We start from the raw sequence: 230686 nt of genomic DNA, 5'->3' as shown, positions 1-230686 counted from the left end.
ATTGCCTGTGGTTTCTTCAAATGTAGTAATTGATGGCACCTCACAGGCAGCATGGCCCGCTCTAGGTGTCTCCGGAGCAAAAGTAATATTGGAACCAGAATACCCTAATTCTACATTTTCAGGATTGATCATCGGCCAGTCGTCAACCACTCAAACCCAAACAACAGGGGTTGAAGTTTATGGTTTGTATATCAGGAATTTTGCTGCCATCAATAATTTACAAAATGTAAATATGGCTCAGGGCTCGGGAATTGTAATCGATTATCGTGCAAATAATATTACTATCGGTGCTCCAAATAAAGGAAATGTTATTGGAGGTAACATTAATGGTATTATTGTTCAGAACAGCTATTATTTTACCACAATCACCGCCACAAAAATTAAGATCCAATCGAACTTAATCGGGGTGATATATGATGGAATAACCCCAAACACGAATGTTTATGGTATCTCTGCCAATTTATACGATAGTGCTTTAGATGTTGGGGGTGATAATACCGGCGAAGGCAACGTAATTGCTGCAAACCGGATTAATTTAGATATCACCCGATCTTCGTACTCCACTAACGCAAGGTTTGATATCAACGTGATCAATAATAAAATCGGGGTAGATTATACTGGTAAAAAAGACTTCCATGAATTACCGATATTTCTTTCTTCTTCCGCTTTAGAAATTGCAGGGTTAAAAGTTAATGCAGTAAATACGGCACTTTATGTGCGCAACAATATTATCGGAGGGAACAGAACTACAGGCGTTTCGGTAACCAATTCAGACTTTATTTTAACAGGCAATGCTATCGGAACAGATGCCGCAGGAACTGTAGTAATGGGCAATGGCATCGGTATTAAAATAGAAACGGGTGCAGGTGGAACCATCGGTGGCGCAACACCTGCCGAAGCAAACATAATTGCCAATAACAGCTTTGGGGTTGAAACTGTATCTTCAAAACCTGTAAAAATTACAAGGAATAGTTTCTTTTGTAACAGGACGTTTGGAATCGGAAAAACCTTAACTATTCTTCAGCCTTATATTCAGATCCTTAAGAAAAGGAATGACTACGTTTCTGGCAGGGCTACTCCCAATTCTGAAGTAGAACTGTTTTATACTGTAAACTGTCAGGGTATCTGCGAGGGTAAAACCCATATTGCCACAGTACAGGCTGGTAGTGACGGTCGTTGGGAATATAACGGAACCCTTACCGGAATGGTTACCGCAACGGCCAGTTTATTAAATGCCACTACTTCTCCATTTTCAACCACCGAGCTTTTGGCAAATGAAGCCATAGTTGAACCTGTAACCTGTAATGCCAATGGATCAATCACTATCCCGGAGCCACGTGAAGGTTTTACTTTTACCTGGGTAAAGATAGAAACTGATGGCAGCAGGGTACCTAAAGGAAATACACAAAGTATCACTAATTTAGAGGTTGGAACTTATGAAGTAACTGTTGACGATGGCTGTAAAGCGTTTCCTTCGGTGTTTATCATTAAAGATCAAAAATTAACCAAACCCAATATTCAGCCAGTATTTCCAATATGCGGACAAACCTCTTTTACATTTAATGCAGAAGTTTTAAGGGGAAAAGGTGTGTTAAAATATGAATGGATAAATACCGCAACAAATGCTGTGGTAAGCAGAAGCAACCCCGCTAGTTTGCCAGAAGGCACTTACCTCGTTAAAGTATCGGATGAAGCAAACTGCTCGCTGGATTCAGATCCGATTACGGTTAAAAGAAAACCAAAAATTATCATCACCAGTACTACATCACCTAAACACGCAACTTGTGGCAGCCAAAATGGTGCAATAAAGGATTTAAAATTTACCGACTTCACTGGAACAATTACTTATAAATGGTATAAACCAGATCTTCTTACCGGCGCTTTAGGTGATGTAATTGCGACCACCGCCGACCTCGAAAATGTTGAAGGTGGTAATTATACCATTGTAGTAACCGATCAGGGTGAATGTGGATCTACTTCTGCTTCTTATTTTATCATTACTGATAATACCATCCAGATCAGCGATGCTTCGATCAGAAAAAATGAAACCTGTAACAGCAGCAATGGCGCCATAGGTGGAATCTCACTGACTGATGCTGATGGTTACGAATGGATCGGACTCGATGGGATTACCATTAAAAAAGGTACTTACTCCGCAGGAACTTCTTTATTAATTGAAAACCTAAAAGCTGGTTCTTACAGGCTTTGGGCAAGCAACAGCAAGTCAACCTGCCCACGGGTTCCACGAGATTTTGTAGTAACCGCAACACCACTTCCGGTTTATAACTTTTCGCACCGCGAATCGCCAACAACCTGTGGATTAATTAATGGAACCATTGATCTGGATTTTAGCTCAGCCCTTCCTTATCGGTATGAATGGAAAGATCAGGCAGGCAACATTGTTTTAAGCACAAAAACAACCACTTCCATTTCCCTTAAAAATTTACCTGGTGGCACTTATACCATGTACGCCTACGATATTAATAACTGTAGCCCGGTTATTATGGGGCCTTACACCATAGAGGTAACTCCGCTGCTTACCATTGTACCTAAAACCGGAACAACGGTAAAAGATGGCTGTACCCTGCAAAGAGGTTCGGTTACCGGCGTTGAGGTAATTGGCGGTGTACCGGGTTATACTTTTAGATGGTTAAACGAGACTGGCGAAGCTGTTCAGTTTACACAAGATTTAACCAAAATTGGTGCCGGAACATATCGATTGGAAGTTAAAGACAAAACAACCTGCGGTTACGCCATCAGCGAGCCGTTTACCATTGTTGATGAGCCATTTAAAATCCTCACTCCTGTTATTAATGATCTCCGTGTTTGTTATGTTTCTGATATTGTGCTGCCTGTAATCGCTCCGGAAGAAGGCACCTATCAGTTATTCGAAAAACTTGATGATACCAAGCCATTTTTAGAAAGTACCATAGGTGTATTTAAATTTAAAGTGGCGAAAACGGCCGATTATTATGTACGGAGAAAACTTGGAGCCTGTACCAGTGAGTTTATCAAAGTGCATGTAGAAGTAACGCACGATAACCTGGAAATTACCAACACCATGACACCAAATGGCGATGGCATGAACGACGTTTGGCAGGTTCGCGGATTACCCGATTTTAAAGGGATCAACATCAAAGTTTATACCCGCGGCGGTCAGCTGGTGTACGAATCTATCGGCAATTACAACAAGCCATTTGATGGCCGCTTCAGGGATAAGGAATTACCAGCGGGGGTTTATTATTATGTTATTGATCTCCGGGCCGAATGCAAACCACTAGGCGGCAGTATTACACTTTTACGTTAAAACTGCCTGCTTGGGCAGGCTACCTGATAACGGTTGTTTAATAAAATACCCAATACAATTTCGTGGGTCCCGTTATTTACCGAGCGTAACCCTGAAGTATTTACATCATACGAATAACTCAGGTTTACCAGCGAGGCTACATTAAACCCTGCCAGAAGCGAGAAAGAATCATTGTTTCTGAAACTGGTTCCTACCCAGAATTTATCTTTATAGGCAAATTTCAGGTTGGCATCAAACGCAGCAGGAGCATTAGCCCAATAGGTAATCAATGCCGATGGAATCATGGCAATATCCTCATCCAGGAATATTTTGTAACCAGCAGTACCATAAAAAGTAGCTGCCTGATAAGCATCAATCTTGATTTTATTGCCAACAACACTGCTTTTACTACCAATAAGCTGTTTCGCCGAAACACCTGCAAAAAACCTGGGACTATACAACCAAACACCAGCGCCAACATCAGGCCTGATTTTATTGTTGTAATCGGCAGAAAATAACGGATCGCCCGATTCATCAGCAACAATTCCACGTACATCAACATTGATCGATTTAAACCCTGCAGATAAACCCAGCGATAAATTGATTTCATTAGTAAGGCCAAGGTGATAAGCATAAGTTACGTCCGCATTGGTCTGCCTGATTAAACCCGCCTTATCTGTCATTGCGACAAGACCAATGCCATGGTGAGGCTCAGCAGCCGTATAGTTGTTTACAAAACTCCTGCTCATCGGGTTTTCGCCATTGCCCGCAAATGAATTTACGTTGCTACGCACAAAATCTTCACCTATGGCTGTACTTAAAGAAAGGTATTGCGTACTTGGTGAGCCTTCCAAACCGCTCCATTGTTTTCGCAGACCGATTTTTAAATCAGTATAGTTGTCAATACCCGATAATGCAGGGTTCAACAGGATATTGTTAAAAATATATTGGGTACTTCTTGGAATTTCCTGTCCATAGCCAGAAAAAAACAGACAAGTGAACACAGAGAGCGTGTAAAAAAACTTCATTTAAGCTGCGATGATGCGTTAACCGACTGATAATAATAAACCTACCAATCTAAGAGCTAAGATAATAAGTTGCCGGCAATTATTACGTATTAATATTTGCATGAAAAGCCGGATATTTTAGCAACTCGATTAATATTCGTGAATTAAACTATTGCATCACAGTTGGTTTTTCATTGCAGGTTAAAAAGCCCTATATTTTTTATCCCAAAAACGGCCAGTTCTTTTGATGTAATCTCAAAATATTGTAAGTTTAAAGTTTTTTAAGCGGCTTAGCTTACAAAAATTTTATATCCATCAATGTTACGTGTCGATAGTTCTAAAGCCTGTAAAGTAGTGTACTCTTTGTGCAAACATGAGTACCTTGGCTATTTAATTGAACCTCACGTAGTTCAGCTTAATCCCCAGGGCGATTTTTCTTTTACCTACCAACGGATTTTTACCCACACGGCAGAAGAGTTTAATGCCTGTTTAAGTGAGATCGATTATAAGCTGATCAAAATTTTGGATGATATTGAGCAGGATTCGCTGATTAAAAAGTATTATAAAAAATTAATCAGGCCTACTGAATTCTTTACCAAAATCTTCGACGATAAATTCTATGAGAATGTTCGTCCGAAAATTGAAAAGAAACTTGCTGAAGCTTTAGAAATCTTAAAGGTCAAAAATGAGCTTTATGTAATGGATAAAGATGGCTGGCCGGTAGAACGCAAAATCGAACTTGCCGGCGAACCTGCATCCATCCTTTTCCATTTCCGCAGGAATGAAACTGAAACCCGTTATTTCCCGACCATCAAGTACCAGAACCTGCGCATCGAATTCATGTTTAAAGAAGCGCAGATCATTAGCAACAAACCTGCCTGGTTATTGCTGAACGATGTGTTATACTTTTTTGATCAGGATATTGAAGGCAAGAAATTACAACCTTTTTTAAATAAACGCTTTATTGCCATACCCAAAACAACTGAAGCTACTTATTTCGAAAAATTTGTTGCACCATTAATAGAGAAACACCATGTGTATGCCGAAGGTTTCGAGATTAGAACCGAACAATTTGAGGCTATACCGGTAATCAAGGTTTTATATGTAGATGGTGGTCTTTCGCAAATTCAGTTGTACTTTAAATATGGTGAATATACCTTCCCTGTCGAAAACGCACATAAAGTAACTGTGCGTTTAGAAAAAACGGCCGATAACTATATTTTCCACCGCATCAAACGTTCAGCTGAATGGGAGAAAAAACAGTTTAATCTATTGTTATCCTTAGGACTTAAAAAAACGAGTTCATTATTCAGTAACCTTGAAGTAGCTTCAGCGGATGAAAACCCAAGTTACGGCGCAATAAATTGGGTAAATGAGCATATCGAAATCTTGGAGGCATCAGGTTTTGAAATTGAACAGGCCACCGGGCAGAAAAAATTTGTATTAGGTGCCAGCAAAATCGATCTTGAAGTTAAAGAAGGAAACGATTGGTTCGATATCCATGCCGTGGTTTGGTTTGGAAAATATCAGATCCCTTTCTTATCCTTAAAACAACATATTTTACATAAAAAGCGCGAATTTTTATTACCTGATGGTGAAGTGGCCATTATTCCCGATAAATGGTTTACTCAATACGGTAGTCTGTTTAGTTTGGCAGAAACCGGACAAACGCTCAAATTAAAGAAACACCATATCGGTTTAATCAACGATCTGGCAGAAGATAGCCTGGCTAATGTTACCCTCGAGCGTAAACTTCAGCGTCTTTCGGATTTTGAAGATATAGCCGATACGCAGATGCCAGTTCACTTTAAAGGAACTTTACGCGATTATCAGAAAGCAGGCTACAACTGGTTCAGCTTTTTACGCGAGTATAATTTTGGCGGCTGTTTAGCTGATGATATGGGTTTGGGTAAAACCATCCAGACTTTGGCTATGCTTCAAAAAGTTAAAGAAGACGATCAACTGTTGGGCACACAAACTACATCGCTGATCATTATGCCAACCTCTTTAATTTACAACTGGTTAACAGAGGCAAGAAAATTTACACCAAAGCTTAAAATATTAGCACATACAGGTACAAATCGCAATAAAGATGTAGCCAATTTTGCCAATTACGATATTATCATTACCACCTACGGTGTAACCAGGGTTGATATAGATGAGTTGAAAAATTTCTATTTCAACTACATCATTCTTGATGAAAGTCAAAACATTAAAAACCCGGCATCAAAATCGTTTAAAGCCGTTAGAAGCTTAAAATCGAAACACAAACTGATTCTGAGCGGTACACCTGTAGAAAATTCAGTAAGTGATTTGTGGTCGCAGTTAACTTTTTTAAATCCTGGTTTATTAGGTACGCAGGCATTTTTCTACGAAGAATATGTGCAGGCGATAGAAAAGAAAAAGGACGAAGAAAAAGCGCGTAAACTCCAATCCATCATCAAACCTTTTGTACTCCGCAGAACGAAAGAACAAGTGGCTGCAGAGTTACCGCCAAAAACGGAGCAGGTAATTTATTGCGACATGAGCGAAGACCAGGCGGCATATTACGAAAAAACCAAATCGGCCTATCGCAACGATCTATTGCAGAGTATGGATGATGGAACTTTTGCACAAAAGCAGGTGCAGCTTTTACAGGGATTAACCGCTTTACGTCAGTTGGCCAACCACCCTGTTATGATCGATGGAGAGTATATCTCCGATTCAGGCAAATTTGAAAACGTAATCCACACTTTAGATAACGTGCTTAAGGGCGGACACAAGGTTTTGGTTTTTTCTCAGTTCGTAAAACACCTGGATATCTTCAAAAAACACTTTGAGGCCGAAAATATTCCTTTTGCGTATTTGGATGGATCAACCCGTAACCGTGGTGAGATCGTTTCTGAATTTCAGCAGAATACCGACTTAAAGGTTTTCCTGATCTCGATAAAAGCCGGTGGCGTAGGTTTAAACCTCACACAGGCCGATTATGTTTTTATTCTAGATCCATGGTGGAACCCTGCTGTAGAGCAACAGGCCATCGATAGGACACACCGTATTGGCCAGGACAAAAAGGTTTTTATCTATAAATTCATCGCAAAAGATACCGTTGAGGAGAAAATCCTGGCTTTACAGAACCGTAAAAAATCTTTAGCAAATTCATTGATCACCACAGAAGAAAGTTTCTTTAAATCTTTGAGTAAAGAGGATATCAGGGATATATTGAATTAAGCTTTAATAAGATAGATTGTCATCCTGAATGCAATGAAGGATCTTTATTGAATAGGTGCAGATCCTGTATTTCATAGCTTATAGATTCTTCATTGTATTCAGAATGACTGATTACCAATTTAGATTTCTCCATTCCGTTGCACTCCGCCCGAAATAACGATAAATCTTATCGAAAAAACAATTTAAAATTCTTTTCAAACTCATTCCCTCCTTACTTGTTATACAGTAGTACATAAATTCTACCATCATGACAAATCAAGATTTTAATACTGCAGTAAATAATGTTAAAGAAGCATGGAAATATCCAGAGTTATTCGAAAATGTTTCAAAATCCGAGCGTTGGTTATCAGGCGCAGCAGGGACATATTTACTTTTTAAAGGCATTACCAGCATTTTTTCGCATCCTGTAATTGGATTAACTGGTGCTGCAATTGGTGCAGGATTACTGTACCGTGGCATTACGGGCTATTGCCCAATGCGTGATTTAGCAGAACAACGCAGAGAAGATGTTGCCCCTGACGAAGTAATTATAAGTGAAACCTATGTTGTTGACGATTTAGGGTAAAATTTTAAATACTAAATTTCCATTTGTTAATAAACTGGTTAACTTTAACAAGTTAAACCACAATCATGAACAAGTACACACTATTATTCATTCCTGCACTTTTTGCAGGGCGAGCTATGGCGCAAGATAAGAAACCAGATCCTGCCAATGACCCTAAAGCAACGGAGGTTTGGGAGCCAGTCCCTAAAATTGTTACACCAGGTAAACTGCCTCAAGATGCACCATCTGATGCTATAATTCTTTTTAATGGTAGAAATTTAGATGCATGGCACTCTGTTAAAGACCCATCTAAACCGGCTGCGTGGACAATTGACGATGGGTTTTTTACCGTAAAAAAAGGAACAGGAAACATCGAAACAAATAAAAAGTTTACAGATTACCAACTGCATCTGGAATGGAAAATCCCTGAAAACATTTCCGGCGAAGGTCAGGCGCGTGGAAATAGCGGAGTGTTTTTAGCTTCAACTGGTGGTGGTGATGATGGTTATGAAATCCAGATTTTAGATGTTTATAACAACAAAACCTATGTGAACGGACAAACAGGTAGCGTTTATAAACAAGCGGTTCCTCTAGCTAATGCCAACAAAAAACCTGGTGAATGGCAATATTATGATATCATTTGGAATGCGCCACGTTTTAATGAAGATGGAACAGTACAAAAACCAGCAAGTGTTACTTTATTTTTAAATGGAGTACTTTTACAGAACGGATTTGTATTAAAAGGTGCAACGAGATACATCGGTGCTCCTGAATATAAAAAGCATGGCCCTTCCTCAATCAAATTACAAGATCACGGAGACCCAAGCCCTGCCATTAGCTACAGAAACATCTGGGTAAGAGAACTATAATTAGATGCTCCTTGCTTGTACAGAGGGTTAATTAGAATAGCGATTTTATCGCTTACCACATTAAAAATGTGAAGTACATACATCCCCGTTACAAACTGATACGATAGCGAATTATAATTTCAACAAAACAACAATAAGAACCTGCAGGCCAAAAGCTTGCAGGTTTTGTTTTATAGAAGAATTTGACGGATAATTGTAAACAGATTATTTAAGGATTAGGCAATTAACCGGGAATATTAACGCAGGCATAGTTTCCTAGCCCCGATTGAAGTGAGCACGCATCCCGGTTCTTCACCAATCAATAGGCACTGAAAATAGCACCGGGAGAAGTAAAACGTAAAGCGGGAAGAAACCTAAATAGCTGTAGGAAGCTGCGCTTCAAATAAAATGACAAACTAAAAGCGTCTAGGTATTAATGAACCTCTAGCATTTCCATATACAACTCCCTGCTGATCATTTCTGCACCCAAACTCACCAAATGGTCATTTGGCAACTGACAGTCAATCAAATCAATATTCATTTTGCTTAAAAAAATAAGGGCAGCTTTTGAAGCATTACTGACATGACTAAACATACTTTCACCACAAAACACGCGGTTAACTTTAAGTCCATATAAACCACCAACCAATTGATTTTCCAGCCAAACTTCTACACTGTGGGCATAACCCTGCTGATGAAGATGGATGTAAGCCTGTTGCATCTCGTTTGTAATCCAGGTTCCATCCTGCCCCTTTCTTTCCGTGGTTGCACAATTCCGGATCACTTCGGCAAAAGCCTGGTTAAAAGTAATGTCAAAAACCTCGTGTTTTAAAATTTTCTGCATGCTTTTACTGATTTTGATTTTATCAGGATAAATCACACAACGCTCGTGTGGCGAATACCAAAGGATTGGTTCGCCTTCGCTAAACCACGGAAATATCCCGTTAGAATAGGCAACCAGCAATCTTTCCATACTTAGATCTCCACCAATGGCCAGCAAACCATCCTCTTCTGCCAAAGCTGGATCAGGGAAACCAGGGTGATTATCTAAGAGTTGAAAAAACATAGGCGAAAATAAGAAAGAAAACAAAGATTAAACCCTGACGTTCTAAATAAGTCATATTGTAAAAACAGTCCATGATGAGCACAAAAGATAATTTCTTAAAAGTAAAACATCTTTACAATCGGGCCGGCTTCGGTATTTCTTATACCGACTTACAAAAATTAAGCAAAAAAAAACTTGATAAAGTAGTAGATAACTTGCTTAAAGATTCCCAAAAAGACGATCCCATCAATTTAGTAAATGATTTTGAATCAAAACGGCAGCTTTTGGTACAGGCAGGTTTATATGCTAAAAAAGACCTGACGGATGATGAAAAGAAAATGCGTCAGCAGATTATACGCGAGCAAAACGATGTGAGCCGCGACCTGAATATTGCCTTCATTACCAAGATGATTAATACGGATGCTCCGTTGAGGGAAAAGATGACGCTCTTTTGGCATGGTCATTTTGCGTGCCGCAGCAACAATCCCTATTTTGCACAACAACTAAACAACATTCAAAGAGCAAATGCCTTAGGAAGCTTTAAAACCTTATTGATTGAAGTTTCTAAATCGCCTGCAATGTTGCAATACCTCAATAACCAGCAGAATAAAAAAGGTAAGCCTAATGAGAATTTTGCCCGCGAACTTATGGAGCTTTTTACATTAGGAAGGGGAAATTATACCGAGCAGGACATTAAAGAATCTGCCCGCTCATTTACCGGCTGGATGTATGATAAAGATGGTTCGTTTATTTTTAGAAATAACCAGCACGATACCGGTACAAAAACCTTTTTCGGTAAAATCGGGAATTTTGAAGGCGAAAACATCATTGATATTATTCTTGAAAAACCAGAAACCGCACAATTTATTGCCTGGAAAGTATATAAGTTCTTTGTTAATGACAACCCAAATGAGGAACATGTTAAAGAACTAGCCACACATTTTTACAATTCGAAATACGACATTGCTTCGATGATGAAAAAAATGTTTACTTCTGATTGGTTTTATAGCCCGGAAAATGTAGGCACAAAAATTAAATCGCCAGCCGAATTTTTAGTGGGTTTAAGTCGGGAGTTTTATGTTACTTATAACAAACCACAGGTTTTAATACAGCTACAAAGCAGTTTGGGGCAATATTTATTTAACCCGCCCAATGTTGCAGGCTGGCCAGGCGGACAAAGCTGGATCGATAGCTCATCGTTAATGTTAAGGATGCGGATTCCTTCACTTGTGTTAAATGACGGAGAAATCGATTTTAGCGGCAAGGCAGATCCCGAAGATGAGGCCGTAATTGCACTAAGCAGGGTAGCAACCACCAATGCCAACGCCAATACAAAACCAAAATCATACGTTAACGCAAATGCCGATTGGCCTAAATTTTTAGGCACCTTGCCGAAAGGATTAACGCCATTAGCGCTCACCGAGTTTTTATTACAACCAAAATTAAACGATAAAATCACGGCCATGGTAAGTGATAATAAAGGACTGCGGAGTACTGCGGTTGAGATTACGAGTATGCCGGAGTATCAGTTGTGCTAGATGAATTGGTTGATGGCTCATTGTTCATATCGGTTTCGCTAAACACCCAGGCCATCAACTATAAAACTATGAACCATCAGCCAATGAACAAGTGAACTAAAACACCAACAAGATGAACAGAAGAAATTTTTTAAGAAATACAGGATTTGTTGCAGCAGGTACGCTATTCGTTCCGGCTTTTATGAAACCACTTGAGGCCATGGCACTTGATGAATTGAGCCTCTATAAAAACCTGGTTGTGGTGCAGCTTTCCGGCGGAAATGACGGCTTAAATACAGTCGTTCCATTTGGAAATGACATTTATTATCAAAAAAGAAGTAGTATCGCCATTAAGCCTGAAGAAGTGATCAAATTGAACGATATGCAGGGCTTAAACCCAAATATGGCTGCGCTGCAGGAAATACATGATCAAGGCTGGATGACCATCATTAACGATGTTGGCTACCCTAACCCAGACCGGTCGCACTTCCGTTCGATGGATATCTGGCAAACCGGTAGTGATAGTAATCAATTTTTATCCACCGGATGGATTGGCCGCTATTTGGACAGCAATTGTCAAACCTGTAAATTCCCTTATACCGCGATAGAAGTTGATGACTCACTTTCTCTGGCCATGAAAGGGCAAACCAAAAAAGGAATTGCATTAAAAGATCCTGCAGCCTTATTCCGTAATACGAACGACCCGTTCTTTAAGGCCATGCTGCAAAATGATAAAGAGCATTTGGATGAAGATAATTTGGGCTACTTGTACAAAACCATGATCGAAACCTCGTCATCAGCCAATTATATACAGAATACTTCCAAAGTTTATCAGTCTAAATCAACATATCCTAACTCGGGTTTTGCCAACCAGTTAAAGACAGTTTCGAAATTTATTTCCTCGGGATTAAAAACAAGGGTTTATTATGTTTCGTTAAGCGGTTTCGATACCCACGTAAACCAGGTCGGTCAGCAGGGAAATCTGCTCAAGCAATACAGCGAGGGTATGGCCGCTTTCTTAAAAGACTTAAAAACCAATAATAAATTAGACGATACTTTGGTAATTACCTTCTCCGAGTTCGGCCGCAGAGTAGAACAAAATGCCAGTAACGGAACCGACCATGGAACAGCAAACAATATGTTTGTTTTTGGCGGAAAATTGAAGAAACAAGGAATATTTAATGCAGCTCCTAACTTGGGTGATTTAGATACCGGAGATTTAAAATACCAATTGGATTTCAGGCAGGTTTATGGTACCATTTTAGATAAATGGCTGGATGTAAATAATGCTGATATTCTGAATAAGAAGTTTAATACGCTGGATTTTATATAGGTATTGGCAAGCTGCTTTATAAATATCAGATTTGCCAAGACTGAGGGTTAATTTATTGAACGAAAATTAATTACAGCTTTTTTTTACGAATCGTTCTCTGCGAGAGATCGTCATTCCCAACTTGATTGGGAATCGTAATGCAAGCGCTTTAAGATTCCCGGCTGCGCGGGAATGACGGCCGTATAAAAGGAGTCTGTCAATGGTAAGCCTATCGAAAAACTTTTAAAAGCGTTTCTACAAGCTCAACATGACAGATTAAATCAGCTTATTTGTTTGTTAGCTCCAGTTCATCTAAAGTTCCTTTAGTTTCCTGAAGTTCCTTTAATTCAGCTTTCTTCTTTTTAATTTCGGCATCAATATCTTCAGCGCTGTATTTTGGCAAGGCTATGGTTTTGCCATTTATGGTAATACTCGATGCAAGTAATTCAAGTTCCAGATCAAAATCTGAAAGCCTGGCATTTTCTACAGGATATTTAACATTTTTCCACTTTTCCTGATTGTTTTCTTTCGCCTCTCTGAGCATCACATTACCATTCTTGCTGTCACCCGGGCTTAAGGTGCCAACCTCTTCCGCATCACCCCAAATCTGGGATGCAATTACTTTTTTAGTCGATATTTGCCTAACCTCAACCTTAATGGCCACTCCTCCTGTTAATGCTTGTTTTCCTGTAAAAGCATATTCAATATCCAATTCCGGAACTTTTTCTCCAAAAAAGTCATCTTCTGTTAACGTCAGGCTGGTTACTTTAAAGATATCCAGTTTCTGTTTATTAACGACCAACTCCTTTTTCTGGATTTCGAGTGTATCAATTTCTCCTGATACTTTTGCGATTTCTTTTTTATTGTGTGCCTGCAAAAGATCTTCGGCGAGATTTACCACTGACGAGTAGCTTAAACCATCAATCATTTCCAATGAAATTTTATCGAAAGATTTCCCCTTGTATTTTTCAGGTTCATTCCATTTTAACCGCATCGATTCTAAGGCGATCACCCTAAGGGCTTTCTCTAGATTTACCTGTTCTTCCTTATTCAGGTTTTTTACGATTTTAGCTTTAGAAGTTTCGAATTCTTTTTCAGATTTCGCGTTAAACTTTTCGCCACAGCCCGTTAAGGCTGCCACAATAAATGCAAAAAATACAATAGTGACCGATAATTTGTTCATAGGGTTAATTTTAGATGAGATGGAACATTAAAAAATTTAAACGTTTATAATGATGCTATAGTTTTATTTTCTTTTTAACACGTATACTGGCCGGTTAGTATCTTTATCAATTTGCTCCGTGTAGACGCTTAATAATTCATATCCATAGTTTTTCATTTTGTTAACACAGTCAATTGCAGAATTAAATTCGAGTTTATTGCCATCATCATCACGGATGTACAGCTCGCTATAATCTCCCTTTTTTTGACCGTATTCAAATATAATCCATTGTTTATTGGCTAACAGACTTTTTTCGGCACGGACCTGGATATAATCTACATGAATATCGGTTAGCTTCCTTCCATTTACATTTTGAGCTTTGGCATCAGATAGCCCAAAGCAGGCAGCGAGTGCCGCTATAAAAATTAATTTTTTCATGTTGTGTTTCTTTTGTGTGTGATTCCAAATTACGGAGAATCGATTAAGAATGCATCATTTGATCTGTAACAAAAAGCAAATTCTTAAATCTTAACCTAAACAAACACAATGAACTTTTTAGGCAATATCATCTGGATTATTTTTGGCGGCATCTTTATTTTTTTCGAATACATTATCGGAGGTTTGATCCTTTGCCTAACCATTGTAGGTATTCCTTTTGGCATCCAATGTTTTAAATTCGCCATTGTTGGTCTTGCGCCTTTTGGCGTTAAAATAACCGATACCTCATCAAACACAGGCTGCCTATCTACCATCATGAATTTGATCTGGATTTGCTGCGGCGGTTTTTGGATTGCCCTAACCCATTTATTTTTCGGAATTCTGCTTTGCATTACCATCGTAGGTATTCCTTTCGGTCGCCAGCATTTTAAGCTGATGAATTTAGCATTTACACCGTTCGGAAAATCAATTTCTTAATCTGAACAAATATATATAGTTCCGCCATTTCGACCGTAGCGGAGAAATCTGTAAACATTTTTTTTGAAAAGCAGGGTTCTGTGTCTATCGGATCCGACAGTCCTGCCATCCGCTTTACCTCTCTGCGTTCGGTGCTCGCTCCTGTCAGGTTTATTAAACTGTGGCCTGCCCCATTAGCAAAAACTTTGTACTTAGCCCCGATTGAATGGATGCCCACGATACATCATCGGGGCAGGAAGAAAAGCGGGACACTTGAACCCGATGAGCACAACTCTTGCGCTCCAAAAACTATTGGATGAGCCCTATTGATTTTGAATGCTCAATTGCCTCTTCACTCCTATTAAATAAACATGCCCCAACCCCCTTATCTTCTACTTTTTTAAGCAACACTTTGGTTTCAGCCTCTTTTTCTGGCCTGATATTACGAATATAAACTGCTTCAATATTTTTCGGGTATTTCTCTACGATGGAACTATAAATTTCAGGATCCTGTTGCGAATTATCTCCAAAAAATACAAACTTCTGATTGGGAAAGGCATCCAGGATCCGCATTACTCTTAATAATTTCCCTTCATGTCCGGTTTTGCCGGTTTTAATCAGATCTTTCCATCTTTTCAGCGTATTTAAAAGAAAAGCACCATCCGGCAATTTGTTAAACTTAAAGGTTTCGACCAGGTAATCATACAAATTCCATTCGCTGCTGCTCACATAAAAAAAAGGATTAGGTTGTGCTGCATCCGTATGAGATAAAGCCAATTGTTGATAATGACTGGCTGCATTAGGAAAGGTTTTACGGGTATGTGGATTTTTGATAAAAAGTTCTCTCAATCGCCTCCCAATGGTTGCCGAATGCGAAACCATTACGGTATCATCCACATCAGAAATGAAAGCATACTGGGTAATATGCGGCACATAAATCTTGCCTTCGCCAGCACTTAAAACGGACCCATTCTGATCAATTGCTTCTACTTCAACATCGTGCCAGCCCGCGGGGATATCCTGTTCAGCCTTCCATTCGAATTTAAAAAAGCCATCGCTCTCGGTTCTGTTGTAGATGACCTGATCAAAAAAGCGCAAACGAACCTCCACAAAAGCGTAGGGTTTTAAAATAAAAAGCTTTAACAGATGAGCGATATTGACAAAGATATTGTTGCTGTAAACCTGCTGCGTTTTCGCCTTCCGTTTAAAAACATGACCATAAACAACCAAATTATGCGCGTGACCATAACCATGATATACTTTTACACTAACAGATTTATTCATCGTTATTAAAACAGAGTTTATTAAAAGTTGTTTGTGAAGTAAACATAAGGCATCCACCATGAAATTACTCTTCATCATCAATCCGGGCTCAGGCAGTCACGATATAAACTTAAAGGAAGTAATTTCTGCACATTTCGAGGTAAAAAACACTGAAATCGATCTATTCGAACTGCCAAAAGACTGCTCTTTAGATAAAATAAAAGCAAAAATAAACGACTCAAAAGCCGACCGTGTAGTGGCTGTTGGCGGCGACGGGACATTAAAACTTGTAGCGGAATGTTTATTGAATACCGAAACCCCCATTGGGATTATCCCTGCAGGCTCAGCGAATGGGATGGCGAAGGAACTGGGCATTCCTACTGATATTGAATTGGCTTTAGCGCTTTTAGAGGAAGGCCGGTTAAAGAAAATACATGTGGTTAAACTGAACGATGAAATCTGCATCCATTTATCCGACCTGGGTTTTAATGCCTATTTGGTAAAGAAATTCGATACCATGCCCGAACGTGGCATGTGGGGCTATGCAAAAGCCACCTGGCATGCCTTGTGGAATCACCGCCGCATGGAAGTACAACTGAAGCTTAAAGATGAAACCGTTAACTCTAAAGCTGCGATGGTGGCCATTGCTAATGCCACCATGTATGGCTCCGGACTAAAGATCAATCCTGATGGAAAATTAGATGATGAACTTTTTGAAGTGATTTTGGTAAAGGATTACTCTTACCTCGAAATATTAAAAATCTGGATTACCAAATTGCCTTTTAATCCCAAGAAAATAGAAGTGTTTCAAACGGCTGAGGTAAAAATTGTTTCTAAACACCAGGCACATTTTCAGGTAGATGGAGAATATATTGGCAGGGTAAATACTGTTGAAGCGAAAATTTTACCCGCTGCAATAACCGTAGTTTTACCCAACCAATCAGACCAGATAGCTATTGGGTGATGCACGGTGAATTTTAATGGTGAAATACAACCTGAAAAATTCGGCAATGAAACAGACACGGAATAAAATATCAAACCAGCGCTCGCCAAGATTTAAAATTTCCGGCAAATAAGTGATAAAACCTATAGAAAATACCCATACCACCAAACGAAAAGGAAACTGGATATAATAGGTGATAAAGCCGATTTTTTTAAATAGGATTAAACCGATCGCAGAAATAAAAAGTGACACAAATAAAGGCAACAGTAAAATTACCTTTGCCTGTGACAACACCTGATCTGGAATTTCATTTAAATGTGTTAAAATCTGCCAGAATTGTTTAGCCAATAATGCAATGCTAATGATATCCAATAAGGCAAAAAATCGGGTACTGTTTTTCATTAATTTATTTTACTTGCAATATTGAGCCAAATAATCATCAGCTTTTTTACTGCCCATATATTTAACAAAGATGAAATCTTCGCAGGCTCCCTGTTTATCACCCTGCTTAATTTTTTTTAAGGCCATTTTTATCCTGTCATCGAGATACTCATCATCAATGCCCAATTGATTTTTAATGGCAATGATCTGAGCTTCTTGTCCTGGTTTTGCCTGATCGATGTTTTTATAAAAATTAATGACCGAATTGGTTAAAGCTTCTTCTGCCTGATAGCTTCGGATGGACTCCTGCATTTCTTCGCTCGATTTTCCTTCACAGTTATAACCTGAAAGTACAAAATTAACCGGAGCAACAATCGAAACAGTGGTATCGTAACCCGCAGGAACCTGCCATTTTCCACTGCTTAAACGCACCAGCCGAAGGGCTTCTTCATCCAGGTCAGACAGTATGCCTTTGCTCACTTTTGAAAAATAAACCTGGCCTTGTGTATTAAGCTTAAAACTCACATTTACCATTCCCTGGATACAATTATCTTTAGAAAACCTGGGATAAACCGTATTCTCTCTTAAAAAATTGACAAAACCATTTTTCCCAGATTTAAACTGAACCTGGCCCATCGCCAGTGAACAGCAAAAAAGTAAACAAATGGTGAACAGGTTTTTCATTGTACTAATTTACGGTTTTAACCGCAGAGAATACAAAGTTTTTCGCAGAGGAAAAAAGAGTTTTAGCCACGGAAGCATAGAAACACGGATAGATTGCCGATAATTTAATCACATAGAAAATGAGGAGTTTAATTTAAATAGTAAGGTCGTCATTCCCGCATTATTGCATTACGATTATTCATCAGTTTTTCTCTTTTCAAAGGAATTCATAAACACTTCGTGGTTCCCAATCAAGTTGGGAATAATGATCGCAAAAAAATCTCTCTGAGGCCTCAGTGCCTTCCCTCTGTTCTCTCTGTAGTTAAGTTTGTAACATCGTATTTGGCCACAGAGGCACCGAAAGCACAGAAAAAACTTTGCCCCTTTGCGCATTCCTTATTTTCTTTGCAGTTAAGAAAAAGTAGCCTTCAAAATTAAATCCGGATTAGGGCAATTGTCCAGGTATTTTTCCCTTTCACTAAACTTACAAACGCCAGGATAATCGCCTTTTAGTCCACCCATATCCTTCATCAATTGAAAATGAAGATGCGGTGGCCATGATCCATTTTCTTCTTTTGCACCCAGTTCTGCAATTTTTGTTCCTGCAGGGATAAATTTACCTTCCTCCAGTCCATTTAAAGAAGCCAAACTTAAATGCCCGTATAAGGCGTTAAATTTAAAACCATCTATTTCGTAGGTCAGAATGATGGTAGCACCGTAATCGCCAAGGTTATCGTTATAGGCAAAACTTTGCACAGTTGCATCGTAAAAATTGTAGATCGGTGTTCCGGCGGGTCCCCAAATATCCACACCTAAATGTAACCTGCGGGGTTCTTCTTCAGTATCAAAATGTGCACTTCTCGAATAAATGGTGCGGTGTTCGTTGTATCCGCCAATTCCGTAGCGGGCATTGTTTTTAGCCAGCTTTTCATCTACCCAATCGGAGAACAGATCGGTATCGTCCAAAATTTCATCTGTTAATTCCGTATTGGCCGCTGTAAAATCCAAAGGCAGAAGCCGATCTTGTTTTACATCAAAATCAACAACTTTTCGGATCAATGCGGCATTTGACTGAATAACTTGCTCGAAAGTTCGCATTTGCAATTATTTAAAGATATACATGAAATTATAAATGTAGTGCGATAAAGCTCCGCCTATTACAAAAAGATGCCATAATTCATGACTGTGCATCCACCTGGACAACTGTTTATCCATCGCGTAATAATAAGTTCCGCCGATATAAAAAACACCTCCAAGCAGTAACCATAAAATTGCACCGATGGGCAAAGTCCCAAGCATTTTCTGTAGCAGCGGTACAATTAAACAGCCCATTAAGATATAAATGGATAACGATATGGCCGTACTTTTTAACCGATTGAATATTTTGAGCACGCAGCCTGCAACGGCAATAATCCATACAATAGCGAACAAGCTCCAACGCAGCCAGCCATCAAAAACCAATAAGGCCGTTGGCGTATAAGAACCAGCAATCATTAAATAAATGCAGCAATGATCAAATTTCTGCCAAAAGCGGACGCCATAATCTGTAGCAGGATAACCATGGTACATGGCGCTTACCCCAAAAAGAATAAAGGTTCCGATGCTGTAAATCCAGGCAGCCGTAAATTCAATCGGGGTATGGCACTTGCGGAGCAATATATATCCAGCCGGAATTGCAATTAATGCCGGGATAAAATGTGTGAAGAAATTGACGGGTTCCCTTAGCTTCCTCACAAAAAACTATTCGCTGTCTTCGTCTTTTTGTCTTGGTTCCTTTGCAATCTTATCGAAAAGATGATCCATACGTTCTACATATTCGTTGGTATCATCCACAAAGAAAGTAAGTTCTGGCACCACCCTTACCTGATGACGGATACGGCTGCCCAGTTTATACCTGATCTCACCTGCATGCGCATTAACGGTATTGATAGAAAGTGTGGTATTATTGGTATTAAAAAAGCTCAGGTAAACCTTGGCTACGGCCAGATCTGGCGAAACCCTCACACGCGTAATGGTTACCAATGTATTAGGCAAAAATGCAGCACCTTCACGCTGAAAAACCTGTGCCAACTCCTCTTGTAATACTCCTGCAAATTTCTGCTGACGTTTACTTTCCATAATGTTATAATTATCAATTACCAATAATCAATTATCAGACCATACAAGGTAGATAATATTAAACTGATAAGGTTTTAAAATTATCAATAACCAATACTCAATTATCAGACCATCACTAGTCTACTGATATTAAATGGTATCAATAATAAATATTCTAAAAATGTAAAACTTTTGAACCCACAACCCGAGTTCAATTAATATTATTCTAAGGCGATCCGTCCTGCTGAATTCATTTCAGCATCTCGACTACAAATAGACCCTGAAATAAATTCAGGGTGACGATTCTAAGTTAGAAACATCTGAATGTTATCAAACTTAGGCTTATATTTAAAAGCTGTAAAGCTTATTTCCGCAATATATTGACGGAATTTAATCTAATACAACAAATTACTATCATACGGGTACCTCGCTACGTGCGCAGCTTTAACCTTATCGTACAATAATGTTTTAAACTCTTCAAGGTTCTCTTTTTCTGTAGCTGAAATAAACAGTACAGGCACTTTATCGTGGCTCATCCAGCTTTTTTTGAAGTCTTCTAAAGTAAGCTTTCCATCATCCTCTTCATTGTCGACCTCTGGCGAAACATAGGCGTCTATTTTATTAAAAACTAAAATCATGTCTTTATCAATGGCACCAATATCTTTCAATGTTTCGTTAACTGTGTTGATCTGATCTTCGAAGTTGGGGTGCGAAACATCCACCACGTGAATTAATAAGTCCGCCTCACGCACCTCATCTAAAGTAGACTTAAAACATTCTACCAAATGGTGAGGCAGTTTGCGGATAAACCCAACGGTATCAGAAAGCAGGAATGGTAAATTTTCGATCACTACTTTACGTACAGTCGTATCTAAGGTTGCAAACAACTTGTTCTCTGCAAATACTTCCGATTTCGAAAGCATGTTCATAATGGTCGATTTACCCACGTTAGTATAACCAACCAGGGCCACCCGAATCAGCTGACCACGGTTTTTACGCTGCGTTTCATTCTGACGGTCGATATTTCTTAAACGTTCTTTTAACAGAGAGATTTTATTTAGAATAATACGTCTGTCACTTTCAATCTGGGTTTCACCCGGTCCACGCATCCCGATACCACCTTTCTGCCGTTCTAAGTGGGTCCACATGCCTGTTAAACGTGGTAAAACGTATTGTAACTGTGCTAATTCTACCTGTGTTTTTGCCTGCGCAGTTTGGGCCCTGTTGGCAAAAATATCAAGAATTAAATTACTTCTATCCAGCACTTTCACACCAAGTTCACGGTCGATATTACGTAGTTGCGACGGCGATAGCTCATCATCAAAAACAACCACATCGATTTCTTCTGATTTTACGTAAGCTTTAATTTCTTCCAGCTTACCTGTACCCACAAATGTAGCACGCTCTGGTTTCAACATTTTTTGAGTAAAAACATTTTCCACCTTCCCACCAGCTGTATCAACCAAAAAGGCCAGCTCATCTAAATATTCTTTTGTTTGGGCTTCTTTTTCACCAGGAGTAACGACTCCGACTAAAATTGCCCGTTCCTGCACAACGGCAGTATCGTATGTTTTTTGTTTTCCCATGTAATTAAGGCAAATATACGAATTTGCCAACGTGTAAATCCACTAACAAACCATGCGGATGCAATAAATGTTTTTAGTTCCCTTTTGAGAAAAGGATTGTCACGGCTTCCATAGCAGCTCTACCAAATCACAACACCTGGTGCGCTCAAGTGCCTGAAGGTGGTTAAAATATTATTTTTAGGAAATCAGGGTTCTGTGCACTTCGGTTGCAAAAGTCCTGCTATCGCTTCAAATCCTCGCCATACCTCGCTGTGGGTTTTCCGCTTTATCAGGTTTATTTTAATAAAAGACTGAAGTCCTTAGTTTATGGAAGCTTGAAACAAACCTCGCAGGTTTTAAAAATCTGCGAGGTTTATAAACAGCTATATCTGCGCCACAAATTCTTTAATAGCAGTTCCCGGACTATCTGTTTTCATGAAATTCTCACCGATCAAAAACCCGTTAAAACCTGCGACTTTTAAATCCTTAATCGTTTGCGGATTGCTAATAGCACTTTCTGAGATCTTTAAAAACTCATCCGGGATTTTGTTCACCAGATCAAAGGAAGTCTGGATGTCAACCGTAAAGTCGCCGAGGTTTCTGTTGTTTACACCGATAGCATCCAGGTTCGGGCAGATGCTCCTTTCAAGTTCCTCAAGGTTATGCACTTCTAAAAGCACATTTAAGCCTAAATCTTTTGCAAATTTCCCGAAATCGTTGATCTGCTGAGGGGTTAAAATCGAAGCAATCAACAAGATGATATCAGCACCCCAGGCTTTTGCTTCCAAAATCTGGTATTCATCGATCATAAAATCTTTTCTTAAGATCGGAATATTATTTACCGCCCTAGCAGCCAGAATATCGTCTGTTTTACCACCAAAGAAATCTTCATCCGTTAATACTGAAAGTGCAGATGCGCCTGCTGCATTGTAGGCCTGTGTAACTTCGGCAACATCGGCTGTTCCGTTAATCAAACCTTTTGAAGGCGAGCGACGCTTAAATTCAGCAATAATCCCTGTTCGATCTTCAGCCAATAAAAACTCTTTAAAAGAATAAGGTGTTCGCTTAAAATGCACCGAATTTTCTAAATCTGTTTCTGAAACCAAAGCTTTTGCCGCAGCAATTTCTTCTTTTTTACGTAATACGATTTTATCTAGTATGTTCATTTTACTAATCCGTCATGCTGAACTTGTTTCAGCATCTAATAATTAACTAATTCCAGTAAGATCCTGAATCAAGTTCAGGATGACGACCGGATGAATAAAGCGCTAGGGAGTAGACGTCAACCAATTCTCCATCATCTGTTTCCCATACTCCGTCAACACACTTTCTGGGTGAAACTGTACCCCGCGAACATCTAATGTTTCATGTCTTAACGCCATGATCTCATTTTTATGATCTCTTGCAGTTATTTTTAAACAAGAAGGGAAGTTCTCTTTACTCACCACCCAACTGTGGTAGCGACCAACATTAATGGTTTGCGGGCATTCCCAGAACAATGGTTCATTCCCATCTACAACCGTTACGGGTGTGGCAATTCCATGCATCGGTCTGCCCAGGTTTAATAAGGTACCACCAAAAACTTCGGCAATGGCCTGTTGGCCTAAACATACGCCAAAAATACTTTTAGTTGGTGCATAAGTCTTAATCACATCAAGTAATAGCCCCGCTTCTTCAGGAATACCCGGGCCTGGTGAAAGTAATATTTTATCATACTTTTCTACATCAGCCAAATCGAATTTATCGTTTCTCCAAACTACCGCTTCATATCCTACTTCATTAATTAAATGCACCAGATTGTAGGTAAAACTATCGTAGTTATCGATAACCAAGACCACCCCCTTGCCCCCTGAAGGGGGAGTATTATTTATATTTTTTTCCATTGAATTTTTCACCTTATATACATCATTCATCTCACCTCATCCATTTTACATCTTCACTAAATTCCCTCTGCCATCTGTACCGCTTTACGCAATGCAGCAATTTTATTATTTACTTCCTGCATTTCGGTTTCCGGTACCGAATCGGCCACTATACCTGCTCCAGCACGGTAATGCAGTTCGTTATTTTTGCTCATAAAAGTCCTGATCATGATAGCATGGTTGAAATCATCATTAAAACCCATAAAACCAATGGCGCCGGCATAAAAATTCCTGCCAAGTTTTTCGTTTTCATCAATCAGCTGCATGGCTTTGTATTTTGGCGCACCACTTAAAGTACCTGCCGGATAGGTATCGGCAACCACTTTAAAAGCACTTACATTTTCCTGCAGGTGTCCACTCACCTTACTTACCAAATGGATCAGGTGCGAATAGTATTGTACTTCTTTAAACGATTTCACCTCTACACGGTTACAGTGTCGGCTTAAATCGTTTCTAGCCAAATCAACCAGCATGACGTGTTCAGCACTTTCTTTCGGATCCTGTTCCAGTTTACGGGCCTGTTCTGCATCTTCAATATCGTTTCCACTTCTCTTAAATGTTCCAGCGATTGGAAAAATGTTTGCCGAATTATTTTTGATCGTAATCTGTGCCTCTGGTGAAGAGCCGAACAACTTAAAATTCCCGTAATCAAAATAAAACAGGTAAGGCGAAGGATTGATGGAACGCAAACAACGGTACACGTTAAATTCATCTCCGGAAAACGCCTGTTTAAATGCTCTTGAAGGAACGATCTGGAAAACATCTCCCCGGTAAATGTGCTTTTGTAATTTTGTCACCAAATCCATAAAACCCTGATCGGTTAAATTCGAACTTTCCTCACCACGAAGCTGGAACTTATATTCAGGATAATTTTTATTCTGGATCAGGTATTCCATCTTTTCCAGTCCACCCTCTTCTTCGCCTTCGAAAGTATTTTTGAACAGCGTAATTTCGTTTTTGAAGTGATCGATAGCAATGATATAACGGTATAAGTGGTACTGCATCTCCGGAATCTCCTCCCCTTCGGGGGTTTCGGAAGTAAACTTGATATCTTCAAAATGCTGTACGGCGTTCCAGGTAAAATAACCGAATAATCCGCTCGAGATAAACTTGATTTCAGGCAATTCGGTTTCTTTGAATTTATCCTTAAAATCGGCGATTTCATCAATCAGGTTTTTACTTTCAGTAATTTCTACTGCCCCATCCGGAAAATAGGTTTCCAACCGTGATCCCTTTAGGATAATTCCGGCAACAGGATCGGCACAAACAAAACTCATTGAGTTTTCTCTACTGTGGTAATCTGAACTTTCCAATAAGATGCTGTTCGGGTACACATCACGTAAGCGTAAATAAATGCTCACTGGCGTAGTGGTATCAGCAAGCATTTTTTTGTAAGTCGTATTTATTTTATACATGATAAAGGTAAAATGGTGTAAGGCTTATGGTTTGCATTCTCGTAATTTTTTTTTAACAATAAAAAGCCCGGCGTGTGGTTCTACGCCGGGCTTTAATGGTTCTTTAATAAGGTTTAGGTTGATAAACTATATTTTGTTCATACGCAGCCAGCGCAATTCGTTCGAATTACTTTGCCAAAGCCATGTATGTATATTGTTGATCATGAGCTACAAAAATATAAAGAATTTTGAAAAACCGAAATATTTATGAAAATAATTGAGCGAACGGTTAATTTTCTTGAGAGAATAATACTTTTGAGTATTGTAATTTATTAACCTCGAAGTGTGCTAAGGGAGGCACATAGTACGCAAAGGTTTCCTCTTCACCTTTTAATAAACGATCGTCATCTCGACTGAAGCGAAGCGAAATGGAGAGATCTATCTCGAGAAAGATTTCTCGGCTGCGTTGCACTTCGCTCGAAATGACGGTTCGGGGGAGCTTCACCACCAATGACGATTCAGCAGCCCTCATTTGTGTGCTTTTCCGTAAAAACCGAGTAAACTAAAAATCCCACTCTGTTAAAGTGGGATTTATATCAATTGCAAACATTATCCTCTTAAGAAACTCCAAAAAACGATCTTCCGGGAACTGCCTTAACCATTAATAGAATAGCTACAATAATTAAAATCAACGCCAGTCCGAAGAAAATAGCTATAGTGCGGTGCTTTGCTACAGCTTCTGCTACCTTTTTCGATTTTGCATTACCAATGGTAATCAGAATAATCGCAATAAGCATCATTGAAGTATGCTCAGCCTTAAAGTAACGGCCTATCGCATCGCTCATTGGCAATTTTGTTAATGGACTTAAGAAAAAAAGCACCAAACCTATCAGGAATTGAATGTGTGCACTGATCAGCGTAAATACATTCAGTTTGCGGTTACCTTCTGTATACGTTTTATTACCAAACCAGCCCGATAAAGCATTGATTACAGCAATAACCAATAAAATTAATACGATGTAGCGCCATCCGGAGTGCGCAGATTTTAAGATGTTGTACATTTTTATCAAATATGTTTAGTCAAAAATAGTCATTAATTGTAAAAAATAGGATATTCAACAGATTGAACGCTTATTTATATTAGTTTTAAACAAATTAAACCTAAACTTATTATGAAGAAAATTTTACTTGCCCTTGGGCTGGTATTTTCTGCTACCTTTCTGTTTGCACAGCAAACCTCCTTCCCTGTTAACGGCTCTTTTGATACCAGACCTGGGATGTTTGCCTTCACCAATGCAACGATAGTGGTAAATGCCAACCAAACCTTAACCAATGCTACCCTTTTAATTAAAGGACAAACTATTCAGGCTATTGGAGCTGGCTTAGCCGTGCCTAAAGGTTATGTGGTGATCGATTTAAAAGGAAAATTTATTTATCCATCGCTGGTTGATGCCTTTAGCAGCTACGGACTTAACGAAGCCCCTGTGCAACAACGCGGTTTCGGTGGTCAGCGCCAATCTATTTTTGTTTCTACCAAAAAAGGTGCTTATGGATGGAATGAAGCCATCAGACCTGAAACTTACGTAAAAAGCATCTTCTCAACTGACAGTAAAAAAGCGGATGAATTGCGTAAAGTTGGTTTCGGGAGTGTAAATGTGATTAACCGCGATGGCATTGCACGTGGTGTTTCTGCAGCGGTAACCTTAAATGAAGGTACCGATAACAGTGTATTTTTAAAAGACCAGACCACAGCAAACTATTCATTTAACAAAGGAAGTTCATCAAACGATTACCCTACTTCGTTAATGGGTTCCATTGCTTTATTGCGTCAAACCTATTACGATGCACAATGGTATGGCAAACAAAAAGATGAATATAATATCTCGCTGGATGAATTTGGGAAGCAACAAACTATACCGCAGATTTTTGAAGTGGATGGCTGGCAAAACATCCTGCGTGCCGATAAAATCGGAAAAGAATTTGGCAAGAAATACATCATTAAATCTGCTGGCGATGAATACCAGCGCATTAATGAAGTTAAAGCTACCGGAGCAAGTTTAATCATTCCGTTAACTTTCCCTAAAGCTTACGATGTGGAAGATCCGGCAGAAGCCAGAAATATAACGTTATCACAAATGAAAGGCTGGGAACTGGCGCCAACCAATCCTGCAGCATTGGAAAAAGCGGGAATTAAATTTGCCTTAACAGCATTTGGCTTAGAAAACAGCCGCGACTTCTGGGCAAACATCCGCACAGCGATAGAAAATGGCTTAACTGAAAAACAAGCCTTACAATCGGTTACTGAAATCCCTGCCTCACTTTTGGGCATCAGCGATAAAGTTGGTTCCCTGGAAAAAGGAAAAGTTGCTAACTTTTTGATCTCATCTGATAACCTGTTCAAAAACGGAAACATCATTTTCGAAAACTGGGTACAGGGCAAGCGTTTTGTGGTAAACAAAATGGATGTAAGCGATGTACGCGGCGCTTACAATTTAAATATTGATGGCGTTGGCGCTTTAACGTTAAAAATTACAGGCACTGGTGGCGGATCTACCGCAGTAATCGAAAGAGTTGGTGTAGATAGCGTAAAAACTACGGCCACTTTTACCAGAAATGGCGATTGGATCAGCATTAATTTCAACTTAAAGAAAAATCCAAATGGTGATGTCCGTTTAAGCGGTTACATCACTTCGGCAAATCCAATTACCTTAAAAGGCGAATCGGCATTGGCTGATGGTGCTACAGGTAAATTTACCGCAACTTATAAAGAAGTAGTGAAAGAAACACCTAAAAAAGAGGAGCCTAAAGCTACTTTGGCCATGGGCCCTGTAATTTATCCTTTCTCTGCTTTTGGAAATACTGAATTGCCTAAACAGGAGACTGTACTGATTAAAAACGGTACCATTTGGACGAACGAAAAAGACGGTATCCTTCAAAATGCGGATGTACTTTTAGAAAACGGAAAGATTAAAGCGGTTGGTAAAAACCTTTCGGCCAGCGGCGCAAAAGTAATCGATGCTACAGGAAAACATGTTACTGCGGGCATTATCGACGAGCACTCGCACATTGCCGGCTCCGGAGGAATCAATGAAGGTGCACAATCGGTTTCTGCTGAAGTACGTGTTGCCGACATCATCAACTCTGAAGACGTAAACATTTACCGTCAGTTGGCTGGCGGGGTAACCACTTCTCATATTTTACACGGTTCGGCAAACCCGATTGGTGGCCAGTCGCAATTGATTAAATTACGTTGGGGTAAATCGCCTGAGGAACTGAAATTTGCAGGTGCCGATGGTTTTATCAAATTTGCGCTTGGCGAAAATGTTAAACAGAGTAATTTTGGTACTGGTGCCCGTTTCCCGGTTACGCGTATGGGTGTTGAGCAAACTTTTGTGGATGAATTTACCCGGGCAAAAGAATATGCCAAAGCGCTTTCGGTAAAAGGAAACAGCGTACGTAAAGACCTTGAACTGGATGCCATTGTAGAAATTTTGAACAACAAACGTTTCATTACCTGCCACTCTTATGTACAAAGCGAAATTAACATGTTAATTCATGTAGCTGATAGTTTGGGTTTCAAGATCAACACCTTTACGCACATTTTAGAAGGTTATAAAGTGGCCGATAAAATGAAAGCGCATGGCATTGCAGGCTCGACCTTCTCTGATTGGTGGGCTTATAAAAACGAAGTAGCTGAGGCTATTCCTTATAACGGAAAAATTATGCATAATGTTGGTGTAACCACTGCTTTCAATTCTGATGATGCAGAAATGGCCCGTCACTTAAACCAGGAAGCAGGCAAATCAGTTTTATATGGTAATGTACCTGAAGAAGATGCCCTAAAATTCGTAACGCTTAATCCGGCAAGGATGCTGCATATTGATGACAAAGTGGGTAGCTTAAAAGCAGGTAAAGATGCCGATGTGGTAATCTGGACAGCCAACCCGCTTTCTATTTATGCCAAAGCAGAAAAAACATTTGTAGATGGTGTGGCCTACTGGGACCTTGAAAAAGATGCGCAGGTAATTAAAACACAACAGGCAGAAAAAGCACGTCTGATCCAAAAGATGTTAGAGAGTAAAAGTAAAGGTGGCCGTACGCAACGTCCATTGGGTGATGCACCACGCCTGTATAATTGCGCAACTTTAGAAAACTATTCAGCAGAATTAACCGAGAAAGAACATGCACACTAACAAATATCTACTCAGCCTGGCTTTATCGGCAACAAGCCTGATGTGTTTTGCACAGGCAAACATTTCGCCAGCTAAAAAACAAAGTAAAACCATCGCCATTACCGGTGCAACCGTACATGTGGGTAATGGAACAGTTATTGAAAATGGCACAATCCTTTTTGGGAACGGAAAAATTATTTCGGTTGTAGCCAACGGACAAGTGCCACAGGATGATGTACTGCGTATTGTGGCTACAGGCAAACACATTTACCCAGGTTTTATTGCAGCCACCACCAATTTAGGTTTAACAGAAATTGAAGCGGTAAAAGCAACCCTGGATTTTCAGGAAATAGGCGATTTTAATTCGCACATCCGTTCTATCGTGGCTTACAATACTGATTCGAAGGTTCCGGCTACTTTACGCAGCAATGGGATTTTAATGGCACAGCCAACGCCACAGGGTGGTACCGTTTCAGGCAGTTCATCAGTGGTTCAGCTTGATGCATGGAACTGGGAAGATGCAGCCCTTAAAACTGATGATGCTATGCATGTTACCTGGCCGGTTACCCCTCGTTTTAGAGCCGGCTTTGGAGGCTTCGGCAGACCGCAGTTATCGCCGGAAGTGTTAGCAGAAAGAACGCAGGCTGCAATTGCGCAGTTGACTTCGTTTTTTGCTGAAGCAAAAGCCTATTCCGAAATGGGTAAACCCGAAGTAATTAATACCCGTTTCGAAGCCATGAAAAAGGTTTTCTCGGGAAATGAGAAATTATTTATTGCGGCAGATAGTCAGAAGGATATTGTAGCAGCCGTTAATTTCGCCAGGAAATTTGGCATCACGCCAGTAATTACCGGCGCAGATGAAGCGTATCTGATCATCGATTTCCTGAAAGATAATAACATTACCCTAGTGGTGAAACAACCTCATGCCTTACCCAATAACAATGATGATGATGTAAACATGCCTTATAAAAATGCTGCCATATTGGCCAATGCAGGTTTAAACGTAGTATTGAGTATTGATGGTTATTGGCAACAGCGCAATTTGCCTTTCATGGCTGGTACGGTTACAGCCTGGGGATTGGATAAAGAAAAAGCGCTATCTACCATCACCTTAAACGCAGCAAAAGCGATGGGTGTAGATAAGACCACTGGAAGCATTGAAACAGGTAAAGATGCTACTTTCTTTATCTCTGCCGGCGATGCATTAGATATGCGCACCAATAAAGTAGAACAGGCTTTTATTCAGGGCAGGGATATCAACCTGGATAACCTGCATAAACAATTGGATAAGAAGTTTAGCGATAAATATGCTGCTGAAAAGAAGTAGGCTAACATAATTACAGAAACTGCCAATATTGATTTATTGGCCGTTGTCTATTTCACAAAGTGCTTTTGGCTGTACCAGAAAAACATATCGGGTACCTCCTAAGTGTCACTTAGTGACTGGAATTTGATAATCTCATTACCTCATATTATTTTATCTTTTTATTAAAACTATTACGAGTTAACATAATTCGAGCAGATTAAAGATAAATGAGTTTATAGATTATATTGCCATTTTTAAATGCAATCTTCAACCCAAAATATAATTCCGCGACGTTAGGACCCCCATAGATATATCTTGTAGCCTCATCGAATTCTGACATTGGCCAAAAGCGGATCGGGACACCTGGTAAGCCATACCTAACCTCGACATTTTCTATTTCATTTGCTATCGCAGGGTTAATCAATAAGGAATTTTTAAAAAAATTAGCAGGGAATTGCACATATTTATAATACTCACTGCCTTCAAACCCTTCAACATAGGATTCATCAATATATAAATTTGTCATTACAAGATCAAATATACCCCATGGTATATTTTGTACCGCTCTATAAGAAGTGCTACTAGCATTCGGCATTAAATATACACTAAATGAAGTTTTTGGTGATGTTAATTTAATTGATCCCGATTGATTAATTGTTCCATTAAGTTTAATATTATACGGCACGCCTGAATTTCCTCCTGAAAAACCAGCTACTAAGCTTAGTATGCTTTTTAGAAAAAGATAACTACCTCCTGCGATTTTAGCATCCACATCCGATTTTGGTATTTTTAAAATTTTTGCAATGCCTTCTGATGTTTGAGTATAATAACTTTCTGCTCCCTTTAGCAAACCTAAGGCACTTGTGCTGCCAGCGGCTTGCGGTTGAGCCGTCCCATCCAATTGTAAATTTCCATTTAAAATAACATCAGACTGCGCAATTTCAGAAACACTTATGTTAAAAGATGTATTGGGATCAAATGATGAACTAAAACCACTTACATCAAAATCAGCTATCATCCATTGCTGCACACCAGCTGTAGTAATTGCAGTTTGCTTAAAACTCTCACTTTGAGGATTATCATTAATATAACCGAGATTTTCTATTGTATATGGGGATCTAGTGCTACTATATTTAAATAAATTTGGGTATGATACATTTGGAGCATAACTAAGTGTAATTTGTTGGTATGATGATAAAACATCATAAGTTCTTAATACGCATACCCTCAAAATACCCCTGTACTTGTTATAAAGTAATACAAATGGATAGGCATTGGCTTCATTTGGCGTACCAAAATCACGCGATACTAACATCCAACCATTAGCAGGATACATATCTGCTTTTGAAACATCTACATTACCATAAACTTTTTGAGCACCATCAATAAATGGATTTAAAGTAGTAACACTACCAACAGATCCATTGGCATTGTTGAAGTAAGCAGTCCAACTGTGCTGGGTCCAGTCCCAGGTTGCATCTAAATTTGGATCACCGGGATTTAATGGACGTGAACTGGTTAACTTGGAATTGGATCTCGAAAACAGCTCTGTTTCCTTTGAAATCCGCGGCTCTTTCTTACAAGATGAGACAATTAGTACCAATAGGACTAATAGAGTGCTAATTTTTTTCATATCTGATTTTTTTTATGAAAAGACAGATTTAAAATTAACAATATGTAATATTAAAATTACTTTTAAGTAAAATATTCACGCAAATGCAATACATTAAAAATGCATTTATAAAATCCAAAAAAACGTACGAACAACTATTCAAATGCCGCTGATACTGTTTTCTTAACATTGGCCAAATTTCTAAACTATTTCATAACATAAAATCTTCATCAGCTTAACACTACAATAACACCTTTGCGGTCAGATAACAAATCAAAAAACTGATCATGATTAAAAATTTACTAATTGCAGTGATACTGTTTTTATGCTATGCCACTAATTCGGTAATGGCACAAACCACACAGGCATCAATTTCCGGAATTGTAACGGATGAACAAAAGAAACCTATTCCTGGAGTTTCCATCCAGATCCGGAACAATTCAACCGGCTTTACCACTAAAACCTCTACAAATGCACAAGGAGAGTATACCTTTAAGGAGCTTCCGTTGGGCGGTCCTTATTCTGTAAAAGCCATTTATGTGGGTTTTGGAGAGCAAACCAGAACAGGTTATTACTTAAATCAAGGCGATGCGGTAAAAGTGGCCATCAATATGCAAGAGGCTTCTCAGGATTTAGAAGCCGTGCAAGTGGTAGGCACAACCTTAAAAAACAAAATCGAGAACATCGGCGCAGCTACAGCCATTTCTGCAAAAGCAATTACGCAGTTGCCTGTTAATGGACGTAACTTTACCTCATTAATGGACTTATCTCCATTAAGCAAAGGCGGTAACATCTCTGGTCAGTTAGGTTCTTCTACCAACTACACCATTGATGGTATGAATGCAAAAAACCCAACCTCGGCAGGAAGTACAACCAGCCGCAGCGGTGCACCATATTCTATTTCGATCGAAGCTGTACGCGAATTTAAAGTAGTAACCAATCAATACGATGTTACTTACGGACGTAGCGGCGGTGGTACGGTAAGTGCGGTAACCAAACAAGGTACCAATACATTAAGCGGAAGCGCTTTTACCTATGGCCGTGCCGATTGGTTATCAAGCGGATACGATATAAGGGGGAATAAACGTCAGGCAGATTTTTCTACCTACCAGTACGGTTTCTCATTGGGTGGACCAATTATTAAGGATAAATTACACTTTTTTGTGGCTTGGGATCATCAACGAGATGCTCGCCCGTTGTTAATTGCAGATGTTCAATCTCCGGCAGATGAGTTGCGTTACAACATTAACCGTTCTACACTTGATTACTTTGTTGACGTTGCCCGCTCTAAATACGGCGTTGCAAACTCGCAACAGTATGGTTCATTCCCTAAACGAAGAGGATCTGATGCGGGTTTCGCCCGTTTAGATTGGCAGATTGATGAAAAAAACTTATTAACCATTCGTGATAATTATACTAACGACCGTAATAATTTAGGGTTAGAAGATAATACCGCTATTAATTTATACGAATCTACAGGTAACGATAAAAATGTTGATAATAGCTTATTGGCCACTTTACGTACTTCAATTAACTCGAAATTAACAAACGAATTAAAAGTTCAGCATTTATACACTTACCAAAAAAGTTCTCCTGGTGATCAATTGCCTTCATCGAATATTCCACGTGTAATCGTAGAAGGCGTAACTTCTGTAATCAACGGCACAAACAGGGCAACCAATATCGAAATGGGTGGTCATCGTTTTGCACAGGAAGGCTTTACCAATAACGTATTGCAATTTGTAGATAACCTTTATTATAATACCGATAAGGTAAAATATACTTTTGGTGTCGATTTTATGTACACCCATGCTAAATCATTGTATGGCAGTGAGGTGAATGGCCGTTTCCATGTTCAGGCAGGTACAAAAGATGTAGTTACCAGCGCTCCTGGTGTAACACCTGTAGTAACTACTAAAGTACCTAACTTTGATAATTACGAGAATGGAACCGCTTACCGTTATTTCAGGGAAGTGCCTTTAATGGCCGATCCGAGTGTGCGTTCGAATATTATCAATGCCGGTATTTATGCACAGATGCAGACTAAACTAGCCAAAGGTTTAGATTTAACTGCTGGTATCCGTTTAGATTATGCGCATTATCCTTCCTCACCATTAAATCAACTGGTATTTGATCAATTGGGTGTACGTACCGATAATAAGCTAAAATCGTTCGTTATCCAGCCCCGTGCACAGTTTACCTGGGATATCAATGAACAAAGAACAGACTTTGTCCGTTTTGGAGCAGGTATATTTGCCTCTGACATCAATAACTATGTCACCATTAACAACTTAACTTTTGATGGTAAACATTACGGAACGGTTGATACACGTCTTGGCATCCCTACAGCCTATTTAACAGGTTACAGAAATGATCCTTCAAGCGCGCCAACATTAAGTCAATATCAGCTTGCAACCATCAACACCTATGGCGAAAATGCTAAAGTGCCGGTTGTTTATAAATCAAACTTGTCTTATAGTCACTTCTTTACTCCTAAATTAAGGGTGGGTATTGCAGGTTATGCAACTTTAGGCAGAAACAACTATGTATATGTAGACCGCAACATGGTTGCTAATCCATATTTCAGGTTATCGAACGAGGACAACCGTGGAGTATATGTTCCTCTAGCAAGTATCCCGCTTACCAATGGTGCAGCAGATTGGCAAAAAGGACGTATCAGCGATAAAATTGGCCGTGTATTAGAAATGAACAGTGATGGTAAGGTAAACCAGTTTGCGGTTGTACTTGATGCTACCTGGCAGTATTTCAGAGATGGCGAGGTTACGGTAAGTTATACATACAACGATACAAAAGATAATACTTCATTTAACGGAAACGTGGCCAATACCTCAACTTTATCTTTACCAGTAAAAGATGATCCACGTAATTTAAGCAACATGACTTATTCTGATAATCAGTTCAGGAACAAAGTTGTTTTTTATGCGACATCACCAAGTTTAGCAGGTTTTAACATCGGTGTACGCTACTCTGGTATCGGTGGAACACGTTACAGCTTACTATCGGGCGCCAATACCAATGGTGATTTCGTAGGCACGAATGATCTGGCGTTCATTTTCGACAGGAACAACCCAAATGTTGCCACAAACGTGCGTAACGGCTTACAGAGTATCTTGGATAATCCTTTGGCCAGCCAGAGTTTGAAAGATTATATCAATAAATACTCAGGTCAGATTGCACAGCGTAATGGTGGTATTAATGGATTTTACGGTATAGTTGATGTTAGGGTAACCAAAAAATTCAAGCTGTACAAAACCCACACGATTGAATTATCTGTTGATGCGTTCAACGTAGGCAACATCTTCAAAAAAACATGGGGTGTTAACGAGTCATTGGGTTCGCAGGCTTTATATGCATTGCAAAACCCGGCGTTTGATGCCACCAACCAGAAATTTAATTACAATGTAAACAATGCCGGTATTGTAACCCCATCGGGTAATCCTTACCAGTTCCAAATCGGTTTACGTTACGGATTTTAAACAAATGTTAGCTAAGTATCTTAGCTTAAAGTCATAAAAAAAGGGAATGGATTTTTATCCGTTCCCTTTTTTTATGTTTGTATTCAAAACAACAAAACTTTAATGGGATTATTATTAGACTACCTGAAAAACCACAAGTGGATTGTGGTTCTGGCGTTATTGCTTGCAGGTTTCAATATTGGCTTTTCTTTAATGGACCCTTACTTCACCGGAAGGATTCTGGATTTATACATCAACAAAAGAGCATCTTTTAGTGATAAAAGCACCTATATCTGGGGCGCTTTAGGTTTCATTGGCCTTGCCATCGGTGCAGCAATGGTATCGCGTATTGCGAAGAACTTTCAGGATTACTTTACCAGCGTAATCGTTCAAAAAGTTGGGGCAAAAATGTATGCAGATGGTTTACAGCATTCTTTAAAATTACCCTACCAGGTTTTCGAAGATCAACGCAGTGGCGAAACACTTGGTATTTTACAAAAGGTACGTTTAGACTCCGAAAAGTTTATCACCTCGTTTATCAGTGTGCTTTTTGTAAGTTTAATTGGGATGGTTTTCGTAATCGTGTATTCGGTTTCGATCAGCTACAAAGTAACATTGGTTTATTTCGCTGCAATCCCGATCATCAGTTTTGTAAGCTGGTTTTTAAGCCGCAAAATCAAAACCATTCAACGTTCTATTGTTGGTGAAACTACGGCTTTGGCAGGTTCAACAACCGAATCGCTAAGAAACATCGAACTGGTTAAAAGTTTAGGCCTGGCCGATCAGGAGATAGAAAGATTAAACAAAACCACTTACAAAATTTTAGGTTTAGAACTTAAAAAAGTGAAGTATGTGCGTAGTATGAGTTTTGTTCAGGGTACTACGGTAAACCTGGTTAGAAGTTCTATGATTGTTGTATTGTTATTGTTAATATTCGACAATACCATTTCTCCGGGACAGTATTTCTCTTTCTTATTCTATTCATTCTTTCTTTTTGGTCCTTTGCAGGAATTAGGGAATGTAATACTCGCCTGGCGTGAGGCTGAAGTTTCGTTAGGTAACTTTAAAAAGATCTTAAGTACACCAGTTGATAAAAAACCTGAAAATCCAACTTCTATAGCAAAAATTAAGGATTTAACCTTTAGCAATGTGGGGTTCAAACACCTAACAGCTAATAGAAATGCTTTAGAGAATATTTCGTTTAAAACCCATCACGGGCAAACCATTGCATTTGTTGGTCCATCGGGTTCTGGAAAAAGCACACTGGTAAAACTATTGGTGGGTTTATATCCGGCAAAAGATGGTGAGATTTTATATAATGGTATTCCAAGTAACGATATCGATCTTGATGCCTTACGCGAAAAAATCGGTTTTGTTACACAAGATACACAGCTGTTTTCGGGAACGATAAGAGAAAACCTGTTATTTGTAAACCCTAAAGCTACAGATGAGGAATGTTATAAAGTATTAAACCAGGCTGCTTGTCAAACTTTATTGGCAAGGGCTGATAAAGGTCTGGATTCGCTGATTGGTGAAGGTGGCGTAAAGGTTTCGGGAGGAGAAAAGCAACGTTTATCAATCGCCAGAGCGCTGCTCCGTCAGCCAGATATTTTGGTTTTTGATGAGGCAACTTCTTCGCTCGATTCGATTACGGAAGAAGAGATTACCAAAACCATTCGTTCGGTTTCAGATTTAACCGATCACATTACCATTTTGATTGCGCACCGTTTATCAACGATAAAACATGCCGATAAAATTTATGTTTTAGAGAAAGGCCACATTATTGAGCAAGGAAAACATGAAGAACTAATTGCACAAAATGGCTTATATCAGGCCATGTGGCGCCAACAAATTGGCGAAAGAGTTGTTGAAGCTTAAGTAATTAAAATCTATTTAAATGTCATTAGTAGAAATCAACAGCAACCAGGTGGCCCTGTTCGTGATTATACCAGCCATCTTATGGCTGGCTTTAATCTTAATAGCCATTTATCATATCTCCAGAAATAGCTCAATGAGCTTCAGCGTAAAGGTATTGTGGTTCATCATTATCTTGCTGGCTCCCTTTCTGGGTTCGATTATTTACCTCATGTGGGGCAAGAATAAGAAGTTTTAATTTTCGCCACCAAGAAACAAAGGCACAATAAATTGTTAAATTATAGAGTTGTCAACTTTCTGGCAAACTGCTTATTTAAAGTTGACAACTCACGGTTTTTTGGAAAGCAATTCCAGCAGTTCTTCGGTTTGGTTCTGTCCCGCTGTTCCTCCTGCCGATACCATTGATAAAAACAATATGCTTTACCGGCATCCGTGCCATCGGGTTTAGGTGGCCAGGGCAAATGTATAACTGAGTTTTTTTTTCTGCTGTGAATTTTGCATGAGGGATTAAGGGGGGAAATCGCAAAAAGATATCACCCTGAGCGTAGTCGAAGGGCATTTATTTGCAATTTATCAATCTCAAGAAGTCTTCGACTACGCTCAGACTGACAATTTCAGAGTTGTCAACTTTCTGGCAAACTGGCTATTAAAGTTGACAATTCTACAAGGGAATCCTCATCCTGAATTTATTTAGCATGAAAATCCTTCGAAATGTTTTTAGGCAGCAACTAAACAACTTTACTCGTTTGTTCATTAATATCCTGCAAACTCAGCCTGGTTAACGGCCTTGTTTTTAACCAGGTAATAAATGCGATTCCAATGGTCATACTTCCACCAAAAACGACCGCTGGAATAGTTCGCATTAATTTAGCTGTCAAACCAGATTCAAAAGCGCCAATTTCATTTGACGAACCTATAAACATGCTATTTACAGCCGATACCCTTCCACGCATCTCATCAGGCGTAAGCAATTGCATGATGGTTTGACGGATGATCACACTCACGCTGTCGAATGATCCTTCCAGAAACAAGAAAAACAGCGTTAAATAGAAACTCTTAGATAGCCCGTAGCAAATAATACTTAAACCAAATCCGGTAACCGCTATAAGCAGGTTTCGCCAGGGCTTGCCCATTGGCGAAAAACGTGTCATTGCCAACATGGTAATTACGGAGCCTGTTGAGGCCGCAGCACGCATAAAGCCTAATCCCCCGGCTCCCACTTTTAAAATATCATTGGCAAAAACAGGCAGAAGGGCTACAGCCCCCCCGAAAAACACCGAAAATAGGTCCAGGCTCATCGCCCAAACCATCATTTTTGTTTTAAATACAAATTGTATCCCCTCTGTTAAGCTTTGCCCAATACTCATTTTAGGAAGGAATTTAGGCGGATGCACTTTTAGAAAAAAGATGCAGATTAATGAAATGAATATAAATGAAATAATCACAACATAGGTTACGGTAATTCCAAGAAAACCATAAATTAAACCTCCTGCTGCAGGACCTAATATTGACGCCAATTGCCAGCTTGAACTACTCCATGTACTTGCATTTGGATATATCTCTTTCGGCACAATAGAAGCCTGTAAGGAGAAGTTTGCGGGGCCGAAAAAACCTCTTGCAAGACCAATACAAAAAACCATACCATATAGAATTTTTACAATCCAATCATTAGATAGATAAGGCTTCATGTAAATGCTTGTTACGACCAGCATAGTTACCGAGCATAAAAATACAGTTGAGAATATTTTAAGCAATAGTGCTCTTTTTTCACTTTTATCTGCAATATATCCACCATAGAGTGCAATTGCTATTGCTGGAATGGCTTCGCAAAGTCCAATTAATCCTAATGCAAGAGGATCCTTAGTTAAATGATAAATGTAGATACCAAGTACAATAGCTTGCATTTGATAAGCAAATGTGAAAAAAAATCTCAGCCCGATGTAAGAACGAAATTCTTTATACCGCAAGGCAGCGAATGGGTCTTGTTTAACGATTACGGAGTTGGGATTTGAATCTGACACTGAGAAGAGTTTATCTGCAAAATTAAGCTTTGAAAATGAATAAATTGCAATAGATAAATGTTTAAGATGGATTATTCATGTAGATAGCTGATAAGGTAAAGAGTTGATTATTCGGTGAGCTGACTAATTGATGATAAGCGTATATAAACTGAACTTCTATCCTCTTCCTCTTACCAAATCCTCATCTCACCAGCTTACTGAAACAAAAAAACCCGATGAATAGCCTTACACTATCCATCGGGTCGAATTTTAAATGATGCGCTTAGTATCCCGGGTTTTGTTCGAGAGCGTTATTTTTGTTTACTTCATCGCGGCTAAATGGCCTGAAATAAAGTTTATCATTCCAACTCCTATTTTCCTGTGCATTTTCTACAACTGGGGTATAGGTATAATCGTAAACGGTATTGTCGTAATGATAAGGGGCCGACATGGTTTTGCCAGATTTAAATTTACCTGTAACCTTAATATAAGTGGTTTTTCTGCCCAATGTTTCGCTAGCGATTAACCACCTGCGGGTATCATGATAACGTTGTTCTTCGTAAGCCATTTCGATACGGCGTTCGTGACGGTAAACCTCTCTAAGTCCATCCTGATCTGTAGCGGTTACCGCTGGCATACCTGCTCTGAAACGGATTTTGTTTAACCACTCTGTTGCTTTACTTAATTCACCAAGCTCAATACTGGCCTCAATAAAATTAAACACTGCTTCGGTATACCTGAAGAATGGCCACGGTACATTCTGCGACATAGAAGCATCAACAATAGTTGGATCCGGATCGATAAATTTATGATAATAGTATCCGGTCCAACTGCCATTCCAGTTTTCGATAGAACTCGCACGTGTATCTAAACCTTTAAAGTCGATTCGGGAACCATTATCCATTAAGTCGTATACTCCAGTTTGGATCTGGCTGGCAGGGTCCACGTTACCCGAAGCTTTATCGCGTGGTTTCCAACCTGCACCATCATACAAAACGGTAGCATAAAAACGAGGGTCTCTGTCCTGATAAGGATTAGCTTTTTGTGTGGTATTTGTCCAGCTAAATTTACTGCCATCTTTCATCTCATAATCATCAACCAGCAAGCCGATAGGTGTATTTCCAGCCCAGTTATGGTAACCATTCGGCCCATTTTGCTGCGCATGTTTAATATTATTCTGGATGATAAAATAACGTGCAAAAATGAGTTCTGATGCCGCAGTAGCATCTATACCCGGTGCCTTACTTGCTCCGCCCATGGCAATGCTTTTATAATTTAACTGGCCATCTGTTACCGAAGCGGGCGCAGAAAGATTTAACTTATAACCTGTACCTAAATCCATAACTGCTTTAGCAGCAGTTTGAGCCAAACGGTAACGGTCTGGCTGGCTGCCACTTGCATAACTTAAAAAATCTAATTTTTGAGCAGCAATACCAGTAACTTTAGAAGTAAGTTTCGCCCTGTCATGCAAATCGCTCGCAGCGTATATCAACACTCTTGATTTTAAGGCCAATGCCGCAGTTGCGGTAGTACGCCCTTTATCTAACGTTTTGCCTGTTAACAACCTGCTGGCTTCATCGCAATCTTTAACAATAAAGTTTACACACTCTTCGTATGTATTTCTTTTTACATTATAATTATCATCTAGCACATAAATTTTTGTGATAAGGGGTACAGCGCCATAGTAACGCAATAACTGCTGATAGTAGTAAGCCCTTAAAAAATAAGCTTCGCCCAATAACTGATCTTTTAACGATTGGCTGCTCAAACCGTTATCGCCACTGGTTATTTTTTCAATGGTAATATTACAGGCCCTGATGCGGTTGTACATTTGTTTATACGCCCAGGTATCGTCAACCCAACCTAATGTAGAAGGGTTAATGGTAGCATTATTAACCAGATCTATACCGCGGGTTGGGTGTGTAAACAAGGCTTCATCTGAAACAGAAGCTAACATTTGTTCAGAGAAACCTCCATTACCCAATCCGTTATAGATATCATTAACGAAGGCCTGTGCAGTTGCCGGATCTTTCCATACTGATTCTGCCGGCACCTGGCCGGGCGATTCTACATCTAAAAAATCTTTTTTACAGGATGCTGCAAAAATGATGGTGAAAATTAATATATAGAGCTTTATATTTTTATTTATTGCTTTCATATTCTTGATTGTAACGGTTAAACTTGATTACACTTTAAAAAGCGGCTTTAATACCAAAATTGATTACCCTGGCCTGTGGATAATATTGGCCACTCGAATTGGTTGATTCGGGATCCCAGATCTTGATTTTATCCAATGTAGCCAGGTTTAATCCGTTCGCATAAACCCTTACACTGTTCAGCCCCACTTTTTCTACCACGGTATTTGGCAAGGTATAGCCTAACTCTACGTTTTTAAGCCTGATGTAATTATTGCTCCGCAACCAATAAGTATTGTTTAATGCATTATTGCTATCAGTATAATAGGTAGCTCCACGGTTAGATAAACGCGGATTTACCGAGCTTGGGTTATCAATGCTCCAACGGTTTAGGTATGACCACTCCAGGAAATTGCCAATATCGCCAGATTCGGTTATACCTACAATCTGCATTCCGCCGGTTGCCCCCTGAACGAGTACCGACAAATCGAACCCTTTATATTGCAGGTTTAAATTGAAACCTCCGGTAAAGGTTGGTGTACCGTTTTTATCCAGCCGGATTTTATCATCGGCATTGATTTTGCCGTCTCCATTAATATCCTTAAACTTCATATCGCCAGGGCGTAAGGTGCTGGTTAGCGCGCTATAATTTAATGTATTGGCATTAATTTCTGCCTGGTCTTTAAAAACGCCATCATAATCGTATACTAACCAGGAGTTGGTTATGCGGCCTGTTGAATACTGCCATTCAGGAGCACCGGGGGTTTCATCCCAAAAAATGATTTTATTTTTCGCATACCCCCCGTTTACACTCACTCCAAAGTTTAAATCACCTACCTGGTCATTGTAGCTCAATTTAAATTCAAAACCTTTGTTGTTTACTTTCCCTAAGTTAACAGGCGGTAAACGATCGGTAATACCCGAGCTTTCAGGCACAGAGCTACCTCTGCTAATTAGAATGTTTGTACGCTTATTATAGAAATAATCTAATTCAAGTGATAATTTGTTATTTAGAAAGGATGCATCCAAGCCTACGTTGGTATTATTGGCTACTTCCCATCCAAAGTTGAAATTAGGTACTTTCCCTTCTGTTAGCGTTTTAGTAACAAGATCATTAAAGGTATATGTTCCAAAATTCATTAAGCTGAGGTATTGGTATTCTTGCAGCACATCTCCAAAATAAGCTTCAGCACCCATCTGACCATACGATGCCCTCAGTTTTAAATTATTTATGAACTTAACATTTTCCTTGAAGAAAGACTCTTCAGATAAACGCCAGCCTACTGATACACCAGGAAAAAAACCAAAACGTCTGTTAGTTGGAAAAATGTACGATCCATCTACACGCCACAGAAATTCAGCAAGGTATTTTTCTTTATAGTTATATCCAGCCCTTCCGAAATAACTTAACCGTGCCCGTTTGAAAAGACGATTGGGATCATTGGCACCATCTAAATTACCTAATGATTGCTCGCGTTCATCACCAGCCAATAATTCCTGAACAGATTGTGAAATAAAATATCTTCTGAAAGCGGTAAAACCATCATTATCAACTTTTTCCCGGGTTACCCCAGCCATCAAACCAATATTATGATCACCAATTTTTTTATCATAATTAATCATTCCCGTCAGGTTGATGGCCAATTGCCCGCCAGCAGTTTCCCTTAGCCTTGGATCGGTATATTGCGACCGTACCGTACCTGTTAATACTGGCGTTACACCATCGGCCTGAAACGTTTTTTTATCCCAATCGTAAAGTGTCCAGGGTAATTGCCAGTTTTTCTGTCTGCCAGAATATTTATCAATCGCAGCAGTTCCCGTTACTTTTAATCCTTCAACGCCAGGAATCTTAATTTCTACCTTACCTGTGGTTTGAAAGTAATCTCTGACATCTTTATTAGTTCCCGTTAAATCTGTAGTAGATACTACCGGGTTATAACCATATTCAATATCCTTTCCAGGCTTGCCATCTGGCCATATCGCAATTTCATTTGGACGTCCCCTCATTAAAAACCTGAAGATATCACCAGCTCCAACTGTTGGGAAATTACGGTCTTCTTCTCTGGCCGATACTCCTAAAGTTGTGGTAATATATTTACTCAGCTTTGCTTCGAGATTAAATCGCATATCGTACTGCTTGTACCCTGTTGCAGAATTTTTATAATATCCATCCTGATCCAGATAGCCCAAAGAAACCAGGTACTTTACATTTTCACTGCCCCCGTTGATCTGAACATTATGCCTTTGCTGAGGCGACCAGTTCTGAAAAGTCGTTTTAAACCAGTCGGTATTGGGGTACCTTAGCGGATCTGAACCATCGCCAAATTTCCTGATTTCATCAGCCTTATAAGCGGCATTAATTGTTTTTCCGGTTGTAGAAGTATAAGAGCCGGTAGATTTAAAACTGTTCCATGCCGCCGACCATTCATTTGGATTAATATCGGAACCAAAGATATTCAGCTCATTCAGAATTTCGGCATATTGTACGGAATTAGCCATTTTCGGTATACGTGTAGGCTGTTGTAAACCATAACTAAAGTCGTATGAAAATTGTGGCTTTCCTGATTTACCCAATTTGGTGGTAATTAAGATTACCCCGTTAGCCGCTTGCGAACCGTAGATGGCAGCAGATGCATCTTTTAAAACCGATACACTTTCAATATCGTTTGGATTTAACCTTTCGATACCACCAGCGCGGTTGGGGATACCATCAATTACAATCAATGCATTGTTATTTCCAAGCGAGTTTGTTCCACGGATTCTGATAGTAGAACCGTCGTAGCCTGGCTCTCCACTCCCCTGTAAGGCTGTTACACCAGGTAAGCGTCCGGCTAATGAATTGGTTAAGTTTACGGATGAGGATTTAGCAAGTTCAGTACCTTTAACAGATGCTACAGCACCTGATACAACTGCCTTTTTTTGGGTTCCATACCCTACTACTACTACTTCGGATAAGTTTTGATTATTCTCTGATAACCGTACATTAATGCTGGTTTGGTTCTTTACCTGAACTTCCTGATCTACGTAACCTACGTAGGTAAATACGAGTGTTGCATCTTCAGGCACCTTAATACTAAAATTTCCGGAGCCGTCGGTTACCGTAGTTGCTGTGCCTCCCTTCAACTTCACGCTTACGCCTGGAATCGGGCCTTTGGCATCTGTAACTTTACCCTTCACAATAATATCCTGGAGGGGCATTTTGTAAAAATCAAAAGGTTCCTTTTCATGCAATGATGTTTCGGCAGACATGCTGGCAAGTGGAGAAAAGACGAGACAACCACCGCAAACAAGAAACATGCTACCTCTGGCAAAAGTCCTCAATAGATTTTTTTTCATAGTTTTTCAATTTATTTTGGTTAGATATTGATTGTAATACAATTTAATATTCATAAGTAATCATGAACTGTCGATATTTGCATTATTATACCTTGATCTATTGAATTAATTATCTAAATCAATCTCCCTGTAGGACTGTTGTTTGATAAATGATCAATAAATCACGTAAACCATTATGAATCCCCTATCTGATACATAACTAATTATACTAAATAAAACTACTGAATAAGGCACACTCTGACTTAGACTTGTCAACTTAACAGTTCATAATTGGTTACACGCAAGATAGGAATATTGCGAATTTAAAAAAGGGGGTAAAATAATAATTGTGAGGGGCTGAATCGTAAAAAAACCATTACAAAACTACGCGAAGTAGGACAAATAATACAACACCAAATATTATTGCAAAAAGCAGGGAAAAGACGTTGAAATGGAAAGAGAAAATTTAAATGGTATTAGATGCTTACTTTCTTTTGTAATTTAAACAGAATTTAGATTTATATGATAACTAATTTTCCAGTTTTCGTATCAAGATTTTTTCTATAAATGTGAGCACCTTGTATGAATATCGAATTGATACAATTACAGGCATATATGGATTAATAGGCACTTATTTTCCGTAAAAATGATCATAATCAAGGATATAGTAAAATTTATGAAATCTTATCAAAAGAAATCCCTCTCTCCAGCCTTTGTAGATGTGCCTTTAGAATCGCATTTTCAGGTTTTTCTAACTGCGGATCTACCGAAAAAAGTTCAATAACGGTATTTCGTGCTTCAGATAAAATTACCTGATCTTCAGCCAGATCTGCAAGTTTTAGATCCAGCACACCACTTTGCTGTGTACCGGTAATATCTCCGGGACCACGAAGCTGAAGGTCTATTTCCGATATTTCGAACCCGTTGTTGGTCCTCACCATCGTTTCTAAACGGATTTTGCCCTCTTTACTGAGTTTATTACCACTCATTAAGATACAGAAAGACTGCTCTGCCCCACGACCTACCCTGCCACGCAACTGGTGAAGCTGTGAAAGACCAAACCGTTCGGCATTTTCAATCACCATTACAGAAGCATTAGGTACGTTAACGCCTACTTCAATTACGGTTGTAGCCACCATAATCTGACTTTTTCCATCAATAAACTGCTGCATTTCGAACTGCTTATCTGCATTTGGCATTTGTCCATGCACAATACTAATCTGGTAATCGGGTCGGGGAAATTGGTAGCTCAGCTGCTCAATTCCAGCTTCGAGATGTAAAAGGTCTAACTTCTCGCTTTCCTTAATCAAAGGATAAACAATATAAACCTGCCTTCCTTTGGCAATTTCCTGCTTCATAAAACCAAACATTCTAAGTCGTTGGCCTTCAAAAAGGTGCCTTGTTTCGATTGGTTTTCTGCCTGCAGGTAATTCATCAATAATAGAAACATCAAGATCACCATATAGGGTCATTGCCAAAGTACGCGGAATTGGCGTAGCAGTCATTACAAGGATATGGGGAGGGATAATATTTTTCCGCCAAAGCTTAGCACGTTGTTCCACCCCAAAACGGTGTTGTTCATCGATTACAACCAATCCTAAATTTTTAAACTGAACCTTATCTTCAATCAATGCATGCGTTCCAATCAAAATATCGATTTCTCCATTCTCCAATTGATTGTGCAAAACAGTACGTTCCTTCTTTTTAGTATTTCCGGTAAGAATGGAAACACGCACCAGGTCTTGGGTTACAAGCTCTGTGATAGAGGCATAGTGCTGACGCGCTAAAATTTCGGTCGGAGCCATCATACAAGCCTGATAGCCGTTATCATTTGCCAGAAGCATGCTCATCAATGCAACAGCCGTTTTACCACTCCCTACGTCGCCCTGAACAAGCCTGTTCATTTGTACACCGCGTTGTGTATCAATCCTGATTTCCTTAACTACACGTTTTTGAGCATTAGTTAACTCAAATGGCAAAAATTCCTTATAAAAACGGTTTACCTTTTCACCAACTTTATCGAAGGTTGCACCTTTAAATTTTAATTGACGCAAGTGTTTATTATGCAGAAGTTGCAGCTGAATAAAAAACAGCTCCTCAAACTTTAGCCGCCTTTCAGCAGCACTTAAATCCTTTTGATTTTTAGGAAAATGAATATTCAGCAATGCCATCTTTTTATCCGGCAACTGATATTTATCGATGATATACTGCGGAAGGTTTTCAGGTACCTGCGTAATAACCTGATCCAATAAACCCGCAATCAGGCGCTGCAGGCCTTTTGAATCGAGATTAAATTTTTTAAGCTTTTCTGAGGAGTTATAAACAGGCTGCAGGGTTAAATTCCCTCGTCCCACCTGTTTGCGCTGATACAGCTCCATTTCAGGATGTGAGATGCTGAATGTTCCGTTAAAGATGCTTGGTTTCCCAAAGGCCACGTAAGCTGTCCCCACAGTAATGTGATCGTCAACCCATTTTAAGCTCTGGAACCAAACCAATTCCATAATTCCTGTTTCATCTTTAAAAACAGCAATAATACGTTTCGCCCTTTTATCTCCTATTACTTTTTTGCTGATTACACGCCCGATAATCTGGATATACTGCGAATCGGGATTAATCTGATTGATCTTAAAATATTTTGTACGGTCTATATACCTGAAGGGATAGTGTGCAAGCATATCCCGATAAGTGAATAAGCCGAGATCCTTCTTCAAAACATCGGCACGGCTTGTACCAACGCCTTTCAAAAACTCAACAGGTGTATCTAATACCGAATTAAACAAAATATTCTACTGTTTCTTGTAAAACAACACTTTTTAGCAAAGCCGCATTAAAAATAACGATCGATAGCAGTAAAAGCAAATAAGCAAAAAGTTGGTGCAGATCTATTTTCTCATTAAAGTAGAAAAATACCACGGTAAAAGCAACAATTGGATTGAGATAAATTAAAATACCCGGAGCAGAAGAGGGCATTGCCATCAAGGCATAGGAATTTAAAAAAAATTGGAAAATGCTGAATACAATGGCGATCAAAAATATATGCAACCAAAAGAAGGTTTCGGTAGAAAAAGGAGCAGCATTGAGAAAATACAAAGGCAGCATCATTAATCCGGATAAAACCAATTGAATGCCTAAAAAATTAAATTTATCTACATCTTTAATTAATTTTAGCACAATAACATATATAGCATAAAAGGATAATAGCCCACATAATTTCATGTAAGGAGCCTGCTACCAACAGAAATTTAGATCATTTTTACTACTTGCTTTCTGAATAAAAGAGTGGTTCCCCAAACAACAATAATGGAAACCAATATTCTGTAGTACTAAATTCTTATGGTTGAAAACCTTTTATATTACGCAAAGATATAGACATTGTTCCCCAGATAATTGTAAGGAACAATGCCCGATATAAAATATTTGCTCTTGTTTTCTACAAAAATTAGCCCGCAACCGCGATTACAGAGATTTCTACATTAACATTTTTAGGTAACACCGAAACCTGAACTGTTTCCCGAGCTGGAAAATCAGCAGTAAAATACTGTCCATAAACCTCATTTACCTGAGCAAAGGTTCCCATATCGGTTAAGAAAATAGTAGACTTTACTACATTCTCAAAAGTTAAACCTGCTTCAAGCAAAACTGCTTTAAGGTTCCGCATCACCTGGTGCGTCTCTTCTTCAATATTACCTATATTTAATTCTCCGTTTTCTGGATTAATGGCAACCTGGCCCGATACGAATAAAAAATTTCCAGCTTGTACAGCTTGGCTATATGGTCCAATTGGAGCTGGAGCATTTGTTGTTTTAATAATTTGTTTCATAAAAATTGGGGTTATTTAGCAAGCCATTGAATAAGCTTATAGATAATACCTGCAAGAAAAATCAAGATGGCCAATGCATTAATGAAATGCATAATTCTCAGATTGATATTATTTGGCCTGTTTGGATCCTTTTTTCTAAAGAAGTACATAATACAAACTTAGCTAAAAAGCTTAACACAGAAAATTAAAAGGCATAAAAAAAGTCCTGACTTTCATCAGGACTTTCTTAAATCTTATATTGAAATACTAGTTTCTAGCAGTTTCAACACGACGGTTTTGGATACGACCTTCTTCAGTATCGTTAGAAGCAATTGGATTAGCTTCGCCATTACCTTTAGTAGCAACTTGACTAGCGTTAACGCCAGAGTTTACTAAGTAAGTTTTAACAGAGTTAGCTCTGTCTTTAGATAATTTCAAGTTATATGCAGCAGTACCTTCGCTTGAAGCGTAACCGTTTACAGTTACTTTACCACCGTTTTCACGTAACACTGAAGATAATTTATCTAAAGTAGGGTAAGACTCAGTTTTTAAAACTGAAGAGTTGAAATCGAAACCGATTTTTTCGAAACCAGTTACATTCGAAGCAACAGAATCAACTGGAGCAACTTTTGGAAGAGGACAACCTGAACCATCAACAGCAGTACCAGCAGGAGTTCCTGGGCATTTATCGAATTGATCAGAAACACCGTCACCGTCAGTATCTTTTTTCAAATCTTCAACAGATTTCTCAACAGCAGAAACACGGTTTTTTAATGCTTCAACTTCTTGACGTAAAGTTGGATCTTTTAACTCATCATACATAGTAGCTAATGGGTTAGTCCACTCTAAACTTGGTTTAGCAGAAGAACCTAAAGAGAATTCTAAACCAGCATAACCGTATGAGAATTTATCTTTAGTTGTACCTTTTGCATAAACTCCGTCTAAGTTATCAGCATCAACAAAGTTCATGGTGTAACCTAAATTAAAGTTAACACGCTCAGAAACTTTGAATTTAACACCAGCACCAACTGGAATGTAGAAACCTTTTACGTAATCTTTAGCATCATGTCTGTCATCAGCAGGACCTACAGCAGTACCTTTCCAGTCGATAGTTTGACCAGAACCAGTAGTAATTTTTGGAGCATAAGCCATATAACCAGCACCGGCAGTTAAAAAGAAACCTACTGAATTCTCACGACGTAAGAAATCGATAGAACCTACGTTTACAACACCACGTAAATCTACAGCATATTGCAATTGAGTTTCGAAGTCTTTTACAGCTGGGTTAGAAATACCTTCGTTAGTACCTGAAAGTTTACCACGGGTTCCGTTTAATTCTAATCCGAAAGAGTGACCTAATTGTTTACGGATATTTAAACCGTAACCTAAATTAGCATCCCATTTGTTAAAGTCATTAGAACCGCCGATAGCAACAACTGGCATTAAAACACCACCGTGTACACCAATAGACCAAGTTCTGTACTGTCCTCTACCACCAAATACCTTGACAGCAGAAGAGGTTGCAGGAGCATCCTGAGCGACAGCAAGAGAAGCAACTCCTGTTAATGCCACTAAAGAAAGCGCAACACTTTTCTTTAAAGTAGAATAATTCATAATCTTTTTTCTTTTTTAAGGGTTAAACAATTTAATTGATTAATTTTTCAGTAAAGGCAAAATTAATCAAAATTTTAAATTTTCAAACTTTTATACAAACTCCGTTCCAAACTTTACAGTAGTTAATCATTTTATTACATTTGGCCATTACCAATATAAAATACCATTTTCATGAAATACCCTACCATTGATCAGTCATTATTTGTTTTAAATAGAAAAAACTTCACTAACAACCTAAAAAGCAATTCACTAGCTGTATTTAACTCAAGTGATGAATCCCCTAGAAGCGGTGACCAGAGTTTTGTTTTTAAGCAAAATCCTGATTTATTTTATTTATCAGGAATTGATCAGGAACAAACAATTTTACTATTATATCCTGATTGTCCTAATCCTTTGTACAGAGAAGTCCTGTTTTTAAGACAGACGAACGACTATATCAAAGTTTGGGAGGGATATAAATATACCAAAGAGCAGGCAAAAGCTGCTTCCGGCATTCAGTCCGTATATTGGTTAGAAGATTTTGATAACATTATACATAGCATCGTTAACTATGCTGAGCATATTTATTTAAATACAAACGAAAATGATCGGTATGCTCATGAAGTTCCTTATCGCGATATCCGTTTCATTGGGAAAATGAAATCAAAATATCCATTGCATCATTATGAACGCTCGGCACCAATTATGCGGAATTTACGTGCAGTTAAATCGGATGTGGAGATCGAATTAACTAAAAAGGCATGCGCAATAACCCGCGATGCTTTTATCAGGGTATTAAAATTTACCAAACCCGGTGTTAAAGAATATGAAATTGAAGCAGAAATTATACACGAATTTATCCGTCAGGGAGGGACAGGCCATGCCTACACACCTATTATTGCCTCCGGCCATAATGCAAACATACTACACTATAATGATAATAACCAGGTTTGTAAAGATGGGGACGTAATACTTTTCGATTTTGGAGCAGAATACGCCAATTATAATGCAGATATGAGTAGAGCTATTCCTGTTAACGGCAGGTTTACGCAAAGACAAAAGGAAGTATACAACGCAGTGCTGTACGTAATGAAAGCGTCGATTAAATTAATTAGCGAAGGGACAATATGGAATACTTACCACGAACAAGTTGGCGAAATTATGACAGAGCAACTCATTAATCTTGGGCTGATATCTACAACAGATGTAAAGAACCAAACCGCAGCGTGGCCGGCTTATAAAAAATATTTTATGCACGGCACTTCGCATCACTTAGGTATAGACGTACACGACTTTGCAGGAAGATATACTCCATTTGCAAATGGGAACATCCTTACTGTAGAGCCGGGCATTTATATTCCGGAGGAAGGCTTGGGCATCCGTTTAGAAAACAATATCCTCATCACAGCGAATGGAAATATAGATTTAATGGCCGATATCCCACTAGAAGCTGAAGAAATTGAGGAGATTATGAATAGTTAATTCCGGTTGGCAAGTTGGCAGTATTCAATTTGCAGTTTACAGTTAGACTTAGCAATAAGCAATCTCAACAGTTAACTATTGCCAAACTCATCCGCAAAACGATAAATATTAAAATCATCTTGTTTTAAGGCTGTCTGAACTTTTTCTCGCAGCCTTTTTTTATCAATATGCTGCATTTTTTGATGCTGCATAAGTTTCCATGCTTTTTCTGCAAATAGAAAGGCTTTTCGGTTATCATCAAAAACCTCGGGTTTGATAATCCATTTACACAATTCTTCTATACCTACATTTTTATCAGCAACAGTTTTTAAGATTGGAATAACCTTTGCGCCTTGATGAACGATTTTTTTTAGATTATTGGCAAAGGTATCTGCTCCTTCTCTATCAGCCTTATTAATCACAAAACAATCGGCAATTTCCATCAACCCGGATTTGATATTCTGAACTTCATCTCCGGATTCTGGCACCAATACAACAATAGTTTTATCCGCCAGTCCTGCAATTTCTACTTCAGATTGCCCAACCCCAACCGTTTCAACAATAATCAGATCAAAATTAGCTGCTTTTAAAACATCAACCATTTCGATTGTTTTTGCCGAAATACCGCCCAAAGCACCACGTGTAGCCAAAGATCGGATAAAAACATTTGGATTATTAAACTGACCAGCCATACGGATACGATCGCCCAACAAAGAGCCAAAATTAAATGGAGAGGTTGGATCTATCGCCAATACAGCAACGCGTTTCTCCCCGGCAACTAAATGATCGGTTACCGCATTTACCAAAGTACTTTTGCCAGCACCAGGAGGCCCGGTAATACCCAAAACGGGAACATTATTCTTACTATCTAAATCTCTTAAAATCGAATCTGCCGGTTTAATATCATTTTCAACAAGCGTTAATGTTCTTGCCAAAACTTTATAATTACCCTTCTTTACTTCGCTTAAAATGGATAGATGCGTATTCATCAATAAAACTATCTTTGTACAAATTAACAAAAAATATCAGCTACAAAGCGCCCCACAATGAAAGTTACCGGTTTTACATTTTTAAGAAATGCTATTGTTAATGACTACCCTGCAAAAGAGGCGATACTTTCTGTGCTGCCATTGTGCGACGATTTTATTGTTGCATTGGGAAACTCTACAGACGCAACTTCTGAAATGATTAAGAGCATTGATCCTAAAATCAGAACAATTGATACCATTTGGGATGAAAGTATACGTGAAGGGGGGCGTGTTTTTGCTGATGAAACCAATAAGGCGCTGGCAGAAATAAATGAAAATACAGATTGGATGATCTATATCCAGGGCGATGAAGCCATTCATGAAGATTATCTTCCACTGATTAAAAAAGAAATGGAAGACGAACTTAACAATAGCAATGTTGAGGCCTTACTCTTAAAATACAAACATTTTTATGCCTCTTATGATTATCTGGCCGAATCCCGGCGTTGGTACAGAAGAGAAGTCAGGATTATCAAAAACCTTCCGGGAGTTCACTCTTACAGAGATGCCCAAGGCTTCAGGATTAACGACAGGAAACTTAAGGTTAAGCTAATTGATGCTTATATTTATCATTATGGCTGGGTGAAACCGCCAAAAGGACTACAAGGTAAGGTGCGGAATTTTAATCAGTTTTATCAAACAGACGAGTGGATTGAAGAAAATTATCCGATGCAAGACAGCCACGATATGCATAATGCCGATCGTTTGGTTCATTTCAAAGGTACCCATCCCAAAGTAATGCAGGCAAGAATTGCTGCAGCAAACTGGAAATTTGAAAAAGATTTAACGAAAGAAAACTCAAAAATGAATTTCCGCAGAAGGGTTTTGCAAAAAATTGAAGATCTAACCGGATTACGTTTATTTGAATACCGAAACTATAAAATCGTAAAGTAGGCCTCAATTTAAATCTGCCTATATTTGTATCATCAAATTACATCATTAATGAAAAAGCCCAATATCTTAGTGACCTTCGATTCAATGAAAGATGCCAATTGCGGTTATTTTTCCTTCGGGAAGGGGCTGGGCGATGCATTGATCCAGGAAAACAAAGGAAATTTTAAGCTCAAATTTTATCTTTTTAAACACACCCAATATCTTTTTAATGGCTTGGTTGATATCATTTATCTATCCCGGTTAGACCGGTTATTCTTTAAGGGGAAAAATGATTTCGATGTTGTTCATCTTTCTGATCAAACCTGCAGATTAAGGCCAGGCAAGGTAAATGCAAAAAAAATAATGACTGTTCACGACATGAACAAGGTGCATTTAAAATTTAGCAAACCATACAGAATTCAGGTATATCTAAAAAAACTAGGCAAGCTCATTTCACAGTGTGATAAAATTGTATGTATATCGCAGTTTGTTGCAAATGATGTGAAACACTATTTCCCTGAATCAGCAAATAAAATTAGTGTAATTTATAACGGGGCCGATAAATTAGTTTCGGATGAAAATCATCAGCCAGCCTTTAAACCTGGAAAAAAATTTCTATTTACCATTGGTTTGCTTTCAGTACAAAAAGGCTTTCACCTATTACCTGCATTGTTAAAAGATAATAATTTCGAACTGGTAATTTCGGGCAGGGAAACACCTCACAAACAGCGAATTTTAGAGGAAGCAGAAAAACATAACTGTTTAGATCGGGTTCATATTACCGGGCCAATCTCTGATGAAGACAAAGCCTGGTACTATAAAAACTGTGATGCTTTCTTATTTCCTTCAGTTGCCGAAGGTTTTGGTCTTCCTGTAATCGAGGCCATGCATTTTGGAAAACCCGTGTTTCTGTCTAAATTCACTTCACTTCCCGAGGTTGGCGGCGATGTTGCGTATTACTTCGACAATTTTGAACGCGAACACATGCAGGAGGTATTTAATAAAGGTATGAGTGATTTCACCCAAAATAATCGCTATAAACAAGCTGTTGCCCAGGCAGAAAAATTTTCATGGGAAATTGCTGCCAACCAGTATCTGAATTTATATCAGGAATTGCTTGATCAATAATTTTCAATATCAGAAGTATTGCATACTACGATTTTATTCTTTCTTTCAATAATTACGGTTAAATATTGATGTGCAATCCTTAATAATACATCCGCACGTCGAACAGCATGTTTTTTTTAAAAAATTAAAAAATTGTAATTTAAATAGAGTAAGATTCCCACCATCTTATTCATTATATGAAAAACCGTACATTTGTTTGAATTTTATTGTTTTTTTTGACTAGGTCATTTCCTAGTTTCCATTACATATACAATACTTAATGAAAACTTATTTTCGTTTATTATCATTTGCCAAACCTATTGAAAAGTTTGCTATACCTTATCTTATAACAACATTATTTGGGATTTTTTTTAATACTTTCCTATTTACACTGCTTGGGCCTTTAATGCAGGCGCTGTTTTTAGGAAAATGTGATGATCCGACTAAAATTGCAGAAAGCAAAAGTTCATGGGATTTATTGGGTCGCTTTAACAACTACATCGATGGTATTATTGCTGACGATAAAATTCTGGCGCTAAAAATAATTTGTGTCATTATTATTGCAACAGTATTTCTTGCTAACTTTTTTCGCTATTTCTCTCAGCGTTTTATGGAAGATTTACGTGTGCATACGTTACTTAACATACGTAAAACGGTTTTTAATAACGTAATGAATTTGCATGTTGGCTACTTTAATAACGAACGCAAAGGCGATATTATATCAAAAGTAGCGTCTGATGTGCAGGTAGTTCAATTTACAGTTACCAACACACTACAGGTTGTTTTTAAGGAACCGTTACAGTTACTATTTTTTATTGGGGTGTTAGTTTCCATATCTGCCAAGTTAACTTTATTTTCTTTATTAGTTATTCCTGTTTCAGGCTTTATCATTAGTAAAATTGTAAAGAGATTAAAACAGCAGGCCACACAATCGCATGAATCCTTCGCAAAAATGATTGGTTTTTTAGATGAGTCGTTAAGCGGCATAAAGATTATTAAAGCTTTTAACGCAACAGAACGTGCAAAGGAAAGATTTGACACCGAAAATAAGTTTTACTCATTTTTAAACAGAAAGATGGCCAGAAGGCAACAGCTGGCATCTCCAGTTTCACAAACTTTAGGTGTTTTAGTTGTTGTATTTATTCTTTTATATGGTGGTACGTTAATATTAAGTGGAAAAGGTGATTTGGAAGCTGCAGAATTTGTAGTTTATTTGGCTACTTTTTCTCAGGTATTGCAACCCGTAAAAGCGATCGCCGATTCCTTTAGTGGTATTCACTCAGGTATTGCTGCCGGCGAACGTGTTTTAGATCTTATTGATACCAAACCTGCGCTAGTAAATAAAAGTAATGCAGAAGTATTAGCTAATTTCAGTAATGCACTAACCTTCGAAAATGTTTCATTCTTTTATGGCGATAAACAAGTATTAAATAACATTAATATTAATATAGAAAAAGGGCAAACAGTAGCATTGGTTGGTCCATCGGGTGGAGGAAAGAGTACATTAATGGATTTAATCCCTCGTTTCCATGATCCAAAATCAGGAACGATCAAAATTGATGATCAAGATTACAGGGAGCTTACTGTTGAAAGCATCAGGGCACAAATGGGAACTGTTAATCAGGAATCATTTCTATTTAACGATACTATTTTTAATAACATTGCATTTGCCAAACCAGAGGCCACAATGGAAGAAGTTATTGCCGCAGCAAAAATTGCAAACGCGCACGATTTTATCGAAAACACGGAGAATGGTTATCAATCTTTTGTTGGTGATAGAGGAAATAAATTATCAGGCGGGCAAAAGCAACGGGTTTGTATAGCGAGGGCTGTATTGGCTAATCCGCCTATCATGTTGTTAGACGAGGCCACTTCAGCCTTAGATACAGAATCTGAAAAATTAGTTCAGGATGCTTTAAATAACCTGATGAAAAACCGTACCTCAATTGTAATTGCACACCGTTTAAGTACGATACAACATGCCGATAAAATTGTGGTGATAGATAAAGGTAGCATTGTAGAAACCGGAAGCCATAATGAGTTAATGAATAAAAATGGTTTATATAGGCGTTTAATTGACATGCAGGCCTTTAACGACTAAACATTTAGATGAAGAAAGTACTATTTTTTATGCCTGATAATCCGCTAAAAAAAAATGCGGGCAACAGAACCAGGGCTTTAAGCATGCTAAGTTACTTTAAATCAAGGAATTTTGAAATTGATTTTGTTAGCGAGTATTTTACCGGACGTTGGAACGAAACAGATATTAAAGCTTTTGAGCAATCAGACCTGGCTAATAATACTTATGTAATTAAAAAAAAGCCTTCTAAGAAAAATATACTCTATTATCTCCTTTTTTATAAACTACCAAATTTTTTCTATCAGAATAAAGCCTGGTTTTTTCCGCTTCAATTCCCTGAATTGGTGACCTTAAGGTTTAAGAGGGCGTTCAAAAAAATTTTAAAAAACAACGATTACGATTATATCTTTATTAACTATGCCAGCTGGGCTACATTGGTAGAGCACAATCCTTTAACAGGAAAAGCAATAACAGTAATTGATACACATGATTTTACAACGGCCCAATATCAAATAAAAAATGATATAGGTCAATCTTTTAAAGAAGAAATCAGAAGAATTTCATTATTTGATATTGCTTTAGCCATTTCTGTTGAAGAACAGTATGTTTTTAGTCAGTTTTGTAAAACCAAAGTTGTTTTAGCACCAATGATGCTTGATCAACCAGAAAATTTTCATACCGTTAAAGAAAAATCATTTGACCTGATTTATGTGGCAAGCGATAATATACATAATCAAAAAGCTGCCAGTTGGTTTTTTAGCCATGTATACCCGTTATTACCAACCAGTGTGCAGATATGTATCATTGGACAAATAAACGAGCATCTTTCTATAAAGGCTCCTAATATTGTTTCAGTAAACTTTGCTGAAGATTTATCAACCTATTATCAAAATGCCAAAGTAGCCCTATGCCCTATGCTAACGGGCACAGGAACCAAAATAAAGGTAGTAGAGGCACTATCTTATGGCTTGCCGATAGTTTGCAATACCAGAGGGATTGATGGGCTGATAAACAAAACAGATAATGGTTGTTTGGTTAGTGATGACCCTATTGAATTTGGGCATAATATCATGAAACTACTAACAGACGAAGCGGAATATAAAAAACAGGCAGAAAATGCGTTGAATGCTTTTAACATGAATTACGAAAAGGAACGATGTTATGAACATCTCGACACTGTTTTTCAAATAGTTTAAATCTCATTATATTATGAAAAAGGTTGCCGTTATTATACCTATTTATAAAGAAATAACCTATTTAGAGGATATATCCCTACAACAGTGTTTCAAAGTCCTTGCCAAGTCCCATCCAATTTTTTGTATAAAACCTACAGCTTTAAATTTAAACACCAAGTATCCGTTTAATAAATTCATCAGCTTTAATGATGCATACTTTAAAGATATTGCAGGTTATAACAAATTGATGCTATCAGGAGAATTTTATGAAGCATTTTTAAACTATGAATACATCCTGATCTATCAATTAGATGCTTTTGTTTTTAAAGATGATCTAACCATTTGGTGCGAAAAAAATATAGATTATGTTGGAGCCCCATGGCTCAGACATAAATATCCCGATATGATCAAAGCAGTAAAAAATAGTGTTTTGAGCTATATACATCGAAAATTCGATATTAAGGGAAAAAATACTCATGCTCCGACTGACATCCAGCGGGAGTATAAAGTAGGAAACGGAGGTTTATCATTACGCAGAACACAGAACTTTCATACTTTAACCGAGCGCTTTCAGGAAAAAATAAAAGAATATTCCTTGAATCCGGCAGCCAACTTTAATGAAGATGTTTTTTGGAGCATAGAAGTAAATAGAAAGAAAAAAAACTTGAAGATACCATCCTATAAGGAAGCAGTATACTTTGCGTTTGAAGTACCTGTAGATCGGGCTTTTGAGCTCACTAACCATACACTGCCCTTTGGGTGCCATGCATGGAACAAAAACCTCGATGTCTGGAGGCCGATATTTAAAGACTTTGGATATTCGATTTGATCTATTTACAATCAACAAATCAAACATACGCTACGCTAACATTAACCATTTATGCAAAATCCCAACAGCGAAAACAAACTTAAGGCCATTGCGCTTTACCTGCCACAGTTTCATCCCTTTAAAGAAAATGATGAATGGTGGGGTAAGGGATTTACTGAATGGACAAATGTTACTAAGTCAAAACCAAAATTCAAAGGCCATTATCAGCCACATCTGCCAACAGATCTAGGTTATTACGACCTTAGGTTATTGGATACCATGATTGAACAAGCTTTTCTTGCCAAAACATACGGAGTTTATGGTTTCTGTTTTTATCATTATTGGTTTAATGGCAAACTTTTGATGGAAAAACCGTTAGAGCAAATGTTAACATCCCAAAAACCTGATTTCCCATTTTGTTTATGCTGGGCAAATGAAAACTGGACCAGGCGCTGGGATGGTATGGAGTCCGATGTTTTGATTAAACAGAACTATGATCTGAAAGATGATCTTGACCATATTCAATACCTAATGCCATTTTTTAAAGATGAGAGGTATATTAAAATAGATGGGAAGCCTATATACCTCATGTATAGATCAGAACTTCACCCAAATATCAATGAGGCGGTAAAAATATGGCGGGACGAAGCAAAAAAAGCAGGGTTTGAAGATCTCTATCTAATCAGGGTAGAGAATTTCAAGCATGATTTTGACCCAAAATATCATGATTTTGATGCCAGTATGGAGTTTGCGCCAGATTTTTCTATCCCATTACAGAAATACAGCAAGAAAGAGCCTGTCAGTCATTTCTTAAGAAAATTACTGCATAAAGCTGCTATTAAAGCAAGTGGGTTGTTAGCCAATAAAGTGTTCGACTATGAAGAGATAGTGGATAAGATGACTAAAAAAGCTCCAAAATCCTATAAATATTTCCGATCTGTTTTTCCGAGTTGGGATAACTCTGCCCGACGAGCTAAGGATGCAACAATTTTTGTTAACTCAAGTCCAGAAAAATTTCAAGAATGGGTTACAAAAACAGCCAGGTATACCAATAAACATTTTAGTGGGGAAGAACGCTTACTTTTTGTAAATGCATGGAACGAATGGGCAGAAGGTTGCCATTTGGAGCCCGACCAAAAATATGGACATCGCTATTTACAGGCTTTAAAAAACGGACTTGAATCAAATTAATTCAAAAACCATAAGATGTAAAAAGACCAGTAATCCGATTAGAGATAAATTTAATTTATACTATCCAATATATCTTCTAAAATTGATACTTGTTTTTTTACCTCATAGAGTGAAGCTTGCCGTTTTATTTCATCGATATTAAACCTTTCGGGATGGTCTTTTACTTCCATCATAGCTTCTGCCAAATCCTTTGTTCTCCAAGTATCGATAACTATACCTGTATCTTCTTTTACAAACTCTCTAATCCCTCCAGAATCAAACCCTACAATCGGTTTACCTAATGCAGCAGCCTCTAACATTACCAATGGGAAAGAATCCTCTCTTGAGAGTAACAGAAACGCATCAGCGGAATTAAGATAATTATAATATTCTTCACTCTGTGCGCCAAGGAATTTAACCCGGTCAGGAAACTTATTTTCTACCGCTCTTTTCGCATAATAATATATACCAGTGTCCTCTTCACCCCCAATCCAGATAATCTTGATATTTTCAGGAAGTTGAGGCAGCAATGAAACTAAGAAATCAACTCCTTTTATTAGTGTTGTTTTACCAGAAATTGCCCAAACAAAATCCTCTTCACTAAAACCTGTATCTGCTTTTACCTCAAAGGCAGCCTTAGTATATATTATTTTACTCAGATCGATAAAACCATATAACAGTTTTACATCAGGCCGTCCCATATCACTAATTTTATTGCATACCGCCTCAGAGCAGCCAATTAATGCCGTTGATGTAGTAACAATGGTCTCTAAATCCTTGTAACCGATAAAATCGTACGCAAAGGGAAGTTCGTGTGCATGGGTAATAATTTTAATCCCTAATTTCTTTGCTATTGGATAAACCTCAGGGATTACAATAGTATTTACATACCAGAAATCAACTTTGTATTTCTTAGTGATATAATTTAATTGGTATTCTAACGCGTCAATTTTAGCTTTTTTTAAGACTGATCTCAGCAGTCTTAAAGACCTTTTAGGATTTTCTCTATAAGGCAGAAAATGCTGAATTTCACTTGGCAGCGTATCGATTAATACGCCTTTACCTTTGGTAAACAATAGTGGTAGAAATTTTTCCCGGTTTAAATTCATTAAAGAATACCAAAGTAACATTTCGGAACCAGTTCTACCCAAATTGTGGCTTATAAACAATATTTTCTTCATCTGATCCTGTAATTACAAAAAGTAAATTCTATCTAAATTGGCTGCAAATTAAAGAATAAATAATGTATTAACTTTTATTTAATTGCATTTACAATACGTATTTAGTTTGTTGGTATATTTGGAATTAATCGCTTTTAGCAGACAAAGTATATGCATTAAATATATGACAAAACCATAAAACTTCAAAAGCGGGAAAGTCTAAAATGCTAGAAGCTCTAAAACCGGTAAACAATAATGGGACATCCAAAGATAACTGTTTTTATGGCCGCCTATAATCAGGCAGATTTTATCCAGCAATCCATAAATAGTGTATTAACCCAAAGTTTTTCTGATTTCGAATTGATTATTGTAAATGATGGCTCTATCGATAATACAACTACCATAGTTGAATCTTTTAATGATAATAGGATCAGATTAGTACATAATGATGGTAACAAAGGCTTGATTTATACCAGAAACCGTTTATTAACTCTTGCGCAGGGCGAATATATTGCCATATTAGATGGCGATGATATTGCTTATCAAGATCGGCTTAAACTTCAGTATAACTTTCTTTTGGCTAACCCAGAAGTTGTACTATGCGGGGGCCACGCTGCCATTATAAATGAACATGGTAATAAAACAGGAGACAAGCTGAGGGTACCGGTAAACAATACTGTTGATTTATTTATGTTATTTGGCAATCCTTTCGTAAATTCTACAACCATGTTCAAAACAAGTGTTTTTACTGAGTTGAATGGCTATCAGAATTATACCATATCAGAAGATTTTGATTTATTTATAAGAATGGCCGAAAAGTATAAAGTGGCCAACCTTGATGAAACCCTTGTCGACTACCGTGTCCACAGCAACAATACCTCTACGCTAAATACGAATACAAGGCTAGCAAATGAAAGAAAGATCATTAGCCATATGCAAAAGCGCATCGGTCTACCCTATGATGAAAGACGGTTAAACCTGCATGTCGAATTATTTAATTGGACACCGGTTAAAGAGCATTTAAATGACTATTCATTTTTGTTCAACGAATTTAAATTAGCCAATAACATTTCAAAGAGATATGATCCGAAGATTTTTAACCAATTCTTGTTCAATAAGTGGATGGATATCTTAAAATTCGATCAAATTAATTCACTTAGCCTAAAATGGTATTTTAAAAATGAAATATTTGAAAGCGATTACTTCAGTTTTAAAAAATTTAGAAGAGCTTTTAAAAACAGCATCAAACAGCTTTTAAATTAAACTATTACTGTCCGACAGTCCATTTCATTTTTGTTTTGATGATCAGTGCCGATAGCATATAACTAATTGAATAGGCTATTATAAACCTAAGGATTAACAATGCAGTATTTTCCCAGACATTATAATGCTGAACATCTAATTTCAAGGGCTGAAAAATCAATGGCAATACCCTTTCTATAACAATACTGTGCACTAAATATATTCCAAAAGTGGTTTCTCGGGGTTTAAGACGATCAAGTATTTTAATATTTCCTATTTTTAATAGAACACCAAATCCCACAAATGAATAAATGATATTGGATATCCTGAGTGTATTATAAGCATCTTTACTACCTAGTTTAATCAGATATACAGATTCCCATATTCCTAGTGCGAAGGTCAGAACCAGAAGAAGAACCCATATTGTCCATCGTGTATCTTTCACAAAGGTCATTACGGCAGTATAATATTTGTTCAAGTATACCCCAAGCCACAGGTAAAAAACAAAACCGAATAAGGCAGAAGTATGTGTAGTTTCGAACCAGTTGAAGTACAGATTAACACTATATACAAGTGAAATAATTCCAAAAAATATCCCCAACCAGTATTTATAGAGATATTTTTTGAATATCAATAATAGTGTGATACAGATTAAAAAATTAAGGATAAACCAGTAAGGACTAAAAAATAATATCCTGTAAACAAAGTCAGAAATATAGGCACTGAAATCGCTAAACATTAAATCTCGATCACTTCCTTTAATATGGGCTACCCATCTATCTAACATGGTAATTGCAATGAAGACAAACATCCAAAAAAGCCAGGGTCTTACGGTATTCTTAAACCTGTTCTTTAAATATTGGCCTGCGGAGTATTCTTGAAATTTATGGTTGATTAGAAAACCACCTATCAGGAAAAAAGCTACGGTAGAAAACTTAAAAAACTGTATTACTCCAGCTTCTGTTATGGTAGCGCCCAGTGTATTGTACATTGGCGCCTGAACAATGTGGCTGTGCTCAAACACAATACCCATCATCGAGATACAACGAATGGTGTTAACAAAATCAAAATTTTTTTTCTCAGGTGCTGCTTGTTTCTCTAATTCAATATTCATTAAATTATTTTGGTAGTTGAATTGGTAAATATCTACAAAAAAAAGAGCCTCAATAATATATTGAGGCTCTTTTAACATTTATGTATGTAAAATATTACACGGTCACCTATTGAGGAATAAAACCAATATTTCCCTCAAGTATCCAACCATCTCTTCCCCATCCAAGTTCGCCGAAGCTTGTAGTGTAAAGATGTGGTACCTTATCATTTCTATATCTATAAATAGGAAGGTCATTAGTTTCCTGGGCAGAATTTACATAACCAACTATTCCTTCATATGATCCAATGTGCGCTTCGTTCCAGCTTAAAGTAAATAAGTGTTTTCCATTATTAAGATAAACGCGGTATAATGGAACGGTACCAGGTTTAGCATTGGTAGTATAAACTTTGCCTATAGAACCTTCTACGACCCAATTTCTTACACCGCCTACTTCTCCTGGGTTAGTTAGCAATAATCTATCATCATTTTTGGTATTGAAGCATCTATAAAGCTTAGCTACTGGATAACCATCAACTAAATGTCCTTGGTTATTGGTCAGATATTGAATGATATAATTTTTAACAGCCAAAGCTTTTGACTGATCAGGGATTAAATCATAAATAGGCATTAAACCATCAGGAGCAATGTCTATCAATACCGAATTTTCTAATGTACAGCTATTTTGCCAAGCTGAAATATTAACTGTCGGTATTGGGTTTGGATTAGATGCATTACCGATACTAACGTCGCCTATTAAGTTTTTAGTTGGATCACCTCCGTTAGTTACATAATGTAATTTTTGAGCAAAATTCTCAGAAACATCATTAGCATCATAAGTATATCCTGTATTTAAATTAAAAATCTTTTTTACATGGAGGTCAATACCTGCCGAACTTGCTGTAGTTTTATCAGATTTAGAAGTTTCTGACTGATAGATAACGTCTAATTTTCCGCCAAGCGTAATATCAGCTAACACGTGTGTTCCATATCTGTTTACAATGGCCTCGGGTGTTTGACTTTGGATATAAGATAAAAATTCGGGATCTAAATAAGATTGAAGTACATCATTTAGTGCATTTAACTTGATTCTTTTTTGCTGGATTTTTAAATTATAACTGCTATAAATATATTTAGACGAAAAGATATCGGTGCTATTGTAACTGCCGGTTACAGTAGCTTTAAATAATGACATCCCTAGAAACTCATAACCGAATGTACTGCTAAGATGTGTAGTTAATTTTTTCAAATAAGATGTAGCATCACTTCCTGCATCTAACCTTCCTTCTGTTCTTGTTGAAAAGTCCCATATAACTCTGGTTGATTGATCGGCCTGTAATCTATCTACATCAACAACAGGTCGTGTGGCTGCACTAGCATTTCCAAACTCTCCCAATACATTATAACCATAACCTAACAAATCATTTTTTCCATCTCTACCAAAACCTGCAAGATTATTGTGCTTATTAATTAATCCCTTTTCTTCTGCGAGATCATTTTTTTTACAGTTGCTAAATAAAGCTGTAAGAGTACACAGCAAGCAAATAATTTTTAATTTGTAATTGTTTTTCATCAGTATTTATCTATTATTTTTTTCAAAACTACCGACAAGAAAAATTAATTATGACAAGGCAGGGTTATCAATATGATAATAAATTGTAATAGAATTAAACAGACAAATTGATAAAATACAGCATATAAAATATCCTGATTTATAACTAAGAGAATTTACGTTGTTATTTCCCTAAAATGAAAAGCTTGTTAAACATCCGAATGAAACTTATCAATAAAAAATCTAGCGTTGGTTGCTTTTGATTTTAAGAAAAAATAATAATGATGATAAAAAAAGGGGCCCAACTAATTATTGAGACCCTTTTAACATTAATGTAAAATATTTCAGTATTAAATTCTTTTTTTAAGACTAGTTAATTAGGAAATGCATAAAATGGTTGTCCATTATATCTCCAGCCCGCATAAGAAGTGTTCCTGTTTGTGGTATAAAGATGTCCACCTGTTGAGCTATAAAATTCGTAAACGGGCACTGTACCTGTGGTTGGTGTCTTATATACATAGCAAAGTATTCCGTCATAATTATACCCACCAAACCCTGGATATCTGTTTGTTGTTAATACACGATTATCAATACTAGGATTATAGAATTGATATAAAGGAACCGTCCCAGCATACTGTGTGGTATAAACTTTAAAAGGCTCTGCATTGTGATAATAATTACCCCAATACTGCTCCATATTTGGGCCTAAATTATAAGCATGTCTATTAGTTACTGAATTATAATATTCGTAAAAGGTTGTAGGCAACAACGAAGCCTGGTTCGCTGTGAGATACTGTATGATGTAATTCTTCACCGCTAACGCTTTTGCCTGATCTGGAATAAAATCGTAGATAGGTAATAAGCCATTGCTTGGAATATCTATCAGTACCGAATTTTCTAATGTACAGCTATTTTGCCAAGCTGAGATATTTATTGTTGGAGTTGGGTTCGGATTAGATGAATTCCCAATAACGATATCGCCTATTAAGCTTCTAGTGGGATCTCCACCATTAGTGATATAATGCAGTTTTTGGGCAGAATTCTCTAAAACATAGTTAGTATCATAAGTATATCCTGTATTTAGATTGAAAATCTTTTTCACATGGATATCTACTCCGGCAGAACTTGCTGTGATTCTATCAGACTTTGAAGTTTCTGATTGATAGATAACATCCAATTTTCCTCCCAATATAATATCAGCTAGGATATGCGTACCATACCTGTTCACAATCGCCTCTGGCGTCTGGTTTTGAACAAAAGAAAGGAACTGCGAATCTAAGTAAGACAGAAGTACATCCCTTTGTGCATTCAATTTAACCCTCTTTTGCTGAATTATTAAATTATAGCTACTATAAATGTTTTTTGATGAAAAACTATCGGTATTATTATAAGTTCCAGTTATAGTGGTTCTGAATAATGACATCCCCAAGAAGTCGGCACCAAAAGTATTACTAAAACGTGTAGTTAATTTATTCAAATAGGAAACGGCGTCGCTCCCAGCTTCTAATTTCCCGTCTGTTCTAGTTGAACCATCATATACTATTGTATTGGACTGGTCGGCCTGCAATCTATCCACATCAATAATAGGTAATGTAGCTGCACTCGCATTCGCAAACTCTCCCAGCACATTATATCCATAGCCCAATAAATCGTTCTTTCCATCTCTTCCAGCTGCAAGTGTATTGTGATTATTGGTTAATGATTTTTCCTCTGCAAGTTCACTTTTCTTGCAACTACTAAATGCAGCCGCAATTACGCACAGCATGCAAAGAATTTTTAATTTGTAATTGTTTTTCATCAGTATTTATTTGTTTTTTTTCACAAAACTACCGACAAGAAAAATTAATTATGACAATGTGGGGTTATCAATATTAATAATTAATTATAAAACAATACAGAATTAAACATACAAACCGAAAAGCACTATGCTAGAATATAAAAACTAATGCCTTAACTTCAACCTATTTTCGATCATTCCTGTTGAATCTTTATCAATGAGCGCTAGTGGCATCTTATCTAAATTTAGCCTTGAAATACTTGCACTTTTTTTTGGCTGCAATTGTATTTTACCGTCAATTGCAGCAATAGCTGCTTTTAAACATGCTTCTTCAGTATCTCCTAATGTTGGGTTGTTTGGCATCGTAACATTCAAATCAGGTTCCATACCATTAAAGTAATCAGACCATCCTTTTGCATTTTTAATGAGGAAGCTACTCAGGTAAACACTATACTGATCGATATTAATTCCAAAGAAACCAACCGGTTTTCCATATGTGTTTTCGCCTATTAACTTCAAGTTGAAATAAGGTTTAAGGCAACTGATCAATAATTCGCTGGCTGAAGCCGTCTGACCAGATACTATAATGTACACATCTTGTATTGACTCCAGACTTCCCTTTTTATTGAATTTATATGTATTGCCACTTTCTGTATAATCGACATCAGCCAGTGTTGCTAAGCGTCCATTATACATAACGGTTTTTCCGTTTTCATCCAGATAGGGCTGATGACGCAGAATTGTTGCCTTACCACTTTGAAGTATCTGATTAAATTGCTCTGAATACATTATTTTGCCATTTAATGCACTGGAAACGATTAAATTCGCAACATACTCTGCTGTTTCAACATAGCCGCCGCCATTAGAACGTAAATCTAAAATCAGATATTTTGGTTTATCTGTAGCTATTTCATCAAAAAGCTGATCTAATTTAGATTTAGTATTGCTTAAAGATGGGAATGAACCTAAGGCCATATAAGCAATCACCTTGTCGTCTAAACGAATAAGGCGCTTAGCCAAAACAGCTTCTCCGTTGATTACCCCGGCCCGATTCCCTCCACCAGTAGTTCTTCCTACCTGGAGGGAGGAGTACTTAGGCAAGTTATTGTAAGTTGAAAACTCAAATGGCTTACCCGTTACCTGATTAAGTTTAAATTGGGAAATATCGAAAAGTTCATTTCTAAATGCACTTATTTCAGATTGGACATTGCCGTATTTTTCTCTTGGCTTAAAAGTGTTGTAACCGGGTAACACATCGTTCCATAAATAAACCTGTTTCGCATACAAAAAAATAGAATCAAGCGTAAATTCAGTTCGTGTACCTGTAGTTGGTGAAACAACCTCTTCCTCATTTATGCCAATCGGCTTATCTTTTTTACAGCTAGTGTAAGCCACTATTAAAAATAAAAAGATAATACCTTTTATGCGCTTACAATCATATATACGACCTGTATTATATATTTTCAATCTTTAAAGTTTAAATTTAATTAAAAAACAATCCTTTTGGTTATTATTTGTTTTTTCAACAATTTAAAACCTACACAAATAAACTAATTTTATTTACTACTTTTGACAATTCCTTATTATCATTATTTACATTATTAAATATACAGCAGGTAAATATTAAAAATACATAGCCGTCAACGTTTTCTTAATATGTTAGATATAGGGGTTACCTTAAGAAGGTACAGAGATAAGTATAGTTATACACAGCAATACGCTGCTGATGTAATCGGAATAAGCAGGGTGGCTTACCGAAAGTGGGAAAACAATGAAGTCGATTTTTCACTCTCGCAACTGGGCAAAATTGCTGAACTCTACGAAATTTCCATTCAGGACATCATCATTCAATCAGCCTTTAAGAAGGCCAAGATAATTTCCCAAAAACACCAAGAGCACCAATATTTTGATGTATAGTTTGATATCATCAGCTGATCAGTAAGCTATAACCTGATAGCCTCTATCGAATTATCTTTTGTAAGTATCTTACAAATACATTCCAGATTGAAATCAGGATAAGCCTCCACAAATTTTTTATACTTATTAGGTTTAAACTGCAAATCATGATATTTAACCTCGTAAGCCAGGCCCTTTTTTATTTGTTCTTCTACCACAAAATCTACTTCATTACCATCCGCAGTGCGCCAAAAAAGCAAACTATCTGAATCATGCAACTGCCTTAGCCTGCAGTAAACATAATTCTCAAGCAATTTGCCTTTATCTGCCCTATCGTTTAACTTCGAAAAATTATTTAACAATGCATTGCGCAAACCATTATCATTAAAATAAATCTTTGGCATTTTGGTTAATTCCTTCCTCACATTACCATAGAAGGGAGAAAGCAATTGTACTATAAAAGTTTTCTGCATTAAATAAATATAATTTTCTACGGTAGAACTGGCCAGTTGCAAGGTATTTCCCAATTCATGGTGGTTTACTAAACTTCCAGTCTGATCAGCTAATAACCTGGCCAGTTGAAAAAACTTAAGTTCTTCCTTAATACCTGCTTCTAAGACATCTTTTTTCATATAGCTGTTTATAAGCTCTTTAAGCATTTCTTGCTTTTCCTGTTCCGTATCTGCTAAAACAACAGCAGGATAACCACCGTAAACCAAATATTCATCGAACAGCGCGTTTATACGGTTACGCTGGAGCCCCTGGTAAGTAACTCTTTTTTTCAGTTGTTCCCACTCAGCGATTAAATCATCCTCACCTTTAAAGTGCAAAAATTCATCGAATGCCAAAGGAAAAAATTCAAACACCTTTTTTCTTCCCGCCAAACTATCTTTAAAACTCTTATCAATGTAAAACGCACTGCTACCCGTAGCGATGATTTTCAACTTTGGTGAATACTTATCGTATAAAAGTTTTAAAAAATTACTGGGCTCTTTTGCATACTGAACTTCATCGATAATGACATATAATCGCTTATCTGCAGGAAGATCGGCCGGCAATAAGGTATAATTGAATATATTTTCGGGATGGTGATTTACGGCCTCTAAAATGACAGGATCTTCGAAGGTTAAAAAATACACTAGCTCGTTATCCTTTTGCAATTGCTCTGCCAGCTGCTTAACAAGTGTGGTTTTGCCGATCTGCCTTGGCCCTATAATAATGGTGTGCTGAGGTTTATTAAGGTGATTTTTTAAAGATTTTAATGCGGTTGATCTTTCCATATCGATAATTAACAAATACAAATATCGATATTTTCAAGATAAAAACTCAATATTATCCGATAATTTTAAGATATTAACTCAATATTATCCGATAATTTTAAGACAAGTATTTCGCTTTAACAAAAAAAGTGGCCCTTTTGAGGCCACTTTAAATCATTATTCTTAAAAAGCAATTAAAGCTTTCTTGCTACTTCAACTTGTTCATAAGCTTCTACAATATCGCCAACTTCAATGTTATTAAAGTTCTGGATGTTTAAACCACACTCATAACCTTTATTCACCTCTTTCACATCATCTTTAAAGCGTTTTAAAGATGCCAATTCGCCTGTATACACTACAACACCATCTCTAACGATACGGATTTTGCTGTTACGGGTAATCTTACCATCCAATACCATACAACCTGCAATGGTACCCACTTTAGTGATTTTGAAAGTCTCACGAATCTCAACGTTAGCCACAATTTTCTCTTCAAATTCCGGATCCAACATACCTTCCATTGCCGATTTAATCTCGTTGATGGCATCGTAAATGATAGAATATAGACGGATATCGATTTGCTCAGCTTCTGCAAGTTTACGTGCACCTGTTGATGGACGAACCTGGAAACCAATAATAATCGCATCAGAAGCCGAAGCTAACAATACATCAGACTCTGAAATCTGGCCAACACCCTTACTGATGATATTGATCTGAATTTGCTCGGTCGATAATTTCAATAATGAATCGGCTAATGCTTCAATTGAACCATCCACGTCACCCTTAACGATGATATTAAGTTCTTTAAAGTTGCCAATTGCCAAACGACGACCAATCTCATCCAAAGTAATGTGTTTCTGCGTACGTAAACCTTGCTCACGTTGTAACTGCATACGTTTGTTTGCAATATCACGAGCTTCAGTTTCACTTTCTAAAGCATTAAACCTATCGCCTGCAGTAGGTGCACCTTGCATACCCAAAACCTGTACCGGTTGTGATGGACCTGCTGATTCTACTTTAGCACCACGCTCGTTGGTTAACGCTTTTACACGTCCGCTGTAACTACCCGCCAAGATTGGATCTCCAACTCTTAAAGTACCCGCCTGAACCAGTACTGTAGTTACAATACCACGTCCTTTATCTAGAGCCGACTCGATTACAGTACCTGTAGCTCTCTTATTCGGATTTGCTTTAAGTTCTAATAATTCTGCTTCTAATAATACTTTATCTAAAAGTAAATCAACATTTAAGCCGCTTTTGCTTGAGATTTCCTGCGATTGGTATTTACCACCCCAATCTTCAACCAGGATATTCATTACCGATAACTGCTCACGTACTTTATCTGCATTTGCGCCTGGTTTATCTACTTTAGTGAAAGCAAATACCAATGGTACGCCTGCTGCCTGTGCGTGGTTAATCGCCTCTTTTGTTTGAGGCATCACTGCATCATCCGCAGCAATAACAATAATGGCAATATCTGCTGCCTTAGCACCACGTGCACGCATCGCTGTAAAGGCTTCGTGACCTGGAGTATCTAAGAAGGTTACTTTTTTACCGGTTGGCGTAGTTACCATATAAGCACCAATGTGCTGGGTAATACCACCCGCCTCACCAGCTACCACATTTGCTTTACGGATATAATCCAGCAATGAGGTTTTACCGTGATCGACGTGTCCCATAATCGTAACAACCGGAGCTCTTTCAATTAAATCAGCATCGTTATCTTCTTCCTCAATTACATTTTCTTCGTCTTCATCTGGTTTAACGAATTGAATTTCGTAACCAAACTCGTCAGCAACAATGGTTAAGGTTTCAGCATCTAAACGCTGGTTAATGGAAACGAACATTCCAAGGCTCATACAGGTACCAATAATTTTGGTAACCGGCACATCCATCATGCTCGCTAGCTCATTAGCGGTAACAAATTCTGTTACTTTTAATATTTTCGATTGCGATTCAAGCTCATTTGCGGCTTCTTCTGCATTAAACGCCACATCATCACGTTTCTGACGACGTAATTTAGCACGCTGCGCAAATTTACCTGATTTACCCGCACCACTTAAACGGGCAAGTGTTGCTTTAATCTGATCTTGAATTTCTTTCTCAGTAGGTTCTTCTTTAGGTCCGCTTGGTGTAGCATTTCTATTTTGGAAACCTGGTCTGTTATTATTGTTGTTATTTCTATTTCCCTGGTAAGGAGTTCCGCCTTGTCCGGCTGGTCTGTTACCCTGATATGGCGTACCGCCACCTGGTCTGTTTCCTTGATAAGGTTGACGAGGTTGTCCTGGCGCACCGCCTTGGCCCTGACCCTGACCTGCAGGATTATTCTGTCCTTGCTGCCCTTGACCACCGTGTTGACCTGGCTGTCCTGGTGCTCCCGGCGTTTTTTTACGCTTACGTTTACGTTTGGCGGCTTCACTATCGCTAGATGATGCCACCGGACCATTTCTTCTATCCGGAGTTGTTGGTAAAACAATTTTACCAATAATGTTCGGACCAGTTAATTTAACGGTACGTGCTTTAATTACTTCAGGCTCGTTGTTTACCGGTTTTGCTTCAGCTGGTTTTTCTTCCACTTTAGGTTGTTCAACTGGTTTTACAGGCTCTGCCGTTTTAACCACAGGTGTTTCTGCAACTGGTGCTGGTGCAACAGGAGCTTCTTCTTTTTTAACCTCAACCGGTTTTTCTTCTACCTTAGGTTGCTCTACTGGTTTTACAGGTTCTGGTGCTTTAACCACTGGTGGTTCTACAACAGGCGCTGGTATAGCAGGCGTTTCTTCTTTCTTAGCCGGGCGTGTTTTAGGATTAAGATCATTTAAATCAATCTTTCCTACAATTTTAACGCCTGGTAATCCGGTTTCCTCTGCTTTTTCTTCTGCCTTAGTTTCTTTTACCGGCTCAACTGCTGCCGCAGGTGCTGGTGCTGGCGCTTCTACCTTAGGTGTTTCTACAACCTTTGGTTTTTCTACCGGAGGAGTAAATGATTGAGCATTTTTAATTAAAATCTCTTCATTTTTCTCAAAATCGGTATTTTTCTTCGGCGCTTCTACTGGCTTTTCAGTCTCAGGCTCGTCACGACGTATTTTACCAATCACTATTTGTTTGGCTTCTTCTCTTACGATCTTATCTCCCTGATACTCTTTCAATAAGGCATTATACATGTCTCCCGTAAGTTTAAACATCGGGCTTTTCTCGGCAGAGAATCCCTTTTTGTTTAAAAACTCAACGGCCGTACCCATGCCTATATTAAGTTCTTTAATAGCTTTAATTAAAATGATTGGTTTGTCGTCTGACATTTAGCTCCTGTTATTGTTTTTTATTTAATACAAAAGTAGTGTTTATTTGGCAATTACACCACTTATTCAAATTCTGACTTCAAAATTTGAACCACTTCTTTAATGGTTTCCTCTTCAAGGTCGGTGCGTTTAACTAAATCTTCTACTGTAAGCGCTAATACACTCTTAGCAGTATCGCAACCGATAGCCTTTAATTCATCAATGATCCAGCTATCAATCTCATCTGAGAATTCTTCTAAATCAACATCCTCATCGCTCTCTTCTCCGGCTTCACGGTATACATCAATTTCATAACCGGTTAATTTACCAGCCAGTTTAATATTGTGTCCGCCACGTCCAATTGCCAATGAAACCTGATCTGGTTTTAAGTAAACAGATGCATGTTTGGTTTCATCATCCAATTTAATAGAGGTGATTTTTGCCGGGCTTAAAGCACGGGTAATGTATAATGAAATATTATTAGTGAAGTTAATCACATCAATATTTTCGTTTTTCAACTCGCGAACGATACCGTGGATACGTGATCCTTTCATACCCACACACGCACCAACCGGATCAATACGGTCATCGTAAGATTCAACAGCAACTTTAGCACGCTCTCCCGGCTCACGAACAATTTTCTTAATGGTAATTAAACCATCGAAAATTTCCGGAACTTCCTGTTCGAACAAACGTTGTAAAAATTCTGGTGCTGTTCTTGAAATGATAATCTTAGGGTTAGCGTTAATCATTTCTACTTTAGAGATTACCGCTCTCACAGAATCACCTTTTTTGAAATAATCGGCCGGAATCTGCTCTGTTTTAGGCATTAAAAGTTCGTTACCTTCATCATCTAAAACCAAAGTTTCTTTCTTCCAAACCTGATAAACCTCACCTGTTACAATTTCGCCTACCCTATCTTTATATTTTTTGAAAATTTCGTCTTTCTCTAATTCCAATACTTTAGATACCAAAGTCTGGCGGGCAGCTAAAATTGCCCTACGGCCGAAACTTTCCAAGGTAATCTGCTCAATATAATCATCACCGACTTCTAAAGTACTATCCAACTTGGAAACTTCTGCAAGCTCAATCTCCAGATCATCATCCTCAGAAAATCCATCCTCCATCACTTTTCTCGTTCTCCAGATCTCCAAATCCCCGTTATCAGGATTCACAATAACATCACAGTTTTCGTCTGTTCCGTATTTTTTACGCAACATGCTACGAAAAACTTCTTCCAGCACACTGATCACCGTTGGGCGATCTATATTTTTGAAATCTTTAAACTCTTGAAAAGAGTCGATCAAATTAATTGTTGTAGTACTCATTTTTACTTAAATGAAATTAACACACTTGTTTCTAATATATCATTAAACGGAACATCTGTTTGAATTGCTACCGCCTTTTTCCCTTTTTCTTTAACCGATTCTTCAATCAGCAGATTATTTTCTGTAACCGCCAGCAGTTTCCCTTCTTTTTTTAATCCTTCTTTGAGTTTAATGCTTACCGTACGGCCAACATTTTTATTGTACTGACGGATTAATTTTAAAGGCTCGCCAACTCCCGGCGAAGAAACTTCTAAATTATAAGCCTGTTCTATTGCATTTTCTTCTTCGAGATGAAAACCAACATGCCTGCTTATGGCAACACAATCCTGTATGCTAATACCTTCGTCGCCATCAACATGAATAATTAGTTTATTGTTTGGCAACATTTTCACCTCAACCAAAAACAGTTCTGGCCGATCTGCTATTTTTTCCTCTACGAGGGCTGCAACTCTCTTTTCTACCTGCATATTTTAACCTGATTTCATAGAAAAAGGGGACACTGTCCCCTTCTCTTTTCTTCGATTACGATGCAAATGTAGTAATTTTTTACAAAAAATCAAACACCCGCACTAATTATTATGCTGATTATTACCGTTTAAGTGTTTGTCGCTGTGCTTTTAGGTTCTGCTTACCATTCCCCGTAATCAGATCGCCAGCGGTTGCAAATTTCACCCCAATATAACTTTCAACCAGGTATTCTTTACCCTTAAGAAAAGGCTGATCGGGATTAAATACGACCGAATCGCCTAGTATCTTAATCTTGCCGGGTACTTCCAGTTCATCCTGAATACTATCTAGATCGCCTGGTTTTATTAAAACTGAAATTACATTCAGTGTATCTGCTTTAATCTGATAGGCATTTTTAACCTGCAGGAGGCTCGCCTCATCAATATTTTTAATTATTATTGAAGTACTATCTCCTGAAAACTTAATTACAGGTTTGTTGTTTCTATTCGAACATGAAAGCACGGATATGGAAACCCAAACGATAACCGAACATGTAAAAAAGCGTTTAAACATTTACAAAAATAAACAATTATGAGATTTATTATCGAAATCCTTTTAACAGGACTGGCGTTTTTTGTAGGCGCAAAGCTGGTGCCAGGGGTAAGTATTGATGGCTTCGGAAATGCGATTATCGCCTCAGTGCTTATTGCTCTTGCAAACGCAACGATCGGGTTCATCCTTAGGTTATTAACTTTTCCGATCAATTTCTTAACCTTAGGATTGGTATCATTCATCATCACCGTTTTAATGATTTTACTGGTTGATAACATGATGACCTCTTTTAACACTTCAGGTTTTATCGCAGCTGCATTTTTAGCGATTGTAGTCGCTTTGATTAAGGCGGTATTTAGCGCTGTTGCCGGAGAGAAGGAATAAGTTGAAAGTCTTGCGTTTGGCGCTTGGAGTACATTGCGCTTAACGAAAGTTGGGAGTTTTGAGTGGAGAGTTTGGACGAGTGACTCCAAACTCCCAACCCCAAGCTCAAAACTAACGAATCACTTCTCTCGATATCACCATTTTCTGGATTTCAGAAGTTCCTTCGTAAATCTGGGTAATTTTAGCATCGCGCATTAACCGTTCCACGTGGTATTCTTTAACGAAACCATAACCACCGTGCACCTGTACCGCTTCAATGGTTACATCCATAGCAACTTTCGAAGCAAACAACTTGGCCATAGAACCAGCCTGGGTATAAGGTAATCCCTGATCTTTCAGCCAGGCAGCCTTATAAACCAACAACCTGGCAGCTTCGATCTGAGTGGCCATATCTGCCAGTTTAAAAGCAATTGCCTGATGTTCAGAAATTGGTTTCCCGAACGATTTACGTTCTTTGGCATACTGTGTAGCTAACTCGAAAGCACCTTGTGCAATGCCTAAAGCCTGTGCTGCAATACCAATCCTGCCCCCTTCTAACGTTTTCATGGCAAATTTGAAACCGAATCCATCCTCTCCTATTCTATTTTCTTTTGGCACTTTAACATCATTAAACATCAATGAATGTGTATCAGAACCACGGATGCCCAATTTATTTTCTTTTGGCCCAACGGTAAAACCCTCCATTCCTTTCTCTACAATAAAAGCGTTTATACCTTTATGCCTTAATTCAGGATGGGTTTGTGCAATAACCAGGTAAGTGGATGCGGTACTTCCGTTGGTAATCCAGTTTTTTGTGCCGTTAAGCAAATAATAATCCCCTTTATCTTCGGCTGTTGTACGTTGCGAGGTAGCATCAGATCCAGCTTCAGGCTCTGACAAACAAAACGCACCAATTTTTTCGCCGGCAGCCAGTGGCTTTAAATATTTTTCCTTTTGCGCTTCACTACCATAAGCCTCTAATCCGTAACAAACCAAAGAGTTGTTTACCGAAACTACTACAGATGCAGAAGCATCTATTTTAGAAAGTTCTTCCATTACCAGAACGTAAGAAATGGCATCTAGCCCGCTTCCATTATATTTTTCATTCACCATCATCCCCAGGAAACCAAGTTCTCCAAGTTTTTTTACCTGCTCGGCCGGAAATTTCTGATGTTCATCTCTTTCAATCACGCCAGGCTTTAATTCTTGCTGCGCAAAATCGCGGGCAGCCTGCTGAATCATTAATTGCTCTTCACTTAATTCAAAATGCATAACATTTATGTATAAAAGGTTAGTAAATCAAATGTAGCATTTCCGATCGAAATTACTATGGCTGCATAGTAATTTATTTTCATTTTATTTTTCCTTGCGGCAAAAGCTTTGTTTAGGCTTTGGTTTATTAACTAATAAAATAGCCGTACAATTAGCCCTCCTAAGCACGAAGTAGTGGCAGCTCCAGATCCTTCATCTGGACTATGGCGGATGACGGGACAGGAATCGATCTGTAAGTCATCCCCCTGCTTTCCTAACACAACTATTTAATTATTAGTTTTCTTGGAAAGCAATAGCAATACTTCTGTTTCGATAGTCTTGCCCTTTGCTTAATCCAGATGGAAGAATCTGGATAACGCTGTCGGTCAGGTTTATTTAACCACAGACAGCTGTACTATTAAGCCTCCTAAAGCCTGCAGTAGCGACAAATCAGATTTATTTGCTTATTTTGATCTGCGTTAACGATGGAAGCGGCATCCTTTTTGGCTGTCATCCTGAACGTAGTCGAAGGACAACCAAAAAGATATAGCGGACAGCGTGTTAAAACGCCCACAGAAAAAAGAATTATTTAGTTTCTTTCTTAGTCAAGATTAAGGACAAACTTAAACTCCCTAAAATCAGAATCAGCAAAACTTGCGAAGAATGGATTATGGTTGAATAGGCCAAGCCATCTTTAAAAGATATGTCATATAACACCAACGATTGGGCAACCATCCAATGGAAAACGCCAATACCGCCTTGCACCGGCGCTGCCATGGCAAAACCAGAAAACACGATTGCCGTAAACGCTGCATTAAAATATAAACCGGATGTGGCCTGAATGGATGAAAAAGCAAAATACATGGATAAGGAGTAGAAAACCCAAATTAATAAAGTATACATCAGAAATAATCCCTTTTGCTTTAGTTTGCTGTAAGAACCAAAACCCTGGCGGAGGCTAACAAAGGTGCGCAAAAATTTTTTACTGAATTTTTGCCGGAGAAAATAGATTGCAGTAACAATAAGTAGTGGTATAATCATACCTAAACCAGCTAGCCACAAATAGTTAACCGTGCTAATTTTGTTAATAAGATTGAGGTATATGGTTTGATAAAGAAAATCGGCTACAATATCATACTGAAAAATAAGCATCGCCAAACTGGTTAGAAAAAGTACCAGCACATCAAACAGCCGTTCGGTAATTACAGTTCCTATGGAAGCAAACATGGGTACCTTTTCGGCTTTATGAATAACGGAGCAGCGACCAATCTCTCCGAAGCGCGGTAAAGCAAGATTGGCCAGATAGCCGATCATTACAGCGTGGTAAGCATTCCAGAAACTTACCTCATAATGGATAGACTGATAAAGCATTTGCCAACGCAATGCACGTAATACATGCGCAATCCAAACGGCAAACGCCGAAGTAATTACCCAAAAATAATTTGCGGTTTTAATTTCCTGCCAGATCTTTTCTAAATCCTGACCCCTAAAAGCTAAATATAGCACCCCCACCCCAATTAAAAACAGGATGATGTACTTTAGCGCTGTTTTGAGGTCGAATGTCACAAGGTTATTTTAGCAAATGATTGTTATCGTCAGGAAAAACAAGGATCGGATTGTATTTTTTGGCTTCTTCCATAGGTAATGAACCATACGACATGATGATCAAAATATCACCAAGTTGTGCCAAACGTGCTGTAGCCCCATTTAAACAGATGGTTCCGGTTCCACGTTCGCCTTTAATTACATAAGTTTCGAAACGAGCGCCGTTGTTATTATTTACAATCTGCACCTTTTCATTAGCGATAATGTTAGCTGCATCCATTAAATCTTCATCTATCGTAATACTGCCTACATAATTCAATTCGGCTTGTGTTACCCTAACACGGTGTATTTTCGATTTTAATATTGTGATAACCATTTGGCAAAGTTAGTAATCAGTTTGGAGTTTCACACTAAAGGAAAATGTAATATGGAAAATGGATGATGATTGGTCGTGCACATCATCCATCTTACCTATTCCATCATTTTATAATCATATTATCGATCAATCTCGTTGAGCCTACTTTCGCAGCAACCAGGGCAACAAGGTTATTTTCATCTTTCGATTTTGCAGGTTCAAGCGTGTTGCCATTGGCAATGGTAAAATAGTCGAGCTCTACACCATCTATATCCTTATAGAATGCTTTTGCCCGATCTTCCAGCTCACTTAACGAATATTCGTTAAAATGGTCGATAACAAACTGCAGTGATTTACTTAATACGAGCGACTGTGCGCGTTCATCGTTTGATAAATGAATATTCCGGCTGCTCATGGCTAAGCCATCATCTTCGCGGATAATCGGGCAGGTAATTATAGTGATGGGCAATTTAAAATAAGCCAGCATATTTTTAATCATTAATACCTGCTGGAAATCTTTCTGTCCGAACATAGCCACATCAGGTTCAACAGCATCAAACAGTTTTTTAACAATCTGCGTTACGCCCTGGTAATGGCCTTTCCTAAATTCACCTTCCAACAAAAATTCCGCATTGCCTAAATCAATATGCCAGGCTTCATCGGCACCTGCCGGATACATCTCTTCTACATTAGGCATAAACACAGCATTACAGCCTGCAGCGGCCAGCATTGCCAGGTCATGCTCAATGGGGCGCGGATATTTTTCTAAATCTTTAGGATCGGTAAACTGCGTAGGGTTTACGAAAATGCTGCAGATAATGATATCAGCATTTTGCTGGGCCAGTTTTATCAATGAGATGTGGCCATTGTGCAGAGCGCCCATAGTAGGCACTAATGCTATTTTTTTAGCCGATGCTTTTAATGGCTGCAAAAAAGCCTTAAGCGCTGCTTTGGTTTTAAATATTTCCAATTTGGACAATCTGAATTAAAGCTGTAAAGGTGTAAATTAATCTAAACGAAACCAAACAAATGCTTGCTATATTGATAAATAGTATTATTATGCTTACCTTTGCAGCTCATTATCTTTTATTTAACTTAATATTTTCTTAGAATATGGAGATGGCAAAAACGAAGCTGCTGATTGTTACACACGAGATGTCGCCTTTCCTCGAGCTTACTAAAATTTCTGAAATTACACGCCAATTACCACAGGCTATGCAGGAAAAAGGATTCGAAATCCGCATCTTGATGCCAAAATTCGGTAACATCAACGAAAGAAGAAATCGTTTACACGAAGTAATACGCTTGTCGGGAATGAACATCATTATTGATGACAACGATAATCCTTTAATCATTAAAGTAGCCTCCATCCCAGCTGCACGCATGCAGGTTTATTTCTTAGACAATGAAGAATATTTCCAACGCAAACAGGTATTTAGAGATGCCAGCGGAAAATTCTTTGATGACAACGATGAACGTACAATTTTTTTCTGCAAAGGCGCATTGGAAACGGTTAAAAAATTAGGTTGGGCACCGGATATCGTTCACTGCCACGGCTGGATGAGTGCATTGGTTCCTGCTTACATCAAGACTACTTATAAAAACGATCCTACTTTTAAAAATTCTAAAGTAGTTTATTCTGTTTATGAAGATGGTTTCACAGAAAAGTTAAACGCCAATTTCGCTACCAAAGCTGTAATGGCCAATATGACGGAAGATGACACTAAAGCTTTTTTACCATCTGATTGCGACAGCATGCATATCGGCGCTATAACTCACTCAGACGCAGTGGTTTTAGGAGATGAAAACTTAGGCAAAGATGTGTTAAAATTTGTTAAAGATTCTAATAAGCCAACATTAGCTTTTAACTTAACCGAGAATTTTGAAAACTTCTATACTTTTTATGAAGAAATTTCAAATGATGAATTGGTTTCAGTAGCTTAATCAGGTATTATTATTTAAAATATGAAATTTACAAAACAAGACTTATTAACCCTGTTGATAGGTCTTTTTCTTTTTGCATCGTGTAAAAACCCCGATGGTGTTGGTTTAGATGTTGATCCAAATGCTGCTATTACCGGAACCCTGGTAGTATCTCCTGTGACCACACAATTGGTTGAAGAAACTGCAGCGAACACTTTAGGATTGAACCGCTATCCACTAGGTTACATGACTGATCCTGTTTTTGGCAAAACAGAAGCTGGTATAGCTATGACTGTTTACCCGGTGAGCGCCAGTTACGATTTTGGAACCGCACCTCAACTTGATTCAGCTGTTTTAGTGTTAAAATTCGATGAATCCAGCACGTTAACTAAATTTTATGGCGACACCACTAATTCTAAATACAGTATAGATGTATTTCAACTGGCTAATAAGGTAACCAACTATAAAAGTTCGGATGTTCAAGCCATTAACAGTACTTTATTAGGGAATTTTACAGGCAAACTGGCACCAAACACCAAAGCAAAAGTATATGATATTGTTACCGGCAAAGCTGATACTTTAAAAACCTTACCTGCGCAGATCAGGATTCCTTTAAACAAAGCATTTATACAAAGTGCTATCCTCAACCTGGGTACAGCAGGAACTGCAACTGAAACTAAGTTTATAGAATCATTTAAAGGTTTGTACGCACAGGTAAATAAAACATCTTCTACAGGCGTTGGCGGGATTGCCTTCTTCAACTTTTCGGGAACTGACTCTTATCTGCAGCTGGTTTGGAAAAAAACGAACTCTTCAAATGGCGTAGATACTACAACTGTAAATTTCCCTGTCGGAAAAATGGTTTTGAATGCAGCACAAACTGCAAATATAATTTCTGGTGTAGCAGCCAATATTAAACATGATTACACAGGCACAGAAATACAAAAACAAATTGATGTCCCTATTCCGACAGATCCAACTCAACAATATAATGTAACTTATTTACAGGGTTTAGCAGGTGTAAAAACCAAGCTAACCTTCCCTCAATTGACTAACTTTACCAGCACATACGGGAAAGCCATTATCAATAAGGCAGAGTTAGTTATAGAGATTGGTGAGAGTGCACCGGCATATCCTTTTAATGCCGCTCAACGACTTTCTTTATATCGCTGGGATATTGCACACCAACCTGCAGACATACCTGATTTTACAACATTTTCTGGTAGCGCTTCTGGCGGTGCAGCACTTTTTGGTGGTTACTTCGATTCGTTAAAGAAACGTTATATTTTTATTGTAACCAGTTACGTTCAGAGCTTGATTGATAAAAACATAGAAGATTACGGTACCTTCCTGGCTCCTACATCTTATACCGATTTCCAGATATCATCTACAGCTACATCTGCTGAAAGATCGATTATAGGTGCCAGCAATGCAACTGCAAATAAAATAAAGCTAAATATTTATTATACTAAAATTAATTAATGGTTTTTTAGTGGTATTATAAGAAACTCCTGCCGGCAGAACCGGCAGGAGTTTTTTTATTTAAGATCAAAAAATAAGTGCATAAAAAAAGCTACCTCTCATCAGGCAGCTTTCTTTTTTCAAACCCTTTAATTAAAAGGGAAGGTCTCCATTTTCATCTGACGGACCGATTGTAAATTCATCATCAATTTTAGTTTCAGTGTTTTGATGGGCTGGTGTTGTTGGACTTTGCTCAAAATCGCTTTTTCTACCTAACATGGTAAAGTTTTCAGCCACAATTTCTGTTACATATTTTTTAACCTTTTCTTTATCTTCAAAGGATCTTGTTCTTAATTTGCCCTCTATATAAACCAATTTACCTTTCTGCAGGTATTTGGAAGCTACTTCGGCCAATCCGCGCCACAATACAATATTGTGCCACTCAGTTTGTTCTACTCTCTTACCGTCTTTGTTATATGTTTCCGATGTAGCCAATGGAAAACTGGCTACAGTTACGCCACCGTCTAAATGCCGCACTTCAGGGTCTTTGCCTAAATGGCCTACTAAAATAACTTTGTTAATCCCAGACATAAATATTTTTGGTTAGTTGTTTCGTTTTATAAATGCACAGAATAAGATGGTTAGTTACTCCATTTTATCCTTATAAAAATATTCCTGAACAAAATCATGGATTACTTTTGGCTGCGGTAACTCATCTAATTTACTTAAAGAAACCCAATTAAGTTTCTTTTGTTTATTAAAGTTAAATATATAATTTTTTAATGCAAAAAATTGTATATGGATTATTTGGTGGGTTAAGATGTGCTTTTTTGTACTGATCAGCATAAAATCTGCACTGTTTCCAAAGGTATTTTTCACTATCTCAATGAAAAAATCACCATCTGTATCTTCAGCTGTAAGCGTTTCTATGCTTGGAAAATCGTATAAATGCTGCCAAACGTCGCCAGCCTGCCGTTCTCTTACCAATACCTGTTCTCCATCAAAACAAACAAAATAATTAATATAACGATGCTTTTGTGCCGCCTTTTTTAACTTAACGGGAAGTTCGTTTACCATTTTACGGTTAAAGGCATAACAAGTTTGGTTAAGTGGGCAAATGCCACAATTTGGCGATTTAGGCTTGCATTGCATGGCCCCAAATTCCATTATAGCCTGATTGTAAAGGGCGGGGTCTTCCAGATAAAGCAGCTCATTTGCCAAAGTAAAAAACTCCTTTTTCCCCGCCGGAGAATTGATTGCGGTAGCAACGCCATAATACCTGGAGAGTACACGAAATACATTTCCATCTACCACCGCACGCGCTTCCCCTGATGAAAATGAGGAGATTGCTGCAGCAGTATACTCACCAATTCCTTTCAATTTTATGAGCTCATCATGCAGATTCGGGAAGATTCCATGGTAATCTTTCACCACAATTTGAGCGGTTGCATGCATATTCCTTCCTCTCGAATAATAACCCAGGCCTTGCCAAAGCTTTAAAACTTTGGCTTCCGTTGCACTGGCAAAATCGGTAACTGTTGGGAAATTCTCTAAAAACCGATTAAAGTATGGAAGCCCCTGTTCTACCCTTGTTTGTTGTAATATAACCTCTGATAACCAGATGGTATAAGCATCATTGGTGTGTCTCCATGGCAAATCTCTTTTATTGATCAGGTACCAATTGATGAGTTCATTTTGAAATGTCATTACTGCAAATTACGGTCTATTTATCCAATTAAAAAAAAACTTGCAATAGCCTGATAAGTCCAGTGATAAAAAAATCATCTTTTATTTCCCTATCTCATTAAAAAGCAATACTTTTGCAACCCCAAAACAGTAGTAATATTAAAACATAATATATAATAAATAATAAAATATGACTAAGGCAGATATTATTTCAGAAATATCAACAAAAACCGGAATTGAGAAGGTTGATGTACAGGAAACAGTTGAGGCATTTTTCAAGGTTATCAAAACCAGCATGATTGGCGGTGAAAATGTATACGTTAGAGGCTTCGGGAGCTTTGTTGTTAAAAAGAGAGCGCAAAAAACTGCGAGAAATATCTCAAAAAACACTGCAATAATTATCCCTGAACATTTCGTTCCTAGCTTTAAACCAGCAAAAGTATTTGTTGATAAAGTTAAAAGTAATTCAAAAAAAATTAAAGTAGAAGCCTAAGTCTTATAGTATGAATAGCAACATCAGATCAAAACAAACCATTGTTATTGGAGCGATTGTATTGCTTGTTGCATTCTTATTTACAAGAGACATTAAGGGTTTAGTTAAACCAACTGAAGAAAATGGAAAAATGCCCTCAAGTGGCCAAATGGCCGGAGCAGTTTCTCCATCGTCAGCATCGGTATTAAACCTCGAAACTTCGTCTACTGCTGCAAAGAATGTGATCAATAAGAATTTGGCCACAGATATTACAGCTTTAGAAAACAGCTACAAAGGCGCAAATGGCGCAGAAAAGATCGAACTTGCAAAACAACTGGCTCAGAAATGGGACGATGTTGAACAAATTACTCCATCTGCTCTGTATTTAGAAGTTGTAGCCGAAGGCGAACCATCGGCAAAATCGTGGTTGGCGGCTGGTAATCAATTTATAAAAGCTTTTGAGAGTACACAAGATAGCATAGCGCAGCCTGCTTTATTGCAGAAAGCTAATATATCTTACAAAAATGCATTAGAGAAAGACTCTACAAACATTGAAGCTAAAACAGGCTTAGGTGTAACGATAGTAAATGGCTTGGGCGCACCAATGCAAGGTATTGCAATGTTGCTGGAAGTTGTGGCTAAAGAACCTAAAAATGTAAAGGCGAATATGAATTTGGGGTTATTCTCAATAAAATCAGGTCAGTTTGACAAAGCAATTCCTCGTTTTAACACCGTAATTGCTGAAGCTCCAACCCCTGAAGCCTATTTTTATTTAGGAACAGCTTTAGAAAATTTAGGCAGAAATAAAGAAGCAGTAAATGCTTACCTATCAAGCAAAAAATTAGCGGCTAACCCAACCTTAGCATCATTCATTGATAAGAAGGTAGCTGAACTAAAGAATAAAAATTAATTAACAGATTAATAAAAACATTTAAAACTTAAAACTATGCCAAGCGGTAAAAAAAGAAAGAGACATAAAATGGCTACCCACAAACGTAAAAAACGTTTAAGAAAAAACAGACATAAGAAAAAATAGTTTCTTATTTTGATTAAGCCAATTAAACCTCATAGTAAACACTATGAGGTTTAAACAATTTATATGATTTTTTTATTGTATATGTTTTTGGCTACATCACTGTTTTATTTACTATCCATTTGTTAATAGGCGAAAGCCTTAAATCTGTAGCTGTTGGTAAAAGAATTAATTATCAATTCGACTCCTGCCGGAGTTACCATAGCATTGATTGAAGACAAACAACTTGTTGAGCTTCACAAAGAACAAATCAATATTAACTACGCTGTAGGCGATATTTATTTAGGCCGCATTAAAAAAATTATGCCGGGCCTGAATGCTGCTTTCGTGGATGTTGGTTATGAAAAAGATGCTTTTTTGCATTACTTTGATTTGGGCCCGCAGGTACAATCTTTAATTAAGCTAACGAAGATCAAGCGTAATGGCTCGGTTACAGGCACATTATTAGATAATTTAAAGCTGGAAGCCGATATCAATAAGGCAGGCAAAATTTCTGATGTGCTCAGTAAAAACATGCTCCTACCTGTACAAATTGCCAAAGAACCAATTTCTACAAAAGGACCTCGTTTAAGTTCCGACATTTCGATTGCCGGCAGGTATGTGGTACTGGTGCCCTTCTCCAATACCATATCTGTATCAAAAAAAATTAAAAGTAATACTGAACGTAATCGTTTAAAAAAGATTATCGAAAGTATTAAACCTCAAAATTTTGGGGTCATTATCAGAACCGTTTCTGAAGGCAGAGGGGTTGCCGAAATGCAAAAAGATCTTTTAGATTTAATTGCTAAATGGGAAAATTTCATTAAAAAAATACCTTCTACCGAACCTTCAAAAAGAGTTTGGGGAGAAATGGACAGATCATCAACGTTAATTCGTGATATTCTGAACCCTGATTTTACAAACGTTTACGTAAGTACACCAGAGCTGTACGATGATATCCGTTCTTATGTTCACGATATTTCTCCTGAAATGGAAAAAATCGTTAAACTATACAAACAGAAAGAACCTATCTTCGACCATTTCGGTGTAGAAAAGCAGATTAAAAATGCTTTCGGAAAAACAGTAAACTTACCAGGTGGTGCTTACCTTGTTATTGAGCACACTGAAGCACTGCACGTAATAGACGTGAATAGTGGAAACCGTACTGCCAGTAAAGAAAATCAAGAAGAGAATGCTTTACAGGTAAACAAAGAGGCGGCTAAAGAAATTGCCCGTCAACTGCGCTTGCGCGATATGGGCGGTATTGTGGTAATCGATTTTATCGATATGCATAAACCAACAAACCGTAAAATACTATTCGATTATTTGCGTGAGCTGATGTTATTGGATAGAGCCAAACACACTATTTTGCCTCCAAGCAAATTTGGTTTGGTACAAATTACCAGACAACGTGTTCGTCCGGAAATGAATATTGTTACGGTAGAAAAATGCCCGGCCTGCGATGGGACCGGAGAAATTAAAGCGAGTATCGTTTTAATGGATGATATTGAAAACAACCTTAATTATATTTTAAGAGAGCAGAATGAAAAAGGTATAACACTTTGTGTACATCCTTACATTGAAGCTTATATTACAAAAGGCATTTTCAACCTTCAACGCCGCTGGTTTTTTAAATATGGCCAATGGATTAAAGTTAAGGCACAGTCATCGTATCATTTAACTGAGTTTCACTTTATCTCTGCTAAAGACGAAGAGATTAAATTATAACTTAAAAACATTCAACTGAAAGCCCGGACATAAAAATCCGGGCTTTTTGCTTAGGTGCATTTCAAACCTCGCAGGTTTTAAAAACCTGCGAGGTTTATCAATGAGAAAGGTTAAATTCGTAATCTAAAATTTTAATCAATTGGCAAAATCAAAAACCGCATATTTCTGTCAGAGCTGTGGCTACGAATCGGCAAAATGGCTGGGCAAATGTCCATCCTGTAACCAATGGAATACCTTTGTGGAGGAAATTGTTGAGAAGAGCCCCGCATCAGTCCCAACCTGGAAAAACGATACATCTGGCCGCAAATTAAGTAAACCGAGCAAGGTGGATGAAATCCAATCGTCAACCGAGCGGAGAATATTAACGGGCGACAAAGAACTTGACCGTGTTTTAGGCGGCGGTTTGGTAGAAGGATCTTTAGTATTGATTGGCGGTGAACCAGGTATCGGAAAATCGACCTTAATGTTACAGTTAGCCTTAAATATAAAAGGGAAAAAGTTATTGTATATTTCGGGAGAAGAGAGCGAGCAGCAGATTAAAATGCGGGCAGAGCGAATCCAGGAAAATCCATCTTCAAACTGTTATATTTTAACGGAGACCTCTACACAGAACATTTTTAAACAGATCGAAATTTTAGAACCAGAGATTTTGGTGGTCGATTCTATACAGACGCTACATTCTACCCATATCGATTCAACTCCAGGCAGTGTATCACAGGTAAGGGAATGTACAGCCGAATTATTGCGTTTTGCAAAAGAAACCGGCGTACCAGTTTTCCTTATTGGCCATATCACTAAAGATGGTGCCATTGCAGGGCCGAAAATACTCGAACACATGGTTGACACGGTTTTGCAATTTGAAGGCGACAGACATCATGTTTACCGCATTTTACGGTCAATTAAGAATCGCTTTGGAGCTGCTGCAGAATTGGGTATTTACGAAATGCAGGGCAGTGGCTTAAGAGAGGTCTCCAACCCCTCAGAGATCTTGCTTTCACAGCGCGATGAAGAATTAAGCGGAATTGCCATTGCCGCAACCCTAGAAGGCGCAAGACCAATGTTGATTGAAACACAAGCCTTGGTGAGTTCGGCCGCCTACGGAACCCCTCAACGCTCCGCAACTGGTTTTGATACCAAAAGAATGAATATGCTCTTAGCTGTTTTAGAAAAACGATGTGGCTTCAGGTTAAGCACACAAGATGTTTTCTTAAATATTGCCGGCGGAATCAGGGTAGAAGACCCTGCAATTGATCTGGCTGTGTTAATCGCCATTATATCATCGCATCAGGATATTGCCGTGTCTTCCAAAAATTGCTTCGCTGCCGAGGTAGGTTTATCAGGAGAAATAAGAGCAGTAAACAGAATCGAACAGCGTATTGCTGAAGCAGATAAATTGGGTTTCGAAACCATTTATATCTCTAAATACAATTTAAAAGGTATTGCCATAGAAAAATACAACCTTGAGATTAAAGCTGTAAGTAAAATAGAAGAAGTATTCGGTCTTGTTTTTGGATAAATAAGAAATGGGGAAATAAATCAACAACATTCCTCATAAAGAAGATAATATTCCACATTTCTACAATTCCATTTATATTAACAAAACTATTATAAAAAATATAACTTACTGAATATAAGAATATTAATCACAACAAAAACATTAACCTTTGTTTTGGTTTCTGGTTTGCCTAAAATTCAGATGTATATCATAGAATTTGATCTACACAATTATAGGGATGATTTTCCTCGTTAACGGATGTTAACGAGGTTTTTTTGTTTTCAACATTTAGAAAAATTTAAATAACTTTGATTAGGTCATAACCGGATAATTATAAATTTATGAAAAAGATCATTCTAAGCTTAGGTTTTTGCCTATTGATGGCACTTTCATTTGCTCAAACCACATATACTGGTCAAAAATTTGGAGAAGAAGTTAAACCAGGTAATGTAAAACCAGCTGCAAAGATGGAAGCTGCTATGGGCGATAAAAAAACTGTCGATATGAAAATCGAAGGCAAGGTAGTAGATGTATGTAAGAAAAAAGGGTGTTGGATGACATTAGAAATGCCTAATGGTGATCCAATGAGGGTAACTTTTAAAGATTATGCTTTCTTTATGCCAATGGATATTGTTGGCAAAAAAGTAGTTTTAGACGGCTTAGCGAAAAAACAAACCATCTCTGTAGAAACTTTACGCCATTATGCCGAAGACGCTAAAAAATCTCCTGAAGAAGTAGCTAAAATTACCGATCCTAAAAAGGAACTGGCTTTTGAAGCTAAAGGTGTAGTGATTTTGGATAAGTAAGAATGTCGGAAGACCGAAGTCTGAGGTCGGAAGCTTTGAGCGTCAATCAAAGTCTGATTTTAAATCTAGATCAATATTTACATAAAGAAAGCATCGTCATTTCGAGCGAAGTGCAACGAAGCCGAGAATCCGAAGGCTCCGCGGAGCAAAATCTATCAAGATAGATCCCTCCATTCCATTGCGTTTCAGTCGAGATGACGACACTTTTTCGATTAGTGATATTTATAGATTTCAGCTTATAAAACCCAGTTCCAACCAAATTCATCAGGTGCTAAACCGTAACGGATATCGTTTAGTTTTTTAGCGATACCATTAGAAATGTGTCTTGTTGACGGATCAGTCAATTTATAAATCTGACCATTATAGCCCATTTCGCCTACATGCGTTACTGTAGCAGCAGTTCCTGCGGCAAAAGCTTCGGTTAAGCTTCCGTTTTCGATTCCTTCAATTACTTCTTTAACAGAAACCCTACGTTCTTCAACCTCTACTCCTGCATCTTTAGCCAGTTTAATAATGGTATCACGCGTTACACCATCCAAAACAGTACTACGCACTGATGGCGTAACCAGTTTACCATTAATTACAAAAAGTAAGTTGGCTGTTCCGGCTTCTTCAATAAACTCATGGGTTACTGAATCTGTCCAGATCAATTGATCGTAACCTTCTTTTTTAGCTTGCTCGAAAGGGTATAATGAACGGGCGTAATTTCCGGCAGTTTTGGCAAAGCCAACACCACCTTCGTCTGCACGTGTAAATTCAGTTTCAATTTTAACCTTTAATGCACTGCTATAATATGGGCCGGTTGGCGTGGTTAATAAAGCAAATTTATAAGTATCAGACGCTTTTACCCCTAAATAAGGATCCATTGCAAACATTACCGGACGGATATATAATGCATAATCTTCCTGATTGGGTACCCACTTCTCATCAACATTAATCAACGCAGCCAAACCCTGCATAAAAATTTCTTCAGGAATACCTGGCATAGACATTCTCGCGGCCGATTTATTAAAACGTTCGAAGTTTTTATCAGCACGGAATACACTGATTTTTCCGTCTGGTTGGCGATAAGCCTTTAATCCTTCGAAAATTGCCTGTCCATAGTGAAGCGCAGAAATTGCCGGGCTCATCGGAATCGGGCCATAAGGAAGAATCTGCAAATTTTTCCATTCGCCATCTTCGTAATCGGCAGTAAACATGTGATCGGTAAAAACTTTACCGAACGGTAATTGCGAAAAATCAGTAACAGTTAAACGTGTTTCTTCTGTTTTAGTGATTTTTATATCTAATGTCTCGGTCATACTTTTTTAATTTTGAATGACTGATTTTTGAATGAGTGAATGGATTTGCATCACGCAATTCAATCATTCTGTCATTCTCTAATTCAATCATTAATTATTTCGTGCAAATTAAGAAAAAACAGGCTTTTTTAATAGCTTTTTGCAATATTAATCTTTGTTTTTGAGTGTTTTGAGTACACTAAGCACCCATCCCTTACCCCATTCTTCCATTTGCTCACCCGTCCATAGAAATGGATAAAAGATCCTTTTTTGAAAGCGCGGAGGCAGGTACTTTTGCCAGTTGGTTCCACCTGTTGCCGCAATATCAACAGGATCTTTCTCCAAATAACGTACGGCCGATTTGTAATGCGATAAGGGCCATTCTACATTTACGTACAAATCCAGCTTACGCAATTCTTCTCCAAGGGCAGAAACATCGGCTCCATTGGCTTGTAATTGGTGGTATAAAGCGGAGAAATTGGTTAGAGTACGATCTTTTGCCAGTTGTAGAAACTGAGCTGCATACTTTTTAATAAATTGCTTTAAGGTTAACGTTTGCTTACCCGAAGCCAGTTCGGTTGCACCGAATTTCCAGTAAATATTTTCGAATTGTTCTTCTATTGTTGCAGTGCTTAGTTCTTCACGTTTTGATTTGTCTACCAATCGGATAAAATCCGTAGCACAGATCTCAATCATCCGGTACTGACCTGACTGGAATCCACTGGCAGGCAATAATGACATGCGGAATTTCAGGAACTGTTCTTTCTCCATACCATCAACCATCACTTCAAAAGAAGTGGTTAAGGCGTTGAAATAAGCATTGATCCGTTTTACCCGTGCCGTAAAAAAATCGACAGTTAAATTTTCATGCTCCGCAATCTGTCTGCATTCATGTAGTACAAGCTTAAAATAAAGTTCGGTAATCTGATGGTACATGATAAAAATCTCCTCATCAGGTATTGGCGTTTTAGGGCTCTGCAAGCTCAGCAAAGTATCCAAATGGATGTAATCCCAATAGGTTAAGAAATCGGCATACAGAAGTCCATCGAGGTATGATGCCATATCTTGCCCCATTGCTGTATACTTTTCCTGTAGTTGGTGTAGTTTGTCTTTTATTTCTGGTGTAAAATCCATGGTTTAAAGTTAGCTGCACAAAGGTGATAAAGATTTTGCAACAAATGTCTAAATTTTATACATTTGGAACAATGGCGATGGGGTACCGCCAAAACCGCCCAAACAGGCTGATGACTCCTACGATTTTTATTTAAAATTGAATACAAATGCCTGTTAAAAAACTAACAGAAGGATTTCTTCTGTCTATCAAACACTTTATTAAATTCGACTTCGGATTACTCTTAATGAGCACTTTAAAGTGGCTACTGATCTCTGCAATATTGGGGGGGATTATTGGCTCCGCCTCTGCGCTGTTTTTAGAAACTTTAAATTGGGCAACTAATTATCGTGAGCAACACGTCTGGATTATCGCTTTTTTACCAACTGCTGGTATAATCATTGGTTTGGCTTACCATTATTGGGGTGCAAAGGTTGTTAAAGGGAACAATCTTTTGATTGAGGAATTACAATCGCCCAAGAATGTAATTCCGCTGATTATGGCACCGCTCATTTTTGCCGGCACGATTATAACCCATTTATTTGGCGGATCGGCTGGAAGAGAGGGCACAGCGGTGCAAATTGGAGGGGCCTTTGCCGACCAGTTTACGAAACTGTTTAAACTTAAAGCCAGAGATCGGAAAGTGATCCTCATCTGCGGAATCAGCGCCGGTTTTGCTTCTGTTTTTGGAACACCATTGGCGGGCGCCGTATTCGGATTGGAGGTTTTTGTGATTGGAAGTTTAACTTACAGTTCAATTCTTCCTTCATTTATAACGGCAATTATTGCCAATTACGCCTGCAATGTCTGGGGAGTTAGTCATACCCATTATTCTATAGCCACTGTACCAGAAGTGGATTCGATAAACCTATTGTTATCTTTAGGTGCAGGAATATTGTTTGGTCTTACGGCGCGGAGCTTTTCTGCATTAACCCATGTGCTATCCAGCCTTTTTGCCAAAATTAAATATCCACCATTACGCCCATTTATTGGCGGAATAATTTTAGTGTTCATTATTTACCTGATCGGAAATACACGATACATAGGACTGGGTATTCCGGTTATTTCAGAATCTTTTATAAAACAGGAAGCTTATTACACTTTCGTCATAAAATTATTTTTAACCACACTTACCCTTAGCGCAGGTTTTAAAGGCGGCGAAGTAACTCCACTATTTTTTATCGGGGCTACACTCGGTAGTTTTTTAAGTTTGTTTATTCCCTTGCCTTTTGGCTTATTGGCGGGAATGGGCTTTGTAGCAGTATTTGCAGGGGCAGCGAACACACCATTGGCCTGTATTTTTATGGGCATAGAACTGTTTGGTACAGCATCGGGCATTTATATTGCATTAGCCTGCGTTACCGCTTACCTATTTTCGGGTCATACCGGGATTTACAGATCGCAAACCGTTGGTGCTCCAAAACATTTATTGTTGAAGAGGTACCAGTTTTTGAAGTCGCTTTGACAACCTTCTCAACAAGAGGCCTGTAAGGTTGTCAAAGTTCATCGAATAATATAGCTTCCTGATGTCTGAATAAAAATTTTAGGTATTCTGTTATTCCACCAAATTGGCTTTGAAAACCTTCTAGTGCTCTACAAAGTAAGGTTGTCAAAGTTCATCGAATAATATAGCTTCCTGATGTCTGAATAAAAATTTTAGGTATTCTGTTATTCCACCAAATTGGCTTTGAAAACCTTCTAGTGCTCTACAAAGTAAGGTTGTCAAAGCTCATCGAATAATATAGCCCCATGAATATCAGAATGAAATTTTAAATACTCTGCTTTCCCGCCAAACCAGTCCAATACTTCTTGCTTTTTTAGTTTGATATCAGTTTCCAATAAAATACGCTTATAAGAACTCCATTTCCAATCTCTGAAATCAGATATAAGGTTATGCTTTTGAGGATTTGCATGAATATAATAAATGAGTCTACTTAAATAAAAATCATCATTTATCTCAGCGCGTTTAAATGGTGTCTGAAATAATGTTCCTATTCTTTTATGCTGAATATTAAATGCTAACGCATAGGATTAAAAAATATTCTAAATTGTTTGCTTACAATATCATGTAATGAAAAATCACCATTTGGGTCAATAGAAGCTAAACTTTCTTTAACCTGGATTAGCAGATGAAAATGATTCCCTAATAAACAAAAAGCATAAACATCTAAAACCTTTGAAAGGTATGATCAAATTTCTTGGAGAAAAAATCTATAATTGGCATCAGATTTAAAAAGTGGTTGCCTATCTATAGATCGGTTATAAATGTGATAGAATTTTCCTTCTTCAAATTTAGTATAGTAATGTTCGGTTTTTGCCATAAAAATATTGCATAAACCAATATACTAAAAATCAGCTATAAAAAGCTTTGACAACCTACTGGCAAATAGCCTATAAGGTTGTCAAAGCCTTCGATATACGACTATTAATACAGCACCCTAAATTTTATTGTTTGTTCGATCTTTTTAAGCGATTTAAATAGTTGTTTATCGTACTGTGCATTGATATCGGTAATGGCATAACCAATCTCAGGATTGGTCATTAAAAACTGGCTCACAATATTAATATCGTGTTTGGCGAAAACAGTATTGATTTTTGCCATAATACCCGGAACGTTTTTGTGAATATGGATTAAACGGTGCGATTTCTCAATTTTTGGCAATTGCAAATTTGGAAAATTACTGCTCAAATATGTTGCTCCGGTATTCATAAAATCGGCTACCCTTTTCGGGATAAAATTGATGTTGCGCGGATTGTTTTTCGGGTCATCAAAAACAACAATACCTTGTTTTGTACACAAACCCAGGTCTATTTTATTTTTTGCATTACCTAAATATCCAATAGTTTTCAGCTTAGCAGCGTTTTTTAACTGTTCATTGCTTATTTTTTCGCCATCAGCTAAAAGGATAATTCCCACATCTTTTACGTATTTATCTTCAAAAGAGGTTTTGTGCCTAATTGATAAACCATCATTTTTAAGGATAGAAATGGTTACCGGGTTAACCTCACCAATTACCAGGCAAAGGATTCTATTTTTAGGGTAGGAAATTGCACGCGGCAGATCATTTACGTACAAAAACTCGTCGAAACTTGGTGTTACATGGTCTGCTTTGGAAACAATGCTTTCGCGGGCAATATTCTCCGTAAATGCAAAAAACTTATTGATGATACCGCTTTCGCGTAACTGGAAATCAGAATAACCATCACCTATACCAAATAACTCGCCTTCGAGTTTTAAATGCTGAAGTAATTTTACTTTACCACCCTCTTCACTTAAAGGATTAGCATGATCGTAGTCAATAATTTTGCCATCTCCGGTGGTTACAAAGGTATTGGCATAAATATTTTCCTTTTTGATGTGGTATTGGCTTACTACAGGGGTAATAAATTCCTTAAAGCCGCCAGAGACTATCAATACCTCATCGGCATGTTTCTTAAAAAACTCGGCATTACGCGAAAAGGAAGTAGATACTTTCTTTTTTAAATGTTTAATGAGCTGTTTTAAATGATCTTCATTGGCTTCAAGCAGCTTAACACGTTGTGCTAAACTTTCAGAGAAGGAAAGTTTTCCTTCCATGGCAAAATTGGTATAATCTTCTATTTTTTGGAAAATTGCCTCTTTATCCGGGTGGTTCTTTAGCGAAATTCGGGCAAGTTCATCAAGTGCTTCTACCTGTGTAAAGGTACTATCAAAATCGATGATGTAATAAGCTTTCTGTTTGGGCATTATCTTAAATGTTGGGTAATTTCTTTTATGCTTTCAGCAACCGGCTTAAAAATAATACCTGTTGCCGTTTTTACTTTATGGTTATTGTAATAACTTAAGGTTAAACTGCTCTTTGCAGCATCTTTAGTGATAGAAGGCTGTTTACCAGTAAATATAGATGCAAATTTTAGTGCCCTCCAGGCTATTCCAAGCATCCATGCCTTTGCTTCTTTAGTTGGCGCTTTAACACCAAAACCCTCAGCAATTTCGCTAAACAGTTCTTTATAATGATAATCATCGGCAGAAATGATATACCGCTCTCCTGAGACTTTGATGTCCATTAGCAGGATCATCGCTTTGGCTACGTCTTCAACATCAACAAAACCCGAAGCCCCATCAGTATAAAATGGGAAACCACCTTTTACCAATTTAAAAATAGCTCCACTCCCTTCAAAACCTGCATTTTTACCAATAATGACTGATGGATTGACAATGATAGCGTCTAGTCCTTCGGTAATACCACGCCAAACCTCCATTTCTCCTTCGTATTTGGACAAACCGTAGGCATGTGCTTTTGCATCATACTCCCAAAAGTCTTTTTCAGTAATTTTATGTCCTTTTTTTGCATTACCCAGGGCAGCAACCGAACTTACATGCAATAGCCTGCAATTATTTTCGGCTGAAAGGTTTACAATGTTCGATGTACCTTCTATGTTTACATGAAAAAGGTGCTTTTTATGTTTCGGGTTAAAGGATACGAATGCAGCGCAATGGTAAACTTTGGTAACCCCCGTAAAAGCATCTTCTAAAGTAGAAAGGTCGTTAATATCGGCTTCAAACCATTCAATCAAAGGAATATTTTCGATCAACGCAGGGATTTTAGATTTCTCCCGCCTCAGTGCCCGAACAGTTAAACCATTGTCGGTTAACTGCTTAATTAATTCAGATCCTAAAAATCCAGTTCCTCCGGTTACCAGTATCATTTTATTTTTTTCGAGCTATATATGGAAATACGCATTCAAAAATAGATATTTGAGCCGAGAGTTTTAAATAAATATATGTCATTAACGGATTTCTTTTCCCCAATAAACCCCGATAGTTTTACGCCAAGACAAGGATTTTTTACAAGTCAGTTGGGATTAAAAGTGCAGATTTACACCGAATCGTTTCCCGATTTTGAAGAACATACTTACGATTTGGCCATTTTTGGCGTACTTGATGGAAGAGGTGCCGTTAACAACGAAGGTTGTGCGCTGGCACCCGATTATTTTAGAGAGAAATTTTATAAACTTAATGAAGGCGCTTTTAATAGCAGAATTGTCGATTTAGGTAATATTAAGCATGGTGCAACCATTGCAGATACTTACATCGCCATCAAAATGGTCGTTTCAGAACTGATCAAAAAAGACATTATTCCAGTCATTATTGGTGGCGGGCAAGATCTAACCTATGGTCAATACCTTGGTTATGAAGATTTAGAGCAAAAAGTAGATCTCGTTATTATAGATAATCAATTTGATATTGGTGACGACGACAACGAGGGAATTGCTACCCGATCGGATTGTTATCTGAATAAGATTTTCTTACATCAACCTAATTACCTCTTCAATTTTAGCAATGTGGGTTATCAAACTTATTTTGTGAACCAAGAGAGTTTGAGCGTAATGGATAAATTATATTTTGATGTACACCGTTTGGGCGAGTTTGCCCAGGATATTACCTTAGCGGAACCCATTATCCGAAATGCAAACATGGTTAGCTTTGATATGAGCGCCATCCGCTCTGCCGATGCTACTGCAAATGCGAACACCACGCCAAATGGTTTTGATGGCAAAGAAGCCTGCCGCATTGCCCGCTACGCAGGCATGAATGATAAATTGACCTCAATTGGTTTTTACGAGTTTAATCCGGCCTACGACAATAACGGACAAACAGCTTTCTTACTTGCCCAAATGGTATGGTATTTTGTAGATGGATATTATGCGCGCAAAAAGGATTTTCCGCTTACACCTAAATCGCAGTTTATAATCTATCGAACCAGTTTAAAAGATGGTTCGGGAGAAATGATGTTTGTAAAAAGCAAAAAATCAGACCGCTGGTGGATGCAGGTACCTTATCCGTCTGGACAAACTAAAAATGAACGTTATCACCTTGTACCTTGCAGGTATGATGATTATCAAACTGCAGTAAATGGTGAAATGCCCGATTTATGGTGGAGAACCTACCAAAAATTGAATTAAATCTCTATGTAATTTCAAAGTAGAAGCTATGTAATTTCAAAGTAGAAGCCATGTAATTTCAAAGTTATTGTTGTATATCGATACTTTTTGCTGTATTTTTGTTTAAACAACTAACTATGCAAAAATTAGTTAAAAGACATATAGCCAAATACATCCAGGCTCAGAAAAGCAAATTCCCCATTATTGCTGTTACTGGCCCAAGGCAATCGGGAAAGACCACATTGCTAAAGCATATATTTAGTGATTACAGATATATTTCGCTTGAAAACCCAGATGCCAGAGCCTTTGCAACAGAAGATCCTAATGGTTTCTTAAATGAATATAACCGCAAGGTGATTTTTGATGAGGTACAAAGGGTTCCATTGCTTTTTTCTTATCTTCAAAACATTGTTGATGAGTCTAAAATGATGGGTCAGTTTATTTTATCAGGTTCACAAAATTTTCATTTAATGCAGGGCATCACACAAAGTCTTGCAGGAAGAGTAGCACTATTTAAACTTTTACCTTTCGATTTATCTGAACTTAAAACCAATGATCTACTTGAAGATTCATTTGTTGAAGCTTGCATTAAGGGTTCATATCCTGCTATTTACGATCGCGATATAGAACCTAATGTATATTTTTCTAATTATATACAAACCTATGTAGAAAAAGATGTTACTGAACTTCTAAATATTAAAGATTTAAAGACATTCAGAACTTTTATTGGAATATGTGCTAATCAAGCCGGACAGTTGCTTAACCTAAGCGCATTGGCTAACACCTGTAATATATCACAGCCAACAGCAAAAAATTGGCTTTCAGTTTTAGAAAGCAGCTATATTATATACCTTTTACAGCCATATTATGAAAATTTTAATAAGCGTTTGGTAAAAACACCAAAACTCTACTTTTACGATTCAGGGTTACTGTGCCATTTACTAAAAATTAAAACCGGTAAAGCCTTAATAGGAAATAGGTTGAAAGGAAATATTTTCGAGAATATGGTAATTGCGGAATTCGAGAAGCAAAACTATCATAACTTTTTAAATAACGAATATTACTTTTGGCAAGATAGCAATACCAACGAGGTGGATTTACTCCTGCCAACAGACAACGGCTTTTCCGCATTTGAAATCAAAGCTACGCAAACCATCACTTCTGATTTATTCAAAAACCTGGATAAATTTGAGTTAAATGCCAGCCCAAAAAAAGTGGAAAAAACATTAATTTATGGAGGTTTGGAGAACCAAAAACGTAGTCAGTATAAAATATTAAGCTGGAAATCGATAAAATAAACATTTACGCTATTAATAAACAGTCCATCATAATTTTACACAGCTATTTACGTTTTAGCGATACAGAATTCTATATTTGGACAGGATTTAACCAACCTCATAAAAACATCATGATTTTCAAAATCAAAAAGTAAAATCAACAAATCATGATAACTAATGAAAACAATTTTATACAGATGAAAAAATTATTATTATCAGCAATGGCTTTATTGCCAATTGCAGCATTGGCACAGAAGCCATTTACAGTTAATGGTGACATAAAGGGCCTAAAAACCGGAGATAAGGTCTACCTTATATATCAAACAGAAGGTAAAAGCATTACCGACTCAGCAATTGTAGCAAACGGTGCTTTTGCTTTTAAAGGAACATTAGCCAGCCCTGCTCAGGGAAGTCTTTTCTTAAACAAAAACCCTTATGTTAATCGTCCGGCACAGGGTGAGAAATTAGATGCACTATCGTTATACGTAGAGCCAGGAAATATAAAGCTATCTGCAGCAGATTCATTAAAAAAAGCAACAATTACCGGTTCCGCTGTTAATGCTGATGCAGCTAAATTAAAAGCATTAACTAAACCTGTAGCAGATAAACTTGCTGCAATTAATGCAGAATATGCGGCTTATACACCAGAGCAAAAACAAGATAAGGCCGTTATGGAGGCTTTAGGCGCTCGTTATGAAAAAGAAGCTGCAGGACTGACTCCATTGTTATTGCAGTTTGCTAACAGCAACCCAAAATCATTTATTAGCCTAAATTCAATTAATGAGCTAGCCTCAGATCCAGATCAGGCGGCTGCAGCAGAGAAGACTTTTAATGCACTATCACCTGAGCTTAAGGCAACTTACACGGGCAAAAAAATTGCTCAAATATTCGAGGCAGGAAGAAAAACAGCCGTAGGTGTGATGGCTATGGATTTTACCCAGAATGACCCTGATGGTAAACCCGTTAAATTATCTGATTTTAAAGGAAAATATGTACTGGTAGATTTCTGGGCTTCATGGTGCGGACCATGCCGTCAGGAAAATCCAAATGTGGTAGTAGCTTACAATAAGTTTAAAGATAAAGGCTTTACTGTTTTAGGTGTTTCTTTAGACCGTCCGGGTAAAAAAGATGCCTGGTTAAAAGCAATTGCAGATGACAAATTAACATGGACACATGTTTCTGATTTAAAATTTTGGGAGAACGAAGTAGCTCAAATGTATGGTATCCGCTCAATTCCAGCCAATTTCTTAATTGATCCAACAGGTAAAATTATTGCTAAAGGCTTAAGAGAACAAGCTTTACAAGATAAACTTCAAGAATTATTAGGAAGTAAATCGAAATAAAAAAGCATTCAAAACAAAGAAAGTCCCAACTAAAAATTGGGACTTTCTTTGTTTTACAGGAAAAAACTATTAAGCAGATTTTAAGAAATCCAATAAGTTAATGAAATAATTTTCAAGTCCTTGGTAAGGATGTTCTCCAGGAATCCATGACGCGAATTTCCAGTATTCCCAATCGGCATTTTCGATTACTGGTGGAATTAAAAGAAAATATTGTTCTTCGGTTAAGCCACCGATCACAATGCTTCTGGCCAGTTTAATGGCCCCCTCCAGCAACTCAACATTTTCTGTCCAGATTTCGATTAACTGTGGATCAACATCTTTTAGAAATGCTACATCACTTATTTTGGAAAACGATGGATCGACATTTTCATTTAGTGTAGTAAATCCATTGGTAATCAACAGAAATTCTTTATAATCCACTGGAAGCGTTACCCCCAATCTTGTTTCAGCTTCTTGTATTTCGGCTGGAGTGGCAGGTTGATCGCCAAGCCATTTTGTTTTGGTCTGCTCAGTTGTAAAACTAAACTCTCCTAGTTTAATCGCCATTTCGGAAATCTCCCTGAGTATTTTTTTCAACTTATATTCTCTCAAATCAAGTCAAACCCGATATCTTCCCTGAAATATTTCCCGTCGAAATAAATTCTCCCGGCATCAGCAGTCGCCGATTGTAAAGCAGTAAACAAATCTTTTTGTAAACTGGTAATTGCAATTACCCTTCCTCCATTTGTTTTCACCACATCATTTTCTAACAATGTTCCGGCATGGAAGGCATTCGAATGACGTAAGTTCTCGATTCCTGAAATGGCTTTACCTTTCAGATAATCGCCCGGGTAACCACCTGCCACAATCATTACAGTAGCGGCTGTTTGCTCAGAAATAACCAGATTAACCTGATTTAATTGTTTGTTGGCTGTAGCTAAAAAAAGTTCTACTAAGTCGTTCTCAATTCTAGGGATCACACTCTCTGTTTCAGGATCGCCCATACGTGCATTATATTCGATTACAAATGGCTCCTCACCTACTTTAATCAGTCCGAAAAAGATGAAACCTGTATAATCAATATTATCTTTCTTTAAACCATCAACTGTTGGTTTAATAATGCGTTCTTCTACTTTAGCTAAAAATTCTGGTGTGGCGAAAGGAACCGGCGAAACCGAGCCCATACCACCAGTATTTAAACCAGTATCGCCCTGGCCAATCCTCTTATAATCTTTAGCAGAAGGTAATGTAATATAATTTTCACCATCAGTTAAAATAAATACCGAAAGTTCTATCCCGCTTAAAAATTCTTCAATCACTACCGTTGCCCCAGCTGCACCAAATTTACCGCCAAGCATCAGTTTTAATTCTTCCTGGGCTTCGATGGTCTCGGTACAGATTAATACTCCTTTACCTGCTGCCAAACCATCGGCCTTTAAAACAACTGGCAAAGCATGGTTTTGCAGATAAGCCAATCCATCTTCCAAAGTTTCGGGCGTGAAAGATTTTGAAGCCGCAGTAGGAATACCATGGTGCTCCATAAACTGTTTTGAGAAGTCTTTGCTTCCTTCCAGAATGGCCCCTTCTTTTTTAGGCCCGATAACCGGGATGTGCGCAATGGCCTTGTCGGCAAGGAAAAAATCATGAATACCATTTACCAGAGGTTCTTCAGGGCCAACTACAACAAGTCCGATATTTTCGGTAAGCACTAATTTTTTAATGGCATCAAAATCGTTTACATTGATATTGATGTTTGTACCATAAGCTCCTGTACCACCGTTACCTGGAGCAATAATTAGTTTATCGCAGTGCGAAGACTGGCTCATTTTCCAAGCGAATGCGCTTTCTCTGCCGCCTGAACCTAAAAGTAAGATATTCATATCGGCAAAGATAAATAAAAATGTAAGAGGGAAAATGGAAAAAGATGTATGAGGGAAAAGGTAAGATGGATGATGTACCTATGGATCGCCTTCATTTCCCGTCTTACAGTATCCATCTTCATCTTACCTTACTTCGCGCTTCGCGTCATTTGCTCAAGCATATCCCACATTTCGTTCGGGATTGCCTCTAAGCCATTCATTTGGCCTGCACCCTGTAACCATTCGCCTCCATCAATAGTAATTACTTCTCCATTAATGTAGCCTGAAAAATCGCTTACCAGAAATGCAGCTAAATTGGCAAGTTCCTGGTGATCGCCCACTCTTTTTAGCGGCACCCGGTTTTTAAAGTCAAATTTTTTGGCTAAATCGCCAGGTAATAAACGCTCCCATGCACCTTTAGTTGGAAATGGGCCAGGAGCGATCGCATTGGTACGGATACCATATTTACCCCACTCTACTGCCAAAGATCTTGTTAGTGCTAACACACCACCTTTTGCACAGGCCGATGGCACAACATAAGCAGAGCCTGTAAAAGCGTAAGTGGTAATGATATTCAAAACTGTTGCTGCTTGTTTTTCCTTAATCCAATGTTTGCCAAAGGTAAGTGTACAATTAATAGTTCCTTTTAAAACGATATCGATAATGGATGAAAAGGCATTGGCTGATAACCGTTCTGTTGGCGATATAAAATTACCCGCAGCGTTGTTCAATAATACATCAACCGAGCCAAATCTTTCTAAAGTTTTGGCCAATACATTTTCCACCTGTTCAATGTCCCGCACATCGCAAGCTACAGCCAATACTTTGCCGCCGGTTTTTTCTTCCATTTCATCGGCAGTTTTTTGTAATACATCCTGCTTACGACTGGTGATCACTAAATTAGCGCCTAACTTCAAAAAATAAACGCCCATCGCTTTCCCAAGCCCCGTTCCGCCACCTGTAATTACAATGGTTTTTCCTTTTAAAGCGTCTTCTCTGAGCATGGGTGCATTATAATTGAACATAATATTTGGTTAACTGGTTAATTATTTAGATTGTTTTATTGCTAAATTGCTGGGAATGGTTGATCGGTTAATTGTTGTGATTGGCTAACTGTAGAAGTTCGTAAATTGCTAACTGGAAACCGACAACTGCAAACTGATTACTTTCTCTGCAGGTTAGCTAAAATTGTTTTTAAAATATGGCGCGTTGCAGGTGACCACCATTGTGCCAACATTTTTTCTAGCGTAGCAGATTGATCAGCAGATACCGCAGCAATGAGTTCTTCGCGGATACTCACTTTACTTTGTGACCAGGTATTGCTTTCGAGTTCCATATATTTCTTAATCTTACGCTCTGCAGCCGTTAACAAACTTTCATTTTTCACCAGTTCATCAACCAAACCGACGTTTAAAGCTTCTTCGGGGTTATACAACTTACCGGAAAGCAAACTACGGGTGGCTTCGGCTTTGCCGATCCAAAAGGCATACAACTGAAAAATACTATTGGGTACGATAATACCTACCGGAACCTCATTTAATCCAATAATGTATTGTCCTTCTGCCATTACCCGGTAATCACAAGCTAAGGCCATCACACAACCACCGGCCGGACTATGCCCGCTAATTGCGGCTATCATTGGCTTTTTAAAAGAAACCATATTTGCCGTAAAACCTAAAAACAACTCCCAGAATGACTTTGCTTCTTGTTCGTTATAATTATAAAGTTCTACCAAATCCAATCCTGCAGAAAAGAAAGGTGCTGTACCGGTTAAAATTACACCGCCAATGTTATCATCAGCGGCAATATTTTTAAGCATATCATCCAGTTCGGTAATCAGTTCGCGGTTTAAAGCGTTCGACTTTCCTCTGTCTAATGTGATAATTGCCAGGCGATCTTTAACACTTACTTTTATTGTATTCATATTTTAAATAGTATCAAGATTTGAATATTCAGTATCAAGGTTTAAGTATCGAGTATCAAGATAAATATACCGCAGCATAAACTATGCATGCATACTAATTCAAATTTATCTATTTTTCTCTATTTAACATCATAAGTGTAAACTTTTCTTGCCAAATGCCCTGCAGCGTCTATTCCTTCTAATACTACGCGGTAGGTTCCTGGCTCATCTGCATTATAAAATTCGAATTGTGCTTTTCCGTCCTTATCTGTAACAACCTGTGGATTCCAATAAATGGTTGTTCTTAAATCAGACCTGTTGCCTGAGCTAGCTGCATCATATTTTGGCGAATAAAATTCTCTTGAAATAGTAAATCCTTTAGGGTTAAATGTTACAATTCCAGGCGCATATCTTTCTGTACTTCTACCTCCGTCGCCGCGTTTAGTGGTAATAATAATTATACCTCCACCGCCTTGCGAACCATAAATAGCAGTATTACCAATACTTTTTAGCAACTCAATAGATTCTACATCATTAGGCGTAACGTTATCCAGAAAATCGGCCTCCATTTGCATCCCATCAACGATAATACGCATCGGCGTATCTTGACTGCGCATCAGGTATGGTACATTGTTTCTAAAAATTACACCTGGTAAACGGCCCTGCAAACATTGAGATAAGGTAACACAGGTGGATAACTGATCGGCCGTCATAATAAAATCGGCCCTACCCGCACCGTTTAAGTTGGATGAATTTTTCGCTGGATTTTTCTTTTCAGTAATCGTGACCTCGTCGAGTTTAATGGTCCGCTCCAGCAAGCCTAAGCGGGTCATCTCATTAAAATAATTATCACTTTCTTTAATATACTTCATCAAAGTATTATTCACATTGATATCAATATCGGCTCCATTTTTATTCTTGGTTACAATCTGCCCGGGAACAATATCAAGATTAATATCTACAAACTTGCGCTCTGTTTTAGTCCTTGCCTGAACCACAAATTTTGTACTGTCGCCAAAACTTAAATTATCGAAAACAAATTTTCCCTCGGCATTGGTTACCGTATCCAAAATGTACATGGTTCCTTTTGTGGCCATCAGCATTACTTTCCCACCAGGTACAGGTTTATTACCCTTCATCACCGTTCCGCTAATGCTTATAGACTGTTCGGGCTTATAGGTGATATTGGGACCAACATTATTGATAATATTTTTCCAAAGAAATCTTCTCCAGCCCTGGGTAAGCATGAGGTTATCGAGTTCTTTTTGTGTTTGAAGATCATCTTTTAAAAAATAATGGTTAGGATTCTCTACATATCCGGTCAGATCAGAGGTAAGTAACAGTGAGGTGAGTATATTCGATTCATTGTTTTCATCAGGGGTAACTTTTGTTGCGTTGGTAACCGCAACCGAAAAACTACCTAAAACAGGCTTGCTATCATTATTTGCACTGAAAGTAAAAGCTGCTTTTCCTCTTTTTGAGGCAGATACTCCGGATGCATTAAGCGATACATCAATTAGTTCGGCCTTATTGTTTATAAAAACCAAACGCTCTGCTAAAGGTTGATTAGTGCTCGAAAACAATGTAAACTGAACAATACCGGCTGGAAGGTTCTTTTTTGGAATATTTGCTACCAGTACCTGTTTGTCCATTTTAGCCTTAGAGCCATAATATACATTGCCTCCGTGCTGGGCCACAACTTTTAGTTCAGCTCCATTTACAAGATCGGCACTGGCCATAATTTTAACGACCACTTTACCAGTATCTAGCGCATTTACAGAGAGTGCATATCCGCTTTTAGCGGCTACCGGAAGTTTAATTATCTTTTCAGATCCATCTTTAAACTTAACTTTTGCTGAGTAAGATCGACCTGCCTGACTATTAAACACGAAATTTCCCATGCCCAGGTAATTGGTAGAAAACGAAGTAACTTCATTTCCCGTTTCATCTACAATGCTGCCCTGAACATCCTCACCACGGCCGGTAGAGCCAACCGCTTTGATAGCCACTTTTTGCGGCAGCTCTTCAACAAGGGCCCCTCCTTCTGGCATAAACTGTACATCTACATCATTAGATGTTGAAGTAATCGGGATAGATTTGATCACCTTTTGTTTATTATCAAGCGTTATGGTTGCAATAATTTTTCCAGATTTATTTTGAAACGGCTGACTATTAGTAAAATTAATCACCGCATCGCCCGTTAAACTGGTTTTAACTTTTCCTTTGCTCACCGAGCGGTAATCTAACTGCACATCATAACTCACTTCGTTTTCGCTATAAGCTACGCCATTTTTATCTTCGAAATGAACTGTGGCCGTAACCTTATCGGCATTGTTTTCTTTTGTAAAGTTATAAGTGGTTTTTGTAAAAACTTTGTTAGCCCAGCTATTTCCGATCTTAATTGTCTTATCGTAAAAGAATTCGGCGCCAAAATTCCGCATGTAACTGGTATAGGCCCTAATTCTATAATTACCCTCAGCTAGCGAATCTGTGAGCTTAAAATCACCCCAGGTAATTCCACCCATAATGGGTAATTTAACCATTTTTTTTAGCGAATCTTTTTCATTAATCAGCTCTACATACAGGATTTTGCTGATGTCGGAAGGAGCCGAGATCTTGGTATTCACCACATAGGCTTTGAACCAAATATCATCTCCAATGGCATAATAAGGCTTATCTAAATGAAGATGGACCTTTTCTTGAGGATATTTACTGGTGTAATCTTCGAGTTTTTGCAAGAGCTGACTAAATGGATCATCATCCATTTTAAATGCACCAAAAACAATAAGCAGGAATAGAAAACTGATTGCGAGAGTAATTTTGAGTTTCATGTGATTAGGCAACAAATAAATACGTGTCAAGGTACAAAACCTAAGGCATACTTTTATGAAGTTACGATGAAATTTAGTTTGACTTCTAAGTTTTTAGTTAACCTCTATAAAAACGCTTTATTTATTAAATGGCAGAGCATTATAAGCTGCATTTCATTTCCGTGAAAAAATATACTTGCATGTCAAGTGATTTGGAAATGAGCAGCTCCCGATTTAAGCACCGGTTTATGCTATATTCGGGACGATAACAAATCTCGGGACTTCAGCACCCATGAAATGCCGCCCTTCATTCTAAATGAAAAATGATGAATTACCAGGAAATGGGCATTCCTGTCCTTTTGTGGAAAATTAGCCCCCTAATCATCATAAATTTGAAAACCCTGATACAAACCATTAACTTCATGCCATGGAAACCGATTTAATCCTTTCAGCAATTAACGAGCTACACCAAAAAGCAAACCTGGCTTTAGAAAATAAAGATTTAATGGCTTACATGGCCATATTTGATGATGCTTTTAGTTTTACCCCTTTCGAAAAATCAACCATAACTAAACGCGATTTTACCATTGATTTAAAAAAGTATTTCAACAGTGCTAAAGAAATCCATACCAGTCATTACCGGATAAAATCATCTATAGAAGATGACGTTTTTACCGAAAAAATTGCCCGTAAATCGGTTATTTTAAAACCTAAGCTGCTTATTTTTTCTAAAAAACAGACCATACAGACGGAAGAAATTTACCATTGGAAAAATATCAAAGGAGAATGGAAAGTAATTGCCATTGAAATTGTGCTGGAGGAGAAATACTAAATCTTAGTTTGTATGCTTAAGCAATTGGTTTTTTATATCATAATACTTACAATGTTTTTTGCGAATTGTAATAATAGATCTACTTCAAAAAAAATCAATCCGTTAGATACGGTTTCATTCGAACAACTCTCAAAAATTTCATGCAAATATCTCAAAAACCAGCAAACCTATTGCCAAGAAAAATATAAAATTGGAAAGTATGAAAGATGGGATTACGACCAATCAACTGGCAAACTCATATTTAGCAGTAAGGGGATGCAAAAAATTATTATTGACTATGAGGAAGTTGGATCCGTTTCGTTAACATCAAATACATGGCTGTGGGCTTGGGGCAATTCTTCCATCGAAGAAAATGTAAAAAGAGAAATTACACTGGTTAGATCTTATGGCATTAAAAGAGGTTTTAAAAGTCTCTTTAATGCAGAATGGTCTGCTGATATAGTAGATGGCTGGGATATGGCTGCAATTTCCGCATATATTTTAAAAGCTAAAGGTGTCTATAGAGTCCCTGGGCGGGATAATAAATTATTTTCATTTATGCTGTTTAAAAAAATTACAGTTATAGATTCCTTACCCCAGAAAAAATCGTAAAAAATAATAACATTAAAATTTGTCATATTACTTAAATTGAAGGTTCCTTCATTTTTTGACCTACATCAAAGGTTAAGTTTTTTAATACCCGCAACTTTGGCGTATTAAAAATTCAAAATGAAAAAAGAACATTTCAAACACATCAACACACTTTTCGTGGTTATCCCAATGACATTAATCATGGCCTTTGTGGGTTTAATGCGTAACTATGGTTTTGGCGAAGGTTGGTTCCTCAAATTCTTACAAGCCTGGAGCGTGATGCTGCCTGTAGCTTATTTCTCAGCCTTTATCATTATTCCAAACGCACGGAAACTGGCAGAAAAGATCACTTCTAAAACCTAAAACATTGTTACATTTGGTTAATACTAACTTAATGCACGAACAACTTTCCAGTTATATCAGAGACAAAATTATCATCAGCGATGAGGAGTTAGGAAAAGTATTATCTTTTTTTAAGATGATGCAGGTAAAGAAAAACGAAATCCTGATCAGCCCCGGCGAAACAAGTCAGCGTATTTACTTTGTTGACACAGGTTGCTTACGTATTTTTTTCCTAACAGCAGGTGGCACCGAAGCTACCAGGCATTTTGCTTTCGAAAACCAGTTTGCTACTGCTTTGGTTAGTTTTATTACCAACGAAACTTCAAAGGAATTTGTGCAGGCCATAGAAGATACGAACCTATATTACATTTCTCAAAACGATTTTTATCACCTGCTTCAAATTATCCCCCAGTGGGAGAAACTTTACCGCCATTACCTGGAATATGCGTATGTAACCAACACCAATAGGCTGATGTCGTTTATTACGCTCGATGCCACTGAACGTTATCGCCAGCTGCTCGCCCAAAACCCAGGCGTGGTGATGCGTATGCCGAACAAAATGGTTGCCTCTTATCTGAATATTTCTCAGGAAACACTGAGCAGATTAAAATCAAAAGCATAAATTTAGGGTACAATTTTAAGTCTGCCAGGTTATTTTCTCCAAACGTATCTATGCAGAATGAAGAAATACGTCAGAGGGAATGCTAAAATAGTCTTTAAGTTTTTGAGCCATCTTCAAAGTGATATCTCTCTTTCCTGATAATACCGCAGATACATGTCCCTTGCTTCCGATTATAGGTTCTAAATCTTTAGCTTTTATCCCATTTCCTTCATTTTATATTTAATTACTTCTAAGGCATCTAATTCTGGTAGTTGATAATTTTTTTCATCAAAATCTTTTATCAGAACAAGTAATAATTCTAGCTCATCACTTTCAGGTGTGTTCGGTGTGGCATGAAAAATTTCCATCAATCTCATTGATGCTTTATTATAATCGGTTTCGTTTTTTAATATTTTCCAGTTCATCGTTACAGATCATTATCTGTTAAAATTTTAGTGTCGAAGGCAATTGTTTCAACATCGATTTTATCACATCCCTTATGTGTTCCAAACCAGATCACATAATAGGCCTGCTGTATAAAATTTACAGACACAACCAATCTAAAATCGTTGCCTTTGATGTTGAAAACAACCCGGTTGTTCGCTACAATACTTGCATTTCCATATACACTTTTTAGCTGATTAAAATTATCAAAGTGTATCTTGCTAAATTCATGAAACCAAACCAATAATGGTATTTCTGCCAAAGGATAAGTTTTAACATCATACAATATGGTTTTCTTCACTAAAATTTTCATTAATCAAATGCAATTAAAAGTTTTCAAAATGCAAACTTTTAATATCCTAAAAATCCAGCCCAAAAACCTTCAGCTATAGCATCAACTTTAAAACAAAATCGGTATTTTTGCCGCTCAATTTAGATTATATATATGTTAAGAACAGTAACTTGTGGTGCATTAAACCTAAATAACTTAGGCGAAAGTGTTACGTTATGTGGTTGGGTACAAAAATCAAGAGATTTAGGCGGTATGACTTTTATCGATATCCGCGATCGTTATGGTATTACCCAGTTGGTTTTTAACATGGACGATAATCGTGAGCTTTGCGAAACTGCACGTACTTTAGGCCGTGAATTTGTAATTAAAGCGGTTGGTACCGTCGTAGAAAGAAGCAACAAGAACCCAAAAATGGCTACCGGCGACGTGGAGATTAAAATTTCGGCATTAGAGATTTTAAATGCTGCAAAATTACCACCGTTTATGATCGATGATGAAACGGATGGTGGTGATGAGTTGCGTATGAAATACCGTTATTTGGATTTACGCCGTAACCCGGTGCGCAATAACCTGGTTTTACGTCATAAAATGGCACAATCGGTTCGCCGTTATCTGGATGCTTTAGATTTTATAGAGGTTGAAACGCCGGTGTTAATTAAATCAACACCAGAAGGCGCAAGAGATTTTGTAGTGCCTAGCCGCATGAATGAGGGTGAGTTTTATGCTTTACCTCAATCGCCGCAAACCTTTAAACAATTGTTGATGGTTTCGGGTTTCGACCGTTATTTCCAGATTGTAAAATGTTTCAGGGATGAAGATTTAAGAGCCGATCGTCAGCCGGAGTTTACGCAGATCGATTGCGAAATGTCGTTCATTGAGCAGGAAGATATCTTAAATACTTTTGAAGGTTTGATTCGTACTTTATTTAAAGAAGTACGTAATTATGACTTACCAGAGGTTCCACGTATGCAATATGCAGATGCGATGCGTTTATATGGTTCAGATAAGCCGGATACCCGTTTTGCTATGCAGTTTGTAGAACTTAACGATCTTGTAAAAGGAAAAGGTTTCCCTGTATTTGATAACGCTGAGTTAGTTGTTGGTATCAATGCTAAAGGAGCAGCAAGCTATACACGCAAGCAACTGGATGAATTGACCGATTTTATTAAACGTCCGCAGATTGGTGCTACTGGTTTAATTTATGCCCGTCATAACGATGACGGAACCATTAAATCATCAGTAGATAAATTCTTTAACGAAGAAGACCTTAAACAATGGAGCGAAGCCTTTTCAACAGAAAAAGGCGATTTATTATTGATTTTAGCAGGTTCTACCGATAAAGTACGTAAGCAGTTAAACGAACTTCGTTTAGAAATGGGTAACCGTTTGGGCTTACGCGATAAAAATACATTCTCTGCCCTTTGGGTATTGGATTTTCCACTTTTAGAATGGGATGAAGAAACAGCACGCTACCACGCGATGCACCATCCGTTCACTTCCCCAAAACCGGAAGATATTGCCTTATTAGACACCGATCCTAAAAACGTAAGGGCTAATGCTTATGATATGGTCATCAATGGCACTGAAGTTGGTGGCGGATCGATACGTATCCACGACAGGGAATTACAGGCTTTAATGTTTAAACATTTGGGTTTTAGCGCAGAAGAAGCACAAAAACAATTTGGTTTCTTAATGGATGCTTTCGAATTTGGCGCACCTCCACATGGCGGAATTGCTTTTGGTTTCGATCGTTTAACCTCAATTTTCGCAGGTTTAGATTCGATCCGTGATGTGATTGCTTTCCCTAAAAACAACTCTGGAAGAGATGTAATGATTGATAGTCCGAGTACAATTGATGAGAAACAATTGAAGGAATTGAAAATTAAGACGGATTTATAGCCAAATCCATCATGCTGATCCGATAACTATTGTATTTATTTCAACATCTTTTAAGAAGACCCTGAAATAAATCCAGGGTGACGAAACGCATAAATAAGCCTCAGAATGTAAAAACTCTGAGGCTTATTTTTAAAGTTCATTTTTGTGTTTTCGCTCACTAATGAATCATTAAACTAATACGTTTCACTATCTGGCGGGATACCATAATCGATAAACTTTTTGTCCTTTTTTTCTTTCTTTTTGCCAAACCAACCTTTAACCGAGTTAAAAATGGCTGACAAGTGTTCTGCATCTAATGATTTACCTACTTTTCCTGAAATCAATCCCACAGCCGCTTTAGTTAAAAACCCGGCACCTCTGAAAATGGTTTTATTCATCACCATCGGCAAAAGCAATGACATTGCCGTACCACTGATATTTAATTTTTCGTCTGCTTTGAACAGATTATTAGGGGTGGCATAACGCTTAATCAACGCACCAAGCGTAAACTGCTTAAAGAAAGTTTTTGTATCCGATTTAAGCATATTCTGCTTAAGCGTATATTCAACCTTAAGTTCTAATTTTCTAGCCTGCAGGTCTTCTAAGTTTCGGATGTCTTTATAGCTTCTCATCTTCCTCCTTATCTGCAAGTTTATCAAAGTATTTTCTAATTGCTACATTGATAATTGCTTTTTCAATGTATTTGTCTTTGGTCAAATAAACAATTATCGCCAGTAAAATATAGAACAAGGAAACACAGCCAAAGCCTCCTGCATAACTGCCTAAAAGGTCTGATACATACAGCGCCAAAGTTACAGAGCCAAACAAAAAGGCTAAAATAAAGCAAACTATAACTGCAGTACTAGTTACCAGATCGGCAAAAATTTTCGATGCTTTTTCTACAATATAAAGCCTGGTATACTCTACCCTGGCCTCTAAAAAACCCTTGGCATCGTCTACAAGATCTTCAACACTTTTATCTTTATTCTCCTGCATAATTCAGATGAGATTTAGCCGGACCAATACCCGGCCATGCAATATTTATTTATTAGGCGTGCTCTACGTCGTCGCTATATTCTTCTTCTACGCTTCTCAATTTGGTTTTAATCGAGCTTACAACTTTATCTTTCAGGCTAGCCAGATTATTAATCTCATCTGCAGCTTTATCTTTGATAGAATCGCCCAGATCTTTTAACGATTGGCTTAGTTTATCACGGGTTTCATCACCTTTATCTGGTGCGAACAAAATTCCTAGCGCTGCACCTGCAGCTAATCCTGCTAAAAGCGCAACTACAACTTTTGAGTTATCATTCATAATCAATTTATTTTAAGGGTTAACAATTATGTACAATATAAAATTACTACATTATTTGTTGTTAAGTTATATTATAACTCACTATGCTCATCATTTGTTTTAATTCTTTCCAATCTTTCTGATGCAAGTGTACTGGTTTCGTAAATCTTAACCAGCAATATAAAATAAGATAACAGCAGCGGACCAAATACAAGGCCCAATATTCCGAATAAAGGGATACCAATAATTACGCCAATTACTGTAATTATGGGATGAATATTGCCAACTTTTTTTGCGATGATAAACCTGAGCACATTATCGATATTGATAATGACTACAAAACCAAAAATAAGCATGGCCCAGCCAGCAAAATTATTTCCGTTTGCAATCTGCAATATCGCAGCAGGAACAAAGACAACAGGAGGACCTAAAACAGGAACAAAAGAAATAAATGTTGTAATTACCCCCCAAAACACCGGGTCTTTATAACCCAATACATAAAAAGAGAGTCCCACGAGCGAACCTTGAACGAGGCAGATCAGGCCTTGTCCCAATACATTTGCATAAGTGGTATTTCTCATTTCATCGCCAAAACGAAGGGCATTCTGCTCCCTGAATGGCGCATATTTAATCAATGAAAATTCGAATCTTTCGCGCTCTATTAACATAAAGTAGAGTAAAAAGTACATCACCAGTAAGCTTAATACAATATTTACTGCACTTGATATTAAAGACGGAAAAAGCTGAGTGGCCCAATTCCCTAAACGGTTTAATCCTTCCTGAATCAGATCCTGGTTGATTTTAAATGGAATGAGGTGCTGTAATTTAACCAGTAAGTTCCTGAAAAAAACCTCATTGTTCCTCAGTTCCGAAATTTTGCTAATAACCATACTACTTAATGCATAAAAAGGCATTACAATAAGGATGATAGAGATGGCAATAAGGAAAATAGCGGCTACTCTTCTGTTCCAGCCATTATTTTCTGCTAAATAGATATAGGCTGGCCGCATTATCGTATAAAGTACCAAAGTACTTAAAATGGCGCTAAAAATACTTTGCAAGGAATATGCAATTAACACCCCAAGCGCAATAATAATAACCAGGTTAATGTTATTGCGTTGTTTATAAGAGAATACTGACATTTTTAGATAATAGGATTAATCTTTAAATGCTAAAATGGCTGATTTTGTTTTCCTTATTTAAAATTTATTGTCCATCACCAACGTCAATAAATTTAATTTTATTGTACAATGTTTTTCTGTCGATATTTAAGATTTTTGCAGCCTTGGTTTTATTAAAATTAACCGCTTTCAGCACTTCTAAAATAGCGGAATATTCAGCTTCTTTGGCAGCATTTCGTAAACTAACTGATTGATCATGATTTAATATTAGTGGCAAAAAAGGCGCTTTTTTTCCGAACGGTGTTTTAGCATAATCAGTCCTTCCAAGCTCAAACGGTAAAACATGAGTTTCTATCCAATCACCATCAGTTAATAAAGCAATACGCCTGATTACATTCTTCAGCTCGCGTACATTACCCGGCCAATTGTATGCTAATAAGCATCTCTTCACTTCATCAGAAAAGCCTTTAATATTCTTATTCAGTTCTTTGTTTACTGTGGCCAGAAAGTGCCCGGCAAAAATAAGGATATCATTATCCCGGTGTTTTAATGAAGGAACATGTATAGAAAATTCATTAAAGCGGTGGTATAAATCTTCCCTGAATGCACCCTTTAAAATCGCTTCTTTTAAATTTTCATTTGTAGCTACAATAAGCCGCACATCCAGCTCAATTTCCTTTGTACTTCCAATACGCTTTATTTTCCGCTCCTGAACAGCCCTTAGTAAAGTTGCCTGGATCTCATACGACAAATTACCGATTTCATCAAGAAATAACGTACCACCGTTAGCCTGCTCAAAGTGACCAATTTTAGTAAAAGCTGCTCCGGTAAATGCTCCCTTCTCGTGTCCAAAAAATTCACTGGCGGCTAAATCTTTAGTTAAAGAGCCACAATCCATAGCGATGAAAGGCTTTTCGCTACGCGAACTATTTAGGTGAATGGTTTTAGCAACGCATTCTTTCCCAGTCCCACTTTTCCCCGTTAAAATAACGGTATACCCTGTTTTTGCAATGAGCTGGATTTGTTTTAATAACAAAGCAGAACTCTCACTCTCCCCATTTATATATTCGGGGCAATTTAAAACATCTGAAATGACATTGCCACTAATACTTTCAAAGTTTTCAGGAGATTTTAGTACTCCCTGGGTTTCCAGGGCTTTATTTATGGTATTTAAAATTTCATCCGGGTAGAGCGGCTTCACAATATAATCGTAAGCCCCAAGTTTTATCAATTCTACTGCAAGTTTAATATCCGAGTAACCTGTAATAATAATCACACCTGTTTTTGAATAGTTCTCCCTAATGTGGATTAAAATCTCTTTTCCATCTGTATCATCCAAGCGATAATCACACAATACCAAATCGAAATGCTCTTTTTCAAGGGCTTGTAAAGCCTTTTTACCTGTTGCTACATTCGAAACCTGAAATCCTTTTTTAGTTAAAAATTTGGAAAGCAATAAGCCTAGGCTAATTTCATCGTCAACAATGAGTATCTTTTTCATGAGCAGCGTTATTATTATAAAAACCCATATGCGGCGATAAATGCACAAGGGTTAATAATTAAATAACAAATTACTCAAAAAAATTTGCATTGAAAAGCTTTTGCAACATTTTTGTGATGCAAAAAGTAAAATTAATACTACATCAGTACTACTTTCCAGAAAAATTTGCTTTTCTCTTTTCAACAAACGCTGTTACGCCTTCCTTAAAATCGGCTGTTTCAAAACATTTACCAAATTCTTCAATTTCGGTAGCGTAGCCATTGTTGTCATTTACGGCTGCTATTACAGCCTTTATTGCAGCCGAAATGGCCAGCGGTGCACGTTGCTTAATCGCATTCAGTATTTCTTCAGCCTTACTAATCAGATCAGGCTGCGGAACAACATAATTTACAAGGCCTATTTTTTCTGCCAATGAAGCCGTGATCATATTTGCTGTCGTAATCATTTCTATTGCTTTACCTTTTCCAACCAATTGGGTGAGGCGCTGGGTACCCCCATAACCAGGAATCAACCCTAAAGTAACTTCAGGTAAACCTAATTTAGCATGATCAGATGCAATGCGTATATGGCAGGCCATAGCCAACTCCAGTCCTCCACCCAAAGCAAATCCGTTGATTGCTGCAATAAATGGCTTTGAGGAATTTTCAATAGCATTAAAAACCTGATCGTGACCAAGTTTTGCTAAATCTTCTCCCTGTTTGCCGCTATAATCAGAAAACTCTTTAATATCAGCTCCTGCAACAAAGGCCTTCTCACCTGCTCCGGTTAAAATAACACCTCTTACCTGGTCGGTTTTACCTGCATAAGCAATTACATCCGCAAGTTCTGCCAAAGTATCTTTATTTAAAGCATTTAGCGCCTTTTCGCGATTGATGGTCACGTATAAAATGTTTTCTTTTATTTCTGAGATTAAATTTTGATATGCCATAGCTTAAAAATTTCTGTTTTCTGTTACCCAATCCTGAATATATTGTACAATACTGGCCATTGTGGTACCTGGAGGAAACAGCTCCCCAACACCCATATCTGCCAGTTTCAACCGATCTGCTTCAGGGATAATCCCCCCTCCGGTTAACAACACATCATCTAACTGTTTTTCTTTCATAAAATGAATAATCTTTGGAAAAACTGTCATATGTGCCCCAGATAGAATAGAAATTCCAATGGCATCAACATCCTCCTGAAGCGCTGTATTCACCACCATTTCCGGTGTTTGGCGCAGGCCGGTATAAATTACTTCCATGCCGGCATCTCTTAAGGATGTTGCGATTACTTTGGCCCCTCTGTCATGGCCATCCAATCCAACTTTAGCTACTAAAACGCGGATAGGCCGATTTAATACTTTGCTCATCATTCATATTAAGTTGATGTAAATGTATCAATTTTGGTCCTCAAATTAATCATTAACTAAAACAAGTAGAATTGGACTAATCTTTTTACATTTGCATTCCTAATTTACAGGTTTTTATGAGTGAAGAGAAGTCATTGAACTTTATTGAAGAAATTGTTGAGAACGACTTAAATAGTGGTAAGTATGAAACTTTGGTTACGCGTTTTCCGCCTGAACCTAATGGTTATTTACACATTGGCCACGCGAAAGCAATATGCTTAAATTTCGGACTAACACAAAAATACGGCGGCTATACCAATCTGCGTTTTGACGATACCAATCCGGTTACAGAAAAAACAGAATATGTAAACAGTCAGCAGGAAGATATCAGGTGGTTGGGTTTTAACTGGAAAAATGAATTATATGCCTCAGATTATTTTGATGAGTTATATGGTTTTGCCCTTAAGCTGATCGAAAAAGGTTTGGCTTATGTTGATGAGAGCGCTGCAGATGAAATTGCGGCCTTAAAAGGTACACCAACTGAACCAGGACAGGACAGCCCATATCGTAACCGCAGCATTGAAGAAAATTTAGACATTTTTACGAAAATGAAAAATGGCGAATTTCCCGATGGCGCTTATATTTTGAGAGCAAAAATAGATATGGCCAGTCCGAATATGTTAATGCGCGATCCGATTATCTATCGTATCAAACACGCAGAACATCACCGTACAGGCAACAAATGGTGCATTTATCCAATGTACGACTTTGCTCATGGACAAAGTGACAGTATCGAAAACATTACGCACTCTATCTGTACACTGGAATATGTTTCACACCGTGAACTGTACGATTGGTTTATCGAAAAATTAGAGATTTTCCCTTCTAAGCAATATGAATTTGCCCGCTTAAATCTTACCAGCACGGTAATGAGTAAACGCAAGCTTCTTCAACTGGTTAACGAAAACTTAGTAAATGGATGGGACGATCCGCGCATGCCTACCATTAGTGGTTTGCGCAGAAGAGGCTTTACACCAAAGAGCATCCGCGAGTTTTGCGAACGTATTGGCATTGCCAAACGCGAAAACTTAATTGAGCTAAGTTTATTGGAATTTTGTATCCGCGAAGATTTAAACAAAACGGCTAACCGGGTAATGGCGGTTTTAGATCCGATTAAACTGGTGATTACGAATTACGAAAAAGGAACTGAAGATTTAATCGGCGAAAATAATCCTGAGGCTGAAGATGGTGGTGGCACGCGTGTGATCCCTTTTAGCAATGAACTATGGATAGAACGTGAAGATTTTATGGAAGTGCCGGCAAAAAAATGGTTCCGCCTGGCTCCTGGTGCAATGGTTCGCTTAAAGTTCGCCTATATTGTTAAATGCGAAGATTTTGTGAAAGATGAAAACGGAAATGTTACTGAAATCCGTTGTACTTACATTCCCGAATCGAAAAGTGGAAACGACACCAGCGGCGTAAATGTTAAAGGAACCATCCATTGGGTAAGTGCTCCACATGCCAAAACTGCTGAAATCCGTTTATATGATCGCTTATTTACTTCAGAAACACCAGATGCAGAAGAAGGCGACTTTAAAGATTATTTAAATCCTGAAAGTTTAACGGTATTGCCTAATGCTTATATAGAGCCGGCATTAGCTGATGCAGATTTAGATGGCCGTTATCAGTTTATCCGTAAAGGTTATTTCTGTTTAGATAAAGATTCTACAGCCGATAAATTGGTTTTCAATAGAACAGTAACACTTAAAGATACATTTAAGAAGCCAAACTAGTTTTTTGCTTTTTTACCACAGATAGGCACAGATGAACACAGATTAATGTGATTTGTCTGTGCTTTTTTATTAGCTCACTGGTTCATTAGTCATTGGTGACTTATGCGCTAGATAATCCCATCATCCATTTTACATCTTCCATTATTTTTTCCATCATTAATAGCAAAGAAGTGGCATAATGTAGGCCTAACAGGTTATTTTGCTCCTAAATCTCAGACCTCCGCATTTCTGATTTTTAATCTCATTCCATCATCCCTCTTACATTGTCCATCTTTTAATACTTCGTATATACATTATACAGTACCAATATATCTACTGGTGTTAAGGTCGGCGTAATATCACTCTGGATAAAATGGATTTTGAAAGCGGTAATTGCTGCTGGCAGATTGCTTGTATCGTAACCGATATACTTTAGTGCCATTTCGGTATTAAAATCTGCTGGTGGGTTTTTCAGCACATCATCATACCAATAACCAAAACCTTTATCGGCCATTTTTTTCCAGGGGAAGTTTTTTGGATCGTTTTTACGTTTAGGTGCAATATCAGCATGGCCGATAAAATTTGCAGTAGGGATCCCGTAATTTTTCTTTAAAGTAACCAACAACTTTAACAAGCTGTTGATCTGAGCATCAGGCCAGGGATCTGTTAAGCCGTTATTATCCAGTTCAATGCCAATTGATGAAGAATTCAGGTCGGTATCTTTTCCCCATTTACTTACACCAGCATGGTTTGCACGTAAATAATCATTAACCATGTGCACTACTTTTCCATCGCGACCAATCACATAATGCGCACTGGTACCTGCTTTAGTTGAGAAAAATGTTTTTATAGTTTGTGCCAAACTATCCTGAGCGGTATGGTGAATCACCACAAAATTTGGCTTACGTATCCCAAAATTTACAGAACCAATCCATTCCTGGTTTGTTGGTCCTAATGAATCGTAAAGTTGACCAATTGGTGGCGTGGTGTTGATTATTTTCGAAAAACCCTTTGCCTTTTCCTTATATATTTTTTCTGTTGCGGCGTATTTGCTGCTTCCGCAGGCAAATAGAATAAGTACAATGGAAAAGGCGAAAATAGATAATGATTTTGATGACCTGGAAAATAACATGGTATGAATTGTTAGCAAGTTGAAGTTACAAAGTTATCTTAAACTTCGCCCAATGCATCAAACTTTATACAAAGCTTTCAAAATTTACTAATTTAGCGGCCATATACTTTAATATGAAGAATTTATACAAATCAGGCCTATTTTTATCTGCAGTAGCCATCTCTGTAGGCGCTTTATCGTCTTGTACCGGCAATAATAAATCTAAGGATGAAAAAGCTATAGTAGTACAAAAAGATAGTCTGATCAATTATGTTGCTCAACGCCTGCCTATTTACGAAAGGGTAAAATTAACCACCAATATTAATGAGTTAAGTGTTAACGACCGTAAAATTTTGCCTTTATTAATTCAGGCAGCAGAAATTATGGATCAATTATATTGGAAACAAGCCTACCCGCAAAGAGATAGCTTGCTCGCAACCATTAAAGATGAAAAAACACGCGATTTTGTTAATATCAATTATGGCCCGTGGGATAGATTAAATAATGATAAACCTTTTGTCGCAGGTGTTGGCCCAAAACCGGAAGGAGCATCTTTTTATCCATACGGAATTACAAAAGAAGCCATAGAGAAATCGGACCTTGCTGATAAGTTCGGGGCATATTCTGTCGTTCAAAAAGACAGTACTGGCAAATTATCAACAGTACCCTATCATGTATTGTATGCTGCAGAGTTACAAAAAGTAAGTTCTTTGTTAAAACAGGCCGCTCTGATTGCTGAGGATGCCGGCTTAAAAAAATATTTAAACTTAAGGGCCGATGCTTTGGTAACAGATAATTTTACTGCAAGTGATTATGCCTGGCTGGATATGAAAAACAACGGTCTGGATATTATTATCGGCCCGATTGAAAATTACGAGGATAAGCTGTTTAATGCCCGCACCAGTTACGAAGCTTATGTTTTAATCAAAGATAAAGAGTGGAGCAAACGCCTGGCGAAGTATGTAAAAATGCTTCCCGAATTACAGAAAAACCTGCCCGTTGCAGCAAAATACAAAGCAGAAACGCCCGGAACTGACTCTGAATTAAATGCTTATGACGTGGTTTATTATGCGGGAGACTGTAACGCGGGATCGAAAACCATCGCCGTTAATCTCCCGAATGACGAAAAAATTCAACAGGAAAAGGGCACGCGCCGTTCGCAGCTGAAAAATGCAATGCAGGCGAAATTTGATAAAATTTTAGTGCCGATTTCAAAAGAGCTGATCGACACAGATCAACAGCAATACATTAAATTTGACGCTTTTTTTGCAAACGTAATGTTCCACGAAGTAGCACATGGCTTAGGGATTAAAAAAACCATTACCGGAAAAGGCTTTGTACGTGCCGCATTAAAAGAACAATATAGCTGGCTGGAAGAAGGCAAAGCCGATATTTTAGGTTTATATATGGTAACCGGCTTACTTAAAAAAGGTGAGTTAAAAGGTGATATAAAAGATTATTATACCACATTTATGGCTGGCATTTTACGTTCAGTTCGCTTTGGTGTTTCTGAAGCACACGGAAAAGCGAATATGCAGTGCTTTAATTATTTTCAGGAAAAAGGAGCTTTTGAGCGTACGGCTAAAGGCACTTACAAAGTAAACTTCGAAAAATTTGCTACAGCTATGAATGATTTAAGTGCATTTATTCTTACGCTTCAAGGTAATGGCGATAAAGCCGCAGTAGAAAAAGCACAAAAAGAAAAAGCGGTTATCCATACAGAACTTCAAACAGATTTGGAACGGTTGACTAAAAAGAATATTCCTGTTGATGTTGTTTTCGAACAAGGCGTTGATGTACTTGGGGTAAAATAAAAGATTCACTTTTACTCAGGAATTTAAAGCCATAGATGTGCAGGTACGAACTTGTTATCTATGGCTTTTTTAGTTTGATTCATTGGTCATTGGTTAATTTATGAGCAAGGGTTAATTTTTTAAACTGTTTAATTGATTAACTGACAGGGTCCATTAAAAAGTTCTTTACCAATAGCAAAGAAGGATCATCATTCTCGCACAGGCGGAAATCTTAATGCTACCTAAAACCCTACCACGGCATTAAGATTCCCAATCGAGTTGGGAATGGCGATGCCTTAACAGGCATGTCATTTATATTGATCTATACAATAAATTAATCCTCACCATGACGACCATATTGGAGTTACAGTGTAATTTATTCCTGACTTCAGACTCCCAACTTCGGACTTTTTTTAAATCCTTGTAACCTTTTTAAAAAACGGTCGTCTTACTTATAACACAATCATGGGAACCTTTCGTTTCCGGACTAAACTTTAAAATAAGAAGGCAATTAAATTGAAAGCGCATGTACATGCGTTATAGAAAGCTTTTTGCCCATTTTTTTAAGAATAAACACCTAAATATGAAAACACTATACAAAATAATATTAACCCTTACACTTCTTTTAAATGTCACAATAGGTTTTGCGCAAACAAATGCTAAACCGAATATTAGTGGGGTAATTTTAGATGAGACCAAAAAACCTGCAGATTATGTTACCGTCGTACTCTTTAAAGCATCAGATTCCAGCGTGGTTAAAACAGCATTTACCGATCCAAGCGGAAAATTTAATTTCAATGTTTCGGGTAAGGGGAGCTATTATTATAAAGCCAGTAACATGGGTTATAAAACGCTTAGAAGTAAAACCATTGTTTTAACAGAAGATAATCAAAAAGTAGATTTCGGAACGGCACAGCTTGTTGCAAGCACTCAAAACTTAAAAGAAGTGAATGTAGCGATAACCAAGCCATTAATCGAAAGAAAAATGGATAAAATCGTGATGAACGTTTCCAATAGTTCGATTATGACAGGTTCAACCGCGCTGGAAATTTTACAAAAAGCACCAGGCGTAACGGTAGATCAAAACGATAAAATTTCGATGATGGGCAAACAGGGTGTCTTAATTCAATTGGATGGCAAGCAAACTTATATGAGTAGTGCCGATGTAGCCAACCTGCTACGGAATATGCAGAGTTCAGACATAGAAAGCATTGAGTTGATTACCAATCCATCTTCCAAATATGATGCTTCAGGTAATTCAGGAATTATAAACATCAAAACGAAGAAAAACAAAAATGGCGGAACAAATGGCAGTATAAACGGATCTTTAGGATATGGTAAAAACCTAAGGGGAAATGCAGGTTTAAACCTGAACCACCGTACACAGAAACTTAATCTTTTTGGCAACTACAACTATGGCAAGTTTGAGCGTGATAATCTGATCTCTATCGACCGGATTTCGAATGGTACACCCGATATTTACTTTATGCAGGTAGGTGAGAGCAAAAGAAAACAATATAACAATAACCTTAAAGCAGGCTTAGACTATTTTATCGATAAGAAAAACACTATTGGTATATTGGTAAATGGATATTTCAACCATGGCACCGAAGCTTCCGCAAACAATACTTTAATTGGTCCGTCTTTTCAAAGAGCAGATTCCAGCCTGATAACCAACTCATTGCAGGCAAACAAATACAATAACGTTTCTTATAACTTAAATTATAAATCTGTTCTGGATACTGCGGGTTCAGAAATTTCGGCAGATGTAGATTATTCCAAATACAAAGGAAACGATGGTTCTAATTATGAAAACGATTATCGGTTTCAAAATGGAGACAGAATCCGCCCGGTCATATATACCAGGAACAGCACCCCTTCGATTATTGACATCAAGGCATTTAAAATCGATTATAACGTTTCGCTAAACAAAACGGTTAAACTTGAAGCCGGGGTTAAAAGCAGCTGGGTTAAAACGGATAACGATCTCCAGGCTGAAGTGTATGTAAATGATTTGTGGAAGAATGATGTTAAAAGAAGCAATCAATTTGTATACGATGAAAATGTAAATGCGGCTTATACCAATATTAACAAACAGTTTAAAAATACCAGTGTACAGATTGGTTTAAGGGTTGAGCAAACCAATTCGAAAGGAAATTTAATTACTAAAAATACCGTTGTGGAGCGAAATTACTGGGATTTCTTTCCAACGTTATTTGTTCAGCAAACGCTTTCAAAAAACAATCAGTTAGGGTTTTCTTATAGCAGAAGGATAGACCGCCCCAGTTATGATGCTTTAAATCCATTTATTTATTACTTAGATGAATTTACCTATAGCAAAGGGAATCCATTTTTAAACCCACAGTATACACACAATTTTGAGCTCAGTTATACCCTGTTGCAAAAGTATATGCTCTCTATAGGCTATAGCAGGATTAACGATGTAATTGCTGAGGTAATTTTGCCAGATGCAGCAAATCAATCTTTATATCAAACCAATGCAAATATTGCCATAAACATCAGCTACAATGCCAATTTAAATATACCCGTTCAGCTTACGAAATGGTGGCAGACCAATAATAACTTAAATGTTTTTTATCTCAGTTTTGAAGCACCAGACCTGGCCGGGAGTGCTTTAAAAACCGGAAAAACATCTTTCCAATTTAAATCGCAGCAAACCTTTACCATTATGGACGGTTTTACAGCGGAAATAAACGGTAGCTACGAATCGCCGCTGGATTATGGAACGCTAAGTTTAAAAGCCCGTTACTATATTGATGCAGGTTTGAGCAAATCGCTGTTTAACAAAAAAGCAAGTTTGAAGCTGGCCTTATCAGATGTATTTAATATGTCTGAAAATAATTTATCAAGCGCCTATCCTGGTTTAACCTACTCGTTACATCAAAAAAATGAAACACGCATTGGCAGAATCAGCTTTACTTACCGTTTTGGCAAAAATGAGATTAAACCTGCCCGTAGACGCTCAACAGGTACCGAAGCAGAACAGGGAAGGATGAAGAATTAGGGGTGATTTTTATGGTCATTTCTGGCGCAGTGGAGAAATATTTGGACTATATTAAAAGATTTCTCCATTTCGCTGCACTTCAGTTGAAATGAAGATCCGACTATAACTCTCCCTTGATCTGTTCCCAATCAATCCAATTGTATATATATGTAAATATTTGAAAATCAAACTATTAAACCTTTTTAAGAAATCTGTTGAGTATAATATTTCGACAATTACTCAGATAAAAGACTTTTTTGGAATCTATTCAGAAAAAGGTGGCAGCATTAAGTTAATAGCATTGGTGGAGACACAGACCGAGGAATTGGTTTTTTTAACATTAGTCCAAAATTGACGATCGCCAAGAGACTCAGGACTAATGCTACTCTTCTTCCCTAAAATACACCTTGTAAAAGTTCATCGATTTATCATCGTCGTAACCTTTCTCGATCATGTCTTTATTGCCATGGATATAGATGTGGAAGTTTTTATCCAATTTTAACACACTTTTATAAGCCCGGGCCTGTTTTTTAACGGCAGATTCGGCGATCTCAAAATGATCGGCAATCGGACTTTCAAACTCCTCTTCGTAGTTCTTCTTATAGTTCTTAAACGATTCGATCCCTTCTGCATTACCGATTACCTCATTCCCGAATTCTTCGATATCAAAAGTTTCCTTCTCTTTGAAGTATTTCATCGAACGGTTTAAAAGATCGATTTTATCCGCTTTGCTGATTTCATAATCATCATCCAGTTTCTGCGTCACGAAGTTTTTGTAAACGCCCAAAACGTTATTGGTCTGGTTATAACTATCGTTCCTGATTTTTAATTTAAGAAATTCATCTTTCCAGTAAACAGCAGAATCGTTGCTGCTTTTAGATTGATCCAGCACCACTACCTTATAACCTTCTTCCTTTTCTACATTAAAAATCAAGCAGCCCTTATCCAATTTATTAATGCTGATGGCATCCTGCTCGTAACTCATGTTAAAACCATCCAGCTCGGGGTAAACCTTTAGGTAGGTATCTTTAGTTTCCGATTTAAAAATCCCTAAAACATCCAACTGCTCGCCTTCTATCTGCACTTTTTCGAAATAAGCCACATACAATTCACCCGATTTAATTTTGGGGTGGTTGGCCACATCGTATAAATATTTGGCGAGTTGCTGCGAGTCTTCATGAAAAAGCACATTGTTTTCAAAAATCTCATGTGCAAAATGGAATACTTCGTTCAGTTGTAAATTATCGTTAGGGTGATAAAAACGGTAAACTTCATTAACTTTTTCGAAAGGCTTTAAGAAATACTGCATCAGCAGGTTTCCTAATAATTTATCCTCGATTTTTAACGGGGCATCAGATAATTTGTAATACTCTTCAACCAGTTTATTACCGGTGTGGTGGATGGAAAGTTGTTTAAGCGAAGCCTCGAAAAATGAAATCATGGCAGCAAAAATAGTAAAATCATTGGTTAACCCCTTTCAAAATTCAATCATTCAATCAATGGCTCACTCAATCATTTTTTAATATAAACCTCTGCCCTATGCAAAAAGCTTTTCTCCTGTAGTGCGGCTTCTACCTCATTTATGGCTTTCATCAGGTTATTTTCTGTATTTGTAATCTCTGCTGTGGCTTTAATAATCACTTCCCAAACCGGTTCCATGGTTGACAGTAGCGTTTTGCCCTTTTCGGTAAGTTCTACCAGGCGTTTACGGGTATCAATCTTATCCTTTTTAGAACGGATGAGTTTCTCTTTCTCCAGTTCCTTTAACAAACTGATGGTAGAAGGATGGGCATAACCGATTTCATCAGAAAGAGAAACGACGCTCATGGTCGATTTTTTATATAAAGTATACAGCACCGGGAACCATTTAGGTTGAAAATCGATTCCGAATGCTTTGTAAATCAATAATCCGTCCTTACGGATCTGGTCGCTGAGCCGTTGTAAACGTGTAGAAATGGCGAGTAAGCCAGAAGCATCAATTACATTTTGTTCCATTAAACAGATTTTAAATCCAGACCATAAAACACGTTGTCTACAGCCATGCGGGGAAAATAAACCGGAAGATCTTCCATAACCACTTGTTTAAATCCATTACGTTCGTAAAAGCGGCAGGCAGCCTGCAATATATTTTTGGTACCCAAATATACCTTATCCAGGTTATTATCTGCGCAATATCCGATAAGGGTTTTTAATAAAGCCTGCGCTACCCCAAGCGCTTTTCCACGGAATTCTTTTTTAACAAACATCTTTCTGATGGCACCGGCATGATGATCGGGTTGTGCAATTAAGGCAATGGTACCAATAAGTTCGCCGTTTAGCCTGGCACCCCAGAATGCGCCTCCAGTACCATCGTAATTTTTTTCGATATCCAACAAATCGGGTTGTGCAGCCAGATCGATAGCTACATTAAATTCTATTTGTTGTATGGGCAGGATCAACCCGATAATCGCTTCACAGAATTGATTATCTAAACGTTCAATTTTAAATTCTTTTTGCATGGCTAATTATTATAAAACAAATATATGTAGTTAACTACATATATTGCAAATACATATATTATTTCTTCATCAAATTTGATGCTGGATGATTTAGAAAAGTTTAAGCTTAACAGGAGCTAACGGCTACTTTTTAATTTATTGATGAAATCAATGATCTTTTGATCGGCATAATTTGCGACACCTTCATGTCTGAATGATAGCCTGCCCTGCTTATCAAAAACAACAGTTGTAGGCAAGGCACCGGCAAATACTTTTTCCGGAATATCACTTTCTTCTTTATAGATTGGCATTGTGTATTTGCGGTCGGACATAAACTTGCCCGATTTAGCAAAATCTCCGTCAGCATCAGCAAAAATGAATACTACATCTTTATCGTCTTTAAATTGTGTGTAAAGCTTGTAAATCGAAGGCATTTCGGCCCTGCACGGCGGGCACCAGGTTGCCCAAAAGTTGAGGAAAATAACTTTGCCTTTTAAATCGCCAAGATCAATGAGATTCCCTTTTACATCTTTAAACCGGATCCCATTGAGACTTGCAACATTTTCTTTTGGCGTTTCAACGTTGGGTTTATAAAAACCAATCTCCATCAAGCCTTTAATCAAAAATGCTTTTGCATCGGGTACAAAAACAATTACCAATAGGAAAATGACAAATAAAGTATTGAATATATTTTTCCTGATAAATTTCATTGGTGATTAGTTTTAGTCTCAAACCTTTGCGAAAATTGTTGGTTAGTGCACTTATAAAAGTAATGTTACTTTTCAAATATATATAATTGCTCAGGAATTACTACTTTTGACCTGTTGAAAAAGCATAGACTAAACATTCAGAAATATTTATCGGCATTTATGCTGATCGTATTTGCTATTGCTTTAACTCCATGGAGTGTATTTCACCATCATAGTCCTCTTCCTGTTGTGGAGAAAGAGGTCAACTGTAAACATGTTAGCCACGTACAGGCTCATGGCGATACCTGTTTAATCTGTAATGCTAGTTTTGAAAAAAACTATGTGCAAACACACCACATTTATAGGATTTTTTTATCAGCTAAAATCTTTAACCGTACCGAACCTACGTTAAAGAATGCTTTTACCGAAATAAAGCGTACCTGCTTACGCGGCCCTCCTTTAGCTTAATTTTTTCATTTCTAAGCGCAAGCGCGCTAAACCAATTTTTATTTACATGAAACCTAAACCTAGCTTCAAACAGGCTATGTATCGGGCTTTCTGATCATTTTTATTTATACCCAACACATGAAAAAATTACAGCTTATCGGCTTGGTAATGCTATTTACGTTATTAAGCAGCACTGTTTTCGCTGCCGTTTTAAAAGATATAAAAGGCAGGGTTATTGATGCCAGCACAAAACAAACTTTACCAGGGGCAACCATTTTTATTCCGGATTTAAAGGTTTCGGCCGTAACTAACAATGATGGAGAATTTACTTTAAACAACCTTCCCTCAAAAGGGAGTTACCTGGTAGAAGTACATTACGTAGGCTACAAAACCGCTACGCAAGTGGTAAACTTTGCCAGCGCAGCCGGTTTAGAATTTTCTTTACAACCTACTGCAATAGAAACAAAGGAAATCGTAATCACAGGAAGTTTAATCAGTAGTACCAGCAAACGAAATAGTGCTTCGTCGGCGATAGTAGGCAAAGATCAGTTATTGCAGCCTTCTACCAATTTAATAGACGCATTAACTAAAATCCCCGGAGTATCGCAGATCACTACCGGACCTTCTATTTCCAAACCGGTAATAAGAGGTTTAGGCTACAACAGGATTGTAACTTTAGATGACGGAATTAAACAACAGGGCCAGCAATGGGGCGACGAACATGGCATCGAAATCGATCAGTTTAAATCAGACCGAATCGAAGTTTTACGTGGCGCAGCATCATTAATTTATGGTTCGGACGCATTAGGCGGTGTAATTAACTTATTAGAGCCTAGTTCAGCACCAGAAGGACAGATAAAAGGTGAATTTATTAGTAACTACTCTACCAACAACGGACTTACCGCCAACTCCTTAATGTTAAACGGTAACGAAAACGGTTTTGTTTGGAGAGCCCGTGGAACCTATAAAAATGCTTATTCTTTTAAAACGCCTACAGGTTACTTCCCAAATTCTGGCTTTAACGAAACCGATTTAAGTGGTATGGTGGGGTTAAATAAAAGCTGGGGTTATACCCACTTGAACGTTTCAAGTTTCCGCAACAACATTGGTTTTTACGAGCCAACCTTAGATGACAACGGAAATTTTGTTAAAGAAGATGGTAGTGCATTTACCAACGATGATTATAAAAACCGTACTTTAGAATATCCACGTCAGGATATCAGGCATTATAAAATTGCGTTGAACAACAATTTTATTTTGGGTAATGGCAATTTAAAAGCTGATTTTGGCTATCAGCAGAACCAACGCCGAGAGTTAGACGGACCAGACCCAGCTTTATTCTTCGATCTTAAAACGTACAATGCAGATCTGAAATATTATATCCACGAAACCAATGGATGGCAACCCGTTTTTGGTATAAGTGTAGATGATGGCCATAGCCAAAATAAAGGAACAGAGTTTTTAATCCCTGCTTACAATACTTTTGGTTTAGGCGCTTTTGCTTACGCAAAGAAAAACTGGGAAAACAGTACATTTAGTATTGGTGCCCGTTACGATTTTAGAAAAAATAACGGAAAGCAACTTTTTGATGATGGCGAAGAAAAATTTGCACCGTTTAAAAACAAGTTTTCTAATGTAAGCGGCGCATTGGGTTTTACGCATCAATTTACTGATGAACTGAACTTTAAAGCCAATGCAGGTTCGGCTTTCCGTGCGCCAAACCCGGCAGAGTTAGGTTCGAATGGCGTGCATGAGGGTACATTTAGATACGAGGTGGGTAACTCTGCCTTAAACCCTGAACGCAGTTACCAGGTAGATGCTGCTTTAGAATATGAAGGAAAAATTGTGAGCGCAAGTGCAAGTATCTACAACAACTATATCCACAATTACATTTACGCATCTACCAATGGCGAACAAAGAGTAGCTGATGGTACACTTTATGACGTTTACCGCTACGGACAGGTAAATGCCAATCTTTATGGTGCTGAAGCCAGTTTAACCATTCACCCGGTGCCGTTTATCCATTTCGAAAATACTTTTGGATACGTTCACGCACAGAACAATACCCTAAACAGACCGCTTTCATTTATTCCTGCCGGAACATTGAGAAATGAGTTGCGTTTCGAGCCTAAACTTAAAGGCACAAATGACGCCTATCTTTCTGTAGGGATCAACTCGGCATTTAAACAGACCCGCGTGGATGATGTTTTTGAAACGCCAACCAGCGGTTATACCTTATTAAATGCTGGAATCGGTGCTACATTTAATTTGGGCAAACAACCAGTTAAATTATCGGTTTCGGCTAATAACCTGTTAAACCAGAAATATTATGATGCTTTAAGCAGGTTTAAACCAGGTCGTTTTGATCAGGAAAACCTGAATTTAGGCGTTTACAACCCTGGCAGAAACATCACTTTCGGATTGTATATCCCTTTCACTGTGGTTAAATAAATTCATTAATTTCATTTCAACCAAAAAGCGGAGCTGATCGAAGAGATCACTCCGCTTTTTGGTTAATACAGTACCGTCGTCATTTCGAGCGGAGTGAAACGAAGTCGAGAACCCGAAGGCTCTGCGAAGCAAAATCTATCAAGATAGATCTCTCCGTTCCGCCACGCTTCAGTCGAGATGACGACTCTTTTATTGAAGTCTGGTTGAATACCCTGAAATGAATTCAGGGTAACGGCACATTCAATTATTTCTTAAACGTTTCCCTTTTGGCCCTTACGTACTGGTTTGGCCATTCCGTATTGTCGCCTAATACCTGTGCTGCATGTGTTGGGAAATAAGCATCACGTAACGATTCGCGGGCAATGAAAATCAAATCTGCTTTTTCCTGCTCCAAAATTTCTTCTGCCTGGTGCGCCTCAACAATTACACCTACTGCCCCCGTATAGATGCCGATTTCATTTCTGATTTTATCTGCAAAAGGAACCTGATAATTTGGTCCGGCTGGGATAAAGGCATCAGGCACATTTCCACCCGAAGAAGTATCAATTAAATCTACACCCCGATCTTTTAATACCGCAGCCAACTGCAAAGAGTCATTTTCGTTCCAGCCACCTTCTGTCCAGTCGGTTGCCGAAATACGGACAAATAACGGCAGGCTTTCAGGCCATACCGATTGTACCGCCTCAACCACATCAATGACTAAACGGATCCGGTTTTCGAAACTTCCACCATAAACATCATTGCGTTTATTACTCAGCGGACTAAAAAATTCATGCAATAAATAACCGTGTGCCGCGTGAATTTCTACCACTTTGTAACCTGCATCCAAAGCGCGTTTTGCTGCTGCCCTGAAAGCAAAAACAATATCCTGAATTTCTGATATCGTTAATTCGTGTGGTTCAACCTGTCCTTGTTTAAAAGGAATTGGCGATGGACCAACAGGCTTCCAGCTGTTTTCGCCGTCGGCAATCTGTTCGCCACCATTCCATGGCACCTCACAACTGGCTTTTCTGCCCGCATGTGCCAGTTGTATACCTGCGATAGCACCATTATGATGAATAAAAGAAACAATCTGTTTCAGTTTTTCTACATGTTCATCTTTCCAGATCCCCAGATCGGCATAAGTGATTCTTCCATCGGCGGTTACTGCAGAAGCTTCCTGGATAATTAAGCCTGCACCACCAACAGCACGACTTCCCAAATGCACCAGGTGCCAATCGTTAGCAAAACCGTCAACAGCAGAATATTGGCACATCGGTGAAATCACAATTCTATTTTTTAAGGTTACATCCTTTATGGTAAAAGGAGAAAATAATTTAGACATATCTTGTTTTGTTTAACCGCAAAGGACGCAAAGTTTTTTCGCAAAGAAATTGAAGACCTTAACCTTTGCGTATTACTTCTTTTCTTTGCGGTTTAAGTTTAAAAACCTGCGTGCTGCAGTTCGGTATTAATGAACTGAATTTCTTCAGCGTTTAATTTTACGTTAATAGCTTCTGCATTTTGTACAGCCTGCTTTTCATTCCTTGCGCCAACCAAAGCAATGGTTATGCCTGGGCGTTCAATCGTCCAGCGTAACACCAACTGAGATAAGGTAGCATTTTTCTCATCGGCCAACGGTTTTATTTTAGCCAAAAACGCATTTGTTTTTTCGATACTTTCAGGTGAGAAAAATTTGTTTCCCTGGCGGTGATCGCCTTCTTCAAATTTATAATCAGCAGTCATTTTTCCAGTCAGTAAACCGCGCTCCATCGGACTATAAGCTAGAACAGATTTATTTTTTTCGATGCAATAAGGAACAGTTTCCGCTTCAACACCCCGGTTTACCATGCTAAATGGGATCTGGTTAGAAACAATTTCTAAAGTTTGATCTGCTTCTTTTAATTGCGCTGCATCATAGTTGCATACGCCTGCATAACGCACTTTACCCTGTTCAATCAACCTGCTCACCGCTTCAAAAGTTTCGCTGATCGGTGTGGTTACATCTGGCCAATGGATCTGGTAAAGATCTATATAATCGGTTCCCAGACGTTTTAAAGATTGCTCACATTCGTAAATCACACTTTCTTTTCCGGCGTATTTATAAATATCGATCTCCTTTCCATCATTGTTTTTACTCTTAAAGCCGAAATCACCTTTGGCAAGATCCCAGCGCATCCCGAATTTGGTTACCACTTGTAATTTATCGCGTGAAATACCTTTTATGGCATCGCCTACAATTTCTTCACTATCCCCCTGACCGTAAATTGGTGCGGTATCAATTGAAGTAACCCCTAAATCGTAACCGGCTTTAATGGCGTTAATTGCATCGTTTCTATCTGTACTTCCCCACATCCAGCCACCAGCAGCCCATGCGCCAAATGTGATTACTGAAAGCTCTAAATCTGAATTTCCAATTTTTCTGTATTCCATAAATTATTTTTTAATGATTTTATCAACCGCATAACTGTTATGCGGTAAGTATGCGAGTAACACCGATAAAAATGCCACATGGATGAGTTGAGAAGGCAGTGCCTCCCAATTCTCTATTATTGTTGTTCCGAAGATCAGCGCTAACGAAACCACTCCTGCAAATAATAAGCCTTGCCTGGTAAATAACCCCAGGATAATCATTAAGCCTACAATAAATTCGGCAAATGGCAAAATATAACTGAAGGGAATAACCCATACATCAGGCAAATACGATTTCGAAAATTGCACGACCATCCAATGGCTAAAACCTGCAAGTTTTGGTAAACGAACCAAACCATGTCCGAAAAAACTTAAACCAATTGCTAAGCGGCTTAGTAGATATGCCCATTTAATATCCATATTATATCGATGTATTACAAACATACAATCTCCATATTAAGGATGTTTTAATGCAACAATGATTAGACGGATATTTTACCTTTCAATGGCGGAGAGCGAGTGTGGAGCGTTAGGTGTTGGACATATAACTGGAAACCCACAACGCTATTCGTCTGGCGCCAAACTTTTTTCTCCAAAAATTTGGAGATAACAAAATAAGATAATACTTTAGTGTATTATTTAACTAATACAGTAGATATGATCAACATTAACAATCTTAATTTTGGCTATAGTAAACATAAGCCATTATTTAAAAATATGAGCATGCGGTTAAGCAATGGCCATATTTATGGTTTGCTGGGTAAAAACGGTGCCGGTAAATCGACATTATTAAAAAATCTCGCCGGTTTGGTGTATGCACAAAGCGGTACATTGGAGGTAATGGGTTATGACCCTGCAAAAAGACAGCCCGCGCTTTTAGAGCAGATCTGTTTTATCCCGGAAGAATTTTATTTGCCATCTGTAAAAATTGATGCGTATATAAAAGCAAACGCCCCTTTCTATAAAAACTTCGACCACAATTATTTCACTAATCTGATCAAAGAATTTGATATTCCGGTTGAACAGAAACTCATTAATATGAGTTACGGGCAGAAGAAAAAAGTAATTATCGCTTTCGGTCTGGCCACCCAGGCGAAACTGGTGATTATGGATGAACCTACCAATGGTTTAGACATTCCATCAAAAGCACAGTTCAGGAAAATTATGGCTTCGGCCATGACGGATGAGCGCTGCATTATCATTTCTACCCACCAGGTTAGGGATCTGGATAACCTGATCGACACGGTGATTATGCTTGATGAGAACGATATTGCCCTTAAAGCAACAGTAGAAGAAATTACCGCAAAATTAACCTTTAAAAAAGTAAAGGAAATTGATGACAGCATTATTTATGCTGAGCCATCCCTTTCTGGTTATAACGCTGTAATGCCGAACTATCACCAGGAAGAAAGCAAATTAGATATGGAGCTACTTTTTAATGCCATACTCGCAGAAAAAATCAAATTTAAACCTCTATTCAGTTAAGCGATGAACAACACATTTAATATTAATCGATTTGGCTTATTGCTTAAAAGACAATGGCTTGATTTTGGAAAAATTTACCTGATCAGCCTTGTGGTTTTATTGGGAATTGCGGTGGGATTTTACAGCTACAGCATACCCTCGCCTCTTAAAGACAATAATTTTGACTACGACGGCAACCTTGATATGCGTTTCCGCTACCCTCTTTTCTTGATTTTAGGATTTGTTTTTATCAGTATCGTAGCCAGTAGCTATTTTAATATCCTTGGACAGAAATCAAGAGCTATTTTAGAATTGATGACGCCTGCTTCGACTTTCGAAAAATTCGTTGCAGGCGTAACCTACACTGCTATAATAAGTCTCTTCAGCTATTTATTGATTTTTTATCTAACAGATCTGGCTTTTGTAAAATATCTCAACAGTAATCTTAATGCATTTAATCATCCGGGTATCAGGCAAGCCGAATCCATCACCAAAGAAGTATTTAATGATGAGGGCTACAGAAAATATTGCAGTTACTTTTTTGCTTTTCCATTTCTTGTTACCAGTATATTCCTTTTAGGTTCGATTTATTTTAACCGTTTCCATTATATTAAAACAGCATTATCTCTAATGATTTTTATCGGACTGGCATCTTACCTGGTAGTTAAATTTTCGATGTGGATAATGGAAGGCAAGGTTCCCTACTATCACAATTATAGGAAAGATGATAAAGATTGGATTTTGCTGGCACTTTTACTGATAACAAGCATCATCACCATCATCATCTGGGCGATTACCTACATCCGCCTTAAAGAAAAAGAAGTTTAATTTTAAAAGGTATAGATATGGAATTTAGAGATAATAAGGCAATATATCTTCAGATTGCAGAATATGTATGTGAACATATTTTGCTCGGAAAATGGAAAGCCGAAGAAAAAGTACCCTCGGTTAGGGAATTAGCTGTTGAGCTTGAGGTAAATCCCAATACTGTAATGCGTACCTACGAACTCTTGCAGAATAAAAATATCATCAACAATAAAAGAGGGATCGGTTTTTTTATTACCGACGATGCGATAGAGCATGTAAAAAGTTATAGAAAAGTACTATTTATGGAAGATGAACTTCCGGTGGTATTCCGGAATATTTATTTATTGAATATCGGCTTTGATGAATTAGAGAGCAAATACAAAACATTTGTAAAAGAAAATTTTAACGCTTAAGAAGATGAAAACAAGTAATAAATTATTAATCAGCCTCGCAATACTACTAATCGCTATACCGATTATAGTTGTGGCCATAAACGCAAAGGTAAATTACAAGGAAAGAGGAATTGAAGACTCTTATCTTGGAACACAAGAAATCAATAATGAAACTTTTGAACAAAAATCGAAAGAAAGGATTAACGTTTCATTGCAATCGCCTTTCAATGCAGTTCAGATTAAAAATGCAAAGGGTTTTAGTGTACAACTTTTTGTAAAAGAAGATAACAAGTATGGACTTAAGATTCAAGAAAAGTTTAAAAACGATTTAAAATATGAAGTAGATGCAAACGGTGTACTTCAATTATCAATTAAAAATTTTAGTGAGGATAATGGCATTGAAAAAATTGTTGTTGTGATTTATTGTCCAAAGATCAGCAAGGTTTCAGTTGCGAATGCTAACATTTTAGAATTTAGTGCTCATTCAGATGCTGTAACATTAAACCTGGATAATGTTGAAGATCTATTTTTAAGCGGGGATATTACGAACAACGATGCAAATGGAAAAACCAGTGTAATTAACCCAACTAAAATCGGCAAACTATATCTTAACCTGAATAAGACTAAGTTTAGTGGCTATACCAATGCTTTTAAAGATCTGTACATTATTGCAAATAATTCAGAAATTGAAATCGGAAATATGGATGAAAATAACAAAAAACCATTCCCATTTGATAATCTGAATATTAAGACAACAGATACGTCTAGAGTACAACTGCAAAATGTTAATGTAAAATCATTTGTCGGCGATTTTTCAGACGCTACAACATTACAGATCCCAACACCTTTACTTAAGCAGCTATTTAAATAATAATTTTGATGAGAATGATAGGTTTACACAATAAATTATCTCTACCATTGACAACCTCCAATAGAATGGTCGTCATATCGACCGGAGCAACGCGAAGTGGAGAGATCTATCTAGACAGATTTTGCTTCGCAGAGCCTTCGGGTTCTCGACTGCGTTACACTCCGCTCGAAATGACGGTAACTTGAGAGAATTTTTACGCGTAGATCAATTGCCGTCATTCATATTGACTTTTGTAATAAATTATCACTAAGGCAGACATAATTGTATTGATGATATAGCCGTTCTTTTTACACTTTACTTTATACACAATACATCTTTTAAGCAGCCTATGTAAAAAGGGCATGATTTTTAAGCTAACTAATTGGCAAAAGTTTAACTTGAGCCAATTAGTTTTTTACATTATTAGCCATCAATGAAGAGATACTTCCTGTTATTAGCACTTAGCCTGTTTATTTTTAGCAAAGTACAGGCAAAAACAGATACCCTTTCTATTAACTTAGAGAACGTTAAATACCCCTACCCGGTTAAATATTTCCCGATTAATACTGAGGGAAAGGATATCAAAATGGCCTACATGGATGTTGCCCCAACTGCAAATGCAAACGGCAAAACAGCAATTCTTTTCCATGGAAAAAATTTTGGAGGTTATTACTGGGGCAACGTCATCAAAGCATTAACCAAGATTGGTTATCGGGTTATTGTTCCTGATCAGATCGGTTTTGGCAAATCATCGAAAGCATTTATCCATTACAGCTTTCACCAGATGGCCGCCTGGAACAAAAAACTCCTCGATACCTTAGGCATTCAAAAAACCGTGGTTTTAGGCCACAGTATGGGCGGTATGCTGGCCACCCGATTTGCTTTAATGTACCCCGGAACAACTGAAAAACTGCTGCTCGAAAATCCGATCGGTTTAGAAGACTATAAAACTTTTGTTCCTTACATCACTACTGCACAGCAATACCAAACAGAACTAAAAACTACCGCAGAAAGTGTAAGGAAATACTATCAGGGCTCTTATTTTACCTATTGGAAACCAGAATACGAATACTTTGTTGATATTGCAGGTGGTGTAACAAACAGTGCCGATTATCCGCGCTGGGCAAAAGTAGCTGCACTCACCTATACCATGATTTACGAACAACCAGTGGTTTACGAATTTCAGAATTTAAAGGTGCCTACCGTGTTATTTATCGGTAAAGAAGATAAAACTATTGTGGGAAAAGGCTTGCTTACATCCGATCAGCAGGCTTTACACGGCCAGTACAAATTTCTAGGCAAACAGACAGCAGCTAAAATTATAGGGGCCAAAATTATCGAATTTGATGCCTGTGGCCATATTCCCCATATCGAAATTCCAACGGAGTTTTTGGTGGCGTTAACGGGTAGTTTGTAGTTTTTTAAAAGGCCTTATAGGTTTAAAAAACCTATAAGGTCTAAATAATTTAGTTAACCTCTTTACCTACAATTTTGTTAATGCCCTGCATTTCGAAATCAATGTCTTGTCCCATCGACTTCATTTTCCCGTACAGCTCTATACGTAAGTGACTGTTCAGTACGATCCCGGTTTTAATATCAATTGATGTTTCTCCTGAGTTGGTCCCTTTTAAATCGGTTTCCATTTTATTGCCCATGGTCTCAAAACTTCCTTTTGATATCAATGAACCTTTTACGCTCAGGATAGCAATTCCATCTTTCACTTCTTTCAAAGTATATGCGGTAATGGTTTCGATAGGCATACTCATCTGCAGTTTTGTATCAACCGTCCAGCTGTCGCCAATTTTAACTGCTCTTTCCGGGTATATCTTAAACGATGATTCCATGGTCTGTTTCACCACCTCTTCGCTGAACTGTTTGCTTAAGGCATTTTTGATCTGTTTTACCTGGCTGGTATCGGTAGTCATCCTTGCCGCAATATTATCGAGCATTTTATCAATGCCCGCAACGGTTTTAATCCCTCCGTTTGGCGTTACCGTCATAAAAAAAGAAGCACCCTTTAAACCACTGAATGGATTTTTTTTGGTGATGTCCTGCTCATCCGAATTATAGGTCATTGTAGTACCCATCGCAACTGATTTCATAAAAATCCTGTTGTAGGTTACTTTCACATCTTTTTCTCCATTATGTCCTTCGGTAATATCGAAAGTATAATCCGTTCCTATATTTTGCGTTAAATGCACATCCTGACCGCCAATTTTCTGGTTAATGATCTGATCAGAATTGATTGTAAAATCATAACGATAACCTGTTGGATAATTTTGCCTTAACACATAAGTTTTCTGTGCAAAACTGCTGATCGAAATCAGACTACAGATAATGGTTGCCAATACTCTCATTCAATAATTCATTTTTAACCCGCGGGCTGTTGAGCAAAAATACGGCTTAACTGAAAATACAATTCGGGGTGTTTATCTTTTAACAGCTCAGGTTTTTCAAAGAAATATTCAGAAACCACGGCAAAAAATTCGGCCTGATTGGTGATGGCATAAGGGTTAATATCCGACTTATTATCCTCAATTTTTTCCATTTCTTCATGCATCATTTTAATCCATGGTAAAGTGTACTCATGTGCCATCAAATTTTCCGGAACGCCATCCGTTGCTCCATCCGATTTATCTAAAAGGTGAACAAATTCGTGTATGGCCGTATTTTCTTTACCTGCACTTTTAGAAAAACCATGACGCAGCGCTGAACGTGATAAAATCATCTGCCCGTTCATATACCCCGTACCAACCATGCCCATAATATTCCTTTCTCCACCATCAAACTGAAAATCTTTGTTAAAAGTATCTGGATACAATAAAACGCTGGTTAAGTTTTTGTATTGCCAATCGTCAAAACCAAAAATAGGAATAACCGCACTTGAGGCAATCAGCAGTTCATCCAGAGTAGTTATTTCCAAGCCTACCGCTTCAATTTTAACCGAACTAAAAAATGCAGCTACTTTCTGCTCAAACTTAAGCTTATCAGTCGAATCGAGATTATGGTAATAGCCTACATAATCATCGAGTATTTTTTTGTCTACATCCGTTAAAGGCTCAATAGCAACCTTCTTTTTTTTAAGGATGAGGTAAAGAGCAATCAAAAAAATAGGGATTAAATAAGCAAATGGCAGTGAGTTCATAATAAAGATTACACAGATTAAGTGGATTTAAAGGATTGCACAAATAAGGTTAGCTTTCGATGATTTCTAATTGAACCAGAACATCTTCTCTGGTAACCGGATATGGCTGATTATTGGTAATTGACTGGTAAACGGCTTCAAAAAGCGGCAGATAATTCCCTATTTCCGACTTAATGACCTGTTCAGTTTTCTTGCCATCAGCATCTATAGTGGTTAATAAACCATCCTTATTTGCAGGTTCAACGCCATAACCTGGATCAGTTAATTTCATACCCGCCAGTAATTGTTCTTCCTGGATATCGGTTCTTTGTTTAATAAAGCTACCGTTTACGCCATGTAAAACAAAGCCTGGCTGTGGGTTTACCACCAACATGCTCGAGGTTACAAAAACATTTACGCTATCAGGATAGCTCAATTGGATCGAAAAATAGTCATCAACCAAAGTACCAGCCCTGTTTTTACCCAAAATTTTATGAAAACTCAACGGTTTGCCAAATAAACCGATCACCTGATCTAAAAGGTGCGGACCTAAATCGTAAAGTAGTCCGCTTGCCTCTACCGGCTTTTCTTTAAATGCCTTTGGCCCGATAACATTGCGGTAACGATCGTAACGTAAATGAACTTCGACCAGCTTACCTAGCTTGCCACTTTCAAGCACTTTTTTTACCGAAGTAAAATCGCTGTCCCAGCGGCGGTTCTGGTAAAAGAAAATCTGTTTGCCAACGCTATCGGCCAGTTCGAAAAGTTCTTTGGCCTGCGCAGTGGTAGCGGTAAAAGGTTTTTCAACCAGAATATGTTTATGCGCATTTAATGCGGCTTTCGAATGTTCGTAATGAAGATTATTTGGAGTATTAATCACTACTAAATCAATTTCTTCATCATTCAGCAACTCTTCAACACTGTTGTAACTAATAATACTGGGGTAATCGTTAAATGCATTTTTATGGCTTCGCTCTACTACGGCCTTTAAATTGAAACCATCATGTGCATTTAGGAATGGCGCGTGAAAAACCTTTCCAGACATGCCGTAAGCTAATAAACCTGCATGAATTGTTTTATTGATATTCTTATCCATAGGTTATAAATGTAACCAAAAATACCATTACCATTCAAGCTTAAGTGTTAAAAAGCCTAAACGTTTTACTTAAGGCTTACACGTTTTTACACTATCTTTGCAGATATGAAGCCGTCGGAGATTAATGCCAAATGGAAAGTTTTACAGGAAAGGATTTCAACTGAATTTGATTCCGATTTTCCTGATTTAAAGGTGATGCTTTTTCTCATCGGTGTTCAGGAACTGGGCAAAGGTCCGAAGAAATACAGTAAACGTCAGAAAGAAGAACTGATGCACATTGCTACCTGCCGTTTATTGAGCGAAATGGGTTTTTATGAACTGGAGGGTTTGGATCAGGATGGTTGGCCGCACTGGAAATTAATTAAAGCCATTCCGCCTTATACCATGCTGGAGCAGGAAATGCTGATGAAATCGCTTGTGGTGAGTTATTTCGAAGATATTTATTCTGCAGACTAATCTTATTGTGCTACCAGATGTTACCATCTGACAGGTCTTCATATTCTTTCTTTTTTGAAAAGCAAGGCAATTACAACTATTCAGATTTAGCCGGGCTTTTCGCTGTATCTCCCAATCCGATGAAGAATCGGGATCGGGAGGATGCCGCTTCAATCCCGTTTAAGAAATTCGGCCACTGCAACTATTTGGGGTTGCAGGTGTGCTGGAAAAACTTACGAAGTGGCCCCGGCTTGGGCTAATCGAAACTTCGTAAGTTTGGCTTGGTCAGCACCAAACCCAGGTTAACTAAACCCGACAGTAGCGTGCACCGAACGTAGTGAGGTAAAGCGGATGGCAGGGCTCTCAGAACCGATAAACACAGGAACCTGCTTTTCCTAAAACTAAAGAATATACCAGCAGTGTCAGACGGAAACATCAGACACCACATCAAAAACTTACGAAGTAGTCCCGGCTTGTGCTAATCGAAACTTCGTAAGTTTGGCTTGGTCAGCACCAAACCCAGGTTAACTAAACCCGACAGTAGCGGGCACCGAACGTAGTGAGGTAAAGCGAATGGCGGGGCTTTCGGAACCGATAAACACAGGCACCTGCTTTTCCTAAAACTAAAGAATATACCAGCAGTGTCAGACGGAAACATCAGACTCCACATCAAAAACTTACGAAGTAGTCCGGGCTTGTGCTAATCGAAACTTCGTAAGTTTGGCTTGGTCAGCACCAAACCCAGGTTAACTAAACCCGACAGTAGCGGGCACCGAATGTAGTGAGGTAAAGCGAATGGCGGGGCTTTCAGAACCGATAAACACAGGAACCTGCTTTCATAAAACTAAAGAATACGGACCAGCAGTGTCAGATAGAAACATCAGACACCACAATTGAACGCATAGAAACAAAAAACCCCGGTGGATGTACACCAGGGTTGCATATATAATGACCTCATAGGTAGAGGGAAATTGCAATATTATCCTTGTTTTTGCGCTGAAGCTTTTAATGCATCGTTAGCAACGATTACAATTTCTACACGACGGTTAGCTGCACGGCCAGCATCAGTATCGTTATCTGCAATTGGTTCGGCAAAACCTTTACCAATGGTAACTAATCTTGAAGATGGAACACCTTGAGAAACGGCATAAGCTTTAACTGCTGCTGCTCTTCTTTCTGAAAGCCCCATGTTATATTGTTCAGTACCGCGGCTATCGGTATGGCCGATAATTTTGATATCTGTATCAGGATATTGGTTTAGTGAAGACGCTAAGCTCTGAATATTGGTTTTAGCTGCATCTTTTAAAGCAGTTTTATCGAAATCAAATAAGATACCACTGTCGAATTTGACAATAATACCTTCTCCTTCACGAATAACTTCTGCATTAGGAATAGCTTTTTGAATTTCAGCTGCCTGCCTGTCCATTCTACGTCCGATAAAAGCTCCTGCTGTACCACCTATAGCACCACCAATTAAAGCACCGACTGCTGTATTACCGGCTTTTTTACCGATTAATGCCCCAATTACACCACCTGCTGCTGCACCAATACCGGCACCTTTTTGTGTTTTAGTTAAACTATCACAACTTTGGAATGCCATTGATCCTATGGCTAATCCTATACTTAATGTCGCTATTCTTACTTTTGAAATACTCATGATATGCTAGATTTATAATTTCTACCCGACATATTCAAACACAATGCCAAAAACTGATATAACCGTATTTTCGGCCCATTTCCATAGTTTATGCTACAAACAGTATTCTTATTAACAAAAAAGAGTCCTGATAAATCAAGACCCTTTTTATATATTGTATCATTCTTAGTACAAAAACTAAGCAGAGAAGTAACTCTCCAGCTCTTTCAAAGTATTTTCATCTGTTTTAAAATCTTTGATTACTTGCCCTTTTTCTACCAGCACAATCCTGCTGCAAACATCGGTAACGTGGTTTAAATCGTGACTGGAAATAAAAGTAGTCATATTGCCTGCCTGCGCTTTTAACAAATTCTTTAAACGGATCTGGGTAGTGGGATCGAGGTTGGCAAAAGGTTCATCCAAAATTAAGATCTCTGGCTTTTGCATCAAAGCGGCAGCAATGCCCACTTTAACCTGGTTTCCCTTGCTAAAATCGCGGATGTATTTACCACTATTGAGGATTTCGCTATTAAAAAACTCGCCGTATTGGTTAAGGTATGCAGAAACATCGGCAACACTAAGGTTATGTAAACCGCCAATAAAAATAAAATACTCTTCAGGCGTTAAATAATCGATCAGGAAACCTTCATCTAAAAATGATGCGGTATAATCTTTCCAGGTATCGTTCTGCATTACATTCCGGCCTTTCGATAAAACCTCGCCCGTGGTTGGGCGGATCAGGTCTAAAAGCATCCTGAAGAAAGTAGTTTTACCTGCACCGTTATTTCCTACTAAACCTACGGTTTCTCCGGCAGCAATCTGTAGATCTTCGATGTTTACAACGGTTTTATCGCCATAAACTTTTTGTAATTTCTTAACTTCTAAAATCATAATTATTCTCTAAAGCCTTCGGCTATTTTATATCGTTGTTTTTCAAGTCGTTTCGCAATATAGTCTACCCAGAAGCCCCTTAACAGCAGCATGGCTAAACCGAATATGCCCACTACGGCCAATCCCCAGTAAGGTTTATTTAATATGCCAAATGGCACATACATTAAAATGGGTGTAAGTGCATAAGGGAACATTAAAAGCCATTGGGTAGCACCAGTTCCCTGGTAATTAAAGCTTGCGGCTTTGGTGATATCAAGGCGTTTATAGTTTAAGGTAGCAAGGTAAAGCACTACAACAGTTCCAAAACCAATGTTATAGAAATAAGCAGCTAAATGCAGGAGCAGTAATTTCGGACTTAAAAACCCATAAAAACTGGCCAATACGGTAATAATGGTACAACCAATGGTAAAAAGCAAAAACTTAGCCTTGATGTAATCTTTAAAATTGATTTTGTTTGCCAATATACCATCAAAATGGGCACTTTGCCAGGCAAACATAAACTGACCATAAATAATAATGGAAATACCCGTCATAAAAATGGCACCGAACATCATCTGACCAAAAGCATCGGTATTGATTGCTTTTTCCTTGTAAAAAATAAATCCATAAAAAAGGAAAAAGAAACCCAGAATCACCGCTGAGCGAGGGCGTTTATGACGCAAGATTAATTTCAACTCTAAAGCGGCCAGTTCGCCAACCTTGCCAAATCGGTTAAGGAAAGCATAGTCGGTACTGCCCTTTTTCTCTTGTTTGCTGCTCAACTCTTCTACATATAAGTTTTTACGGAGGAAAGTAGAGTTAAGGTAAAATATAGCTACAGCTGCCAGGGTAAATGCAAAGGCATAATAAGGATGCGCAGCAATGGCACGAAACACAAAATCGGAACCTGCCATGATAGAAATTACCTTATAATATTCCAATGCGGCAAATGCTGCAATTACAACCAGCCCGAAAAAGGTATAAAGGGTATTGGTGATCGATTTCCGCTTAATGTACAGCACCAGATAATTATTGAAAACCATCACCGAGAATATCGAAACGATATACATCAGCATAACCAGTGCTCCATATTCAGGCAAAATCTTAATAAAACAGAAAGGAAGAAAAATAAAAAATGGCCAAAGGTTAAATGCTGAAAAAAGGGCTTTAACATTTAAAAACCTGATGATTTTACTCCTCGAAATCCTTAAGTGCAGATAAGGGATAATACTTAAGGTTGGCAACTCCTGAAACTGCAAACGCATGATAAAATCGAATGCAAAATAATAAAGGATAATACCGTTAAAACTGGAAATTACTTCTTTGTTTGGGAAAATTTTTGGCAGGAAATGCGACATTCCAAAACCTACGCCAACGGCAATGGCAAAAAAGTAAAGCATAAAGAAACCCAAAACAATCTGGCCAGCAATACTACTGCCCCTGTTCCGCGAACGCCAGAAAGATTTTCTTTGATGGCTTAAAAAAGTACTCAGCATATTTAGTTTAGGTGTTTGATTTTTAGTCAATATACCTATTAGTATGCATTTCGAAGAAAATGTTACACTAATATTTGTATTTGTCTTTCCAGTTTTGCCTTAGCTTTTCGCGCAGTTTCTCCTCTGCTGCATTTTTGCCTGGATCGTAGAGTTTCGTACCGCTTAATTCTTCTGGAAAATATTCCTGTGGAGAGAAATTACCTTCATATCCATGAGAATATTGATAATCTTTACCATAACCTATATTCTTCATCAGTTTGGTGGGTGCATTGCGGATATGTAAGGGCACCGGCAGATTTCCGGTCTGTTTAACCAAAGCCTGCGCTTTGTTAATGGCCTCATAAGAGGCGTTGCTTTTTGGCGAACTGGCCAGATAGGTTACACATTGTGACAATATAATCCGTGCCTCCGGATAACCGATAACATTTACTGCCGTAAAACAGTTATTGGCCAGCAACAGTGCATTCGGATTGGCATTTCCGATGTCTTCTGAAGATAAAATTAATAACCTGCGGGCGATAAATAAGGGATCTTCTCCTCCTTCAATCATCCTGGCTAACCAATAAACCGCAGCATTAGGATCGCTCCCACGGATTGATTTAATAAATGCCGAAATGATATCATAATGTTGTTCTCCGGCTTTATCATAAAGCGCAAGGTTCTGTTGTGCATGTGCCAGTACATTTTCATTCGTCAGTATAATTTTACTGCCACCAATGCCATTGATGGCAATTTCGAGTACGTTTAACAGTTTCCGCGCATCGCCACCAGATAAACGGATTAAGGCCTCATGCTCTTTTATCGTAATTTTTTTCTCAATTAGAACAGCATCTTTTTTAATGGCTATTTGCAACAAACCGACTAATTCTTCTTCTGTGAGTGATTTTAAAATATAAACCTGACAACGGGAAAGCAACGCGGAAATGACCTCGAACGATGGATTTTCGGTTGTGGCACCTATTAAAGTAACCAAACCACGTTCAACAGCACCTAACAAACTATCCTGTTGCGATTTACTAAAACGGTGGATCTCATCAATAAACAAAATAGGCAAACCCAGAAAGCTGTCTTTTAGCTGTGCAGCACGGTCAATTACCTCCCGGATATCTTTCACACCGCTGTTAATGGCACTCAGGTTAAAAAACGGGCGGTCTAATGCCTGCGAAATAATATAAGCCAAAGTGGTTTTTCCTACTCCCGGAGGACCCCAGAAAATCATAGATGGCAGCTGACTGCTTTCAATCGCTTTGCGCAATACCGCTCCCTCTCCTACCAAATGCTGCTGACCAACATATTCATCAAGGTTTTGAGGGCGCATACGTTCGGCTAAAGGAGGCAGGTTTTGCATAATGGTAAATATATAAAAATTGATTATTTTGTTGTCCGATAATCTGCTAACCAAATGTCAGGATTACAAAATCCTTTAGTTAAAACAAAAGGACGAATGCTTTAGTTCTAATTTATTATTATGGACATTAAAAATTTAGATCACTTTGTATTAACGGTTGCGAACTTAGAAAGTACCTGCAGGTTTTACAGTCTTGCCCTGGGAATGGAAGTTATTGAGTTTGGCGAAAACCGAAAGGCACTGAAGTTTGGCAATCAAAAAATCAATCTTCACCAATATGGGGCAGAATTTGAACCAAAAGCATTTAAACCGATGCCTGGTACAGCCGATTTATGTTTTATCACAGATCTTCCACTTCGTGAGGTGATGCAGGAACTGAAAGAAAAATGTATAGAGATTGAAGAGGGCCCTGTAGAACGGACGGGAGCAAATGGTAAGATTATTTCGGTTTATCTCCGCGATCCGGATATGAATTTAATTGAGGTGAGTAATTATTTGTAGACTATTTGAAAGCGTTTTTTGGCACGGAAGAACTGGTTGAAACGGAGAAGTTATTTACTCATCATATACTATAGAAAAAGTCGTCATCTCGACTGAAGCGCAGCGAAACGGAGAGATATATCCAGTTAGATTTTGCTTCGCAGAGCCTTCAGGTTCTCGGCTACGTTGCAACCCCGCTCGACGACAGATAGCACAAGAAATCTAATCCTCTATCTTCGAGTGGTGCTTCGTATCTTTCATGGTCGTATACAAAATCAGCGAAATCAAAATACATGCGGTTACATACCAGTAGAAATAACTTTCGTGACCGATATTTTTAAACCAAAGCGCAAAATATTCTGCCGTTCCGCCGAAAATGGCAACGGTTAAAGCATAAGGTAACCCTACCCCCAAAGCCCTGATTTCGGCAGGGAATAGCTCGGCTTTAACCACAGCATTAATACTCGTATAGCCACTTACAATAATCAAAGCAGCTATCATCAATAAAAAAATAATTGTGGTATTGGTTTCGCCTGCCAAGCCTGTTAAAATTGGATAGGTACATAAAGTGCCCAGTACCCCAAAACCGATTAACAAAGGCTTTCTACCAATTTTATCAGATAACAGACCAAATAAAGGCTGCATAATGGCAAAAACCAACAGCGAGATAAATGATAATGTTGTAGAGGTTTCTTTACTCAGGTGAACCGTATTGACCAGGAATTTTTGCATATAGGTACTAAACGTGTAAAAGGCAATGGTTCCGCCCAATGTTAAACCCACAACCGTAAAAACCTCTTTAGGATATTTCAATAGTACGGCAATGCCTCCTTTTTTGTCTTTCACATTTTTACTTTTAAAGGCCGCGGTTTCATCAATATGTCTACGCAGATACAAAGCAATAAAAGAGAGGACAGCACCAATAAAAAAGGGAATACGCCAGCCCCAATTGTGTAACTGGGCAGGAGTAAGCAACCAGTTCTGCAAAATCAACTGGATCCCTAAAGCTAATAATTGTCCACCGATTAGGGTTACATATTGAAAACTCGAATAAAAGCCACGGTGTTTTTTGGTGGCCATTTCGCTGAGGTAAGTAGCAGAGGTTCCATATTCACCACCGGTACTTAAGCCCTGGATCAACCTTGCAAAAATGAGCAATAACGGCGCCGCTATACCGATTCGTTTGTAACCTGGGGTTAAACCGATAATCAACGAACCTATCGCCATAATCAATACAGAGAGCGTCATTGCACGTTTTCTCCCTAATTTATCGGCGATACTCCCAAATAACCAGCCACCAATGGGGCGCATTAAAAACCCTACGGCAAAAATGCCAGCGGTATCCAATAACTGTGCTGTTGGATTGCTATTCGGAAAAAAAGCTGGAGAAAAGTATAACGCAAAGGCAGAATAGGTATACCAGTCGTACCACTCAACAAGATTGCCAACCGAACCACCAAAAATAGATTTCAACCGGTATTCTACATCCTTAACTTCGCCTTTTTGTACTGTTTTTTCCATAGTGTAGAATTATTGAATGAGTGATTGAATGCCGAATATGAAACTTAAATTAATACCAGTTGTTTATCAAAAATATAATAATTTTATAAAGAAAGCGCGCAGTTATATTCACCCTTACCCATTCACCCTTCCATCATTCAATCATTACAACAATGAAAGATAACTTTTCTACCCAATCTGCCGATTACGCCATATACCGGCCAACATATCCACAGGAACTATATGATTATCTGTTCGCCCTGGTAAAAAATAAGGAAACGGCATGGGATTGTGCCACGGGGAATGGCCAGGTTGCCCGTGTGTTGGCACAGCACTTCGGTGCGGTTTATGCAACAGACATTAGCGAGAATCAATTAAAAAATGCTTTACAGTTACCAAATATCACATACAAAGTGGAATCAGCAGAACAAACATCGGTTGGTAATGATAGTTTAGATCTGATTACGGTAGCGCAGGCTATCCATTGGTTTAATTTTGAAGCATTTTACGCCGAAGTAAAGAGAACACTAAAACCAGATGGACTTTTTGCTGTAATTGGTTATGGGATTATGTCGATCGATAAAAAAATAGACAAAGTTATCCATAAACTTTATGAAGATATATTAGGCAAATACTGGGACAGTGAACGCCGCTATATTGAAGAAGGCTATAAGACCATTCCTTTTCCTTTTGAAGAAATAATTGCACCACATTTTCAGATCAAAATCACCTGGAATTTTAACCAGTTAATTGGCTATTTAAATACCTGGTCTTCCTTGCAGCATTACAAAAAAGCTAACGATCGCAATCCCTTAGAGTACCTGTTTACCGAACTAAAAGAAGCCTGGGGTGATGATGCAGAGAAGGATGTTCATTTCCCGGTTTTATTGCGGATTGGGAGACTAACTTAACCGCAAAGGAAAAGAAGGCAAGCGCAAAGTGCACAAAGCGGGGTACATGACCGATTCTCTGCGTTTCTTTGCGAAAACCTTTGTGAGCTTTGCGGTAAAAAACTAGCGTTATTTCAACAACTCCAGTATACCTAAAACAGTTAGCTTTTTCTGCTCACCGCTTTGCATATCTTTTAATGTAAGTTCTCCGCTGGCAATTTCATCGCCACCGATTAATATTACATAAGGGATATTCTTGGCATCTGCATAGGCCATTTGTTTTTTCAGTTTTGCCGAACTTGGGTATAATTCAGCTGAAATACCCGCATTTCTAAACTGCTGAACAATTGGTAAAGCATATTTTTCAGCCTCCGCATCAAAATTACTGATCAACACTTTTGTTCCAACCTCAGCTGAAGCAGGGAAAAGGTTAAGTTCTTCCAATACATCATAAATACGGTCGGCACCAAAAGAAACACCTACACCTGTTAAATCTTTTAAACCGAACATACCTGTTAAATCATCATAACGACCACCACCACCGATACTGCCCATCGCCACTTCATTGGTTTTAACCTCGAAAATGCAGCCAGTATAGTAATTTAAGCCACGGGCCAAAGTAATATCGAGTTCTAATTTGGCAACCAACGGTAAGCCATAGGAAATCAAACTTTCTACATATTCAAAAACCTGTTCAATTTCAGCAACACCTTTTAAACCGGTTTCGGATTCAGCTAAAACTTCTTTCAGGCTGGCCAGTTTTTCTTCGTTGGTACCTTCCAATAAAATTACCGGACGCAGTTTTTCCAAATCAGTTTCGGTAAAACCTCGTTCCAACAATTCTTTACTTACGCCATCTAAACCAATTTTATCCAGTTTATCAATGGCCACAGTCATGTCGATAATCAAATCAGGTTTACCAATAATCTCGGCAATACCCGATAAAATTTTCCGGTTATTAATTTTTATGCTGAAATCTTTTAATCCCAATTTGCTTAAGGCTTCATTGTAGATCAAAATAAATTCAGCTTCGTTCAGCAAACTCTTAGAGCCGACTACATCGACATCGCACTGGTAAAATTCGCGGTACCTGCCTTTTTGCGGACGATCGGCACGCCAAACGGGTTGAACCTGGAAACGTTTAAAAGGCAAGGTAATTTCGTGCTGGTGCATTACTACATAACGTGCAAATGGCACTGTTAAATCGTAACGTAAAGCTTTTTCAGAAATTAAAGGGATTAGTTTATTACTATTATCCTCCTCAGCAAAATCGAACGATTTCTTTTTTGAATCTTTAAGAAACTCGCCGCTATTTAAAATTTTAAAAATCAGTTTGTCGCCTTCATCACCATATTTTCCGGTAAGGGTAGAAAGATTTTCAAAACTTGGCGTCTGGATTTCAGCATAACCATATTTCCTGAAAACCGTTTTAATGGTATCGTAAATAAAGTTGCGTTTTACCATTTCAACAGGAGTAAAATCGCGGGTACCTTTTGCTAATGAGGGTTTAATAACTGACATAGCGGCAAAAGTACAAAAATGTAAGGTTTAAAAACAAAGATTCGTCATTGTGAGGAGGAACGATGAAGCAATCTTACAACGACAGTTACATGCGTGTGCATTAAGATTGTTTCGTGCGCTATAATAAAGTTTATGTAAACAACTGATATTTAGTGTTATTTTTTGACCATATAAGACATTTAAGGACCATATAAGCTTACATGTTCTTATATGGCGTGAAAGCCTAAAGAATTATTTAATGAAATTAGATGTTCTTAGGTGTCTAAGGTGGTTAATTAAACAGCGTAGTCTTTGAATTTTTACGACCAACTTAGACATCTTAGCTCAATGAGTTTTACAGGCTGCAAAATCTTAAATCTAATACGTTAGAAAGCGCATATAGGACATCATTCCTATTTTTTTCAGACCACAGATCTGATGGTTACTTGTAATGACGTAATTATTTTAAAAACTATTTCCCCAGCACCTCTTTAACCATTTCCCTGTTTGGTTTAGATACCGGGATTTTATCACCATTATTCATCAACAGCGTTCCGCCATCTTCTTTTAACCAGCTTTTTACAAATTTCGGATTTACCAGGTGACTTTGGTGCGCCCGCACAAAACCCTGAGGTTTGAGCAGATCTGCATATTCTTTCAGCGGTTTCGAAATCAGGATTTTATCACCGTTGCTCAAAAAGAAAAAAGTATAGGTATTATCGGCTACACAACGGATAATATCGTCAACAGGAACATAACGGATTTCATGCTGTTGGGGCAAGGCAATTTTCGGACTGCTTGGCTCACTCTTTTTAATCTGGCTCAACAAAAAATTAAGCTGCTCACCATTTATTTTATTCCTGAACCTAATTTCAGCCTTTTCTACTGCAACTTTCAACTCTTCGGGATCAACCGGCTTGAGCAGATAATCTAATGCGGCAAACTTTACTGCCTGGATGCCATAATGATCATAAGCAGTTACAAACACCACTTCAAAGGTTTTTTCGGCAAGGAGGTTCAACAGATCAAAACCTGTTGTTTTACCCATCTGGATATCCAGGAAAAGCAGATCTGGATGATGCAGGATAACCTGTGCAAAAGCCTCGTCAATATTGGATGCACTAGCTACCACTTTAATATCAGGACAGTGTTTATCCAATAAGATCTTTAGATTTTCTAAATTAGCTACCTCATCATCTACTAAAATTGCCCGCATTTTATAACCATTGATTAATTGTGATCCGGATTAAAGTTCCATTTGCATCTGCTTTCATATCCAATAAAAACGGTGTTTCTTTATAAATCGAATTCAGTAAAGATATTCTGTTTTTGGTCAATGCCAAACCCAAGCCAGCATAATCTTTTTCTACATCGAAACCATTGCCGTTATCTTTTACACTTAATATCAAATCCGTTTGCTGCTTTGTAAAACTGATTTCAATCTTTCCATCATTCCCTTTTCCAGCAATGCCATGTTTCACCGCATTTTCTACAAAGGGTTGTAAAAGCATGGCTGGTATTTCTATATTCTCTACATCTAAATCAGCTGAAGCTGTAATCTGGTACTGAAAACCAAAACGTAACTGCTCCATCTGCAGGTAATCATCTAATACCGTTTTTTCTGATGTTAAGCTGATAAGGTCTTTATGGTCTAAAACATTACGCGTTAATCGAGCAAATTTGGTAAGGTAGCGATTGGCATTATCGATTTCATTTTTGTTCATCAGCGTTTGGATACCTGCGAGCGCATTAAATAAAAAATGCGGGTTTAATTGAGAACGGACGGAATCTAACTTCAGTTTAGCGATTTCTTTTTCCTGAGATTTTTGCGCAATTACCTTTGCAGCTTTTTTTTTACGGTTATTGAGGATCAAAACCGATATGATACCACAAAGGGCCCCTATGATAACACTAACTAGTAATAACTCTCGAGAGGTAAAAAGCTTTTCTTTCTTTTCAATCACTGTAAACTCAAAAGATGTTTGGGGTAATGTCCAGCTTATACCGCGAGGCAAATCAAGCGACCGACATATTTCAGGTGCAATTGAGACCTTATATGTTCCTGGTTTCTTAAAATATTCAGCATCAACCGAGACATACGAATTATCCCAATCGCTGGTTGTTAGAACAGTTTCTTCAGGGTAATCACTACCATATCGGGTTATTTTTACTTTGTAAATAAAATTAACACCTGTATTCTCTATACCAATTGACATTAGCTTTATACTATCACTCACAATAATAGTTTCGCCATTATTAAAAGGCTGCCGTTTGAGAAAAAATGATTTCCGCCCTCTTTTTATCATTAGTCTGGTCATTTCACTAACAGATAATCCCTTTGTATTTATTGATTCTGAAAACAGATTCTTAATCAATACTTTAGGAGGTAAAAGGGGCTGATTATAAATTACAATTGTGTTTACTTTAAATTTCTGAGGCAGTTTGTATACTTTAACAATAATCTTTTTACCAACAACATTATAATCGCCCAAACTCATTGTAAAATAATTTGGAAAATCACTCTCTTTGGGCCATTTAAAATTTATATTACTTAGAATGGCATCATCCACAAGGTAAACACTATCGTTCTCTATAACAGAATACCTATAATATCTTAGGCTGTCTTTGTGGATCCTCATTTCCAGATGTATCTTTTTTGCCTCTCCAAGAAAAACATTATTTTTTAGTGAATCACTCGACTCAGGATTACTAAAAGAAATCCATTTGGTTCTTTCATCAACCCGAAGCAATACAGAACAGTTTGAATGCGGTCTGGAAATTCCATAATACGTTGGATTACCATTGGCTTCACTTAAGAAAGCATCTTTTTTTTTCTGTCCAAATGAGTATAGCGATGAACAAAGGAGAAGGAAGTAAATTATTCTTTTCATGCGTTTAATTTTCCATAAACATCCCGTAAAAAATCTGCTCAGGAAACATTAAAACAGGATATGGATTAGATAAACTAGTAAAAGATGGGATTGGGACAGGATTTATATTTGGGAGTAGTTAATTAGCTGAATAAGTAAAACCAAACAATAGTGATTTAGTTTATGGGTGTTAACTAACGTTTGTCAGTCTGAGCGGAGTCAAAGACTATTGCGACGAGTTTCACACGAAAAAAAAGATCCTTCGTTGCACTTAGGATGACAACTTTTTAATTATCCCCCTGCTTTTTTCACTTTATAACCATCTTTTTGCAAAATGCCCATCACTTTATCACGAACGTCACCCTGGATCATGATTTCGCCATCTTTAACTGAACCACCAACCCCACATTTGGTCTTCAGCATTTTACCCAATACTTCTAAATCTTCTGAGCGGCCCCTGAAACCTGTAATCAACGTTACTGCTTTACCGCCACGGTTCTTTTTGTCAAGCATTACCCTTAAATCCTGCTGGTTGTTCGGCGAGGTAACGGTATCATCAACTTCTTCTTCGTATTCGAATTCAGGATTGGTAGAATACATAATTCCACCAAGATCGCTTAAACTGTTTTTCTTTGGTTTCATGCTTATAATGTAATATGGGAGATGTAAAATGGATGAGGGTTAGTTTGTTGGGTTAATTGTTTAATTGACGCCCGACTCCAAACACCAAACGCTCAACTCTAAATTGGTCAATGGTTGATAGTTTTATGGCTCATGGTTAATAGTCAGATCGGCTCCAAACTCCAAACCCTCAACTCCAAACTAAACTATGGAACAATCACTTTTAACGAGAGTGGATTAATAACTGCTTCAATCTCAACGCCCATTTGCAAAGGCTCTCCATCTACGTGCACCGCTCCTGCCGTTTCCCTTATAATTTTAATATTTTTTCCTTTAATAATTTCAATCATATCAGAGCTTTCTGCTTTGCCCCTTAACATCACATAACCTAAAACAGGCAATTTTATTATCGGGAAGGGTTTAATAATGCAAACATCCAGCAATCCGTCCTTTACCGAAGCATTTGGTGCGATGTAAACATCGTTTCCATACTGCGATGAATTGGCAATGCTGATGGCGAAGGCTTTTCTGGTATATTCAGTCCCGTCGATATTCAAATTATACGTTTGCGCCTTATAGTTAAAAACCTCTTTAAAACCCAGTTTTACATAACCTGATAATCCGCGTTTTTTGTCTTTCGAAAAAACAGAACTCAGGTGGGCATCAAATCCCATTCCAGCCAAATTGAAAAAACACTTTTTGTTAAACTCAGCCGTATCAATTTCATCAATCTTAAAATTATTGATAATAGATAGCGCATATCTTAAGTTTTTGGAAATACTTAAAAAGCGGGCAAGTCCATTGCCCGATCCCAAGGGCAAAATCCCTAAAATTTTATTGTGCTTTAACACTTTTGTAGCTACTTCATTTATGGTACCATCGCCACCTGCAGCTATAATTACATCAAAGTTTTTGGTAGCGGCTTCATCAGCCAGTTCGCCGGCATGACCAACATATTCGCTAAAAACGAAATTGGGACTAAACTTTTCCTTATCCAGGTATTTGTCGATAAAATCTGGAATACGCAGTTTTCCCCTCCCACCAGAGATAGGGTTTATGATAAAGAGGATATTGATCTTTGTGTGCAAAGTGTAAGATTGAGTGCACAAAATAATCTATAATTTTTGAAATAAAGAAAATATGCTAATTTTGCGGCAGTAAAAAAGTGGATTGATTTGCTATCCCGATACCACGGGACCGGATTGCAACCACTTAAAAAAATTGCTAATGCCTCCTTTCAATCATTTCAACACCTGTTTCCAAGGGGTTTGGCAATTGTAAATTTGTTTATTTATCATTAATTATTTAATAAATGTCATATTTATTTACATCAGAATCTGTTTCTGAAGGTCACCCAGATAAAATCGCCGATCAAATTTCGGATGCGTTAATTGATAATTTTTTGGCTTTCGATCCAGAATCAAAAGTAGCTTGCGAAACTTTGGTTACAACGGGTCAGGTTATTTTAGCGGGTGAGGTAAAATCTAAAACATATTTAGATGTACAACAGATTGCACGTGATGTAATCAAGAAAATTGGTTACACCAAAAGCGAATACATGTTTGAGGCCAACTCTTGCGGTATTTTATCAGCCATACACGAGCAGTCGCAGGATATTAATCAAGGTGTAGATAGAAGTAGTAAAGAAGAACAAGGTGCAGGCGATCAAGGTATGATGTTTGGTTATGCAACCAACGAAACTGAAGATTACATGCCATTGGCATTAAACCTTTCTCATAAATTATTACAGGAACTGGCTGTTTTACGTCGTGAAAATAACGAAATTACTTATTTACGCCCGGATGCAAAAAGCCAGGTAACTTTAGAGTATGATGATAACAACAAACCGGTTCGCATCGATGCCATTGTGATTTCTACACAGCACGACGATTTTGATGAAGAAGCTGCAATGTTGGCTAAAATCAAAACTGATCTGGTAAACATCCTGATTCCAAGAATCATCAAAAACAATCCGGCTTACGCACATTTATTTAACGATAAAATTGAGTACCACATTAATCCAACCGGTAAATTTGTAATTGGCGGTCCGCATGGTGATACGGGCTTGACCGGCAGAAAAATCATTGTTGATACTTACGGTGGTAAAGGTGCCCATGGTGGTGGAGCTTTCTCTGGTAAAGATCCAAGTAAAGTAGATAGAAGTGCAGCGTATGCTACCCGTCACATCGCTAAAAACTTAGTGGCTGCCGGTATTGCTGACGAAATTTTGGTTCAGGTATCATACGCTATCGGTGTTGCAAAGCCAATGGGTATTTACATCAATACTTACGGAACGGGTAAAGTAGGTAAAACTGATGGCGAGATTGCTAAAATTGTAGAATCGATTTTCGATATGCGTCCTTACTTTATTGAGCAACGTTTAAAATTAAGAAACCCAATTTATAGCGAAACTGCTGCTTACGGACACATGGGCCGTACACCTGAAACGGTTACCAAAACTTTCAGAACACCAAATGGTGAAGAAAAAACGGTTACCGTTGATTTGTTTACCTGGGAGAAATTAGATTATGTAGATCAGGTTAAAGCTGCTTTCGGCATTTAATCAATCAAATAAATTTTTAGAAAAGGCGTTTTGCAGTATTGCAGAACGCCTTTTTTATTTCGCTAAACCTACGAAGTTTACATGTGCCCTATCCTACGTTTGGCGGTTCACCAAACAGTAGAAAAATCATTGATATTTTTTTGAAAAGCAGGGTTCTGCATCCATCGGCACCGAAAGCCCTGCCATCCGCTTTACCTCTCTGCGTTCGGTGTCCGCTCCTGTCAGGTTTATTTTACCTGGGTTCGGTGCTGACAGGCCAAACTGAAGAAGTTCGTTTAGCTCAAGCCCGGCCCAACTTCCGTAAGTTTTTCTGGCTCACCTGCTCAACCTAACATAGTTGCAAAAACCTAACCTATCTAAACCTGATTGACGCGGGTAGCGCCCGATTTTTTTCTAATCGGGACTACAAACAAAAAGCAGGACTGACATTAAAAAAAGCTAATGAACCTGCTTTCCAAAAACAATACAAATAATTACCCGCTTATCTTCCGATAGCTACAAGACAATTGAAAATACTAATTTCTACCTGTAAATAAATCCGATAGCTATCTAATCAGGGCGACGGAACCACAACTTATAAGGTTAAAATAAGTAGCATTAAAGGTTGTTATTTTTCATAAACGACAACTCTTTCCCGGCGAAATGATCATCGTCTATGCTGTAAGATTTAATATCTGCAATTTTCATTTCATCAACTGCATCTACAAAATTCTGGAATTTAGCTGTTTTACCCGGTTTGATGATCACGATCATATACTTTGATGGATTGTTCTGATGGGTAGCTGCCACCAATAGCTTATTCGAAGCAATTTCCTTTTGGAGACTTGCCATAGGGATCACTTTCATGTTGGCTTTTTCAATAGTCCCCATATAAGAAACGGCCTTGTTATCTTTACCCAGTACAATGGTCATGGTGCGCGATTCGGGATAATTTGCTGTTATATTAATATCCGTTTTATCTGGCTTAGCAATATCTGCAGCATTTAATTGGCTCAACGTTGTGGTGAGCATAAAAAATGTGGTTAATAAGAACATCAGGTCTACCATTGCAGTAAGATCTACCTTTGGTGTTGCTTTTTTGGATCTTCCCTTTACAGCCTTGCGGCTTTGAGATTCGTTTAGAGTTGCCATAATGATGAGGTTTTTTAATGATGATGACAACCTTGATCAAATTGCATAAAAAAGCGGCTAAAAATTTAACCGCCTAAGAAAGGTCTTTGCGAAGAGGAACGACGAAGCAATCTTACAACTACGGGTTTATAGCTACCGCATTAAGATTGCTTCCCCGAAATGTCGGGACAGGCTCCTGGCTGAAAAAAGCCTTCTCAGCAATGACGATTATTCTAATACAAATTATTTTACTGCTTCAATAACACCACAACCCACTCTTGGTCCGGAGTTGCCGGTAGGTTGTGTGGTATAATCATCTGTACCGCCATGTACAATAATTCCACGACCGATAATATTTTTAATATCGCCATCTTTTATGCTCCATCTATCGGTAGTAACCGAAAGGGTGGCATGTCCTTTACTATCTAACATGATATTGCCAATATCGCCACTGTGGTAAGCTGCAGATCCCCATTTTCCATGTGCTTCTTTTGTTGGATTCCAGTGGCCATGTGTATTTTCGCCCATATTGCCGCAATCGCCATGCTCGTGAAAGTGGACGGCAACATTGCTATCAGCACGTGCAGCAAAATTCATCTCGATATCCATCTTAATTTTCCCATCGCTCAATTCGTAAAATTTTGCTGTTCCAATGGTTTTGGTATTATCAGCCGTTTCGGTTAATGTTGCCTGGGCAATTTCTTTGTCGGTTTTGGTACAGGCACTTACAAATGCAAGGCCTGCAATGGCTGCGCTTAAAAAATATTTTTTCATTTTATTAAAATTTAGTTTACATACTAAACACATTGACAATCATTTAGTTTGTCTTAAAAAGAATGATAGCAAAACCATTTCGAATGCCACTTGTTTAATCAGTATAAAATCGTATAACTATGGAACAGCCAACTGCAATGAACACTTTGAGTCAAATTTTAGAGAAATTGAGGCTGAAAGGAAAAGATAACGAACTAAAAATGTCTGATCACGGTAAAATGCAAAGTAAATCGTTGGGTAAAATTTACAAACCTGAGGATTTAACTATTGTTAAAACCTACCGCTTTGAAGGAGATTCAGACCCTGCTGATAACTCTGTATTGTATCTTCTAGAAGATCAGGATAAAAATATTGGATATATACTAGATGCTTATGGCATCTATTCGGATAACGACGGGCCATCTTTTGACGATTTTTTAAAAAAGATCCCAACTGAAAACAGAGACGAGCAGGAATTATTCAGTTAATAACCTAAGATGATATAGGGAGAAGCAGCGTAATCTGATTCTCCCTTTTTTTATTTTAAAATATTAGCGGATTATAATTCCCTAATTTTGCGCCTCATTTACGAGCCCCAGATGAAAAGCAAAATCAATATTCCACCAATACCTGCTGTTTTACTATCCATTATTAGTGTGCAATGTGGGGCGGCAATTGCAAAAGGGCTTTTTCCACAAATTGGGGCTGCTGCAACAGCATCTTTACGGATCGGCTTATCTGCGGTAATCTTACTAATTGCCTTTAGACCAAACCTATTTAAATTTAATACTAAACAATGGAAATACGTGATCCTGTACGGTGTGTGTTTAGGAGTAATGAATATGGTTTTTTATATGGCCATCGCAAGAATTCCAATCGGTTTAGGAGTAACGTTAGAATTCGTTGGACCTTTAGGACTAGCCATTTTCGGATCGAAGAAACCTGTTGATTTTCTGTGGGTGGTACTTGCTGCTACCGGTATTGTATTGATTACACCATGGACAGGCACAGGACTTAATTTAGCTGGTGTATTGCTGGCACTATTGGCCGGCGTTTTCTGGGCAGGCTATATTATTTTGGGAGGTAGAATTTCAAAAATAATGAAGGGTGGCGATGCCGTTGCTATCGGGATGTTATTTGCTGCAATAGTCATTTTACCCTTTGGTATTTATGGTGGCGGTTTAAGCACGCTGAACCCGAAATTATTGGGTTTAGGAGCAGCACTTGCGCTGCTATCAAGCGCTATTCCCTTCACCCTGGAAATGAGAGTCCTTAAGCAGCTTCCTGCCCGGACTTTCAGTATTTTAATGAGTTTAGAGCCCGCTATGGCCTCATTGGCCGCACTCGTTTTTTTACAAGAATACCTCACATTAAAAGAGTGTTTTGCCGTGGCTTTTGTTGTAATTGCTTCAGTAGGCTCCTCGCTAACAGCTAAGGCACACCAAAAGTAATTAGGCCAGTTTTTCTGTTTTATAGATGACGATATCAGCGGTCAACCGATCAGCTTTTGCTACAAAGGCTAAAATATATGGCTGCTGATTGTGCAGATCTAAACCTGCCTGATCTTTCCATTCTTCCTGAAAAACAAAGGTTAAATCATCGGCAGCTTCGTGCAGGTCGTATTGGATACAGGCTTCTTCTTTTCTCGAATTGGTTACCATATCCAGTAAAACCTCTCTTAACGGATTTACCGTTTCCGGTTTACTCTTAACTATTGCTGTTAAATAAATGCTCATATATTGCTGTATTTAAAAAAATTTGGGTTAAATGTTCCTGGTATAATTGAAGTGCACTCCTAATATCCGCATTCTTTTCCACATCATGAAAATGGATACCATCTATTCGTTCCATTCCGGTAAAGGCATTCATTCTGTGGAAACCGAACAAGACGCCTTCATCCACACTGGTTTCCATAAAAAATTCTCCAGGCAGCGTAAAAGCCTCTTTTGGTGCATTCCATGATGATGTGACCATATATTTCCGTCCGTGCAGCATGCCGCCTGTACCATAATTTATGGTTGGATGATCCGCCTTACGTCCGTCACTAACGTAAATTCCTTTTTTATGACCTTCGGTAAATACCACATCGATATATTTTTTAAATCCATGTGGCAACTGGAACCACCAGATTGGGGTATGGTAAATTACAATATCCGCCCAAACATATTTCTCCACCTCTTCCTTGGGATTATAATCGTGGTTGATATTGGTTGTTTTTACTTGATATTCTTTCATTGAAGTAAAAAAATCGACAGTTGCATTAGCTATTGTCTCGTTAAACCTGCCACCAGAATGACCAAATTTTTGTCCTCCGTTAATAATGAATATTTTTGTCATTTCCTTTTTTTCTATTTGATAGCACAAAATTACAGCGCTTTTATCTATTATTAAAACAAGTTAATTCATAGCTTTGTATCAGAATTATAATACATCAGTTATGGTTAATTTAGAATGGTATAGAAGTTTTAAGGCGATTTATAAAACAGGAACTTTAACTGGTGCAGCAGAAAATCTGTTTATATCGCAACCTGGGGTGAGTTTGCATTTAAGTTCTTTAGAAAGTTATGTTGGCTACAAGCTGTTCGAGCGAACCGGCAGAAAAATGATCCCTACCGAAAAAGGAAAAGTATTGTATAATTTTATCGTAGAACCTTTGACTAAACTGGAGGATGCAGAAAAACATTTCCAGAAAAGTACGGAAAAACATACGCCAACAATTAGTGTAGGCATGTGTTTCGAAACTTTTCAGATTACGCTCGAGCAATATATTTCTACCCTTCCGTTTAATGTAATTATCCGTTTTGGCGAATATCCCGAAATGCTCGATCAACTGGACAAAGGCATTTTAGACCTCATTATTACCCCACAAAAAGGGAACTCGCCAAATGTGGAACATGAAGCATTTTCTTCCGAAAACATCGTTTTAGTAGGTGGAATAGAAACTGACGGAAGCACTTTTGATTCGTTAGTTAAAAAGAAAGATCTGGCAGGAATGGAAGCCTGGTTAAAAAAGCAAAAATGGTATGGTACGGCGGGCGATATGGAACACCTGTTACGTTTCTGGCAGCTTAACTTTGGCAAGCATGCCGATTTTCGCCCAAACTACATTGTACCTAATCTCAATTCAATTGTCCGTTGCTTATCTGGTGGAAAAGGCCTGGCAATTATCCCCGATTTTCTTTGCAAAAAAGAAGTTGAAGAGAGAAAAATAAAGGTTATTTGGGAAGGTACCTCAAAGCTCACCAATACTTTATACTTTGGTTGTAGAAAAAATACGCAGTATGCATCAGAAATTCACATAATCAAAAACCTTTTTAAAGAGGTTATGGTTAGTATATAGTTTTTATTGAAAATAATCCTGATTAGGTCTATTTTGAAACTTAAGTAAAATAATTATTTTAGATCACGTCCTAAAATTCCAGAATGAGTCAGTCCAGTCCGCTTTTAAGTAATGATCAACTAATAGAAGTTTTTAATCACACCCATACCGCAACGGCTGTTCACGTTGGAGAAACGGCCATTATACAGGCTGCAAATGATGCAATGCTCCGTATTTGGGGTAAAGACAGGCGTGTGATCGGAAAATCACTTGAAGATGCCCTGCCTGAATTAAAAGGCCAACCTTTTATTGAGATGTTCAGAAAAGTTTGGTTAGAAGGCCTTGTGATTTCGGGAAGGGATACTGCTGCCGACATTCTTATTGACGGTGAGCTGAAGACCTTTTATTTTGATTTTGAATATCGGGCCATAAAAAACGACGAAGGCAAGACCATCTGTATTCTACATACTGCCGTTGATGTAAGCGAGCGGGTACTGAGGAAAGAAGCGATAGAAAGGGAGCAAGAGAAGGATGAAGCATTACAGCGCGAACAGGTACTGAACGAGGAGCTTGCGGCCACAGTAGAAGAACTTGCGGCTACCAATGAAGAACTGGTGGCCACGAATGAAGAATTACAGGAAACGCAAGAAACCTTACATGTTTTAAATAATGAACTCGAATTAAGGGTTGTAGAACGGTTTAACCAGCTTTCGGAAAGCGAAAAACGCTTTAAAACCATGGCCGAGGGAACTGACATTTTTATTGCCGTTGGTGATGAGCATGGAAATGCGATTTATTTTAATAAACCCTGGGCTACCTTAACTGGCAGATCAATGAAGGATCTGCTTGCTTTTGGCTGGGCTGATCTGATCCACCCTGAAGACCGCGATAGGTATTTAAATATTTACCTTTCAGCCCTGGCAGAGAAAAAACCATTTACAGGCGAATTTAGAATCCAGACCAAAAAAGGTGATTACCGATGGTTGCTTGCCAATGGTCCACCGCGTTTCCATGCCGATGGATCTTTTGCCGGCTATATCAGCTCATGTATTGATATTACCGAAAGAAAATTAATCGAATTGGAGCGGTTAAATTTAAATAAGCTCATCGAAGCCAGTTCAGAGTTTATCGCTTTAGTCGGTTTAGATATGTCTATCCAATATTTGAACCCTGCAGCATTAAGAAAATTAGGCTGGGTTAACATTACGAACAGAAATATAGTAGAATGTGTTTTCCCTGCAGACAGACCGGCCGCCCAAAAGCTTTTACCCGGAGTTTTGCAGGGCATCAATTTTAAACAGGAAATCCGCTTCTGGAATGAAAAAACAGGAAATCCCTTTTGGATCGAATGGAATGGATTCGCTATAAAAGATCAGGAAACAGATAAAATAACCGCGATTGCTACGGTAAGTCCGGATATTACGGAACGAAAACTTTATCAGGAAGAGCTTCAGGATATCAATATCGAAATGGCGGCCGCAAATGAGGAACTGGCCACTACAAACGAAGAACTCGCTCAAACACATGAAGACCTGATCCAATATACCAAAAAATTAGCCGATAGTGAAGAAAGGCTACTTCAGGCCATTGATACCGGCAGAATGGGTACCTGGAGTATCGACCCAAAAACACTGGAAATTACCGTGTCGGGATTTGTTAAAAATTTACTCGGATTGCCACCAGATGAGCCTGCTAAAATGGATGTCATCATGAGCGCAGTCAATCCCGATTATCATGATATATTGAATGCGGTTTTAGCAAACGCCCTAAAGAATCATGCATCAAGTGATAATGAATATCCAATAAATAATTTAATTACTGGCGAAGAAAAATGGGTTAGAGCAACCGGGAGGGTATTTGCAGACCAGCATGGTAATGCGACAGAATATTCAGGTCTTTTTATTGATATCACGGAGCAAAAACTAGATGAGCTTCGAAAAAATGATTTTATCGGAATGGTGAGTCATGAATTAAAAACGCCATTAACAGCCATTAATGGCTTTGTTCAGGTTTTGCAGCGTAAGGCTAAAAAAGATCAGGACAATTATGCAATGATTGCTCTGGAAAAAACACATAGCCAGATCAGAAAGATGACCACCATGATCAATGGTTTCTTAAATGTATCACGTTTGGAATCGGGTAAGCTGCTTATCGAAAAAATTAACTTTAACTTAGATGAGTTGCTGAAAGAAACCGTCGAAGAAACTTATATCTCACAATCTTCGCATCAAATTATATTAAATCCGACCTGCGAAGTCAACATTAATGCCGATCGGGATAAAATCGGGAATGTGATTTCTAACCTGATCAGTAACGGAATAAAATACTCCGATAATGGAACGCGCATCGAAATAACCTGTAAACTACGTGATGCTGAGGTTGAAATTCAGATTAAAGATGAGGGAATAGGCATAAAACCTGAAGATATCGATAGACTTTTTGAACGTTATTACCGGGTAAAGGGTAACCATACGATCTCAGGTTTTGGCATCGGACTTTATTTAAGTGCCGAAATTATTGAGCGGCATGGTGGCAGGATATGGGCTGAAAGTGAAGAAGGTAAAGGCTCTGTGTTTCATTTTACTTTGCCTTTAAGGTAATTTATCACGGTTTTTTACCGCAAAGATCACTAAGGTTTTCGCAAGGGGGCGCAGAGGTTTTTCAAGAAAAGCGATTAATTTCGAGGCTAATGAGCCAACCCTTCGACTACGCTCAGGGTGACAATACGTGGAGGGTATTCCGTGTTTTATATATTGCCGTGGCTAAACAAAGAGAGATCTGTCATTCTGAGTGCAACGAAGAATCTTTCTTGTTAGCGCTAATTTAAGGTAAGTATCTGCGGTATTTTAACCGCTCCCTAGTAACGTCATTCGAGCGAATTGCAACTTAGTCGAGAACCCGAAGGCTCTGCGCAGCAAAATTTGTCTCGAGATAGATCTCTCCATTTCGCTTTGCTCCAGTCGAGATGACGATATTAGCGAAGCGTAATTGTGACGATTATAATTATCATATCCCCAAACCATCCAAAACCTCTTCATTAACCAAGTTAGGCAATGTAACTTTCAAAGTACCCGTGCGTTCCATTTCGCGTTCAATGGCAAAACGGGCTTCCTGATTACGAGCCCAGCTTCTTCGGGCAATACCATTGTTTACATCATAAAAAAGCATATTCTGCAGTTTTTCAGCAGCTTGTTCGGTTCCATCAAGCACCATTCCGAAACCACCGTTTATCACTTCGCCCCAACCTACGCCACCTCCGTTGTGGATCGAAACCCAGGTTGCACCCCTAAAACTATCGCCAATCACATTATGGATGGCCATATCGGCGGTAAACCTGCTTCCGTCGTAGATATTGCTCGTTTCCCTGAAAGGCGAATCTGTTCCACTTACATCGTGATGATCCCTGCCTAAAATTACGGGGGCTGATAATTCGCCGGTTTTAATGGCGTCATTAAATCGCAGTGCAATTTTTGCACGACCTTCGGCATCAGCATATAAAATGCGGGCCTTTGAGCCCACCACCAACCTGTTTTCTTTAGCTGCTGTAATCCAGTTAATATTATCCTGTAATTGCTGCTGTATTTCTGAGGGCGCAGTAAGTTTAATTTCTTCCATTACTTCTTTCGCCACGCGATCTGTTAAATCGAGATCCTTTTCATCGCCAGAGGCACAAACCCACCTAAAGGGACCAAAACCATAATCGAAACACAAGGGGCCCAAAATATCTTCTACATAAGACGGATACCTAAAATCGATACCATTTTCCGACATCACATCGGCACCTGCCCTACTGCATTCCAGTAAAAAGGCATTTCCATAATCGAAAAAGTAGGTGCCTTTAGCAGTATGTTGATTAACGCTGGCGGCATGTCTTTTTAATGAAGCCTGTACGTCAAGTTTAAATTGTTCAGCCGCATTGGCTATCATTTCATTGGCTTCTTCAAAATTTAAACCTGCAGGATAATAGCCCCCGGAGTAAGGATTATGAAGCGAAGTTTGGTCAGAACCAATCGCAACCTCAATATTTACCTGATCAAAACGTTCCCAAACATCGACCACATTACCAATGTATGCTAATGAGACTGTTTGTTTTTCACGTTGGGCCAATAAAACCCTTTTTACCAGTTCATCTAAATTATCAATCAGCTCATCTACCCAACCTTGCTGATGCCTTTTGCTGGCCGCTTTCGGATTCACTTCGGCACATACCGTAATACAGCCCACAAGATTACCAGCTTTGGTTTGAGCGCCACTCATACCACCCAAACCGGCCGTAAGGAAAATTTTACCGGCAGTATCTTTTCCATAAAAACCTTTTTTACGGAAAGCATTCATTAAGGTAATCGCCGTGCCATGAACAATGCCCTGGGGGCCGATATACATGTACGATCCAGCGGTCATCTGTCCATATTGGGTTACTCCTAAGGCATTAAATTTTTCAAGATCTTCAGGCGAAGAATAATTCGGCACCATCATGCCATTGGCAACCACTACCCTTGGCGCAGCCGTACTGGAAGGAAATAATCCCTGAGGATGTCCACTGTAAATATTCAGCGTTTGCTGATCAGTCATTGTGGCAAGGTATTGCATGGTGAGTAAATATTGCGCCCAATTTTGGAACACACTGCCATTACCACCATAGGTAATCAGTTCTTCAGGGTGCTGTGCTATGGCCTGATCCAAATTATTCTGGATCATGAGCATAATGGCGGCAGCATGTGGCGTACGACAAGGATACTCGCTTATTGGCCGTGCATAAATGGCATAATCCGGCATAAAACGGTACATGTAAATGTGTCCGTAGTTTTCCAGTTCACTTAAAAACTCTTGCGCAAGCTCCTGGTGCCATGCTTCGGGGAAATAACGCAGTGCATTTTTAATGCTCAGTTTTTTTTCCGCAGCATTTAACACCGCTCTCCTTACCGGAGCATGGCTTAATTGCGCATTTCTTATTTTTTTTGCGGGTAAAACCGAAGGAATACCTGCCAATAGCTGTGCTTTAAAATCCATTTCCTGTAATTTTAACTCTTAATTAAATCCTGTTCTGCTTTGATTGCAGCGGCAACAATTTTCCCCTGCTGAACCATTTGGATGGCATTTTCCATCCTATCGTACATGATCTGGTCTTCTTCAAAATGATCAATTTCGGTGCGGACAAAATCGTGCACTGCAGCCAATATTTTTCCTGGTTTCAATGGATAGTGGTAATCAACAGCCTGTGCAGCACAGAACAACTCGATACCAAGGATTTTTTCTACATTTTCGATTACCTGTAAGGCTTTACGCCCACTGATGGAGCCCATGCTTACATGATCTTCCTGACCAAGCGAGGTTGGAATACTGTCGGCACTGGCCGGGAAACAAAGTCCTTTATTCTCGCTTGCCAGAGCTGCCGAGGTATATTGAACAATCATAAAACCCGAATTTAATCCGGTTTCTTTCATCAGCAATTTCGGCACACCAGGCGTATTTCCTTCTAAAGAGAGGTAAATCCTTCTATCGCTGATGTTTCCGATTTCTGAAGCGGCTAAACAGGCATAATCAAGTGGTAAAGCCAATGGCTGACCATGGAAATTACCTCCGCTGATGGTTAAATCATCAGTAAATATGACCGGATTATCGGTTACCGAATTGAGTTCGATTTCTAAAGCTTCTTTTAAATGCATCCATGCCGCTCTGGAAGCCCCATGCACCTGAGGGATGCATCTTAATGAATAGGGATCCTGTACTTTAGCGCAATTGGCATGCGATTCCATGATTTCAGAACCTTGCAAAAGTTTTCGAACCTGTTCTGCCACGGCAATATTTGCCGGGTAAGGCCTTAACTGATGGAGCTTTGGATGAAAAGGTTTTTCTGATCCCTGTAAGCCTTCAATCATTAATGCGGCAATAATATCAGCAGAATTGAGCACATTTTCCAAACGCTGTACTACTTTAACGGCATGCGCTGCAATAAACTGCGTCCCGTTAATTAAAGCCAGACCTTCTTTGGGACCTAATTGTAAAGGCTGTATCTCATGTTCTTTTAAAAGTTGAGCTGTGGCAATAATTTCGCCTTTATAATGCACCTTACCTAAACCGATTAAGGGCAAAAATAGATGTGATAATGGAGCTAAGTCGCCGGAAGCACCAACAGAACCTTGTTTTGGCACTACTGGTGTAGCGCCGGTTTCTAAAAACAAGATCATCCGGTCTAGCGTTTCGATTTTGATGCCTGAATAGCCCTGTGCTAATGCCTGCAGTTTTAAAACGAGCATCAGTTTTGATATTTCGCTATCTATCGGTTCGCCTACGCCAACAGCATGACTCTTTAAAATATTCTCCTGTAATTTACGGGTATCAACGGCCGAAATCATGGAAGTACATAAGGGACCGAAACCAGTATTGATACCATAAACTGCTTTACCTGAAACCGCAATCCGCTCCACCACCCTACTGCTTTCGAGCACTTTTGCCCGGGTGCTTTCGCTTAATGTGCCTTTCACTTCACCATTGCTGATGGCCAAAGCCAGGTTAGCCGTTAAATGATCTGTACCGTAATTAAAAATCTGTTGCCCACTCATATTGTAAAGGTTTTAAACAAAAATAAGCGCTATATTTGATACCTATAAATACCAATTACATCATCATGTAATAACCATGAGTTATCAGATAGAACTAAGGCACTTAAAATATTTTCAGGTTTTGGCGGAGGAACTGAAATTTAGAAAAGCTGCCGACCGCCTGTTTATTTCCCAACCGGGATTAAGCCGGCAGATTAAACAAATGGAAGAAATTTTTAACGCTCCACTCTTTGATCGGGATAAGAAAAAAGTAACACTTACCGAAGCTGGCCTTTACCTTAAAGATGAAGTAGATTTTCTATTCAGCCATATCGAGAACATCAAAAAACAGTTAACCAATATTACAGAAGGCAAACAAGGTGAACTACGGATTGGATTTTTAGGCTCTGCAGCACAAAAAATTGTACCGGAAGTTATTTTTAAGCTAAACAAAGATTTTCCAGAGATCAGAACCAATCTGGATGAAATGCCTAATAAACTACAGATCGAATTACTGGAAAAAGACATGCTTGATATGGGTTTTGTGCGGATGCAGCAGTTTAAACCGGGCATTTCTAAACACATGATCCATCAGGATACTTTCTCGCTGGTGTTGCCTAAAAGTCATCCGATAAAAATGGCAAGTTTTGAAGCGGTAAAAAAACTCGGAGATGAGCCTTTCATTTTTTTCTCAAGCGATGACAGTCCATTCTATTACGACCTGATGATGAGTATATGTGAAGACCATGGCTTTAAACCCAAAACCTACCACAAATCAGTTAATGCGCTCACGATTTACAAACTGGTAGAAGAAGGTTTGGGCATAGCCATTGTGCCCACGGGACTGCAATATGGCTATCAGGAAAACGTGAAGTTTGTAGAACTCACGCACATTCCGCAAAGAACAGAGCTTTATATGATCTGGAAAGAATCTAACCGGAACCCGGCATTAAAAAATGTGATTAAAATGTTGTTGAAGGATTCAAAGAAGAGTTGAAACTTATCCAATTCAATAGTCCCAAGATCAAAACCAGAAATTGCTTCAAAAATTAAACTTTCAATCACATGTTGGCGTTCCAATTTGAAGATGCTTTCTTGTTTCTATTAATTTTAATGTAATCACTACTTTTTTACAGCTATTTTTTCTAATAAGGATTATTTTTTTAGCCTAAGCATATCTTCAATAATCTTATATACCACCGGACTCAGATTAAATTCAAAAAAGACATCTTTTCCTTCTGCAGTTATCGAAACCTTACCATCCTGAACTAATATATTATCAACTTTTTTTTTACTGTATTCGGGTTTATTTCTTATTAAATAGCAAGTATTATTTTCGGATATAAGTCTCAATGAATCGATCAATTGATAATCTTTTGTCTTACTTACATATAAATGCGTGAGTACATCCTGTTCAAAGTATAGATCTACTTTATCCAAATCATTATCTGGGATAATTGATTCATTTAAATTATTGATGATTTCGAAAGCATATTTACATGTATCAAAATTACTACTTACGGTATAAGCAATTGCTTTGTTTTTATAATTAATATCGAATTCAATTTGCGTGAATGCTTCATTTATTTTAAAATTTTCAACATCTGTTAAACGGGATTCTCCATCTGGATTCATGTCTAATTGAAATTGTCTTTTTTTAAAATTGTAACTAAATTTTACACCTGCATATAGGGTTAACTCTTCCATATTTGGGCTATAAAAAAATAACGTGTCTTTTGCTTCTATCTTCTTCATTTAATTATATTTATATTTTTTAAGTACGTCCCATGCCGCATCTGATTTAGATCTAGGATTCCCTGAGCCTTTATTTATTTTATCAATTTCAGCTTGAACCCTACCAAAATCATCGCTCTTAATTTTATAACTATCAACTGTTACATTTCCTTTAGTTACAGGAATAGTCACACTTTTTGCTCCACCTTCTGCCAATACTCCAAAAACATTTGATCTACATTTTGAACATACACCTACAGGTTTGACTCCATTATTAAAATTACCCGTAACATCTGAAATAACCACATCTTGTCCATTTAACCAACCCTTGTTAGTGAAGTCATTGAGCCCATTTATCTCTGCGTGTCCTGCTGTAGAACTACTATAAGTTCCTGTATTATTCCCTGCTGTAATAGTTGCGCTCGCTCCATTCATAAACTCGCCCCACGGCATCAATCCAAAGACATCTAACCAATAATTGCTATCTCCAACATAAGCATATAGCCTATTTCCCCCTTCCAACCCTATTGGATCTTTGCTTACATATCCCCCAATCTCTGGATCATAATACCTAAACCTATTATAATACAAGCCCGTTTCTATATCCTCATACTGCCCCTGGTACCTAAATGGCACAAAGTTTCTCTCACCGCTAAGGTTATGTATTTTTCCATAAATATCAAGTTCAGCATCCCACACTTTTTTACCGGCATCATCATAAGCTTGTACAGGTGTTCCCAAATAATCGCTTATAATAGAATAGTACTGGCCATTAACAATTTTGGCACTTGGGGTAAATTTGTTCTGATCGTACACCCATGTAATTAAATCGTTGCCAAGCGGTTCGGTTTTATCGTAGCTGAGCAATCCATCTTTATTAATCACCAGGTTAGGCCGCTCTTTTAAAGGGTAATTCCATTCGTGGAGCAGTAAATTACCATCCCATAAATAGCGGTAGATCACCCCCTCCCGGCCTTCCCCTCTTGGGGAGGAACCATAAACAATTTTGGCTTTTCTTCTGCCTAAAGCATCGTATTCGAAATGAATGATCTCGCCATGTGGATTTTTAACCGCTTTCATCATGCCATTGGCGGCCCAGGCATAAGACCAGTCACCTTCTTTCCATTCTGGTAAATCCGGTTCAGCATCTGCCAGGATATCCAGCGCTTCCGCTTTTGGGATATCGGGATTGGCCATTCCCCAGTTTAATTTTTTGCCAAATAAGCCATTATCTTCTGGTTGGGCAACTTCTTCTTTGGCCAGACCGTTAATGTTACGCTTGCTTTTTTGCACCAGGTTGCCTTTGGCATCGTAACGGTAGTACCATTGGTCATCTTTCAACAGTTTACCTCCTTTATCATAACGCCGGTCACTGCGATCAGCAGTTTTATATAAGTTCCCGGTTTCATCAGGATTTTTATATATGACTTTGCCGTCATCGCTATAACTTGCGGAAGACAGGCTGCCAAAAGTATCATATCTGTAATTGATGCTGCCGCCCGTAATGCTATTTAAGCAGCTGTTGAGTTTATCATTCGGCCCCCAGACATATTGTTTAAACGTGGTAATGGAACGACTAGCTTCAACCTTCTGACTGATTGGATGGCCTTCGTGATCATAATCGAAAGTAGCTTTTATCCCGCCGCTTAAACTGCGGCTGGTTTCCTGTCCGTTTTTATTGCGGCCAATACTTGCAGTCCATTCTGCTGATCCACCACTTTTTGCGGCAATGCCATTCAGGTAACCTATTTCATCATAATCGTATTGAATATCTGCGCCTAATGAGCTTTTTAAACTGGTTAGGTTGCCAAAAACATCATATTGGTAATTGATCTGGTAACCATCCTGTATTTCCTGGGTAACCATACCCAGTGGATTCCGCTTGAAATTAACTAAAGAAAAGTCGTTCTCTGCAGCAATAAGCAAACCGAGTTTATTGTATTGGAAAGCTTCGTAGGTACCATCTTCATAGCTGCTGTACACGAGCCGGCCGCTCAGATCGTAATTGTGGTAAATGGCCTTACCATCGGCCTGTATGGTTTTAATAACCTGCCCATCCTGATTGCGGATATATTGTTGTTCCTGTCCATCAAAGCCAATTTCTTTTACCACATCATCGTTGGCATCTCTTAAAAAGAGATATTCTTCGCCTTTTTCGTTGGTAATGGCCTTTAAGTTTTCCCATTGATCGTAGGTAAAATGTAGGGTCTGGATGTTCTGGCTGGAGGATTGACTGCTTCTTTTTTGTGTTTTTAGGCTACCCATAGGCGTATAAGCCATGTACCATTCTTCACGCCCATCAGTGGCGTAAACCGGAAGATCGTAGGCATCGTATTTGAAATGTAAGGCTTCTTCTCCAAAATCTTTTATCAGGGTAACACGGCCCATTTCATCCCGCTCCCAAATTGTAGTTTGATCACCATCAGGACTAAAACGGATCAACCGCCCATAATCATCATAAGTCCAACGGCGGCTGTTGCCTTCGCTGGAAACCGATTCGATCAGCTGGTTTAAATTGTTATAAGTCCAATGGATTTCGTGACCGTCATTATCGCGACAAAATACCGGTAATTTTTGCTCTTCGTTATAATAAAAATCGACTACCCGACTGTCTTTTTGAACATGTTTAAGCAATTGGTTCTGCCCATTATACAACCAGGTTTCGTTTGAACCGGCCGGATCACTGCGCAGAATGAGGTTATTGTTTTCATCGTAGGCATATTGATATTGCTCGCCATCTGCGGTGTGGTAAGTGGTAATATTGCCCCGATCATCATATTCGTAACCGATTACCCTTCCTTCAGGGCTCGAAACCATTTTTTCTTGATTATAGCGATCGTGCTCATACCAGGTTTCGCCACCCAAAGCATCTACTTTTTTGTACACCAGATCGTTTTCATCATAATAATAACGTTCTATTTTACCGTCGTGGTAGTACACTTCGTTATAACCTTCTTCAGGGAAATAGCTTATCGATCCGCTCATAAAACCGTCTCTGCCCTCAGTGTGGATTACGCGGCCCTCTGCGTCATAAGTCCAGAAATACGCCATGCCGTTTCGGTTGGTTCTTTTAACTACTCTATTATGGTCATCGTACTCAAAACTGATGACTTTGCCTGCCTGATCGTATACTTTGACCATGTTGCCACGCTGATCGTAATCGTAACTCACCAACAGATCGCTGGTATTTTTATAATGATAATAAACAGCAGTAATTGCCGTACCGGCTTCATTATGCTGCATTTCGAGTACACGGCCTGAGTTTTCGACAATCCGGGTTAAAAGCTGTTGTTGATAATAAAAGGTAAGCTGACTGCCATTGGTGTATTCGATATGATTGATGCGGTAGATATCACCATCTTGCCCGCCACTAAAAAGTGTATACGTATAAATATCCTGATGAATGGTAAGTACCCAGGTATTTTCATCAGGTCTTTCCATCCAGACCTTTTGTGCACGATCATATTGTTTGCCTGAATATGGCTCAATATAAGGCAAGGGCATCACCATATTTTCGGTAGGGTGACTAAAACCTACAATGCCAGCTTCATAATCCGGATAAATATAAAGATCATAATTACTGTATACCTGGTTGCCCAGCATGCCCGCATAAGGTTTATCACTACGCCATACATTGTTCCAGGCCAGTGTTTGGCCACCGGGCAATTCGAAATCGGTCCACTCGAAGAACATGGCTCCGGTAACAAAATTAACAGGTTCCAAGCCCCAATGACAAAGCTTTTTAGATATCGGGTTGTTTTTAAAAAGTCCACGTAATACCTTATTAACCCCTTTAAGTGCCCCTTTAGCTAAAGCTCCCCCCAATTTGGTTAGCCCCCTCATGATGCCAATGGCTGCAAAACGCATTAAATACTCTTTCAGTGTATAATTATGTGGTGCAAATGTACCTCCAACCAATACGGGTTTGCCGGTATTAATCTGCACGTACATGCTTAATAAATCGCTGTAAAAAGCAAAATAAGCCAATGGATTTTTCTTTAATTTACCTGGTACAGTTGGTAGCGGTTTTAAACCCATGGGTGGGCACCAGCAGGTAAGAACCTGGCCCGGATTAGATCCGCTCATTTCTGATCCCTGCCCTTTTACCGTGGTTGATCCCCAATATACTTCACCTTCGTGTGGTGAACCGGGTATGTTTACAATAAAATAAACCGGTATAGAACTAATGTGCCTGAAAGGAAGCAAAACCCCCATTACACTGGTAGTTGTGGTTGCTTTATGCCTGCCATGCACATAGATCGACCCACCCATTGGGATACTGGCCGTACCAATTAACCCCTGTGCAAATTTCGGGATAGGAATGCTGAAATGCAGGTAATCCATCGGATCGAAAACCATCCCGATAAAAGGATGTGGTAAAGGCAGTGGAATAAAACCGAATGAAGGTGGAATCGGAATGGTTGTCCAGTGAAAATCGATAGCTAGCACCACATCGAAATGCTTGCTTACATGCTGCACCGCCGTATTGGCCATTGCAGGTTTTTTGGCTTTTAAAAGCTTTAAAGGGCTTTTGGATGCAGGTGGATTACTTCCTGGTGCAACACCACCGCCACCGCCTACCGCTTTGGGTTCGGCTTTGGTTAAGCTTGCAGATAGGCTTACTGACCTATCGGTAGACATATTCGGTTTACTCGCTTTAATCTTTTTCATCTGCATTTTATTTAGGGTGATGCATCACCAATCATCCTTACGATAATGGATTGGCATGGTTAGCAGGCACTTCTGCCATTGATTTCCAATCTTCTCCATAATCCTGCTGCATCTCCAGATCTAATTTTTTCCCTTCGGGACTTTCTTCACCATATTTTTTTAACATGATCGATGCGGTATAAGCCATCGAACTTTGTCGCCTTTTTTCAATCGGCATTTTCTTTGCAATTTCAATGCATTTCAGATAATAAGCCATTGCTTTGGCAGAACCAGTTATTTTACTTTCAGAAAGCTGGCCCAACAAGCGGGTACATTCCATGGCAATAAAATCGTTCTCAATAAATTCTGCAATTTTAATCGCCTTTTCAAAATACCTTTTGGCTTCTTTCTTACCCGAATGTGCCAAAAGGAAACTACCATAACTCATGTGGATATGTGCACTTAACAGCGAACTTTCTCCAACGCGGGCCAAAGCCAGTTCGTATTGTTGCCGTGCTTCTGCCTTTTTGCTTTTTACGGCTAAGCTCTGCGCCAGCATGATCCTTGCGGCAACCACGGCCTCATGTAAACCTTGTTTTTGAGCAATTACAATTGCACGTTCCAAAACTGCATTTGCCTGTTCGTGTTTACCTTTACTTAAATAATTACTGGCCGTTAATATTTGTTGCTGGTAATCGGCTTCAGGATCGTTCTTTTCGCGGTTGGTATGCGCGGCAGCATTTTGCATCAACTGGCTTACATCAATATTGACCCTGAATTCGGTTCCCTGTTTTAATTTTTTTAATGTGCGGTGTGTATGGTGCTCGGTATATACCAGCTTAATATTTTCGTTATTTAAGGCTTTTACACAACTGCACCATTCGTTAATCCATTCAGAAAGGCCTGCTATATCAATAATTGTTGTAGGCGCAAGCTGAACGTATATTTTTTTCAACTTTAAATCAGGATAAAGGTTACAGAGCCGTTCCAATGCAATAACAGGCACATAAGCGTCTGTTCTATATTCTAGTGTATTTTCATCTGAATCAACATCCCAAATAATCCCTTTTCCGGTATCTTTCTGCCATAAATCAAAGATCTCTTTCCATTCTTTAACCAAACTTTCTCCGTAATCATTTTTACTTTGAAAAACCTGGTAATGGAGCAGAAACATATCATCTGTTCTGCTTTCTTCGGTTAACTGGTATTTAAAATAAGCCTCAAATAAATTTACCTCATGCCGCTCACCCAGGCAAAGGAAAAGTGTTTCTAATGGATACTTCCTTACTACTTGTTGCCATTGTTTATCTATTTTAAATAATTCGAGTTGTACCGGATTCATTGAGCCTTAATGTCGAAAATTAGTTTAGATTGATCGTTCCACTGCTGATATTCGTTTCACTTTCGCCGCCTACATTGATTTTTTTCGATGCAAGGTTCGCTTCAGTTTCCCCGCTCATGGAAAGCGTTTTGGTGCCGATATCCAAGGTTTGTGCTTCTATACCAATACCAGAGGTTGGTGTCCCATCTTCTGGTCCTACACCAATGCCGATACTGGTTTTGGCAGAATTCCCGATGTTCTCACCAAGGGTTAAAATGTCTTTCCCTTTGATGATAATCTTGCCGTTTTTATCCATAAAAATGCTGCTCTCGCCACATTTAATCAGGATCGATTCTTTGGTTTCGAAAACGGCTTTACCTGCTCCGTCGAGCTCGATAAAATTGCTGTCTTTATCTTTCATAACCATACCTGCCCCATCATCCATGGTTAACGTATGGCCGCTTTTAGAAGTTAAACTTTTGCTGTTATTGCTGGCACTGCCACCACTTCCGCTTTTGCCATGAAATACCGAACCCAAAACAATCGGACGAGCAATATTTCCCTCCTCAAAAGTTAGCGCTACCTGATCGCCGATTTCAGGAATAAACACAAAACCCCTGTTTTTACTTACTTTATCGCTGCTTCCTGCATCAGGGGTAATTACCCGCAGCCACTCGGTTACATCGTTGGTTTTACATTCCCATTTAAATTTCACCTTAATGCGGCCTTGCCCTTGTGGGTCGGCGTTATCAATCACATCTGCGAGTTGCATATCGGGATTTGGTTTAGTGTAATTTTTCACCGAAAGCCGTTCTGTTGTGGCTACCACTCCTTCGAAAGTATTGTAATATTTTCCAGTACCATCAATATCGTGATTAATAGTAGTGATTAAGAATTTACCCAGACTCTCCGTAGAAAATGAAAGTTCCTTTCTGATGCTCATCGTAATTTCGGCAATACTGCCAATACCCAAAGCAGCATTATCGCCACTGGCATTTACCTTTAAAAGGTTGCTGATATGTGCTTTTTCTTCGTTTTGTACATGGCTTTTAATATCATTGCTATTATCAACACGGATAAGTGCAGGTTGATTAAATGTTTTGCTGTACATGGTGTTTGATACCTGTATGGCATGTGACAGGTCTGGTGATCCATCACTAACGCCACTACTTTCGCTCTGCAACATTTCATCCTGTTTAGGGTTATAGGCAAAACGTTTGTTTTTAATCGGCGCAATTTCCATGGCATACTGCAGGTTTTGCACATCGCGGCCATAAACAAGGGCAACTTCTTTCTGATCGTCAGGCTTACCGAAATTCAGTTGTTTGCCATCATAATAAAACCATTCGTGGTATTCGCCCGAGAGTCTGTTCAGGAAATCAAAATCACTTTCGCGATATTGAATCAGGTAATCAATCGGTTCTTTTCTGACCGCGTTGGCTACGATTTTAATATCATTCGAAGGCACATCTGAAGTGGCAAGATTTACAATGCTATTTAAATCTTTATCAAGATAAGAGCCTAAATCAGGCCCGCGATCAATCAAAATGGTTGGGCTATATCCACTCACGATTAGTACACCATGATAACCATGGCTCTGCGCCAGTTCTACTTTGGTTACCAAACCAGTAAACTCTTGTAAAGCGCCAGCATCATAACCGAAAGAAGCAGTAAGGGTTTTCCCTACAAAATCGCGACTATCATTTAAGCTGATCATTCCAGGCAACCCCATCTGATCGTGGTTAAACCGCAGCTCAAAATAATGATGGGCATTAAATGCCTGCTTTAAACTGAAGGAGGCAAAATGGGTAATTGCCTTATCTTCTATATTTATTTCGGTGATTAATTTCTTTTCCATATCAACTCAATAATAGTTTATGACTACCTGAACATTCCATCGCGAAAGGTTAAAACGTTTCTTTTTCCATTAAAAACAGCCCCGTTTTTTGTTTCGTTAACCTCGGGATAGCCGATGGTTTTATCTTTAGGGTTATATTTCATGGCCAATTGGGCCATAAGTTTTTCTTTATCCTCACCTTCTTTGACGTCGGCAGAAGCAAACAACTGGTTTTTAACTGTCTTCTCGAGTTTGAATAAAGGCTTTTCAATACTAAATTCTGAATGATTGATGGTTAGTACATGGCTTACACTATAGGGTTCCGTTCCGCTCATTTGGCCATAGCCTGTAAAAAGATATGTTTTTTGAGGAGCAGTTTCTAAACTGTATATATGTTCAAAAAATGGAGTTGGACTCCCTTCGTCATCTTTATCTTTGTAAAGGTTGTTAAATGAGATTGCGGTAGGTGCATTATTTTCGTTTTTATACTGAACAATGTTCTGTACATGCCACATAGAGCCCGAATAGGGAGAAAGCCAGTAAAACACCTTAAGCTTTTTGTCATCAGCAATTAATACTTTAATTTCGTACGCTTTTAACGAGCCAAAATCATTTTCAAATGCATTTGGCTTCTCGAGCGCACTGATGAGTGCTTTAATAAAAGTTTCTTCAGCTTCAGTATTCCCATCACTGAGGTAACGCTCTCTTGAAGCAAGCATTTTAGCCGCCAATTTTTCAAGCGAGTCTGTTTCAGTAGACCCAGCACCTTTATTGCCTTGAATGACAGAATCGGCATTATATGCTGTACTTTGCCTTTTATCTTCATGTTTTGCACCGCATGAAAAGAATAGAAATACCAGAGAGAAAAATAAAATGCCTGCTATTTTCATACTATTGCCTTGGTATATTAATTAATCCCCTGTTTTCCATAGCCTTTAAAATGACGGCTGTTCCAATTTGTTTATTTATATAATCGAGGCTAAAAACATGATCTCTGGGGAAGCCTCCTTTAGTATATAGGTTAGAGCCACCCCACAGATATGGCGAATTGATGTTATTATTTTGATAAGCCTTTGCTATGCCATTATATTGCTCTAAACGCAGCAAAACCTTGGGCAAAGACCATACTGTTTCCTTATCTAAACCGCGTAATTTTAAAGCGTCAACAGCACTTTCCTCAAACGTAAATGGTGGACCATGACTAATTTTTGGCCGGTTTGCAGGGTGCTGCCTGGTAAAGCCACTTAGTGGATCGCCATTGTGCAGGTGTTTGGTAAAATCAGAATTGCTTTCCCTGTAATGTATGCAGGCAATAAAATACCATGGTATGCCCGTACTTTCAGAGAAAACACTATTATCTACAAATGTTCTGCTAAAAAAACTGTTTCCAATTTTTGGATTTCTTTTGAGGAAAAGATCGTCAGGTTCGGTTACAAAGCAGGTACTGCGATAAGTATATTCGGTTAAATTAAGCAGTTCATTTCTTACCGACTGATATCTTGATTTATTGTTTAAGATTTTATCATCAATAATCCGGTTGATCTCTGCAGATTTTAACGGAGAAATTGTACAGGAATTAAACAGCTTTATATATTCTAAATCGGTAGCCATAGGTAGCTCTTTTATCATGCCCCAAAAACAAAAAAATCGTTATTAGTGCCAGCTTAGCCGGAAACTAATAACGATTTAAATCGGATTAAGCTTTTGGCCAATCGTTTTCGTGTTCTGCATTGCCCAGTTTTAGTTTACGGGCAGATACCACAAAATTTAAAGTCATCGGGGTATTGTCGTTTACTGCGATACCCTCATTATATTGAATGATGTAGGCATCTTCAAAAGTAAGTTCCTTCATCTTTGCATCTTCTTCGCCTTTTTTGAAGGTAATGCTACCAGCCTGTGGTTTGTACTGGTTATTAACCATTGATTCGATTACTGAAGTATCTTCAGTTGATTCAATTTCGATGTGGATGGTACCACCATAAACACCTGAGGATGGACGGCCTTTCGCGTCAACATCTCTATTTAATGAAAAGCTGCACTGTAGTACATCAAATTCTTTTGATCCTAAGTTTAAACGGGTTTTGAATGCCATTGTAGTAAATTTTTAATGTTTTTAAATGAAATAGTTTTTTTAGCAAAGGGTTTGGCGTTAAGCGCATGGCGTCAGGCGTTTTATTTGCCTTAAACCTTCAACCTTCCTACCCTCAACCTCTCTTTAGGCTTTTGGCCAATCGTTGACGTGTTCAGCACTGCCTAATTTAAGCTTGCGGGCTGAAATCTGGAACTTGAGCGTCATCGGGTGATCGCCAACAATGTTTATTCCTTCGGAATATTTAACAATGTAGCCATCCTCGAAGTTAACTTCTTTCATTTTGGCATCTTCCTCTGATTTTTTGATCAGCAGGGTTCCTGTAATGGGTTTGTACTGGTTATTTACCATCGCTTCGATAATTGAGGTGTCTTCGGTTGATTCGATCTCAATATCGATGGTACCGCCGTAAACTCCGGAAGAAGGTCTTCCTTTAGCATCTACATCTCGGTTTAACGCATAGGCACAGTGAAGCACATCGTACTCCTTGCCTGAAAAGTTTAATCTAGCTTTGAAAGCCATAGTTTTAAAATTTAAAGGTTAAATAATTGGATTTTTCGTAGCCTCCGCTACATTAATTATAAACCAAATATTAAGCCAATTATTGTGTATCTCACTCATATATAACGAGTAACCGGCTCGATAAAATTTGAAAATCTTGGCTCACGCTATATAAAACGCAGATTATTACCAAGAAAAAAAATGTATTTTTTTTGAAATTAATTTCCGTCTTATTTCTACTACATACAAGAGTTCAAAGCATTGTAGCATTTTAGGGCAGGTTGTTGCTTTTTGGGGCAATTGAATTGATTACTGTCTTAATTTTTAATGTTATGGGTTAATTTTTTTGATTTCCTTACTTCCAGAAAGCTACAAGTGCCAAATAAAGAAAAGAAAGATTAAATGCCAAACATATGATTATCAAGGCATCAGCTTTTATCTGAAGTACAACAGAAATTAAATATAGAAATGCTGAAACTGGAACCGTTAACATAAATGCGAATAAAATCGGAAAAACTGGGTTTTGGCATGATCAAAAGCATTGATAAAGTTGTAGTAAAAGCCCAACATATTAAGGCCTAAAAACATAATTGCTAATATCAATAAGCTTGTATTTTCAATTATGTAATAGTTGGCTTTTGTAATTACATCAAGTACAGTTCCTAATGCATTTTTGAAAATCAATAACGGTATCCCGAAAACGGCAAATAGCACACCTATATAAACGATCCAAAAAAGTTTTTTTCGAGAACTTTTCAGTCCCACCTTCTTTGTAACTCTTAACTATGGTTTTGTTAAAGCGTGATGGCCTGAAACTGTATAAAACGATAAGGAAAAAATAAAATTCAAGCTGGAAAATGGTCAGTTGATAACCATCATTCGTGTTCCCAATCAATTTTTCATAGGCGCTTTGAATCATACAGGAATAAAATAATGAGATACGGCATACACCTAAAAAAAAGTAAAAAAATAGTATACGTGATTTTTTTGGCAATCATACCTTTTTAACATGAAAAGAGGTGATTAGGGCTAAACCTGAAGACTGACTATCAGATTTTTTTTGCAAGAATAAAAATCGGGGGGCTGCTTTATGCCCTATATTGCAGCTGTAGTTAGTAAATATTTCAATCATAACTAAATCAAATCAGTGTTAGCCAGGTCGTGTTTGAATGATACAGGTTTTCCATGAAGGGATTATCAAATAAGGCATTGGCGATGAGATAAATTGAAAAAAATATACTGACCAGCCAGAGTAAACCAAAAAACACTATACCCTAACCAAGTGCAAAACCCATCTAATTTTGATCTTTTTTATCAAGATATCTGCGAGAAGGAACAAAATAGCTGTAGGAATACTGATCACAATGCCAAATTGTGTGACTATTTTAATACGGCCTTTAACGTAATTGACTGAGCGAGATTACCGAAAATAAGAATGAAAAGTAGCGTAACAATAAGGGTTGATAATAAAAAAACGATTAAAAATTTAACCAATACCTGGATCTTATTATTTGCAACGTGTTTAGCATTTCGTTATGATCATGTTAGCTGATGTTATTTACAATTAATTGCCGAACTTATTTTAAGTTCCTTTTAAATCCGGATTTAAATGTTAAAATTCCATACATAAAAAAAAATGAAATGGTAATAATGGGTGAGCCATTTTGAGAATAATCCTCAACCACGTAACTTTATCTAGCTTTTAATACACCTCTAACTTATTGCTTCCTTTAACCCTATGCAATTCCAATCCATATTGTTTTCTTTTTCCTTCCTGATCCTTGGAGTATAAGGGAGTGACCCCATTTGATGTAATTAAACCAACTAATTTTCCATTAGGGTGGATAAACAATTTGTAATCAGTTAAGGGTTGCATGTAACCTTTCGATGAGGAGATGCGTTTCTCTAAGGATTCTAAATATTCCTTTTGCTTTTTCTCATCCATATATACTGAAACCATTTCCCTCTCGCGCGATTTTTTATACAATTGAAGATAGTCTTTATGATTTCCCTCATTAATTATATTATGAACATTTTGATAATATGCTAACACTTCAGATAATAGTTGAGCAGGATCTTCTTTAGTTAAACTTAACGAATTTGTAAAACCTTCTAGTTCATAAGGCACATCAGCATCAAATGTCCAGGTATAAACCAATGAATCTGCTGGCTTATCGATAGCGGGAAAGGAACATCTTTTCACATTTTTAACCGGGGCAGCTGCACCATTTTCTGTATAAACAATGTCAATAAAATAATCTTTTACATCTTTAGGCAATATTTTTGAATTAGGGCTTAAAGGTTTTACCACGAGCATTATATTTTGAACGCCTGATTTCGATATATATGGATTCAAATATTCAATTCCGCTAACCACTCCATTCTTCCTGTTTCTGACCATGCTTACGCCATTAAAAATGATATCGAAGCGACCACTAAAATCATAATTTGCAAAATAAGTCTTTTTCATTTTTTCTTTATATTTATAGTTACCTGCTATTTTTTCTTGCTTAGCCTCTGTACAGCTAACTACGAAAAGTAACGCGAACAATGGGATATATAATATTTGTTTCATCAAAATTGAATTTTTTTAGTTAAGTCTATTTTAGGGACTAGACTTTTAACAATGTCCGGTTCTCCATCATTATCGTTTGGATTTAAACTGGCCTTAAACCAAACTTCTAGTTTTACTCCTGAAAAATAAAAATCTATATCCACTCCCCCATCCTTAATTTCAAATGGACAGGTAAGTTTGACATAAGAACTTGCTTTTGCACCAACTCCTACTTCCGCAATCTTTTTCTTTTCATCTAAAACTCTAGCATTAGCATCTTTAACCTTCGCTAATATTTTTACCGAGGCACTGATCTCAATTTCTCCTAAAATCTTACCTTCAATACCACCACTAAAATCTAGTTTTCTATCGACAAAATTGTACTTTGCATTTGCATGTCCCTCATAAATAGGCTCTTTAGTTTTCAGATCAGTTCCCGTTTTTTTACCCACTAACTTAATTTGAGCTTTAAAACGAACCTCTATTTTATAATCAAATTCTACTCTTCCTCCGCTAAAAACATTAGCTGCCCAAGAAGCAAGATCTAAAGCATCCAATATTAGGCCCCAAGGCTTTAATTTACTGCCTAATGCAAGTATATCTAGCTTAACATTTGCTCCAATAAGAGGATCAGCAACTAATCTTCCCTCTAGTTCATAACTAATTTTGCCTGATTTTGAGCCGGCGAAGCCAATTCCTAACCCAACACCAATATTTGGAGCTTCCAGTTCGAAGCTCATTGGTAATTTTTTCAATCTACTTAAAAGGCCCGTATTTCCAGAAGTTCTAATACGATTATTTTCATTTCTAGCCTCACTTACTCCCAAATCTCCATCCAATTTATTCACAATCCATAATAGCGGAGAAAGCATTTTTCTATATTTTTCTCCCATTTCCTTTGAGAGACTAATTATATCATCTTCACCACTAACCTCACACTCTACCCCCAAAGTAAAGGAAGTTTTTCGCCCCTCCTCTACCTGACCAGCATTATTTATTATCCGCTCTCTAATATCCACTCGAGTGGCACTATTACTTGTAGTTATATTCCTTCCTTCATAAGAATCAGCATAGTGCTCAACTAACGAAGCTGTTGGCTTATAGTAGATAGGCGTTTTTATGTTATAGTTGAAATTGAATACCCATTTCATATCTGGGTATATATTTATCCTGGCAATTTGATTGGGATAACGACATGTTGTTACCGGTACAAAATAGGTTTGATAAATCTTTTCCTTATTAATTAGCTTTAAGAGATACCTGATTACCCAGATGTTTTTTACATTTTTAGAAAGCGCTCCCCCCTCAAAAGCTTCTTGTGTTCCTAAATAATCGGCGATCTTACTTTCATAAACCTTGTTATAAACATAACCCAGCTCCAAAGAAACTGTATCCTTTTCAATCTTATAATCTTCATCTGTGAGCCCCTGTACTTCTGCTACTGAAATAAGTTTAAATCTGTCCATACTGCCAGCTGGGTTTGGTAAACCTTTTGCTTGCTGATCATCTGAATATTGCTTTTTATAAGGGTCATCTGTTTTAAGCTCAGGCGCTTTTTTTCCATTATCAGGATGGTAAAACCTAAAACTACTCACTGAACTAAAATTCAACAATTGATCCATTAATCGGCCAGTAAAACCTGATGAAGGTCTCCACTGCCCAACAATATATTGCATCTTAAAAACATCTTCAGGCTTTTCATGCTTATGTCCATCATTAAGTATACCTTCACATTTGTAAGCACTTCCAATGTGCATAGACTCTTCAGGGCTTTTAGCATCCTTCTTAAATTTAGCTGTAACGGTTACTTTTGTTTTTTCTTTATCGCCGGCTACAATCTCAAAAGTATTAAGGGTGCTATCTTTTACTTTACTTGCCAACTGATTTTCATCGAATATTACAACACTTCTTTCTCCTTCTTTTATAGTTATCGTAGAATAGGCACAGGGATTATTTTCTTTTTTTGTGTAATTAATATCCCCAATGTATTGGATCATATTATTCTTCTCGATCTCTTTCCTGTCGAGAAAATCAGACATAAATTCTGCGGAAACCTTAAATTCGCTGTATATCGGATCTTTCTCCTTTTGTAAGGCTTCCATTCCCAACAACTTAGCGTTATATTTTGATAAACTTTTAGAAGGTTCGAGTGCAAAGTTTTTAATAATTGGATCCTGTACGCTATTATAAGATATTACTCCTGCAATCTCCTTTTCTTTAGTTTCATACAGTTCGATAATAGGTACAAATATTTTTTCCTCATTTTCATTTTTGCGCCAGGCAACATCAATTATAAAATCGATGTTGATAATCGTATTGATATTATCTGCCTTATTGTAGTCTATAAACCCCAGTTTTTTGGTAAAAGGTTTTTCCATAACATTATGTTTTTCGAAATCGCCTGTATCTACAGCCTTTAATGCATCTTCCTTTTTTAACAAATATATTTTTGCCTCATAATTTCCTTTTTTATTGATATTATCAGGATATTGATGCAACAATATTTGAAGATGCATAGCATCACCGTACCTTCTAACTTTTTCACTCTCATTAAAATAGGCATAACTGACGCTTGGGGTACTAATGTAAGGTATAATGAAGAAATGAAATTCCTGATCGGCATTATCATTAAAAACAACAACCCTCTGCTTGAAGCCGTAATAGTAACTGGTCCCCTCCGGACTAATACTGAATTTACTTGCTTTTTTATATTGTTTACCAATACCTTTTTCAACAATAAACTGATTTTGTCCATTTCCAATATCAGCCCAAAGATCATTTTGCTGCCCTTGACTGTCTTTTATACTCGCATAGTAATTTTCATAAATAAATGCCCATTTCACATCAGGCGATAAAATGTGGTCGCTAAAGCAGGTTTCATCTAAAAAGAAATTTATATTGGAGCTGGCTTCTACCGTAATGGTTTGCCCAGGATAGACCAATTGTTCTTTCATAAAAGTACTTAACTGGCCTGTTACTTCAATTTTACATGCTATTACTTTTCCCATAATTATTCGGCATTTAAAAACTCATATGGATCCTGCTTATCCAAATCCGTCATATTGATTAAAGGATTTACATTTGCCTGAAGCTCTTTATCAGCATTTTTTAAATTTTTACTGCTTGGAACACCAATCTGACCGCTTTTAACAATCTCTACACATGGGCTACCAGCTACTGCACAGGTTGCCTTGCTATCTTCTAAAATAATGTAGCCACCAGGCGGATCGTATTTTTCTTTCTCATAAAAACCATCCCATTTAGTGATATTTGGCACACAAGGACTATTATTCATTTTGGCGCAAGATCCAAATGTCTTTTTTTTAAAGGGCACTCCAATATCCTTATTGGTAACAATAAGTTTCTCTTTTGCTTCATGATCATTGGCATACCACTTTTTATGGCTAAGTACCACGAGCTGATCCGGAGTTGTACCAAACTGACATTTGCAGATTGCGCCCTGAACTACCTTTTCTTTTAGTGCCATATTTATATCTCTTTTAAAATTAATCTCCTACCAAAGCATCTATAAACTTCATCAGTTTGCTTTTCTTGTTCTTTGGTTCATCATCTACGATGATGTTATGCTCATCTGTTTTTGAAACAGCATTGATTTCATACATCGTAAAATATATTCTTTTTTCTAAACAGATATTCTGTTCATGATCTTTATAATAAAAACTAAAATAGGCCGTAGTATTGGTCATAAATAAATGCCTGGCATCGAGATCAAATACTACATCCAATTTCATATAGTACTTCTGATTTTCATCTTTTGCCCCACTTAGAAACTGAGGGGCCTCCATTTCGTCCGAATTAAAATTTACTTCTAAGGTATGATATGAAGTAACCTGCCTGTTAAAATATTGTAAACCCGTAAACCTAACAGGAAATTTATAGGGTACAACAGCAAGATGTAGATCTGTTCTTACACCGGCTGTACCATTATATCCAATGAATTTGGGATGAAAAAATAAATTCCAGAACATATCATATTTCATTGATTTTTCAATCAATGCTTTGCTTCCAAACTTTATATCCGCAACACCTATCAACTTATCAACCGTCTCCCCCTCATATTTGTCTGCAATCCGTTTTTTATTGTGATTCCAACGGCTTAAAATTTGATCATGATTGGTAATTCCCCTTACCGGCAAACCTTTATTGTTAATTACACACTGCACAGGATAGATTGATCTCGTTATTGCCTGCGATAAAATTTCGCTAATCAGATCTGGTTCATGCTGGTTGAAAAATACATTTTGTTTATCGATATCTATTTGCCAGCCGTTATGATGTGCATCAATTTTCACATCAACTTCGTAGTCTATTCGTTTATGAGGTAATTCATCATTTCCGGCATAATATTTTACAGAAACACCATATTGCCGCTCTTTTAAATAAGCGTATTCTGATGATTTGGAACTTATATTTTCAAAATTTATATTCATTCTGGATCTTACTGTTGTGACGGTAAACTGAAGATTAGGGCAAATGCACAATAAGCTATATTTTAATAATACTTGTATTGTTTAAAAATTACGGTTTCAGGATTTTTTTCGGCTAAATTGTTATAAAAATAAATTTTAGTTGGATTATTGTGCGCATCAAAATCTTTCATCACCATAACCTCGACACTTTTTACAACTTCATTTTCCTTACGTTCGTTTAGGGTAACGGTCTTCTCTATCCTATTATTCTTAATAAAATACTTGTAATTGTTCGTTCCCACAATGTCGCCCTGTTTAGATTGACTTTTAACTATTCTGTAATTTTGATCGGTGGTAACCATCTGGGCCTGAGATGTATCACTTTGATTTACAATATTATAGTTCAAATCATCTAACCATACATACTTATATTCCGTTACTTCCGTTTCTTTACCGTCAATGCTGATATGTTCCTTATAGGTTATATTTTTTCCCTGTCCAGTATAAATCATTTCATATATGATTACCATACCATTATCATTTTTACGTTTTCTATAATTTACCACGCCATTTCCCTGCCTATCAAATGTCAATTTGTACTTTCCAAAAAAGTTACTGGTATCTGTAGGAATAACTTTTTTACTTACTTTACACAGGTAAGTAGATACTTCCTTTACTGCTCCCTGAAGACCGTATTCTTTCTTTAATGAATAGCCCTTCGGTTCGCTATGTTGCGCGGTGCAGTTCGAAAAAAGAAGTATTAAATTAAGTAATAATAAATATGTAACTTTCATTCGGGTAGAATTATCTTTAGATCATTGGGCTATTGTTCCTGCCAAAAATCAATCTTTGGAAATGTCAAATTATTTCGGCCTTGCCATTTAGGAAAAACGTAACCTTTTGGAAGCGAATATTTAGAAAAGTCATATTTTTTGGTTTCATTATTCAACTTCGGAGCCCTGAATTTCATAATCATATCTTCTTTATCCTTTCCCTGGATCATAATCTTTCCAAAAACATAAGCCTGCCCAGGAATTTCTTTATCCATCTTTATTAAAATCCTATCATAACCATAATTTTTAACAGCCTCGCCAGATGTGAATTTTTCACTAAAATTATTAGGCAACACAATTTCTGCCTTATACCACTGCTCATTATCTTCTGAAATCCATTGGATGGAAAAATGAACCGGCAACTTATTTTTTATTTTACCAATTGATGGCGTATAATTTGTATTGTGTTTTAACATTACTAGGGTATTTTCTTCTTGATCATAGCCAATTGTTGTTCCATCCTCAGAATAACCTGTAATCCCAAAACTGTAGTTTTTATCTTCTTCGCTACTAAATCCAATATTATAATTATATTCTTTCTCACCCACTTCCCAAACATGATAGGGAATGCCGTGTAGTTTAATGTAACTTAGTATGTATTTTGCTTCATCGCCTGTAGATGTCCATATGGTAATACCCCTGTTAGGATCGTCTTTGCTCATAGTATCTATTGCTTTGGCCTTAAATTTGGCTATTTCAGTTTTTATAAGGCCGGCTTTCATCCATAAGGTTACATTGCCACCGGGAGCCATTCCGGTTACGATTAAGCTATAGTTTTCCATATTCCCTAAGGGATCTCTTACTTTACTTTTAAACAGCGATAGCATTTTCTCCTTCGGTAATTTAAAACCTCCTTCATATTCAATCAGGTCAAAACCGCAATCCCATTTTACAAAAACACTATCTGGTACTGGCTTAAAGTCATCGCCACTAGTAAAACCACCACTTGTTTCGCCCCAGCCCGGATTTATACCTACTGTTGAAGATGCACCCGCAAGTTTTACGCCCTTATAGAAATAGCTTACAGACGGATCGCCGGCTATATAGTTTTTAGGTGCAGAAAACCCAGCATCCCAATCAAATTTTTCTTTGGATTGGCAACTTGCCAACATTGCAAATAAAATCAAAAAGCTATTTAGGCTGATAAATTTCTCTTTCATAGGTAACAGTTTCGTTTGCAAAATGATAAGGCACTGGTCGGTTAACAAAACCCAAATTACCTAATAGGTAGTGATCTCCGGTTTTTACACGAATGGTATCGAATCCACCGTAATTTGCCGATAGGTGTAAATATTTATTACAAATGTGTTTTCGCATTTCTGCCGGAATGTTGTAGCTGCCGTTTTCGATACCCTTTCCTTCCATCACATTCAACATCAGCGACAAGTAGTCATTAAGCACAGCATCTGTAATTTCATATTCAAAGTATTTTTTTACATCAGGAGCCTTCTTATAATCATCATAAAAAGGAACCTGGCAATTCAGTGCTTTTTTTAACATGATATTCATCGGCACGAGTGCATAATTGTTGGAAATATACCGTTCATCAACCAGCATGTAATGGTCGGATACTTTAGACTGACTGGCTTGATAATAAGGACTGCTGGATAGTGTTTTACCTCCATCCGGAAAATCTGCTGGCCCATCTATATTGCGACTTGAATATACAGCACCATAAGGACTTATGGTACTACTTGTTTCCCTTACGTGATCGTAAGTATTTATAAATTTTATTTGATCTTCATTACAAAATCCCTGATTAATATAAAATTGCCTTACCGCCTGTTTTTCTTTCCAGGTTTTGGTGTCGTTTGGTTTCAGATCAAAATAATCGAGAACGGTGGTATATTTATCTAGATTTGCATAGCCACCGCCTATATCAGAGTGTGCACCAAGCATACTGATGGTATGGCCTGCATTGGTTGGAGTAAAAGCAAAATTCTGTCTCCATTCCGAATCGGCCTTAATGTGAAAAATATTTTTTATCCCTAAACCGCCAACTGCAGTTTTAATATCCTTTAAACTTTCTTGTATGAGTGGGGCCATTAATGTAAGTGGTATGGCCTTATAACCTAAATTTTCTTTAACGATACCATCAGAAATTACCGTTTCAAACACGCCTAGAAACCTAATTTCAATTGAAAAAGTTTCACCAACTGATTTAAAACCATTTTGCTGTAGTAATCTTCCTAATAATCCTCCTGCCTGTGACGATACGATTTGTTTACCAGTCATGATCCGTCCTTTAGAATCGTAGGGATCTCTTATCATTTCGTGTGTATAGGATGCTTTTTTCTTCACTTCATTACAAAAATGCCTCGCCGCAGCTGCACCCCTGCTAAAACCAAAAACATCGAAAACAATTTTATTTATTTTTTTTGCTTTAACAACGCCTAATTGATTTTTTACCAGATCTTTTATTCCTTCCTCTACCCGTCCAATAATTCCTCGTGGTCCTCTGGCCAGAGCTGAACCTGCTACATCATCCTCCAAGTTACGTTTGGTACCTATCCCTTCTACATATTGTTTTAAAATAACATGTTTACCGTATTCTTTATGTAATTCATCTGTATGTTCTGGATTTTTTTCTTCTTTATATAAATCATACAGTTTAACCACATTAGAGTACGGGTTCCAGTAACTATCCCGATCTGATATTTTAACCTTTGTTACTTTGCCATTAACATCTGTAATTGTTTTAACGGCATGGGCAGGGATGGTATTGGCAATATATTTAACATTATTTGAATTGATCTTGCTGTAATATTCCGCTTCAGAATTAAATCTGTTGTTACCCGTTCCATCAAAAAACATCCCTACATATACGTTAACAGCATTTACCGGTTTTGGAGCTGTTTGTGGTGTGCCATGGCTTACTCCCTCATTAGCCCCTTTTTGCTGCACTTTTTTTCCAGCAGAGGAAACGATACTTTCTTCTGAAAACATCTGGTGATTGCCTTTCGAAACTTTAGTATAGCTACCACCAACAATTCTTGATCTGCTCATAAGTCGATTAGTTAGTTAATACCCAGTTCCACTCTCACCACTATTATTCTGTACTTGTTTTTGAGCATGTTTATTAATATACTCATCTGAGCTAATATTCATAATACCAGCACTTATTTCATTTCGTTCTTTTTTGGTTTCACTGTGTACATCTCCTTCAATCATTTCCATTAGCTGACCAATTACCATAAGGTTCATATTTCCCGCTACAGTTGTACTTTTAATTGCGCCAACCGATTCTGTAGCACTCATTCCTACAGTTTCCGATCTATTCATACCGATTGTATTAGCCATATTTTGACCAACACTAGTTGCCATATTCTCGGCCACATTAATCTGCATATTCTTACAATTTAGCGTCATGTTCTCCAAAGCGGTAATCGTAATATTATTGCCTTTGGTATCAATATGGATAATGTTTTGATGGATATCGGTAAGTGTTATACCTTGTGTGCCATCACTATCATCAAATTCCAGCAAATGTCCGCTTCTGGTAATAATACTTTTTAGGTGATTTTTAACCAATGGGCTACTGTTTACACTCGAACTGTGGTAAACACTGCCCATCACCACTGGCCGGGCAATATTTCCCTCTTCAAAGGCAATTATCACCTGATCATCGATTTCAGGAATGGCAAAGTATCCCCTGTTGTTACCCCTATCGCCAATACCGGCACTTGGCGTAACTACACGCAGCCACTCTGTCACGTCGTTTGTTAAACATTCCCATTTAAATTTCACTTTAATTCGCCCCTGTCCCTGTGGATCGTTGTTATCGATCACATCTGCCAATTGCATATCAGGCTGTGGTTTTTCAAAGTTTTTTACCAGTAAACGTTCCGTAGTAGAAACCTTTCCTTCGAAAGTGTTGTGGTATTTACCATTCTCATCAATATGATGTTTAATGCTTGTAATGAGGAATTTACCCAGACTTTCTGTGGAAAAAGCAAGTTCTTTCCTTAAACTCATGGTAATTTCGGCAATGCTCCCTATGCTTAAACCGGCATTGTCTCCTCTTGCCGTTACTTTTAATAGCTCGCTGGTATTGGCCTTTTCTTCATTTTCGACGAGACTTTTAATATCGCCGCTATTATCTACACGTATTAAGGAGGGCTGGTTGAAGGTTTTACTGAAAGTGAGGTTGGAAGCTTTAATGGCATGTGATAAATCAGGAGTACCATCTACTTTGCCTGTGCTCTCGCTCAGCAACATCTCATTTTGTTTAGGATTGTAAGAAAAGCGCTTATTCTTGATTGGCGCTATTTCCATGGCATACTGCATTTCCTGAACATCTCTTCCGTAAAATAACGATATCTCTTTTTGCGAATTGGGCTTGCCAAAATTAAGCTGCTTACCATCGTAGAAAAACCACTCATGATACTCTGCCGAAAGGCGGTTCAGAAATGCAAAGTCACTTTCTTTGTATTGAATAATATAATCAATAGATGAACTTCGGGCGGCATTGGCCACTACTTTTAAATCGTTGGCCGGTGTATCTTTAGTTGCCAATTTTACGATTTCATTAAGGTCCTTGTCCAGGTAAGAACCTAAATCAGGACCACGGTCGATTAAAATGGTTGGACTATAACCACTTACGATTACGACACCATGATAACCATGACTTTGTGACAACTCCACCTTAGAAACCAGCCCCACAAAATTCTGCATGTTTTCCGGTGAATGGCCAAATGATGCAGTTAAGGTTTTACCCACAAAATCGCGGCTATCATCCAAACTGATCAAGCCCGGTGCGCCCATTTGATCATGGTTAAAACGCAGCTCGAAATAATGGTGTTCATTAAAAGCCTGTGTGAGGCTAAAGGAAGCAAAGTGGGTAATTTCCTTATCCTCTATATTGATTTCTGAAATGAGTTTCTTTTCCATATTAATTAATATTGATCACAAAAATTACCCTAAGCTAAATCCAGTTGACGAATTTTTTAGTGCATACTTATCTAATAGAAGTAATTCTATTTTTATATAAGGCAAGTTCAGATAAATTTTGTGTGTAGGTGCCAAACCAAACATTTTACCAGGGTGGTAACCGTTTTTTACTACAATATATTTGCATTGGTTAGACATAATTGAGCTTTAATGTAAGATATAGCCTCACGGTGAAAACCGCTCAACCTTGCAATGGATAATTTAGATGATATATCTACAATGAGAAAAGTGCTAGTGAACTAAATACGCCCCGATAAATCGGGGCGCTTCAATTAAATTGATATGCTAAAAATAACTAAGCTTTTGGCCAATCATTTTCATGTTCCGCGTTACCCAGTTTTAGCTTACGGGCAGATACTACGAAACTTAAAGTCATAGGTGTATTGTCGTTTACCGCAATACCCTCGTTATACTGGATGATATAACCATCTTCGAAAGACAGTTCTTTCATTTTGGAATCTTCTTCGCCCTTTTTGAAAACCAATGTTCCGGAAAGCGGCTTATACTGGTTGTTAACCATTGATTCGATCACTGAAGTATCTTCAGTTGATTCGATTTCGATGTGGATGGTACCACCATAAACACCTGAGGATGGACGGCCTTTTGCGTCAACATCTCTATTTAATGAAAAGCTGCACTGTAGTACATCAAATTCTTTTGATCCTAAGTTTAAACGGGTTTTGAATGCCATTGTAGTAAAATTTTAATGTGAAAGATGAATGAATTGCGGAAAGCGGTTAGCGAAGAGCATGGAGTATATATTTGCCCTAAACCTTACGCCTTAAACCTAACTAAGCTTTTGGCCAATCATTAAGGTGCTCTGCGTTACCTAATTTAAGCTTGCGGGCTGAAATCTGGAACTTGAGCGTCATCGGGTGATCGCCCACAATGTTTATTCCTTCGGAATATTTAACAATGTAGCCATCCTCGAAGTTAACTTCTTTCATTTTGGCATCTTCCTCTGTTTTCTTGATCAGAAGGGTTCCTGTAATAGGTTTGTACTGGTTATTTACCATCGCTTCGATAATTGAAGTGTCTTCGGTTGATTCGATCTCAATATCGATGGTACCGCCGTAAACTCCGGAAGAAGGTCTTCCTTTAGCATCTACATCTCGGTTTAACGCATAGGCACAGTGAAGCACATCGTACTCCTTGCCCGAAAAATTTAATCTAGCTTTGAAAGCCATAGTTTTAAAATTTAAAGGTTAAAAAAATTGAATTTTTTGTAGCCCCTGCTACTGCATTCATTTAACCAAATATCAGGCCAAACGTGCGGTATACCACTCATTGATAAGCGGTAAACAAGTTTTTAAAAAACAGGAAATTTGTGTTTATCGCCTAAAAACGCTGGTATACGTTGCATCTTTGTGGAAAAGATGTGGAAAATCCGAATCTATCTTTAATGTTACAAATACGTTGTAAGCGCAGTTACACTATAAAACTGTAGCGTTTATACACAAAGTGTAGCGTTTTAGGACAAGCTGGGTACATCATTAAGATGGTCTGTGCGACATAGACCGTGGCGACTTCAAATCAATTGTGATCCAAACTTTTCCATCTTGGCCAGCCATTTTTGACTGTAATGATTTTCTAGGGAATGCAATTCGCCAATCGTATTGGTGAGTACAGGACTCATTCTGCATTTCTCAAAAACAACTTTTTTGATGGAAAGGTAAGTTGTTTTCTTATTGGCTTTCCATTCTTTAAAGGTTGCCTCATCTAAAATAGATACAATTCTTCCCGAACGGCCGCTAAAGTTATTGTTTACATTTTGCTGCTGAGTAGTAAAAATCTGATCGGGCATAAATAAGCGATCGAAAAAGCCTTTAATTTTTGCGGGAATATGATCTACGTACACCGGGCAAAAAAGCACAATATGATTACTTTGCCTGATCGCCGTTAATGCTTTCTGCAAATCGGGTTCTAACTCGGCAATCTGTCGGTTATTAAACAGCTTGTTAGAATTAAATATCAGATCGATAATGGCCAACTCCCTTACAGTAGCGCCAACACTTTCTGCCCCTTGCTTATAGGCGTTAATCAGGAAGTTTGTAGATGCGTTTTTTTCAATATCCCCATTCAGGATAAGTACTTGCTTCATTTTTTTTGATTAATCTGATCAGGCCGATGCATTACAAAATTATAAAGAATTTGTTAAGTGTTATGCATAACCCATAAAAAAACCCAACGCTAAGGTTGGGTTTTTATTTTCAGGTATCAAAAACTACTGCTGATTATACTCTGAACTCCATGTGGTACTTTCATCTTCACCTTTATGTCCATCCAGTTTTACTACAAAACTTTTGGCTGGAAAATATGGCGTAATGTGGATATCCAGGTGGATTCTATCTTTTTGTTGTTCATCTCTTTCGAAACGCATGATCTTAAATCTTTCGATCAAACGGTCAGCGCCCTGAATACCATCTAAAAATTTCACAATCTGACCACGTAAATCCTGTTCTGTTTTAGAAGTCCAGTTTTCGAATGCCCTTCTGTTCAGGAAATCGAATAATACTTTGGTAATGTAATCGAATACACGTACAACCGAATAAGTCTGTAAACCGATGTTATCACCATTAAATAACGTTTTAGCAGAAAAAGCCATTACTTTACCATATTCGTTAACCATTGGTACCAAGCCTACTCTCTCCAGATGAGAGATTTCGCTTTTCTTTAAATCAAATTTTACGCCATCTACCTCATTTATGGCACCATGTTTTTTACCTGCAGTAACCTGCGACATTAAAGTATAGTACATTTTGCCTGCAAGTGCAGCTGATCCGGGTACAGTTAAATCATCTTCCTCGCCCACTTCGGCAACCTTACCGCGGCCAACAAGCCAGTTACAGGTCATGATAACGTTCGATCTAAAAGCATCACCTCCAGTGAAATTAGCTGCGGTAAATAAATCAAGTACGTCATCCGGCTGATCAAGATCTGCAAAATCGGTTACCAACATGGCTTTGTTGTTATGTGCAATTTTACCCCATCTTTCCAACACTTTATTAGAGCCCATGTAACCTGGCACCACCATTAACGAGTAGTTATTACGAAGATCCAAACGATCGTAATTCTGTTTTAACTCATCATCTACATATTCAATAAAACGTGGATTATCAAGATCTTTGATCTGATCCATTGATGCATTTAAGAGTACTACATTTTTGAGTTTATCAGATTCGGTATTCTTATAGAACAAATGCACCGAACGGTACGCCTGCTCCAGTTCTCTTGTACTTTCTAAAGCGGTACCAATATTCTTATTCAGGTTTTCTTCTGCAGCGTTAAGTTTTTCGGTACTTTTTTCAACCATATCGGCCACAGAGGTGGAAGACTCTAGCACGTCTATCCAAAGCTGGATTTTCTTTTTCAGTTCTTCGCGTTCTTTCTTCTTTTCATCGCCGGTTAAAAAAATCTGTTTCCGTGCTTTTCTTTCAGGATTTAAATTCTGAAGGCCATCAACTGTTGCTTCTAACAAATCGAAACCGCCAACCCTGGCCAGCTTTTCTAAGTTATCCTTAAGTGATGTTTTTTCTATCGTTTTGCTTTCTGCTGGTTTAAAACCTGCTTCGGACGTATTTTGGTCTGCTTTTAATTCTTGAGGGTTTGACATGTTTTTTCAGCGTTTAGATTATTTATTCTGCTCCAATTCATCAACAAAGTTCTTTAAAGCATTGATGAAGGCCGATTTAGTTTCTTCATCATCAAGTGTAGCCTTTAAGGTTTTGTTCGATTTTAATTGTTTGATTACATTAAGCGACATTTCTTTCTCAATATTAACGTTGGTGAGGTAATTACTTTGGTTAATAATGTTTTTCACACCAAAATCGCCAAGATCTTTAAAGTTTAGGGTTTCGCCCACGGTAGATCCATCCTGCTTTTCGAAAGCGACCTTTACATTTGGTTTATAATGTTCGAATACATCCTTTACCGTTTTTAATCCTTCAACTTTTTCAGGTTTTATCGGATCGTTATCGGTAAGTTTTTGCACAAAAAGCGTTTTGTTGTGGGCAATTTCTGCGAAGGCTTCCGAGGTGTCAATTTTTCGCTCGTTACCACCAATTTCATAATTAAACATAGTATGTAGATTTAGGTTTAAAATTAATTTGTTCTAATAATATAATAGTTAACACGTTAACTCAATTTTTGTTCCAATGTTGCGGTTTCAGGCTGAATAATATTCCATTCCAGTTTATCCTCCTCAGAATGTTTGCTCACAACAACCTTCGATCCTTTTTTCAGTTCGCCAGAAATGATGTATTTGGAGATCGGGCGACGTAAAAGATTCCGGATAACAGCCGATAACTGTCTTGCACCATATTTAGGTGTAAAACCATCTAAAGCAATCATTTTTTTAGCATCTTCTGCAATTTCGAACTCGATACCCATTTTGTTAAGCGATTGCACCAAACTGCTCAGCTGAATTTCAAAGATGCGTACCACATTGCTTTCGTTAATCGGTGCAAATGGAACAATTTCAGAAATCCGGGCTAAAAACTCAGGGCGGAAATGTCCGGCCATTACCTCCATTAATTGGTTCGAAGCGGGAATAACACCTTTCCCAATCTGTTCAGCAATCCATTCGCTACCAATGTTAGAAGTGAAAAGTATTAACGAATTACTAAAATCACCTTCTTTTCCTAAACGGTCATGCATGTGGCCTTCATCCAAAATTTGCAGAAAGGTGTCGAAAACCGAAGGGTGCGCTTTTTCAATTTCATCAAACAAAAGTACAGAATATGGCTGCTGCCTGATTTTATTCACCAACAAGCCACCTTCTTCATAGCCGACATATCCCGGAGGAGCCCCGTAAAGCAGGGCGGCACTGTGCTCTTCTTTAAATTCAGACATGTCAAACCTGATCATCGCCTTTTCATCGTTAAACAAGAATTCGGCAATTGATTTGGCTAATTCGGTTTTTCCTGTTCCGGTTGGTCCCAGTAAAAAGAAGGATCCAATGGGTTGTCCTTTTTTGTTCAGGCCGCTACGCGACTCGAGTATGGCATCAGAAACAGCTTTTAAAGCCTGATCCTGTCCTACCACACGTTTTTTAAGGTATTGCTCCATATTGAGCAATTTTTCTTTTTCACCGGCCTGCAGTTTACCCATAGGTATACCTGTTTTATAGGCCACTATAGAAGCAATATCCTGCTTGGTTATGCGGTCGCTTTTCTCCGCAGCATATTTTTTTAATTCCCGAAGGCTGCTATTGATATAACCCTGGTATTCATCTGCAGTTTCGAAGGCATCGGTCTGTGTCTCATCAGTTAAACGCCCCAATAAAACCGGACTTAACTTATTCTGAAGTAATGAAAAAAGCCATTTATAATCTACGAATCGATCAGCGTCTGATTGTTCCTGGTTTGCATTCAGTGTTTCCAGTTCTGTTTCCAAACTATCAAGTACCTGATCGGATGTATCATTCATCATTTTCATCGCCGCCATGGTCCTATCAAGCAGATCGAAGGCAGAATCAGGGAGCCTTCTATCTTTCATGTAACGTTTGGCCAGTCGCACACATTCGCCTAAGGCATCCGGTTCGATGCTTAGCGTATGGTGTTCTTCGTATTTTACAGCCAGTTTCTGCAACATTTTAATAGTGCTTTCTTCATTTGGTTCATTTACCTGAAGCACTTCAAAACGCCTGCTAAAAGCCTGTTCCGGCTCAATAATCTTACGATACTCGTCAATAGTTGTGGCGCCGATTACTGTTATTTCGCCACGGGCAAGTTCTGGTTTCAACAGATTGCCAATGCCAGCACCCAAAGGGCCTTTGCTATCTAACAAAGTATGAATTTCATCAATAAAAAGCACCGCTTTTTCGAACTGTTTTATTTCTTTAATGATGTTTTTTAAACGGTCTTCGATTTCTCCTTTGTAAGATGCACCCGCGATTAACGAACCTAAATCCAATTCGAAAAGCTGAACTGGCTTTAAACTTTCGGGAACGTTCTGATTCACAATATCGATAGCAAAGCCATCTACTAAAGCTGTTTTACCTACGCCGGCATCGCCTGTAAGAATTACATTTGGCTTAGTTCTGCGGCAAAGGATTTCCATCATTTGCCGGGTTTCTTTATCGCGGCCAATTATCGGATCTGTTTTACCATCCCGAACCATCTGTAAGCGATCTATACAATATTTATGCAGCGCATTACCTGTACTTTTATTTTCGGTACCAGCGGTTGCCTTATCCGGTGAGACTACCCTCGAAATTTCTTCATCCTTTACATAGAGATCCAAAATTTCGCGTTCCTTGATTGGAAAAGATTTTAACTGATCAGGCTGAAAGCCGATACCGGGTTTTGCGAGTGCGGTTAACACACAAACAGGTGTAATTAAATCAAGACCCAGTTTAATGCGCACATTATCTGCTTCTTCAAAAATCACCGCAATTTCTGGCCCGCCACTAACCGTATCGCTAAGGCTTGCCGATTTCGCCTGCTCATCAATCCGGACTTCAGCCCACTCGCTTATATATTCCTCATCCTTCCCAATGGAAGTAATAAATGATCTTAAACCAACATCTTTATGCATTAATCCTTTGAGCAAATGAGCTGCAGAAAACACTTCGTTTCTGTATTCTTTTGCCAGTGATTGTGCAATGTGCAGGGCTGTTTTTACCGATTCGCTTAAGTTTGTAACTGCCATAGCCTTTAGTTGGTTGTAGGCAATACTGCCGGGTTAAAATTATTTTCGGTGATGTAGTAATATATTTTGCCGTTCGAAATAAACTGTTGTTCAATCTGCGTAGCTCTTTTAATCTGCTGAACGGACTGATTTAATAATTTAATGTAAGTTTCAAACTCTTCCAGCGGCATTTTAGAGGTATTTTTTAAATCGCTTACTTTGTATTTGGCTAAAAAATCATTGTTTAAAGGCAAACCTGTAACCAGCTTAATGTAGTTACTTAATGTCATTGCTTTAATATCGCTTGATGATATTTTCATGCCCAATAACTGCTTAGGCATTTTTACGTAGTTTTTAACCAGCTTCCTTCTAAAAGAAGATTGATCGGCCTGAAGGTTTTGCCCCAGCATAATTGAAAATACATCTACAATTTGCTTGTACTCCATATTATTTAACACAATAGCATATTGTAAATTAGCGCGGTTATTTTTTACAGCATCAGCAGATAAATTTGCGGTACTATAATATTTAAAGGCATTGTGCGGCATACGGTCTGCCACCTCTGGACCAACAGGTTCTGGCAACAAACTTTCTACATCAGCAGATAGGTTTTTACGTGATATACCGGTTAAGCGGAAGGCACTATCCAATGAGCTGATCTGGTTATAGATGTCTGAACTGGTTTCTTTTACAAAACGGCGCAAAGCGATCGTCATGCTCTGATTTGAATTTACTGATCCTTTAGTCGGGAAAACCACCCCGCCCTGTATCAAACTGTTTTTAGGATAATCTAAATAATAAGAAATAGAATCCTGCAAACTTGTATTGTAAGGCTGGAAACTTTTTAAGCCTTCACCTTTTACCATTGTGTTTTTTCTGTATTCTGCAGAACGGATAGCAGACTCTGAAACGAGTTTACGTGACTGGATAACAAAATCATTAAACGACTGGTTAAAATCACTGTACACCTGCAAAGCTAAAATGCGGGCATCGGCAAGGGCAACCTGTTCGCTTAGTTCGTTAATCAGGTAGTTGTTGGTTCCGCCTGAATTTCCTGTACTCCCCACCAATATAATTAAGTTGGTTTCGTTCTTTTTCGCTTTAAACAAGTTTATTCCGGCTTTTAACGCACTAAAAACTGGTTCTTCCGAAATCTCGCCATTACACCTCAAGGTATTTTTTGCCTGGTTTGATAAGAATGTCATCAATTGCCTGTAATCGTCCTGGATCGGGCTAACAAAAATCCCCTGTTGTCCGCATCCGGTTTCACCACGGTATACTACCCCGCCAAAGTTTACTTTGGTTCCTTTACCAAAATCGCCCATAATATTTTCGAAAGAAGCAATAGTATTGGTCATTCCGGAGAAATACTTGGTCATCGGGCTTCCGCCATCCATTACAAAAACAACATTTACTTTTGTTTTATTTTTGCGCAGCTTCAGGTAATCCTGATAAGACAGTGCAGAACCGTTAATGGTTAATATCTTATTGTCTTTTTTATTGTAAACATCTGCGGCAATACCTACCGTGCTTCCGCCCTCATCATCTGAAACAACAGGCACACTACGCAAGATCAGGTTTTCACTTGGCAATAAGGGATCCATTACAAAAGCTGTTCCTTTATCAATGCCATTTTTAATGGCCAGTGTAGTAGAATCATCCTTATCATAATCGCCCGGTTTAACAGAGGTGATGTATAAACGATCTCCCCAGCTATGTACCGCCTCGGCAGAAACCCATCCATAAATACTTTTTAAGGCAGTATCTGCAACCAGCTGATCGTCAGAACCAATCAGGTATTTTTTGCCATCTTCCGATTTTTTATAGATATAGGCAATTTCGTGCAACCTCACTTTGGTGCGTCTGTCCTTAAGTTCAGGTGTGTTGTAAACTAAAATGGAGTCGGTAGTATCGAAATAAAATTTCGGCTCGGTTAACGCATTTTTTCCATTAACTATACCAATGGCTTTCTCAGCATAACCCGTTTTTTGGTTAGAGAATGCACGTTGCCATAAAAGTAGTTTGGATTTAGCAATCCATCCGTAACTGATGGCGCTTTTTTTATCGTTAATTTTTCTTCCCCTGATCATTCCTGCTTTATACTTGATCAGTTTCAGATAGCCGTTTTCTTCTTTTGAAACGTAAAAAGGTTCCATAAAGCTGATTTTTTTCATAATCAGGCTTCCACCTGGCGCTGTTGTCGTATAATTATCTTCACGATCGGAAAAAACAATCCACGGTAAACTGCTATTGCTGGTATTATCGTTAACATTTATCGTTTCAGCTGGCCTTTCATACGATTTAGGCATGTACTTTACTTTTTTGCCAAAGGATGCCGGTGATTGTGCATAGGCAAACGATATTCCTAAAAATAGGATGGTTAAGGCATAATATTTTTTCATATTCTTTGTAGATGAGCTTAAAATTTGGTTAAGATGTTAATCTATTTTGTTTTCGCGGGAGCATCAGTTGTTGCCGTTGCTGCAGGCTGGGCTGTTCCTGAGTGTTGTTTAATATTTAATAAACTCGCACAGGTAGAGTTGGGTTTAATCGTCAATTGCGCTTCATCTACTGCTATTTCTCCTCCAAAAGTCAGGCCCATACAGTACGAATAAATATCGGTCTGTTTTTTCTTACCATTCATTTCCACATTAACCGTTACTTTTTCGTTGTTGCACATGTATTTGTTAATGAGATAATAATAATTGGAGTTAAAATCTGCTCCATTGGCAATGGCCTGCAGGCGTGCCCTGATATCGTCTATAGTTTTACGTTCTCCATCACCAGGAGCAACCAGATCATCTACGATTTCCGCATTTGGATCAGTAATTAAAATGGTTAAAAAAGCGGGCTTACGGGCTTTATCCGACCGAAGACGGACTACATATTTGCCTGGCGCGCGGTAGGTGTACAAGGCCGTTTTTCCTTTTACATCCACGCGGCCGGTTTCGCCGAACGACCATTCGAAGTCTTTTCCTTCTCCATCCCCTTCAAGCCTGATCTCTTCGTTAACCAAACCAGCGGTTGGGCCACTTATGGTTAGCACACTATCTACAGGTGCGGTATGAACGGTATCGCGTACCGTAACGGGAAATTCCTGACGCAGTTCGCCATCAACGGTTAAGCGTACAATGTAGGTATCGGGTTTGGTGTAGTGGTAAGAACCGGTTTTTGTTGTGGCTTTTTCGCCATTACCAAATTCCCATAACCATTTTGAGGCCTTTGGGGTATTATCGGTAAAAACTAAATCTTCATTCAAATAAATTTCATCCTTAAGGATTCTCGCATCAATTGTTCTTTTTTCGAACAATGAACTTTTAAATAAAAAAATCAGGCCCGTTAAGAGCAGTACAGCCAGCAGGATGTAGAGAATAACATAGCCTTGCGAATTTGAATTAACTTGCTTGGTGTTTGTGTCAGACATAGGTAGCGTTTTTATAGGTTGTTTTTGGTATTTTATCTTGCAGATATCGTTTGCTGTAATTGCCGTCTGTTGGTAATGCAATCATCTAACTGTCTTTTATGCAGTTCGATATCTGAAATATTTCTGTTTTGTTCTTGTCTATCGTAAAATAATCTATCGTATAACTGTGCGGTGTGGACAAATATTTTATAGCGTGAATCTGATGCTTTACGGTCGAACGCAGCTTTGATTGAACCTAATGAAAGCTGTATATCGTTCTTTAAAAAAACGGCCTGCACATTTGGGTTATACCGTGTTATCTGTTTAAAGGTAGTATCAATAGTTGGCATGGTTTCTTTCACCATATTTTCGAATGCTTCGTTTTCGTTAATCTTAACTTCCAGTTCTTTTTTAGAAATTTCGTACTTCGACTTATCGCTATAAAAAATCCCAAAACTCAAAAGCCCAACAGTAAAAACGAATAACGCTGTAAAAAACAAGAATTGTTCGCGCCTTTCTTTTATGCTTATTTTAATCATAATGTTTTAATTACTTTCAGTACCTACCGTTTCTAATTTTTTGTGCTGCAGATTGGTTTGCCTTTTGGCACTCGTTTATACGTTCTTTGTACCGCTGTATATCGCTCCTTGATTGGAAAAGCGAATCTTGTAAATCGGCCATTGCACCAACATTATTATTTAATTTTCCGTACAGATCGAAACTTGGACTTGGTGCTGTTTTTTTAGAGATTAATTCTTTTATCTTATTATTGGCGCTCTGAATATCACTAAGCAGGATACTTTGCTTACTCATTTCATTTGCATTATAATCGCGATATTGGGCAAGCTCTTTAAAACGGACCTGAATAAGGTCAAAATTTGTATTGATATCTTTTCTCAGGTAAGATAGTTTATCGGTTTCCTTTACCTTTTTATCGAGCAAAGTATACTCATAATCGGACGCGGCAAAAAAGAGATAGATACAGAGAATGGAGAAAAGCGTTAGGAATACGAAGTTTATAATGAACCTCGTATAAGCAGTCCTGATTTCGATGGAATTGATGGGTTTCATAGAGCATTAATAGTTTCACATAGCATTATTTGTCACATTAATCCGACATCTCCCGCACCTTAAATCACTCAAACCTTTCAAATTAACATTGTGTATAACAATTTTTGATATTTGTTGTTTGATAATAAAAACAATTTTTATTTCTATTACTTTTAACAAACTTTAAGCCAAACCGTTTATGTCTGAAAATTTTTATAATAAACCCTTCAGATTTAAGTCTCTTTTCTCAGGCACTGGGCTTCAGCCAACTGACCTTGGAAGATCGATTTCGCACCATATCGAACTGATCATTTTTACCCGTTATGGAGAGCACCGGTTCCGCAACGATTTTGGCTGTGAGATATGGGACCTTGATTTCGAATTAATTGTGAGTGAAAGCATCTGGGAGGAAAAATTCCGCAAATCGTTGCTTAAATCCATTACCGATTATGAGTTCAGGATCTACAATACTTCGGTTGAAGTGCGCATTACGGAAGTAGAAAATGTATATCCCTTGCGTAAGATAACCGAGATCAAAAAAAAGGTGGATATCAGTGTCCGGGCACTAATAAAAACCACAGGAGAAAAATATTTTTTTAATACCGCATTATTCCTCAGCCCGCTATCCACCTAATCTAAAACGCCCCAAATATTCTACAGATGAAACCAGTTTTTTACTCATCGAAAGATGAAATCCGCAATAGAATTTTAAAAAATGCCGAAGATTTTTGGAATGTTAAAGACAGTAACGACTTCGATCCGCTGGTCAGGCTGATTATTGAGGCCCTGAGCAATGAGCTTTTTAACGTTGCCAATGATGTTAAAAATTTAGAGAACAGGATTTTTGACAAGATCAGCCGCATTTTAGCACCCGATCATTTAACTTCTTCATTACCTGCCCATGCCATTATGCATGCCAGACCGATTGAGCAGCAGGATTATCTTTCGCCTTATTCGCAGTTTGCATTTAAGAAAAACATCCCTCAGGAAAACGATAAGGCAAAAAAAACCGATATTTTTTTTAGTCCGCTGCACACCGTAAAAGTAAATAATGCAGCTATTAAGCATATTGTTACCGGAAATACCCTTTTTAATGTAGAACAATTGGGTAAACAGCCTATCCACAATACACTTTCCGGCACTTCGGTAGAGAAAAACACAATGTATATTGGCTTTAGTGGCATTAAAGACTGGATGGATTTTAATAAACTGAATTTATTTTTCGACTGGAAAAATTATTCGGTACCCGAAAACACTTACGACCTGCTCTCACTGGGAAAATGGTTCTACAAAAATAACGAACTCGCGGCCTATACTGAACGTTTTATGGATGAGCCTTTAACGGGTAAGGTACAGGCACCTTTTCAGCACAAGCAGCTACTTAACCTGATTAAAGCGGATATTTTACAGTTTTACAGCAATAGGTTTATTACCCTGGGCGACCTTAATGATTTTAATATCGACGAAAGCGGGGAACTACCTCCAGCGTTTTCCAACCTGTTCCAGCCAGCGGTTTTAAACCAGATCGATAATTCGGTAAAATGGCTTAAAGTAATTTTTCCGGCAGCTATAAACCAGGAAATGCTGAACGAGCTTCATATTTATATCAACGCGTTCCCGGTAGTCAATAAACGGTTAAGCCAGATTAAACACCGGCTTAAAACGATGAAAAATATTATCCCGATTAAAACGGAATCGCTGGACCAGATGCTTGCGGTAGAAAATCTGAAGGACAATAAAGGGAAAAGTTATAATGAAATTCCCTACACCAACGAGAATGAAAAAGGCGATGGTTCTTTCTCGATCCGCTACGGAGGAACGGAGCGTTTTGATACCAGGAATGCAAAAGAACTGGTTGATTATCTTTTTGAGCTTTTACGCGATGAAAAAGCAGCTTTTACAGCCTATGGACCAGATTTTTTAAGTACCATCCTTAAAAACCTGGAGCAAAATATTGCCCTGATTGAACAAAAAAGCCGTTCAGCGCTAAAAGATATTAAAGAGTTGCCAAGCTATATTGTATTGAAACCTATTGATGATGCAGATATATTATTTCTGGATATATGGGTAACACAGGCAGAAGAAGCCAACCACATCAATGCCGGCAGCCGTTTAGTGGTATACGATAACAATAAGGTACATGCAGAAAGTATCTTTTTATTGAGTCAGACCAAAGGCGGCAGATCGCGGCTGAATGCCACCAACCGGGTGCAGGCCTATAAATATGGCTTAACCACTGCCGACCGGATTATTACAAAGGCCGATGTGATCAACTTCTGCCGATACGAGCTGGGCAATAAGTTAAAGGGCATTACCCTGGCCAAGGGTTTAATTATGGACAATAAACCGAATGCGGGTTTTATTAAAACTACCGATATTCTAATCGAGCCCGCAGACCAGCTGAACCTGAGTACACAGGACTGGGAAGAACTGTTGAGCTTGACATTGGCAAAATTGAATTTAAGGAGTACCCTGAATATACATTACCGCTTGCTGTTAAAGCCTGCGATGCACAGGGCGCTTTAAGTTTTTGATGTGGCTATAATCTTTTTTAATAAAAAAAGTCGTCATCTCGACCGCAGCAAAGCGAAGTGGAGAGATCTATCCAGACAGATTTAGCTTCGCTGAGCAATCGCGGTTCCCGAATACGTTACACCCTGTACAAAATGACGGCATCCAGCTAGTTCATCTTAGTTAAAGATACACCGTATAACCTAAATAAGCACTTTCGCCATCCTCGCTCAATACCGTTTCCTGATAATCGGGAGCGGTAAGGAGTTCTACATTTACTTCGGCATCAACCGGCATCAAATAACTGATAGCCATATCCAAAATGGCCCTGTTTTTTTGCCCGGGCATAAATTTAATCAGTTCCTGTGGTAAAGTAGGTCCGATATTAATGTTATACGCTTCGTGTTCGGGGGCAAAACTGTCGCCTATGATGGTATCGATACCCAATGCGCTCCCGCCCAACTGCATCTGCATTTCTTCGGCAATTTTTACCGGAGCAATATTCGCAGTGGCATCCACTATAGTAAGCGGCAGGTTGAATAATGCGGTAAGCACCTTCGACACAAAATCGATGTTGTTTCTTTTCTGCTGGATTTCGGGCAGCAGGTGCATCCAGATAATACTCTGCTCTTTATTGAGCAAATTAAATTCATCCCAGCCAAATTCAAAAATCTGACTTAAATCGGAATAGGTTGTTTTTTTATCGAGCATATTCTCATATAGCTCGGTCATGATCCTTACATAATTGATCTCGGCATCAAAAGGCGTAAAAAATAGCCTGGCTTCTTTTTCTTCCTCCCTCCTGTCTTTGATGTCTTTAATCATTGATTCCTCATCCATGCCTGCACTACCTGTTGGTGGACGGTGGAAAAGCCCTTCAGGTAGCATATCATACAAGCCTTCGCGGTTGATACTGATGCGGATGCGTTCGTGCCTTCTTCTTTCAGAATAATAAGCTGTTATATTTTCGATATCTTTCGCAAAAGCACGTTTATCAGGCCCCAATGGGATAATTTCCATCCTATCGGCGTCAATTACCTTACGTTCAATCAGATCGGCAGCATAGGCAACGGCCTTATAATCTGTAAATAGTTCGTTATTAATCAAAGTTTCTTTTTTCATTAAACTTTAAGGCTTCATTTTTGTTATAGGTTAAATTTTAACTACTGAAAAAAATAACAATCATAATCAAATACTAAAGATACTATATTTGTAGTACATCACATCTATAAAAAATTAATGGACGTTCAATCATTTTTTATCCGTTTTCTCTTATTCCCGCTGATTTTCATGGTATCAACAGCGGTGCTTTCTATCATTAACAAGAAGAACCAGTTTCTCAATAACAAACGACTCATCGTAAGTGTTCTGTTAATCGGCATTATTTTGGCCATCCCGGGATTTTTAGGCTTTCTAAACTTTAATTTCATGCCCTGGGGTTACATTATCTGCTGTATTTTTTACCTTTTAATGGGAACGATTTTCGTTTATCTGTTAACCAAATACTACCCTAAAGATGTGCTGGAGCGTAAAGTTTTTATCTTTTTTGCCACATTAATTTCGACCATTTTATCGGTTTATTTATTCCAACTGGCCTTTAACTGGTTAAGTGCGGTAAACTTTGGGTGGTTTGGCGCAGGCAGTATTGCCTGTTTCTTTGTACCGCTTATTTTTTGGTGGGCCTATGTTTCCCTGTTGGGTATCCCATCTGAAATTTACAAAATCTGGAGGTACCCTGATACCCCGCTGGAGATCAACATGGACCATGTAGACTTTAACCGCTTATTGGTATTGGAGCTTGAACTTTACAAAAAAAGCAGCGATCCGGAACCTTTGAAAGTAAAGGTAAAAGCGGTAGAAAACATGAACTTCGGTATCTGGTTCCACAAGTTTATCGATGATTATAATTTAAAGTTTGCCAAAAGTCCGGTGGAATTCAGGAGCGACGATATGGAAAATTATAAATGGATCTTCTTTATTAAAACTTCTTTCTTTAAACGGAATATCTTTATTGATCCCGATCTTGACATCATTGAAAACGGCATTACCGAAAAAATGACGATTTACGCTAAACGGGTATCTGAAAACATAAACAAACCCAATGAAGTTGGAGAAAGTGCTATCTTTATCTAATCTATAATCAAAAACATCTACCATGATAAAGCCGCTAAAATATAAATCCATTAACTGGATTAATGGCATGAAGCTCTCTAGTGATCATTTTACCTTGAGTGATCTCTATTTGCAGGACTTTGTACGCGACGCCGCCTCTCTACATTTAAACAATAGCAATTACGGATTCTTACCCCCTTTTGCAGGTTATAAAAGTTCGCATGATATCGAAATTATTGAAAAAGCAACTAACCATATTGAAGTAAGGGTAAGGTATTGTAATGCCATTACACCCGAAGGTTGCCATATTGATATCGTACAGTCGGATAACATGGATACGCTGGTACACAACCACTATTTTGGCCAGTCGGAACCGCGTAATTATGTTATTTTACTGGTAGTGAGTCCGTTTAACCGGGTGCCGGCCGGCACACCAAATCCTGAAGAGAGCCCGATCCGCTACCCTGAATTAACTAAAAGCTATTCTATCGCTGTTTTGCCGGAAAGTGAAGTGAGTTCGCAAACGGCAGACAGCTATTTTCTAACAATTGGACAGGTTTATTATGAGAACGGAAGATTATCTATCAATAATAATTATATCCCGCCAAGTTCAACCATCACAAGCCATCCCGCGTTAATCAGATATTATGAATCTTTCAGTGTTTTACTGAATGATTTACAACTGGCCGCATTTAAGATTATTGATAAAACAGGAGGACGCGATAATATTACGCCTCTTGGCAAAAATATCCGTCTGATCTCTGAAAAGATTGTAGATTATATTGCAGGTTTATTTTACGAATACAGAAACATTGCACACCGCGAATCGCCTGTTGTTTTAACAGGTTATTTTTCCAGTTTAGCACATATCTTTTTTACAGCCATAAAACTGATTGATCCGCGTGAAAGGGAAGAGTTGCTTAAGTATTTTTACGAGTGGAAAGATGTAACTCCAGGAAATTTTGAAGAGCTTTTAGCTAAAACCATTGAATTGGTCTACGATCATAAACAGATTAACAACAGCATGGTAATGGCAAACGAATTTATGAATGTGTTAGTAGCACTCTGGAATAAATTGAGTGGATTAGAATACATCGGGCAGCGCAAAGAAAATATTGTGGTTGCCGAACAGCAGGTTGTACAACAGGTACAAGCCAGAAAAACCTGGACATTGCTGGATTAAAATTATTTCTCGGAGTAAATTTTATATGTAAGCTGTACCCATAACCGGGTACGGCTTTTTTTGCACTTATACATTTACAAGAACGCCTAACCGATCTTTATTCTAATCTTCCTCATCACTAACGGTTTTGAATAGCGATCTTTGCTTTTTTATCATGTTGTTTTCACATCTGCTTTGCATCAGTGACAAGTATAGCGAGATAAAACATCCACAGCGCTATAAAATAAAGAAGACAATCTGCGTATGAACATTTGTATTACTAATTTGTCGATTATTAGTAACATCTCAGATTTAAATCCCGTTATTTTGCTTCCCTAACCAATATACATTGTATGAAAAAACAAAACTCACTAACAAGTGTAACCAGGAAGGTTACTTTTGTTGTGGCTGCAACCTTCGTGTTTGCAAGCGCTGCATGTTTAACAGGCTGTAAAAAAGACGGAAAAATGGCGCCCGAGCCAGCCGCTGCTGCTAACAAAGCTGCTGCAACGGTAGAAACCTACCAATCGGGTACAAATAACGGCTTCTTTTGGTCGCTTTGGAAGAGTGACGGCGCAACCGGCACAGTCAATTACGCCAATGGTGCCGCCGGAAATTACAGTATTAACTGGAACGGGTTTAACGGTAATTTTACCTGCGGTAAAGGTTATTCTGTAGGATCAAAAACCTATAAAATAGGCTATAACCTAAGCACTTATTCAAACTCCGGAGGCGGTACTTTCGGCTGGTACGGATGGAGCAGAAGCCCGTATTATGAGTATTATGTGAATGAAACCTGGGGTTCGGTTTCACCTCATACCGGTACTTTCCTGGGCACATTTAACTCCGATGGTGCAGCTTATAACGTATGGACCCGATGGATGACAGGTAAAAACATCGACGGTGGTGACGGTTTCAGGCAAATTTATAGCTCCAGGGTTACAAAAACTTCTACCGGACAAAATCACGTTATTACTTTTGCCAACCACTACAACAAATGGCAAAGTTACGGATATACGCTTGGCCAGTTAAACATTCCTGCAATTATGGTTTCGGAAACATGGGGCTCTAATACGAATGGCAATATCAACTGCACCATTTGGGCACAGTAAACATTTGTTTTAAAACGCTTACAACCACATTACTGCCCGGCAATAAGCCGGGCAGTATGTACTGCAGGTAATTCTGACCACTTACCTGGATAAAAATGCTTTTAATATTCTATAACAATTAGTTATCATGAGATCCATACTTTATTTCCTTGCCTGTTTCATTTTTATCTTTTCTGCCTGTCATTCGCCAAACCCTAAAAAAATAGATGGAAGTAAAAAATCACTGATCGGAAAATGGCATCGGTTTTCCCTTGCAAATGGATATAGCGAGTTTGATATTGATTCGCAATATGTCGTTTTTTATAACCAGAAAGTTGGCCGGTTCAAGCTTCCTTATAAAATAGAAAATGATTCCTTAAAATACCTTAACAAAGATTATGTGGCCAAGATTACGAACTACGGTGATTCCATTCTTTTGGAGGGTAACGATAGTACTCAAGCCATTTTGCACAGGTTTAAAGAACCACGTATTCCTTTTGAAACAATTCCTGAACAAAAAGATTCTTTATCATTTGCATCATACATCGCAGATTTCGATAAAAGATTAATCAGTGAGTTTGAGAAAGCCGGAATAAAGATTGCTAACGGTGTGGAAAAAGGTCAGGAACCCGCATACGAAGAACTTTTGAAAAAAAAATCAGCAAATAGGTAACTATCAACTACCTTTTGTATTGCCTCAATGTCATTAAGTTAAGCAGCCTGATGTAGTTGAAGACTGTTTAAGGTTGATAAATCGCAAATGAGTGCTCTTCGACTATAAATAATTGACAGAATCCAAGGGAAAGATCGTCATCTCGACCGAAGCACCGCGGAGTGGAGAGATATTTGAACTATGTTATTGAAATCAAATTTAAAGATTTCTCCACTATGGTCAAAATGAGACTTCTATTCGACTCATCTCTTTAAAGTTCTCCCGTCATTAATTTATACAATAAATTAACCCTCAAGGTGACATCTTTTGAGATGCTCACCTTTTCTTGCGAAAAAATGAATATTTGGTATTTCCATAAAACGAAAAAAGCCTGTAAACACTTAATTTACAGGCTTTTAGTTAGGTTTAAAATCTATTTTCGCGGAATGGACGGGACTCGAACCCGCGACCTCCTGCGTGACAGGCAGGCATTCTAACCAGCTGAACTACCACTCCTTTTGTTCTTCTTTAAAGTTCGAACCTCTTTCCCCTTTCGGGATTGCAAATATAGGCACTATATTCAGTTTATCATCATAGTATTGGACTTTTTAATCAATAAATACGTAACATACTGAGCCTCATTCTAAATATTTTAACCAAAACAGTTATTAAACAAAAAAGCCTTAACTTTTGCAAGTTAAGGCTTTTGTTGCGGGCTGAACGGGGTCACAATCGAACCCCTTACGCCTCTTTTACTTCTTTTAAACGACCTTGAAAAAATTCAATCAACTGATAATGAATTAAATGATGAGCTATTCTATCCTTTAGCTGGAAAGCATGGGGCATCCAAATCTATTAAGAAATTAAAGAAGCGATTGCCCAAAATCTAAATTTGTGATGCAGAAAAATAGTAAGCGGGAGTTTATTGAACTACACATCTCTCTGAATTAATGATCTTGAAACTCAATTAATCCATAAATTTCCTCTAGGAAAGGCTCGACATTATCAGTTGTCAAAAGAAAGTCTATCTGATCTTCATCAAATTGGTAAACACCAAAATTTTTCAAGTAGTTACGGCTCATAGATATATAGCCAGAGGAATAATCCTTAGTTGTATTTTTAATATATTTGAAGAACACGTCAGATTCCATTAATCTTTTGATAATTCTCAATTTATCCAAATCGTCCGAAACAATTGCAATTCCGTTATAGAAGAGTAAATCCATGTCTTCGCAAATCACGAATGTCGGTCGCTCACAGATATGAGGGAAAAAGAGTTTATAGGCGTGTATATCCATGGACTGACGACGACCATATGCATACCAAGTTTCATATTCTCGCGTTCCTTTATCTCGATTTGATAAAACCTCTTTCTTTGTTTGCAAATAGGCATATGCGTTCGGAAACGTTGTTCTCATTACATTTTCAGGAATGATCTTCGTCTGATTATCATAAGGAAAAATTATTTGTTCCCTTAATCGGTCTATGTCTGCTTCGGATTTAAGTTTATTTGCATTGACGATTTTTTTGCATATATCGACTTCTATAGAATAGACAATATTTTCATCCATTAAGTAATAAAATCGATCATCTTCGTCTAATGGGCGAAATTTATAAACGTCATTCTTTAAGGTAGCTATTCCATTTTTTGTATTATACAAGTCCTTAAACGGTTTACCAATTCTTTCTATCTGATTTATATAATTGACCATTGGAAGGTCGTTAACTAAGTTCCAGCCATCATGATGATTTAAGTCTTTATAGTCAAATTCAATTAAATTAGTGAGATCAAGTTGATCTAATTGCGAACTTTTAAGTCTAATAAAATTAATTTTTCTATTATCATGTCTCAAAAAACAAATACAGGTGTATGTATTACGGTCTTGAAAAATTTGTTCCCCACCAAAGCTGATCAAACTCAACTCAATATTATTAACATCAAAATACTCGCGAATGGCTCTGCCATTAACACTTTTGATGAATGTATTAACAGTTATAAAACCAAGAATGCCCTTTTTATTAATATTTTCAAGACCAATTTGGAAAAAAGGAATATATAAATCAGGATGACCAGTTTTAGATACCTCCCAATTCTTAAGTAGCTCAATTGTTTCCTTATCCATGTTTCGAGAACATACATAGGGCGGATTCCCAACAATTATATCAAATCCCTCGTTCTCTTTTATTTCTGGGCAAGCGTCATACCATTTAAATGATAGAGAGTTATTTGTAAACAGATTAAATTGGAATTCTGTTTCATCTTGGCCATTTAATACAGCATACAATGACAGTAATATTTTAGTCCGCTTAATACTATATCCAGCGATATCAATTCCATAAAGGTTTTCACTGTAGATATTATAAAATGATCGTCCAGTCTTGTTTGCAATTTCTTGCGCTAGGGTTAATAAAAATCCACCACAACCACAGGATATATCAGCAATTTTTACGTTAGCAAATTCTCCATTAAAATTTGATAAGCTATTATCAACGATATAGCGCCTAATAGTCTCAGGAGTAAAAACTGCTCCATTTACAACCTTATCAGATGGCGATACCACAAACTCAAATAGCTCTATTAATGCCTCAAAGTCAAGAATTATATTTTCAACTTGCATCAAATCTAAAAAATTTAATAACAGTTGATAATTATCCTTTTGTTTTTTCCTTATAATGTGGGAGATAATAAAATTGTTCTTCTTAACCTTTAATTTATTGGATGAAACATAAGCAGAAACTATTAAATTATCTACCAGTTCTGGAGCAGATATATTTTGTTGTTTTAGAAAAGAATAAATTTTACTAGTCATGTAATTGAATTCCTGCTTTCAAAAGCTAAAACAGGCAGAGTAAATAAGTAGTTAACTATAGTATTCAATCAATTCAATGTCATATTGAACATAAGTTTGCGAATATGATTTTAATCGATTGTCGATTTCCAGATAGATTGGATCGTCTACTTCAAATTTTACTTTGATAAGGGTCAGCTTTTTAATAATTAACCTAAGTCTATTTAGGTTCCATAACAATTGTAAACCTCTTTCTCTTTCATCAAACTTGAATGCTACGTTGTGCATCCATTTCCCCAGTGTCGTCCTCCACATAATAGCTCCATCAGCAGTTCTAAAAAGGTGATCATCGTACTCTTCAGAACAAGGATCAATAAACCCTTCAGTCCCGTTATGATAAATTATTTCACTTTGAGACGGCCACTTATGTTTTTTGTGATTATTGCAAAATTTACAGGAATAAACTAAATTGTCGTATTGTGTCAGGCTAATGTTGCCTAACGGTTCAAAAAAAGATTTGGGTACAAAATGATCTACTTCATAATATGTGTGTCGATATCCATCGTAAGATCCGCAGTAGGCGCAATAAGAGTTAAAATCAAGTTTTAAATCTGCTTTGTGCTTCGTCCAATGGCTCACTGCCTTTGTGATATTTCTTCTTTTAGGAGTTGTCTGCCGAACCGGAGTCATCATTATTATTAATTAGTGAATTCAAAAAATCTTCAGCTTCTTTAGTTGTATCCCTTAGATTGTCAAGCTTCAAGTCATTTACTAAAAAACCAGGAGTTTGTTTTGACCTATTATCAAGATTATTTAAATCTAGTTGGCAAGAAAATAGTTCTTCCTTTTCTTTGGAGTTAAGCCCCTCACTCTCTCTCTTTTCGATTAATTCTAGAACTTTTGTTTTTCTCTCCAAAATATAACTTTGATAATTCAGAATATTCTTTTCTATCATCTGAATTAGGTATTGCTTGTCAGAATTAATGATATCCTTTTCATATATGATATTGGGGGTATCGACAGCTGGGAATGCATCAGTTTTATTATTTGTAAAGATAATCATCGGAAAACGTGGCATAATATGTTCAAAGTCTCGAACAATTTCGTCTCCGTTAAAGGTAACATGTCCTTTATCTCTCATCAAAAAATCTACCATCAAAAAATCCACCTTGGAATCATAAATTTGATCCAATAGTTCTTTTTTATCAATACCCTTTGGCATATCATATCCAATCAAGCTAAAGTTATCCCTCAGCTTTCTTTCGAATTTAATAACCTCTTGAGGATTTTCATCTACATAGCCTATTTTATACATAATTTAATTGTTTCTAGTTGGGAAATCCAATTTAATACAAAAACCATTATCAGATTCTAAAATATCAATTTCTCCACTATTATCTTGCATAACCATCTTAACAAGATACATTCCCAATCCAGTACCAATATCATTTCCCTTTGTATCCTTTTTTGAAGTTGTAAAAGGCAGAAAAATATCATTCTTATTAGTAAATACATCTGGCAAGCCAGTACCATTATCTTGATATATAATAACAATTCTGCCATCCAATAATTTATGACTAATCATTATTTTTCTTTGGATGATAACATCAATATTATTAAAGGAATCTATTGAGTTTGTGATTAGATTCCCAAAGATCGTATCCATATCTATTTCAAAGGCTCTAAATTGATAGTTCGAAGTTCCTTCATCATAAATCTCTAAGGATATTCCTCGATCATTAAGTGGCACTTCCCAATTCTTTTTAAGTCCATTAAAATAGTCTTTGAAGTTAAAAGAGGACCGCTTTCTTTTGTCTTTCTTAATTGCTGTTAATGAATAATCTACCCAATGCTTGGTTTTTTCTCCTCCACTTTTTAATAACTCAATAATATTTAACCCATCTAAATAAAGTTGTTCAGCCTTACGTTCAGGATGAACTATTCTTGTGTATATAGTTTCTAAGTCGTGAATCTCTTCGACATTATTTCTTATTTCTCTTAACTCATGAGCAAAAGATGAAACTATAAGACCTAAACTCGCTAGACTACGAACTTGGGCAAGTTCAGCATCCTTATCATCGTCAATCTGGAAATTCGTTAACTTTTCTTCTAAAATTCGCTGAAACTGCTCCTTTTCATCTCCAAGACCACCCTCGTTTTCATGCGGCTCTTTATCTTCATCCTCATCCTTGTTTCTTTCTTCCTCTGCCTTTCGCTTAGCATATAATTCATCAGCTATTTTCTCCGCAGCTTCTTGAATTTCTTTCTGGCGTTGCTTTTTTTTCTCAGCATCAAAGTATAAATAGTATGGGTTTAGAATTTTAGAACGGTCGTACTCAAAATAATGTATTGTACTTTCTACAATTTTTTTCAGCAGGTCAAAAGATGTGTTTTCCACTAGTGATCCGCGGTCGGATTTGTCAACTATTTTAGGGTTGGCCACTCTCGAAATATTGATAATACCAGCAATTTGATTTGGGCCAACTCGCCAATCGCCGATACGCTGTCCGGGTCCGGCTGGACTTCTTTGAGCCCGCTCTCCAAGTTTCAACCAGTCATTACCAGAATCACCATAAGGCCTTACTCTAAAGGAATCCCTATAAATCTTAATCCCACCAAACCGTGATATCACTTTTTGCCTTTCCTGATAGCTGATACCAAGAAAGGGATAATCTTCTTTGGATGAAACGGTATTTTTTAGGAAATAAAAACTGAAAGTAAAATCTCCAACATCTTTTAGTAATGAAGTATTACTTTCGGTTTTTGGCCATTTCATTAATTCATTAATATCTTTTGAGTCATCAAACTCCTTTTGTTCAAGAGTTTTCAAATCATAAGGTTTCTCGGTATTTTCATACAAAAAGCTAAACTTGCCTTTAATAAGTTTAAGATCAAGTTCGTTCCTTGTAATATGAAGTTTCACTTTTAAATCTTGAGAATTATAGGATGCCGAGACTTTATAGTCATAATCATTAAAAAAGGCAGTGTCAACCTCTCCATAGGCTTTGGGTTCTTGAAGATGTCCTTGAAACACCTTAAAGGGAATAGCAAGTTCTTTTGGCGGAATTAATGCCTCTAGGTTTTTAAAAGAGTTATCTAAATGAGAATCTTCCCAATCATCCCGAAGTTTAGAAATTTTAATTACTGTTCCATGCGAAAATGAATTCGATGGAAGACTTTTAATAAATTCAATGTCAGCGAAATTTTCTTGTAAAAACCGTAGGATATTTATTTTGCTAGGTTCTAAATCTGCCTTAATATCTGCCAGTGAGGAACCAGGGGTTTCAAATTGTTGCCAATCCATTTTCCAATAGAATCCATCAACAGTTTTTTTAGGTATTGTCCACATTTCCGATAATGAACCAAGTCTATCTAACGCAAAGCGTCCAATACCTTTTGCCCCTGTTTTAATTCTGCCATCAACTGAAACAAATTCAAATTCCTTATTCCCGGTGCCTATTGTCATCCAGTTTTTTGTAATGATTGAATCGTCCATACCGTCACCATTATCAATAATGAATATTGAATTCTGTGACCAAAGAATCTGTCTGATTTTCTTGTAGTATTTTTTTAATGCTGGTTCAGTCAAGTGAAAAGTTCCTTCATCGAATGTCAGCTCCTCAAATAACTCAGGACTGTATTTTTTTAGAGTATTTATATCCGCCTCTCTAAGGGGATTCGTAAACTCAAGAAATGATATATCATATATAACCAAGCACACTTTCGCATCCGCGTCATAGGAATTTTTGACAAGTTCAACTATTGCTCCTTCTGCATTAGTGAAATTTTCTTGCCCAATTAACCTAGCAGTTCTTGCTGAAACCGAAAAAGGAATTTTTGCCATAATTTACAAAGAGCCATAAATGTAGATAAAATTTGAGAGATAAATTTTATCTACCTGTTTAACATATCAATTACTAGTAATACTAGTTCTCTATTGTATCAGATTAAACCCTCTCTACAACAATAATATAATGATTCAAGTCTACCAATATATAATTATGGAAACATAAACTGAATGTCATCCTATATGTCGGAAAGGATTTGGATGCAAAAAGTAATATTCTATATTCGTGTTAGCACTGCTGAGCAGGCTATAAAAGTGCACTCTCAAAGAAGCCAACATGACCAATTGAATAAGCATTGTTTAGTCACACCAACAGTTTGGAAATTGTTCTTGACGGCCATTCTGCCAAAACCTTTGATCGACCAGCATGGGTTGCGATGATGCATCGATCGAAGATCACAAACGACAAACTCAATCTCATCCTACTTAACAAATGGGATCTGTTTAGCCGCAACATTGTCGATGCGTAATACATGATTCGAGGCTAATTAAGCTGGGCAACTCCTCCAAGCTATTGGATCAGGATTTGGATTTGTCAATACCTGACAATAAAATCTTACTCGCAGTCTAGTTTATCTATCTACTTCTGAAGCTGAAAACGACAGACGATCTTTGAATGTTAAGCAAAAGGTTTATAAAGCTAAAAAAGGAAGGTCACCGGACAGCGCACAGACTTTAAAGATCATTCATATGTAGCGGAAGGCTTTGCTCATACGTTTTTAGATATTCAAGAGTGTCCAGAATAATTTTATAGAACGCCAGTGAAAAAACGCAGAGCTAGAAGGAAGAATAAGACTGAAAACCACGAACCTTCCCTCACTAGCGCAGAAGAGCAACTAATCGAGTTGATTGCCCAGATCATAGTGAATATAACCTTTAGACAGGTTGAGGAACAAAATAAAAAAGATTTATCAAAGTAAATTTAAAGTAATGAACGGGGCTCGAAACCCGACTATTCCGTAAGTAGTTGATTTTAAGAAAATTACAAAATGATCATTTGAATAGAAATTGAAACGCACGTGATTTTTTAAAAAAACAACCATCTAAATATCAAGCATTTAGATGGTTGTTTTTGTGTTAGAGCGGAATGGACGGGACTCGAACCCGCGACCTCCTGCGTGACAGGCAGGCATTCTAACCAGCTGAACTACCACTCCTTTTGTTTACTTTTTAAAAGCTTAAACCTCTTTCCCCTTTCGAGGTTGCAAATATAGAGACAAAATTCTTATTTGCAAACTTTATTTTAAAATAATCGTAATTAACTAACCTACAGCACCTTCTTGCATCTTCTCTGCATTTTCCGCAAACTGAAGTGCATCAATAATTTCCTGGATATCGCCATCCATAATGCTCGGCAGGTTATACATCGTTAAGCCAATGCGGTGTTCGGTAACACGGCCCTGAGGATAATTATAAGTTCTGATCTTAGCCGAACGATCTCCTGTTGATACCATTGTTTTACGTTTAGCAGCAATATCACCATTCTTTTTCTGCAATTCGATATCGTAAAGCTTACTACGCAACATCTCCATCGCAATTACACGGTTACCCAGCTGAGAACGTTCCTGCTGGCAAACCACCACAATACCCGAAGGTTTATGCGTTAACTGCACTTTAGTTTCTACCTTGTTTACGTTCTGTCCACCGGCACCGCCCGAACGCGAAGTCTGCAGCTCTATATCGGCAGGGTTAATATACAGATCAATTTCTTCTGCTTCTGGTAAAACTGCTACAGACGCAGCTGAGGTATGCACACGACCCTGTGTTTCGGTATCTGGCACACGTTGCACGCGGTGTACACCACTTTCGTACTTTAACTGACCATAAACATCATCACCACTCACTTTCAGAATCACCTCTTTATAACCTCCCGCAGTACCTTCGGTTACATCAACAGTTTCAACCTTCCAGCCTTTAGTTTCGAAATAACGGGTATACATGCGGTATAAATCGCCTGCAAATAAAGCAGCTTCATCTCCACCGGTACCGCCACGGATCTCAAAAACCGCATTTTTGGCATCTTCAGGATCTTTAGGAATCAACATCAAGCGGATATTGCTTTCCATTTCTTCCTGTTGTTTTAACAAAAGATCGAGCTCTTCTTTTGCCATCTCGCGCATTTCAGCATCTTTTTCAGTAGCTAAGATCTCTTTGTTCGCATCGATGTTACTCATCACATTTTTGTAGATTTTATATTCATCTACAATTTTGCCCAAATCTTTATATTCTTTATTTAAAGCCGCAAAACGTTTCATATCCTGAATGACATCCGGATTGCTCAACGATTCTTCTACATCTTCCCAACGCAGCTTTATAGCTTCTAATTTATCTAACATATTTATTCTAGTTGAAATTTCCTGAAGGTTGGAATAGGCTCAAAAATTCAGGAAATGCAAAAATAAGGAAAAAAGCTGAATTAGTTTGTTTGGTGAGAATGGTTAATCGGTTAACTGTAGAGGTATTAAGCAAAGGAATGGTTTTATTAAAAATTAGAAAATGAAGGGATTTGTGCCAGTGGCGGGCAATAGTCCCGCTATCACTCCAAGTCCTCGCTACGCTGTGGGCTTTTCGTTTTATCGGGTTTAGGAACAGTAGACCGTGCATTTAGACGCCATGCAACCCCAAATAGCACCACTTACCCGCTTAACTAAACGGGATTGAAGCGGCAGCTCCCGATTTTCCTTCAAAACCGGGACTATAACGAAAAGCCCGGCGAACATTAAGAAATGCTTCAGGTTTTGCTTTCCTAAAAAATGGACATCAATATAGTTGGAAAAATAGTTTTATGCTGAGAAAAGCATTAATTAGAGATTTTGGAAATGGGCAGTTCCTCACTTATGGCAGCCAGCAGCCCCGCTATCACTCCAAGTCCTCACTACGCTGTGGGCTTTTCGTTTTACCGGGTTTAGAAACAGTAGACCGTGCATCCAGGCGACGTGCAACCCCAAAATAGTACCACTGACCCGCTTAACTAAACGGGATTGAAGTGGCAGCTCCCGATTTTCCTTCAAAATCGGGACTATAACGAAAAGCCCGGCGAACATTAAGAAATGCTTCTGGTTTAGCTTTCCTAAAAAATGGACATCTAATATAATTAGAACAATTGATTTACTTTTGGAAAAGCATTATTTAGAGGTTTTGGAAATAGGCAGTTCCTCAATTATGGCAGCCAGCAGCCCCGCTATCACTCCAAGTCTTCGCTACGCTCCGGGCTTTTCGTTTTATCGGGTTTAGGAACTGTAGATTAAACATCCAGGCGACATGCAACCCAAATAGCTAAACGGCTCAAAAATTAAGCATCTGGGTTATAATATTCCAGTTTTAACTCCTGCCCATCAAATACCCCATAAGAATTATAGTTGAGCCATTCGCCGATATTTACATACCTGCTACCATTACCCAAATCAATGTCGAGCGGCAGGTGCCTGTGTCCGAAAATAAAGTAATCGAAATATGCCTTCTGCAGATGTTCTTTGGCATAAATGGCCAGCCATTCTTTATCCTCACCTAAAAAAACTTCTTTTTCGGTTTGTGCGGCCCTACTCCCCTGGCTCCAGCCATTGGCGATACCAATACCCAAATTTGGATGCAAACGTGCAAACAGCCATTGACAAACTTTGCTTCTAAAAATTTTTCTTAAAAATTTGTATTTATTATCTCCCGGTCCTAAGCCATCGCCATGGTGCAGGTAAAATTTCTTACCTCCCCTTTCGATGATCAGTTCATCACTGATAATTTCCATCCCGATTTCCCGGGTAAAATAATCGCGAACCCACATATCGTGGTTGCCTTTAAAAAAGTAGATTTTTATTCCGGCATCGGCCATGGCTGCCAGTTTTCCCTGTAAACGGATAAATCCTTTCGGAATCACTTTAGCATACTCGAACCAGAAATCGAAAATATCGCCCATTAAAAACAATTCACCACAATTTGGTTCTATAAAATCTAACCAACCTACAATACGCGCTTCACGGGCACGGCTTTCGGCATAATTAGGCGTACCTAAATGAAAATCGGAAGCGAAATAAATATTTTTTGCCATGGGTTTTCAAAGGTAACTCAAAAAGCTTAAAGACTAAAGAAGAAAGACCAAAGGCTAAAGCATAAACACTAAAACTAAAATCGCTTAATAAACAGGTGTAATCAACCCGAAGGCAAAAAAGACATATATTAGTAAATAAATCTGTTTCACTATGAAAAAACAAATTCTATTATCCTTATTTGCGCTAAGCTTTTTTGCCTGTAACCAGGGCAAAAAACCAGCAGAAAAAATAACATTGATGAAATATCCAGAAACGAAAAAAGACGACACCAAAGACAATTATTTCGGCACCACGATCGCCGATCCTTACCGTTGGTTAGAAAACGACACCTCTGCCGAAACCAAGGCCTGGGTGATTGCCGAAAATAAGGTCACCCAAAACTATCTGGAGCAGATTCCTTACCGTGCAGACGTTAAAAAGCGTTTAACTGAAATCTGGAACTATCCTAAAGAATCAGCTCCATTTAAGGTTGGCGAATATTATTTCTTTACCAAAAACGATGGACTGCAAAACCAAAGCATCTGGTTTATTAAAAAGGGATTAGAAGGTAAGGAAGAGGTTTTTCTCGATCCAAATACACTCACAAAAGACGGAACAGCAGCCGTTTCGCTTTTGGGATTCTCTCACGACAAAAAATACCTAGCCTATTCGGTTGCGCAAGCAGGATCAGACTGGAGCAATATTTACGTAATAGAAATAGCCAGCAAAACCAAATTAGCAGATGAGCTGAAATGGACAAAATTCTCTGGTGCAGCCTGGAAAGGTAATGGTTTTTACTACAGTAAATTTGACGAACCTGCCAAAGGAACCGATCTTTCTGCAGCCAATAAATACCAAAAAGTGTATTTCCATAAATTGGGCGATCAGCAACAAAACGATCAATTAATTTTTGAAGATAAAACCAATCCAAATCTATATTTTGGTGCCAATGTTACCGAAGATGAACGCTTTCTGGTGGTTTATGCCAGTGCCGGTACTTCAGGCAATGCATTGTATTATCAAGATTTAAACGGCCCAGATAGCAAAATAGCGCCACTAATTAAAGGTTATGAGCATAATCACAACGTTGTTGACAACATAGGCGATAAATTATTGGTGAACACTGATTTAGGAGCAGAAAACAAACAGGTGGTTTTGGTTGATCCAAAAAATGCAGATCCTAAAAACTGGCTGAAAATTATCCCTGAATCGAAATTAGCTTTAGAGGGTATTGGAACCGGCGGAGGGTTTCTTTGGGCTACTTATTTAAAAGATGCCAGCACCAATATTATTCAGTTTGATTTAACCGGAAAGAAAATTGGCGAAGTAAAACTACCGGCAATTGGAACCGTTGGAGGTTTTGGCGGTTACAAAGAAGATAAAGAATTTTTTTATACCTTTTCTAATTTCACCACTCCAGGCACCATCTACCGTTATGATGTGGGCAAGGCTGAATCAATTTTATATAAAAAGTCGGAATTGAAATTCAATACCGACGATTATGAAACCAAACAGGTATTTTATCCATCAAAAGACGGCACAAAAGTACCCATGTTTATCGTACACAAAAAAGGCATCAAACTGGATGGCAATAACCCGGTTTATCTCTATGCTTACGGCGGCTTCCAGATTAGTTTAACGCCTGGGTTCAGTCTATCGCGAATGTTATTTTTAGAACGGGGAGGAATTTACGTTCAACCAAGCTTACGTGGAGGAAGCGAGTATGGCGAGGCCTGGCATAAAGGCGGCATGTTAGCCAAAAAGCAAAATGTATTCGACGATTTTATTGCCGCAGCTGAGTACCTGGTGAAAGAAAAATATACCAATCCAGCTAAAATTGCCATTTCGGGTGGCTCAAATGGCGGACTTTTGGTTGGTGCCTGCATGACCCAAAGACCTGATCTTTTCAAGGTAGCTTTACCCGCGGTTGGCGTGCTGGATATGCTACGCTATCATAAATTTACCGTTGGATGGGGATGGGCTGTTGAATACGGAACCAGCGATAAAAAGGAGGATTTTGATTACCTGATCAAATATTCACCGCTCCATAATGTAAAAAGTGGCGTTAATTATCCTGCAACCCTAATTACTACTGCGGATCATGATGACCGCGTGGTACCTGCGCACTCTTTCAAATTCGCAGCAACCTTACAGGAAAAATATAAAGGCGAAAATCCGGTTTTAATCAGGATTGAAACCAAAGCCGGTCATGGGGCGGGCAAACCCACCACAAAACTAATTGAAGAAGCGGCTGATGTGTGGAGTTTTGTATTTCAGAATTTGGGAATGAGCTGGTAATCTAATTCTGCCATAGAAGTAAAAAACCATGGAAATTCCCCCATGCAGTCTTTTGCTTCTGTGGCAATATATTATCGAGATAGAATTTTTGGGAAGCCGGTGATGAACTCTGTTCCCAAGCAGCCCCTCTTAATTACAATTTCTATTCTATCTTCTGCCTGCACCCCTTTAAACTTTAAGTACACATAAAAGAAACCCGAAACTTTCATTTTACCTAGGTTATAAAACACAACATAATAGTTTGTAGATCTGCCCACCGTTTTCATCAACTTCTTTATCACCTGTGTTTCTACATAACGCTTATCCTTTATTGACAAACGATTTATAAATAACAACAATATGTCGGAAAACCAGAATTTAGACACAAATATTAAAACAAGAATCTGAAAAATATAGCCCCAAATAACAGAAACCAAAGTTCCATCCTTCACAAATCCCCGTCCATAAAATAGATAGAACACTAAAAACGGAATGGTTAAAACATAACTCAAAATAGTGATCTCCCGACTAAATTTGGTTTCTTTTACTGTAATGTGCAGATCAACGACTAATAGGGATAACAAAGGGATGATTAAGAACCATTTCCAATGGCTATTTCCTGAATAAAGGCCCCAGATGCAGAAAGGAATAAAGGCAGCTGGCAATTGCCAGCTCCGTCCACAAAACAGAAACAGCAATACCCAAATTGCAACCAGAGGCAGAGCAATAAAAAAATAATCAAGCATCGTTAATTAGAATATCAGGGAAGTTATTACTTTTTTGGAATTTTAGCTACAACTCGTAATTTTATTGCCATTCTTTAACAGCTTTTGAAGTTAAATTTTCTATTCCCCACTAAACCCATAGACCAATTATAATTTGCTTTAAATCATTAAAAACCTTTAACTTTTGTTTTCGATTAGCTCAAAGCATATAAAATACTGAATATAATAGGATTGCAAAATTATCTAGAATATTTCTAAATAGCAGAATTGATAAGACTTTATTTTGTAACTTTGCGTCAAATTTTTCTTTAATGATCACTACTGATATAGCCGTAATAGGCGCTGGTCCGGTTGGTTTATTTGCCATTTTTGAAGCCGGTTTATTAAAAATGCGTTGTCATTTAATTGATTACCTTCCTCAGGTTGGTGGTCAGCTGTCTGAAATTTACCCTAAGAAACCGATATACGATATCCCTGGTTATCCTTCTGTACTGGCTCAGGAACTTATCGATAATTTAATGGAGCAGGCCAAACCTTTCCATCCTACCTTTACTTTAGGTGAGCGTATTGAAGGTTTAGAAAAACGCGGTGAAGCCGATTTCGTTTTAACCACCAATATGGGTACCGTTATCGAAGCTAAAGTTGTCGTTATTGCCGGCGGTTTAGGCTGTTTCGAGCCACGTAAACCAGCTGTAGAAAATCTGGAAAATTTTGAAAACGGTAAAGGTGTAAACTACATGATCCTTGATCCGGAGAAATACCGCGACCAGAAAATGGTGATTGCAGGTGGTGGTGATTCGGCATTAGACTGGACCATTTACCTGGCAGAAGTTTGCTCTGAACTCACTTTGGTTCACAGAAGCGAAAGTTTCCGTGGTGCACCAGATTCGGTAGCTAAAGTAATGGCATTGGCAGAAAGCGGAAAAATCAATCTGGTTTTAAACAGCAATCTTCAGGCCGTACACGGAACTGACAAATTAGAGCAAGTTGAAATTGTGCAGAACCGTACCATGGAAAAAACAGTGGTAGAGGCTGATCACTTAATTCCTTTGTTTGGCTTGAGTCCTAAATTAGGCCCGATCGAAGACTGGAACTTAAATATCAATAAAAGTGCAATCGAGGTTAACGTTGATGATTATTCGACAAACATTCCTGGAATTTACGCTATTGGCGATATCAACACTTACACCAATAAACTAAAATTGATTCTTTGTGGTTTCCACGAGGCGGCATTAATGAGTCACAGTGCGTATTCATACATGAATCCGGGTGTTAAATACACCATGAAATATACAACTGTAAACGGAGTTTCAGAATTTTAAGCTTTCTCCTATATTTGCTATTCAAATAACAAGAGAACTAAAAATGGAAAATAACATCAATATATATATGCAAGAGCCGGATGGCTCAGTTACTGAACACGTTGCCCCAACTGACATGGGTTTAAGCCTGATGGAGTTTTTAAAGGCATCAGAGTACGATATTCTTGCTACTTGTGGCGGAATGGCTTTATGTGCTACTTGCTGTGTTGATGTTTTAGAAGGCGAAGAAAAACTTAACGAAATGACAGACGATGAGTATGCCATGTTAGATACTTTGCCTGATCTTTTACCAAATTCGCGTTTAGCCTGCCAACTGCAGTTAAACAACAATATGGACGGATTAAAAGTAAAATTACATGGCGTAAGCTAGGTTGTAAAACATATTGTATGAAAAGGCGATGCGTAAAGTGTCGCCTTTTTTCATTTAATAGACCGTGAATTGCAAACGGACAACCGAAAACTACAAACTAATTTGGGAGTTACCCAAGCTGCGCAAGGGTCCGGGCTTTCCAGGGCTACGCTGCGCTCCGGTACCGATGAAAAATCGGTACTGAACCCTTACAATCCCTAACGCGAACTTTGCTTTTCAGACCTCGCAGGTTTGTGAAACCTGCGAGGTCTGAAAAGCCCGGAGCGAGTGAGGACTTGCAGCGGTAGCAGGGCCACAATCCGCCACGAAAACAGAACCCAACATTTCAAAAACCCACTTAAAGGGATTTAAAATCCTTAGTTCCAATGCCGGGATTATAAATCCCGACTAACACATTATCTAACTAACAATTTATCTATTGAATGTTTACTTTCTGCTTCTCTACATTCCAGCCATATACTTCTACCGCCAAATTACTTTGCTTACCGGTATATTCTACAGTCACCGTTTTACTTTCGCCAGGCAAAATACTCACATAATTATCATCATAAAAGCTTGGCAATATCCGCTCGTTGTTATTGCTGTTAATTAAAGCAACACGGTTAAAAAACGCAACAGGATTTCCAGCTGCGTTACTTAAGGTTACGGCCACTTTTCCGTTTTTCTGATCAACGGCTTCAACTTTTAAAGGTATCTGTTTAATGTTTTTCAGCCCCGAATATTCGCCGTCTTTTCCAGCCAGCCAATAAAGATTTTCACTTAAAATATTCTGCTTCTGATCTAAAATTCTTAACGAAACAAATACACCCTCATTTTTATCCAGTTTGGTTAAAAACTCATTCATAGGAAAAAGTCTCCTCACCGAAGATGGACCAACCGAATTGAATGCCTGAGAATAGAAATAATCTTTCCCGTCCATATCGTAAGCTTTAGCCTGTACCATCAGGTTGTTTTTGGTGGTAAATCCGTTGTTTACAATGGTAACCATACTATCCAAAGGATTCATCATCACGTGCAATGGTTCACTACCTTTCCTCAAGCCATATAAACAAGCGTTGGGATCAAGGTAATAATCGTACATCTGTCCGCGCATGGCTGTCCAGGGGTTTTGGGTTTTCCAGATGATGGAACCGGTGTACCAATCCCACATTTTGTTCGAGAATCCTTCCATCAAAGCCCTGTATTGATCGTAATTAGCCAGTTGAGCCTTCATCGCAAAATCTTCGGCACTTTTTGGCTTGCCGTAAGGATTAAGGTATTGCTCGTAAGAAATGTATTTATGATAATCCCATATCGAATCGGGCTTGGCTTTGTATTGTGGCGCAACCAGGTTTTCTTTCGGGATAAAACGCAGTAAGGAAACATAATCGCCTACCCCTACCGATCCAACTTCCGAATTGTAAGGAAAAGTTCTGGTACCCCAAAAAGTTTTAATATCCTGTATCCCGTACGGACCATCACCATTACCACCGATTGAGTTGAAAGACATTTCGTCGCTATTAGAAAAATCAAAAAGCTTTCTCGTTCCATCCAGGCGCGGCAGAATATCGTTTTTTAAGGGTTCTAAAATATCCTCAGGTGGGGTAATTTCATTTCCACCGCACCAAAAAGCCAGCGAAGCGTGGTTTCTGATCATTTTGATCTGATCTTCAATAGCAGTTAAAGTGAGGTTGTGGTCATCCGGATAATTTCTGCGTGTCCACTGGTCTTCCTTTTTCATTGGGTCTACCCAACGACCGTTACAATCGCCACTGAACCAGAAATCCTGAAACACCAATAAACCATATTTATCGCAGGCATTGTAAAATTCAGGCCTTTCCAGTATTGCCCCACCCCAGATCCTGATCAGGTTGAGGTTCATATCTTTGTGGTAGCGGATTTCTGCATCATAGCGGGCATCACTAAAGCGTAACATCGCATCAGAAATGATCCAGTTACCTCCTTTAATAAAAATTTTTTGTCCGTTTACAAAAGCGCCCATACTTTTAGTATGCTCATTCCAGACGTTATCAATCTGACGCACACCAACTTTAAGCTGCTCCTGATCTAATACCTGATTGGCAGCTACAAATTCAATTTTGAGGTCATACAGGTTTTGTGCCCCATAACCGCTTGGCCACCATAATTTAGGGTTTTCAAGTTGTAAATCAGGAAGTTTAACGGTGGTGGTTTTATTGGCTGTAATAGTGGCTGATTGTTTAATCAACTTTCCGGCAATCTGATATTGCAAAGTACCCGAAACCGCCTGGCCTGTAGGGTTTTCTACTTCTACTGAAACTTTAACGGTAGCGGGATTCTGTCTGCCTTCTTGTAAACGTTTGCCCGGCACCAAAGTAATTACCTGTGGATTCTGGATATTGATGCTTTTGGTTTTCTCGATAGTTACCTTATCCCAGATTCCAGTGTTACGGTCGCGGGTAGGTTGTATCCAGTCCCAACCGGCCGTATATTGGGTGGTTAAACCTTTGGCAATGGTTCCATCGCCACCCTGGCCACCGTTAGGATTACCTGGAAAATCTGGCGGATAAACAATTACAGCCAATCTGTTTTTTCCATTAGCCGATAACAGTTTGGTGATGTTATATTGCGCCCTAAGATGCATCCCTACCTGGGTTTTT

At 38.1% G+C, this 230686-nt stretch carries 188 protein-coding genes, 2 tRNA genes and 1 riboswitch (2 of these 191 running past the window's edge); of the genes, 67 read left to right on the top strand and 123 right to left on the bottom strand.

Translation table 11 applies throughout. The features are described 5' to 3' along the window. Positions 1–3307 carry the 3' portion of a gliding motility-associated C-terminal domain-containing protein gene (locus FFJ24_RS23650; RefSeq protein ID WP_138819572.1) on the top strand. It extends 227 nt beyond the left edge of the window, so only the last 3307 of its 3534 coding nucleotides appear in the window; its start codon lies off the left edge, out of view; it ends in the stop codon at positions 3305–3307. Here FFJ24_RS23650 and FFJ24_RS23645 read toward each other — a convergent pair. Beyond that, positions 3304–4314: a type IX secretion system membrane protein PorP/SprF gene (locus FFJ24_RS23645; protein ID WP_138819571.1), complete on the bottom strand. Its 1011-nt coding sequence runs from the start codon at positions 4312–4314 to the stop codon at positions 3304–3306. The genes FFJ24_RS23650 and FFJ24_RS23645 overlap by 4 nt on opposite strands. A 297-nt stretch (positions 4315–4611) precedes the next feature. Between FFJ24_RS23645 and FFJ24_RS23640 the strand changes: the two genes are divergently transcribed. From FFJ24_RS23640 to FFJ24_RS23630, 3 genes are all read left to right on the top strand, one after another. Continuing rightward, positions 4612–7503 (top strand): DEAD/DEAH box helicase, encoded by a 2892-nt coding sequence (locus FFJ24_RS23640; protein WP_138819570.1) that lies wholly within the window; start codon positions 4612–4614, stop codon positions 7501–7503. Positions 7504–7750: 247 nt separating this feature from the next. Continuing rightward, on the top strand, positions 7751–8068 hold the full coding sequence (locus tag FFJ24_RS23635; RefSeq protein WP_121284384.1) for a DUF2892 domain-containing protein: 318 nt from the start codon (positions 7751–7753) through the stop codon (positions 8066–8068). A gap of 65 nt (positions 8069–8133) precedes the next feature. Continuing rightward, positions 8134–8916 (top strand): DUF1080 domain-containing protein, encoded by a 783-nt coding sequence (locus FFJ24_RS23630; protein ID WP_138819569.1) that lies wholly within the window; start codon positions 8134–8136, stop codon positions 8914–8916. 412 nt (positions 8917–9328) lie between these two features. Here FFJ24_RS23630 and aat read toward each other — a convergent pair whose 3' ends face one another. Continuing rightward, positions 9329–9961 carry a leucyl/phenylalanyl-tRNA--protein transferase gene (gene aat / locus FFJ24_RS23625; RefSeq protein ID WP_138819568.1) on the bottom strand — a complete coding sequence of 211 codons (633 nt, stop codon included), beginning with the start codon at positions 9959–9961 and terminating at the stop codon, positions 9329–9331. 71 nt (positions 9962–10032) lie between these two features. Here aat and FFJ24_RS23620 point away from each other — a divergent pair, with 71 nt between their 5' ends. Continuing rightward, on the top strand, positions 10033–11478 hold the full coding sequence (locus tag FFJ24_RS23620) for a DUF1800 family protein (protein ID WP_138819567.1): 1446 nt from the start codon (positions 10033–10035) through the stop codon (positions 11476–11478). Positions 11479–11590: 112 nt separating this feature from the next. Beyond that, positions 11591–12790 (top strand): DUF1501 domain-containing protein, encoded by a 1200-nt coding sequence (locus tag FFJ24_RS23615; RefSeq protein WP_138819566.1) that lies wholly within the window; start codon positions 11591–11593, stop codon positions 12788–12790. 265 nt (positions 12791–13055) lie between these two features. Here FFJ24_RS23615 and FFJ24_RS23610 read toward each other — a convergent pair whose 3' ends face one another. Then, complete coding sequence (locus tag FFJ24_RS23610) at positions 13056–13952, bottom strand: DUF6694 family lipoprotein (protein WP_138819565.1); 897 nt, start codon at positions 13950–13952, stop codon at positions 13056–13058. A gap of 63 nt (positions 13953–14015) precedes the next feature. Further along, positions 14016–14369, bottom strand: coding sequence for a hypothetical protein (locus FFJ24_RS23605; protein ID WP_138819564.1), 354 nt, complete (start codon positions 14367–14369; stop codon positions 14016–14018). A gap of 108 nt (positions 14370–14477) precedes the next feature. Here FFJ24_RS23605 and FFJ24_RS23600 point away from each other — a divergent pair, with 108 nt between their 5' ends. Beyond that, positions 14478–14846 carry a YccF domain-containing protein gene (locus FFJ24_RS23600; protein ID WP_138819563.1) on the top strand — a complete coding sequence of 123 codons (369 nt, stop codon included), beginning with the start codon at positions 14478–14480 and terminating at the stop codon, positions 14844–14846. A gap of 288 nt (positions 14847–15134) precedes the next feature. Here the strand turns inward: FFJ24_RS23600 and FFJ24_RS23595 are convergent, their stop codons facing one another. Then, complete coding sequence (locus FFJ24_RS23595) at positions 15135–16109, bottom strand: App1 family protein (RefSeq protein WP_138819562.1); 975 nt, start codon at positions 16107–16109, stop codon at positions 15135–15137. Positions 16110–16167: 58 nt separating this feature from the next. Here FFJ24_RS23595 and FFJ24_RS23590 point away from each other — a divergent pair, with 58 nt between their 5' ends. Beyond that, the gene (locus tag FFJ24_RS23590; protein WP_138819561.1) at positions 16168–17052 is read left to right on the top strand and encodes a diacylglycerol kinase family protein; all 885 of its coding nucleotides are present in this window, start codon (positions 16168–16170) and stop codon (positions 17050–17052) included. Here FFJ24_RS23590 and FFJ24_RS23585 read toward each other — a convergent pair. The 10 genes from FFJ24_RS23585 to FFJ24_RS23540 form a co-directional block, all read right to left on the bottom strand. Continuing rightward, on the bottom strand, positions 17029–17433 hold the full coding sequence (locus tag FFJ24_RS23585; protein WP_138819560.1) for a hypothetical protein: 405 nt from the start codon (positions 17431–17433) through the stop codon (positions 17029–17031). The genes FFJ24_RS23590 and FFJ24_RS23585 overlap by 24 nt on opposite strands. A gap of 9 nt (positions 17434–17442) precedes the next feature. Continuing rightward, the gene (locus tag FFJ24_RS23580; protein WP_138819559.1) at positions 17443–18096 is read right to left on the bottom strand and encodes a TonB family protein; all 654 of its coding nucleotides are present in this window, start codon (positions 18094–18096) and stop codon (positions 17443–17445) included. Positions 18097–18486: 390 nt separating this feature from the next. Continuing rightward, a complete protein-coding gene (locus FFJ24_RS23575; protein WP_138819558.1) occupies positions 18487–19173 on the bottom strand; it encodes a peptidoglycan DD-metalloendopeptidase family protein in 687 nt (228 codons plus the stop codon). Positions 19174–19179: 6 nt separating this feature from the next. After that, positions 19180–19809 (bottom strand): hemolysin III family protein, encoded by a 630-nt coding sequence (locus FFJ24_RS23570; protein WP_138819557.1) that lies wholly within the window; start codon positions 19807–19809, stop codon positions 19180–19182. A gap of 6 nt (positions 19810–19815) precedes the next feature. After that, complete coding sequence (gene rbfA, locus FFJ24_RS23565) at positions 19816–20193, bottom strand: 30S ribosome-binding factor RbfA (RefSeq protein ID WP_025143353.1); 378 nt, start codon at positions 20191–20193, stop codon at positions 19816–19818. Between the two features lie 374 nt (positions 20194–20567). Next, positions 20568–21758, bottom strand: a complete 1191-nt coding sequence (hflX, locus tag FFJ24_RS23560; RefSeq protein ID WP_138819556.1) for a GTPase HflX — start codon at positions 21756–21758, stop codon at positions 20568–20570. Between the two features lie 362 nt (positions 21759–22120). Continuing rightward, positions 22121–22903: an indole-3-glycerol phosphate synthase TrpC gene (gene trpC, locus FFJ24_RS23555; RefSeq protein WP_138819555.1), complete on the bottom strand. Its 783-nt coding sequence runs from the start codon at positions 22901–22903 to the stop codon at positions 22121–22123. A gap of 102 nt (positions 22904–23005) precedes the next feature. After that, positions 23006–23620: an aminodeoxychorismate/anthranilate synthase component II gene (locus tag FFJ24_RS23550; protein WP_138819554.1), complete on the bottom strand. Its 615-nt coding sequence runs from the start codon at positions 23618–23620 to the stop codon at positions 23006–23008. A gap of 56 nt (positions 23621–23676) precedes the next feature. After that, positions 23677–25074 carry an anthranilate synthase component I family protein gene (locus FFJ24_RS23545; protein ID WP_210419417.1) on the bottom strand — a complete coding sequence of 466 codons (1398 nt, stop codon included), beginning with the start codon at positions 25072–25074 and terminating at the stop codon, positions 23677–23679. 596 nt (positions 25075–25670) lie between these two features. Next, the gene (locus FFJ24_RS23540; protein ID WP_138819552.1) at positions 25671–26114 is read right to left on the bottom strand and encodes a cytochrome B; all 444 of its coding nucleotides are present in this window, start codon (positions 26112–26114) and stop codon (positions 25671–25673) included. 111 nt (positions 26115–26225) lie between these two features. Between FFJ24_RS23540 and FFJ24_RS23535 the strand changes: the two genes are divergently transcribed. Together FFJ24_RS23535 and FFJ24_RS23530 are read left to right on the top strand one after the other, a co-directional pair. After that, the gene (locus tag FFJ24_RS23535; protein WP_138819551.1) at positions 26226–29246 is read left to right on the top strand and encodes an amidohydrolase family protein; all 3021 of its coding nucleotides are present in this window, start codon (positions 26226–26228) and stop codon (positions 29244–29246) included. After that, entirely contained in the window at positions 29236–30552 is a 1317-nt protein-coding gene (locus tag FFJ24_RS23530) for an amidohydrolase family protein (RefSeq protein ID WP_138819550.1), read from the top strand. The genes FFJ24_RS23535 and FFJ24_RS23530 overlap by 11 nt, the downstream gene beginning before the upstream one ends. A gap of 196 nt (positions 30553–30748) precedes the next feature. Here the strand turns inward: FFJ24_RS23530 and FFJ24_RS23525 are convergent, their stop codons facing one another. Continuing rightward, a complete protein-coding gene (locus tag FFJ24_RS23525) occupies positions 30749–32164 on the bottom strand; it encodes a hypothetical protein (protein ID WP_138819549.1) in 1416 nt (471 codons plus the stop codon). A 266-nt stretch (positions 32165–32430) separates the two neighbouring features. Between FFJ24_RS23525 and FFJ24_RS23520 the strand changes: the two genes are divergently transcribed. The 3 genes from FFJ24_RS23520 (at position 32431) to FFJ24_RS23510 (ending at position 37732) form a co-directional block, all read left to right on the top strand. Beyond that, on the top strand, positions 32431–35640 hold the full coding sequence (locus tag FFJ24_RS23520; protein ID WP_138819548.1) for a TonB-dependent receptor: 3210 nt from the start codon (positions 32431–32433) through the stop codon (positions 35638–35640). Positions 35641–35742: 102 nt separating this feature from the next. Beyond that, positions 35743–37497 carry an ABC transporter ATP-binding protein gene (locus FFJ24_RS23515; RefSeq protein WP_138819547.1) on the top strand — a complete coding sequence of 585 codons (1755 nt, stop codon included), beginning with the start codon at positions 35743–35745 and terminating at the stop codon, positions 37495–37497. A 19-nt stretch (positions 37498–37516) separates the two neighbouring features. Beyond that, the gene (locus FFJ24_RS23510; RefSeq protein WP_138819546.1) at positions 37517–37732 is read left to right on the top strand and encodes a PLDc N-terminal domain-containing protein; all 216 of its coding nucleotides are present in this window, start codon (positions 37517–37519) and stop codon (positions 37730–37732) included. 490 nt (positions 37733–38222) lie between these two features. Here FFJ24_RS23510 and FFJ24_RS23505 read toward each other — a convergent pair whose 3' ends face one another. The 8 genes from FFJ24_RS23505 to FFJ24_RS23475 all read right to left on the bottom strand — a co-directional run bounded on the left by FFJ24_RS23505 (position 38223) and on the right by FFJ24_RS23475 (position 50357). Then, on the bottom strand, positions 38223–39515 hold the full coding sequence (locus FFJ24_RS23505; protein WP_138819545.1) for an MFS transporter: 1293 nt from the start codon (positions 39513–39515) through the stop codon (positions 38223–38225). A 262-nt stretch (positions 39516–39777) separates the two neighbouring features. Beyond that, positions 39778–41652, bottom strand: coding sequence for a RagB/SusD family nutrient uptake outer membrane protein (locus FFJ24_RS23500; protein WP_138819544.1), 1875 nt, complete (start codon positions 41650–41652; stop codon positions 39778–39780). A 34-nt stretch (positions 41653–41686) separates the two neighbouring features. After that, complete coding sequence (locus FFJ24_RS23495; protein WP_210419416.1) at positions 41687–44965, bottom strand: TonB-dependent receptor; 3279 nt, start codon at positions 44963–44965, stop codon at positions 41687–41689. A 653-nt stretch (positions 44966–45618) separates the two neighbouring features. Continuing rightward, positions 45619–47724, bottom strand: a complete 2106-nt coding sequence (gene recG, locus FFJ24_RS23490; protein WP_138819543.1) for an ATP-dependent DNA helicase RecG — start codon at positions 47722–47724, stop codon at positions 45619–45621. Then, positions 47717–48115 carry an EamA family transporter gene (locus tag FFJ24_RS23485; protein ID WP_168202541.1) on the bottom strand — a complete coding sequence of 133 codons (399 nt, stop codon included), beginning with the start codon at positions 48113–48115 and terminating at the stop codon, positions 47717–47719. The genes recG and FFJ24_RS23485 overlap by 8 nt, the downstream gene beginning before the upstream one ends. 268 nt (positions 48116–48383) lie before the next feature. Beyond that, positions 48384–48764, bottom strand: coding sequence for a RidA family protein (locus FFJ24_RS23480; RefSeq protein ID WP_138819541.1), 381 nt, complete (start codon positions 48762–48764; stop codon positions 48384–48386). Between the two features lie 11 nt (positions 48765–48775). Then, positions 48776–48913: a DUF6728 family protein gene (locus FFJ24_RS26830; RefSeq protein WP_317039670.1), complete on the bottom strand. Its 138-nt coding sequence runs from the start codon at positions 48911–48913 to the stop codon at positions 48776–48778. 97 nt (positions 48914–49010) lie between these two features. Continuing rightward, entirely contained in the window at positions 49011–50357 is a 1347-nt protein-coding gene (locus FFJ24_RS23475) for an OmpA family protein (protein ID WP_138819540.1), read from the bottom strand. A 171-nt stretch (positions 50358–50528) separates the two neighbouring features. Between FFJ24_RS23475 and FFJ24_RS23470 the strand changes: the two genes are divergently transcribed. After that, complete coding sequence (locus FFJ24_RS23470; RefSeq protein WP_138819539.1) at positions 50529–51818, top strand: aminopeptidase P family protein; 1290 nt, start codon at positions 50529–50531, stop codon at positions 51816–51818. A gap of 71 nt (positions 51819–51889) precedes the next feature. Here the strand turns inward: FFJ24_RS23470 and meaB are convergent, their stop codons facing one another. Further along, positions 51890–52786 carry a methylmalonyl Co-A mutase-associated GTPase MeaB gene (gene meaB / locus FFJ24_RS23465; protein WP_138819538.1) on the bottom strand — a complete coding sequence of 299 codons (897 nt, stop codon included), beginning with the start codon at positions 52784–52786 and terminating at the stop codon, positions 51890–51892. 57 nt (positions 52787–52843) lie between these two features. Between meaB and FFJ24_RS23460 the strand changes: the two genes are divergently transcribed. From FFJ24_RS23460 to FFJ24_RS23435, 6 genes are all read left to right on the top strand, one after another. Further along, complete coding sequence (locus tag FFJ24_RS23460) at positions 52844–53719, top strand: glycosyltransferase family 2 protein (protein ID WP_138819537.1); 876 nt, start codon at positions 52844–52846, stop codon at positions 53717–53719. A gap of 48 nt (positions 53720–53767) precedes the next feature. Beyond that, a complete protein-coding gene (locus tag FFJ24_RS23455) occupies positions 53768–54826 on the top strand; it encodes a glycosyltransferase family 1 protein (RefSeq protein ID WP_138819536.1) in 1059 nt (352 codons plus the stop codon). A 259-nt stretch (positions 54827–55085) separates the two neighbouring features. Beyond that, positions 55086–56906: an ABC transporter ATP-binding protein gene (locus FFJ24_RS23450; RefSeq protein WP_138819535.1), complete on the top strand. Its 1821-nt coding sequence runs from the start codon at positions 55086–55088 to the stop codon at positions 56904–56906. Between the two features lie 8 nt (positions 56907–56914). Further along, on the top strand, positions 56915–58081 hold the full coding sequence (locus FFJ24_RS23445; RefSeq protein WP_138819534.1) for a glycosyltransferase: 1167 nt from the start codon (positions 56915–56917) through the stop codon (positions 58079–58081). 13 nt (positions 58082–58094) lie between these two features. Next, positions 58095–58889 (top strand): DUF5672 family protein, encoded by a 795-nt coding sequence (locus tag FFJ24_RS23440; protein ID WP_138819533.1) that lies wholly within the window; start codon positions 58095–58097, stop codon positions 58887–58889. A gap of 51 nt (positions 58890–58940) precedes the next feature. Beyond that, positions 58941–60059 carry a glycoside hydrolase family 99-like domain-containing protein gene (locus tag FFJ24_RS23435; RefSeq protein WP_138819532.1) on the top strand — a complete coding sequence of 373 codons (1119 nt, stop codon included), beginning with the start codon at positions 58941–58943 and terminating at the stop codon, positions 60057–60059. A gap of 50 nt (positions 60060–60109) precedes the next feature. Here FFJ24_RS23435 and FFJ24_RS23430 read toward each other — a convergent pair whose 3' ends face one another. After that, entirely contained in the window at positions 60110–61219 is a 1110-nt protein-coding gene (locus FFJ24_RS23430; RefSeq protein ID WP_138819531.1) for a glycosyltransferase family 4 protein, read from the bottom strand. 234 nt (positions 61220–61453) lie between these two features. Between FFJ24_RS23430 and FFJ24_RS23425 the strand changes: the two genes are divergently transcribed. Continuing rightward, positions 61454–62461, top strand: coding sequence for a glycosyltransferase (locus FFJ24_RS23425; protein ID WP_138819530.1), 1008 nt, complete (start codon positions 61454–61456; stop codon positions 62459–62461). Positions 62462–62465: 4 nt separating this feature from the next. Here FFJ24_RS23425 and FFJ24_RS23420 read toward each other — a convergent pair whose 3' ends face one another. The 4 genes from FFJ24_RS23420 to FFJ24_RS23405 form a co-directional block, all read right to left on the bottom strand. Beyond that, entirely contained in the window at positions 62466–63554 is a 1089-nt protein-coding gene (locus FFJ24_RS23420) for an acyltransferase (protein WP_168202540.1), read from the bottom strand. Positions 63555–63660: 106 nt separating this feature from the next. Next, positions 63661–65103 carry an MAC/perforin domain-containing protein gene (locus FFJ24_RS23415; protein ID WP_138819528.1) on the bottom strand — a complete coding sequence of 481 codons (1443 nt, stop codon included), beginning with the start codon at positions 65101–65103 and terminating at the stop codon, positions 63661–63663. 352 nt (positions 65104–65455) lie between these two features. Beyond that, positions 65456–66880 (bottom strand): MAC/perforin domain-containing protein, encoded by a 1425-nt coding sequence (locus FFJ24_RS23410; RefSeq protein WP_138819527.1) that lies wholly within the window; start codon positions 66878–66880, stop codon positions 65456–65458. Positions 66881–67024: 144 nt separating this feature from the next. Continuing rightward, positions 67025–68326 carry a S41 family peptidase gene (locus FFJ24_RS23405; protein WP_138819526.1) on the bottom strand — a complete coding sequence of 434 codons (1302 nt, stop codon included), beginning with the start codon at positions 68324–68326 and terminating at the stop codon, positions 67025–67027. A 189-nt stretch (positions 68327–68515) separates the two neighbouring features. Between FFJ24_RS23405 and FFJ24_RS23400 the strand changes: the two genes are divergently transcribed. Next, positions 68516–68776 (top strand): helix-turn-helix transcriptional regulator, encoded by a 261-nt coding sequence (locus tag FFJ24_RS23400; protein ID WP_138819525.1) that lies wholly within the window; start codon positions 68516–68518, stop codon positions 68774–68776. Between the two features lie 26 nt (positions 68777–68802). Here FFJ24_RS23400 and FFJ24_RS23395 read toward each other — a convergent pair whose 3' ends face one another. The 5 genes from FFJ24_RS23395 to FFJ24_RS23375 all read right to left on the bottom strand — a co-directional run bounded on the left by FFJ24_RS23395 (position 68803) and on the right by FFJ24_RS23375 (position 75637). Then, on the bottom strand, positions 68803–70035 hold the full coding sequence (locus FFJ24_RS23395; RefSeq protein ID WP_138819524.1) for an ATP-binding protein: 1233 nt from the start codon (positions 70033–70035) through the stop codon (positions 68803–68805). 173 nt (positions 70036–70208) lie between these two features. Continuing rightward, complete coding sequence (gene infB, locus FFJ24_RS23390) at positions 70209–73310, bottom strand: translation initiation factor IF-2 (protein ID WP_138819523.1); 3102 nt, start codon at positions 73308–73310, stop codon at positions 70209–70211. Positions 73311–73372: 62 nt separating this feature from the next. Further along, complete coding sequence (gene nusA / locus FFJ24_RS23385; protein ID WP_121284435.1) at positions 73373–74617, bottom strand: transcription termination factor NusA; 1245 nt, start codon at positions 74615–74617, stop codon at positions 73373–73375. A gap of 2 nt (positions 74618–74619) precedes the next feature. Next, on the bottom strand, positions 74620–75084 hold the full coding sequence (rimP, locus tag FFJ24_RS23380) for a ribosome assembly cofactor RimP (protein WP_138819522.1): 465 nt from the start codon (positions 75082–75084) through the stop codon (positions 74620–74622). 121 nt (positions 75085–75205) lie between these two features. Further along, positions 75206–75637 (bottom strand): hypothetical protein, encoded by a 432-nt coding sequence (locus FFJ24_RS23375; protein ID WP_138819521.1) that lies wholly within the window; start codon positions 75635–75637, stop codon positions 75206–75208. 18 nt (positions 75638–75655) lie between these two features. On the opposite strand from FFJ24_RS23375, the gene FFJ24_RS23370 reads away from it, so the two are divergent. Further along, positions 75656–76000 (top strand): phage holin family protein, encoded by a 345-nt coding sequence (locus tag FFJ24_RS23370; RefSeq protein WP_138819520.1) that lies wholly within the window; start codon positions 75656–75658, stop codon positions 75998–76000. A 111-nt stretch (positions 76001–76111) separates the two neighbouring features. Here FFJ24_RS23370 and FFJ24_RS23365 read toward each other — a convergent pair whose 3' ends face one another. The 4 genes from FFJ24_RS23365 to panC all read right to left on the bottom strand — a co-directional run bounded on the left by FFJ24_RS23365 (position 76112) and on the right by panC (position 80100). Next, the gene (locus tag FFJ24_RS23365; protein ID WP_138819519.1) at positions 76112–77251 is read right to left on the bottom strand and encodes an acyl-CoA dehydrogenase; all 1140 of its coding nucleotides are present in this window, start codon (positions 77249–77251) and stop codon (positions 76112–76114) included. A gap of 564 nt (positions 77252–77815) precedes the next feature. Beyond that, entirely contained in the window at positions 77816–78796 is a 981-nt protein-coding gene (locus tag FFJ24_RS23360) for a lysylphosphatidylglycerol synthase transmembrane domain-containing protein (protein ID WP_138819518.1), read from the bottom strand. A 4-nt stretch (positions 78797–78800) separates the two neighbouring features. Further along, entirely contained in the window at positions 78801–79151 is a 351-nt protein-coding gene (panD, locus tag FFJ24_RS23355) for an aspartate 1-decarboxylase (protein ID WP_138819517.1), read from the bottom strand. A gap of 103 nt (positions 79152–79254) precedes the next feature. After that, a complete protein-coding gene (gene panC, locus FFJ24_RS23350; protein ID WP_138819516.1) occupies positions 79255–80100 on the bottom strand; it encodes a pantoate--beta-alanine ligase in 846 nt (281 codons plus the stop codon). A gap of 149 nt (positions 80101–80249) precedes the next feature. On the opposite strand from panC, the gene FFJ24_RS23345 reads away from it, so the two are divergent. Both FFJ24_RS23345 and FFJ24_RS23340 read left to right on the top strand, forming a co-directional pair. Then, positions 80250–81074 (top strand): glycogen/starch synthase, encoded by an 825-nt coding sequence (locus FFJ24_RS23345; RefSeq protein WP_138819515.1) that lies wholly within the window; start codon positions 80250–80252, stop codon positions 81072–81074. A gap of 21 nt (positions 81075–81095) precedes the next feature. After that, positions 81096–82535, top strand: coding sequence for a DUF4270 domain-containing protein (locus FFJ24_RS23340; RefSeq protein ID WP_138819514.1), 1440 nt, complete (start codon positions 81096–81098; stop codon positions 82533–82535). Between the two features lie 132 nt (positions 82536–82667). On the opposite strand, the gene FFJ24_RS23335 is transcribed toward FFJ24_RS23340, so the two are convergent. Both FFJ24_RS23335 and mutY read right to left on the bottom strand, forming a co-directional pair. After that, positions 82668–83105 carry a single-stranded DNA-binding protein gene (locus tag FFJ24_RS23335; protein WP_090503303.1) on the bottom strand — a complete coding sequence of 146 codons (438 nt, stop codon included), beginning with the start codon at positions 83103–83105 and terminating at the stop codon, positions 82668–82670. A 54-nt stretch (positions 83106–83159) separates the two neighbouring features. Then, positions 83160–84221 (bottom strand): A/G-specific adenine glycosylase, encoded by a 1062-nt coding sequence (gene mutY, locus FFJ24_RS23330; RefSeq protein ID WP_138819513.1) that lies wholly within the window; start codon positions 84219–84221, stop codon positions 83160–83162. A 169-nt stretch (positions 84222–84390) separates the two neighbouring features. On the opposite strand from mutY, the gene FFJ24_RS23325 reads away from it, so the two are divergent. The 5 genes from FFJ24_RS23325 to FFJ24_RS23305 all read left to right on the top strand — a co-directional run bounded on the left by FFJ24_RS23325 (position 84391) and on the right by FFJ24_RS23305 (position 89713). After that, positions 84391–84693 (top strand): HU family DNA-binding protein, encoded by a 303-nt coding sequence (locus FFJ24_RS23325; RefSeq protein WP_055909222.1) that lies wholly within the window; start codon positions 84391–84393, stop codon positions 84691–84693. A gap of 10 nt (positions 84694–84703) precedes the next feature. After that, positions 84704–85582, top strand: coding sequence for a M48 family metallopeptidase (locus FFJ24_RS23320; RefSeq protein WP_138819512.1), 879 nt, complete (start codon positions 84704–84706; stop codon positions 85580–85582). 279 nt (positions 85583–85861) lie between these two features. Next, positions 85862–87412, top strand: a complete 1551-nt coding sequence (locus FFJ24_RS23315; protein ID WP_138819511.1) for an Rne/Rng family ribonuclease — start codon at positions 85862–85864, stop codon at positions 87410–87412. A gap of 139 nt (positions 87413–87551) precedes the next feature. Continuing rightward, positions 87552–88928, top strand: coding sequence for a DNA repair protein RadA (gene radA, locus FFJ24_RS23310; protein ID WP_138819510.1), 1377 nt, complete (start codon positions 87552–87554; stop codon positions 88926–88928). A gap of 320 nt (positions 88929–89248) precedes the next feature. Beyond that, positions 89249–89713: a DUF4920 domain-containing protein gene (locus tag FFJ24_RS23305; RefSeq protein WP_210419415.1), complete on the top strand. Its 465-nt coding sequence runs from the start codon at positions 89249–89251 to the stop codon at positions 89711–89713. 236 nt (positions 89714–89949) lie between these two features. On the opposite strand, the gene FFJ24_RS23300 is transcribed toward FFJ24_RS23305, so the two are convergent. Both FFJ24_RS23300 and FFJ24_RS23295 read right to left on the bottom strand, forming a co-directional pair. Then, complete coding sequence (locus tag FFJ24_RS23300) at positions 89950–91014, bottom strand: branched-chain amino acid aminotransferase (protein ID WP_138819509.1); 1065 nt, start codon at positions 91012–91014, stop codon at positions 89950–89952. A 147-nt stretch (positions 91015–91161) separates the two neighbouring features. Then, positions 91162–92127, bottom strand: a complete 966-nt coding sequence (locus tag FFJ24_RS23295; RefSeq protein WP_138819508.1) for a tryptophan 2,3-dioxygenase family protein — start codon at positions 92125–92127, stop codon at positions 91162–91164. A 64-nt stretch (positions 92128–92191) separates the two neighbouring features. Continuing rightward, positions 92192–92254, top strand: a riboswitch (Fluoride riboswitch). A gap of 19 nt (positions 92255–92273) precedes the next feature. Here FFJ24_RS23295 and FFJ24_RS23290 point away from each other — a divergent pair. Further along, the gene (locus FFJ24_RS23290) at positions 92274–93569 is read left to right on the top strand and encodes a voltage-gated chloride channel family protein (protein WP_138819507.1); all 1296 of its coding nucleotides are present in this window, start codon (positions 92274–92276) and stop codon (positions 93567–93569) included. Positions 93570–94529: 960 nt separating this feature from the next. Here FFJ24_RS23290 and FFJ24_RS23285 read toward each other — a convergent pair. Further along, positions 94530–95831 carry an HAD-IB family phosphatase gene (locus FFJ24_RS23285; protein WP_138819506.1) on the bottom strand — a complete coding sequence of 434 codons (1302 nt, stop codon included), beginning with the start codon at positions 95829–95831 and terminating at the stop codon, positions 94530–94532. Continuing rightward, positions 95831–96793 (bottom strand): NAD-dependent epimerase/dehydratase family protein, encoded by a 963-nt coding sequence (locus tag FFJ24_RS23280; protein ID WP_138819505.1) that lies wholly within the window; start codon positions 96791–96793, stop codon positions 95831–95833. Before FFJ24_RS23280 ends, FFJ24_RS23285 begins: the two co-directional genes overlap by 1 nt. Before the next feature lie 75 nt (positions 96794–96868). Between FFJ24_RS23280 and FFJ24_RS23275 the strand changes: the two genes are divergently transcribed. The 3 genes from FFJ24_RS23275 to FFJ24_RS23265 all read left to right on the top strand — a co-directional run bounded on the left by FFJ24_RS23275 (position 96869) and on the right by FFJ24_RS23265 (position 100649). After that, complete coding sequence (locus FFJ24_RS23275) at positions 96869–98050, top strand: formimidoylglutamase (protein ID WP_138819504.1); 1182 nt, start codon at positions 96869–96871, stop codon at positions 98048–98050. 116 nt (positions 98051–98166) lie between these two features. Then, complete coding sequence (locus FFJ24_RS23270) at positions 98167–99327, top strand: ATP-binding protein (protein WP_138819503.1); 1161 nt, start codon at positions 98167–98169, stop codon at positions 99325–99327. A 176-nt stretch (positions 99328–99503) separates the two neighbouring features. Continuing rightward, on the top strand, positions 99504–100649 hold the full coding sequence (locus FFJ24_RS23265; RefSeq protein ID WP_138819502.1) for a TlpA disulfide reductase family protein: 1146 nt from the start codon (positions 99504–99506) through the stop codon (positions 100647–100649). A gap of 69 nt (positions 100650–100718) precedes the next feature. Here the strand turns inward: FFJ24_RS23265 and FFJ24_RS23260 are convergent, their stop codons facing one another. From FFJ24_RS23260 to FFJ24_RS23240, 5 genes are all read right to left on the bottom strand, one after another. Then, entirely contained in the window at positions 100719–101225 is a 507-nt protein-coding gene (locus tag FFJ24_RS23260; protein ID WP_138819501.1) for an SMI1/KNR4 family protein, read from the bottom strand. An 11-nt stretch (positions 101226–101236) separates the two neighbouring features. Beyond that, entirely contained in the window at positions 101237–102508 is a 1272-nt protein-coding gene (purD, locus tag FFJ24_RS23255; protein WP_138819500.1) for a phosphoribosylamine--glycine ligase, read from the bottom strand. Positions 102509–102636: 128 nt separating this feature from the next. Next, positions 102637–103512: an SDR family oxidoreductase gene (locus FFJ24_RS23250; RefSeq protein ID WP_138819499.1), complete on the bottom strand. Its 876-nt coding sequence runs from the start codon at positions 103510–103512 to the stop codon at positions 102637–102639. 137 nt (positions 103513–103649) lie between these two features. Further along, positions 103650–104411, bottom strand: a complete 762-nt coding sequence (locus FFJ24_RS23245) for an enoyl-CoA hydratase/isomerase family protein (protein WP_138819498.1) — start codon at positions 104409–104411, stop codon at positions 103650–103652. A 119-nt stretch (positions 104412–104530) separates the two neighbouring features. After that, a complete protein-coding gene (locus FFJ24_RS23240; RefSeq protein WP_246862688.1) occupies positions 104531–107221 on the bottom strand; it encodes a carboxypeptidase-like regulatory domain-containing protein in 2691 nt (896 codons plus the stop codon). Positions 107222–107627: 406 nt separating this feature from the next. Between FFJ24_RS23240 and FFJ24_RS23235 the strand changes: the two genes are divergently transcribed. The 4 genes from FFJ24_RS23235 to FFJ24_RS23220 all read left to right on the top strand — a co-directional run bounded on the left by FFJ24_RS23235 (position 107628) and on the right by FFJ24_RS23220 (position 109566). Beyond that, entirely contained in the window at positions 107628–108032 is a 405-nt protein-coding gene (locus FFJ24_RS23235) for a hypothetical protein (protein ID WP_138819497.1), read from the top strand. A 12-nt stretch (positions 108033–108044) separates the two neighbouring features. Then, a complete protein-coding gene (locus FFJ24_RS23230; protein ID WP_138819496.1) occupies positions 108045–108623 on the top strand; it encodes a DUF6882 domain-containing protein in 579 nt (192 codons plus the stop codon). Between the two features lie 117 nt (positions 108624–108740). Then, on the top strand, positions 108741–108965 hold the full coding sequence (locus FFJ24_RS23225; protein ID WP_138819495.1) for a DUF2798 domain-containing protein: 225 nt from the start codon (positions 108741–108743) through the stop codon (positions 108963–108965). A 31-nt stretch (positions 108966–108996) separates the two neighbouring features. Then, the gene (locus tag FFJ24_RS23220) at positions 108997–109566 is read left to right on the top strand and encodes a Crp/Fnr family transcriptional regulator (RefSeq protein WP_138819494.1); all 570 of its coding nucleotides are present in this window, start codon (positions 108997–108999) and stop codon (positions 109564–109566) included. Between the two features lie 194 nt (positions 109567–109760). On the opposite strand, the gene FFJ24_RS23215 is transcribed toward FFJ24_RS23220, so the two are convergent. Both FFJ24_RS23215 and FFJ24_RS23210 read right to left on the bottom strand, forming a co-directional pair. After that, positions 109761–109970 (bottom strand): transcriptional regulator, encoded by a 210-nt coding sequence (locus FFJ24_RS23215; RefSeq protein ID WP_138819493.1) that lies wholly within the window; start codon positions 109968–109970, stop codon positions 109761–109763. Positions 109971–109972: 2 nt separating this feature from the next. Further along, positions 109973–110302, bottom strand: coding sequence for a type II toxin-antitoxin system HigB family toxin (locus tag FFJ24_RS23210; RefSeq protein ID WP_138819492.1), 330 nt, complete (start codon positions 110300–110302; stop codon positions 109973–109975). 132 nt (positions 110303–110434) lie between these two features. Between FFJ24_RS23210 and aspS the strand changes: the two genes are divergently transcribed. After that, positions 110435–112180, top strand: coding sequence for an aspartate--tRNA ligase (aspS, locus tag FFJ24_RS23205; RefSeq protein ID WP_138819491.1), 1746 nt, complete (start codon positions 110435–110437; stop codon positions 112178–112180). Positions 112181–112353: 173 nt separating this feature from the next. Here aspS and FFJ24_RS23200 read toward each other — a convergent pair whose 3' ends face one another. From FFJ24_RS23200 to FFJ24_RS23170, 7 genes are all read right to left on the bottom strand, one after another. After that, the gene (locus FFJ24_RS23200; protein ID WP_138819490.1) at positions 112354–112791 is read right to left on the bottom strand and encodes a hypothetical protein; all 438 of its coding nucleotides are present in this window, start codon (positions 112789–112791) and stop codon (positions 112354–112356) included. Beyond that, entirely contained in the window at positions 112778–113155 is a 378-nt protein-coding gene (locus tag FFJ24_RS23195; RefSeq protein ID WP_138819489.1) for a phage holin family protein, read from the bottom strand. Before FFJ24_RS23195 ends, FFJ24_RS23200 begins: the two co-directional genes overlap by 14 nt. Before the next feature lie 52 nt (positions 113156–113207). After that, the gene (locus FFJ24_RS23190) at positions 113208–113474 is read right to left on the bottom strand and encodes a YtxH domain-containing protein (RefSeq protein WP_025142262.1); all 267 of its coding nucleotides are present in this window, start codon (positions 113472–113474) and stop codon (positions 113208–113210) included. 71 nt (positions 113475–113545) lie between these two features. Next, positions 113546–114595 (bottom strand): AI-2E family transporter, encoded by a 1050-nt coding sequence (locus FFJ24_RS23185; protein WP_138819488.1) that lies wholly within the window; start codon positions 114593–114595, stop codon positions 113546–113548. A 64-nt stretch (positions 114596–114659) separates the two neighbouring features. Next, complete coding sequence (locus FFJ24_RS23180; RefSeq protein WP_138819487.1) at positions 114660–116075, bottom strand: sigma-54 dependent transcriptional regulator; 1416 nt, start codon at positions 116073–116075, stop codon at positions 114660–114662. Positions 116076–116223: 148 nt separating this feature from the next. Next, positions 116224–117003: an enoyl-CoA hydratase/isomerase family protein gene (locus FFJ24_RS23175; RefSeq protein ID WP_138819486.1), complete on the bottom strand. Its 780-nt coding sequence runs from the start codon at positions 117001–117003 to the stop codon at positions 116224–116226. 3 nt (positions 117004–117006) lie between these two features. Then, positions 117007–117429 carry a cobalamin B12-binding domain-containing protein gene (locus tag FFJ24_RS23170; RefSeq protein ID WP_246862687.1) on the bottom strand — a complete coding sequence of 141 codons (423 nt, stop codon included), beginning with the start codon at positions 117427–117429 and terminating at the stop codon, positions 117007–117009. Between the two features lie 113 nt (positions 117430–117542). Between FFJ24_RS23170 and FFJ24_RS23165 the strand changes: the two genes are divergently transcribed. Further along, a complete protein-coding gene (locus tag FFJ24_RS23165; protein WP_138819485.1) occupies positions 117543–119198 on the top strand; it encodes a glutamine--tRNA ligase/YqeY domain fusion protein in 1656 nt (551 codons plus the stop codon). Positions 119199–119472: 274 nt separating this feature from the next. On the opposite strand, the gene FFJ24_RS23160 is transcribed toward FFJ24_RS23165, so the two are convergent. Next, complete coding sequence (locus FFJ24_RS23160; RefSeq protein ID WP_138819484.1) at positions 119473–120309, bottom strand: N-acetylmuramoyl-L-alanine amidase; 837 nt, start codon at positions 120307–120309, stop codon at positions 119473–119475. Positions 120310–120422: 113 nt separating this feature from the next. Here FFJ24_RS23160 and FFJ24_RS23155 point away from each other — a divergent pair, with 113 nt between their 5' ends. Continuing rightward, positions 120423–122102: a Zn-dependent hydrolase gene (locus FFJ24_RS23155; protein WP_138819483.1), complete on the top strand. Its 1680-nt coding sequence runs from the start codon at positions 120423–120425 to the stop codon at positions 122100–122102. Between the two features lie 562 nt (positions 122103–122664). Beyond that, on the top strand, positions 122665–125106 hold the full coding sequence (locus FFJ24_RS23150) for a TonB-dependent receptor (RefSeq protein ID WP_168202539.1): 2442 nt from the start codon (positions 122665–122667) through the stop codon (positions 125104–125106). A 361-nt stretch (positions 125107–125467) separates the two neighbouring features. On the opposite strand, the gene FFJ24_RS23145 is transcribed toward FFJ24_RS23150, so the two are convergent. From FFJ24_RS23145 to FFJ24_RS23130, 4 genes are all read right to left on the bottom strand, one after another. Then, complete coding sequence (locus FFJ24_RS23145) at positions 125468–126526, bottom strand: nucleoid-associated protein (RefSeq protein ID WP_138819481.1); 1059 nt, start codon at positions 126524–126526, stop codon at positions 125468–125470. Positions 126527–126597: 71 nt separating this feature from the next. Next, the gene (locus tag FFJ24_RS23140) at positions 126598–127080 is read right to left on the bottom strand and encodes a MarR family winged helix-turn-helix transcriptional regulator (protein ID WP_138819480.1); all 483 of its coding nucleotides are present in this window, start codon (positions 127078–127080) and stop codon (positions 126598–126600) included. After that, positions 127080–127583, bottom strand: coding sequence for a GNAT family N-acetyltransferase (locus tag FFJ24_RS23135; RefSeq protein ID WP_138819479.1), 504 nt, complete (start codon positions 127581–127583; stop codon positions 127080–127082). Before FFJ24_RS23135 ends, FFJ24_RS23140 begins: the two co-directional genes overlap by 1 nt. A 116-nt stretch (positions 127584–127699) precedes the next feature. Next, positions 127700–128272, bottom strand: coding sequence for a TlpA disulfide reductase family protein (locus FFJ24_RS23130; protein ID WP_138819478.1), 573 nt, complete (start codon positions 128270–128272; stop codon positions 127700–127702). A gap of 114 nt (positions 128273–128386) precedes the next feature. Between FFJ24_RS23130 and FFJ24_RS23125 the strand changes: the two genes are divergently transcribed. After that, positions 128387–128719 carry a hypothetical protein gene (locus FFJ24_RS23125; protein WP_138819477.1) on the top strand — a complete coding sequence of 111 codons (333 nt, stop codon included), beginning with the start codon at positions 128387–128389 and terminating at the stop codon, positions 128717–128719. 117 nt (positions 128720–128836) lie between these two features. Continuing rightward, positions 128837–131149, top strand: coding sequence for a TonB-dependent receptor (locus tag FFJ24_RS23120; RefSeq protein WP_138819476.1), 2313 nt, complete (start codon positions 128837–128839; stop codon positions 131147–131149). A 244-nt stretch (positions 131150–131393) separates the two neighbouring features. Here the strand turns inward: FFJ24_RS23120 and FFJ24_RS23115 are convergent, their stop codons facing one another. The 3 genes from FFJ24_RS23115 to FFJ24_RS23105 all read right to left on the bottom strand — a co-directional run bounded on the left by FFJ24_RS23115 (position 131394) and on the right by FFJ24_RS23105 (position 133984). Next, entirely contained in the window at positions 131394–132473 is a 1080-nt protein-coding gene (locus FFJ24_RS23115; protein WP_138819475.1) for an NADH:flavin oxidoreductase/NADH oxidase, read from the bottom strand. 98 nt (positions 132474–132571) lie between these two features. Continuing rightward, on the bottom strand, positions 132572–133561 hold the full coding sequence (locus tag FFJ24_RS23110; protein WP_138819474.1) for an aldo/keto reductase: 990 nt from the start codon (positions 133559–133561) through the stop codon (positions 132572–132574). 3 nt (positions 133562–133564) lie between these two features. Beyond that, a complete protein-coding gene (locus FFJ24_RS23105) occupies positions 133565–133984 on the bottom strand; it encodes a DoxX family protein (protein WP_246862686.1) in 420 nt (139 codons plus the stop codon). A gap of 213 nt (positions 133985–134197) precedes the next feature. Between FFJ24_RS23105 and FFJ24_RS23100 the strand changes: the two genes are divergently transcribed. The 5 genes from FFJ24_RS23100 (at position 134198) to FFJ24_RS23080 (ending at position 138470) form a co-directional block, all read left to right on the top strand. Next, a complete protein-coding gene (locus FFJ24_RS23100) occupies positions 134198–135025 on the top strand; it encodes an ATP-binding cassette domain-containing protein (protein ID WP_138819473.1) in 828 nt (275 codons plus the stop codon). A gap of 3 nt (positions 135026–135028) precedes the next feature. Then, the gene (locus FFJ24_RS23095) at positions 135029–135832 is read left to right on the top strand and encodes a hypothetical protein (RefSeq protein ID WP_138819472.1); all 804 of its coding nucleotides are present in this window, start codon (positions 135029–135031) and stop codon (positions 135830–135832) included. A gap of 17 nt (positions 135833–135849) precedes the next feature. Then, complete coding sequence (locus FFJ24_RS23090) at positions 135850–136224, top strand: GntR family transcriptional regulator (protein ID WP_138819471.1); 375 nt, start codon at positions 135850–135852, stop codon at positions 136222–136224. Positions 136225–136228: 4 nt separating this feature from the next. After that, positions 136229–137074, top strand: a complete 846-nt coding sequence (locus FFJ24_RS23085) for a hypothetical protein (RefSeq protein WP_138819470.1) — start codon at positions 136229–136231, stop codon at positions 137072–137074. 412 nt (positions 137075–137486) lie between these two features. Beyond that, positions 137487–138470, top strand: a complete 984-nt coding sequence (locus tag FFJ24_RS23080) for an alpha/beta fold hydrolase (protein ID WP_138819469.1) — start codon at positions 137487–137489, stop codon at positions 138468–138470. A 49-nt stretch (positions 138471–138519) separates the two neighbouring features. Here FFJ24_RS23080 and FFJ24_RS23075 read toward each other — a convergent pair whose 3' ends face one another. From FFJ24_RS23075 to FFJ24_RS23065, 3 genes are read right to left on the bottom strand one after another with little or no spacing between them, the layout of a single operon-like run. Beyond that, positions 138520–139410 carry a DUF6263 family protein gene (locus FFJ24_RS23075; protein ID WP_138819468.1) on the bottom strand — a complete coding sequence of 297 codons (891 nt, stop codon included), beginning with the start codon at positions 139408–139410 and terminating at the stop codon, positions 138520–138522. 14 nt (positions 139411–139424) lie between these two features. Further along, on the bottom strand, positions 139425–140198 hold the full coding sequence (locus FFJ24_RS23070) for a zinc-dependent peptidase (RefSeq protein ID WP_138819467.1): 774 nt from the start codon (positions 140196–140198) through the stop codon (positions 139425–139427). Positions 140199–140247: 49 nt separating this feature from the next. Continuing rightward, complete coding sequence (locus FFJ24_RS23065; RefSeq protein WP_138819466.1) at positions 140248–141273, bottom strand: Gfo/Idh/MocA family oxidoreductase; 1026 nt, start codon at positions 141271–141273, stop codon at positions 140248–140250. Between the two features lie 105 nt (positions 141274–141378). Between FFJ24_RS23065 and FFJ24_RS23060 the strand changes: the two genes are divergently transcribed. Then, a complete protein-coding gene (locus tag FFJ24_RS23060) occupies positions 141379–141729 on the top strand; it encodes a hypothetical protein (protein WP_025143454.1) in 351 nt (116 codons plus the stop codon). 958 nt (positions 141730–142687) lie between these two features. On the opposite strand, the gene FFJ24_RS23055 is transcribed toward FFJ24_RS23060, so the two are convergent. The 4 genes from FFJ24_RS23055 to FFJ24_RS23040 all read right to left on the bottom strand — a co-directional run bounded on the left by FFJ24_RS23055 (position 142688) and on the right by FFJ24_RS23040 (position 147058). Then, a complete protein-coding gene (locus tag FFJ24_RS23055) occupies positions 142688–143365 on the bottom strand; it encodes an OmpA family protein (protein WP_138819465.1) in 678 nt (225 codons plus the stop codon). Positions 143366–143542: 177 nt separating this feature from the next. After that, complete coding sequence (locus FFJ24_RS23050) at positions 143543–144235, bottom strand: ABC transporter ATP-binding protein (protein ID WP_138819464.1); 693 nt, start codon at positions 144233–144235, stop codon at positions 143543–143545. 2 nt (positions 144236–144237) lie between these two features. Beyond that, a complete protein-coding gene (locus tag FFJ24_RS23045; protein WP_138819463.1) occupies positions 144238–145710 on the bottom strand; it encodes a DUF5687 family protein in 1473 nt (490 codons plus the stop codon). A gap of 67 nt (positions 145711–145777) precedes the next feature. Further along, a complete protein-coding gene (locus tag FFJ24_RS23040; protein WP_138819462.1) occupies positions 145778–147058 on the bottom strand; it encodes a replication-associated recombination protein A in 1281 nt (426 codons plus the stop codon). Between the two features lie 120 nt (positions 147059–147178). Between FFJ24_RS23040 and FFJ24_RS23035 the strand changes: the two genes are divergently transcribed. Then, positions 147179–147559 carry a VOC family protein gene (locus tag FFJ24_RS23035; protein WP_138819461.1) on the top strand — a complete coding sequence of 127 codons (381 nt, stop codon included), beginning with the start codon at positions 147179–147181 and terminating at the stop codon, positions 147557–147559. Between the two features lie 201 nt (positions 147560–147760). Here FFJ24_RS23035 and FFJ24_RS23030 read toward each other — a convergent pair whose 3' ends face one another. Next, positions 147761–149059 carry an MFS transporter gene (locus FFJ24_RS23030; RefSeq protein WP_138819460.1) on the bottom strand — a complete coding sequence of 433 codons (1299 nt, stop codon included), beginning with the start codon at positions 149057–149059 and terminating at the stop codon, positions 147761–147763. 152 nt (positions 149060–149211) lie between these two features. Between FFJ24_RS23030 and FFJ24_RS23025 the strand changes: the two genes are divergently transcribed. Continuing rightward, a complete protein-coding gene (locus tag FFJ24_RS23025; RefSeq protein ID WP_138819459.1) occupies positions 149212–149949 on the top strand; it encodes a class I SAM-dependent methyltransferase in 738 nt (245 codons plus the stop codon). A 108-nt stretch (positions 149950–150057) separates the two neighbouring features. Here FFJ24_RS23025 and hisS read toward each other — a convergent pair whose 3' ends face one another. The 5 genes from hisS to FFJ24_RS23000 all read right to left on the bottom strand — a co-directional run bounded on the left by hisS (position 150058) and on the right by FFJ24_RS23000 (position 156007). Further along, positions 150058–151449: a histidine--tRNA ligase gene (gene hisS, locus FFJ24_RS23020; protein ID WP_138819458.1), complete on the bottom strand. Its 1392-nt coding sequence runs from the start codon at positions 151447–151449 to the stop codon at positions 150058–150060. Between the two features lie 451 nt (positions 151450–151900). After that, on the bottom strand, positions 151901–152644 hold the full coding sequence (locus tag FFJ24_RS23015; protein WP_138819457.1) for a LytTR family DNA-binding domain-containing protein: 744 nt from the start codon (positions 152642–152644) through the stop codon (positions 151901–151903). Position 152645: 1 nt separating this feature from the next. Next, positions 152646–154319, bottom strand: a complete 1674-nt coding sequence (locus FFJ24_RS23010) for a sensor histidine kinase (protein ID WP_138819456.1) — start codon at positions 154317–154319, stop codon at positions 152646–152648. Between the two features lie 270 nt (positions 154320–154589). Then, positions 154590–154940, bottom strand: a complete 351-nt coding sequence (locus tag FFJ24_RS23005) for a translation initiation factor (protein ID WP_090504011.1) — start codon at positions 154938–154940, stop codon at positions 154590–154592. A 185-nt stretch (positions 154941–155125) separates the two neighbouring features. Further along, positions 155126–156007 (bottom strand): diacylglycerol kinase family protein, encoded by an 882-nt coding sequence (locus FFJ24_RS23000; protein WP_246862685.1) that lies wholly within the window; start codon positions 156005–156007, stop codon positions 155126–155128. A 224-nt stretch (positions 156008–156231) separates the two neighbouring features. On the opposite strand from FFJ24_RS23000, the gene metK reads away from it, so the two are divergent. Next, entirely contained in the window at positions 156232–157482 is a 1251-nt protein-coding gene (metK, locus tag FFJ24_RS22995; protein ID WP_138819454.1) for a methionine adenosyltransferase, read from the top strand. Positions 157483–158079: 597 nt separating this feature from the next. Here the strand turns inward: metK and FFJ24_RS22990 are convergent. Both FFJ24_RS22990 and FFJ24_RS22985 read right to left on the bottom strand, forming a co-directional pair. Continuing rightward, positions 158080–158613, bottom strand: coding sequence for a biopolymer transporter ExbD (locus FFJ24_RS22990; RefSeq protein ID WP_138819453.1), 534 nt, complete (start codon positions 158611–158613; stop codon positions 158080–158082). A 222-nt stretch (positions 158614–158835) separates the two neighbouring features. Next, positions 158836–159366 (bottom strand): superoxide dismutase family protein, encoded by a 531-nt coding sequence (locus FFJ24_RS22985; RefSeq protein WP_138819452.1) that lies wholly within the window; start codon positions 159364–159366, stop codon positions 158836–158838. 119 nt (positions 159367–159485) lie between these two features. Here FFJ24_RS22985 and FFJ24_RS22980 point away from each other — a divergent pair, with 119 nt between their 5' ends. Together FFJ24_RS22980 and FFJ24_RS22975 are read left to right on the top strand one after the other, a co-directional pair. Continuing rightward, positions 159486–159833, top strand: coding sequence for a hypothetical protein (locus FFJ24_RS22980; RefSeq protein WP_121284503.1), 348 nt, complete (start codon positions 159486–159488; stop codon positions 159831–159833). Positions 159834–159944: 111 nt separating this feature from the next. Continuing rightward, positions 159945–160796, top strand: coding sequence for a DMT family transporter (locus FFJ24_RS22975; RefSeq protein ID WP_138819451.1), 852 nt, complete (start codon positions 159945–159947; stop codon positions 160794–160796). Here FFJ24_RS22975 and FFJ24_RS22970 read toward each other — a convergent pair whose 3' ends face one another. Then, entirely contained in the window at positions 160797–161081 is a 285-nt protein-coding gene (locus tag FFJ24_RS22970) for a putative quinol monooxygenase (RefSeq protein WP_138819450.1), read from the bottom strand. It lies immediately after the preceding gene. Next, positions 161053–161682: an NAD(P)H-dependent oxidoreductase gene (locus FFJ24_RS22965; protein ID WP_138819449.1), complete on the bottom strand. Its 630-nt coding sequence runs from the start codon at positions 161680–161682 to the stop codon at positions 161053–161055. The genes FFJ24_RS22970 and FFJ24_RS22965 overlap by 29 nt, the downstream gene beginning before the upstream one ends. 100 nt (positions 161683–161782) lie before the next feature. Here FFJ24_RS22965 and FFJ24_RS22960 point away from each other — a divergent pair, with 100 nt between their 5' ends. Next, positions 161783–162685 (top strand): LysR family transcriptional regulator, encoded by a 903-nt coding sequence (locus FFJ24_RS22960; protein ID WP_138819448.1) that lies wholly within the window; start codon positions 161783–161785, stop codon positions 162683–162685. An 83-nt stretch (positions 162686–162768) separates the two neighbouring features. Continuing rightward, positions 162769–165264 (top strand): PAS domain S-box protein, encoded by a 2496-nt coding sequence (locus FFJ24_RS22955; RefSeq protein WP_138819447.1) that lies wholly within the window; start codon positions 162769–162771, stop codon positions 165262–165264. A 406-nt stretch (positions 165265–165670) separates the two neighbouring features. Here FFJ24_RS22955 and FFJ24_RS22950 read toward each other — a convergent pair whose 3' ends face one another. Both FFJ24_RS22950 and hutH read right to left on the bottom strand, forming a co-directional pair. Next, on the bottom strand, positions 165671–167674 hold the full coding sequence (locus FFJ24_RS22950) for a urocanate hydratase (RefSeq protein WP_138819446.1): 2004 nt from the start codon (positions 167672–167674) through the stop codon (positions 165671–165673). A gap of 11 nt (positions 167675–167685) precedes the next feature. Beyond that, positions 167686–169227 carry a histidine ammonia-lyase gene (gene hutH / locus FFJ24_RS22945; protein WP_138819445.1) on the bottom strand — a complete coding sequence of 514 codons (1542 nt, stop codon included), beginning with the start codon at positions 169225–169227 and terminating at the stop codon, positions 167686–167688. Positions 169228–169303: 76 nt separating this feature from the next. Between hutH and FFJ24_RS22940 the strand changes: the two genes are divergently transcribed. Next, the gene (locus FFJ24_RS22940; protein ID WP_138819444.1) at positions 169304–170203 is read left to right on the top strand and encodes a LysR family transcriptional regulator; all 900 of its coding nucleotides are present in this window, start codon (positions 169304–169306) and stop codon (positions 170201–170203) included. 158 nt (positions 170204–170361) lie between these two features. Here the strand turns inward: FFJ24_RS22940 and FFJ24_RS22935 are convergent, their stop codons facing one another. From FFJ24_RS22935 to FFJ24_RS22810, 26 genes are all read right to left on the bottom strand, one after another. After that, positions 170362–170961: a hypothetical protein gene (locus FFJ24_RS22935; protein WP_138819443.1), complete on the bottom strand. Its 600-nt coding sequence runs from the start codon at positions 170959–170961 to the stop codon at positions 170362–170364. Then, on the bottom strand, positions 170962–175611 hold the full coding sequence (locus FFJ24_RS22930) for an RHS repeat-associated core domain-containing protein (protein WP_168202538.1): 4650 nt from the start codon (positions 175609–175611) through the stop codon (positions 170962–170964). It abuts the gene before it with no gap. Between the two features lie 37 nt (positions 175612–175648). Next, positions 175649–176932 carry a lipopolysaccharide assembly protein LapB gene (locus tag FFJ24_RS22925; RefSeq protein ID WP_138819441.1) on the bottom strand — a complete coding sequence of 428 codons (1284 nt, stop codon included), beginning with the start codon at positions 176930–176932 and terminating at the stop codon, positions 175649–175651. 19 nt (positions 176933–176951) lie between these two features. Then, positions 176952–178769 (bottom strand): type VI secretion system Vgr family protein, encoded by a 1818-nt coding sequence (locus FFJ24_RS22920; RefSeq protein ID WP_138819440.1) that lies wholly within the window; start codon positions 178767–178769, stop codon positions 176952–176954. A 23-nt stretch (positions 178770–178792) separates the two neighbouring features. Further along, positions 178793–179638, bottom strand: coding sequence for a hypothetical protein (locus FFJ24_RS26590; protein ID WP_138819439.1), 846 nt, complete (start codon positions 179636–179638; stop codon positions 178793–178795). Position 179639: 1 nt separating this feature from the next. Then, complete coding sequence (locus FFJ24_RS22910) at positions 179640–180359, bottom strand: hypothetical protein (RefSeq protein WP_138819438.1); 720 nt, start codon at positions 180357–180359, stop codon at positions 179640–179642. An 85-nt stretch (positions 180360–180444) separates the two neighbouring features. Then, entirely contained in the window at positions 180445–180840 is a 396-nt protein-coding gene (gene tssD, locus FFJ24_RS22905) for a type VI secretion system tube protein TssD (protein ID WP_138819437.1), read from the bottom strand. Between the two features lie 123 nt (positions 180841–180963). Further along, positions 180964–181359 (bottom strand): type VI secretion system tube protein TssD, encoded by a 396-nt coding sequence (gene tssD / locus FFJ24_RS22900; RefSeq protein WP_025141870.1) that lies wholly within the window; start codon positions 181357–181359, stop codon positions 180964–180966. A gap of 1681 nt (positions 181360–183040) precedes the next feature. Beyond that, the gene (locus FFJ24_RS22895; RefSeq protein WP_138819436.1) at positions 183041–183913 is read right to left on the bottom strand and encodes a hypothetical protein; all 873 of its coding nucleotides are present in this window, start codon (positions 183911–183913) and stop codon (positions 183041–183043) included. Further along, positions 183913–186900 carry a hypothetical protein gene (locus tag FFJ24_RS22890; protein WP_138819435.1) on the bottom strand — a complete coding sequence of 996 codons (2988 nt, stop codon included), beginning with the start codon at positions 186898–186900 and terminating at the stop codon, positions 183913–183915. Before FFJ24_RS22890 ends, FFJ24_RS22895 begins: the two co-directional genes overlap by 1 nt. 2 nt (positions 186901–186902) lie before the next feature. After that, positions 186903–187379 carry a DUF4280 domain-containing protein gene (locus FFJ24_RS22885; RefSeq protein ID WP_138819434.1) on the bottom strand — a complete coding sequence of 159 codons (477 nt, stop codon included), beginning with the start codon at positions 187377–187379 and terminating at the stop codon, positions 186903–186905. 19 nt (positions 187380–187398) lie between these two features. Beyond that, on the bottom strand, positions 187399–188343 hold the full coding sequence (locus FFJ24_RS22880; protein ID WP_138819433.1) for a hypothetical protein: 945 nt from the start codon (positions 188341–188343) through the stop codon (positions 187399–187401). A gap of 62 nt (positions 188344–188405) precedes the next feature. After that, positions 188406–189116 carry a hypothetical protein gene (locus tag FFJ24_RS22875; RefSeq protein ID WP_138819432.1) on the bottom strand — a complete coding sequence of 237 codons (711 nt, stop codon included), beginning with the start codon at positions 189114–189116 and terminating at the stop codon, positions 188406–188408. A gap of 29 nt (positions 189117–189145) precedes the next feature. Then, positions 189146–190315, bottom strand: a complete 1170-nt coding sequence (locus tag FFJ24_RS22870; RefSeq protein WP_138819431.1) for a DUF2931 family protein — start codon at positions 190313–190315, stop codon at positions 189146–189148. Further along, positions 190287–192161: a phospholipase effector Tle1 domain-containing protein gene (locus FFJ24_RS22865; protein WP_138819430.1), complete on the bottom strand. Its 1875-nt coding sequence runs from the start codon at positions 192159–192161 to the stop codon at positions 190287–190289. The genes FFJ24_RS22870 and FFJ24_RS22865 overlap by 29 nt, the downstream gene beginning before the upstream one ends. Before the next feature lie 15 nt (positions 192162–192176). Then, on the bottom strand, positions 192177–194045 hold the full coding sequence (locus tag FFJ24_RS22860; RefSeq protein WP_138819429.1) for a type VI secretion system Vgr family protein: 1869 nt from the start codon (positions 194043–194045) through the stop codon (positions 192177–192179). A 355-nt stretch (positions 194046–194400) separates the two neighbouring features. After that, positions 194401–194796 (bottom strand): type VI secretion system tube protein TssD, encoded by a 396-nt coding sequence (tssD, locus tag FFJ24_RS22855; RefSeq protein WP_025145659.1) that lies wholly within the window; start codon positions 194794–194796, stop codon positions 194401–194403. A gap of 100 nt (positions 194797–194896) precedes the next feature. After that, complete coding sequence (gene tssD / locus FFJ24_RS22850) at positions 194897–195292, bottom strand: type VI secretion system tube protein TssD (RefSeq protein ID WP_025141859.1); 396 nt, start codon at positions 195290–195292, stop codon at positions 194897–194899. Positions 195293–195633: 341 nt separating this feature from the next. After that, complete coding sequence (locus FFJ24_RS22845; RefSeq protein WP_121284537.1) at positions 195634–196206, bottom strand: NAD(P)H-dependent oxidoreductase; 573 nt, start codon at positions 196204–196206, stop codon at positions 195634–195636. A gap of 123 nt (positions 196207–196329) precedes the next feature. After that, complete coding sequence (locus FFJ24_RS22840; protein WP_138819428.1) at positions 196330–197718, bottom strand: DUF5458 family protein; 1389 nt, start codon at positions 197716–197718, stop codon at positions 196330–196332. Positions 197719–197736: 18 nt separating this feature from the next. Beyond that, positions 197737–198183: a hypothetical protein gene (locus tag FFJ24_RS22835; RefSeq protein ID WP_138819427.1), complete on the bottom strand. Its 447-nt coding sequence runs from the start codon at positions 198181–198183 to the stop codon at positions 197737–197739. 56 nt (positions 198184–198239) lie between these two features. Next, positions 198240–200756, bottom strand: coding sequence for an ATP-dependent Clp protease ATP-binding subunit (locus FFJ24_RS22830; RefSeq protein ID WP_138819426.1), 2517 nt, complete (start codon positions 200754–200756; stop codon positions 198240–198242). A gap of 5 nt (positions 200757–200761) precedes the next feature. Then, positions 200762–203137, bottom strand: a complete 2376-nt coding sequence (gene tssR, locus FFJ24_RS22825; protein WP_138819425.1) for a type VI secretion system protein TssR domain-containing protein — start codon at positions 203135–203137, stop codon at positions 200762–200764. Between the two features lie 41 nt (positions 203138–203178). Further along, entirely contained in the window at positions 203179–204159 is a 981-nt protein-coding gene (locus FFJ24_RS22820) for a PKD domain-containing protein (RefSeq protein WP_138819424.1), read from the bottom strand. Between the two features lie 32 nt (positions 204160–204191). After that, positions 204192–204677, bottom strand: a complete 486-nt coding sequence (locus FFJ24_RS22815) for a type VI secretion system transmembrane protein TssO (protein WP_168202537.1) — start codon at positions 204675–204677, stop codon at positions 204192–204194. Between the two features lie 16 nt (positions 204678–204693). After that, positions 204694–205209, bottom strand: coding sequence for a type VI secretion system TssO (locus FFJ24_RS22810; protein ID WP_138819423.1), 516 nt, complete (start codon positions 205207–205209; stop codon positions 204694–204696). 178 nt (positions 205210–205387) lie between these two features. On the opposite strand from FFJ24_RS22810, the gene FFJ24_RS22805 reads away from it, so the two are divergent. Continuing rightward, positions 205388–205822 (top strand): GPW/gp25 family protein, encoded by a 435-nt coding sequence (locus tag FFJ24_RS22805; RefSeq protein ID WP_138819422.1) that lies wholly within the window; start codon positions 205388–205390, stop codon positions 205820–205822. Positions 205823–205848: 26 nt separating this feature from the next. Beyond that, a complete protein-coding gene (locus tag FFJ24_RS22800; protein ID WP_138819421.1) occupies positions 205849–207714 on the top strand; it encodes a type VI secretion system baseplate subunit TssF in 1866 nt (621 codons plus the stop codon). A 168-nt stretch (positions 207715–207882) separates the two neighbouring features. Here FFJ24_RS22800 and FFJ24_RS22795 read toward each other — a convergent pair whose 3' ends face one another. Next, positions 207883–208821 carry a type VI secretion system baseplate subunit TssG gene (locus tag FFJ24_RS22795; RefSeq protein WP_138819420.1) on the bottom strand — a complete coding sequence of 313 codons (939 nt, stop codon included), beginning with the start codon at positions 208819–208821 and terminating at the stop codon, positions 207883–207885. Positions 208822–208938: 117 nt separating this feature from the next. Here FFJ24_RS22795 and FFJ24_RS22790 point away from each other — a divergent pair, with 117 nt between their 5' ends. The 4 genes from FFJ24_RS22790 to FFJ24_RS22775 all read left to right on the top strand — a co-directional run bounded on the left by FFJ24_RS22790 (position 208939) and on the right by FFJ24_RS22775 (position 212737). Continuing rightward, positions 208939–209832 (top strand): TssN family type VI secretion system protein, encoded by an 894-nt coding sequence (locus FFJ24_RS22790; protein ID WP_138819419.1) that lies wholly within the window; start codon positions 208939–208941, stop codon positions 209830–209832. Positions 209833–209854: 22 nt separating this feature from the next. After that, positions 209855–210994 (top strand): hypothetical protein, encoded by a 1140-nt coding sequence (locus FFJ24_RS22785; protein WP_138819418.1) that lies wholly within the window; start codon positions 209855–209857, stop codon positions 210992–210994. Positions 210995–211326: 332 nt separating this feature from the next. Continuing rightward, entirely contained in the window at positions 211327–212085 is a 759-nt protein-coding gene (locus FFJ24_RS22780; protein WP_138819417.1) for a glycoside hydrolase family 11 protein, read from the top strand. 127 nt (positions 212086–212212) lie between these two features. Beyond that, the gene (locus FFJ24_RS22775) at positions 212213–212737 is read left to right on the top strand and encodes a hypothetical protein (protein WP_138819416.1); all 525 of its coding nucleotides are present in this window, start codon (positions 212213–212215) and stop codon (positions 212735–212737) included. A 421-nt stretch (positions 212738–213158) separates the two neighbouring features. Here FFJ24_RS22775 and FFJ24_RS22770 read toward each other — a convergent pair. The 8 genes from FFJ24_RS22770 to FFJ24_RS22735 all read right to left on the bottom strand — a co-directional run bounded on the left by FFJ24_RS22770 (position 213159) and on the right by FFJ24_RS22735 (position 223394). Further along, positions 213159–213232 (bottom strand) — tRNA-Asp (locus FFJ24_RS22770). A 431-nt stretch (positions 213233–213663) separates the two neighbouring features. Beyond that, positions 213664–215526: a class I SAM-dependent DNA methyltransferase gene (locus tag FFJ24_RS22765; protein ID WP_138819415.1), complete on the bottom strand. Its 1863-nt coding sequence runs from the start codon at positions 215524–215526 to the stop codon at positions 213664–213666. Between the two features lie 51 nt (positions 215527–215577). Further along, on the bottom strand, positions 215578–216198 hold the full coding sequence (locus FFJ24_RS22760; protein WP_138819414.1) for an HNH endonuclease: 621 nt from the start codon (positions 216196–216198) through the stop codon (positions 215578–215580). Then, complete coding sequence (locus FFJ24_RS22755) at positions 216167–216820, bottom strand: hypothetical protein (protein WP_138819413.1); 654 nt, start codon at positions 216818–216820, stop codon at positions 216167–216169. Before FFJ24_RS22755 ends, FFJ24_RS22760 begins: the two co-directional genes overlap by 32 nt. 3 nt (positions 216821–216823) lie before the next feature. After that, positions 216824–219349 carry an ATP-binding protein gene (locus FFJ24_RS22750; RefSeq protein WP_138819412.1) on the bottom strand — a complete coding sequence of 842 codons (2526 nt, stop codon included), beginning with the start codon at positions 219347–219349 and terminating at the stop codon, positions 216824–216826. 1086 nt (positions 219350–220435) lie between these two features. Beyond that, positions 220436–220509 (bottom strand) — tRNA-Asp (locus tag FFJ24_RS22745). A 105-nt stretch (positions 220510–220614) separates the two neighbouring features. Then, positions 220615–221688, bottom strand: coding sequence for a peptide chain release factor 1 (gene prfA, locus FFJ24_RS22740; RefSeq protein WP_057933254.1), 1074 nt, complete (start codon positions 221686–221688; stop codon positions 220615–220617). Between the two features lie 956 nt (positions 221689–222644). Next, positions 222645–223394 carry a UDP-2,3-diacylglucosamine diphosphatase gene (locus FFJ24_RS22735; RefSeq protein WP_138819411.1) on the bottom strand — a complete coding sequence of 250 codons (750 nt, stop codon included), beginning with the start codon at positions 223392–223394 and terminating at the stop codon, positions 222645–222647. A gap of 151 nt (positions 223395–223545) precedes the next feature. Between FFJ24_RS22735 and FFJ24_RS22730 the strand changes: the two genes are divergently transcribed. Further along, positions 223546–225672 carry a prolyl oligopeptidase family protein gene (locus FFJ24_RS22730; protein WP_138819410.1) on the top strand — a complete coding sequence of 709 codons (2127 nt, stop codon included), beginning with the start codon at positions 223546–223548 and terminating at the stop codon, positions 225670–225672. Between the two features lie 71 nt (positions 225673–225743). Here the strand turns inward: FFJ24_RS22730 and FFJ24_RS22725 are convergent, their stop codons facing one another. Next, the gene (locus tag FFJ24_RS22725) at positions 225744–226397 is read right to left on the bottom strand and encodes a hypothetical protein (RefSeq protein WP_138819409.1); all 654 of its coding nucleotides are present in this window, start codon (positions 226395–226397) and stop codon (positions 225744–225746) included. Positions 226398–226687: 290 nt separating this feature from the next. Here FFJ24_RS22725 and FFJ24_RS22720 point away from each other — a divergent pair, with 290 nt between their 5' ends. Both FFJ24_RS22720 and FFJ24_RS22715 read left to right on the top strand, forming a co-directional pair. Continuing rightward, positions 226688–227698 (top strand): NAD(P)/FAD-dependent oxidoreductase, encoded by a 1011-nt coding sequence (locus tag FFJ24_RS22720; RefSeq protein WP_138819408.1) that lies wholly within the window; start codon positions 226688–226690, stop codon positions 227696–227698. 43 nt (positions 227699–227741) lie between these two features. After that, positions 227742–228068 (top strand): 2Fe-2S iron-sulfur cluster-binding protein, encoded by a 327-nt coding sequence (locus FFJ24_RS22715; protein WP_025141835.1) that lies wholly within the window; start codon positions 227742–227744, stop codon positions 228066–228068. 415 nt (positions 228069–228483) lie between these two features. Here FFJ24_RS22715 and FFJ24_RS22710 read toward each other — a convergent pair whose 3' ends face one another. Continuing rightward, positions 228484–230686, bottom strand: partial view of a glycoside hydrolase family 2 TIM barrel-domain containing protein gene (locus FFJ24_RS22710; protein ID WP_138819407.1) — the 3' portion only. Its footprint extends 404 nt past the window's final position; only the last 2203 of its 2607 coding nucleotides appear in the window; its start codon lies off the right edge, out of view — the gene reads right to left on this strand; the stop codon is at positions 228484–228486.

Source organism: Pedobacter sp. KBS0701 (assembly GCF_005938645.2).
Classification (GTDB): Bacteria; Bacteroidota; Bacteroidia; order Sphingobacteriales; family Sphingobacteriaceae; genus Pedobacter.
This window is presented reverse-complemented; position numbering and strand designations above follow the sequence as displayed.

Coding starts and splice junctions, on each gene's coding strand:
- FFJ24_RS23645 (WP_138819571.1), bottom strand. CDS start 4,314: ATGAAGTTTTTTTACACGCTCTCTGTGTTCACTTGTCTGTTTTTTTCT.
- FFJ24_RS23640 (WP_138819570.1), top strand. CDS start 4,612: ATGTTACGTGTCGATAGTTCTAAAGCCTGTAAAGTAGTGTACTCTTTG.
- FFJ24_RS23635 (WP_121284384.1), top strand. CDS start 7,751: ATGACAAATCAAGATTTTAATACTGCAGTAAATAATGTTAAAGAAGCA.
- FFJ24_RS23630 (WP_138819569.1), top strand. CDS start 8,134: ATGAACAAGTACACACTATTATTCATTCCTGCACTTTTTGCAGGGCGA.
- aat (WP_138819568.1), bottom strand. CDS start 9,961: ATGTTTTTTCAACTCTTAGATAATCACCCTGGTTTCCCTGATCCAGCT.
- FFJ24_RS23620 (WP_138819567.1), top strand. CDS start 10,033: ATGATGAGCACAAAAGATAATTTCTTAAAAGTAAAACATCTTTACAAT.
- FFJ24_RS23615 (WP_138819566.1), top strand. CDS start 11,591: ATGAACAGAAGAAATTTTTTAAGAAATACAGGATTTGTTGCAGCAGGT.
- FFJ24_RS23610 (WP_138819565.1), bottom strand. CDS start 13,952: ATGAACAAATTATCGGTCACTATTGTATTTTTTGCATTTATTGTGGCA.
- FFJ24_RS23605 (WP_138819564.1), bottom strand. CDS start 14,369: ATGAAAAAATTAATTTTTATAGCGGCACTCGCTGCCTGCTTTGGGCTA.
- FFJ24_RS23600 (WP_138819563.1), top strand. CDS start 14,478: ATGAACTTTTTAGGCAATATCATCTGGATTATTTTTGGCGGCATCTTT.
- FFJ24_RS23595 (WP_138819562.1), bottom strand. CDS start 16,109: ATGAATAAATCTGTTAGTGTAAAAGTATATCATGGTTATGGTCACGCG.
- FFJ24_RS23590 (WP_138819561.1), top strand. CDS start 16,168: ATGAAATTACTCTTCATCATCAATCCGGGCTCAGGCAGTCACGATATA.
- FFJ24_RS23585 (WP_138819560.1), bottom strand. CDS start 17,433: ATGAAAAACAGTACCCGATTTTTTGCCTTATTGGATATCATTAGCATT.
- FFJ24_RS23580 (WP_138819559.1), bottom strand. CDS start 18,096: ATGAAAAACCTGTTCACCATTTGTTTACTTTTTTGCTGTTCACTGGCG.
- FFJ24_RS23575 (WP_138819558.1), bottom strand. CDS start 19,173: ATGCGAACTTTCGAGCAAGTTATTCAGTCAAATGCCGCATTGATCCGA.
- rbfA (WP_025143353.1), bottom strand. CDS start 20,193: ATGGAAAGTAAACGTCAGCAGAAATTTGCAGGAGTATTACAAGAGGAG.
- hflX (WP_138819556.1), bottom strand. CDS start 21,758: ATGGGAAAACAAAAAACATACGATACTGCCGTTGTGCAGGAACGGGCA.
- trpC (WP_138819555.1), bottom strand. CDS start 22,903: ATGAACATACTAGATAAAATCGTATTACGTAAAAAAGAAGAAATTGCT.
- FFJ24_RS23550 (WP_138819554.1), bottom strand. CDS start 23,620: ATGGAAAAAAATATAAATAATACTCCCCCTTCAGGGGGCAAGGGGGTG.
- FFJ24_RS23545 (WP_210419417.1), bottom strand. CDS start 25,074: ATGTATAAAATAAATACGACTTACAAAAAAATGCTTGCTGATACCACT.
- FFJ24_RS23540 (WP_138819552.1), bottom strand. CDS start 26,114: ATGTACAACATCTTAAAATCTGCGCACTCCGGATGGCGCTACATCGTA.
- FFJ24_RS23535 (WP_138819551.1), top strand. CDS start 26,226: ATGAAGAAAATTTTACTTGCCCTTGGGCTGGTATTTTCTGCTACCTTT.
- FFJ24_RS23530 (WP_138819550.1), top strand. CDS start 29,236: ATGCACACTAACAAATATCTACTCAGCCTGGCTTTATCGGCAACAAGC.
- FFJ24_RS23525 (WP_138819549.1), bottom strand. CDS start 32,164: ATGAAAAAAATTAGCACTCTATTAGTCCTATTGGTACTAATTGTCTCA.
- FFJ24_RS23520 (WP_138819548.1), top strand. CDS start 32,431: ATGATTAAAAATTTACTAATTGCAGTGATACTGTTTTTATGCTATGCC.
- FFJ24_RS23515 (WP_138819547.1), top strand. CDS start 35,743: ATGGGATTATTATTAGACTACCTGAAAAACCACAAGTGGATTGTGGTT.
- FFJ24_RS23510 (WP_138819546.1), top strand. CDS start 37,517: ATGTCATTAGTAGAAATCAACAGCAACCAGGTGGCCCTGTTCGTGATT.
- FFJ24_RS23500 (WP_138819544.1), bottom strand. CDS start 41,652: ATGAAAGCAATAAATAAAAATATAAAGCTCTATATATTAATTTTCACC.
- FFJ24_RS23495 (WP_210419416.1), bottom strand. CDS start 44,965: ATGAAAAAAAATCTATTGAGGACTTTTGCCAGAGGTAGCATGTTTCTT.
- FFJ24_RS23480 (WP_138819541.1), bottom strand. CDS start 48,764: ATGAAACAAATTATTAAAACAACAAATGCTCCAGCTCCAATTGGACCA.
- FFJ24_RS26830 (WP_317039670.1), bottom strand. CDS start 48,913: ATGTACTTCTTTAGAAAAAAGGATCCAAACAGGCCAAATAATATCAAT.
- FFJ24_RS23475 (WP_138819540.1), bottom strand. CDS start 50,357: ATGAATTATTCTACTTTAAAGAAAAGTGTTGCGCTTTCTTTAGTGGCA.
- FFJ24_RS23470 (WP_138819539.1), top strand. CDS start 50,529: ATGAAATACCCTACCATTGATCAGTCATTATTTGTTTTAAATAGAAAA.
- meaB (WP_138819538.1), bottom strand. CDS start 52,786: ATGAATACGCATCTATCCATTTTAAGCGAAGTAAAGAAGGGTAATTAT.
- FFJ24_RS23460 (WP_138819537.1), top strand. CDS start 52,844: ATGAAAGTTACCGGTTTTACATTTTTAAGAAATGCTATTGTTAATGAC.
- FFJ24_RS23455 (WP_138819536.1), top strand. CDS start 53,768: ATGAAAAAGCCCAATATCTTAGTGACCTTCGATTCAATGAAAGATGCC.
- FFJ24_RS23450 (WP_138819535.1), top strand. CDS start 55,086: ATGAAAACTTATTTTCGTTTATTATCATTTGCCAAACCTATTGAAAAG.
- FFJ24_RS23445 (WP_138819534.1), top strand. CDS start 56,915: ATGAAGAAAGTACTATTTTTTATGCCTGATAATCCGCTAAAAAAAAAT.
- FFJ24_RS23440 (WP_138819533.1), top strand. CDS start 58,095: ATGAAAAAGGTTGCCGTTATTATACCTATTTATAAAGAAATAACCTAT.
- FFJ24_RS23435 (WP_138819532.1), top strand. CDS start 58,941: ATGCAAAATCCCAACAGCGAAAACAAACTTAAGGCCATTGCGCTTTAC.
- FFJ24_RS23430 (WP_138819531.1), bottom strand. CDS start 61,219: ATGAAGAAAATATTGTTTATAAGCCACAATTTGGGTAGAACTGGTTCC.
- FFJ24_RS23425 (WP_138819530.1), top strand. CDS start 61,454: ATGGGACATCCAAAGATAACTGTTTTTATGGCCGCCTATAATCAGGCA.
- FFJ24_RS23420 (WP_168202540.1), bottom strand. CDS start 63,554: ATGAATATTGAATTAGAGAAACAAGCAGCACCTGAGAAAAAAAATTTT.
- FFJ24_RS23415 (WP_138819528.1), bottom strand. CDS start 65,103: ATGAAAAACAATTACAAATTAAAAATTATTTGCTTGCTGTGTACTCTT.
- FFJ24_RS23410 (WP_138819527.1), bottom strand. CDS start 66,880: ATGAAAAACAATTACAAATTAAAAATTCTTTGCATGCTGTGCGTAATT.
- FFJ24_RS23400 (WP_138819525.1), top strand. CDS start 68,516: ATGTTAGATATAGGGGTTACCTTAAGAAGGTACAGAGATAAGTATAGT.
- FFJ24_RS23395 (WP_138819524.1), bottom strand. CDS start 70,035: ATGGAAAGATCAACCGCATTAAAATCTTTAAAAAATCACCTTAATAAA.
- infB (WP_138819523.1), bottom strand. CDS start 73,310: ATGTCAGACGACAAACCAATCATTTTAATTAAAGCTATTAAAGAACTT.
- nusA (WP_121284435.1), bottom strand. CDS start 74,617: ATGAGTACTACAACAATTAATTTGATCGACTCTTTTCAAGAGTTTAAA.
- rimP (WP_138819522.1), bottom strand. CDS start 75,084: ATGCAGGTAGAAAAGAGAGTTGCAGCCCTCGTAGAGGAAAAAATAGCA.
- FFJ24_RS23375 (WP_138819521.1), bottom strand. CDS start 75,637: ATGTTTAAACGCTTTTTTACATGTTCGGTTATCGTTTGGGTTTCCATA.
- FFJ24_RS23370 (WP_138819520.1), top strand. CDS start 75,656: ATGAGATTTATTATCGAAATCCTTTTAACAGGACTGGCGTTTTTTGTA.
- FFJ24_RS23365 (WP_138819519.1), bottom strand. CDS start 77,251: ATGCATTTTGAATTAAGTGAAGAGCAATTAATGATTCAGCAGGCTGCC.
- panD (WP_138819517.1), bottom strand. CDS start 79,151: ATGGTTATCACAATATTAAAATCGAAAATACACCGTGTTAGGGTAACA.
- FFJ24_RS23345 (WP_138819515.1), top strand. CDS start 80,250: ATGGCAAAAACGAAGCTGCTGATTGTTACACACGAGATGTCGCCTTTC.
- FFJ24_RS23340 (WP_138819514.1), top strand. CDS start 81,096: ATGAAATTTACAAAACAAGACTTATTAACCCTGTTGATAGGTCTTTTT.
- FFJ24_RS23335 (WP_090503303.1), bottom strand. CDS start 83,105: ATGTCTGGGATTAACAAAGTTATTTTAGTAGGCCATTTAGGCAAAGAC.
- mutY (WP_138819513.1), bottom strand. CDS start 84,221: ATGACATTTCAAAATGAACTCATCAATTGGTACCTGATCAATAAAAGA.
- FFJ24_RS23325 (WP_055909222.1), top strand. CDS start 84,391: ATGACTAAGGCAGATATTATTTCAGAAATATCAACAAAAACCGGAATT.
- FFJ24_RS23320 (WP_138819512.1), top strand. CDS start 84,704: ATGAATAGCAACATCAGATCAAAACAAACCATTGTTATTGGAGCGATT.
- FFJ24_RS23305 (WP_210419415.1), top strand. CDS start 89,249: ATGAAAAAGATCATTCTAAGCTTAGGTTTTTGCCTATTGATGGCACTT.
- FFJ24_RS23300 (WP_138819509.1), bottom strand. CDS start 91,014: ATGACCGAGACATTAGATATAAAAATCACTAAAACAGAAGAAACACGT.
- FFJ24_RS23295 (WP_138819508.1), bottom strand. CDS start 92,127: ATGGATTTTACACCAGAAATAAAAGACAAACTACACCAACTACAGGAA.
- FFJ24_RS23290 (WP_138819507.1), top strand. CDS start 92,274: ATGCCTGTTAAAAAACTAACAGAAGGATTTCTTCTGTCTATCAAACAC.
- FFJ24_RS23285 (WP_138819506.1), bottom strand. CDS start 95,831: ATGCCCAAACAGAAAGCTTATTACATCATCGATTTTGATAGTACCTTT.
- FFJ24_RS23280 (WP_138819505.1), bottom strand. CDS start 96,793: ATGATACTGGTAACCGGAGGAACTGGATTTTTAGGATCTGAATTAATT.
- FFJ24_RS23275 (WP_138819504.1), top strand. CDS start 96,869: ATGTCATTAACGGATTTCTTTTCCCCAATAAACCCCGATAGTTTTACG.
- FFJ24_RS23270 (WP_138819503.1), top strand. CDS start 98,167: ATGCAAAAATTAGTTAAAAGACATATAGCCAAATACATCCAGGCTCAG.
- FFJ24_RS23265 (WP_138819502.1), top strand. CDS start 99,504: ATGAAAAAATTATTATTATCAGCAATGGCTTTATTGCCAATTGCAGCA.
- purD (WP_138819500.1), bottom strand. CDS start 102,508: ATGAATATCTTACTTTTAGGTTCAGGCGGCAGAGAAAGCGCATTCGCT.
- FFJ24_RS23250 (WP_138819499.1), bottom strand. CDS start 103,512: ATGTTCAATTATAATGCACCCATGCTCAGAGAAGACGCTTTAAAAGGA.
- FFJ24_RS23245 (WP_138819498.1), bottom strand. CDS start 104,411: ATGAATACAATAAAAGTAAGTGTTAAAGATCGCCTGGCAATTATCACA.
- FFJ24_RS23240 (WP_246862688.1), bottom strand. CDS start 107,221: ATGAAACTCAAAATTACTCTCGCAATCAGTTTTCTATTCCTGCTTATT.
- FFJ24_RS23235 (WP_138819497.1), top strand. CDS start 107,628: ATGGAAACCGATTTAATCCTTTCAGCAATTAACGAGCTACACCAAAAA.
- FFJ24_RS23230 (WP_138819496.1), top strand. CDS start 108,045: ATGCTTAAGCAATTGGTTTTTTATATCATAATACTTACAATGTTTTTT.
- FFJ24_RS23225 (WP_138819495.1), top strand. CDS start 108,741: ATGAAAAAAGAACATTTCAAACACATCAACACACTTTTCGTGGTTATC.
- FFJ24_RS23220 (WP_138819494.1), top strand. CDS start 108,997: ATGCACGAACAACTTTCCAGTTATATCAGAGACAAAATTATCATCAGC.
- FFJ24_RS23215 (WP_138819493.1), bottom strand. CDS start 109,970: ATGAACTGGAAAATATTAAAAAACGAAACCGATTATAATAAAGCATCA.
- FFJ24_RS23210 (WP_138819492.1), bottom strand. CDS start 110,302: ATGAAAATTTTAGTGAAGAAAACCATATTGTATGATGTTAAAACTTAT.
- aspS (WP_138819491.1), top strand. CDS start 110,435: ATGTTAAGAACAGTAACTTGTGGTGCATTAAACCTAAATAACTTAGGC.
- FFJ24_RS23200 (WP_138819490.1), bottom strand. CDS start 112,791: ATGAGAAGCTATAAAGACATCCGAAACTTAGAAGACCTGCAGGCTAGA.
- FFJ24_RS23195 (WP_138819489.1), bottom strand. CDS start 113,155: ATGCAGGAGAATAAAGATAAAAGTGTTGAAGATCTTGTAGACGATGCC.
- FFJ24_RS23190 (WP_025142262.1), bottom strand. CDS start 113,474: ATGAATGATAACTCAAAAGTTGTAGTTGCGCTTTTAGCAGGATTAGCT.
- FFJ24_RS23185 (WP_138819488.1), bottom strand. CDS start 114,595: ATGTCAGTATTCTCTTATAAACAACGCAATAACATTAACCTGGTTATT.
- FFJ24_RS23180 (WP_138819487.1), bottom strand. CDS start 116,075: ATGAAAAAGATACTCATTGTTGACGATGAAATTAGCCTAGGCTTATTG.
- FFJ24_RS23175 (WP_138819486.1), bottom strand. CDS start 117,003: ATGGCATATCAAAATTTAATCTCAGAAATAAAAGAAAACATTTTATAC.
- FFJ24_RS23170 (WP_246862687.1), bottom strand. CDS start 117,429: ATGATGAGCAAAGTATTAAATCGGCCTATCCGCGTTTTAGTAGCTAAA.
- FFJ24_RS23165 (WP_138819485.1), top strand. CDS start 117,543: ATGAGTGAAGAGAAGTCATTGAACTTTATTGAAGAAATTGTTGAGAAC.
- FFJ24_RS23160 (WP_138819484.1), bottom strand. CDS start 120,309: ATGTTATTTTCCAGGTCATCAAAATCATTATCTATTTTCGCCTTTTCC.
- FFJ24_RS23155 (WP_138819483.1), top strand. CDS start 120,423: ATGAAGAATTTATACAAATCAGGCCTATTTTTATCTGCAGTAGCCATC.
- FFJ24_RS23150 (WP_168202539.1), top strand. CDS start 122,665: ATGAAAACACTATACAAAATAATATTAACCCTTACACTTCTTTTAAAT.
- FFJ24_RS23145 (WP_138819481.1), bottom strand. CDS start 126,526: ATGATTTCATTTTTCGAGGCTTCGCTTAAACAACTTTCCATCCACCAC.
- FFJ24_RS23140 (WP_138819480.1), bottom strand. CDS start 127,080: ATGGAACAAAATGTAATTGATGCTTCTGGCTTACTCGCCATTTCTACA.
- FFJ24_RS23135 (WP_138819479.1), bottom strand. CDS start 127,583: ATGCAAAAAGAATTTAAAATTGAACGTTTAGATAATCAATTCTGTGAA.
- FFJ24_RS23130 (WP_138819478.1), bottom strand. CDS start 128,272: ATGAAATTTATCAGGAAAAATATATTCAATACTTTATTTGTCATTTTC.
- FFJ24_RS23120 (WP_138819476.1), top strand. CDS start 128,837: ATGAAAAAATTACAGCTTATCGGCTTGGTAATGCTATTTACGTTATTA.
- FFJ24_RS23115 (WP_138819475.1), bottom strand. CDS start 132,473: ATGTCTAAATTATTTTCTCCTTTTACCATAAAGGATGTAACCTTAAAA.
- FFJ24_RS23110 (WP_138819474.1), bottom strand. CDS start 133,561: ATGGAATACAGAAAAATTGGAAATTCAGATTTAGAGCTTTCAGTAATC.
- FFJ24_RS23105 (WP_246862686.1), bottom strand. CDS start 133,984: ATGTTTGTAATACATCGATATAATATGGATATTAAATGGGCATATCTA.
- FFJ24_RS23100 (WP_138819473.1), top strand. CDS start 134,198: ATGATCAACATTAACAATCTTAATTTTGGCTATAGTAAACATAAGCCA.
- FFJ24_RS23095 (WP_138819472.1), top strand. CDS start 135,029: ATGAACAACACATTTAATATTAATCGATTTGGCTTATTGCTTAAAAGA.
- FFJ24_RS23090 (WP_138819471.1), top strand. CDS start 135,850: ATGGAATTTAGAGATAATAAGGCAATATATCTTCAGATTGCAGAATAT.
- FFJ24_RS23085 (WP_138819470.1), top strand. CDS start 136,229: ATGAAAACAAGTAATAAATTATTAATCAGCCTCGCAATACTACTAATC.
- FFJ24_RS23080 (WP_138819469.1), top strand. CDS start 137,487: ATGAAGAGATACTTCCTGTTATTAGCACTTAGCCTGTTTATTTTTAGC.
- FFJ24_RS23075 (WP_138819468.1), bottom strand. CDS start 139,410: ATGAGAGTATTGGCAACCATTATCTGTAGTCTGATTTCGATCAGCAGT.
- FFJ24_RS23070 (WP_138819467.1), bottom strand. CDS start 140,198: ATGAACTCACTGCCATTTGCTTATTTAATCCCTATTTTTTTGATTGCT.
- FFJ24_RS23065 (WP_138819466.1), bottom strand. CDS start 141,273: ATGGATAAGAATATCAATAAAACAATTCATGCAGGTTTATTAGCTTAC.
- FFJ24_RS23060 (WP_025143454.1), top strand. CDS start 141,379: ATGAAGCCGTCGGAGATTAATGCCAAATGGAAAGTTTTACAGGAAAGG.
- FFJ24_RS23055 (WP_138819465.1), bottom strand. CDS start 143,365: ATGAGTATTTCAAAAGTAAGAATAGCGACATTAAGTATAGGATTAGCC.
- FFJ24_RS23050 (WP_138819464.1), bottom strand. CDS start 144,235: ATGATTTTAGAAGTTAAGAAATTACAAAAAGTTTATGGCGATAAAACC.
- FFJ24_RS23045 (WP_138819463.1), bottom strand. CDS start 145,710: ATGCTGAGTACTTTTTTAAGCCATCAAAGAAAATCTTTCTGGCGTTCG.
- FFJ24_RS23040 (WP_138819462.1), bottom strand. CDS start 147,058: ATGCAAAACCTGCCTCCTTTAGCCGAACGTATGCGCCCTCAAAACCTT.
- FFJ24_RS23035 (WP_138819461.1), top strand. CDS start 147,179: ATGGACATTAAAAATTTAGATCACTTTGTATTAACGGTTGCGAACTTA.
- FFJ24_RS23030 (WP_138819460.1), bottom strand. CDS start 149,059: ATGGAAAAAACAGTACAAAAAGGCGAAGTTAAGGATGTAGAATACCGG.
- FFJ24_RS23025 (WP_138819459.1), top strand. CDS start 149,212: ATGAAAGATAACTTTTCTACCCAATCTGCCGATTACGCCATATACCGG.
- hisS (WP_138819458.1), bottom strand. CDS start 151,449: ATGTCAGTTATTAAACCCTCATTAGCAAAAGGTACCCGCGATTTTACT.
- FFJ24_RS23015 (WP_138819457.1), bottom strand. CDS start 152,644: ATGCGGGCAATTTTAGTAGATGATGAGGTAGCTAATTTAGAAAATCTA.
- FFJ24_RS23010 (WP_138819456.1), bottom strand. CDS start 154,319: ATGAAAAGAATAATTTACTTCCTTCTCCTTTGTTCATCGCTATACTCA.
- FFJ24_RS23005 (WP_090504011.1), bottom strand. CDS start 154,940: ATGAAACCAAAGAAAAACAGTTTAAGCGATCTTGGTGGAATTATGTAT.
- metK (WP_138819454.1), top strand. CDS start 156,232: ATGTCATATTTATTTACATCAGAATCTGTTTCTGAAGGTCACCCAGAT.
- FFJ24_RS22990 (WP_138819453.1), bottom strand. CDS start 158,613: ATGGCAACTCTAAACGAATCTCAAAGCCGCAAGGCTGTAAAGGGAAGA.
- FFJ24_RS22985 (WP_138819452.1), bottom strand. CDS start 159,366: ATGAAAAAATATTTTTTAAGCGCAGCCATTGCAGGCCTTGCATTTGTA.
- FFJ24_RS22980 (WP_121284503.1), top strand. CDS start 159,486: ATGGAACAGCCAACTGCAATGAACACTTTGAGTCAAATTTTAGAGAAA.
- FFJ24_RS22975 (WP_138819451.1), top strand. CDS start 159,945: ATGAAAAGCAAAATCAATATTCCACCAATACCTGCTGTTTTACTATCC.
- FFJ24_RS22970 (WP_138819450.1), bottom strand. CDS start 161,081: ATGAGCATTTATTTAACAGCAATAGTTAAGAGTAAACCGGAAACGGTA.
- FFJ24_RS22965 (WP_138819449.1), bottom strand. CDS start 161,682: ATGACAAAAATATTCATTATTAACGGAGGACAAAAATTTGGTCATTCT.
- FFJ24_RS22960 (WP_138819448.1), top strand. CDS start 161,783: ATGGTTAATTTAGAATGGTATAGAAGTTTTAAGGCGATTTATAAAACA.
- FFJ24_RS22955 (WP_138819447.1), top strand. CDS start 162,769: ATGAGTCAGTCCAGTCCGCTTTTAAGTAATGATCAACTAATAGAAGTT.
- FFJ24_RS22950 (WP_138819446.1), bottom strand. CDS start 167,674: ATGGATTTTAAAGCACAGCTATTGGCAGGTATTCCTTCGGTTTTACCC.
- hutH (WP_138819445.1), bottom strand. CDS start 169,227: ATGAGTGGGCAACAGATTTTTAATTACGGTACAGATCATTTAACGGCT.
- FFJ24_RS22940 (WP_138819444.1), top strand. CDS start 169,304: ATGAGTTATCAGATAGAACTAAGGCACTTAAAATATTTTCAGGTTTTG.
- FFJ24_RS22935 (WP_138819443.1), bottom strand. CDS start 170,961: ATGAAGAAGATAGAAGCAAAAGACACGTTATTTTTTTATAGCCCAAAT.
- FFJ24_RS22930 (WP_168202538.1), bottom strand. CDS start 175,611: ATGAAAAAGATTAAAGCGAGTAAACCGAATATGTCTACCGATAGGTCA.
- FFJ24_RS22925 (WP_138819441.1), bottom strand. CDS start 176,932: ATGAATCCGGTACAACTCGAATTATTTAAAATAGATAAACAATGGCAA.
- FFJ24_RS22920 (WP_138819440.1), bottom strand. CDS start 178,769: ATGGAAAAGAAATTAATCACCGAAATAAATATAGAAGATAAGGCAATT.
- FFJ24_RS26590 (WP_138819439.1), bottom strand. CDS start 179,638: ATGAAAATAGCAGGCATTTTATTTTTCTCTCTGGTATTTCTATTCTTT.
- FFJ24_RS22910 (WP_138819438.1), bottom strand. CDS start 180,359: ATGGCTACCGATTTAGAATATATAAAGCTGTTTAATTCCTGTACAATT.
- tssD (WP_138819437.1), bottom strand. CDS start 180,840: ATGGCATTCAAAACCCGTTTAAACTTAGGATCAAAAGAATTTGATGTA.
- tssD (WP_025141870.1), bottom strand. CDS start 181,359: ATGGCTTTCAAAGCTAGATTAAACTTTTCAGGCAAGGAGTACGATGTG.
- FFJ24_RS22895 (WP_138819436.1), bottom strand. CDS start 183,913: ATGAAACAAATATTATATATCCCATTGTTCGCGTTACTTTTCGTAGTT.
- FFJ24_RS22890 (WP_138819435.1), bottom strand. CDS start 186,900: ATGGGAAAAGTAATAGCATGTAAAATTGAAGTAACAGGCCAGTTAAGT.
- FFJ24_RS22885 (WP_138819434.1), bottom strand. CDS start 187,379: ATGGCACTAAAAGAAAAGGTAGTTCAGGGCGCAATCTGCAAATGTCAG.
- FFJ24_RS22880 (WP_138819433.1), bottom strand. CDS start 188,343: ATGAATATAAATTTTGAAAATATAAGTTCCAAATCATCAGAATACGCT.
- FFJ24_RS22875 (WP_138819432.1), bottom strand. CDS start 189,116: ATGAAAGTTACATATTTATTATTACTTAATTTAATACTTCTTTTTTCG.
- FFJ24_RS22870 (WP_138819431.1), bottom strand. CDS start 190,315: ATGAAAGAGAAATTTATCAGCCTAAATAGCTTTTTGATTTTATTTGCA.
- FFJ24_RS22865 (WP_138819430.1), bottom strand. CDS start 192,161: ATGAGCAGATCAAGAATTGTTGGTGGTAGCTATACTAAAGTTTCGAAA.
- FFJ24_RS22860 (WP_138819429.1), bottom strand. CDS start 194,045: ATGGAAAAGAAACTCATTTCAGAAATCAATATAGAGGATAAGGAAATT.
- tssD (WP_025145659.1), bottom strand. CDS start 194,796: ATGGCATTCAAAACCCGTTTAAACTTAGGATCAAAAGAATTTGATGTA.
- tssD (WP_025141859.1), bottom strand. CDS start 195,292: ATGGCTTTCAAAGCTAGATTAAATTTTTCGGGCAAGGAGTACGATGTG.
- FFJ24_RS22845 (WP_121284537.1), bottom strand. CDS start 196,206: ATGAAGCAAGTACTTATCCTGAATGGGGATATTGAAAAAAACGCATCT.
- FFJ24_RS22840 (WP_138819428.1), bottom strand. CDS start 197,718: ATGTCAAACCCTCAAGAATTAAAAGCAGACCAAAATACGTCCGAAGCA.
- FFJ24_RS22835 (WP_138819427.1), bottom strand. CDS start 198,183: ATGTTTAATTATGAAATTGGTGGTAACGAGCGAAAAATTGACACCTCG.
- FFJ24_RS22830 (WP_138819426.1), bottom strand. CDS start 200,756: ATGGCAGTTACAAACTTAAGCGAATCGGTAAAAACAGCCCTGCACATT.
- tssR (WP_138819425.1), bottom strand. CDS start 203,137: ATGAAAAAATATTATGCCTTAACCATCCTATTTTTAGGAATATCGTTT.
- FFJ24_RS22820 (WP_138819424.1), bottom strand. CDS start 204,159: ATGTCTGACACAAACACCAAGCAAGTTAATTCAAATTCGCAAGGCTAT.
- FFJ24_RS22815 (WP_168202537.1), bottom strand. CDS start 204,677: ATGATTAAAATAAGCATAAAAGAAAGGCGCGAACAATTCTTGTTTTTT.
- FFJ24_RS22810 (WP_138819423.1), bottom strand. CDS start 205,209: ATGAAACCCATCAATTCCATCGAAATCAGGACTGCTTATACGAGGTTC.
- FFJ24_RS22805 (WP_138819422.1), top strand. CDS start 205,388: ATGTCTGAAAATTTTTATAATAAACCCTTCAGATTTAAGTCTCTTTTC.
- FFJ24_RS22800 (WP_138819421.1), top strand. CDS start 205,849: ATGAAACCAGTTTTTTACTCATCGAAAGATGAAATCCGCAATAGAATT.
- FFJ24_RS22795 (WP_138819420.1), bottom strand. CDS start 208,821: ATGAAAAAAGAAACTTTGATTAATAACGAACTATTTACAGATTATAAG.
- FFJ24_RS22790 (WP_138819419.1), top strand. CDS start 208,939: ATGGACGTTCAATCATTTTTTATCCGTTTTCTCTTATTCCCGCTGATT.
- FFJ24_RS22785 (WP_138819418.1), top strand. CDS start 209,855: ATGATAAAGCCGCTAAAATATAAATCCATTAACTGGATTAATGGCATG.
- FFJ24_RS22780 (WP_138819417.1), top strand. CDS start 211,327: ATGAAAAAACAAAACTCACTAACAAGTGTAACCAGGAAGGTTACTTTT.
- FFJ24_RS22775 (WP_138819416.1), top strand. CDS start 212,213: ATGAGATCCATACTTTATTTCCTTGCCTGTTTCATTTTTATCTTTTCT.
- FFJ24_RS22765 (WP_138819415.1), bottom strand. CDS start 215,526: ATGACTAGTAAAATTTATTCTTTTCTAAAACAACAAAATATATCTGCT.
- FFJ24_RS22760 (WP_138819414.1), bottom strand. CDS start 216,198: ATGATGACTCCGGTTCGGCAGACAACTCCTAAAAGAAGAAATATCACA.
- FFJ24_RS22755 (WP_138819413.1), bottom strand. CDS start 216,820: ATGTATAAAATAGGCTATGTAGATGAAAATCCTCAAGAGGTTATTAAA.
- FFJ24_RS22750 (WP_138819412.1), bottom strand. CDS start 219,349: ATGGCAAAAATTCCTTTTTCGGTTTCAGCAAGAACTGCTAGGTTAATT.
- prfA (WP_057933254.1), bottom strand. CDS start 221,688: ATGTTAGATAAATTAGAAGCTATAAAGCTGCGTTGGGAAGATGTAGAA.
- FFJ24_RS22735 (WP_138819411.1), bottom strand. CDS start 223,394: ATGGCAAAAAATATTTATTTCGCTTCCGATTTTCATTTAGGTACGCCT.
- FFJ24_RS22730 (WP_138819410.1), top strand. CDS start 223,546: ATGAAAAAACAAATTCTATTATCCTTATTTGCGCTAAGCTTTTTTGCC.
- FFJ24_RS22725 (WP_138819409.1), bottom strand. CDS start 226,397: ATGCTTGATTATTTTTTTATTGCTCTGCCTCTGGTTGCAATTTGGGTA.
- FFJ24_RS22720 (WP_138819408.1), top strand. CDS start 226,688: ATGATCACTACTGATATAGCCGTAATAGGCGCTGGTCCGGTTGGTTTA.
- FFJ24_RS22715 (WP_025141835.1), top strand. CDS start 227,742: ATGGAAAATAACATCAATATATATATGCAAGAGCCGGATGGCTCAGTT.